Raw genomic sequence first — 230,686 nt, 5'->3', positions numbered from 1 at the left:
GGTTGAACCTGGTTTATGTATCATCGGTTGTCCTAGTATGAATTTAACCCAATTTTTTGATCCTTGGAAATTTCCTACTTTTAACCCCGAAGTCATGGTCAGCAAATGAAATATTGTAATTTCTTTCTTTTGCGGATCATTAAACTCTACTATTTCTGGAAAATAGTTTTGAATGGGTTCATGAATATTTTTTATTATTCCTTTATCTACCATAATCCCAATTAATATAGAAACAATGCTCTTTGTAATGGAATAAACCTTTGACGGCTTTTCTACGACCTTTTTATTTTTCAAGTATTCGTAAATCCGTGTATTCCCTTTATAGATGACAAAAGCTTCAATTCTAATACTTTTAAGTTTCTTTTCGAACTCAAAAAAAGATATTTTACTCATATCTCTAACCCTTTCCAAAAACAAAAATTGTTAAATTCGAGAGCTTTTATAATTAGCTCCAATTATAAAGAAAATTTCCCACCATGATAACAATAGTAAGTTTCAGCTTTAAGATTTTTTATCTTTCTTAAAGACTGCTGTCCATTATCGACATCTAGACAAAAGTTTGGATTCGCAATAATCAATTCCTGTTTTTCATTAACAGCGGCATCACCCGTAATTACGCTATTCAAACTGGGGAAATACAATGAAATATGCCCTGAAGTATGCCCCGGTGTTGCTATTACCCTACATTTGTCATCTAAAATCATATCACCATCATGAACCTTTTCATCAACTGAAATATGCTTCAAATTCTTTAATTGCTGTATAAACCAATTACCAAAATCGACTTCGCTATTCGACATAGTCTTTAGCATTTCTTCGGCTTGAATCAATCTCTCTGACTTCATTTCACCACTAATGTATTTTGATTCAATTTCAATAGCTATAATGTTAATCCAAGGATACTTTTCTTTGAAATCATATAAGGAACCTATATGATCATCATCATAGTGAGTAATGATAATATTCTTTAAATTCATCATTTTATATCCACTTTTTAAAATTTCATTTTCAATTAAAGTTATAAAATTTGCATACCCTGTATCGACCAAGGTTAAATCATTATTCAATATAATTAAGCTAGGGTAAATGTAATTTTTTTGTCCATTAAATTCAAATTCAATTGGTAGTTCTATTATCTTCATGTTTCTTCCTCCATCAATTATTTATTAAAACACTGAACAATCATTACTTGTTTTAAAGATTATATTATAATTATTAGTAAAGATAGATAAAGAATAGTAATGAAACATTTAATACCTAACAATACTTTTTACCCATACTGATTTGTAATTAGACATCATCTATTAGATTTTAAAAAAAACAAAAAGGCTAACTGGTGTATTATTTTAATAATTCCCCAGACTAGCCATATCATTTATTTTATTTCTCTTTTTGCATAAACAATTTTTTTGATTGTTTCAACTGATAAAAAATACTTTTCAGATAATTCTTGGATGTTCATTCCAATCTCAAAGTTTTCTCGAATGTTTTGATTTCGATGATTCAGTTGCTTTTGTATACCACTAACAGAACCCCATTTTTTTCGTGTGGTTTGTTGAATTGGAATATATAAAATTTCCCCTTGTATATATTTTTGAACTTCTATCAATAGCTCTTTTGGCAATACTTTTGTAGCATTTATATAATTCAAATTTGCTCGCTCCTTATTTCGATTTAACATAAATAAGGTGCAAAGCCAAAATATTAGAAATATTATCTAGCGATTAAATATTTTTCCCCATGCAAAGTATCGCTTTTCTAAATAAAGGCTTTGCATGAGTTTGGGTTTTATTTCTTAATGAAATAGATTTATTTTTCAATTAAAACACTCCTTTGGATAATCATATCCAAAGGGGTGAAACGATGCAACTTTATTAAAAACGGTACATCTTTTTTACAAACTGTATAACTCCGTATGTTAAACTCAATCATTTTTTTATATAAAAAATTGAAAGATGTAAAACATATAGACACTCACAATTGGCAATTATAGGAAAAAGGTATGATGGGCGGTTGGTAATCTTTCGTGTATTCTTGATGAAGTTGATGAACACATCAATATATGATTAAGAAAACAATACAGAATGAAGGAGAGTGCCTTATGAATGAAATCATAGAGCAGGAGAAAGACTTCGGATTTGCTAGAGTTTATGCTATTGAACTGCTGTTTAAAGAAAAGCCAGTAGTGAACCGCGAACTACTCTACAGCAAGATAGAACAATACATGGGGAAAACAGATCGACCACAAAATGAAAAGAGTGGGTCGCTGGCAGTATGGGAGCCCTATGAGCAACATGAGAAAGGCGAAATGCTTCACTTCTTTCATTTGAATTATATGGTGAAATATGCAGAAGGAGAATTTCCTGCACAAACAACGCTTACTGGCATGAATGTAGGTCCGATATCTGATTACGAAGCCGCTTTGCAGCAAAGTTGGCATTGGAATGAAGCAGGCCAAACGTTGCAAGAGTGTAGTCACGCGTTGTTACTTGTCGATATGATGGCATCTGGACTGGAGCCCAAAAAAAGATTGGAGTTACATACGAATGTTCTTCGTGCAATAGTGGAAACGGTCCCTTGCGCTGCGATTTATTTTAGAGAAAGCAATAAGTTGGTCGAGCCATCCGTGTTTTTGGCCGCTATTGATGAGGGCGAAATGTTGTATGGAGCATTGAACATTCGATTCTACAATGTTGAGGGTACTGGCAGTGAACGCCAGGAAGGTCTCATGGATTCCATTGGGCTTGCTGCACTAGGCATTCCTGATGTGCAATGCCACTTCTATGATATGGATACCAATGAGGTTGCAGACTGCTTGACTAACTTTGCTTATTATTTGTTTAATCAAGGTGATATTATTACAGATGGAGAAATGATGGGTTTTACAGAGGAGATGCGTTGGCGCTGCGAGCATCAATATGCATTGGCTGTTCCGCACCGCATAGTCATTGATCTTGATCCCGGTGAGGGCAACTATGCAGGTCACCAGGGTGGGTCTGGAGAATAGTTGCTCCTTTGGGTATATAGTGGTGTAGGTCCTTTCAATACAACCAATAGTGCGGGGCCTAATTTCAACGGTTTTAACCCTTGATTACTAGTTTTATCAAAATTTGTTTCTGATGCTTAGACTTTATTAATGGTGCCCCTTAGATAATCTTGGTTATAATACGTTATCAAGGTCCAAATCGAAAAAATCAGGGATGCTACATATTATACATGGCTAATATGTAGCATCCCTTTTATTTTATGTTTCACAATCGCGCCCGATTATGGATGAGCATTTTCTATTGCAGAGTATCGTTGTACTGTGCAGCAAAAGAATCATGTTATACTAAAATTTCTTCTACCGAAGCACAATATCCAATAATAATTAAATTGTCTGACTCTTCATCACTCACGGGGATTTCTACATTACATCCAATATAACTTGCTAAGCTCATTTTCACTCTCTCCTTTTAAATCCTGACTAACTTTTACACTCTTATTGAACTAACCTGCTGCGTTAGTTCAATAAGAAAGCCCCCGTTAGTTTTATATCATCACGGTTGGTTCCAAAATAAAGACATAACCACAAAGAATAATAAATAAATAACCAACAACACTGGAAAAATATACAACGAAATCCTTCCGAATTTATCTTTTTTACTATACAAGGATAGAACAAAAGAAAGTATCAGGAAAATTAAACCAAATATAAATGTTATGCCATCATTAACAAATGAATTTCCCGTAAATAAATATTCCATAGTTTACTCTTCAACCAAACTTCCCTGTTAGTTTAAGAAGCAAAAGCTTCCCTAAAAGGCAGCCTTGTTCTGCTAAAGCCCCGTTAGTTGAACAACGTAAATAGTTTTATAAAATTAACGGTTTAAAAGTGATGAGAAATTATAAAAAGTATTTAATACTTCATCACCTAATGGATGAGCAAATTCTTGAGTTTTTAAAGGTAATATTCCTTCCTTTTTAAGTTGTTGAAGATATTTTTGAAATCCTATAATAATAGCTTTGATATACTCTTTAAAATTAAATAATCGCGCTCGATTGTGAAACAAGTACCAAGATGGAAATATAGACGTATGCTATCTATATATTAGGGTGAAAACTTATCTGCTCTGGGTTCGCAATTAATTGTAATTAAACCAATTATAGAAAACATCTTTTCTTAGTGGTTTTTGAGAAGTTGTGCTATATTCAAAGTGTCAGGAGTGAGTTGATGAAAAAGTTTTTAACAATTACCGCAATAATTCTTGTTTTACTCGGAGCAGCTGGCTATGCTGTGTGGCATTTTGGGACAAATATTGCTTCCGAAAAAATAATCGAAAAAGTGGAATCTACTTTAGATGACGAAAATCTAGAAGAAGTAAAATCCTATATCAAGAACGATTCGAAGGTTCAAGAAATTGTAAGCGAGGCAGCAACTACAAATCCGGATACTCTTCCCTTCCAAACTAAGGAAGAAGCGACACGTGTGTTAATAAAAAAAGTGGGCGTTAATCGTTTACTTGATATTCAGGAACAAGCGCAAAACGGTTCAATTAGTAAGGATGAAGTATTATCCGAAATTGAAGGTAAACTGTCTGAAGATGAAATTTCTGCTTTAAAATATGTTTTATATAAGGAATTGAATAAATAAAACTAGCCATTTAAAAGGCTGAGAGGCTGAGATTCACATAAGGATTTTCAACACAGCTATTTTTTATTTACTTCCACTAACTCCAACCACTCGACAGCCTCACAATGTTTCGAGTGTATGTAGCAACACATTGGTGCTGGTGGGTTTTATTATATAGGCTCGATTCCTATTTAAAGGAATCGAGTCCTTTTTTCTTATCAATCTTCTACTATTACTTTATTAAACTAAAGCACCCTTTTGTTTAAGTATAATTCTTCACAAACTCAATTCAATTCAATTCAATTCAGGTTGATTATTATTTAATTCAAATTAATAAATTGGGTTTATCCACTACAAAATAGATACTATTGCAAATCGGATTAACGAATTAAGGCACAAAAAAAGCCTGCCTTGATGCATCAGGAAGGCTACTTGAGTTTTAGTTTTTTAGGATATCTTCAATATGATTCAATTCTTCTTCAGAGAAAGCTAGATTATTTAATGCTGCAACGTTTTCTTCAATTTGGCTTACACGACTTGCACCGATCAATGCGGATGTAACTTTACCACCTCTTAAAACCCATGCTAGGGCCATTTGTGCCAGGTTTTGACCACGTTCTACAGCGATTTCATTTAACTGCTGGACACGATTAATTACAACTTCCGTTACTTGATCATTACCCAATGCGCCTGTTGATTTTGCTGCTCTAGAATCAGTAGGAATTCCATGCAAGTATTTATTGGTTAACAATCCTTGTGCTAATGGACAAAAGGCGATCGAACCGACACCGTTTTCCTGCAAAACATCTTGCAAGCCATCTTCAATCCATCGATTCAGCATCGAATAGCTAGGTTGATGAATGACAAGAGGAGTACCTAATTGATTCAATATTTTGATTGCTTCATCTGTTTGTTCCTCACTGTAGTTTGAAATTCCAACATATAATGCTTTACCCTGGCGAACAATTGAGTCTAATGCACCCATCGTTTCTTCAAGTGGCGTGTTTGGATCAGGTCTATGTGAATAGAAAATATCAACATAATCCAACCCCATTCGCTGTAGGCTTTGGTCTAGACTTGAAATGAGATATTTCCTTGACCCCCATTCTCCATAAGGGCCAGGCCACATATAGTACCCTGCTTTTGATGAAATGATCATTTCATCCCGGTATGGAGCAAAATCTGTTTTTAGCATCCTGCCAAACATTTCTTCGGCTGATCCTGCCGGTGGGCCATAATTATTAGCTAAGTCAAAATGTGTAATACCTAAATCGAATGCTCTTCTAAGCATGGCACGGCCATTTTCAAATGTATCAACACCACCAAAATTATGCCATAAGCCCAGTGATATGGCTGGAAGCTGAAGACCGGAATGTCCGCTTCGATTGTATTTCATATTGTCATATCGAGTTTGATCTGCTTGGTAAACCATGATAGCCCGCCTCCTTTTTGTTTACATGTAATATTATATATGTTCGATTTTATATGTCTATTAAAAGAAAAACTCCCTGGAAAAAATGTATTCGTCTAATTTGATTGTCCATAAATTGAAAGTGCTATTCTCTCAGATTCCTGATTTATCCAAACGTCATGTTCAAATGAATTCCAAGAGAAACGATAGTCTGGGGGGCGTATATCCACTTTAAGATACTCTTGCTAATCTGCATTTTTCAAAGCATTTATAAGTTTTTCAGCTTTGTCGGTATCAGTTATCTCATTTACTGTTTCGTAATCTTCGTTATTGTTTCTTTGTTTAATAATTATGGGATTACCATCCCACGAACTGCTATAAACCCTCTGTTTCGTTGACTCGTTTATTTTATCTTGACTGCACCCGCCTAATACACGTCCAATTGCGATAAAAAACATAATAAATCTTGTCATAACATCACCACTTTCATTTAGAACTTATTAATTAACAATGGCTACATCCTTCCGCAATTATTCTGATAACGTTAATTCTATATGTCTTACTAAAAAAATGGCACGATAGTTGAACAAAAATTAAACAACAATCTTAAACAAACCTACTTCGTTAATTCAATAAAAAAAAGAGCTGCATATGCAACTCAATGATTCTCAAGTAAAACCCCAGTTAATTTAAGAACGAATTTTATTATTTAAACCACCCCTTACTCTTAAACCAAAGATACATCAATATTCCAATTGTCCCCATCAATCCAAGTGAAAGAAAATAACCGTATTTCCAAGTTAATTCTGGTATATTTTCAAAGTTCATTCCGTATATCCCTGCAATAAATGTTAAAGGGGCAAAAATCGAAGTTATTATTGTAAGAACTTTCATTACATTATTTGTTTGATGTGAATTTAACGAAAGATAACTGTCTCTTATGTCAGCAGTTACTTCTCTATTAGACATAACCATTTCCGATAGTTTTAAAAGATGATCATAAATGTCAGAAAAGTATTCTCTTCTGTCTCCTATGCCACTCAAATGATGAGAATTTAACATACGGTAAAGTAAATCACGCATTGGATTAACTGTATGCCTTAGATTTAATAGCATATGTCTTGTATCGAATAATTCGGTCATTAAATAGCCCATTGATTTATTCTGTGTGTTATCTTCTATTTTGTCTAATTCATCTTCAATTTTATAAATTAATGGAAAGTAGTTATCTACAATCTTGTCCAAAATTTGATAAAACACATAATAAGTATCCCATTTCTCAATATTTTTTTGAGACAATAATCTATCCCAAACTTGAGTAACTTCCTTCGCTGGACTGCTATGGAAAGTAACTACAAAATTTTCTCCCACAAAAAAATCTAATTCTTCTTTAATAATTTCTTTTTCTTCTTCTCGAACAATATGTGTAACATAAAAAGTATGGTCATCGTAATAATCCAATTTAGGACGCTGGAGTCTCAATACACAGTCTTCAATAGCAAGTGGATGAAAATAAAAAGTATCCGCTAAATGTTTTACTTCTTCATCAGTAGGTTCATTAAAGTCAACCCAAAACCATTTATATTTAGATAAGTCTGCATACTTTATTGAAATATCTCTTTCCAAATGATTTTCATTAGTAATTCCAATGAAATTTATCATAGTATTAACACCTTCTTAATAGTTTACTTAAATATACATTTTTTTTATAACTAAACCGCCCCATTAGTTCAATAAGAAAAAAGCTGCATATGCAACCCAATGATCTTTAAGTAATGCATCCGTTAGTAGAAAATTAGTCATTTTTCTTTAAATAAAAAGCTAATAATATGATTATTTCTAAAACAAAATGAACCATAAAGTCCCTGGATTTGTCCTAACGGTGTTCCGCCTACACCTCCCTCCCCCGTTAGTTCAATAAGAAAAGCGATTCTTATTAAAGAATCGCGCCAGATTGTTGATGTGAGTTTTGAAGTTTAATTTGAAATTAACTTTTGAATCTGATCATTAATATTTCCCTTACTTAATCCTCCGTGGTAACAAACCACAGATTCTAAGTCGAGGTCTAAGTATTTCTTCATAGAGAGTCGAGCCGCCTTTATATCCAGTGTGGTTGGGGCATGAATCCCCCCTATTATTCCGTTTACACTGTACATCGAATCCCCGGCAATGAGTGTTTTACTTTGTTTCAAAAAGATACCGATATGGCCAGGAGTATGCCCTGGGGTATGGATGACACGAATCCCGCCGAAATACGGCAATTCTTGACCGTCATTCAAGATTTCGTCCACTTTTCCTTTTGGAGGGTTATCTAGGTGCCCATCTTTCAAAAGCGGTAAATCCCCTTGAATATAAGGTTTATCCAGACAATGAGCATACACTTTAATATTATTTCCACACTCCTGTAATATCTCAGGAAGACTGCCTATATGATCTATATCCTGGTGCGTCAAAATCACAACTTTTAGTTTATCGAACGACACCCCTACTTTACTCATTGCCACACGTAAATCTTCAATTTGACCAGGGAATCCAGTGTCTATTAAAACAGCCATTTCTTTATCCCATAAAAGAATTGGATGAATAATAGTTTCATGATATTCAAGTTGAAGCATCTCTACTCCAATAACTTCGACTTAATTCACAAATATTCCTGCTGTTGTTCCACTATCCATCCAGTTTGTGATAAATATTAAACAGCACTCTTCTACTAACCTACTGAGTTAGTTTAATAAAGAATAAAAAGAGCTGCATATGAAACTCTTTGAGTTTCAATTAAAGTTCAGTTAGCCATACAAGAAGAAATTTAATTGCGATTTTATCTTCGATATTTTGCCAAATTTACAGTAAGTTAACACAAAGTTTATTTTTAACAAACATTCAGTCTATATAATTATAAATGTTTCAATATACCTAGCAAAAGGAGCTAAATTTTATGCCATCTTTTAAGAGAAAAAGTACAATTTTATTAGCAACATCTTTGGCAGCAACAATTGTTATATCTACAACAGGAATTACACCGACTTTTGCAGAAGAAAAAAAATCAGAAGAGCAAGATAACAGTACATGGCTTGCAGGAGATCATCATATTCATAGTGAATACAGTTATAAATATGATTATACTAAAAATCCTATCACCTTTGTAAAAGGTGGGGATGCAGCATATCCAATCGAAAAACAGGCGGAGATGGCTAAAAAATATGGTCTTGATTGGATTGTATCAACTGATCATGGTGGACCAAACCATTCAGAGGTTAACTTAAAAGAGGCTTATCCGGATCTTTTAGAATCACGTAAAAAGCACCCCGATTTATTACAATTTTATGGATTGGAATTTAATCCAGCTGGGGCTGACCATGTATCATTGATAATGCCTCAAAATAAAGACGAAGCAGATAACCTATACAAAATCGAAAAAATATATGGACGAGGTGAAGTTGCTGGGAATCCAGAAGATTCTGATGAAGCAAAGATGGATCGTGCTGTCAAATACTTGACATCTCTCCCTAAAAAGAACCAACCCTTAGCATTTGCCAACCATCCTGGACGCGATCATTCAGATATTGGTGTTTACGATGGAAAAACGTCTCCTGAAGAATTAAGAAGATGGAATAATTTAGCCCCATCAATTTTTACTGGAATGGAAGGAGCCCCAGGACATCAAGCTGATTACTATGGAGAACGACGAGGAAGAGGAATTTATGAAAAAGCTCCAACTCTTGGTGGTTATGATCAAATGACCGCTACTTTAGGTGGCTTCTGGGATTCTATGTTAGCTGAAGATAGAAAGTATTGGGTCACAGGCACATCGGATATGCATGAACATTTTTCTGATGGAGGACGAGAATTTTGGCCTGGGGAATATACAAAGACTTATGTAAAAGCAGAAAAAGATTATGATAATATTATGGAGTCTATGAGAAATGGACGTATGTTTACTACAACGGGTGATTTAATTAGTGAATTAGATGTTACAGTAAATTTAAAGAACAAAACTGCGGAAGCTGGCGAAGAAATCGTTATTTCTAAGCAAAAACAAAATGACTTAAATGTTGAGATTACATTCCGTGATCCAAACAGCAAAAATGCAAATAATGAAAATCCAAAAGTAAACCGTGTTGACTTAATTATGGGTGAGATTCCAGGAGAGAGTACAAATAATACAAACCCTACTACAAAAGTAATAAAACGATTTTACGAAAATGAATTCAAACGCAATGGTGATTTCGTTACAGTTTCTTATAAATTAGATAATGTCCCAAAAAATAGTTACATTCGCGTGCGCGGAACAAATACTAATGAATTAGAACCTAAAATTGATTCAAAAGATGAAAATCCATGGTCAGATCTTTGGTTTTACTCAAATCCAATTTTTATTAAAGTAAAATAATTAATAGTTAAGAGTAGTAAGAACCGTAAAACGAAAAAGATAGAAGGGCTCTCCATGTGCCCTTCCATCTTAAATTTACTCATCATCTTCCGTGTTAATGGAATAAATAGCTTCACCTCTATGTCTGATTCAGAATAATTTTTCTCCATTTATGGTTTTTTTCTTATATTCAATTTTTATTTTTTCATTGGGTGATACAACTGTTGGTTTATGCGTACTTGCCATATCAAACAGGCTTTTATAAGCCATATAAGTACATTTCTTCAAACTCTTTATAATTACATTAACATAAATACCCAATAAAAAAATCATCTAATCTCTAAGAAATCTACAGAGGTAAGATGATTTTAATCAAACTTTATTATAAATAATCAATTTTTATTACAAAGCTACAATTGCTGTTTTTTTATTCGTGTTCAAACACTGGCTGAACGAAGATAAACGACTAATTCCTGGCGATATTCACCATCAACTAAGTAGTGATCTAATGTATGGCAATCATATTGAAATGTCCCAAAAGGAAAAGATACACTATCCCCCTTCACGGCCTCTAATAATCCCGCTACATCATTTGAAACCATTTCTAATACTTCTTCAGCTGTTTCCGTAATGACAAAAACGACATTCATAATTTTTCTCTCCTATACCCCAATAAATAAAGTTGCTTGTGCAATAGCAATATAAAAAGCAACGTTTTGAATGGGCGCCTGTTCATACAGTTCCAAAGTAACTTGAAATTTATTGTGTTGCTCGTCATAAACTGCTATCCATCTTGCGACAACTTGTTCGTCTACTAGGAAGTTCGACCATGTTTCCATTTCTTTATCGATTTTCATTTTAATATTTTGATTGCTAATAAATAATTCAGGCACACCGATTCGCCAATTTTCATAATTAATGACAAAATGGTCTCCTGTTGCATGGTCTTTCCCTTCAAACCACACTTTCCCTCGGCGGAAAATTTTCTTCACTTCAAATAAACAACAATCGGATAAGTCTAAAACTTCATATTTCAAAAAATAACGATGATCAAAATAACCGTCTAAAATTCTTTTTAACCGATTAGTATAAACGCGACGTAGCGACAAAATAGCTTGTCCGTCTTCATTAAATATCGCTTGAGGTGCCGTAGATTTAATATTTGCTAATGCTTCATAAGTATATTTTTGCATGAATAACCCCTTCTAGTTAATTATGATAGAAGTTCCACTTTTTTAATCTGTCCTTAAACGAATAAAGTAAATATTATAACGTACGAACACATACACCACAACACATGAGGCGATGACAATTTCGATTCCCGCAAGCCAATTAAAAGAAGGAATGGCCATGGCACGTGCAGTTGTCACTAATGCCGTTGCACTAATAACGAGCGGAAACGTAAATGCCGCAAAACTTGGGTAAAAAGGCAGTTGTAATAGCTTAGGCAATTGAACTAGCACAACAATATACATTGCCTGGGAAATGATGAGTAATATAAATACAAGCCCATTCACATATGTATCAAATAAATTTAAATAACCTGCTAAACAAATAGATCCTGGTGCAGCTAAAAGAGTGAATAATGGTTTAGCTGGCTCTCCCAGTTCATGCTTAAACAAACGTACAATAATCATTGGTAACAATATCAAATAATTGATAAGTACTATCCAAAAAATCCACTGCGCAAACTGTGGTATTTGATCCCCTGTTGTATTCGGTATAATACCTAGTCCAACAAATATAATAAACCAGCTCGGATAAACGTCTTGCAATGCCAGCGTTTTCTTCCAAATAAAGCGATAGCTGAAATAGCCAACAATCATTAACTGCATTACGACCGCAACATACCATATGGTTGAGGCAATCGGTGCTAAAATCGAATAGTTTTCCATTATGCTTGCCAAAACCATTGTACCCATTGGAATCGTCGGTGAAATTGAAGCAATGATTGGATTTTGCATATCTTGTACAACCGATCGAAAAGCAAAAATAATTTTTGCAAATAGTAATATAAATAGCGGGAGTCCACATAAGAAAAATAGCACACTCATAACTGTCATTTCCATTACGCTATAAAGTTTGGATAATGATACTAGAGCAAGCATAAGTCCGCCTGTTGCTATAGGTAATTTAGATAAAAATTCCATCACTTAACAAACCTCCTGTTACGTTACCAAACAACTATATCATATAAGGAATCTATTTTTAATTTTATTTTAATGCATTATATACCCAATAAAGTAAATAGGATTCTCTTGTTCCATTAAATAGTAGATTCTAAAATGAAAGAAAAAATGCACCATTTCCCATTGCAGAGAAACAAGGCATTTTCCTAATGTCATTTCCATAGTTTAAGACGCAGTTTAAATTAGTTTTATAAAGTGCAACCGTCTGGACCACAAGAGAGATCATTACCGATAACTTTTAATCTTATATTAGCCACTTGCTGTGCTTGTAATAATGTTTTCGTAAAAATTTCGATTGGCTCTACTCCTTTTATTCCATATTGATTTTCAAAAACGAAAAAAGGTACACTCGTTATTTGGATTTGTTGCGTATCATAGCGGTCGTTTGCTAGTTCATCTGAAAATTGAGTAGAATTTAATACTTCGATTGCTAGATTTCTCGGTATATTTAATTGATCACAGATTGGTAATAATTGCTCCGTATCATTTAAATTGATCCCTTTAGTAAAATAAGTTTCCATCATTGTATCCATAAATTGAGATTCTTTGCCTAACACTTTAGCTAACTTACTTAAGCGATGTACATTTTCCGTATTTGCTAGTTGAATAGCGTTAAAATTAAACGTTAATCCGACCTCGTCTGCATGGGCTTGAATTGAATCTGTTAATTGGTTTACTTTTTCCTTCGATTGTCCTTTACTTTCATATAAATCATCATAAAAACGTCGTGCTTCTGATTTGGAAGCCCCCGGATCTAGTTGATACGCTTTATATTCAATTTCTACTTCATCTTCCAAATTTAATTGCTGGATGGCTTGCTGCAATCTTGTTTTCGCAATATAACAAAATGGACAAGCAAAATCTGAGAATAGTTCGATTTTCATCTTTTAACCTCCTTATATATACCCCTCTATGTATATTTTACATGTTTGCTATTTGAAAACAAATAAAAAGGTATTTTGACACTTAGCCAAAATACCTTTCACATAGATTAATCCAATTTAAGTTACTAGAAAATATGCGCCTTATATTGATGGAATGGCTGCAAAAAATTCTTGATAAAGTCCTTTTAAAATTTGATTTTCAAATTTAGATCGAACACCGAATACTAAGCTTACTTCTGACGAGCCTTGATTAATCATTTCGATATTGGCTCCTGTAGATGAAATTGCTGACGCTGCACGAGCTGCAAGCCCCGTATTATGACGCATTCCCTCGCCAACAATAACAATCATTGATAAATCATTTCTGAAATGCACATCATCTGCGCATAGTTCAACTTTAACACGCTTTACAATACGTGCTTCCTTTTCAGCACATAATTGATCAGAACGAATAATAACTGAAATATCATCTAGTCCAGATGGTGTATGTTCATACGAAATATTTTCTTCTTCGATAATTTGAAGAAGTTTGCGACCAAAGCCAACTTCACGGTTCATTAAATATTTGGAAACGTATAAAATTGAAAAACCACCATCTGCTGCAATACCAGTTACTGGACGATTTGATTGTGAACGAGTCGGTAAAATAAGTGTCCCTTGTGCACTAGGATTGTTTGTATTTTTAATTTTCACTGGAATCCCCTGTTTATATACTGGCATTAATGCTTCATCATGGAACACAGAAAAACCAGCATAGGAAAGTTCACGCATTTCACGATACGTAATTTCTTTTATATCAACCGGATCATTTACAACTTTAGGATTAGCAGCAAATACACAGTCCACATCTGTAAAGTTTTCATAAAGGTCCGCGCCTACAGCAGAAGCTAAAATTGAACCTGTAATATCAGAACCCCCGCGGTCAAATGTGCGTAAAACCCCTTCTTTTGTATAACCAAAGAAGCCTGGGAAAATAATAATTTCTTCTTCATTTTTTAGTTCACTTAAATTCACATAAGCTTCTTGTAATGCAAATGTTCGCTCAGGTGCGTCATTTAGAATCAGCTTTTCTTTAGGACTCACATATTTTGCAGGCATGCCAATAGAAGTAAAGTAGTTGGCGATAAGTTTTGCATTATTGTCCTCGCCACTCGCCTTAATGTTATCAATAAATAATGCAATGTTAGAACGATCCACTGCAATGCGGTCACGTAAATCTTGGGTAATGATTTCTGTCATTGTTAAATCGAGTCCAAGATCATCTGTAATCTCTCGATAACGTGCGACAACTATTTGAATTTTTTCTTCGACATTTCCACCAGCTAACGCCGTATTCGCAAGATCGATTAATAAATCGGTTACCTTAATATCATCATCCGAACGCTTTCCTGGAGCAGAAACAGCGACAATCCTTCTCTCAGGGTTCGATTTCACAATATTTGCCACTTTTTTAATTTGTTCTGCATTTGCGACAGATGTGCCGCCAAATTTACATACAATCATCTCATCATATCCTTACTTTCAAATTAATATTTGTACTTACCGAAAAAACATTTGGTTCCACCCAGTGTACAAACTCTCACTTTTTACGTCAAGACCATTCTGTGAATTCCAGATTCCTTTAAATTAAAATATGAACAGTTTTCGAATTTGTCAGTCTATTATATGTAATTACATAGAGAAAGTCTAAATTTTTATGAAAATTATCCGCTTTTTTGCGTAAAATTAGCAATAATCGACTTTAACGAGATAAAACGTGTCGATTTTCTTGCGATTCTGGTATTTTTTTGAGCATTAGCCCTTTTTAACTTAAAAAAAATGCCCTTATTTTGAGCATGTACAGCACGTTTAGGAGGTTGTAGATTTGGCATTGAAAAAATAAATTTAAACTAACTTCATTAAGCTTTAACTTTTCTTTTCTTTTTTCTACTTTTACACGTTAAGCAAATTTCCTTTATCTCATTTCCTAATTCTTTTTTGCATCAATAGCTTAAAAAAATTTTCACGGCTTATTCATACATTGATAGCCTTTGAATCCTTCTACTACTAAAACTATATAGAAGCATGAGTAATTATAGGGTGAAGATTCCCATCTATAGCAAAAGAAACTCTTCCTGTTTCTTCAGATACTACGAGTACAAGGGCATCACTTTTTTCTGATAAGCCTATAGCAGCGCGATGTCGTGTACCAAGTTTTTTCTCGCCTGTAAATCGGTCTGATAGCGGAAGAACATTAGCAGCGGAAACGATATGATTATGACTAACCAGTACAGCACCATCATGAAGTGGACTTCCAGGGTAAAAAATGGATTGTAATAAAGAATGAGTTAATTCTGCCCCTATTGGAATACCTGGTTTCAACAAGGATTGAAGAGAATCCTCCCGCTGAATCACAATTAACCCTCCATGTTTCAACTTAGACATATTTTGTACGCATATTGACAATTCCGGGTACTTGTCCGTAAATGGGGACAAATAACAGTTTAAATAAAAAGTAGCAGCTTTCATTTCAATAGACAAAAAATCTTCTTTAATTTTCTCGAACGCTCCAAGAAGACAATAGTTTTCATTATCCATCACTTCTACATTATTTTGTAATGCTTTTATGACTTGGTGAATATCCTCTTTTAATGTTTGCTTCATCGGTGAAAAATCACAACCCACATTATCCACAAAGACACATCTCCCCTGCTTATTAATTAACATAATTCGATGTGCCTAAAGTTTGTCCACATAAGAAATATTTATTCATTTCATGTCTTAAGTAGGCAAAATCAGAGAATACCTAGAACGGAAGAACATTTGGAATAATTTAGTTTTGTGAGGAGGGTCATATAAAATGCCTAACGTAAGTGTATTTGATGTTGGAACATTTGAAGTAGAGACAGGGAAAAAGTTAGTATTAGCACTGGAAGATAACGGTATTAATATTCTTCATCGCTGCGGAGGAAATGCTAAATGTACGACTTGTAGAGTTGAGATTTTGGCAGGTGATTACTTAGATGTAACCAACAAGGAAAAGAATGCCTTTGCGAATAATGGAATTGATGATCTATTATTTGATGATTGTTTACGTTTATCTTGTCAAATTTTAGTAACAAAAGACATTACTGTTCGCCCAATCATGACGGTAGAAAACACCGGTAAAGAAGTTGGTCCAAGGCCAGCTGACTAAATTCGCTTCCGGTTTTCATTTTTGAATGACAACATCTATTCACTACTCAGCCACACACTACTTTTAATGTAACCTCTAAGAGATTGTCACTTTTTTTACTGTGCAGTGGTTTAAGCTGCTGATTTTAATCGATAAAGTACATTATTAAATTCAAAAATAGCGTATGCTAAATTGTAACTAAAATAAGCTTCAGCCGCTACAATGACTTACTATAAAAGGTATTGCATAAATATTGATTTAATTAAATTGATAAATAAAAGCCAGCAAACACTAATAAATCAATGTTTGCTGGCTTTTATTTATAATCTAACTTTTGTTTGGACACGTTATTTGGTTTATTTGGTTTATTTTGTATACTAGATACTACTTAAGTATTTACTGCATCTGTTTTCCATTCTTCTTCTAAAATAGCGTAGTAATATTCATCCCACCACTCATTTCCGTTTGGAATACATTTTTTGAAATAACCTTCCTTTCTCATTCCAATCTTCTCCATAACTCGATACGATGGAGTATTCTGAGGCTGACAAGTTGCTATAATCCTATGTAACTTCATTTTTTCAAAACCAAATTGTAAAATCGCTTTTGCTGCTTCAGAAGCATATCCTTTATTGTAATATTTCGGATTAAAGACCCAACCGATCTCGTATGTATGTTCTCCAAAATACTTGTCAAAATAGATGTGCCCAATAAGTATATTCTCATCTATCAATACGACAGGGAATTTTTCAGCTTTATCACCCATATTTTTATTTATAAACTCTTTTGTAGCTTCTTCAGTAAGAACACCCTCGGGTATATATTTCATAACATTAATATCTGAAGTATATTCATGTACACTTTGCCAATCATCATAAGTAAATTTACGTATTATTAATCTATCCGTTGTTACGTTCATTTTATAGTCCTCCTGTAATATTCAAATTTACTTTTCTAATAAAGCCTTTACTAAGACGATCAAATGTGAAATAAGAAATTTTCTAGAAATTTGGAGCAATACGGTGCTTTGTTGCTTGTTCAAAAGCAAAAGCAAATTTTATTAAGTCGCCTTCGCTAAAAGCTGTGCCTGCAAAAGTTATTCCAAATGGTCTGCCATTGTCCATATAACCAGCTGGTACTACTATAGATGGATAGCCTGCTTTAGCACTAATTGTTGAACCAATATAAGAAGGAAAAACAATTGCATCTAGGTCATACTTCTTCAATACATAGTCAATTCCTTGTTCTTGAGAAAAATATAGGTCTTCTAATTTTGCGTTTAAATATTCGGAGTTTCTTAATGTATTAGAATAACTTTCTCTACGTTCTAATTTATCTTGCCCATATTTCAATGCTTTTTCGCCAATATTTTGATTGAATTGAATCAATTCAGATATTGAATGTACTGGCATATGAGAAGGTAATTTAGAAAGGTAATTATCTAAACTATGCTTCAACTCACATAAAGTAACGTCCCATTTCCATTCTCTATGAAATGAAGGTATTTTGATGTTTTCAATTATCATTGCGCCTTGTTCAATTAAAGCTTGAATAGCATTTCGAAATAATTGTGCATCATATTCTCCAGAGTCATGATAATCTTTGGATGCATCATTAAATATGCCAATTTTAGCGTTGTTTAATCCCTTCGTATCTAAATCGTTTGTGTAATTTTGTTGTAAGTTACCTTCACTTTTAGAAGTAGCAATGTCATTGTCATCTTTCCCCACCAATGCACCTAATAAAATAGCTGCATCTTTAACCGTTCTCGCAAATGGTCCGGCAGTATCTTGAGAGTATGTAAAAGGGATAATACCATTGCGGCTGATTAAACCAACAGTAGGCTTTATCCCCACTACCGAATTTTGTATAGCAGGACTAAGAATTGAGGCATCTGTTTCAGTACCTACAGATAGTACTGAAAAATTCGAGGCAACTGCCACTGCGGATCCAGAACTAGAACCACCAACAAAAAGTGTAGGATCGCCATATGGATTTAATGTTTGTCCTCCTCTAGCACTATAACCTGCCCACATATCACTCGACATACCATTTGCTAATTCTGTCATATTGGTCTTACCTAAAATAACAGCACCTGCTTCACGAAGTTTTTTTACAAGAAAAGCATCTTGACAAGCTAAGTGGTTTTCTAATGCGAGTGTTCCAGCACTTGTATGCATGGAATCATTTGTTTCAATATTGTCTTTTAATACAATCGGAATGCCGTGTAAAGGTCCTCTGGAACCTTTTAAGTTTCTTTCGTTATCTAGTGCTTCTGCTATAAATATCGCTTCAGAATTTATTTCAAGGATGGAATTAATTTTAGGTCCACTCTGATCAATATTTGCAATTCTATATAAATAATACATAACTAATTCTTTTGATGTTATTTCTCCACTATCCATGGCTTCTTGAATTTGATCGATTGATAGTTCTTCTCTAAAAAAGCTTTTGAAATTTATTTCCATTATAGATTAACCAATCTCCTTAGCACGTTATTTGATTACAACAATTATTTAAAATCTAACATAACGGCATCTCCAAAAGCCCTGACATCCTTCAAATAATCATAGCCCTCGGGATTTCCATAGCTATTAAATGCCCGTACAGCTACGATATTAATACTAGGAATAATCAATAGTGTAACCGTCGTATAGCCTAAAATTTGATAGGCACCATTCGGCACAAGCGCACCTATCTCAGATTGTTTCGCCTGTGTTCCTTTCACAAACCAAAAAATACCGTTTTCAGGTAAATCTACGTTTGAATAGAATGGGTTTTGTATAGTAGTAGCAAGTTTAAGAATGTTTGAATCAAGCACTTGTTTTCCATTTAACGAGCCATTATTTAGATGTAAAAGCCCCCATCTCGCTAGTTCACGTGCTGAAACATACATATTCATTTTACTGCCATCAAGATTTTGGGAAGCAGACCAATGCCTATTGTTCTCTTTTCCAATGACGTCAACAAAAGTATCATCAAATGTGTTATACCAATTTGTCTCAGTGAAATTTAAAGGTGTAAAGACTTTATCGTTTAATATATCAGCAATTGTTTTTTTAGTTGTAAATTGAATTATTTCAGAAATTAACTCAACATTTAAGCCACGATATGCCCAGCTCATGCCAGCAATAAATTCCCTTTCAACTTCTCCATTTCTTTCTGTAAGACCGTGTGAATGCGTAACAAGATGGCGAATTGTCGTTCCTTTATATAATTCCTTTTGTTTTGATAAAGGAAGGTAGTTTAAGATCTCATCATCTAAGGATTGAATGAATCCATGATGGAGCGCATACGCAACAGCAAATGCCACATAACTTTTTCGACAGGAAGCGATATGAAACTTTGTATCAGGTTGCACAAAACGAGCATCTTCTTTGGCAGAATGTTTCCCCCAATATTGTTCGAGTTGGAGTTCGTTGTTATGAAAAATCACAAGAGCTGCACCAGTGCAATCTAATGTTTGATATGTATTTTCTACGGAATGAATCACGCTTTGAAAAGTAGTTGATGGCATTAAATATACGAACATCCTTTCTATATTTTATAATATTCAGTATATACTATCGCTAAGGAAAAGAAAATTTTATTTGTAAGTAAAAATTTTCTCTAATCGAGGTTTAAGTACATTCAATAATTACCATAGGCCTCTTTTCATTGTGACTGAAATATGGTAATATTGAGAAAGTTTAAATGAATGGGGGTGAGAAGGATGATGAATTTAGCTATGACGACGGGTGTAAAGGTAGATACAGCGATGTATTTTGCACGTGTCATTACTTTTGATTTTGCGCCAAACGGGATAAGTGTGCCCTTTTTTAAGCAAATTCAATAATAAATCGTAGCTGATTAACGTCATTCTTTTCACAAAATGTGTAAGACTGCTCAGTTAATGAGTGGTCTTTTTTGTATGCAATTTCAGCTACGCAATGGAGGCGTAGATATATGCAATTAAAAGCAGAAAATATAACGATGATAATGGGTGGCAACACCATCTTGAAAGAACTTTCATTTGAAGTAAAGACTGGAGAACGTATTGCGATTGTTGGTCGCAATGGTAGTGGTAAAACAACATTATTTAAAGTCCTGGCAGGAGTTGAGCAGCCAGATCAAGGTCGTATCGTGAAAATAAAGGGTAAAACAATTGGATATTTACATCAAATTCCTGCCTACACGGATGTAAATGTCATTGATGTATTGTCTGAGGCATTTACAGAATTACATGACTTGAAAGCACGTTTAGTGGGTTTGGAGCAGCGTATGCTTACGGAAACGTCTGAAAAATTTCTTCTTCGGTACGGTGATTTACAGGAGCAATATATGGCTAGTGGTGGTTATGAAATCGAAGCGAAAATTTCCTCGATTGCGAATGGATTAAAAATCACGAGACTATTAGAGCAGCCATTTAAAGAGTTAAGTGGTGGCGAAAAAACGAAAGTGATGCTCGCGCAAATTTTATTAAAGCAACCAGATATTCTTTTGTTAGATGAACCGACAAACCATTTAGATTTAGCTGCCATTGAATGGTTAGAAGATTATTTGCGTTATTTCAAAGGTGCTGTCGTTGTCATCTCACACGACCGTATGTTTTTAAATAAAATCGTACAACAGGTGGCAGAAATTGAAGATGGCGAGATTTGGTTGTGTAAAGGCAACTATGATAACTATCTTCAGCAAAAAGAAGCAAAACTAGCTGAGCAATTCGCAGCTTATCAAGAACAGCAGAAAAAGATTCAAAAAATAAAGGAGGCAATTCGTCGCTTACGTCAATGGGCGAATGAAGCTTCCCCTCCGAATCCAGATTTATTCCGAAAAGCGAAGGCGATGGAAAAAATGCTGGAGCGAATTGAATTAGTGAAGAAGCCAAAAACAGAGCGAGCAATGAATTTACAATTAAAAGCGGATGATCGAACTGGGAAAGAAGTGTTTGCATTAAAAAATATTACGCACGGTTTTGACCATGATTTTTTATTCATGGATGTGCAACTGTCGGTGTATTATCAGGACCGATTAGCGATTGTAGGCAATAACGGGACAGGAAAATCCACATTATTAAAAATACTATTAAGCGAAATAGTGCCACTAAATGGAGAAGTAAAGCACGGTAGCAATTTAAAAATCGGCTATCTCGCCCAGAAGTTTGACCAGTTTGATGGTAAGCAGCGACTTATCGATGTCTTTCGAGAGCAAGTTTCACTGACAGAATATGATGCACGGCACATGCTGGCACGATTTTTATTTTACGGCCACGATGTGTTTAAAAAAGTAGAGCAACTAAGTGGTGGCGAAAAAATGCGACTGCGTTTAGCACAGCTAATGATACAAAAATGCAATGTACTCGTACTAGATGAACCCACGAATCATTTAGATATTGAATCGAGAGAAGCGTTAGAGGAAGCACTTGAACATTTCGAAGGAACAATTGTGACAATTAGTCATGATCGTTACTTCTTACAAAAATTGTTCACAAAAACAGCCTGGTTAGAAAACCAGCAATTAACCGTGCATAATGGTCCATTTGAGTGGGCGAAATTAAAACAAAGGGAGTTACAAAAATGAATAATATTGACGCTTATTGGCAGCATTTTTGCGAGAAAGAGGGCTTACAAAATACACGCTATTCAGAAGCATTCCAATTCGGGGAGAAAGCAGATTGGTTAGCAAGTTTAGTGCTAGACGGGACGAAACGTGCCACCTGTTCAAGCTATCCCTTATATGAAATAGAAGGCGATAAATTGCCGGCAGTCGGTGATTATCAAATCGTGTTGAATAGTCAGGATGAACCCGTTGCCATCATTAAGACTTATTCAAGTGAAATTTACCCTTTTAAAGATGTGCCGGTGGATTTTGCATTACAAGAAGGTGTGGGCACGTATGAAGAATGGAAACAAGCACATATGGCATTCTTTGGACGAATATTGCCTGAATATGAAATGGTATTTACCGAAGATATGCTCGTTGTGTGTGATCGGTTTGAAAGAGTTTATCCAAAATAAATGTAGTTAGTTGAAAGAGCAAGCGCTTCGGTTTTATATAACTGAGCGCTTGTTTTTTTGCTGAAGGACTTATCGATTCCTAGTGTTGAAAAACTGCCCTTCCGTATAAGGCTTTGGAGGTGTTGTGGTACCTTCAATGATATCAACCTTACTTTGGTACCGTTTCGCCCTGGAACTCTACAGGTAATGCATCCTCGTTATTTTCCGGCTCCTTATCACCTGTAAATAGCTCTTTCCAGCCTTTCACAAGCTCCGTTTTCCCAACCGATTTATTCTAAATTTTTTACGTTTGTCAAAATCGTTTTTTCAACATATTCATAATCTTTATGGAAAATTGCATAATAGATGGACTTAATTATTAATATAACCGTTATACTGAAAATTACTTTATAATTATTATACAAGAAGTTGTAATTATTATTAATAGGAGACGGTTATATGAAAATAGTAATTGCAGAAAAACCTGACCAAGCAGCTAAGTTAGCTGCCCCCTTTTCTTTTACTAAAAAAGCTGGTTATTTTGAAGTTAAGCCAAACACATACTTTCCAGATGGAGCACTTATCACATGGGCTATAGGACATCTATGTGAATTAAAAGCACCTGAAGAATATAATCCAGCATGGAAGAAATGGACATTAGAAACATTACCGATTATTCCAGATCGATTCGAATATAAAGTTACAAAATCAAAATATAAACAATTCAATATAATTAAAGGTTTAGTTAAAAGACCTGATATTCGAGAAATCATAATTGGTGGGGATGCAGGGCGTGAAGGTGAATTAATTATACGTACCATTTTAAAAGTATGCGCTATTAATAAACCAATGAAGCGTTTATGGATATCATCTTTAACTGAAAATGCTGTAAAAAATGGTTTTTCAAACTTACTACCTGAAGAGAAAACGAGAAATATTTATTTCGAAGCATTAAGTCGTTCATGTGCAGACTGGCTGATTGGCATTAACACATCAAGATTATATACAGTACTCCTCAAACGAAATGGTGTGAAAGATGTATTTTCAATTGGACGTGTACAAACACCTACACTTGCACTAATTGTTAAGAGAGAGCATGAAATTAAGAATTTTATATCAGAAACATTTTGGGAAGTGGAAGCTGAGTTTAATTTTGATGGAAAAATATTAAAAGCCAAATGGCATAAAAATAATATTTCAAGACTTCTAGAGGAACGACAAGCGATTGCTACAGCCAATTTTTGCATCAATAAAAACGTAGAAATTACAAGCATCAAAAAAGAAATAAAGGAATATTCACCACCTTTGTTATTCAATCTATCTACGTTACAGGCTACAGCAAACAAGGTCTATAAATTCTCACCGCAAATGACGCTAGATATTTTGCAAAAGCTTTATTTAAAAGGCTTAGTTTCATACCCAAGATCTGATTCACAATTTTTAACGAATGAAGAAGCAAAAAACTTACCAACGATACTAGAGCATTTAAGTAAAATCGATAAATATAAAGGATTACTTCCATCACCAACACGTTCAATTATGAATAATAAAAGGTATGTGAATGAAAAAAAAGTAACTGATCACCATGCCATTATCGTTACAGAGCAAGTACCAAACACAGCGAAGTTAAGTACAGAAGAAGAAAAGATTTATGATTTAGTCGCTAGACAAGTCATTGCTGCACATTACAACAATGCCATATTTTCTTATACGACAATTCATTCACTTGTCGATAAACGTGCAGAATTCGTCTCTAAAGGGAAGGTACTTATGGAGGAAGGATGGCGTATGGTTATTCATCATTCTAAAGATAGCGCACATACAGACAAAGACGAATTGCTCCCGCTATTACATGAAAATGAGCAAGGTATCGTTACGAAAGCGAACGTAAAAAAAGGTGAAACCCAGCCACCAAATCGCTATTCTGAAGGTAATTTGATTACGGTAATGAAAACAGCTGGTAAACATTTGGAGGATATGGAATTAGAAAAGGTATTATCAAAAACGGAAGGATTAGGTACTGAAGCTACACGCGCTGGGATTATTGGTACATTAAAAGATCGAAACTATATCGAAGTTAAGAAAAACCAAGTCTTTGCAACGACTAAGGGTATGTTATTAATTGAGGCACTTGGTGAAAGCATCTTAACGTCCCCTTCCATGACAGCCAAATGGGAGCAAAGACTATCTGAAATTGGTGAAGGTAACGCTTCTCCTCAGGCATTTATGGAACAAGTAAAAAAGCTTGCAGACAAATTGATTTTAGATGCAAATGAACTTGAAAAGGAATGGTCATTTAATCAAAATGAGGTCGAAAAAATTACTGCAAATAATCCGTATAGTAAAAAATATAAAAAAGAAAAGACGATTATCGGAAAATGTATCCTTTGCGCAGGATCAATAATAGATCACGGCACTTTTTACGGTTGCTCAAATTATAAAACTGCTAACTGTAAATTCTCAGTTTCAAAGAAAATTCTAAGGAATACTATTACACAAGCTAACGTAAAAAAGCTATTGACCAATGGTGAAACCTCATTGATTAAAGGATTTAAAAAAGGTGAAAAGACTTTTAATGCTCATCTTGTATGGGACAATATTGAACAGAAAGTTATTTTTAAATTTAACAAAGAATGAATTACTTCAAAAAACAAAAATCCAGAAAATAGACTAAATCTATTTAATATCGAAGCACCACAGTTTAAAGAATATGTCATTGAATATTTCGAGAAGACTTAATTTCTCGTTTTGTAGCTTAAAGCATTCAAACAAAATAAAAATATAACTTAAACCTATTCTTTCGATAGTACCAGAAAAAAATCTTCATGAATAAAACAACCAATTCAATTCTCGAGCATGATTATTGAAGAAAATTAATTTATTTAAATGACTGTATTGCCAAGGCATCCCTATTAAAATAAGCTGACATCCATTCCGGACGTCAGCTTCTCTATTTACGAAAGCGAACATTTATCTTTTACATAATCAATATATATTTTAAACAACCTTATATTATATTTGTACCAACTGCAACGCCTTCTTAACTTCCTGAACATCTTTCGCTAATACACTCTTCACATTCGATCCGAACCATTCCAATGACGCATCTACCTCCACGATTGAAAGTACTTCTGATAGGAATTCATAATAATCAATTGCACCTTCAAACAATGGAACCATCCCTTCTCTAGACCCTGATGCAGCATAAACATTGTTTGGAGAAAAAACATCAAGTTGTGCACGAGAGGCAATATTTTTAAAGTGAAAATGTGAGATATAAGGAAGAAGTTGGTTCATGGCGACAATAGGGTTTATACCTGATTCCCATATATGCAAAACGTCAAAGTTCACTCTCAGGTTTGAGTGATTCATTTCTTCGATTAACTGCATCGTTGAAGGTAGATTATCTGTCAATGTGTTTGGATGAGTTTCAACAAGCAAATATTGTCCTTTTGACTCAAGATAATCACAGAGCATTCTAAGCCTGAAAATAAGTTCTTCCCTTTCTTTCTTACTCGTGTCAGAACTGCCCTGTTTTCCTACAAATGTACGAATCTTGTTCGTTCCCCAGCGCTTTGCAAGTGAAGATAACCTCTCTGTTTCAGCCATCATCTCAGAAACTGATGCTTCTAATGGCAAATAATCACTAAGCATGCTCGTTTCCAAACCGTAGGAGCTTAGCCAATCTGCTCCATAATGAAGTTCATCTGCCAAGTTCTTTGCATGAACACCCCAGAGCTCGATTCCTTGAAAACCTTGAGTTTTTGCAAAGTCTGCTAATTGATCAATCGAGTGGAGATGGTGCCTAAACGAGATTGTACAGATAGATAATTTCATAACAATACCTCTTTCTTGTGCTGTAATGTTAACCATGCTTGAAAACATTCTTGTAATCCTTGCTTAATCTTGAACTCAAGGAGATTTTGTTCTTCTAACTTCACAAAAATTGCTTCAGCTAATAACAAATCTTGTGTCATCGCAAGTTTCATCGCTCGATACTGAATCGTTGTATAACCATTCACTAGACGCTCAATTTCATCACACCATGTTTCAAAGCCTTCCTCATCACGGCCAAGAGCTTCCCAAAAAAATGCAAACGCATGTTCATATGCATACTTTCTAATCGCTAAAACCGGCAATTGTTTTAATGCAGTCGGAAGTTTTGACATACTTTCTTTTTCTTTTCCTACGATATACTCTTTAATAATCTCGGTAATTGCTTCTGTCATCGGATTACTATGTAGCTTTATACATGTATTAAAATAGGCTTCAACCGTCTCTGTAGTTGGAGCAATAATCGTCTCAGAATCAAAGTAATAGCCACCTCCAACAGTTGGCTCTTGGATTGCATCTAAAATCCTCTCCTTCGGCAAAATCCCTTCCCATCGAAAATCAGGGTCATACATAAACCACTCTGCTTCATTTTCTGTCGATTCTAGCATCACATAATGTGGAAATGGACGTTGATGAAATTTATTCTCTCGCTCTGGAAGCATCGATAAATCGAGCATCACCATCACATGTTGATGTGGAGATTCATTTTCTAATAACCTTAGCAACTTGTTTATATTTTCTTGTTTTGATTGTTCTTCGTCATACCATTTGTAAAGCTTGATTCCATAGAGCATTTCATACCATGTTTGAAAGAAATGATGATCAATACGATCCGAATGGTATGAGAGCACTCCATTATCGAGTACATCAAAATCTGCGTCCCATACCCCAAAATAGTAGGGCCTATGATCAACGCCTTTCGTTTTCTTAATAACTTCACAAACACAGCTTACAAAACAATGAACTTTTATCATTTTTCGCCTCCGATTATTCTACTTTTTGCTGTTTTTCTAAAAAGCTTGCTAGTGTTCCTACTGTTTTGAAATCTTTTGGAACGAGAATGTCATCGGGAATGGAAATGCCAAGATCCAACTCTAAATGAAGAATCAGTTGAAGGATCATAATTGAATCCATATACAAATCCTCATTTAACCGGGCATCTTCATTAAAAGAAGACAGTGTCTGCAACTCTAATGAATTTTCCATAATATCATAGATGCTCTTCATCAATTGTTGTCTCGTCATACTGGTATGCCCCCAAGTTTTTTTCTACTTACTTTTCCATTTGGCAACTTTTCAATTTCATGAACAAACACAAACTCCATCGGAATTTGATGGGGAGCGAGAAATTTCCTGCACCATTCTCTAAGCTCCATATTTTCGATTGGTTCAGTAGACACGTATATTGCGCATACTCGCTCTCCTGATAGATTGTTTTGTTTCTTATATACGACTGCTTCGACTATTCTTGGGTCATCCATTAACACGGTTTCAACTTCTTGCGGATACACATTCAAGCCTGCTACATTAATCGTGTCATCCATTCTTGCAAGAAAAGAAAGAACATTATCTTCTATATAGCCAAGATCTTTTGTATAAATCGTTTGTGTAGACAATTCAATGATAATTTCGCTCGGTGTTTGTTTGTCACCAGCTGTCACCTTCACATGAGGAAGGAGGTAGCCCATTTCTTTCGGATCTTCCACATTAGGGTGAATCGCAACACACCCGGATTCAGAGCATCCATACTGCTGTAATACTTGGCGAGATTTCTCTCTTAATGATATCAACCAGCTATGCGGCATCACAGTTCCTGACGTCATCACACGATCAAATTGTTGATCAATTGGCAATAATCGACTTAATGTATAAAGTAAAGTTGGAGCCGCATAGAGTATGTGCTTTGGAAATTCTTTTAGCTTTTTCAAAATATATTTTGGATTACTATTCGTAATAATAACCGGCTTTGCTCCCCTTCTTATGCAAGCCAATACACCACAAATGAATCCATAAGAATGGGTAACCGGACAAGCGACAACTGAATTTGTCAAGGAATCGACAGGTAACGTCTTCACATAGCTTTCAATCTCTTCTTCCACTGAACTCCACGTTCGTTCAATACATTTCGGAGCTCCTGTTGTACCTGAGCTCATTTGAACTAATACTCCTTCTTGGTTATTGGAATGATTTGATAGTTCGATGAAAGAATCGATCGATTGGAATAACAAAAGATGACTACCTGCTGAAGAAGCAAGCCGTACAGATCCCTCTTTTGGCGTCGCTGGATGGATTGGGACGACTGATCCGCCTTTTTGGCGAATATATAAACAAAGAGCTATATATTGGAAAATATCATCCGTACAAATAGCTACTCTTCGATTGTGACACTCTCTTAGATGAGATAAGCTTTCGTATATTTCATATTGCTTCTCGATATCTTCTACTGTATAAAATTGATCATTGACATAAAACATCATCATTTCTCCTTTTTATCCGCTTGTGCCAACGTATTGCTGACGATATGTCGAAAATTACCTTCTTCTTGATTTTGAAGTTTTTTTGTTAGTAATGATTCAACATAAATATGTGTGCTAGTATGCTGAAGCTGTTCATTTCTTGAGCATAATGATGGAAAACGTTCAAAGTGCTTCTGTATTCCGTCCCTAACTTGACTCCAAAAACGTGTTTCTACAAATCCATACTGCTCTTCTAGCAAATAAGATAGTTCACTTAAGTGAAACACGAATAATGTATCCATAACTAACTCTCGTAAAGCCTCGACAGAAGACATCCAATAATATTGATCGACAGGTGCATCTTTAAAACGTTCGTGTATCGTTTCAAAGTCTGGAATGAGGCTTCTGTCTGAAATAAAATCTTCAATATATTCGATACTGTCATGGAAATCCCTCAGTACAACCCGAGTCGGCCAGCCATTTTGATGTAATAAAATCATATTTTGCGCATGTGCCTCAACAGCAATACCGTGAGCGACAAGCAAGTGCCACACAGGAATAACACTCACTTCGATCAAGCGTTTTACCCACTCCTCCGTTCCATATCGGAAGAGCCATTCATTTATAAACGGACGCCCATCTTTCTCCATCATCATTAACACCGTAAACGGTACCGCTTCCTCATCATCCTTCATATACGAGCGCACACTTTCTCGCCAAATTGAGCCAAGCTGACCTTCTAGTTTTCCGCTATGCTTTTTTGCATTCGGTTCAAAAATAATCCCTGCGTATTCTTCCAGTACAATAAGAGACGCTTCCTTTTGTAAATAGGAGTCTAATTGAATCACCTGCCTAAGCCATGCTGAAATGTGAGGAGCGGCACAAACAGCATGAGAATGTAACTTTCGTAGTGAAGAGGTATTCACCATATTCATCGAGCATTTTAATTGCGCCTTTTCAGGATTTGTAAAGTTCCATAATGTTCGTACCGATTGGGTAGCCCGATAGTAATCTCCTTTCACATCTAGAGGAATTAGATCTTTTTGCTCTATTAATCCAGCTAGTTCATGTTTCATGTTAGACCACTGCCAAGGATGAACCGGTAAAAATGTATATTCTTCATATGTTCCATCGAATGCCGCAAGTTTTGCAAGAAGGTCTCCCCACATTAAATGCCCTAACTCTCTTTTCCAAAAGCTCTCTTCCTCTTCAAGAACAGTGATTCGTGCGTAGCTTCTTCTCACTGCAACCCATTGAAGGGTAAATGATTGCTTTACTTCAGGGCCATAGTCTCTATGGTCGTCGATTGTAAAACCGGTTCTTGATTTAAAACAAGGATGATATGGATGTCCTTCAATGATTTCTGATTCTAATTCTTCATAGCTCGAATTTCTTCTCGACATTTGCATTTGAAGATGACGATCATTCCAGTCACAAAGCATACTCGTTAAATGAAGTTCTTTCAGTAATCGATCTTTGTCTTTATGAGTCGAAAGTAATTCATCTACTAGATCCTCAAGCGTTGCCTCTAGTAACGTTTCATCCTTTCCTACTTGAAAAATACTATCTTCCTTTATTCGGATGCGATCAAATGCCATTCTTCTCCCTTCACAACGATAGGTACACTTCTGTCCAACAAGAGTAAGGATTGAAGTCCATTTATCTAGACAAGTTTCTTCATATTTGATTAGTCCTTCAAAAATCATTGCTTCCACAAGCTGCCGCCTTACACGTAGCTCTCCTTGTTTAGAAGCTAAAGGCTGTAGCTGCTGCATATTCTACCTCCTCATACTGAAGAACAAATGGATTTGGAATTGTCGTGTATACTGCTTGTTCAAGTTCGGCTTCTAGTTCATCTACATCATGAAACCTTGTTAATAAATTTGCTTTGAACGCAAGCTTTTCTTGTTTTAGAATGTTATGAACAAATGCCTTCCCGTGGCCTGTAAATTCTTTTTCTAATAAGTGCAGTTGATCGATAGACCACTTCAGTAGAACTTTTTCATCGATTAGCTGATCTGCTCCAAATCGGGAAATAACGGGAAACAATTGATTCATAAACAAATAATTTATAAATCTATCATGAATAAGGGCATCTTCGTAAAATAGCTCTTCTGTTTCTTGCAAAGAAGGCTCTATTGATAGAAGTTCTTCTTTATATGTTTTTGATAAGTAATATCCTTGGTTATCACGATAATAATAAGTAGTTGGATAACCTGAAGAAATGTTTAACACACTATTTTGTTGATGTGCTTCGAGAGCTATCCCATACGCATCGTATAACCTTAATAATGATTCAATAGCACATTTCCAATAGACTTTAAACCAATCTAAACTTACGCTTTCTAATGAGCGGAATTCTGATTGAGAGATTTTCATGATGAGCTGACACAGTCTCGATTTTTCTTTTGGCAGAGGCTCTTGAACAAGAGCAGCAATCATGCAGATTCCTTCATCATGTCCTTCAGGAAATACGTTTGAGCGAAAAATAACCTCAAACCCTGATTCCGTTTGATTTGGAATCTCTACAGTCATATAGGCTGGGTCATCAATCATCCGAAAAGATGAATGGTTCTGTAAGAAATCAATCTTATTCATTAACCGAGCCATAACAATTCCGGCTTTTAGTTCATGAGTTCGATTTACCCTTAATGAATTCGTTATTTTAACAGGAATTGAAAACTTATACATCATTTCTTCATTTGAGCTATATACCGTTCTTATCGAAGAGGTTGCTGTATAAAATGCCCCAAGTGCACCTTCGTATTTTATCAATCCTTCAGCAAGCGCTTTTTTTACATACTGTTGCTGTAAAAGCCACTGTGCTTGAAGCGGGTGCATCGGAATGAGGCAATGCTTCTCTGACATAACAAAATCAGGTTGTGATTTTCTTAAAGACTGAGAAATGAGTTCACTCGCACTTTTTTCTAATACTGAGGACTCTTTCACAATTTTACGGTCGACACGAAAATAGTGAAGTTGGAAAGAACCTTGTAGCTCTGGAGCAAAACTAGTTTGTTGCCAATTTGCCATCCCTTGTCTGCTTTTAGGTGTCGGATGAAGCCAATGTCCAAATAAGAGAGACTGCTCAGCTTCAATAAACGAATCGTTAGCTCCATTTTGTTTCTTATTTTCCAAACTCTTTTCAATATAATTTGCCATCGTTTGATAGCTCTCAATTATGCGAAGAATGAGTTCATCAAAATGAGAAGAAAGTCCAGAACATCCATCCGCCTTAGCCATAAAATGTAGTTCTTGAATGAGCGTGATGAGTATCGTTAATTTATCTTCAAGAAGCCATTGTTTTTGTTTCGTACAATACTTCAACGAGACACCAAACATATGTCTTCCAACAAGAGATTTGTAATCCACACCAAATGCAAAACGGGTGTTTTGCATCGGCAATTCAAGCTCTAGCATATGTTCCTCTGTAATCAGGATAGATAGTCGCTGTTCTTTTATCCACTCCTCCTTTTTGACCCAATGTCCGCTACTCACTTCTCGTATGTAACAATTCATAAACGCCTGAAACGATGCATTTTCTGCAATCTGTTTGGCAATCTGTTGCATTTAATTAACCATCCTTTCACAGAGCCTTCCCTAACAAATGATTATGATTATCATTTGTTGTTAAAAAATAAGTCTTTCCAATTAGAAAGACTAATACTAAATGTGTTGCTGACAAATGATTCCCTTACTCGAAAATAAAAGAAAATTAAAAATTTTTAAGGTTAAAGTAGATTAACAGCTAAGCGTTATCAATGATAATGATTATCATTTTCATTGATAATCACATATTACAAGAAAGACGGAAATGGCTCAACTGTCTAAAGACCTATATAGCAGTACAAGCCATCGTTTCTTATATTGCTTGTACGATGTTATTGATGTAATGTTCATAGGTATTGGTGTGATACTTTATGACGTTACTTCGTTTTCATCTTTCTTTCGATAACAATTTAGATAAGTCCATAATCTTATTCCGTGCAATTGTGCGAATATAAAAAAACCCTTTCGTATCAACGAAAGGGTTAAAAAATATAATTATTTACATATATATTTATAGAAATAAGTCAATATCGCAACAATTATAGATTGTTGAAACATGCGGATCGTTAAAAATTTTTTTTATAGCATTGAACTGCTATTATACTTTAGTTACAACTTTATCTTCGTATTTATGAGGGATAATTGGTAGTGACCCTAGCGACCATTTTTCCCATTCCTTGTTATAATCTTTAGGTTCCTTTAATTCTACAAAATGGCCGATACCCCAAGTTATAACTGCACCATCAGGAAAGACGCTTTTGCATAAGCTCTCGCTTGTTAAGACTTTTCGGCTAATATTGCTATCCCCCCCATTATATTCATCATATCTTCAAAAATATTTTTAGTAACCTTATATACTAGTATGTAAAAACTGAACTAATCCAATTAGTTCAGTTTAATATAAAATAATTTACTACTATTTTCCTTTGAACTTTTTAAAATACCACTTGCTAAAATCTTCGTTCCAGGAGCACTTTTCAAACATTTTAAATTTCCTGTTGCGAGACGATCGATTTCATCTAGCCTCATTAAAATTTGTGCAATTTTGACGGAATCAGGTTGCTGAGATTTAGCCAAGTAATTCTCATTAATCACATTTCTTCCTACAACACAGCTTTTTTGCAAATGTTTGTACGACGTATCTGTATGCTTTATATAAGGGCAAGGCCAACACGATGTTGGTCACTCAGGCTAATGCCGCAGGACGTGGCGACATTAGCCTGTGTTCCAATTGCGGGAGTTTAGATTCTGAAGCGTTCCGGATATGGTACGTCGCTGCAGTGGAAGGCGACGTATTCTGGTGAGGTTTACATTTTAATATAAAGCGGGATTCTTATGTTCGATTTATATAAGTTCTAATTTTTAATCTGTCTATCCATTTGAAAGCATATCACTTCTAAGGTGTTAAAGCTAAACAACTCAAAAGGCTAATCAATATTCCACCCTTTCCACCCGAATTGTCATAACTGAAAAACTTTTACTTCACAGCTTCGTTACTTAAGGCGTATAATTTTGATTAGTATATTATTTTTTTGACATTAAAGGAGTTTGAACTATGGCCGCACTATATGCGACTGGTGCATTTGCTGAACAACTCGGCATTAGTAAAGCATCACTACAACATTACATAACAATTCTAGAGGAGCACGGATATGAAGTTCGACGCAATAACCGTATGCATCGTCAATTTTCTAACGAAGATTTAATGATATTGCGTGCTTTTTTAGCGTTAAATAAACACCGTGGCTTAAAATTAAAAGAAGCTGCACAAACAGTAACAGATCCAAAATTCGAGCCCGCGGAAATTTTACAGCACGATATTATTCCAACATCATATCAAGTGTCACAATTTGAAGATTTATCAAATTCAATGGAATTGTTAGCGACGCACATTTACGGCATCGAGCAAAAAAACATACAACTATTAACTTTAATCGAAGAGCAACGTACACAAAATGAGCTATTGATTGAGCAAAACCAAACGTTAAAGCAACAGTTTGGCGTCATGATGCAACACATTTTGGACCAAGCAAATGAGCCAAGCTACCCCGTACAGCAACGCCAGCTCGACCGAGTCGAACAGCAAAACAGTGCGATAATGAGTGCATTAAATAAACTTAACGTTGCGCAACAAGAGCTCCACGCTACACCCCTACCTGAATCTGAAAAACAAGTGAAAGGTTTGATTGGGAAGTTGTTTAAATAACGTAAAAGTTTCATCAAAAGTTGAGCAGACTCACAGGACAAGTTTGGAGTTTGGAGTGCCACTTTAAAGTTAGACACGGTTATTTCATTAAGCAATGCTTTTGGCATGAGTTCGATATTATATCGGGTTCATGCCTTTTCAATTTGCCTAATTCGGTTTTCTGTTGTAATAAGTAACTTTGTTATCTACTTATCCAATCTCGCTTATTAGTGGAGGCTTTTCAGCAATTAATTGTGCTCTTCTCATACACTTTCCCTATTTCATTCATATCATTTAGTGTAAACATTTTTCCAAACTTTCCAAATAAATACGAACATATGAATCTAAAATATACAAATCGTAGCGCTTTAAGAGAAAAAGATTTTTCGGTAATAATAGCTCCGAATCATACGAAACGGATGAAGGCAAAATTAAAAATGAGCCCAGTATAAATACCGAGCTCATTTTTAACATGTTGCTGCATGAAATAACTATTCGTCATTTCTTTAAAGGACAAACGAGGCAGTAATCCATTCCCTCTTCTTTTTTATCTAATTGATAATAACGACAGCAAGTTTTTCGTTCTGTAACTATAAGGTGACAATATTTTTGAATTGGGTTATCCATATTTTCAATCCATTGAGGGGAAAATTGTGTAATCCGACTATGAACAAATTCCAAATGATTTAATGGATACTTTGTCTGATTTCGCTTGAGTACAGCGTTTAATCTTACCGCTACATTTTCCCATAAAATATTTTTATTAATTTTACATTCCTTAGAAATAATTTCTACTAATCGAAACAAATGGCGTGATAGTATTTGTTCTTCCCAACAAACAGCAATTTCGGTTTTCACTTCATCTCGAACAAATAATAAAAATTGCGTTGAATCAAAGGTTGCATATCCTAACCAATCTACCTTTTTTTGTTGTAAACCAAAATAATCAAGTGCAGCAGCAGCTGTTAATACAGCATAGCGTTTAAAAAATAAGGATCCTGCAATTACTAATGAATCCGTTTCTAAATAATGTGCATATTGATTGATTATCGGTAAAAGGATTTTTTTATCTTCCAAATACGCCAGTGGTATTCCTATTACAGAATCAGAAGTCTTTACACCATAAGCCTCTAAATTCATTTGACACGGCGCCCTTTTCCTTTTGGAATACATAGGGGAGTTCCAAAATAGGGATCTGCATTAATAAGTGCATCCAAATTAAAAATATTTTTTACCATTTCAGATGTAACGATATCCTCTGGAGTACCTTGGACAGCAACTTTTTTATTATGAATAGCCACTAAATTATCTGCATAACGACACGCTAAGTTTAAATCATGTAATACCATAACAATCGTTCGCTTGTATTGACGATTTAAGTCGAATAAAAAATCTAATAATTCAATTTGATGTGTCATATCTAGATAAGTTGTTGGCTCATCTAGTAAAATAATCGGTGTTTCTTGTGCCAATGTCATTGCAATCCAAGCTCGCTGACGTTGCCCACCAGATAAAGCATCCACATGCCGATCTTTTAAAGGGAGTAATTGTGTAGCGATTAGTGCCTTTTCAACTAATTCCTCATCTTCTTCTGACCATTGCTGAAACCATTTTTGGTGTGGATAACGACCTTGCTTTACTAACTGATGTACAGTAATTCCTTCAGGTGCAACTGGTCCTTGAGGTAGAATGGCAAGCTTTTTCGCGATCTGCCTTGTCGATATTTCTTGTAATTTATGTGTATCTAAAATAATTTCACCAGATGTTGGATTAAGTAAGCGTGCTAACGAACGTAATAATGTTGATTTCCCACTACCGTTTGCACCTACAAGTACTGTAATTTTTTCGATTGGTATGTCAAAATCGAGATTCTCAATAATTGGCTGATTCCCGTATTGTAATGTTAAATTTTTTGTTTGAATCCCATTCATATGAGTATCCTCCTAACGATTTCGATTTCTATATAATAAATAAATAAAGAATGGTGCACCGATTGCAGCAGTAAATACGCCAGCAGGTATATCTAATGGAAGGAACATTGTTCGTGCAATTAAATCTGCGATTACGACCAATAGAGCCCCAATAATTCCTGTTATCGGGATTAAACCAAGAAATGACCTTCCAACTAAACGTCTCGCGAGATGTGGCGCCATCAATCCCACGAATTCAATTCCCCCAACGTATGCAGCTGAGCTTGCTGCTAAAATAACTGCGCACCCCAGGAAAACAAGTCGTTGCCATTGTAATTTTATTCCCATACTAATCGCAACATCATCACCGAGTTCTGTTACATTCATACTTCTCCCTAAAATTATTAAGATAGGTAATGGAATCATTATCCACCAGAAAAGTGAAGTAACCTCATCCCAAGTCGCCGCATATAAACTTCCTGTTAACCAAATATAGGCTTTAGAAGCAATGTATGTATCACTAAAAACTAATAAAAATGTGACACCTGCTTTTAATATGGCGGATATTCCTATACCAATTAAAACTAATCGGATAGGTGTAACACCTTTATTCCAAGAGAGTAAGTAAATGATAGTAGCTGTTATTAAACCACCACTTATTGCTGCAAAAGGTAATAAAGTCATACTTACGACTCCAGTGCCAAGACTTATAAAAAGAACAGCACCAAATGAAGCACCACTTGTAATGCCTATAATATCAGGTGACGCTAGTGGATTTCTCACAATGCTTTGTAATATCAGTCCTGATATACCTAATGCGCTACCTACTAGAACAGCGAGTAATGTTCGAGGTAATCGTAGGGTCTCGATAACAAATGCATGCTCATCTGTCATATTACTAAGCTGCATAAATACTTGTGAAGGGGAAATCCAATTGCTACCTGCTGATAAACTTAATACGAAAAATGCAATTAATAATAAAGTACCAATACTGAATACTTGCATCCATCCTTTTGAAATTTGAAATGAAACCTTTCCTTTTAACATACGAAATGTCCAATACTTCATTGTTTAGACACCCCTTTTTTTGCTAAGTAAATAAAGAATGGTCCGCCAATAAATGCGGTCATAACCCCAATTGGGACTTCCATTGGGCTAATTAAAAATCGAGCGAGTATATCAGCACCGATTAATAACGCCGCACCTAATAAAGCACTGAAAGGTAGTGTCCATCGATAATCAGTGCCAACTAATCCTTTAGCAATATGCGGAACAATTAAACCAATAAATCCAACAGAACCGACTACCGCAACAGAGCCTCCAGCTAAAACAATTATTAATACACCCATTAAGATTTTTAATAACCCCACATTTTGACCTAAACTTTTCGCAACATCATCCCCCGAACCAAAAATATTCATTGCTTTCCCAATAAATAGACTAATGACTATCGCAGGAACTAAAAAAGGAAGAACAGCAAACAGCATATTTAAATCTCTGCCAGCAATTGAACCTGAAATCCAAAATAATACCGTTTGAATTGATTGTTCATCAATGACTAACATCCCTTGTGTAAATGATATAAAAAGGGCAGATAGAGCTGTACCCGCTAAAATAACTTTAATCGGTGTTAAGCCGTCACGACCTAGGCTACTTAAAAAAAACACTCCCAAACCTGCAATAGCCGCTCCTAGAAAACCAAACCACATATACTGAGTCATTGATTGAAGATCTAACCAAGTTATAGCAAAAACAATAAAAAATATTGCCCCAGCATTAATTCCTAGTAAATCTGGGGAGGCAAGTGGATTTCTTGTTAAAGTTTGAATTAATGTTCCGGCAATCGCTAATGCAATTCCGACAGTAAGTGCAATCGTTGCACGTGCTAATCGACTAGTTGCGATAATAAGATGGTCCGGGTTTTCTGGATTGTATTGTGTCAAAACTTCCAAAGCTAACGAAAATGAAATGGACGTTTGCCCCATTGCTAAGCTACAAAAAAATAAAAGTGCAACGAGAAATAAAAGTGTGATGATTCCAAAGATTTTAGAACTAAAAGAATGTAACATACCATAACCTCTTATTTAACTGAAAAATGGGGACTCAAATCGATTCCCCCATTTTCATTAATGTTTATTTTTCAAGTTTGAAATGCGTATATAAATCATCCAGCATTAAGTTTGCCGCTTGTATACCACCTGCTAAGTTCCAAACAATTTCATTCACTGTAAATACTTGTTCATTTTTAACCGCATCCAAACTTAAATACAGTGGATGTTCAGACCATTCTTTATAAGTTTTTTTTACAGCTGCATCGTCCTCCATGAATTGGAAAATTATATCTGCATTCATTTGTGAAATTGTTTCTTTATCATTTAATTTCACAATCTCTAAATTTTGCCCTTGTAAATTTTTTGGCTCTTTAAAACCAAGCTCTTGTAGAATTGAACCAGCGAATCCTTGTACATAGATACGTGCATGATCTGCACGGTAATTTGTAACAGCTACGCTAAATGGATAATTTTCATTCGTTGCAATTTTTTCTTTGAAGTCAGCAACTCGGCTTTCCCAATCTGATAACAATTTTCCAGCTTGATCTTCTTGTCCAATTGCTTGCCCTATTAGACTTGTCGTTTCGTAAATGTCATCTACAGAAGCACTAACTACTGTTGGTGCAATTTGTGATAATTGTCCGTAAATTTCCTCATGTCTTACTTGCGATGCGATTATTAAATCCGGTTTTAAAGCTGCAATTTCCTCTAAGTTTGGTTGTGTTTCCAAACCTACAATAGTAACACCTTCTAAATCTGATCTTAAATATTCATAAATTGGTTGTTCAGCCCAAGATTCAACTACACCAATTGGCTTCACACCAAATTCTAAAAGTGTATCCGTAGCACCTTGATATAATGTTACAATTTTTTTAGGTGTGCCCTTGATTGTTGTTGTACCTAAAACATGCTCAATTACTCTTGTTTCAGAAGTAGCTGTTTCTTTTTCTGCACTTGCAGAATTCACTTTTTTTTCTTCTGTATTACCACAAGCAGCTAAAATTGCAATTGTTGCAATAATAGAAAATAGTAAAACACTAATTTTTTTATTCATTTTTCATCTCCTAGATTTTTATTAATAATGATTTTCATCGCATAAATTTTTATTAATAATGATTTTCATTGCCATTTGCAATTATATTTTAATTGATAATTATTTTCAATTACTTTTTTTTATAATTTAGCATAATTTTATAAAGAGTCTTGGCTAACATATGTGCTTGACTAAAAAAAAACAATTACGCCTCAGCGTAATTGTTTAGACACTTGCCCTCTGTTATTAGACAATCTGGTTGACCATAATCCGTTTTTCTTACTTATGATACGTGATCTAGGCTTATGCGCTGTTTTGCCGAAACAAGTGCAACGAACGACAGATTCCAATCATTCATACTTTATCTACCCTAATCTAGTAAATCGTAAACATACCATAACCTCTTATTTAATTGAAAAATGGAGAATCAGATCGATTCCCCATTTTTATTAATACTTATTTTTCAAGTTTGAAATGCGTATATAATTCATCCAACATTAAGTTTGCCGCTTGTAAACCACCTGCTAAGTTCCAAACAATTTCATTTACTGTAAATACTTGTTCATTTTTAACCGCATCCAAATTTAAATAAAGTGGATGTTCAGACCATTCTTTATAAGTATTTTTAACAGCTGCGTCGTCCTCCATGAACTGGAAAATTACATCTGCATTCATTTGTGAAATTGATTCTTTATCATTTAATTTCACAATCTCTAAATTTTGTCCTTGTAGATTATTTGGCTCTTTAAAACCAAGCTCTGTAAGAATTGAACCAGCGAATCCTTGTACATAAATACGTGCATGATCTGCACGGTAATTTGTAACAGCTACGCTTAATGGATAATTTTCATTCGTTGCAATTTTTTCTTTAAAGTCAGCAACTCGAGATTCCCAATCAGATATTAATTTTTCGGCTTGATCTTCTTGTCCAATTGCCTGCCCTATTAGATTTGTAGTTTCCTTAATGTCGTATAAAGTAGTATTTACTACTGTTGGTGCGATTTGTGATAATTGCTCGTAAATTTCCTCATGTCTTACTTGCGTTGCGATTATTAAATCAGGTTTTAAAGCTGCAATTTCCTCTAAGTTTGGTTGAGTTTCCAAACCTACAATAGTAACACCTTCTAAATCTGATTTTAAATATTCATAAATTGGTTGTTCAGCCCAAGATTCAACTACACCAATTGGCTTTACACCAAATTCTAAAAGAGTATCAGTAGCGCCTTGATATAATGTTACGATTTTTTTAGGTGTGCCTTTAATTTCGGTTTTACCTAAAACATGCTCAATTACTCTTGTTTCAGAAGTTGTTGTTTCTTTCTCTGCACTTGCAGAATCTACCTTTTTTTCTTCTTTATTACCACAAGCAGCTAATATTGCAATTGTCGCAATAATAGAAAATAATAAAAAACTTAATTTTTTATTCATTTTTTCATCTCCTAAAAATATTATCGATAATGATTTTCATTGTCGATTGTAAGTATAATTAAATTGATAATGATTTTCAATTACTTTTTTTATAATTTTTTAAATTTATTTTTAAATGGCTTTTTTCAGTCTACAGCTAATTTGCAATCCATATAAATAATCATTACAAGGACAATATGCAAATGACCTTCATCTGTTCAGGATTAATTTAATTAGAGTATTTTCAAATTTAATGATAAAATTTCTCCCTAACATATTGTGTTACTAGTATATAATTACCATTTTTAACACTTCTTTTAGATTCTGGCCTAACATCAAATTTACACAGGATATATCGCATTAATGAAGGCTTTCCTTCAACTAATTGTGCTTTTCACATACTTCCTCCATCATTCTCTTTTGTATAATCGTTTTTCCAAACCTTTCAAACAAATACAAGATTACAATCGTAAAATTTATAATTGTATAATGTAAGAAATAATCTGTTTGTTAGAGAAAATATTACCATCTTGTAGAAAATATAATATTCCGAATGTTATACTATCATTACAAATAAGGGGGATTTTTTATGGAGAGAAAAAAGCGAACTATTTTTTGGATTATCCCGATTGCGATTTTAGGGATCTTTTTTTACTTTTTTGGTCCAAAAGATACGATTACGGACAATGAATACATAGATTATATGAAAGCTTCAGCATTAACGAGTGATAGCCAATTAACAACGGAAGCGGCCTTTTCAAAAGTTTGCGAAAAAGGTGGATGGGAATATTTCGAAACGAAAATGTTTGAACGTGTTGTTGAATATAAGGGCAAATGTACAGTAGAAGGAAAGCTTGAACCTGTAAATGTACAATTCATTGTTGAAAAAGATAAGTCATCTCACCTCATTGGAGCCATGCTTGTTAATAGCGTTCAACAAACCGATGAACAACGTGATGCATTTATTCAAACGATGCATAAGTAATACAGTCACTACAAGTATGAAAATAGAAAGCGTATTCCATCGAACAAACGAATACGCTTTTCCTTATTTCAATCACCCCCGCTTCTCAAAGGTTAAATTTCTTTGCAATTTTTTTATTAAGCGCTGCCTCCGCTTTTTAATTGCTTCCTCAGTGCAACCAAAAAGTTTGGCAATGTCGCGATTTGTTTTGTCCTCAAAATAGACGAGCTTCAGTAAAATTTTTTCCTCTTTAGGTAAGGTCGATAGCCATTCTATTTCATTGAATTCATCTTTAGTTGCATGCTGTACATCCAATGTAAGTTGAAATTGAGTTTCGTCCAATACACTTTCATACTGAGAAATATGATTCAATTGAGACATTTCTTTCAGCATCTTAAATTTAATCATCATAAAAGCAAACGGTTCAAATGACGATTTAGCTGGATTAAATTTGACCATGGCCTCCCAAAGCGCGATTCGGCCCAACTGATAAAATTCATCGAAATTACGATAGATTTTCAAATGAAACATCACTTGATTAATCAGCTTTTCATGTTCTTCATATACCGTTTCAAAGCTCTGCATTGTCGTTGTCCTTTTAGCTGTGCACAACTGATTATTCCTAGGTACTCTAAAGGTAATGGAAGATCCCTATTTTTATCAAAATGCATTTCCACAATAAAAAAGCCCCATTCAGACAATTTGAGCATTAAAAACAAGCCAAATAGACAAATTGACCACTTTTTATAGTACCATTTGTATTTCTGTATTTATTAAATCGGTGGTACGCACATCTTAAAATGAAACGTACTATTATTTTTATTATTCGGATATTGACAAAAAGCTGGCTATCCTTCATGCTATTAGAAAATGTAAAGGCAAATTGAAGACTAGTAAATGGCACTTAGCTAGTAAGAGAGCAGATTCCATTGGCTGAAAGAATCGCATAGCAAAACCCATCGAACCTACTTGAACATGCTCCTATAAAACTAGGCGCCGACTCAGCGTTATGAGACAAAGTGGAATGCTTTTTTAATGCATTCAAATTAGGTGGTACCACGGAAAAAGCACTTTTCGTCCTATTTTTTAGGGGGAAAAGTGCTTTTTTATTTCGTTATGTAGTAATCTTCCACCTTTATATGCTGTGAAATAAGTTCTGGGGAAGTTAATTTGAGGAGGATAATTAAATTGGAAAAGAAACGAATTGTCGTAAAAATTGGGAGTAGCTCTTTAACTAATAATAAAGGTGAAATTGATCAACATAAAATCGCCGACCATATTGCGGCACTTGCAACGATTAAAGACGCAGGTCATGAAGTGATTTTAGTATCTTCTGGCGCTGTTGCCGCTGGATTTCGTAAATTAGGCTATTCGTCACGACCAGTCACAATCAAAGGAAAACAAGCCGCTGCTGCTGTTGGGCAAAGTGTATTAATTCAAGCATATAGCGATGGATTTGCACAGTTTCAAGTAACACCAGCGCAAATTTTATTAACACGTTCAGACTTTAGCGATAAAAAGCGTTATAAAAATGCTACTGCTACATTATCTGAACTGATGGAACGCTCCATTTTACCGATTATTAATGAAAATGATACGGTTTCTGTTGAAGAACTCACATTTGGCGATAATGATATGCTCTCTGCCCTTGTAAGTGGACTTGTTCATGCCGATCAGCTCATTATATTAACTGACGTAAATGGGCTGTACACGGCAAATCCATTAACAAATGCAGATGCCGTCCGAATAAATACAATTGAAGAAGTTACCGATGAAATGCTCGGCTTTGCGGATGGAACGGGCTCGAAAGTTGGCACGGGTGGGATGCAATCTAAATTATTCGCTGCCAAACATGCGATGAGTGCTGGTGTTGATGTATTTATTGGAACAGGTGAAGGTTCAAATAAATTACTTGAGATTTCTAATGACAATGGCGACGGGACGTATTTCACTCGAAATGAAAAATCTATTCCTCGTCATAAACAATGGGTTGCATTTACACAAGTAATGGGCAAATTATTTATTGATGAAGGTGCCGTACAGGCGCTTCAACATGGTGGTAAGAGCTTACTACCGGCTGGAATTTATGCATTTGAGGGACAGTTTGAAAAAGGAGATGTTGTCGAAGTATATGACCGCCACACTTGTATTGGTAGAGGCGAAATATTATATTCTTCAAATGAATTGGAGCAAGCGATGGGCAAACGAACGAGTGAGCTTGCTGACTTACCAATCGAAGTCATTCATCGAAATCAATGGGTGAAAATTTAAGGAGGCTTTTATAATGTCGATATTAATGAATGAAAACGAAGTAATCGCAAAAGGGAAACGCGCAAAATTTGCAAGTTTTGAAACGAATATGAAAACGACTGCTGAAAAGAATAAAGCATTACTGAGCATTGCTGACCAGTTACTTGAAGACATCGAAACTATTATGGTAGAAAATCAAAAAGATATTCAAAACGGTAAAGAAGCTGATTTAAGCGAATCGGTTTTAGACCGAATTTTACTCGATGAAAAACGCATCCGTGCGATGAGTGAAGCCATTCGTCAATTAGTAGCGCTCCAAGATCCTGTTGGTGAAGTATTAGAAAAAATCGAAAAGGAAAATGGCTTACAAATCGTCAAAAAGCGTGTGCCTCTCGGTGTGATTGGCATGATTTATGAGGCCCGTCCGAATGTAACAATCGATGCTGCTACCCTTTCATTAAAAACTGGTAATGCTGTATTATTACGCGGGAGCTCGTCTGCAAAGTACTCCAATATTGCGTTAGTTGCATCGATCCACCGAGCACTAAAAAAAGTAAATTACCCTGAAGATGCGGTGTTATTAATTGAGGATACGAGCCGTGAAACAGCCAAAACATTATTTACGTTAAATGAATACTTAGATGTATTAATCCCTCGTGGCGGAAAAAATTTAATTGACTTAGTCGTTCGAGAAGCGAGTGTTCCTGTTCTAGAAACCGGCGCTGGGAACTGTCACATTTTCTTAGACCATTCAGCCAACCCTGATATGGCCCGTGGCGTTATAAAAAATGCGAAAACACAGCGACCATCTGTTTGCAACACGACGGAAAGTATTTTGATCCACGAAGACTTTTTTGCACATCACGGAAAAGAGTTACTGCACTATTTATCGGGGCTTGGTATTCAAATTTATGGTGATGCGCATGTATGTAATGTATTAAACGAAGCGTTACAAGCAACAGATGAGCATTATGCGGAGGAGTTTTTAGCACTTACACTAAGTGTTAAAGTTGTTGAAAATGTTTTTGAGGCGGTTCATCATATTAATCGATTTGGTACAAAGCATTCAGAGGCCATCCTTACTGAGGACTTGCAAAATGCGAATCTATTTTTAAACTCTGTGGATGCGGCTGCCGTATATCATAATGCATCGACGCGCTTTACAGATGGCTTTGAGTTTGGCTACGGTGCTGAAATTGGCATTTCCACTCAAAAATTGCATGCTCGCGGTCCAATGGGATTACCTGCACTCACATCAACGAAATACTTTATTACGGGTAACGGGCAAATTAGAAAGTAAAGTTTATAGAAAATCTCTATGAAAGTGAGCGTTCGTCAATGAATGTAAGTGCAATAATTAAACTGAGTATTGCAATGGCGATATTTGGTTCGATTGGATTTTTTACAACTCAAACAGGATTACCTGCTGTTGAACTCGTATTTGTCCGCTGTATTTGTGCATCGCTCTTTCTAGGTACTCTTTGGTTTTTGACAGGTGGACATCGAATAGAAGTGTGGAAAAAATCGGAAGTATTAAAAACAATCCTTTGTGGTGTTTTTATCGTATTAAACTGGGTATTTTTATTTAAAGCCTTTGAAGTAATGTCGATTTCGGTGGCTATTTCCATTTATAATTTAGCCCCTATTTTTGTCTTGATGCTTGGATCAATGTTATTAGCAGAAAAAATGAGCATTCGTTCCATATTTGCAACGGTTATTTGTTTTTTTGGTAGTCTATTAATCATTGGTTTGGATAGTTTTACTTCCACATCGCAGTTTTTAAACTCAGGCTTTGTATGGGCGCTACTTTCCGCCATTTTTTACGCGTTGACGATGTTTACAAGTAAAACAATTAAAGGGCTATCTTCGTATGCATTGACATTTATTCAGACAACTGTTGGGATTTTGATGCTTTTCCCACTATGTGATTTTTCGGCGTTCGAAAGCTTAACTGAGCGCAACTGGCTCTATATTTTAGGCACAGGCTTTATTCATACCGGCTTTGTTTATTATTTATTTTTTGATAGCATTCGTAATTTATCTACCGTGCTTGTTTCGGTACTCGTCTTTGTTGACCCGGTCGTTGCCATTTTATTAGATGCCATTTTGCTATCATTCCGCCCTACTTTGTTACAAACAATCGGCATCATATTAATTTTCGGTAGCATCTTTTACACCGTGTACATCCCCGAACAAACAGTAAAGAAAGTCGAAACTTCAACGTAATACCAGTTAAAGACCCGGAGGATGTCATAGATTTTTAGAGGAGTTTATTGAACTAGTTCGAAAAAATTTGGACAAAAGTTAGCCGAGGCGTAATTGATTAGTATGCCCTAAATAGTATGCGCTTTTTTAGCGTCCACTATTTAGGGCTATTAAGCGATTCCTGGTTAGTGAAGTACAACACTTTCGTCTAGGGTAAACACATGATCAGCAAACCAAATAGGTGCTAAAAGTTCTTTTTTCCCTGTATATATGACCGTTATTTCAATATCTTTTTCACTTTTAAATTTCAATACGGCATCTTTCCAATAGTCTTCTGCTGGGCAATAATCAAATAGCCGTTCATTGCAGAGTAAATAGATTTTACCCGACGCACTAGATAATTCAAGTTTTAATAATGTAAAAGCAAAATTTATTGCTTTTTTATAATGTATCGCACCTTCTCCCCCAATAAACGCTTCATTCATCTCAAAATATTTCTGAATATCTAACTCACCCTTTAATATAACTGTTTCTTGATTAAGATTATGTGCAAAAGGTAAATAGATAAAATCGTGATTACATTGTTTTGATAGCTCTAATAAGGTTAATGCTATACTTATTTGTAAATTGCCAAGTGCTTGCATTGATTGATCTTGCTGAACACAAAAAAGGAATGTGGAATCGGAAATATTCGCCGTTTTTTTATGAAATGTTACGAATTCAGCTGTAGTCATTTTCTCCTTTAAGAAAAGGACTTCAGAAAAATGGTTGCTATCTAGACTTTGGAATAATTGATCGATTTCATGTAGGTTTAATTCCGACCAAAATGTATTTCCTAAAAGCTTTTCAGCAGCCGTTATTTGTTCAATTGTATGAATGATTGCTTTTTCAAGAAAATGATTAAATGGTTGTAAATAATGTTTTTCAATTTGACGAAATCCTTCAATTATTAGTTCGTGTTTATGAACAGTACCGTTATTTCCCGAAAATTCTGTCTGAATTAGACTAAAAAAATCAACCTCATTGTAAAACCATTTATCTATTTTTTTCACAATAACAGAGGCCACTATAAAATTTCTTATTGGCGAAACGCTGAAAAAAGGAATATTTTTCATTATTTGTTCGTGATATGCAATTGTTTCGATTAAAAATTGCCTTGTTTCCTTTAAGGTACCTCCCTCGTTCATAAACAAGAATTGATTATTTTTGATAAGCTCAAGCAATGACCAAATATCTTGAATAAAGTGGAGATAATAGTCTTTCTCAATTTCGCCCATCACTTCCGGGCAGTTTTTTTCAAAAAATAGTAAAAAGTTTTTTAACGATTTATTTTTTAAAGCGACCTCATAGTTTAGAATAATTTCCTCTTCTATCAAATCAATTAATTCCATTACTTCCCCTCCCTCCTATAATATAAATTAAATCCCTCTCTTTTTCCAATTTAGTGTATGCGAAATATCGACATAACATAGAAAAAAGGAAGCTTAACAAAGAAAAATGACATTTCGACGGATAATCAAAATGTCATTTTTCAACTATTTTATTGATTTCTTAGTTCGGTCATTTGCTTCCATACTGAACCTTGAGCTTCTTCACCTTGTTCAATTCTTGCTAATGCCATTTTCGCTTGTAATTTTACTTCAAATTCTTTATCTTCACTTGCGATTTTTAACGCTTCGATGGCTACTTCTGTTCCTGTTTCAAATAGATACATAGCTGCACGCCAACGAACTAATTTATTTTTATCTGATAAGGCTTCAATCATCGCTTGTTCAAATTCTGGTAAACCTAAATCACTCATGCAGTCTCCTGCGGTACGTCGAACTGCCGCGCTTTTATCTTTTATAGCTTTTGTTAAAGCCGGTACAACCGCCACATCTTCAATCATTCCTAAGTAAACAGTTGCGAGACGGCGAATGGCCATTTGTTCATCTTTTAACGCTTCTTCTAAAAGTGCAATGTCCTTTACCTCAGGATCTGGAATTTGATCTAATAATTGGAATCGTTGTTGCCAATCGTTAATTTCCATGAATTGTCCTAACGAAACTTCCTTGCGACTAACTGAAACTGTACGAACGATGTCGTTGGCTGTTTCGATAATTTCGTCTAAACGCCCTTGTGGATAAAGTGCTTCTACTTCTAGTAACACCTCTTCTACCACTTGTGCTTTATCGCCATAACGAACACCAAAGTCCATCCATTTACGTTCAAAAATATAGTTTTCGTCCGATCCACGCAATTGCAGTTGTTTAAATGCCTCTAAAAAGCGTTGCCCTACACTAATACGGACTTCACCCTCACTATCAAAAGCTTTTACTTGTAACGGAACCGTTTTATACATTTGTACATGCACATTGACTTCACCAAAATGATCCGTTGATTGCTGTTGTTGAATAATTTGCGTTTCTTCACCTAATGCCGAGCGAATGCCCGTTAAAATCGTTTCCCAAGCGAATTTCGCATTTCGTTCAACAGCCATGAAGTTTGCAACATGATAAATACCTTTTACGCCTTCCACTGCAAATATCGCTTGAATTTCCTTTGATGCTTGCCCAATATTTTCTTTCGAATAGTTAAAACTTTTACCAAAAGGTAACTCTTGATCAATAACAATTTTCATTGAATTTGGACTAGGTGTCGGCTCAATTAGTATAATTTTCATACGTATCTCCTTTATCCGTTTACAATCTCATCTAAATAACTCCAACGCTCAATTAATTGTTCATATTCACTATTGAACTGCTCTAATTGCTCGGTTAATTGCTGTAATTTAGTAAAATCTGAACCCGCTGTAGTTATTCCTTCTTCTGTTTGCATGATGTTTTCTTCCACTTTTGCAATCATATCAGAAATCGTTTCCCACTCTTTTTGCTCTTTAAATGATAATTTTTTCTTCTCTGATTTCGGCTTTTCTAGCTTAGACTTTTCTACTTTATTTTCTCTTGCTGCTTGCTGTTGTTGTTCCATAGCTTTTGCCAAATAATCTGTATATATATCGAGGCTTTCCTGCACCCCGCCGAGCCCATCCAATATCCAAAGCTTTTTCGCGATACGATCAAGGAAAAATCGGTCATGTGAAATTGTAATGACAACACCAGGGAAATTTTCAATAAAATCTTCTAGCACACCTAATGTTTCAATATCTAAATCATTTGTCGGCTCATCCAATAGTAAAACATTCGGCTGTTCCATTAATAAACGCAATAAATGCAATCTCTTTCTTTCCCCACCAGATAATTTACTAATTTGGGTACCATGTGCTTGAGAAGGGAATAAAAAGCGTTCCAACATTTGTGAAGCAGAGTATCGTACACCATCCGCATCGGTAATATCATTAGAGGCTTCGCGAATGTAATCAATGACACGTGTATTTTCATTCATCGCAGGTATAGCTTGCTTAAAATGCAGTCTTTTCACCGTGGAACCAACGATTACTTCTCCATGATCAGGTTCAATTTCTCCTGCTAGCATATTGAGTAATGTCGATTTTCCGTAGCCGTTTGCACCAATAATTCCGATCCGATCCCCTTGTTGTAACAGGAAACTAAAATCTTGTATAATTTTTCGGTCACCATACGCTTTAGAAATGCCTTCTGATTCAAGTACCTTTTTCCCTAGGCGCGTTGTTGCTAAAGCCATTTCTAAATCCGTTTGATCTACTGAACGATCCAACGATTCATCTAACGTTTCAAAGCGTTGAATTCTTGCTTTTTGTTTTGTTGTTCTTGCCTTTGCCCCACGACGAATCCACTTTAACTCAGAGCGGTATCGATTTTGTAGTTTTGCTTGCGACGCGGCATTCATCTCTTCACGAATCGCTCTTGCTTCTAAATAGTCCCCGTACGAACCGGTATGGCGATATAATGTTTTATCCGCAAGTTCATAAATATGTGTCGCTGTTTCATCTAAGAAATAACGATCATGCGTAATAAAAATAACAGCACCCTTTAAGCGCGATACCATTTCTTGTAGCCATTCCGTGGAAGTAACATCTAAATGGTTCGTCGGCTCATCAAATAAATAAAGGTCGGCTGGTTCAATTAGCACTTTTGCGAGAGCGACACGCTTCTGTTGACCACCTGATAACTCCGATACATCTTTATCGAACATGTCCATTCCCAATTTTGTTAATGATTGTTTTGCTAATGCATTTACATCCCAGGCATTTTCTGTATCCATTTGCTGCTGTATACGGAACAATTCATTTTGAAGCTTTTCTGATTGTGGATCATTTGCTAAAGCGGTTACAGCTTCTTCATACGCCCGGTTTAGCTGTAAAATAGGTGAATCCCCGCTGAAAACGGCTTGTAAAACCGTCGTATTGGTCGCAAACTGTGGATCTTGTTCTAAATAGGCGATGCGATATTTATTCGGGTGATCCATGTCAAGTGTATCAGCATCTTGAATCCCTGATAAAATGGATAATAACGTTGATTTCCCTGTTCCGTTTATCCCGATTAAACCTGCACGCTCTCCTTCATATATCGTAAATTCAATATTTTGAAATAGCGTTTTTTCACCTACTGTTTTTGTTAAATTGGATACGATTAAATGACTCATGAAATCCCGTCTCTTTCTTGTTTAAGCTGTTCTAAAAATTGTACCATAAATGCATGGCGACGCTCTGCCATTTCCTGACCCTTTTCAGTCACCATCAAGTCTTTCAATAATAAAAGTTTTTCATAAAAATGGGTCACGCTTGCTGTGGATTTCGTGCGATATTCTTCTAATGACATCGCCTCCCGTGCTTCCTCCGCGTCATCATATAGCAAACGCCCTTTTGCACCACCATATGCAAAAGTACGTGCAATGCCTACTGCTCCAATCGCATCCAAACGATCCGCATCACGCACAATTTTTGCCTCGATACTTGTTGCAGGTAACTCATTGCCCCCATTAAATGAAACCTCTGCGATTACCGCTTGAATATGCTTGTTTTCTTGCTCCGTTAAATTTAGTTGTTTTAAAATTCGCTCTTCCTCGGACTTATCAACTGCATATTTTGAATCGCTCACATCATGTAATAATACGGCTAGCAAAACGATGGTCTCATTTGCATCTGGCTCTGTTTTCAATATAGCTTGAGCATTTTGATAAACCCGTTCTATATGTTGGAAATCATGACTTGCATCCATTTTCCCGTAAATTTCTTTTACTAGTAATTCACATGTAAATAATATTTCCTTCACCAGCAATCACCTTTTTTCTTTCAATACTTATGCTACGTACTTTATTTTAACATGGAAATGAATATTAGCTCAAAAATTCCCTTTTAAACTTGGATTCAAGTGGGGGGTTGTTAAAGATAGTGGAAATTTTTTCTTTTTATTAGAAAATTCGATTTTTTGTCTATATTGTGAACTTTATTATTGTTTATTACAAGAATTCGTTATATAATAGTAAAAACGATACGAAACAAAGAATTTTAAGGGGTGTTCTTTATGGAGAAAGCAATTTATCCAAACGTTCAGTGTACTCAAGACCAAGAAATAAAAGTAATTTATCCAAACGTTCAAAGTGCAAAAGACAAAGAAAAAAAAGCACTTATTCTTTTATCACCTATTATTTTAGGTGCCGCAATTTATGCAGGCAGTGTGTCGATCATGATTGTTAGTAATTTAGTTGAAATTATTTTTTAATACTTCAAATTTATCCCCATACAAAAATGCCATTTGAAAATAATCAAATGGCATTTTTTGTATTATTATGTTTCGTTTATTTCAAGCAAACTTTTTCTTAAAATAAGCCTAGTGCGCTGCCATCTTCTGCTACGTCCATGCGTAGTGCTGCTGGTTGCTTTGGTAAGCCTGGCATCGTCATAATATCGCCTGTAAGGCAAACTAGGAAACCTGCTCCTAGTTTCGGAAGAATCTCACGGATTGTAACGGTAAAGTCAGTCGGTCTGCCAAGTAAGCTTGGTTGGTCTGATAATGAATATTGCGTTTTTGCCATACAAATCGGCAAGTTCGCCCATCCGTTATTTTCGATGCTCACTAATTGTTTTTTAGCTACGTCTGTAAATTGAACACCTTTTCCACCGTACACTTGTTGTACAATTTTCGTCAGTTTTTGTTCAACGGATTCATTGTTTTCGTACAAATAATGGAAGTTATTTGGATTTTCAATTACTTCTAGCACTTGCTTTGCCAGTTCCAATCCACCTTTTCCGCCTTCTTCCCAAACATTTGTAAGCGCGATACGAACGCCTTCTTGTTTTGCCCAATTTAAAACTGTATTTACTTCGGCTTCTGAATCTGAAATAAAACGATTTAGAGCGACAACTGGTTCAACACCAAAATTGCGAATATTTTTTACGTGCTGCGCAAGATTGTAAATACCTTGTTGAAGCGCATCTACGTTTTCATCAATTAACGCTGTTTTCGCAACACCACCATGCATTTTTAACGCACGAATTGTTGCAACTATTACTACCGCACTTGGTGCAAAACCTGCTTCACGCGCTTTAATATGCATAAATTTCTCTGCACCTAAATCCGATCCAAATCCAGCTTCAGTAATGACAATGTCTGCCAGTTTACGGGCTGTTTGTGTGGCAATAATAGAGTTACAACCGTGTGCAATATTTGCAAATGGACCACCATGGATTAATGCTGGTGTTCCTTCAATAGTTTGCACAAGATTTGGATTTATCGCTTCTTTTAAGATTAATGTAAGCGCACCTTCAACACCCAAATCACGTACAGTGACAGGCTGACGATCATATGTGTAGCCAATGACAATGTTTGCAAGACGTGCTTTTAGATCCGTTAAACTTGTTGCTAAACAGAAAATCGCCATAATTTCTGACGCTACCGTAATATCAAATCCATCTTCACGTGGTACACCCTGCATTGGACCACCTAAGCCCACTGTAACATGACGTAACGCACGGTCATTTAAATCAACGACACGCTTCCAAGTAATTCGGCGAGGGTCGATATTTAAAGCATTCCCTTGATGAAGGTGATTGTCGATAAATGCCGATAATGCATTATTTGCCGTCGTAATTGCGTGGAAATCTCCATTAAAATGTAAATTTATTTGCTCCATTGGGAGAACTTGTGCATAACCTCCACCTGTTGCCCCACCTTTTACACCCATGACAGGACCTAATGAAGGTTCACGTAGCGCAATCATGACACGTTGATCCAATTGCTTAAGTGCATCCGCTAATCCAACGGTAACAGTTGATTTACCTTCCCCAGCTGGTGTTGGACTAATCGCTGTCACTAAAACGACTTTGGCATTTGCTTGGCCAGAAATTTTATTCACATCAATTTTTGCTTTATAACGTCCGTATTGCTCGATAGATTCTACAGGTATTCCCGCATTTTCTGCAATTTCGGTAATCGGTTTCATTATTGCATTATTCGCAATATCCAAATCTGTAAGAGGTTTTGTTATCGTAGTTGTCATTGTAAACCCTACTTTCAATTATAGTCGTCTTTATTATAGTCTGTTTTAGTTGGAAACATATATAAAAAATTTGGACTTATTCGACAAATTGTTGACATACGTTCCTTAACTAGGATATATTTTATTCGTAATATTCTGTACTTTTCAAAAAAATTACCAACTAAATTTGACAGTATCGGAGGAGATCACTAATGCACCAAGGCACTGTAAAATGGTTTGATAATGAAAAAGGATATGGATTTATAGAATGTGAAAATGGTGATGATGTTTTTGTCCATTTCACTGGAATAAAAGAAGAAGGATTCCGTGTGCTCGCTGAGGGACAATCTGTGGAATTCGATGTGATTGATGGAAATAGAGGTCCACAAGCTGCGAATGTCATTAAAAAGTAAATTAAAGAAGCTGCAAACATCAAAATTGTTCGTCTGTTTGCAGCTTTATATTAATCCAGCTTATTTTTCGACGACTACGAAATCTTGTTTACTATTTTTATCACTTAATGTCGCCATTACATTCGTAATCGAACCGATGTAATGAGAAGGTTCTTCTGTTCCCTCCTCATAGATGTAAATATTATAATCAGTGCGATTTGCCTTTTTTATGAGGACGTTGCCACTCATTGTTGTAAATCCGATAAATTGATTATTCTTTAACGCTTGGATTGCTTGCTGTTTTGTTAATGTCATTGTAAACTCCTTCAAATTTCTTTGATGATTTTCTAATTATTTGTAAAATTCCACTTAACCTATTGCCAGTCCTTGCAAACATCGACCCAACCATTCGCATTGGAATATTGCTGTAATTCATCACAAGTAAGTTCAATGGCTGAATTGGCACTTCCACATGCCGGAAATACAGTTGCAAATCGTTTTAATGAATGATCTAAATAAATGGGCAGTTCATTCGCAAGCGCAAATGGGCAAACGCCGCCGATGCGATGACCAGTTTGATTGACAACTGATTCCGGATCCAGCATTTTGGCCTTCATTCCAAATTGTTGCTTAAATTTGGCGTTATCAATTTTAGTATCCCCCGCCGCGACAATTAAGATTGCCATGTTTTCTTGTCCATAGAACGATAATGTTTTGGCAATTCTTGCGGGAATAACGTTTAAAACTAGTGCCGCTTCTTGCACGGTTGCACTACTACTATTAAACTCTAACACCGACTGCTCTTTGCCATGTTGTTTAAAAAACGCTTTTACTTCCAGTAATGCCACTTGAAACACTCCTTCAATGCTACTTTTGTTAATTCACACCATACTAAAAGAATATTCGAATTATATCATTCGATTTCAATCCATAACAAGAGGCTATAGCGAGTCTTATCATTAGCGAGTGAGAATTCGCTCGATTAAAGCGAGAGCAGTTTGTTGTTTTCCATTTGTACGGATTATCTCACCTGATTTATGTACAATGATATGGGGTTCCATGCCACCATATAATGATTTTGAGCTATTTGCTACCATAAAATCAGCCTGTGCAGAATCCATTCGTAGTTTTGCGCGCTCGATTAAAAATGCTTCATCCTCTGTCGCTTCTAATTTGAAACCAATAAGTGTCGTTTTTGGCGACCAATTCTTAATTTCCGCTAAAATTTTTGGCGCCTTTTTAAAATGAATAATCGGTGGTTCATCTGACGGCATTTTCCCTTTTTCAGTTAATTCATTACCTGCTTGATCAAATACTTTATCAATAAGCCAATCCGACCCTGCCACCGCCATAATGACGTAATCCACGTGCTGCTGTTCCACGATAGTCTTTAACTGATCGCCTAAATCCTCAATCCCTTCAAAACGTACGAGATGCATCTCACGGTGATTTTCTGGTAGTTGTGCAAAATAACCATGCATATAGATGACTTGTGCACCTTTTTCGTAGGCAGCCTCCGCTAAATAACACCCCATTGTTCCTTTAGATAAGTTTGTATGTCCACGAACATTATCCCATTTTTCAAACGTTCCACCACTTGTAATTAAAACTGTTTTTCCCTTTAGCATAATACTCAACAACTCCTTTTTATTTATTCTTTCACACTAGCTAGCCATTGCTTCAATACTTCAACAAATTTTTTGGCCGCGGGTGATAATTTTTGCTTCGTTGAAAGTCCTATTGTTCGGAAACTTTCTTGCTTTAATGGTATTGTTCTCACATTGTTCATCAAGCCTGCCATAGCAAGTTGCGGTAAAATACTAATGCCTAAATGATGCTCTACCATTGATATAATTCCCTTTTCATCCGTTAAATGAAAACGAATATTTGGTCGCACATTATATTTTTCAAAATTCGCAATGACATCATTTGTTCCTTTATAAGAAGGCATGATGAATGGAATATCCTCGATTTCATTTAAATCGACTTCTTCTTTATCATATAGCGGGCTTTTTGAAGACACAATACAAAGTAATGGATCTCGCTTTAAAGGCATAAAGTCAAATTGTTTGGAGCTCGTCCGATTTAGAAATCCACAATCCACTTCTCCATTTAGTAACCACTGCTCGATTTCATAATAATCCCCTTCACGTAACTCGATATTAATACCAGGATATTGCTGATCCATTAGACGAATAATATTGGGCATCCAATGCGTTGAAATTGTGGAAATTAAACCAACTCGGACAGTCCCTTTCGCTACACCTAAAATATGGGCAGCCTCTTGTCTTAAAAGTTCCTCTGCGGATAAAACTTTTCTCATCTCAATTAACATTGTAATGCCATCTTCCGTTAATGTGACACCTGTTCGGTTTCGATGAATTAAATTAAAGCCAAAATCTTTTTCCATACTGGAAATGGCATGACTCACTGCCGACTGCGTTAACCCTAGTAGTTCAGCAGCCTTCGTAAAACTATGTACTTCGCCTACCTTATTTAAAATTTCGTATTTAACTAAGCTCAATCTCATTCACTCCAATAACGGTTATTTGATATGAATTTTTTTCATACTAATCATTATAAACATTCGTTTTACTAATCACAATGGTGACGATATACTGTATTATAACAGTAAGTAATATTGGAGAAATGTGGTGACATCTTTGAGTTTACAAGGAAAAGCAAATTTATTAATGATTATCGTAACAATGTTTTGGGGGCTTTCGTATACATTTATGGTCATGGGGTTAGACGTATTAGAAGCCTATAACGTTGTTGCTTTACGATGCATAATTGCATTTATAATTGCAGGGCTAATCTTTTTACCAAAGATGTTGCGCATTAATAAAAAAACAATCATTTACGCATCTATACAAGGGTTCCTACTATTTACGGTATTTGCACTATCATTATTTGGATTAAAAACAACATCCGCTGCGAATGCAGGATTTATTTTAAGCTTAACGGTAGTGCTTGTACCGATTTTTTCAAGCTTTATCGAAAAACGCTTACCTTCTCGTGCAGTCAGCTTTGCAATTGTATGTACGATGATTGGTATTACAACGTTAACAATGAAAGATTCATTAACATTCCAAACTGGAGACATTTTAGTTGCGGTTGCCGCAGTAGGTTATTCGATCTATTTAATCTTAAATAGTAAATTTACTAAAAGTGTTGAATCGATTTCATACGGGGTATATCAGCTAGGTGTCGCCGGTGTTTTTGGAGCGATTTTCACATTATTTTTTGAAACACCGCAATTGCCATCTACTACATTAGGCTGGGTTGCTATATTAGGGTTAGGTGTTATTTGTACCGCGTTTTGCTTTGTTGCACAGGCTGTTGTACAACAATATACATCCCCTACACATACGGGATTAATTTTCTCACTAGAACCTATTTTTGCCGCAATCTTTGCGCTGATATTTTTAGGGGAAACATTAACGACTCAATTACTTATCGGTGGTGCCTTTATATTAATCGGAAATTTTGTTGCACAGCTAGAACAATTCGTAGCAATGAAAAAGATTCCTGAAACAGTACCTTCAGAAAATACCATTTAATTCACTTCCTTCTATTAAACTGTTGCAAAAGTCATGATAAGTGATTTTTGCAACAGTTTTTTCTTTTACGGCCCTTTACTCTATCTTAAGAGAGAATCTATTAAAAAAATAATTTTTTATAGATTTCCGATTCTATTATTTGAATATTGTACATATACTATTATATATCACAAATCAGACTTTTCTAAATTGATAATTAGTTTTCATAATATCATTCTGACGTTATTATTAAGAGTATTGTTGCAAGTTTAACAAGGAATTAATATGAGTCAAAAAGGAAGTGTAACTATGGTTGGACGTAACGATCCATGCCCATGTGGCAGCGGTAAAAAATATAAAAAGTGTTGTGAAGGTAAACAACAAACGACAGCATTAACAGTTTTTAATGAGGAAATTGAAAATGTTTTACAAACCTTCTATACGAATTACCCTGAGCGAAAAGACATTCGAGAATTTATGGAACTAGTGAAAGTTTGGGCTCCAAAATTAGAGAAAAAATTACATCGAGAATTAGTTGAAGCAGTTGCGTTAGATGAATATTTCTTCCATAAGCGTCCAGACATTTGGACAGGCTTCTTAAAACGAATGGAAAAGAAATTAATTCGTCCGTCAACAATTGAATTGCTAAAATCTTGGACAACGCCTATCTTCTTTATCGGAACGGTTGAATCTGTTGAAGACAAATACTTTACAGCCATTTCAGCGTTAGATAATCAAGCCTACATGATTCAGCGCGAAAGTCCGAAACCAATTCCGATTGGGATGCGCGTATTCTCATTCCTATTACCAGATGGTTCAAAACAAGAAAATCATGTATTAGCCGTTTCTACATTAATTTTCTTCCATAAAGAACATGCAATTTCATTTGAGGACTTTACCGCTTCGTACAAAGCCAGCGGTCTAACAATTGAAGAATTCACTCAAAAAAACCACCTTTTATTATGGGAAGGTTTAGTTGAAAATGGCTATGAGGGTGAAGAATTTACTCCATTCGAGCAAGATGTATTAGAGCAAGTAAAAGCATTTTTAGTAGAACATTCTATTGAAAATGACAAGCTCTTAGTTACGGTTGAAGATTATTTAGTAGAGCAACAACCAACTGCCCGTAAAGCAGGTGCGATTGCTGCAGGTGCAATTCGTTTTGCACAAGAACAAAATTACATTGATAAGAAATTTACAGTGAAAGAAATTGCAGATAGCTTCGGCGTTGCAGCTTCGTCATTAAATAAATATTATCAAGACCTTCTTGCCTTCCAAGTGAAAGCATCTTAATTACAATGAAAAGGACTTACTTCGCGCATAATTGCGTGAGGTAAGTCCTTTTTTGCGCGAAAAATAGATAAAATTATAAGTAGTTCGCTGTTATTGATTCTTTACAATTTTTTAATTGCTCCGGTGTTCCTTCAAAGATGATTTGACCACCCGCACTACCGCCTTCTGGTCCAATATCAATGATCCAGTCCGCTTGACGCATGACATCGGTATGATGCTCAATAACAACAACCGTATTTCCTTGCTCAACTAATTGCTGAAGCATATGCACAATTTTTGATACATCCTTCAAATGTAATCCAGTCGTTGGCTCATCTAAAATGTACAGCTGTCCCCCTGCCTTCATTTCCTTCGCCAATTTCAGACGTTGACATTCTCCACCTGAAAAGGTTGATAAAGGCTGTCCTAATGACATATAGGATAATCCGACTAGCTGTAAAATTTGTAGTTTTTTCACTAAATCCTTCGCTTCAAAGAAAACTAAAGCCTGTTCTACATCCATTTCTAGCACTTCGACAATATTTTTGCCATTAAACGTATAGGCAAGTACTTCCTCTGCATAGCGTCGACCTTGACAAGTTGTACAAACTGTTTCAACTTCATCCATAAAGGATAAATTCAATGTCACAACGCCATTTCCTTTACACTCTTCACAAGCACCTTTTGAGTTATAACTGAATAAAGCGACATCTACACCATTTTCCTTTGCGAATAGTTTGCGGATTTTATCCATCATCCCTAAATAAGTGACTGCATTAGAACGTACATTTGTATGAATCGGTCTTTGGTCAATTACAATCGCCTCATCGTATTCCTTTGCGAATACTTCATTGACTAATGTACTTTTTCCAGAACCTGCAACCCCTGTCACAACCGTTAATACTTGCTCAGGTATTTTTAAAGTTACATTTTTTAGGTTGTATAAGCTACTTGGCTTACTTTCAATAAATGTCGACACAGGTCGCGGCTTTGTATTCATAGGAGCTTGTGTGTGTAATGCTTTCGCGGTAATAGAATCACTTTTTGCAAATTCTTCGTACGGACCACTAAATAAAATCGTTCCGCCATGAACCCCTGCTCCAGGTCCTACATCTACAATATAATCCGCAATCGCGATTACATCTGGATCATGCTCCACTACTAAAACCGTATTTCCTTTATCTCTAATTTGACGCAATAAATCATTTAATCGATACACATCTCTCGGATGTAAACCAGTACTCGGCTCATCAAAAATATATAGCATACCCGTTAGTGTACTCGATAAATATTTCACCATTTTGACGCGCTGCGATTCACCCCCCGATAATGTAGCGGTTTCACGATTCAACGTCATATAGCCAAGTCCGATGTCAATTAAACTTTGTACACGTTCAGAAATTCGAGAGACAATGGATTGCATTTCAGGTTGCTTAAATGTCTTTAGCGCTTCAATTAATTGCGACAACTGCATCGCGCTTAAATCATGAATCGAATACTGTTGAATCAATGAATGCAATACTTCCTCTCGATAACGGGTCCCAGAGCACACCTCACATGTTGCGGTCATTAAAAATTGTGCATTTTGTTTTTTCTCGCGTTCCGATGCTTCCTGCTGCTTTTGTAATTTTGAACGTCGAAAACGGACAACAATGCCTTCATAAGTCGCTTGAAAATTACTTGAACTGTGTGTAATTTGTACTTTTTGAGGCTCAGAATATAATAATTGATGCCATTCTTGCTCGTTATAATCCTTTAACGGCTTGTCTACATCAAAAAAGCCACTTTGTGCATATTGGTTCCAGTAATAAGTACCTACTCCATAACCCGGCAATAAAATAGCACCTTGTTGCAACGATTTTTCACGATCGATGGCAGCAGCAATATTTAATGTCATCATGCTTCCAATACCCTCACATTCAGGGCACATCCCTTGTGGATCATTAAAAGAATAGGCATTTCCATACCCTAAAGACGGCGTAGCAAAACGGGAATACAGCACTCTAAAAAGTGGCGAAATATCTGAAATGGTCCCTACCGTTGATCGAGCGTTGCCTCCTAAGCGTTCCTGTCCGACAACTACGGCAGGCGATAAATTATGAATACTATCGATTTGTGGTTGCTGGTAGCGCGGTAAGTATAAGCGTACAAAATTACTAAATGTTTCGTTTAGCTGTCGACCAGCTTCTTGTGCAATTGTATCAAAAACTATTGATGATTTCCCTGAACCCGATACACCCGTAAAAACGGTAATTTTTTGCTTTGGAATACGTAGTGAAATGTTTTTTAAATTATTTTGACGTGCTCCGATTAATTCAATCCATTGTTGGTCCAAATGATTCATCCTCTCTTCTTTGCAATGAATTACGCCTTGGCGTAATTGCGTCCAGATTTTGAATTGTGCTTGCACAATTCACTCCCTTCAAAATCTGTGACATCCACCGGAGGCTTCATCTTCAATCAATAGGCTTTTTCTATTGATTGAAGATGAAGTCATATCATAGCAATAATAAGTCCAGACATGCAATACTTTTGGAAATGTATGTTCGTTTGTTTCATCTAGCTAAATCGTGCCAATTTAAATCTGTACCATTTTCCGCTTCTCATATTGAACTAAATCGCCATTTTCATATGTATATACATGTTCGACCGGAGAAGCTTCGTTTAACACAGTCGGTAAAATTTGTTGCAACATCTCACTGACCCCCCTGTTACGTGAATCCATCAGCCACTCAACCTTTTTCCAATCTAAAATCCCTTCTGCGGTTTTTTTCGGTATGTTATAGGTAAAGTTTTTTTCAACTTCAATTAAAAACAAGTCCATTCCTGTCTTTTGATGCTCTTCTATCCATGAAACTGAGCCTTTATAGTGCGTGTTTGCCGCAAGTACATGTATGCCCGTTTCTTCAAGTATTTCCCGAATGGCGCATTGTATAGCCGACTCCCCTTGTTCGGCCTTCCCTCCAACACCATTCCACATCCCCATATTCGGCGATTTCTCACGATTTATCATAAGTAGCTCGTCTGTGCGTTTTATAAAACAGAGTGTTTGATTGTACATATTTTGATTCCTCCACCTTATATTTACTATATATTTCAAAACAATGTTGGTATAATTTCCTTAAAATTACACACTACCTATTGCCCTTATCACCTCCAAAAAATTGGTGGACGCATTGCATGAATTCCCCTAAATTCTTAAGATGATTCCTTAACCATTTGAATGGGAATTTTATCTGCATGATCATTTCTATCCCTCCATTATATACCTTTTCTCCAAATTAAAATTCCCAAAAAATCTGTTTACTTTTTTAAAGTTAATCATTATACATAGGAGGAGGGGTATGAACTGTCGGTGAAGTGAAATGTTTCAAAAAGCTAATTAACACTTAACCGCAAGACCATTACTTTACTAATGGGTAAATGCGTTATGAATAATCAACCAATTAAGGTGTAACTTAACGTTATATTGTAAAAAGGCATAAAAAAATGGACACATTTACTTGTTTGAATGTGTCTCATTTCATTAAGTTCAGCTTTTAATTTTTTTCATAAATTTTCATCATTTCATTCCCTAAAAATTGCAGTTGTTCTCCTACCGAACAGGATTCTATACAAAAACGGTGTGCGTCTTGCTTCCCTCTTGTTTTTCTTAGATCACGAATGACAAAGCATTCCATACAATACGTATCTGTTAATTCATCCATATCCTTCATTATATCGACTTTTTTAATCATTGGTGGCCTCCTTTTTCATACGTTTCCCCATTGTACAATGAAGTTTTTCTTTTCTTCAACTATTCTTCCTCTGCTATACTGAATATAATCCATGTTGTAACAGGAGTGATACGATGTTAGAAGTATATATTGATGGCGCAAGCGCAGGAAATCCGGGACCAAGTGGAATTGGGATTTTTTTAAAAGGCGAAGGGATACTTGAGAAAATTAGTGAACCAATCGGCATAACAAATAATCATCAAGCAGAGTTCATTGCACTTGTACGTGGTTTAGAAGAAGCAAAAAAAACGGGTACTACTTTTGTTTCTATGCGATCCGATTCCAAAATTGTCGTTAGTTCGGTTGATAAAGCTTATGTAAAAAATGAAGAATTTAAACCCTACTTAGAAAAAGCGCTTCAACTCATTAAGCAATTTGATTTATTTTTCATTAAATGGATTCCAGATAAAGAAAATAAAGCAGCCGATGCACTAGCACGAGAAGCAATTCAGAAGGCAAAAAATGATTGATTTTTTATGCATCATATTCGAAAACAACCTACTATCTGTTAGACTTCACTAACAGGTGGTGGGTTGTTTTTTCAAAATAATACATTTAGATGGTTTTTTTCAATCCCCATCACCAAACCATTAGACCGAAAGCATCATAAAAAGTTTTATTTCACACAATTATAATTTACCTAGTCCTTAAGTATAAAAATCACCATTAAATTAGTAGTGATTAACTACTCAATTCAAAAATAACGAAGATTTTAATTGTTTTATAATTATATTTTACTATAATAAGGGAGTAATAGCCTTTTCAATTGCGTAAAACAAAAACAATCACTTCTTTTTTCTGAATGTAATTTCAGGGTTGTTTTCTTTTATTTGTAGGTTTCAAGAGAATTTAGATTGCTGAAGCAGTCTGCCGAAAAATAGAACGAAGGGAATTGAGGAAGTATGAATTTGAAGTTAGAAGCAATAGAAAGACAATTTGGAGCTCGCGCATTATTAGCCGAGGTTCGAAATAATGGGAAGGTTCCTGCCGTGTTATACGGGTATCAAACCGTAACAACACCGATTGCCATCAATGCAAAAACGATTTTTAAGTTTATTGCAGCAAACGGCCTAAACAACGTATTTACTTTAGAAGTAAATAACCAATCTTACAATGCTGTTATTAGTGAAGTACAGCGCTCTGCAAGAAAAGGAACTATTACACATGTTGATTTCAAATCGATAAATATGGACACACCTTTGGAAGTTTACGTACCGGTTACATTAGTTGGTAATGCTGCGGGCGTTAAGGTAGGCGGTATTTTAATGCAGCCTACAACAACAGCTCAAATTAAAGTGAAACCAAATGAAATTCCAGATTCAATTGAAGTGGATATTACGACACTTGAAATTGAACAAACAATTACACTAGCAGATCTTGTTGCAAAGCTTCCATACGAAATCATTAGCGAACTCGATGGTGTCCTTGCTACAATTATGGCTCCTGTTGAGGCAGAAGCAGAATTAACTACGACCTAATCATAAAAAAAGCTGTCCCAAGCCCTTTAATCAGGTGCTTAGAGACAGCTTTTTCACATTCAAGACTACTTATCTTTTACTATATTCCATCACATTTAAGAGTGCACCGACCGCGCCACAATAGCCATAATCCTGTAAAAATACAGGCTTATGTTTTTTCAAAATCGTGTAATGCTCAATCACCTTTTTTAATTGCTCATTATCTGTCAAGGTAGATCCTATATAGACAATATGTTCTGCCTGGTGATGCTCAGCAAGTTGAATGCTTAACGTCGTAATAACTTCCCCGACAAGCCCTTGAACTGTGGCAAGAATATCACTTGTCTCATAGTTATGCTCATCCGTAATGCCTACTTTTCCAAAATTACTCGCTGTCAAATCACCAGATATAGGCATATCCATCCCTTGATAAATATCTTTTACAAGTAAATCAATACCTGCTCTGTTACCATCTGAGGCCCGATTTTTAATTTCACCAAAATCCGTAATACCAGTCATAATTGTTGATAGCCCTATTAATGTACCACCACCAATTCCTGTACCACCTACACGGACATGTGAATTTCCATCCATATAATGCACCGAAGTCCCTGTCCCGATATTTGTAATAATGCTTTGGTGAATCGATTGCCCCTCTTGTTCTAATAAATAACGTACACCTTTTAAAGTTGCTTCAAACTCTACAATATATTCAATTGACTTCATCGGATACAGGACATCGCGTAATTGCTCCGTACGCCCTCCCGTTAAGCCGATTTCGTCTACATGAGGATGTTGTTCTAACCATTCTTTCACTAAATGCATATCAGTTGATGGAAAGACAGTTAGTTTAAGCTCCTTGTTTTCATCTAAATAAGCAAGCTTTGTCAACGTACCCCCCGTATCGATCCCTATCCATGTTGACATAAAAGTTCTCCTTTATACTTTCAAGCTAGTATTACCCTTCCTCCATATAATAACTCAATCATTGAAAGCAATAAAGAGCAAGTTCTATCCATTGAATGAAATGGATATTTTGCATTCATTACCCACTTTATAAAAGTGAAGGATTTCTGCCGAAGAAAATTAAACTTCTACCATCACTTCTTCTAGCAAAGCCCGTTTATGAAATTCTTCGATAATTGGTTGTTCAAATTTATTTAATAGACGCACAATTTTCGACTCATAAGCATGTGTTGTTTCGTCTATTAAATTGAACTTCGCCACATAATTCTCGTTTTTCAATAAGTTTACTAGCGTCATCACCTCTGTTTTTGGCAATGTCACTTGATGAAGTTTTAATATTTTCGAAATGGAACGCAGTGGTGAGCGTGAAATTAAAATTCGACCATGAACAGACTCAGAAATGTCCTGCAAAAACGTTTTCGCATTGTTACTTGGTGAAATTTTGATAACCTCGACAGTTTCCTTTTCCCCATCTGCATTTGTCCTCACTTGATGGGAGACCGTAAACGGAAGCTCCTCTCGATATGTCTCCATACGATGTGTTTGAATATGACCGTGCTCAATCGAACAATCCGTTGTGGAAATGACGAGCTCATATGTCTCTTCTAACATACGGAAATTTGTTAATAATAATAGAAAGTTCTTTGTTTGTTGTTGCTGTATAAGCACTTCGCCATTCACTTGCTGGAAAATTCGCAGTAAACTCCAAGCATCTGCTAATGCTCGGTGCTGCGTTTCATTGGTTAAACCAAGCTGTGCCATTAAACCAGCTAAGCTTGGTTGTTCCTTAATCGCATTTGCAATCATGTATTTTTGTTGGAAATCGACCATTGGATAAAGACACTCTTTATTCATATAATTTCGAGTTAATTCTTCTTCTAGCACTTTGCGGTCAAATTCTCCAAAAGTTAAAATCAAATAGTCATTTTTACACCAACGCTTGAACCTATAAAAGGCTTCTTTAAAACTAGGTGCATCAACTAATTGCTCAGTCGTAATACCCGTCAATTGCTGAATATGTGCATTCAATTTTTTAAATTTATAAGGTTGAATTAGCTGTGTAAATGTTTCGGTTGAACCATCCGGCAACCATTTAACCGCGCCAATTTCAATTATGTATTGCTTCCCTCGAATAAGGGCTGCCTCAACATCCAATGTAATATACGTTTGTACTCGTCCCAAAATTTTCACCCACTACTTTTATTTCCTTATTTTCCAATACAATATTTCCCACAGTTTTAAACATACCCTTATTGTATCGTAAAAAAGAGCTTGTGACTCGGAAATGTTAGGAATAAAGCAGCTTTCTTTGAAAACCATAAAAATATTTCTTCGTTCAGTAGAAAACTCCCATCTTAATAGATAATGAGATGAATTTTTTTAATCTATTTGATCAAGGGGAGTCAAACACTCGCTGAACGAATGAGAGACTAAAAACAATGAAAACGATTGGAATTTTTGAAAACAAAGGACAATTGATTTTACTTTTTCTAATTTTGCGATACCATAAGATAGGAAGCAATTAAGAATGGAGGAATTTTTCCAATGTCCGACAAATTACTACAAAAAGAGGCTATGCGTGTCTTAAAGGATACGAGCCGAACTTTTTATATTCCAATAACATTTTTACAGAAAGAATTAAAATTAACAGTAGCTGCGGCATACTTATCTATGCGTGCGATTGATGAAATTGAAGATCACGAAGAAATTTCAAATGATACTAAGCATGACGTCCTCATGAAAGTGAGTGAATTATTAGCAGTTACTCCATTTGATGAAGTGGCCTATGCGCAAGCTTTAGCACTGAGCGAGCAGCCTATGCCAGAAGTAACATCACGTTTAGGTGATTGGTTGAGTATTTGTCCAGCAGACGCACGAAAAATTGTCATGGATGCGACAAGCGAAATGGCTATTGGTATGGCTAAATGGGCAAAAGCCAACTGGCAAATCCATACACGCGAAGATTTAGATGAGTATACATACTATGTGGCAGGCTTAGTTGGTGTCATGCTATCCGAGCTATGGGAATGGAATGCCGGCATTAAAACAGACCGCGAGCTCGCAATTGGCTACGGACGTGGACTTCAAGCGGTCAATATTTTACGAAATCAACAAGAAGATTTAGATGAGCGAGGCGTAAGCTTCTTACCCGACAACTGGACACGTGATGATTTATTCCACTATGCAGAGGAAAATTTAGCGAAAGCAGACGCTTATATGAAGGTGTTAAACAAGCGTTCTATCATATTATTCTGTCGTCTCCCTCTTGCATTAGCCCATAAATCACTTCAAGCAATGAAAGATGGACGTGAAAAAATGTCTCGGGCTGAAGTTGAAGCAACCGTAGAAGAAATTCAAGCAGACTAAAACGAAAGACACAACCCAATGGACCGGGTTGTGTCTTTTTAAGTAGAATTTCTAACTATGCCCCAATTGCTTCCTATTTTGTTATAAAAATAATGCAACTGCACCGCTAAAAACGCCACATAAAACTGCATATGTAAAGGATAAAATATGGCGTCGATTTTTCCTCTTAAATACATACTCTAGTAAACCACGTAATGTAAACAGGAACATAATAAATGCAAATAATAATACATATATCGCTTTTTGCTCAAATAAATTGACCGTCATAAACATCATAAAAAGCACACATAAAAATGCTTCTAAAGTAAAGTGCCAAATACCAACATATTGGTCTAAAAACTTTTCATTTTTGGGGATGTTAAACTTTTTGCGCAGCTTTAAATCAATTACGCCCACTGCGATAAATCCAATAACTAAAATAGCAATTAACAAAATAAAACTTCCTCTCTAAATATCCGTTTGCAAATATTGCTGACGTAGTTCCTCTGGTACAAGGTCTCCACCTGTTGACCAAATGAGGTGCGTTGCTTGATTCATCTTCAATTGTAATTGATTTTGTTGTAAATAATCGATTCCTTGCATCATTAATTCAATTGGACCATAAACACCTGTATGTGCAGAAGGCTCCATAAAAATGTTTTCCTGCTCATACATTCCCTTTAAGCTTCGATAAAGGAAACTATCATCCACGGTATAGCAGCCACTAATGATGGATTCCATTATTGTACCAGCAAATTTAGACGGTCTACCAACAGCCAATCCGTCTGCCTCTGTTTGATTGGTTAAGCCGATATCATGCACGCTAATTTCATCATGTAAACCGGTCATCATGCCTAGAAGCATACAAGGTGAAGCAAATGGTTCTCCGAAGAAAATATGCACATGCTCCCCGTAGATTTGTTTGATTCCATAAGCGACACCCCCGGGACCACCACCTACTCCACATGGTAAATAAACAAATAAAGGATGGTCCTCATCGACTTGTATTTTCAAACCTTGTAATTGTTGTTCTAGTCGTAACGCCGCAACCGCATAACCTAAAAATAAATCCAATGAATTTTCATCATCAATAAAATGACAGTTGGCATCTTGCTCAGCTAAAAGTCGTCCTTGTGCCACTGCTGCACTATAATCCGCAGCATATTCAATGACTACTACTCCTTTTTCACGTAATAGGTCTTTTTTCCATTGCTTTGCTTCCTCCGACATATGCACAGTTACTTGAAAGCCTAATTGTGCACTTATAATACCTATACTCAAGCCTAAATTCCCCGTAGAACCAACAGCAATTTTATAATTACTGAAGAAATCTTTAAATGCTTTACTATTAAATTTCACATAATCATCTTGCTCTGTAATCATCCCTGCATGGATTGCTAGTTTTTCTGCATGGCTTAATACTTCATAAATGCCACCTCTCGCTTTAATGGAGCCTGCAATTGGTAACGAATGATCGCATTTCAGCATTAATTTCCCTGGTATATCAAATCCACGACGACCTTCAATTAATTTTTTCATCGAAGGAATTTCTTTTACATCAGATTCAATGATGCCATTTGAAAATTTAGTCAATGGAAATGCTTCTTTTATATAAGAAGAAAAGCGTTGCAATCTTCGTTCGGCATCCCGAACCATTTCCATTGAAACTTGTTTGAATGTTTGCTTTTCCGCAGTTTTCTTCGGATTTACCCAAAACACGTATTGTTCATTTTGTAAGTTTTCTATTAGTGGATAGCGTTTCTTTAAATCGTTCACATCGATTGATTGTTGTTTCAATTTAACGTTCCTCCCTTTCAAAAATCGCACGTTCACAAATTTGTCGAAAATTCATTTCAAAAGCCAAATTATTTTCTTCAGTCCGTTTTTTTGGTCCTTTTGTGCGACCACCTGCACGTCTTATTTTCGCACTTTCATAACGAAATGCCAACAGTTGATCTATGTTGTCAGACGTCAGCTCTTTCCCGTTATGAGTGAGTACATTTCCACCTTTTGCCAAACACATAGCAGCTAAACCATAATCGCCCGTTATGACAATGTCACCCTTTTTTAACACGCTAAGTAGCTTAAAATCTACTGAATCAGGTCCTTTGTCTACAATAATTGTTATAACATTATCTCTTTCTATACGATGTGATGTATCGCAGAACAAGATGGGTTTTATCTCATAACGAGATGAAACAAATAGCGCTAAATCAACAACCGGACAGGCATCTGCATCAATTAATAACTGTATAATAACCATTCACCCTTTCAAAAAAATCGTCCATTTTACTATATTGATATATTAACTTGTAAACGTTTTCACAAACCTTTTCCACTTTTAATTAATAATAGCACAGAAAATAATATTGAATTGCAAGATAATTCATACTAATGTATTAATAACAACAAATTAGGGGGTTACAAAATGAACACAGTAGTTACAAATAAAGCACAGCACTATGTCGATGATGTATTTGCTAAATTAAAAAAGAAAAACGCACACCAACCTGAATTTTTACAAGCGGTGGAAGAAATCTTTTTATCATTAGTACCTGTATTCGAAAATAATCCTGCATATATGGAGCACAACATATTAGAGCGCATAGTTGAGCCCGATCGCATCGTTTCGTTCCGCGTTGCTTGGCAAGATGACCAAAATAAAGTTCAAGTAAACCGTGGTTACCGTGTCCAATACAACAATGTTAACGGACCATATAAAGGTGGTCTTCGCTTCCATCCAACTGTCGACGAATCGATTATGAAGTTTTTAGCTTTTGAACAAATTTTCAAAAATGCACTAACAGGCCAAGCAATCGGTGGTGGTAAAGGTGGTTCAGACTTTAATCCAAAAGGTAAATCTGATGCAGAAATTATGCGTTTTTGCCAAGCGTTTATGACTGAATTATACCGCTATCTCGGTCCAGATGTCGATGTTCCTGCAGGTGATATTGGCGTAGGAGCACGTGAAGTTGGCTATATGTGGGGACAATATAAACGTATTCGCGGTGCCTATGAAGCTGGTGTATTAACTGGTAAAAAACCAGGTTTCGGTGGTTCATTAGCCCGTACAGAGGCAACTGGCTATGGTTTAATTTACTTTGTAGAAGAAATGCTACGTGAAGAAAAAGATTCTTTCCTAAATAAAAAGGTCGTTGTATCAGGTTCTGGAAATGTAGCTATTTATGCAATTGAAAAAGCACAACATTTTGGCGCAAACGTTGTCGCATGTTCAGACTCAGCAGGCTATATTTATGATCCAGAAGGCATCGATCTAAAATTAGTAAAAGAAATTAAAGAAAATCGCGGTGAGCGTATTAAAGCATATGTAAATGAACGACCAAATGCAACATATACAGAAGGTTGCTCTAACATTTGGTCAATCCCTTGTGATATCGCCCTACCATGTGCGACACAAAACGAAATCGATGGGGACCAAGCGCGCACATTAATTGCAAATGGTGTACGTGTTGTTGCTGAGGGGGCTAACATGCCATCTAACTTAGAAGCAATTAATGAGTTTTTAAATGCTGGCGTATTCTTCGGTCCTGCAAAAGCTGCTAACGCGGGTGGTGTTGCTGTATCTGCATTAGAGATGGCTCAAAACTCTAGTCGTACGTATTGGTCATTCCAGGAAGTGGACGAAAAGCTACATTCGATTATGAAATCGATTTACAAAGAAAGCTCTGAAGCCGCTAAACAACATGGCTTTGAAGGAAATTTAGTAGCCGGTTCAAATATTGCTGGCTTCATTAAAGTTGCAAACGGTATGCTTGTAGAAGGCGTATATTAATTATTAATTAAACCTCGACTAACTCTTGTCCAGATTTTTTCGAGCTTGCTCGAAAAAATCCTCTAAAAATCTGTGTCATACGCCTGGGGCTTTGGGCCAACATGATGTTGGTCAATCAGGCGTTGCCGCACGACGCGGGTCAACACGACGTTGATCACAAAGGCGTTGTCACAGGACGTGACGGATTTAGCCTTTGTTCCCTTCCTTTTGCCTGAATTCCCCTATTCAGCTGGGGTTTGAACCCACACTAAATTAAGGGCAAATTTTGCATTCATTTGCTACTTATAGAAGTGGAGGACTTTTGCTGAAGCAAGTTAAAAAACCACAAAAATCAATTCCATGATTTTTGCGGTTTATTTTTTGATTATCTCACGACAAGAACGTCACATGTTGAGCTGCGAACTACATTTTCAGAAACGGATCCGAGTAAGAATCGTTCTGCACGGTTTAGTCCCGTTGCACCAACAATGATTAAATCGGCTTCAGTTAAACTAGTTAAGATCACTTTTGGCGAACCTTCTTCCACGACAAGCTGTACATTTTCAATGCCTGCTTGTGCGGCCTTATTTTTGTATTGCTCTAGTTGGACGATTGCTTTTTCTTTTAACTCTTTTGCGTACTTTAAATCATAAGCTTCCACCGAGCCAAATGAATGCGTATCAATGACACACACTAAATGAAGTTGCGCACCCGTTAATTTTGCGAGGTGAATACCGCGCTCAAATGCAATTTTCGCTTTTTCTGAAAAATCTACTGCAACCACAATATTTTTGTAAGTTTCAACCATTATAACCACTCCTTCTCTAATAATGATTATATCAAAGATTAAGAGAAGTGAGAAATTTCTTTCTTTTGTAGGTGTTAAGGTTAGACGTCTTTCTTTAAAATGCGAACATTTTTTTATTTATAACCATTAAACATTCGTGTTATAATACGTAATGTAATCGAAATGGAGGTTTTTCATGTGGAATTAGTGTATACTGGTAAAACGAAAAATGTATTCAAGTTAGAAGATGGAAATTTTTTATTGAAATTTAAAGATGATGTAACAGGTGAAAATGGGGTATTTGATCCAGGTGCCAATACAGTTGGATTAACAATTGATGGTGCTGGTCTTGCTGGTTTACGCTTAACATCATTCTTTTACTCTAAATTAAATGAACTTAATGTTCCTACTCATTATGTAGATACAAACTTTGACGATGCGACAATGACAGTAAAACCTGCGACTGTATTCGGAAAAGGTCTTGAAGTGATTTGCCGCTTCAAAGCAGTTGGTTCATTTTTACGTCGTTATGGTGCTTACGTAAGCGAAGGTCAAGATTTAGACGCATTCGTTGAAGTAACGATTAAAGATGATGAGCGACTAGATCCTCCAATTTCTGAAGATGCACTTGCAATGTTAAACTTACTAACACATGAAGAGTATGCCATTTTAAAAGAGCGTACAATTGAAATTTCTAAGTTCGTTGCAGCTGAGCTTGGGAAAAAAGGATTAACTTTATACGATATTAAACTTGAATTTGGCCGTGATGCGAAAACGAATGAAATTATTCTAATCGATGAAATTTCTGGTGGTAATATGCGCGCATTCAAAGGTGATACATATATCGAGCCTTTACAGTTAGAAAAAATTATGTTAGCTGACTAATAATAGTAGCCTTCTATGAGCATCATTCATAGAGGGCTTTTTTTGTGCAATAAACAACTTCGATTCCTGCAATTTTTGCACAAGTCATGTCTTTTTTCATATCCCCCCTTCCCTTTTTACAAAATTCATGTTAGGATTACTTTCGTACTTCAACGCATCGAAGCGTAAAAGCAAAAAGGAGTTTTTGAATATGATTGAACAACGACAGATAAAAATTAGTTTTCTCGAAGCCATTTTATTAACCATTTTCATTATAGGACTTATTTCATTTTCAATCATTAAGCTTGAAAGTGTTCCACATATCCCAATTATTCTTTCTATTATTGTTTTAATGACTTATGGACTGTTCAAAAAAGTCCCATTTAGTCAGTTAGAGGAAAGCATGGTGAATTCTGCGAAAACAGGAATCGGCGCAATTTATATTTTCCTTTTAATTGGGCTACTAATAAGCAGCTGGATTATAGGAGGTACAATCCCTACATTACTGTATATCGGTTTTTCCATTGTTGCAGCGAGCTTCTTTTATGCCAGTGTATTCATTATTACCAGCATAATTGGAACAGCTATTGGGAGCTCCCTAACAACGGTCGGGACGGTTGGTGTAGCCATGCTTGGTGTCGCTACTGCGATGGATGCTTCTTTAGTTATTACAGCTGGTGCCATCGTTTCTGGTGCATTTTTTGGCGATAAAATGTCCCCACTTTCGGATACGACGAATTTAGCGGCAACTGTTACAGGTATTGATTTGTTTACACATATTCGAAATATGATGTACACAACGATTCCTGCATTCATCCTATCCCTCATTGGCTATGCGATTTTATCTCCGAAAAGCACAAGCATTGATGAGCAATTAATCACACAATATAAAGCAGTATTACTAAATACAAATCTTGTTCATTGGTACGCCCTTATTCCACTCGTTATTTTAGTTATTTGTACAATGTTTAAAATTCCGAGTTTAATGACATTAACAATTAGTACAATAAGCGGAATAGCCCTTTCCTATGTGCACAATGCGATTCCATTAAAGGAACTTTTCGCAATCTTATATAGCGGCTATGTTGCAAATACTGGTTTAGAAGCGGTTGATTCATTATTAACGCGTGGCGGGATGAATAGTATGCTGTTTACGATCATTTTAATTGTACTTTCACTTTCGATGGGTGGTCTATTATTTTCATTAGGCATTATTCAAACGTTATTATCCTCGATTCAACAATTGCTCACAAGTATAGGTAAGGCGATTACAGGCGCTGCATTTACGGCCATTGCCATCAACTTTTTAATTGGTGAGCAATATTTATCGATTTTATTAACAGGTGAAACGTACAAAGAAAAATTTAAAAGTTTAAATATGCATCCGAAAAATTTAGCACGAGTTATTGAGGATGCAGGTACGGTAATTAATCCACTCGTCCCTTGGGGTGTTTGCGGTTTATTCATTTCTTCCGTATTACAAGTCGATGTTCTTAGTTATTTACCATTTGCATTTTTCTGCTTGCTTAGCCCGGTCATTACAATCTTATTTGGCTGGTTGAATATTACTATTACAAAGGAACATTAAATTAATATAATTAATTTGAACTAAAGAATTCCTTCTGCTTATATAAGCTTTCTGTTATGAATTCTATTAACGTTTACAATTGTTAGGCTGGCTAAGCACATGAGCCGCACAGTTTTGTTGCACAAATCGGTAAGACTCATCTGTGTGCTCTGTGCAAAACCAGCCTATATATATATATGTTCGGCCTACTGGAACTTTCTGGATTTATTGCGCCGCTACCGTGGGAAGCGGCGGGTTCCTAAATAATTTTCCGCTCTGCTCAACATGAATATTGTGGTACATAATTTTTTAGACAAATTGCATGATTTAATAGCCATTTCCACTTCGATTATAGACATTTTCATTCTAAATAAGTCGACATGTGTGATAAGCATGAGTATAGCGCAAGAACATATTTTATGTGTTGCGCCTTCTTACGTTAAGATTATTGAAAATAAATAAAAAAAGGTTCCGCTTTTTCATTTAAACAATGTAATAGCTCTTGTTTAAAATCTTCATTTTTGATTAATTGTAGAGCATCATCAATATCAAAAAAGCTTACCTCTAAGCTTTCCAAACCCGTTTGAAATTCACCACTAATAGGAGTCCCTATCCACCACATATTACAAATACCTTTTTCTACTTCTTGTGATACACCACAGAATTTCAATAACTCTATATTTATTCCAGTTTCTTCTTTAACCTCTCTAATTACGGTTTCTTTAATTGTTTCATTAGTTTCTACAAGTCCACCAGGCAATTCCCACCCTCTTTTCGGATCTTTTTTTAGTAGGATTTGATTTTGACTATTTACAACGACAGCACCTGACGTAATAGAAAACTGCCTTACCATTTCGAACTCCTCCCCCTTTTGTTAAAACACCCCATTTAACTGCACACGAATTTTTTATAAAATACAAAAATTTAAAAACCATTACAATCTATTCTATTTCAATCTCTATGTCTTTTACATAAACTGCTGTACCTGATATTGAAATATTCAATTGTGAGGATTCCTCCTGTAGATGTACATATACTTTGCCATCTTTATTTATTTCATGTCCTTGCTCAACTACGATAGTAGAGGGTAGAGATTGCATAGGATTTACATATTTTTTATAGTACGCTCCCATCACTCCTGAAGCCGTTCCTAACAAGTATTCAAAAACCATCAAATCAACCTATTACTATTTTTAAATAACAATTCTAAAGCGAATAATCCATCCACTTTAGTCATTTAAAGCTATCAATAGATAAATTATATTAGTAAAAATTACTTATTGAATAATAACATTCCACCGACTTTTCGTTGACATTCACAATCTAGCAACTTATGATAAAATTGAAGTAAAAAAATGGATAAAAGGGTGATTTTATGGAAAGTTTAGAAAAAGCGAGGTTGCTAGATAGTCAAGATGTATTAAAACAATACGCTACAGAATTTTATAAAAATGAAAATCATTATTACTTCGATGGGAACTCTTTAGGATTGTTATCAAAACGTGCGGAAAATAGTTTATTGACGCTATTAAATTCGTGGAAACAATTTGGGATTGATGGTTGGACGAATGGTGAACATCCTTGGTATTTTTTATCCGAAAACTTAGGGGCAAAATGTGCGCCATTAGTTGGGGCAAAAAAAGAGGAAGTTATTTTAACAGGCTCCACAACAACAAACTTACATCAGCTACTCGCAACATTTTTTCACCCAAACGCTGAGCGAAATAAAATATTAGCTGATGAATTAAATTTTCCTTCCGACCTTTATGCGATTTCTAGTCAAATTCATATACGTAACTTATCAGCTGACCATTTGAGATTTGTAAAAAGTGAAGACGGTCAGACGATTACGACAGAAGCAATCATAGAAGCTATGACAGACGATGTAGCCGTCGCCATTTTACCGGCTGTTTTATACCGTAGTGGTCAAGTATTAGATATAGCTACGATTACGAAAGCGGCTCATGAACGTGGGATTGTTGTGGGCTTCGATTTATGTCACTCGATTGGCTCTATTCCACATCAATTACATGACATGGGCGTAGATTTTGCGTTTTGGTGCAACTATAAACATTTAAACAGCGGGCCGGGTTCTGTTGCAGGTTTGTTCGTACATGAAAAACATTTCGGATCGATGCCAGGGCTGGCTGGCTGGTTTGGTTCTGATAAAACGAAACAATTTGACTTAGCCGTACAATTTTCTCCTGCAAATGCGGCAGGTGCATATCAAATTGGGACACCACATATTTTAAGTTTAGCGCCAATTGAAGGCTCCCTCTCCATTTTTGAAGAAGTTGGCATTGAAGCAATTCGGAAAAAATCATTGCAATTAACAGGCTTTATAATGGATTGCTTACAACAGGAGCTCCCGAATGTTTTTCAATTAGGGAACCCTACCGATGAAACACGAGGAGGTCATGTATTTTTAGTACATGAGGAAGCGGCACGTATTTGCAAAGCACTAAAAGAAGCAGGTGTAGTTCCTGATTTTAGAGCACCAAATGGGATTCGACTTGCACCAGTTGCATTGTACAACTCATTTGAAGAGGTATGGAAAGTCGTTCAAATTTTGAAGGATATTATGACAAATGAAACTTACAAAAAGTTTCAAAACGAACGTGAAATCATCGCTTAGGAGGAATGAATATGTCGAAACGCTCCATTTCAGAACTCGAGGAGAAAATGAAACAAGAAAAAGGAATTCATACGGATTTTAAAAATGACATGACGTATGGCGAGTATTTGAGTTTAGAACACATTTTATCCAACCAAAATCGTCTGTCAAATCATCACGATGAAATGTTATTCATTATTATTCACCAAGTAAGTGAATTATGGATGAAGTTAATTATTCACGAGATGCAAGGTGCAATTGAAGCAATTCAACGAAATGAATTACAGCCCTCCTTTAAAATGTTAGCACGCGTTTCAAAAATTCAAATTCAAATTATTCAAGCATGGGACGTACTAGCGACAATGACACCAGCCGAGTATTTACAATTCCGAGATTCACTTGGAAAAGCTTCCGGTTTCCAAAGTTATCAGTACCGACTAATTGAATTTGCTTTAGGATACAAAACACCTTATATTTTAAAAATCTACGAAAAAGATCAAGAGATTTTAGAAATGTTGCAGAAAGCTTCGAAAGCACCGAGTATTTATGATGTTTCGATTCAAGCATTGGCGCGCGCTGGTTTACCGATAAATGAAGCACTGTTAAACCGTGACTTTAGTGTGGTTTATGATGGAGATGAATCGGTTGCAGCCGCTTGGAATACCGTTTATAAAAATGTGGATAAATATTGGGATTTATATCAACTCGCTGAAAAATTAGTTGATATTGAAGATTCTTTACAAACATGGCGATTCAAACATATGAAAACAGTCGAACGAATTATTGGCTTTAAAATCGGTACGGGTGGTTCTTCCGGTGTAAATTACTTACGTCAAGTGTTAGATCATCGTTTCTTCCCAGAATTATGGGATCTACGAACAACTTTATAGAAAATCGGGGGAATTTGGGTGAAAGAAAACAAAGGTCAATGGTCAAGCAAGGCAGGCTTTATTTTAGCATCTGCTGGGGCTGCAATAGGATTAGGGGCAATTTGGAAAATGCCTTACGTAGCAGGTCAAAGCGGTGGTGGCGCATTCTTCTTAATTTTCGTTCTGTTAACCCTACTCATTGGACTTCCGATGCTATTATCTGAGTATATTATCGGTCGAAGCTCACAAAAAGAGGCAGTCTCAGCGTACAGATTTTTATCACCGAATACGCCTGCGTGGGCTTGGATTGGGAAATTAGGGATACTTGGGTGTTTCTTACTATTATCTTTTTACAGTGTTGTAGGTGGATGGATTTTTGTATATAGTGGCGTTTCAGTTGTAGGAAATGTCATTGAGCCATCATTAGACCCTGGTGCATTTTTTGGCCAAGTTACTGGAACACCTTGGATTGCTTTAGTTGGTTTAGCGTTATTTACTATTGCAAACGTTGTCGTAATTGCACTTGGTGTTCAAAATGGAATTGAAAAAGCGAATAAATTTATGATGCCATTATTGTTCATCATGTTCTTCATTTTAGTTATTCGAGCAGTAACGTTAGATGGAGCTATGGAAGGTATTAAATTTTTCTTATATCCTGATTTCACAAATATTACCGGAAAATCAATTTTATATGCATTAGGACAATCATTCTTTGCATTAGCAGTCGGATTTTCTTGTCTAGTTACGTATAGTTCTTATTTAAAGAAAGATGTGAGCTTACCCTACTCTGCTGGATCGGTTGTTGGCTTAAGTATTTTCGTTTCATTATTGGCTGGTTTAGCAATTTTCCCAGTAGTATTCGCATTTGACATGGAAGTAGCTGAAGGACCACCATTACTATTTATGGTATTACCAGCCGCATTTTCTCAAATGCCATTTGGCGAGCTGTTTTTAGCACTCTTTTTAATTTTATTCTTATTTGCAACGTTAACTTCATCGTTTAGTATGTATGAAATTATTGTTGCAGCGACTGTTGAAAAATTCAAAATTACTCGTGCGAAATTAACTATAATAATTGGGGTTATTGTATTTATTGCATCGATTCCCTCTACTCTAACATATAGTACATTGGGCGATGTTTCGATCTTTGGAAGAAACATTTTCGATGCGACAGATTTCGTTGTTTCCAATGTGATTTTACCAATAGGAAACTTGCTCATTGCATTCTTTATTATGCATGTAATGGATAAAAATTTAGTGAAAAACGAGCTTTTACAAGGCAGTAAAATGGGCGAAGGGTTTTATAAAACGTATCGTTTCTTAATGACATTCGTTGTGCCAACAGTCATTATTATTGTTCTTGGCTATTTAATAATCCAATATTAATAGAGGTGCGTTATGTGGATTGATATTACACAAACTTTAAAAGCTGGAATTCCAAACTGGCCAGGTGATACAAAGTTTCATTTCGAAGTTGGTTATACAAAAGAGCAAACAGGTTCTGTCAATATCGGAAAAATGACGACTTCGATGCATATAGGAACGCATGCCGATGCCCCTTTCCACTTTGATAATAACGGAGAAAAGGTGGATCAGCTCGATGTTAATGTGTTTATTGGGAAATGCCTCGTCATGGATTGTAGAGGAACTGCTGAAATTACACACGAGACGTTTCGTTCCATTGATTTTAAAGGGGTTCAACGAATTCTAATCAAAACTCTTGATTCCATATCTTCACAATTTCCAACGACAATTCCTGTTATTCATCCGAATGTCGCCCCTTTTTTACAGGATAAAGGGGTCGTGTTAGTAGGTGTTGACAATCCTTCCGTCGATCCATTAGACAGCAAGGAAGTTAGTGCACATCATGCATTATATCAAGCTGGCATTCATATCGTCGAAGGATTAGTGCTTGAAACGATTGAACAAGGTTTTTATGATTTGATCGCCTTGCCATTAAAAGTGGAAGGCGCAGACGGTGCACCCGTACGAGCCGTTATTCGTAAAGTACATTCACTTTAGCTCAAATATATATTGGAAATAATGGAGAAAAGCACAGTAATCCCAACTTTTAGGGATACTGCGCTTTTCTATTTTTCTTATGTTGTTAAGAGCAAAATGCTGCCTCTTGCTTTTCTGTTAACTCAATTTCAAAGCCGATATCTGTCAGCATACGGTAATCGCTATTAGCCTCTTGCCCTTCAGTTGTTAAATAATCCCCCACAAAAATACTGTTTGCTGCGTACATACCAAGTGGTTGTAGCGATCCAAGATTTATTTCACGACCACCTGAAATACGAATTTCCTTTGTCGGGTTAATATAACGGAATAGTGCTAAAACTTTTAAACAATAGCGTGGGTTTAGTTCTTTCGTACCTTCCAGCTTTGTCCCATCAATGGCATTTAGGAAATTGACAGGAATTGAATCTGCATCTAACTGATAAAGTGCACGTGCAATTTCTACTACGTCTTCCTTCGTTTCCTTCATCCCGATAATGGCACCTGAACAAGGTGAAATACCATGTTTTTTCACAGTTTCCACTGTATTGACACGATCCTCATATGTATGAGATGACGTAATATACGAATGATGGCGCTCAGATGTATTTAAATTATGATTGTAACGGTCTACCCCCGCTTCTTTTAATTGCTGTGCTTGCTCTTCCTTTAATAGCCCTAAGCATGCACAAACCTTTAGACCATATTTTTCTTTAATTTCCGTCACAGCTTCACTCACGACATTTACATCTTTACGCGTCGGGCCACGTCCACTCGCAACAATACAGTACGTTCCAATTTTATTTTCAAATGCACGTTTAGCCCCTTCTAAAATCTCATCCTTTGTAATAAATGGATACTTATCTATCGGCGCAGTAGATTTAGAAGATTGCGAACAATAGCCACAATCCTCTGGGCAATAACCACTTTTAGCATTCATAATCATATTAAGTTTTACTTTTTTACCGTAATAATGTTTACGAATAGTAAATGCACCATCCATTAATTTTAATAACTCATCATCATCGCTATTTAAAATCGATAGCGCCTCATCATTACTAATAACTTTCCCCTCAATAACTTCTTCTGCCAACTGTGACCAATTCATTATGCATGCTCCTTTTTCATCTGTACTATTTCAATTGCTCTAGCCGAACGAAATACGTTATAAAGTCGTTCAGCCAATAATGCCGATACAATCGCTAAGCAAAAATCGGCAAGAATACTATTTAAAAACCCTACTAGAAATACATGTGACCAACTCGTTTGCACGTCTAGCCAAAAGTTCAACGATACAAATAAATACGGTACAGCAATCGCATAAATAAGTAGGAGTCCAACTATATTCACAAAGATAAAATGCCATTTTGTTGGAACATCCACTTTTTCAAGCAGCCAACCGATGACAAATGCAGCAAGTGCAAAGCCAATTAAAAAACCAAATGTTGGCTGCATCACATATGTAATTCCTCCACCTTGTGTAAATACAGGTAACCCAACTAAGCCGATACCGATATACACAAGTTGGCTTAGCAAGCCATTACGACTACCAAGTAAACACCCGGCTAAAAAAACAAAAACAATTTGTAATGTAAATGGTACGACTGGTAATGGGACTTTAATAAATGCTCCAATTGCTGTTAAAGCAGCAAACATCGCAACCATTACGAGTGATAACGTTTTTTGTCGTTGCTGCATCCCTTATGCATCCCTCTCTGCAAAAAAATGCGCCACTGTTTCTTTTGTCGTCTGAATCATGAAACGCATTTCCTCATCTGTAATAATATACGGTGGCATAAAATATAAAATATTCCCTAGTGGTCGAATGAGTAACCCTTTCGTTAACGCCTTTTTATAAATTTGATAGCCAACACGATCCTCACTCGGCAAAGGTTCTTTTGAGTCCCGATTTGATACTAGCTCAATCGCACCGACTAGACCAATTTGACGATACTCCCCTACATATGGAAGATCACTAAATGCTTCAATCGCTAATTTTCTCATATACTCACCTTTACGTTGTACAATTTCGATATAATTTTCCTCTTCAAATATCGTCAATACTTCCAGTGCCACACGACAAGCAAGCGTGTTCCCTGTATAGCTATGAGAATGTAAAAAAGCCTTCATCTTGTTGTAGTCATCATAAAAGGCATCGTAAATAGCATCTGTTGTTAAAACGACAGATAACGGTAAATAACCACCTGTTAATCCTTTTGAGAGGCACATAAAATCTGGCGAAATGTTCGCTTGCTCACAAGCAAACATTGTACCCGTTCGACCAAATCCAACCGCAATTTCATCTGCGATTAAATGCACATCATATTTTGTACATAAAGCTCTTAGTCGCTCTAAATAAATCGGTGGATACATTTTCATCCCAGCTGCAGCCTGAATAAGTGGTTCAATAATAACAGCAGTAATTTCCTCATGATGTAAAAATAATTCCTCTTCCACAAAACGAATACATTGTGCCTGACAGCTTGCCGGCTGATCATTGAATGGACAGCGGAAACAATCCGGTCCTTGTGCACGTACCGTATCGAGTAAGAGCGGCTGATACACGTCATTATATAAGTCTACTCCTCCGACAGATAGTGCCCCAAGTGTCTCTCCATGATACGCATCCGTTAATGCAAGAAAGCGTTTTTTCGTTATCTTGCCACTTTGCATATGAAATTGAAAGCTCATTTTCAATGCAACTTCAATAGACGAGGAACCATTATCTGCAAAAAAGACTTTGTTTAAGCCCTCTGGTGTTAAAGCGACTAATTTTTCGGCAACTCGTATAGCTGGCTCATGTGTGAAATTCGCAAAAATCGTATGTTCCAGCTGAAATGCTTGCTCACTTATTGCTCGGCTTAAGCGTGAATTGGCATGACCAAACAAATTTACCCACCAAGAAGATACGGCATCTAAATATCGATTGCCATGCTCATCATAAAGCCACACACCTTCCCCCCGTTCAATGACGATTGGCGGGAACTGCTCATAATCCTTCATCTGTGAGCATGGATGCCATACATGCTTTAAATCTCTCTCTTGCCAGTCAGATAATTTTTGTGTCATGTTGATACAGCCTTCCAAATAATGATGTGTTTGTAATAGAATGATCCATTACTTTTGAAAATTCTTTATACTGTGGAATTATTGCATATGGTTTTGGATGATACTGTAAAATAGTTTCAATATTATTACGGTCCATCGCACTTCCTGTATCGCCATTAAAGACAATCCCTAGCACTTCAATTCCTCTTGACTGTAATACTTCTAACGTCAACATGGTGTGATTAATTGTCCCAAGCTTTGTCCGCGTTACGACCACAACAGGCAACTGACTTTCCATAATTACATCAAGCAACGTTATCTCTCCATTAGCATCAAGCGGAACAAAAATCCCACCGGCACCTTCACAAATTAAAACATCAACCACTTGTTGTAATCGGTTAATTTGCTGTAAAATGCGCTTCGTATCAATTTGCTGCCCTTCTAGTTGAGCTGCAAAATGTGGTGAAGCAGGCTCTTTAAATGAATAATCGTTCAAACTTGCTCGTTCTAATGGTTGTAAAGAATACGTTTCATACATTGTTGAATCGTAATAATAGGCTTGTCCATTTTCAAATACTTCCCCTGTTTGAACCGGTTTGTACGGTGTCACACGAATACCTTGTGATTGTAACTGACGCATTAATAATGTGGTCACACATGTTTTCCCGACATCTGTATCTGTGCCAACTACCCAAAAGTGCTGCATCATTGCCCCCCTCTCTTTTGTGTTAACTTAATTGTTTTTTATGTTAACACATTTATTTTTATGTTGTAAATGATATTTTGTATTCGAGAGTAATCCAACGATAAAAACCCATTTAGAGAAATGATCTAAAAAAAACAATTACGCCAAGCGTAATTGTTTAGACTTGCGCTATGAGGATTGATATTACACAAACGTCGTGTTATTCGGTGTTGACAATCCTTCTGTCAATCCATTAGTCAGTAAGGAAGTCATTGCTCATCAGGCATTCTATCAAGACGGAGCACCCGTACGAACAGTTAACCTTAAAATTCATGTACCTTAACTCAACTGTTTAACGGAAATAATGATGACAAAGCGCAGTAACCCCAAGTATTAGGGATTACTGCGCTTTTTTTATTTATTATGTTATTTTTATATCGAATTCTTACATCAAAAACTATTTTCATCTAGCATATCATCAAAATTATCATATAATTTTATCCAAATTTTATTATTCCAGTTTAACCCCTACTTTCTCAAGCTACTTTTCTTATCTTCCATAAAAAGTACAACGTGGGGATAATCAAAATTGCTGAAAAAGCAATACCTCCATTAATTGAGGTATAAAGCGCAATGATTCCTACAAGAGGACCTCCAGCTACCTGCCCTAGCGCGTCTATCTGACCGAACATCGAAAGTGCAGTAGCCCTGCCTTGTGACTGCAATCGCTCGTTTATCATCACACTCATTATTGGATAATTGATATTTCGTAGTGTAGCAATTACCCAATATAATAATACCGCAATCAAAAAATTTTCAGTAAATGCAAAAAACAGCATAGCTAAAGATAATAAACTATTAATCAGCAACAAAATCGTTGCATAGCGACCTTTCATATAAATCTCGACAACCTTCAGCACTGCGATATTTAGTAAAAATGCAATGGCATAAAAGGCTCCAAACCAGTATATGGAGTCTTCCTCTGCTAGACTGAAACTTTCAATGAAATGGGCGCCCCATAACCGGTCAAAACCTTCGCTAGCAAGCCCCCATAATAATGTGATAGCCGCAATTGCAAATAACACTGTATTTCCCTTTATTTGTGACACGCCACCCTTTACGGCTAATACTATCTGTCTAATACTAGAATTGCCCTCTCGGGAAATCGTCACAAATTTCGTTTCCGGCATAACCATTAGCGTGATGATCGCTAATAGTACTAATAAAGATCCAGCAAACAAAATGGTCATTTGTACAGAAAAAACAGTAGCAATGAGTACACTGACAATAATTCCGCAAAATGCACCAAGGGAACTGTATTGTGCCCCCTTTAGGAATACCTGATCCAATTTTTTGTTCTCCAGTTCGTCAGCGACCCACGCTTGCTCCGCACCACTAATAAACGTCCAACCAATCCCCCATAATGCCGAACCGACAGCAATTGACCAAAACTCTGGAACGCTCCCTTCAAGTAAATGAGCTGCCCCGATAATGAACGTTCCAATGACTAATGACTTCTTTCTTCCAAAAAAGTCGGCCACCAACCCCGTTGGCATTTCAAATAATAAAATGGATAGTTCTAAAATCGTCCCTATCAAGACGAGCTGTAATGGATTTAGCCCAGCTTGAGATACGTAATAAATCGCGTTCAGCGTAAACACCATCTGTATGATGAATGCTCGTGAACTAGTTATAAAGTAGTAAATATTTTTGATATTCAATGTTTTGTCCTCCGATTTTTAGCAGTTCCACTTGGAAAGCCCAAACCGGAAAATAGGTTTACAAAAATTAATTACGCCTCGGCGTAATTGCGTCCAGATTTTTTCAAGCATGCTCGAAAAGCTCCCCTTAAAAATCTGGACATCCGCCAGGGCATTAATTTGCTTCAGCCGGGGTTTGAGTCCTCACTGTTTTAAGTTGCATATTTTTCATTCATCATCACTTGTAGAAGTGGAAGACTTCTGCTGAAGCAAGTTTAATTAATCCAACATACCCTCCGATTTGATGTTTAAAGTAACTGTTTTGCTTTTCATATTCATCTCTCCTTATTCTTTATTGAATTAAGTATAATTGCATCCCCCTCAATTGTCATTATATACCAAAAAAATCTTCTGTTTTTAACAAGTTATGTATATCGCTTTCTTTAGCATCTACAATTGAATACGATAAAATTATCCCGCCACAGATGCATACAATTAACAGCCTTTGACCATAACTCAGCATTCATACAGTCGCATGTTTATTTTGTGTTTTTATTTCGAGAAATCAGATTTTTAAAACTTCTATTTCGATAAAGCTTCATTCATCTGATATATTTAAGGAAAGGAAGGATGAAAAATGATGAAGATATTTGATGCGCACTTTCATATTATTGATTTTGCTTTTCCAATAATCGAGAATCAAGGATATACACCACCAAGCTACATTGTCTCAAAATATCAACAGGAAACGGCTCACTTGAATATATTAGGTGGAGCGATTGTATCCGGGTCTTTTCAAGGATTTGACCAGGAATACTTATTGAAGGCACTTAAACAACTGGGTCCAACATTTTATGGAGTTACTCAATTACCCTTTACAGTGACGGATGATGCAATTTTAAACTTACATACACATGGGGTGAGAGCATTACGATTCAATATTAAACGTGGCGGCTCAGAAAATTTATCAAAGCTCGATTACTTTGCAAGAAGAGTTTATGATTTGGTTGGGTGGCATAGTGAACTTTATATTGATGCAAAAGAATTACCTGAAATTTCCTCAATCATTGAAAAATTACCTGCTATTTCAATTGACCATTTAGGTATGTCTGAAGAAGGATTACCACACTTGTTAAATTTAGTTGATAAAGGAGTACACATTAAAGCAACAGGTTTTGGGCGCGTGGAACTAAATGTGGAAAACGCACTAAAATCCATCTATAAAACAAATCCTAATGCACTAATGTTTGGCACAGATTTGCCATCAACAAGAGCGAAAAGACCTTTTGAAGATACGGATATTGAATTAATTCAGCATCTATTTGATGAAAAGGCTGTTGAAAATATAATGTATACAAATGCTTTAAAATTGTATTGCAAGTAACATAATTTTGTTACTTGTTGAAAAAATCAGACTGATACGGAGGGATTAACCTTGCAAAAAGAAAAAAGTGAATTAATGGAATGGTTAAAAGCTATTGTTATCGCGGTTGTTTTTGTCATAGCTATTCGGACATTCATTTTCACACCAACTCTTGTAAGTGGGGCTTCAATGATGCCTACATATGAAGATGGGGATAGAGTCGTGGTAAATATTATTGGCAAACAAATCTCTGGTTTAGAACGTTTTGATGTCATTGTTTTTAAAGCTACGGAAGAGAAAGATTATATTAAACGAATTATCGGCTTACCTGGTGACCATATCGCTTACAAAGATGATGTGCTGTACATAAATGGTAACCCTTATGACGAACCTTATTTAAACGCTTATAAAGAGCAATTAATTGATAACGGTACTTTGACACAGGATTTTACACTTGAGGAGTTAACGAATGTTTCAACAATTCCTGATGGCTATTTATTCGTGTTAGGTGATAATCGACGGTTTAGTAATGATAGCCGAAATCCAGCAGTTGGGTTAATTTCGATGGATACAGTAATTGGTAAAGCGAACATTCGATTTTATCCATTTGATCATTTTGGAATTGTAAAATAATTAGTTTAAGAAATATAAACAAAAGACTGTTCTAGAATTTTACTTCAAGAACAGTCTTTTACATTAGAATTCTATTTCCTTCGCTCATGTAAGATTGGTCCAGTTGGCGTTCTTACTATAAATGATTCATTATTTAAAATGTCTTCCAAAACTACGCCTCCTAAACCAAAAAGCCCTTCAATTCATGCATTCTTTTCGTCGCTTGTTCATAACCCATTTCATAATTCATTTTCATTTGGTCAATTTTACTTTCAAAGCTTCTCAATGCATTTTCCGGCTTGAAAATAAAGGCATTGCCCTGCTGTTCGATTTCGGAAATTTGATTTAATGTTTCATTATACCGATCTACACGGTTATTCAATGCCGCAGCCATTCTTGGGTAACGCTTTTTGAATAGTTGCATTGTAATTTGACTTGTTTTCGAAGCTTCCTTTATATAACCCGGCTCCCTTGTCAGTACAATTAAATGCTTGTGGAAGCCTTTTTCAATAGCGCGATTAATCGGAATCGGATCGGCCAATCCTCCATCATAATAAGGGGCATTGCCGATTTTTATTTCAGGAAATAGAACCGGAATCGCACAAGTTGCTTGTAAAATATCGCAGTTTTTTGTCATTTGGAAAGCATCTTTATACTCTACTTTTCCAGTGTACGCATTTGTTACTCCAAATTCCACCTCACCAGGATAGTGATAATAAGCATTCCAGTCGAAGATTTCCAGTTCATTTGGCACAACATTATAAGCGAAGTCTAAACCAAAAATACTTTTTTCCTTTATAATATTGCGAATACCCATATAGCGAGGGTCATTTCGATACGTCGTTAAAACACGTAATGTACGCTCCGGCTGTTTGGACATATAGGATACCGCATTAATCGCACCTGCTGAAATTGCCGCGATATAAGGCATATATATTTCTTCTTTCATCAAGGCATCTAAAACACCTGCAGTATACACCGTACGAAATGTCCCACCTTCTAATATAAGGCTACAATTCTCGATTTTCTCCACAACATCACCCTATTCATCCAGTTTTTTCTTATTATCTTACCAAATAATACCCAAGTTATGGACATTATTTTGCGAATACATACCTACTTCCCTATTTACCAATTTTCAGAAATGTTATCTTCCAAAATATTCAGAAATATGTTATTATTTACTTCGAACATCGGAATATTAGGAGGGAATGAAACATGTCAATGATTCAACGTAATGAAGTAGCTATTGATGAAACTTGGAATTTAGCGGATATTTTTAACAGTGAGCAAGCCTTTGAAGATGCAATTAATGAGGTAGAAACATTTGTGGATCAAGCCGTTACTGAATTAACAGGTAACATTACGGATGCCCACGGTGTCGTGAAGGCCATCGCAACAAATGAAATGATGAACAAAAAATTAGTGAAGATTGGGACATACGCAAACCTTTCACTAAGCGTAGAACAAACAAACTCCGACCATCAAATGCGCGCTGCAAAAGTTGGGCAACTTGCTGCTACTATTGCAACGAAGCTATCATTCGTAAAAAGTGATTTACTTGCATTAGATGAAGCTATTTTAAAAGAAGCACAGGAATTAGAGCCTGCTTTTGCAAATTATATTGAAAAGCTACTTATTCAAAAGCCGTATCAATTGCATCCAGAAGCTGAAAAAGCGTTGGCAGCATTCGGTGCATCGTTTAGCGCTCCGTATGAACTTTACAATACGACGAAGCTAGTTGATATGAATTTCCCTCATTTCGAAGTAAACGGTGATCAATTCCCACTGAGCTATAATTCATTCGAGGGCGACTGGGAGCTAGAAGCAGATACAGCAAAACGTCGCGCTGCATTCGATGCTTTCTACAAGAAATTAAGTGATTATCAACATACAACAGCCAAAACATATAATACCCATTTAAAAATGGAGAAAACGAAATCAGATTTACGCGGCTTTCCTACGATTTTTGATTCATTACTTCAGTCTCAAGAAGTCGATCGTACGCTATATGACCGTCAAATTGATTTAATTATGAATGAGCTTGCTCCACATATGCGCCGTTACGCAAAGCTTTTACAAAAAACACATCAACTTGACCAAATGACGTTTGCGGATTTAAAGATTTCCTTAGACCCGTCATTTGAGCCAAAAATTACAGTGGAACAATCCCGTCAATATATGAAGGAAGGCTTAGCTGTCATGGGCGAGGATTATAGCAATATGCTGGATCGTTCGTTTGATGAGCGTTGGATTGACTTTGCTCAAAATGCAGGGAAATCTACGGGTGCCTTTTGCTCAAGTCCTTATGGTGTGCATCCTTACATTTTAATTTCATGGACGAGTCGAATGAATGAAGTGTTTGTACTTGCTCATGAACTTGGCCATGCCGGTCACTTCTATTTATCAAATGAAGCACAAAATATTTTTAACGCACGCCCATCTTTATATTTCATCGAAGCACCTTCAACGATGAATGAAATGCTGATGGCGAACCATTTATTAAAAAATTCTACGGATCCTCGCTTTAAACGCTGGGTCATTTCAACAATTATTAGTCGTACTTATTATCATAATTTTGTTACGCATTTACTTGAGGCAGCATACCAACGCAAAGTGTATGAAGTGATTGATGCAGGCGGAAATGTGAATGCACCAAAGTTAAACGAATTAAAGCGTGAAGTATTAGAGCAATTCTGGGGGGATTCGGTTCAAGTGAATGAAGGTGCCGAGCTAACTTGGATGCGCCAACCGCACTACTATATGGGGCTCTATCCATATACGTACTCAGCTGGTTTAACGATTTCTACACAAGTGTCGCAACGTATTTTAAATGGCGATGAAAATGCAGTGGCTGATTGGATTGAAGTACTAAAATCAGGTGGAACAAAATCACCGATTGAGCTTGCAAAAATGGCTGGTGTGGATATTACAACGGAAAAGCCATTGCGTGACACGATTGCATTTATCGGTGACATGATCACACAATTAGAGCAGTTGACGGAAGAATTGGTTCTTTCATAAATTCAAAGAAGCATTACACTTCGTATTTTACGTTGTGTAATGCTATTTTATTTTTCTTAAATTACGAAAGTTTGTTTGACTACATCCGACTGTTGGAATAAAACAGATACACCCGATTCTATCGCAGCTGAACCAACTGCTTTTGCAACGACACCAGCCACTCTTTCATCCATTGAGCTTGGCACAATAAAGTCTTCGTGGAGTTCTTCTTCCGTTACTAATGATGCAATCGCTTCTACCGCGGCTAACTTCATCGTTTCATTTATATCTGTCGCACGAACGTCTAATGCACCACGGAAAATTCCTGGGAATGCTAACAAATTATTGATTTGATTCGCATGATCCGAGCGTCCTGTTCCAATAATTCGGGCCCCCCATTTTTTCGCATTTTCTGGTGTTACTTCTGGATTAGGGTTCGCTAGGGCAAAAATAATCGGATCAGCTGCCATCGATTGAATATTCGACTCTGTTAAAATATCAGCTACAGATACACCGATAAATACATCCGCTCCGACTAATGCATCACTTAAGCTACCACGTAATTGATACGGATTTGTTAAGTTTGCTACTTGGTCTTTTATCGGGTTCATTCCCTCTTTGCGCCCTTCATAGATGATGCCTTTTGTATCACACATGATGACATTTGTATAACCCATTTGGATTAATATACGTAAAATCGCAATGCCTGCCGCGCCCGCACCATTAATAACAACCTTCATATCCTTCACATTTTTCTTCACAAGTTTTACCGCATTAATCAACCCAGCCCCTACTACAATGGCAGTACCATGTTGATCATCATGAAACACGGGAATATTGCATTCTGCACGTAAGCGGTCCTCAATTTCAAAGCAACGTGGCGCAGAAATATCCTCTAAATTAATCCCACCATATGTAGGTGAAATCGCCTTGACTATTTGCACAATTTGATCTACATCTTTCGTTGCTAAGCACACTGGTACTGCATCAACATTGGCAAAACGTTTTAGTAATAACGCCTTCCCCTCCATTACCGGTAATGCTGCCTCAGGTCCAATATCCCCTAGCCCTAATACAGCTGTTCCATCCGTAACAACGGCTACTAAATTGCCTTTTATCGTATAGTCATACACAGCTGACGGATTTTTCTCAATTTCTAAGCAAGGTGCCGCAACTCCAGGTGAGTAAGCTAAGCTCAAGTCATATTTATCTTCAACGGGAACTTTCGAACGAATTTCCATCTTTCCTCCAAAATGTTCGTGCATTTCAAGTGATTTTTTCATTAAATCCATATGAATCATCCCTTTCAAGTTTTCGTATTTTCTTTATAATTATGTATGTTATTCGTTTACGCATTGTTTGTCAACGATAACATTCTTTTTTTAGTTTTTACCACTAAATATCCCTATAAACCCTACAACACCAACGATTCATACATTTTAAAATCAACGGGATGGTTTGTTAAAACATACACAATCTATTATTTTAGAATAATAAATGAAAGTGCTATCATTTTCAAAATCCTTGTTTCACACTGTCGAATTTGTGATTCATTGCACGAAGTATTTTTCAAATCGTAATAAGATTTTTTTCACATACTTTTTTTCACAAAAAAAGTTTCACAAATCTTTTGACACAATTTCATCACACATTTGCTAAACTAGTACTAACTGGAGGGAATTTGATGAATGAAAACCCAAAACAAGAAGAACTGACAGAAGAGGAATTTTTAGAACTCGTGTTAGAAGAACAAGAAAAAGCACTTGCACAGGCACGAGAACAACGATTAAACTCAACATACCAAAAACCAAAAAAGCAAAAACCGATTGTACGGATCATTGTTTGGCTCATTGCCCTTTCACTCGTTTTTAATACATTTGCGATTATCTTCAATATGTACTCCATTCCAGCGATTGATTTTTTACGAGTTTCCAGTCATTTGTCTGGACAAGAAACAATTCAAACATATAAAAAAGCCGTTGTAACGATTAATACACAAGATAGTAAAGGAACGGGCTTTGCCATTTCCTCAGATGGTTATATATTAACGAATGAACATGTAATTGATGAGGCTTTAACGATTAGTGTCACATTTCCTGATGGACAAATTTACGAGGCCAATGTTTTAGATGCCTACGAGCAATTTGATTTAGCACTATTAAAAATAGAGGGGGAAGAACTTCCACATTTGAAGCTTGCGAAATCGAGTCAATTTGAAGCAGAGGAGCATGTTTATTTCATCGGAAATCCACTGTATTTTAGCGGCATTGCCAATGAAGGCAAATTATTAGACTATACCGTCGCTTCCTCAATCGACACAGACGTGATTATGATGGACGCGCCTGTTTATAAAGGAAATAGCGGCAGCCCTGTCATTAATGAGGCAGGTGAAGTCATTGGTGTCGTATTTGCTACCGGTAAACGAGATCCTTACGGGAAGGTCGGTTTATTTATTCCGATTGAATCCGTACACGAAAATTTTTCGGCATTTCTACCATAGCTCATTTGAAATTGATCGATCCCCCCGCAAAAACGGCAAAAAAATGAGGTTGTCCTACACACGGACAACCTCATTTTATTAATTAAAAGATTAAATTTAATAAAAAGTAAAACAACCCTGCCATCAAAGCAGAAATCGGTAATGTAATGAACCACGTGATTACTATTTTACGTGCGACACCCCATTTTACACCTTTTACGCGTTGCGCTGCACCTACACCCATAATAGCTGAAGAAATAACATGTGTCGTGGATACCGGTAAAGCAATAACCGTTGCACCAAAAATAATAGAGGCTGAAGTTAAATCTGCTGCTACACCGTTCACAGGACGGATTTTCATAATTTTACCGCCAACTGTTTTGATGATTTTATAGCCACCTACCGAAGTACCAATCCCCATTGCTAGGGCACAGGCGAAACGAACCCAGCCTTGTACCTCATCTGTTGATTGCAAGTTCGCAGCAATCAATGCCATTGTAATAATCCCCATTGCTTTTTGCGCATCATTCGTACCATGTGTGAATGATTGTAACGCCGCTGTACCAATTTGAGTTAATCGGAACGCTTTCGTTGTTGTATAAAGCGGTGAACGGTGGAAAATAAATTTGAAAATTTTCATCACAATAAAACCAAGTGATAATGCCAAAATTGGCGAAATAATTAATGCTTGTAAGATTTTAAAGAAACCTGAGTAATTTAATATACCCAAACCGGCAGAAGCTACTGCTGCACCCGCAATCGAACCGATTAACGTATGAGAAGAACTTGACGGAATCCCAAAATACCAAGTTAATAAATTCCATGTAATGGCTGAACATAAAGCAGCTAAAATAACGACTGACCCTGTCACATCTCCCTCAAAGGCATTTAAAGAGAACGGGTCAACAATACCAGAAGCGACTGCTTTTGCTACGCCAACGAACGTAATTGCACCAACAAAGTTCATTATTGCGGCCATCAAAATCGCAGGACGCGGCTTTAACGCACGTGTCGATACCGATGTAGCAATCGCATTGGCAGTATCGTGGAAACCGTTAATAAAATCAAATGCTAACGCAAAGATGACAACTAATACGGTAATAATTAATAACGTATCCATAGTTTACTCCTTCATTCCTATGCATTACGCATAATAATTGATTCAATTGTATTCGCTACATTTTGACAGTGGTCAGCAATGTCCTCTAATTGCTCATACAAGTCTTTAAACATAATTAATCGAATTGGATCTTTTTCTACTTGGAATAACTCTGTTAATGATTTACGGAAAATTTCATCACATTCACGTTCATAATCTTTTATTAAAATCGCATGTTGGCGCATCCCAAGTAAATCTTTTTTATTTAATAATTCCATTGCTTTTACTGCTTCATCTGAACTTTTTGCAATATAATCAACAAATTGACGCATATAGTCATTTACTTCTGTGAATGAATACATTTCGAAATGCGCTATTGTATTTTCAATTCCATCTAAAATGTCATCTAGTTTAATTGCAAGTGCTAAAATATCTTCACGCTCAATTGGTGTCATGAACGATTCATTTAATTTTACAATTAGTTCATGAATTAATTTATCTCCAGCTGTTTCATAAGATTTCATCTTAATTTGAATTTGCTTTAGGTCTGCAACATTTGAAATAGTTGATTCCTTTGCATAGTTTGCACCTTGTTGAACATTTTTAGCTATAATTAATAATCCTTCGAAAAATGGATCTGGTTTTCTTGAGCTAAACATAGATGATTTCCTCCTAAAAAATTGTTTGATTAATAATACCGATTCTTTATTTTCACCGCAGCAAATGTTTTCTACAGATCGAAGATAAAACCTAAGTTATCATAACATCTACTTTTCATTTTCTTCAATATCTTTTCATGCGCTTAACAAAAAATTTACACTGCTGTAACCTAATGAATACCCTAACCGTTCAGTTTCTAATACTTATTAACGACTAAACATTTTTATTTATAATAAAAAACGCGTCAATTAATCGATTTTATGACGTTTTCGACAAATTACGACCATTACCGTATAGACTTTGAACTTTAACAAAATTTACATTCAATCGAATTGTTAAGGATTTGTAAATGCGAAAATCTCCTTTTTTTATAATTATTTATAGTGAATTTTGTTTCTCAAGTAGCAGAATTATATGAGAGTCCACACTTTTAAGTATCTCCTAAAAACAAAAATCCACCCTATCAACAATTTGAAAAAGTGGACTATTGATTTCTATTCAATTAATTTCCTTTTCCGATAACAGAAGTAACAATATGCGTTGAATCCCATTCCCCGGATGACACACGGGTAATCGGATATTTTTTCATAAATAGCTTCTCATTAATTTCCTTAACCGATCGCCCTTCTCTTCGCAATGATTCAATGCGCTCACTTAATTCACATAAGTAGTCTAGCTTTTTCGTTAATTCCTTTTTTGCATCTTTCATGTAACCAGCATGATTGCAAAAGCCCTCTTGAAAATCATATGTAAGAAGATTTTCAATCGAAGAAATAATCGTAGGGACACTTTCTTCTCGTAGGACAAGCTTTGTTTTCGGGGATACATATAAATCCCCGGTAAAAATTTGACCTGTTGAAGTATTTAAAAAGGCGAGATGATCTTGGGTATGTCCTGGCGTTTCAATCACTCTCCACGTCGCATTTCTTGATTCAAATGTCGTTCCAATCGCTTGTGCATGAAAGGCGGGTCTTCTTCCCCAAAACGCTCTTCGATAAAATGGATACGTTGCTTTCTCTTTGCATTCCTGAATTTTTAATTCATTCATATATACAGGTAGCTGATATTCATTTTGTAAATATTGCGCCCCGCCTGAATGATCCTCATGATAATGCGTTAGGACAATTTGATCCACATCCATCTCCTTGAAAAATGGTTTAAATTGATTGAGAAGTGACTTTGCACCAGTATCGATTAAAACTCCATCTACTTCAAAACAATGAACATTTAATTGAATGGCTTGAAACTTAATGATGCCATTCACCATTCGAACACCCGACATTTCGTTTCGTTCACTAATCTTCTTGAAAAACACAAATATCCACCCCTTTATGTCATTTTTCCCTATACGGTAACTTTAACATAAAGTGAATGGATATTCATAATAAATTATTTACGGTCTAATCAATTACGCCTTGGCGTAATTGCGTCCAGATTTTTTTGAGCTTGCTCGAAAAGCTCCCCTTAAAAATCTGTGACATCCGCCGGGGCATTAACTTGATTCAGCTGGGTTTGAACCCACCCTAAATTAAGGCCATTCTTGGCATTCATCTACCACTTATAGAAGTGGAGGACTTCTGCTGTAGCAAGTTAGTTATTTTCCCCGATTTCAACTGGGTAATGGTACACCCAATCACTATAACCGGCCATATATATTTTTATGTTTTGAAAACCTGCTTCTGCAAGTATACAATAAACCGGTGTTGCAGTTACACCTGAGCCACAGTATACAATAATTTCCTCTTCTTTTGCTACTGTATTTAGTAATGAAGAAGTAATGACGAGCTTATTGCCGTCCTTCAATTGTTCCCAATCGTAATTTTTTGCTGTTGGAATATGACCCGCTATTGGTTCGAACGGCTCGAATTCTCCACGGTAACGGCCAGCAGCACGGGCATCCAGAAGCGTTGCCTTATGCTTCCCTTCCGTTACCGCAAGTACATCTTCTCGATTCAGTAAAATGTTGTCATCCCACTGTAAATGAAGCGTCGTTGGTTCATATTCCATCACTTCTGTCGTTATTTCAAAACCAGCAGATACGAGACTTTCATAGCCACCATTTACAATGTAAACATGCTGAAAACCAGCATACTTTAACATCCACCACGCCCTTGTCGCATACGGTGCACCGCCTTGGTCATAAATATAAATGGCATCATTATACTGCAAACCATTTTTTTCAAATAACTTTTGCAGCTGAGCTTTGTCAGGTAACGGATGACGTCCATCTCGATTCGACATATCGGAAAGGTCATGCTCAAGGTCCCAGTAGATGGCCCCTTTCACATGTTCTTCTTCAAATAAACGCTTTCCTAAATCAACATTTTGCAAATCATAACGAGTATCAATAAAGCGACCATCACGTTCTAATTTAAATGCATCTACAAAAACATTCGTCATTGGAATTCCCCCTTATGCTTTAAGTTGTTCGTAAAGTTCCTTCCAAACAGCTAATCGGCTTTCTTCCTGAAGCAATAATCGTTCTGTGTTAATTTGTTCGATGGCCTGCTCTAACATATGTTGACGTAAACTTTCTGCTTCGATTGCAATGAAGTGAGATGCCCATTCTAGTAGTTTTGCTTTTTCACGATCTAAATACGTTTGAGCATCAGGCTTCGTTAACTGTTCTAACGCATCACGCAATAGCTCTTTTTCATTTTTTTCAAAGAACGCTTTTACATTTTTGAAATGTGACTTTACTTGGCTATACGGGGCACTATCAGTAAATGGACCGGTCACGTCAAGTAGTTGCGGTTCAGTTGCCTCATAAGCGATAAATGCAAAGCTTGGATTCAATTCTTTTAAATTTTGTACTTGTTCTTTAAATTGTCCTTTTAATTTGGCATCCACAAATTGAGCTAATCGGAAATTCGTCACGCGTAGCTCCTGTGCAAAATCAAAGCTCAACGCTTGTAGCACTTCTTTTAAAGCGGTTTCCAATGCTGACTGAGCGGACTTTTGTGCAAATGTTGAAGGATTATAGCTTTCACGGAAAAAGTCCGGATAACGGTAATAAACACGTTGTAATACATAGTATAGCAATTCATCTAATTCCTGTTTTACTTCACTTTCCAGCATAGCAGTTTGCGTCGTTTGATAACTCGCACGAACATGTTTTTCTAACTGAATTAACTCATCCAGTCGCTCATCCTTACGCTTTAAGTTGTCCTCTGTTTGGACAATTAAATCATGTAATCGCGCTTCTGTTTTATCGACTTCTTCTTGCAGTGCTTGGACAGCGATACCCATTAGCTCGTCGTTCAAGAAATGATGGAAGGCCCCCTCAAATGGCGCCAACCCTGACTGATGATCTTGCTGCTCCTGCTTTTCCTTTAATGCTAATAAACTTGAAACCCCATACAAGCGAGGGAAACGGATACCGAAGCGCTGTAATTCAGAACGGACATAACCCTTCACTTCTTCCTCTTCTTCCGCTGTCGAAGCTAAATCAATCGCATTAACGATAAAGAACATTTTATCTAATTCGAAGGCGTCTTTAACACGTCCTAATTGAATTAAAAACTCACGATCTGCTTTTGCAAACGCATGGTTATAATATGTGATGAATAAAATCGCATCGGCATTACGGATATAATCGAACGCGACACCTGTATGACGTGCATTGATTGAATCCGCTCCTGGTGTATCGACTAATGTAACACCCATGCGCGTAAGTGGTGAATCGAAATAAAAATCGATATTATCAACAAAGCATGAACGGTTTTCCTGCGCAACGAACTTTTCAAAATTAAGGCGATCTACACGTATTGTTGTCCCCAATTTTGGAATATAGTTTTCATATCCTTCAGAATACGCACGAATAAAGGATTTATGCACATTTAATCGTTCATCCAATAATTTAACTGCTAAGCCTTCTTCAGTCTTTTCAAACGCCTCTTTTAAAGACTGCACAGTTATTCCAATTGCCGCATATGAACTTTTTATATCTTCTAATAATTGCAACTCTGTTTTCAAATGCACATCTGCTGTTTCATGCGGATGCTGCGGTGTCACTGGTCGAATTTTATTAATGGCTGCTGTTGTCGGGTTTGGTGACACCGGTAATACGCGTTCCCCCATTAATGCGTTCGAGAAGCTTGATTTACCTGCACTAAAGGCTCCGAATAATGCGATTGTAAAGTCACGTTTTTGTAGGCGCTCTACTTTTTTCGTTAAGAAGTTGGCTACTTCTTTAAAGCCTTGGACATTGCCAACTGCCTGCGCTGTTTTTAATGCTTTGGCAACAACGTGATCTGTACTTAAGTGCGCACCAACATTTTCAGTAGCTTGCTGTTCTTCTACTACCACTTCTTCTTTTACAGCAAGCATAGATTCATCAAATGGACGAATATCCTTTAGCGCCTGCTCATGTGCACGTTTCCAATTTTCCAATTGAACTTTAGACTCCGCTCGTAATTCATTCGTCGTTTGAATCATCTGCTTTTCACTAAATTGTTCAAAGGCTTCTATTTCTAAAATATGCTGGATTGCTTGAACTCTTTGCGTCATCGCATTGATTTTTAATTTTACCGGTGCAGAAATTTCTATCGCTACTTGCTCTAATACAGCTTGTTGCTCATTTTTCCATGCGTCCGTTATTTGGATATAAAAGCGTTTTGTCGCTTCAGACACACGGTTTGCGAAATTTAATACAGCATCCCCTGTGACAATGGTATTTTTTTGAACTTGCTCTTCAATAACGCTAAATGGTAAATCAAAGGCTTTTGCATCAATTCCTGCCGCGCGCTCATCTGTTAATGCACCAACATCCTTTAATGCCGTTTTCATTAGCGCCTTTATATGCCCCGTAATTTGTGATTGCGTGACATGTTTAAATGCATCTAATGCCTCTACTGATCGGCGTTCACGCTCTTCAGCTGTTTTCTTTTTAGCTGTAAAGAAACCACCAACTTTAAAGTCCTCTTGCTTGGATTCTAAATAGCCGCGTAATTTTTCACGTACATCGGCTGGCATAATTGCTGCATTTGACAGTAACTCTTTGCGATTTTCATCAAACATTTTATCCCATTGCTCAAATGAAAACAGCTCAGTTTGAAGCGTTAATTTTTCATATTGATCTAAAATATCTTGACGAGATTCCCAGTCATCCGTTGTTAAAACTTCTTCATATGTTTCAAATCGGTTTTGTTTTTCTTCTGTTAAATAATTTTCATGCTCATGCTGTAATTTAGTTAACGTATTTTCAGCCGTTAATATTAATTGTTCTTGCCAGTCATTCATCGAATTCATGACGATTTTTTTCACTTTTTCAAAATCATTGTACGCTAAATCTTTGTCTCGTAAAGAAGTGAAGAAAATGTCTTTAGGATAAACGCCCCATGCAGCAAATGAATTGTGCACCGATTGTTTAAAATCCTCAAATGACAACTCTGACTCACGATGTTTGTCAATTTGATTGACAATTAAATACACATTCGGATTGTACTTCATTAATTGCTTTGTAAATTGGAAATTCAACTCCGATTGGACATGGTTATAATCCATTGTGTAAAATACCATATCCGCAATATGTAATGCAGATTCCGTACTCATTGCATGTGCGTCATCAGTTGAGTCAACACCTGGTGTATCCATAACGGTAACGCCTAAAGGTAAGCTAGATTTACTATGACCAATTTCAATTTGCGAAACCAATTCACCGTCTTTACTCAGCTCTTTCACTTGTTTAATATCAAAGCCTGCTGAAAATTTCACCGGCTTATCATGATGCATGTAAACGATTGCAAAATCTTCTTCAGACTTATGCACTTTTACGATATTTGCACTTGTTGGAATTGGACTCGCTGCTAAAATATTTTCACCAGATAACGCATTGATCATACTCGATTTACCTGCAGAGAAATGACCTGCAAATCCAATAACAAATTCCTTTTGTAATAATTTTCGTGCGAATAGATTTAATTTTTCAATTCGCTCCGTATCTTGATTCTCTTTATAAATTATGTATTGTACCGCCGATTGCTGTAAAACCTGTTGTACCTTTTCATCAAACAAACTCATTTTACTTTCCCCTTTTGTACTAAAATGTTCACAATCATATAGTACCATGATTACATTAGAAAATCGGCTAGTATTTTATTGAAATTATATTTTTTGACCCTTTTCATGTTCTGATTATTGTTTTTTCGAATATTTTTGTAGGGAAACGGCATTCCTAGTAAAAAATCACCATTTTGGATTTAGGCCAGAAATGGTGATTACATTATTTATTATATAAAAGAATGTCGCTTAGTTTTTAATTTACTGTATTTTTTAATACATAGTTTCCAATGACTACATATGCGATTACTGTGATTCCTACGAATGTAAAAAGCATGAAGCACACCACCTTTAAATAATTGATAATAATTATCACTCTCATTATAATCGGAAAACGTCTCGTTCGTCAATTCGAACTGGGCGTTTTTTACTTTCTCAATGTAAAATTATGTACCTTTCCCCTCTATACATCTACTAAAGTCGCATGATAAGATATAGAAAAAGTCGGAGAGAGGTGTGTTTATCTTGAGTACATCACAGCATATACAAACGATTTTGAATGGGACAATCCATTCATTAAAAACGATTATACCAATGAATATTGATGTAAAATCTCCTTCCATAATAACGGAACCTTACACTCAGCAAGAAATGGGTGTGTTAATTGGGCTTATTGGTGATTTAAAAGGTCGTATCATAATAGATAGTACTCCTGAAATTTTCGGCGCAGTTGGTTCCTCCATGTTCGGAATGCCTTTAGATGGTGCCATGCTTGAATCCTTCACTGGTGAACTTGGTAATATGATTGCAGGAAATTTATGCACTTATGCGGGTCAATATGAACTTGAACTCGATATTACCCCCCCTACAGTAATGGTAGGAAATACAAAATTATACGGTTTCCAACAAGCATTTAATCTACCTGCAACTATTGACGGTGCTGGGGATATTTCCATTTTGTATACAATTGATGAAAAATAATAATTTATAGAAAAGCATGTAATCAAATTGATTACATGCTTTTTTATATTTCTTCACACTTCTTTCACAAATTTAAACTTTTTAAGTGAGGAAAATCACATCGTCATAATTTTACTTTTAATACTATGAAAAGAGAAATACAACATATTTGCCAATAGGAGTGTGAGAAGATGAGTAAACAAAAAAAAGCAGACGACAATTTAAAAGGCACTCTTTATATGACTTTTTCTGTCGGGGCGGTCATTATCATTTTGTGGGTCTATTGCTTCGACCTATTTATGGGACGTATGTAAAAAAAGACAAATGAGAAAGGGGTAACTTCTATGCACTTACACAAGTATGAAAAGTGGTGGCTTGTTTTCGGATGCGCAACTTTAGTGGCATTTTTAATTATTTTAGGCGTCGGCGCATTCCATAACGGGACTCATCCAAACAACTCGAAAAAAGTTATCAACTACGAGAAAGTCGACGAAATTGCTCCATTTAATAATCCAGGCGTACATAAAGTAGAAGGGAAAGAGTGGGATTATGAAGTTGTTATTGTAGCTTCTGCTTTCTATTACGATCCACCTGAAATTATCGTTCCCTTAGGCTCAAAAGTAAAATTCATCGCAACAACAAAAGATGTTATTCACGGTTTCCAAGCAGCTAGCACCAACATTAATATGATGCTTGAGCCTGGTTATATTTCCGAATACATTGCAGAAATGAATCAAGCGGGTGAGTATTTAATCATATGTAATGAATATTGCGGTACAGGTCATACAGCTATGCACTCTATGTTAAAGGTGGTGGACGAAAATGCAACAGGCAGTCATTAAAAATGTAGCTCCAAAAGATGCGAAACTTGCAATGGCAAATATTTATGTCGCATTTATTGCATTACTCCTTGGTGGTCTTGCAGGTTTACTACAAGTATTAGTCCGCTCTGGTGAGTTTACAATTCCAGGTGGCATTAAAATTGGTTATTATCAAATTTTAACTGTTCATGGTATTTTACTAGGTTTAATTTTAACGACATTTTTCATTTTAGGTTTCCAAATTGCTGCGGTAAGTCGTACAGCAGGTCCTTTTACAGATAAACAACGTAATATTGGTTGGATTGGTTTTTGGTTGATGGTTATTGGTACCGCGATGGCTTCTACAATGGTTTTATTAAATAAAGCAACGGTACTTTACACATTTTACGCACCGATGAAAGCACATTGGATTTTCTATTTAGGGTTAACACTTGTTGTAGTCGGCTCTTGGTTATTATGTGTTCCACAATTCATGAAATATTTCCAATGGAAAAAAGAAAATAAAGGGCAAACTTCTCCCCTATTAACGTATATGGCCTTTATAAATTCACTCTTATGGGTAACTTGTTCACTTGGCGTTGCAGTTGAAGTTTTATTCCAATTATTACCTTGGTCACTTGGTTTAATTGCGCGCGTGGATGTTTTATTAACTCGTACATTATTCTGGTACTTCGGCCATGCACTTGTTTACTTCTGGTTATTACCAGCTTACATGGCATGGTATGCAATTGTTCCAAAAATTATTGGCGCGAAAATATTCTCAGATTCTTTAGCTCGGTTATCATTCATTTTATTCTTATTATTCTCATTCCCAGTAGGGATTCACCATCAGTTAACCGAACCAGGTATTGATGGTTTCTGGAAATTTATCCAAGTTACATTAACGTTCTTCGTTATCATTCCGTCATTAATGACCGCATTCTCCATGTTTGCGACGTTTGAATTACGTGGTCGTGAGCTAGGCTCTAAAGGTGTTCTTGGCTGGTTTAAAAAATTACCATGGGGAGATGCACGCTTCTTCCTTCCATTCCTAGGAATGTTAGCCTTTATTCCAGGTGGTGCAGGCGGTATCGTCAATGCATCTTATCAAATGAACCAGCTCGTTCATAATACAATCTGGATCACAGGGCATTTTCACTTAACAGTGGCAACCACTGTTGTATTAACATTCTTTGGTGTTGCATTTTTCTTAATCCCTCATTTAACAGGTCGTGTATTAACACCTGCATTAAATAAGCTAGGGATTTACGTTGGGGTATTATGGACAGTCGGAATGGGTATCATGTCAACTTCGATGCACATTGTCGGATTATTATTCGGAGCACCACGTCGTTCAGACTTTTCAACATATGGCGGTGCAGAACAAGCTGCTGCATGGATTCCATATTCGATCGCACAAGCAGTTGGCGGTACCATTTTATTCGTAGCGATTATCCTTGTTACGTATATTGTTATGCAATTAGTCTTCTTTGCTCCAAAAGGGCATGAGGAATTCCCAGTCGCTGAAGTAGCATCCGGTGCAGAAAAAACACCTGCTATTTTAGAAAACTTTAAGTTCTGGGGTGTCATTGTAGCAGCACTAATTATTTTTGCTTACACAATGCCAATTTTTGATATCATTCGTAACTCCCCACTCGGATCTACAGGATTTACACCTTGGTGATATGAAATGACCTCTCCGCTCTTACTAGGGTAGTCACACGAAAAAGCATCCGCCCTTCTCTGATTTGAGAAGGACGGATGCTTTGTTTTCGTTTGAATATTATTATTCGAACGGGCAAACGATTATTGTGGATCTACAGCTAAAATATCTAAAAAGTTCGATTTCACTTTCACTTCTTCTTCATTTAATAGAATATGAATATCTCCATGGTCATTCGATGTACGGATTAGACGTCCCATCCCTTGTTGTAAACGAAGTTGCATAAATGGTAGCTCCACTTCCTCAAATGGATTTTGGGCAAACGAGCGTTTTGCATCAAATAACGGATCATGAGGCGGGAATGGCAAATCGAAAATAATTACACGCGTTAACGCTTCTTCCGGTAAATCCAACCCTTCCCATAAATGATACGAGCATAAGGTTTGAATATCGCCATTTTGGAAATCGCGGACAATAGATGAAAGCTCACGATCACCTTCGAACGCTATTGTTAAACGCGCCATCATACTTAACTGTGATTTAAATTGATTCATTGCCTGTTTTGACTTAAATAAAATTAACGTCTTTTTCTTATCTAGCAATAACTGTTCGACTTTTGCTACCTTTTTAGATTGCTCCAGTTCGTGTAAATAAATTTTCATTACTTCATCATAATCAAATGGTGAAGGGACACTAAAGCTTTGAGATGTTGCAATACCTAGGCTTGATGCAATATAGCTGAAATCCTTTTTGACAGATAGCGTTGCGGAAGAAAATACAATTGGCATTTTTTTCGAGAACAATGTTTCCGCTAATACATCTGTAATTAATCGAGGCATAATGACTAATGTTTCTTCATCATCTGTGTCCTCTAACCAATCAACAGCATCTCCTTGTGCAACAAAGATACGAATAGCCGCTACATAATGCTCTAAAAATTCCTCTGCCATATTCAGTTCATATTCTGGAATCATATAAAGCTCTGATTCAAATACGAATTCCTCTAGCAACTGCTCTACATTCGCAATTATCTTTTTACCTAATGCAATGAGACGCTCCGATTTGTTAATACGCTTACGATCTTCCTCTGATGCCACAACATCTTCCCGTAATTGGTCAAAAAACAATTCGTGGTGATCTTGTAAATGTTCCATCGAATACAGCGTACGTTCACGAACTCCATCGACCATTAGTCGCTCTAAAATCTCAACGATTGTATACGCTTGTACTTTATAAGTTAACGCTCTCTGCGCTGCGTATTCTAGTAAATGTCCTTCATCGAGTACAATCATAGACACTTCTGGAAGTAATGGTAACTGCCCTTCACGTTCACGGGATTCTTTTGTTGCTAGATGCTCCATTAAGAAATCCTGAGAGCAGATAATTAAGTCTGTCGATTTACGATAATGCGCACGATGAAGTGTTTGTCCACAACGATTTCGCAAGTCACAAACTGCACATTGCATAATCGAATTGTAATTGACCTTCTCCCAATCTTCATCACTCACAGTCGAATAGTCAGAACGATCTCCGTATGGTTTCACTGAAATCATACTTCCTTGTGCATACACACCATCCGGAATAGAAAATGCTATATCATCAATCCATTCGTCTGTTTCATTCTTTTCTGCTTCTTCAAACCGTTTTAAACATAAATATTGGTCGCGTGATTTTGCTAATCGGACGTCGATTTCTAAGCCGAGTACATCACGTAGCTTATGAATATCACCACCATCTTTTACAAGTTGATCGATTAACGTTTCATCTGCACACGCAATTAAAGCGGGTTTTCCTGTATAACGGGCATAGGATACAGCTGGTAATAAATAGGCAATGGTTTTACCCGTCCCTACTCCCGCTTCAGCAAACAGGACATTTTTCTCTTTTAATGCTTGTTCAATTTGATATGCCATAAAAATTTGTTCATCACGGCATTCATAACCCTTTTCAGGTAATTCATCATAAAGTACATCGCCCATCCAATCGCCTAACGACTCGAAAAAGGACTTCTCCTTAGAAAGTTCAAATGGTAAAGATTTTCTCAAAATGACGTTGCCCCCTCAATATGAAGCGGAAGAAATCTCGTTATTCCTCCCGCGCAATGCCTAATCAAATTTTAATTTCATTCGTAATCCGAAAAAAATCCGTACTTTACATTATACTATAAAATGATATGAAATCATACATGGTGTATATGAAAAAACTAGAAAAAAACTACATTAGTTTATCGCTAATGTAGTCGCTTTTAAATAATTTTGATTTTTCACTGTAGCGAGTGGCATTTTAAAATTCTCGCTTTGACTTTTGACCCCAGTATTGGTATAAATCTGTGCGAATAAATCCGTTAAACAGCTTGCGTTTTTTCGTCGCTTTTTTCCCATAATGTACTTCTAAATCTTCCATCGAAGAAAGTAAATAAACAGACCATGTTGGATAGTTTTGCATGACTTGGCCAAATTTACGTAACATTTTTTCGATTTCTTCTAATTCACCAATACGCTCACCGTACGGAGGGTTTGTCACGATAACACCATCTGTATCCTTCGTTGTAAAATCCGTTGCTTGCATTTGTTTGAATGTAATAATATCGCCAAAGCCTGCCTCAAACGAATTTTCCTGTGCAATTGACACCATACGATGGTCAATATCTGTCCCAATAATCGTTAATTCTTGATCGTAATTCGCAAGTTCATCTGCCTCATCACGCGCTTTTTCCCAAATGGCTTGCTTCATCCATGGCCATGATTCCGAAATAAATTCTCGGTTATAGCCTGGGGCAATATTTTGGCCAATCATCGCGGCTTCTAGAGCAATTGTGCCCGAACCACAAAACGGATCGATAAATGGACGACTCGGCGACCATTTTGAAATTTTGACTAGCGCAGCAGCTAATGTTTCTTTTAACGGCGCTTCCCCTTGGTGTGTACGATATCCACGTTTATGAAGCCCAGCACCTGATGTATCAATCGTAAGTGTTGCGACATCTTTTAAAATAGAAATTTCAATTTTAAACGTTGCCCCTGACTCATCTAAAAACCCAAGTCGTTTATACGCAAGTTTCATGCGTTCAACAATAGCTTTTTTAGTAATTGCCTGACAATCCGGCACACTAAATAGCTTTGATTTTACTGATTTCCCTGAAACAGGAAACGCTGCATCGACAGGTAAAAATTGCTCCCATTGAATGGCTTTTACACCTTCAAATAATTGGTCGAAAGTATGTGCTGGAAATTGAGCAACTACTATTTTAACGCGGTCTGCAACACGCAGCCATAAATTTGTACGTGCAATTGCTAGTTCGTCGCCTTCAAAATAAACTTTCCCATTGTCTACACGTGTTTCATATCCTAATTCGCGCACTTCATCTGCAACGATGGCTTCTAAACCCATTGCAGCAGTTGCGACTAATTGAAATTTTGTCATAAGTTGTTATACCCTTTCTTGATGGTCGATTTCCCAAAATTGTATAAATTCAATTAATTCATCCATCGGTAATGGTTTACTATAATAATAACCTTGAATAAAATCACAACCCAGTTCTTTTAACAGAGCTGCTTGCTGCTTATTTTCAACGCCTTCTGCAACAACTTGCATATTTAATCGGTGTGCCATTTGTATAATAGCATCCACAATGGCTTGCTTATCTGCTAGTATACAAATTTGTTGTATAAAACTACGATCAATTTTTAATACATCTAATGGGAACTTCACTAAATAACTCAATGAGGAGTAGCCTGTACCGAAGTCATCCATTGATAACTTAAATCCAAGTAGCTTTAGTTTGACCAATTTGTTCACCGTTTCAGAAGCACTGTTCATTACGGTACGCTCCGTTACTTCTATTTCAAAATTGAGTGCAGAAGTATTATTTTTTTCTAAAATAGTTTGAATAGATTCTACAAAGTTTTGTTGGTGGAAATGAATACTTGATACATTAATGGCAATTGGAATTTTTGAATAACCTGCATTTAACAGCTTCATATTTCCTTGACACGCTAAGTCAAAAATAATTTCACTCAGAGGAATAATTAACCCTGTTTCTTCTGCATATTCAATAAATTCTACGGGTGATACAAAGCCTAGTTTGTCATTTGTCCATCGAACTAATGCCTCAACCCCAACAATTTTTTTTGTTTTCACACAAATTTTTGGCTGATAAGCTAACGTAAATTCACGATTTTCTATCGCCTTGCGCAATTCACTATCCAGCAATAAAACACGTTTTGAATCTGTATTTAATTCATCAAAATAAAACGAAAAACAGTTGCGACCATTATCTTTTGAATATGTCAGCGCTTTATCCGCACGATTTAATAATTCTTCTGTTTTCATACTATCTTCAGGATAAATGCTAATGCCCATACTCGTTGAAATGAAAATTTCTTGGTTGGCTGCTTTAAATGGCTGTTCAATCACACGTATGACTTGCTCTGCAAATTTTGCAGCCTCTCGTGGATGAACAATATTCGTTAACGTAACAACGAATTCATCACCACTATAGCGTGCTAAAATATCTTTATTTTTGATTAATCCTTTAATCCGTTGCGATACTTCTACGAGTAATTGATCACCTATCGTATGCCCAAGCGTATCATTTATTTGCTTAAAACGATCTAAATTCAATAAAAAAACCGCATGTTGTACCGGTTGTGTCATTTCTGCTGACGATTCAAGTAACGCATTCATACGCTCCAAATAGGAAAACCGATTACATACGTCTGTCAAAGTATCAAGTAATGTTCTCTTTTCTAATTCATCTTCAACAATTTTTCGTTCCGATAAATCCGTAAAAATCCCACAATAATTGGTAATTTCACCAAAGTCATTTTTTATAGCTGTAATCGTCAACCATTCAGGATAAACATCCCCTGTTTTTCGACGATTCCAAATTTCCCCTTGCCACATGCCGATTTTATCTATTTCTTCCCACATCTTCAAATAAAACGGTAATTGATGAATACCGGAATGTAAAATACCCGGGCTCTTGCCGGTTACTTCTTCTTTTTTATAACCTGTCACGAATTCAAATGCTGCATTCACTTTAACTATGCGTTTATTTTTGTCCGTTATCATAACGCCTTCTGCAATGTTTTCGAATATTTTAACAACCAAGTTATCAGGATATTGGGTTAATAATTGCTCTTGGACGGTTGCTAAGTTTGTAAATGTTTCGCTCAAGTTTTTCACCTTAATTCCCTATAAGAAAGGCTCTCCACAATGTAATGGAGAGCCTTTTTATGTGTTCAAAAAAGCATCAATAATCAGTAAGCCATGTTTTGTTCCTGAGTACTCAAACAGCTATCGCCTCGTACGACCAGGTAGTAATCATCTATCTACGGTATTATTACCGTCCCTCCATCCGTTCGTTTCCTTCAGGAGAGTGCCCCTACCATAATTTGGGTTTCTCACTCATGGGGTTTACCTCGTTCCACCTTATAACTTTCATTATAAGCTCCGTCACTGTGGCACTTTCAGGAAGTTTCGTCCATATCAAAATGACTTAGGAGTTCCTTCCGCCGTCAAGCTTTACACTTGCCTACCCTTATTTTTTCAGGTAGCACGAACACTACGGTCATCACAGAGCCGTGTGAGCATGGACTTTCCTCTACGACCTCGATGGGCCGCAGCGATTACTCGAGTATTGATGTATCATTAGTATACGTGAATCAATTTGAAAACACAATCGTTCCTTTAAAAGTCGAACTATTCGTATAGTTTGCTCCCAAAAACATGTTTTTCTAAATTTGAAAGTCGTTTTAATATATCGAAATTTGTACTATTTGTACTTGGTGTTGGAGCGGGTCTTTTGCTCGTGCTATTAAGTTCTTGTTGAAGGCGCGCATTTTCCTCTTCTAATGCCGCCACTTTCTTTGAAAAAGTATCGTAATCTTCACGAATTAAATCTAAAAATTGATCAACCTCTTCAACATTATAGCCCTTCATGCTTTTTTTAAATTCTTTTTCTAGAATATAGTCAGATGTAAATTTAATATCCATAATAATCGTCCTTCCGTCACACAACTTCTTTGACACTATTATAGCATAGGAAAGACTGTTCGTACCTATTATGTCACCTATCTTGCAAAAAAAATGTCAAATTGTGCGGTTGCCTGGGAAATACATCTTTATTTCTAAACGACTTAATCGTTTATCCCAATTTTGAAGTTGGCGTTGCTGTTGGCTTTGCTTTGCGTAGATAATCTTTTTTACTACTGCCATTCCAGCTTCCGTATATGCATGCGCTCGCTTGTAATCCTTTAGTTGATGCTCGTGAAGCATGGCTAACTGTTCGTACGCTTGCACCTGTTTTTTCAATGGCAATGCTGGTAAGGATGTTTGAAATGCGTTCACCGCTAGCGCATAATCTCCATTCCGTTTTAATTCAAATGCTAAATAATAATGGGCTAATCCAGCGTCTTCTTTTGAAAATTGCTCTGTCACTGCTGTTAAAATTTCTGCACCGGTTTTCTTTTGCTTTAAATCCCCAAACCATTTCCCAATGTTCGTATACGTTGTCGCAGATTCTTGCCCAACTTCATCTAAGAGTAATTTGGTCGAATGAATATATAACGTAATGAGCGATAATAAATCCCATTCATTATGCTTTAAAACTTTCATTAATGTCGTTGCATTGCCACTTTTAACGGCATCAAAATAAATGATTGGCGCTAAATGACCGGGTATATCGCCCTGACGATGAAATCCAAGCTTGTCTTGCTCCACTTGTGTAAGTTTCATCTGCTGCAATTCATCTTTCCATAAACGCTTCGTACTATGGAGTAAATCTACTTGGCGCTGCGTCTTTAATTTCGGGATATGGTGCTTATTTAATGTCCACCGCACTTCTAATTGCGGCCAATCAAAGCTTTTTCCATTGTACGTAATCATCGTACCATTTTTTTGCCAAAGCTTTGATTCAAATAGAAATGCCGCTTCATTAGACGGATCGGCTAGCACATATTGCGTCAGCACAAATTCATCTTCTTGTACCTCTAAAAAACCAAGCAAAAAAATATGGGTACCTGCCCCTTTTAAGCCAGTCGTTTCCGTATCAAAAAAGACAAGTGTTTCATCAAAGCTAAGTGCATATGGATGATCCTCTTGCTGCATCGCCCACCGTTCCATAACAGCAAACAATTCACCTAGTTCATAATTCCCGTGCATATAATTGAAGGCAAAACGCACTTCCTTTTTTAACAGGACACCAAAATCATTCTCCACAACTTCTAGACCTGCTTGCTGCCACTGTTCTAAGTAACTTGGTTGTGCAGGTTTCACAAATGCGGGATTTTCCACAGCTTGGTTGGATTTTTTACCGAGCAATTTTTTCATTTGTAAAATTTTATTTTCATAAGACATGTCATCACATCATTTCGTTTAGTAAAAGCCTTAAAACTATAAGCACCTGCTCTTTACTATATAAATAAGCTGCCCTGTGCGCTAATACATGAAGGGAAGCCCGCTTGAAGTGGGCAGGCTTCGACGTGTTGGATCTTTCATTCTAGTAATTATATTAATATATCATAGACCCGTTCACTTAATCCGATTCCACCTGGATAGCTATCATAAATATTAGGCTTTTCATTATGAATAGCTTTTACTTGTGGGTACAACCGAGACGTCTGAGCGGTCGCAATAAATATATAATGGAATAAAGCTCTCCAGTGCAAAACTCATCCACGTTGCATTTGTGTACATTGGTTTTATTGCACTTCATGTTTCCATACACAAAATAAAGGTACATCTCTATTCATCTTAATTCTAGATATTCTCCCCTTTATAATAACAATAATTTGAACAGTAAACAAAGTAAACACAAGGAGCACGGATTCCATACTTTATACGTGTATAGGCGTATTTGGGTTACATATTTAATATACGCCTATCTAATTTACAATTTTTTACTTTATACTTTATTATCGTTTAACATGTTTACAGTTTATTTTAAATACCATGTCTAATATGGTTTTTAGGAGTAAACACAACATTTCAATCTATTTACCTAAAAGGAAAAAAGCACTGCTCTAATTGAACAGTACTCTCCCTATACTACCCAAGAATGTATCTATGGGTAAAATATTAATTTACTCGCATGCCCACTTATCATTCCCAAATCAAAACTTTTCATTTCTCACTAAAGTCAGAAACCTACTACCACGACGATAAGTTTGATCTATTTGATTATTTCTCACTTACATTTCCCAAACATTCGAATCATAGCCAAGGCCAAAGTGTATGTCCGTTATAATTTAAACTTATCTACTTTATTTTTAAGAACTTTAGATATCCCTTCAACTTTATGCACATTTTCGACAATGCGGCTAATTACGGTTGATTGATTTCTTGAAGCTGTAGCCACTTCCTCCGTAACCGCTGTATTTTCTTCAATGACAGCTGAGATTGTTTCTAAAGCTTCCAAAACTTTTTGAGAATCTTTTTGAAGATCATTAAAGACATCTTCAATCTGATTCGTATCCTTTTCCGTTTGCCCTACCATGTTAACAATCACATTTAAGGCTTCGTCTCCTTGGTCAATCAATTGCTCTTGCTTTTGAACAGCCTTCAAGTTTTGTTCCATCTTAACCACTGTTTCATTCGTCTCTTTTTGGATAGATTCAATTAAATCAATTATTTTATTGGCAGCTGATTGAGATTGCTCAGCCAGTTTTCGAACTTCATCTGCCACAACGGCAAATCCTTTTCCATTTTCCCCTGCTCTTGCCGCTTCAATTGCTGCATTTAAAGCAAGTAAATTTGTTTGATTTGCTATGTCAGAAATTACATTAATAATTTCTCCTACCTCATCGGAACGCTTGGCTAAACTTTGAACCGTTTCAGTTGCAGATTCTACAGTTTTAATTAACTCATGAAGTTGAACTGTGGCTTCACGCATTGATGCCTTGCCCTTTTCTGCTGTATCTGTTGAAATTTTGGCATTTTCAACAGTTCTCTTTACTTGGGCAACTCCTTCATGTAGAAAAGTCATCATATTTGACATCATTTCTAAAATATTATTCACTTCTCCGGATTGCTTTTCTATTCCTATAGCTGTTTCTTCCATTGATTGTGTAATATTACCCGATGCTTCTTCAGTTGTTTTTACAAATTCGCTGAGCTCTTGTGTCGTATCATTCATTGTAACTGTTGTTGAATTAATATCTGCAATAATTTCTCTTAGGTCGACAACCATTTTTTCAAATGAACGTGACAATTCACTTATTTCATCCTTGCCTTCCGTTTTTACATGGAAATTTAAGTCTCCTTCAGAAATTTTCTTTGCTTGCTTCGTTAAGCTTTCTAAAGGTTTAGTGACTATTTTAGAAAAAATAAAAATAATAATTATACTAATAATCAGAAAAATACCTGTAAGTAGAACCATTTTCAACCCATTCTTTTTCTCTAAATTGAAAATATCTGTTGCATTGTAATCCACGCCTAATACACTAATAACTTCCCCGGATTTATCCTTAATTGGTATGTATATTGAAAGTAAATTCCCGAAATCGTCAGAGGATATTTCAGGTTCACTTGTTTGTCCTGTCTCAAAAGTTTGCACCATCTTGTCATACTCTGCACCGTTTACTTCAATATCACCTAAAGCAACCGCATCCCCTGTAATAACATAAAAATATTCATAACCACTGTCTGTTTTCTCTCTGCTCATTGTATAAAGATAATTCAAACCATTTGCTACGCTTATTTCCTCAAAATTGTCTTGTAATTGTTTAAAATAATCGTTTTCTTTTTTGTCTTGTAAAATAACACTATATTTTTCTACATCCACTTGACTAAGTGTATATTCTCCTATTTTAGTCGCTTGCTTACTTATGGATTGAATGACTAATTTAGAAGAGGACTGAATAACAAGAAAACCAATAGCCCCCCCCATTAGTAAAATTAACACAGAAAACACCGCTACCATTTTTGTTTTTAAGCTATTCATATCCTTACCACTTTCCTTATTATTTCATTTTATTTGGTTCATCACCAAAAGTAGCGGTTGCATATTGGTAATCATGTTAGCCGCATTAGAAGCACCATTACCAAGTGAAAATATAAGTAAAACAACTGTCTCTTAGAGTCTTGAGTGCTTCCTTCCCCATTCGTCAACCCCTTGTTACGATGATTGGCTATTTATTTAATTAAATAGCTTTTCAACAATAAACACTAAAGAATCAAAAAATAAAATACTCAATATCTTATGATAAACAGGTTCTAGCTTTCTAAAAACTCATGCAAACTCGCTTTTTTCTTTCTTAACTTACAGTGGGGCTATTATATCGTAACTGCTATTCTCTCGCTCCTTATCTAGATACGCTTGTCTAATGATACTAATTTATACCCGCGGTTGATTATAAGCGAATTGAGGAAAATACTCCATATTTATACAAATTTTTTTTAAATAATTTCACATTTTTTACGATTACTGTTCGTTCCAAATAAATTTTCTATTCACGACTGGGATGATGACCATACATTAACCCTTACAACAGAGGAAGAATCATTCGAAGTTCAAAAAACTAGGCATGATGCAGCATTTAAAGTAAACCTATCTAACCGCACGTTTACCCTTCTTCTTGAACCCGATGAAGACTAAGAATTCTAATATTAGAGCATCTAATTCGATGCTCTTTTTGAAGCCTGTTACTCAAAAAGTTTCGAAAGTATAGCATCATGTTTATTAGCAAATAGTATTAATGGTGTGATAACACCAAATAACTACGACGGAGGGATTTTTTATGAACAACATTCGTGAAGGTTTAATCCCAACTATTCTAGGTTCTGCTGTTACTGTGGCTGGAATTGCACTAAAGCAAAAAAGCAATTCTAATAACATGATTGCACACACTGTATTCGGATTCGGTTTAGCGCACATCGTGTTGGGTGCAATTGACCTTGTAGAACATCGTCGTTAGTAATTGGAGAGCACAAATTGTGCTCTCCAATTTTTTCTGATTACTGAACATTTTTGACAAAGTATTTAGCAATCAATTAGCCTTAATAGTACCTCAATACGAAAATCTCTATAGACAAAATCATTTTTCTTAACCATTCTTACTTGGAGGTCAGATTATAGAAGATATAGTTTTTATTTCCTTTAACCGAAACAATTGTTGCGCATTCTTTAATGATCCAACAACAGAACCTGGTTCAACAATTATCGTTGACTGTCAATTTATTCAAGCTATCCGAATAGAAGAAGATTAATATATATGGCTCTTCTTTTAAGTGACTATCACACCAAATTAAATAATAGGATAATGCTATTTTAGCCTTACAAAATTCTTCTTTCCTCAAAACAGGCTTCTGTTTTAATCCCAGTGCATACAACGGTAAACAAAAATTTCCGAAGCCTTAACACAAAATCAGTAGAATCAATTTCAAAATCTCCATCTCTTTACTACGCATTTTCTTTCAATTGCTTAGCACTTCAATCTTCACTTCTGATCAGTGTTAGATCATAGAATTTCCTTGCAACTAGTTCTACAAGTTTTGAAAAGTTATTCTTCGACATTAATTAGATGCCAGGAATGGTTTGGACCATTTAAGCATCTACTTCCAAATAAATTAAGACCAGAAATCAAAACTGAATATATAAACTCTATTTTAATGCTCTGAAGGATTCTCCTGACGCTTCGGGAAGAAAACTTGAGGAAAAAGACCGGGGTAAACCGAAAAATGATTTACAAGCTAATAAAAGAAGAAAAATTAAGAGGTTGAATGCATCAATAGCGTCCAACCTCTTTTACATTTAATTATTTAATTCACTCGCTAAGTTATGCAATAGTTTAACCGCATCCTTTTTTGGACTGTCTGTTAAACTGTTTTGTGGACCAACACATGCAGGACAACCACTTGAACAAGGACATAATTGAACATGTTTTAGCGTCCTTTCCACAAGGCTTAAAATAATATCATAAACCTTTTCACTTAACCCGATACCACCCGGATAGCTGTCATAAATAAATAGCGTTGGCTTCTCATTGTGCGTAGCTTTAACCTGTGGAACTACTGTAACATCCGAACGATCACAATGAATGAATAATGGGATAAAGCTTCCAAGTGCTTGTGCAACACCTTCTAGCGCTTCAGCCAACCTTTCATCATTCCAACCTTCGATTACTTCAAAGCTTAACCATGTAGCATTTGTGTGCATTTCCATCGGTGGTAAGTTAATTGGGCCCGATCCAATATTCTCGTTTTTTTCATGTAGCTTTATTTTCTTAAAAATCGTAGGGATAGCTAAAATGCTTACGTCCCCATAGCTCACGGAAGCACTTTCATAATGCGCGATTTTGTCCTCGCTCAACACCTTTAGTTCCACTGCTAAGTTGGCGTCGGTAAAATAATCCACATCCACCTCACGGACAAAAGCTTTTTTCTCTTCCCAATCTAATTTTTCCACTTGGAATTGAATTCCTTGATGTAAATAAATCGCTTCTTCATGGAGCAGCGTCATCGCACTATATGTGTCCATTTCACCAATTACTTTCGTGTTTGCGGGAGTTGAAATATCAATAATGACAACATTTTCCTGAGCTGCTGAACGCAACGAAATGTCATGGGCAGGAAAACGGTCACTCATCCAATGCCACTGGGTGCTCGTTTTGACAAGCACACCTTCCGACTCTAAAAATTGTAATAACTCTTGGATTTCAAATTCCCCATAGCTATCTGTCTTCGAAAACGGGAGTTCGAATGCGGCACACTTTAAATGGTCCATTAAAATAAGCATGTTCTCTGGGTTAATGCGCACTTCTTCAGGGGAGCTTCCTAATAAATAGCTCGGGTGCTGAATAATATATTGATCCAGCGCGGTCGATTGGGCAACATAAATAATTAACGCCTCATCTTGACGTCTCCCTGCTCGACCTGCTTGCTGCCAGGCGCTTGCAATATTTCCCGGGTAACCTGTCATTATACAAGCTTGTAATTGACCAATATCAACACCTAATTCTAAGGCGTTTGTACTGATTACCATTTGGATAGCGCCTTCACGCAAGCCTTTCTCAATCAGCCTTCGCTCACTTGGTAAATAACCACCACGATACCCTTGAATCGACTCATCTGCTATTTTTTTAGCGGTCAACGATTTTAAATACGAAACGAGCATTTCTACTCGTACACGTGATTTGGCAAAAATAATCGTCTGTATGCCTGCTTCAAATAAGCGTTTTGATATATCCCGCACTTCTAACACAGCGCTCCGCCTTACACCAAATGTAGGGTGGATTATAGGTGGATTATAAAAAACAAACGTTTTCTTGCCGACTGGTGCACCCGACTTTGAAATAAGCTCGTGTTTCGTATTCGTTAAAGATTGTGCCAATTCTTTCGGATTGCTGATGGTCGCACTTGTACAAATAATCGTCGGATTGCTTCCATAAAATGCGCAAATTCTTTGTAATCTTCTTAAGACATGTGCAACATGCGAACCAAAAACACCTTTATATGTATGCAGTTCATCAATGACGATGTATTTTAAATTCTCAAAAAGCGAGACCCATTTTGTATGGTGGGGTAAAATTCCTGAATGCAACATATCGGGATTCGTCATGACTATGTGACCAGCCTTACGAATCTTTTGACGAATGCCTGGCGAGGTATCCCCATCATACGTATAACTTAAAATTTCCTCATCCATTTGTTCGATTAATTCATGTAAATCGGACTTCTGATCCTGCGCTAATGCCTTTGTCGGAAATAAATAAATGGCCCGACTTGATTTATCTTCTAAAATTTTCTGCAAAACCGGCAAATGATAGCAATATGATTTGCCGGAGGCGGTCGGTGTTATCGCTGTAAAGCTCTTTCCTTGCTGCGCCAAATCAAACGCTTCTCGCTGATGCGTATACAGTTGCGCAATCCCTCTTGCATTTAATGCTTTTTTGATTGACGCATGCATTTGTTGTGGGAATGGAGCGTAGTCAGCCTTTTTTTCATCGAGCGTATGCCAGCCTACGATGTTTTGCTTTAGTTCTTCATCGTATTGCCACTCTTGCAAAAGCTCGGTAATGGAACGTTTTTTACTCAACATCCGCATCACCCTCTTCTAATTTTTTGACCAAAATCGACAACGTATATTGCACAGACTGAATCGATTGAATAAAACGCTTTTTACTCGTTCCTTTATAAAAAGACTGCACAACAAATTGCTCCATTGCATCTGCTGCATGGTCAATTTGTTGTGTATATAAATTTTTTGGTTGTTGTTGCTTAATCCACGAATGCGAAAGTTGCTGCCAATTTTTAATTGCTGCATGTATCGCATCCGCGTGTGGCTTTACTTCGTTATAAAAATCAGGTTCCTTATTTAAGCGACGCATCTCATAGAATCGGTCGAGCGCGTCCTGACATTCTTTTTGTAATTGTTGTGTAATTGTTCGTAATTGCATTCGTAGCACCTCGAGTAGTTTGCTTAGTTACATTATAGTTTATCAAATTCTACTCCATTGTACTACTCATATGCGAACAAGTATTCTTTACTTGCATTTGCTTTTCTGCTAAGCTTACTTTTTGGTAACCTGCGATCAATTGGGAATAGAATTCGTTCGTAACGCGCGCCTCTTCTAATTGTACTTGGATTGTTAACAGTTGCTTTGCGAAATCAATACTTTGAATAATGGATGCAATTCTTGACATGGGCAAACGCCTCCTTTGTTTGTAAATTTCGTGATAAATTCGGCAAGTCCTTGTCACTCGCAAAACTAGTCAAAGGTCGCTAAAAGTTCTTAAAATATGTCGATTTTCTGAACCCAATAAACATTCAGAATTTATATTCATTCCACAGCTTTATGATAAACTAATAACGTGTGGAAATGATTAGAAAGAAGGTGATTTCATGGTCATACGTTATCCTAATGGAAAACTATATAGTGCCTCACCTGAAAAAGCTTCGGAATCAAGCCCAATTGTTCTGAAGAAAAAACGCGAAATTTCGTATAGTAACCGCGGGAAAAGTCTTGAAGATGATTTAAATGAAACGAATTTGTTTTATTTACAGCAAAAATTGGCAAATATTCATAAGAAACCTGTTCCCATACAAATCGTCAAAGTAGATTATCCGGCAAGAAGTGCAGCGGTTATTCGTGAAGCGTATTTCCGTACCCCTTCGACAACGGATTATAATGGCGTATGGAATGGTTATTATATCGACTTTGAAGCGAAGGAAACTGAAAATAAAACTTCCTTTCCTCTTCAAAATATTCATGCACATCAAATCGAGCATATGAAATCCGTGGAATGCCAAAATGGAATTGCATTTTTCATCATTCGTTTTTCAAAACTTGGGCGCAATTTTGTGCTGCCCTTTCAAGTGATCGAGCAGTTTTGGACAATGATGCAAAATGGGAGTAGAAAGTCGATTCCTTTAGCCATTTTTGAGCAGCAAGCAATCGAAATTAAGGAAGGTTACATGCCGCGCATTGATTATTTACAAGCTGTAAAAAAGTTCATCGCAGACAAAAATGTTTGTGAAAGTGAGGAGAAATAACGTGTCAGAAAAAAAGCGAACTCGCGAAGATATTAAACGCGAGCGTCAATCACAAAAGAAAAAAACACAACCGAAATCATCCCTCGGTACATGGGTAAAACGAATCTTCTTAAGCGTCGTTTTACTAGGAGTCATCGGATTATTAGGTGGAGCTGGGCTGTTCGCCTATTATGTAAGTAGCGCGCCAGAATTAGATGAAGAATTATTAAAAGACCCAATTTCATCTGAATTTTATGATGTTAATGGAGAGCTTTTTGCCACAATTGGTGCTGAAAAACGTAACTATGTAAAATATGAAGATATTCCAGTTCAAATGCGAGATGCCATTATCGCGACAGAAGATTCACGATTTTTTGAACATCCCGGAATCGATATTTGGCGACTTGGTAGTGCAGTCATTGCCAATGTCCGAGATGGCTTCGGGGCACAAGGCGCAAGTACGATTACACAACAAGTTGTAAAAAATTCATTTTTTGAGAACGAGAAAAAATTAAAGCGTAAAGCACAAGAAGCTTGGCTTGCGATTCAATTAGAGCGCAAATATTCAAAAGAAGAAATTTTTGAAATGTACTTCAATAAAATACTCATGTCTGGTCGTATTTACGGTTTCGGTACAGCCGCTAAAGAATTTTACGGCAAAGAATTAGATGAATTAACATTGGATGAAGCTGCTTTACTTGCAGGTATGCCGCAAAGTCCAAATAATTATAACCCGTATAAAAATCCAGAACGTGCAGAAAAACGACGTAATATCGTCCTTTCATTAATGGTTCAGCATGATAAAATTTCGCAAGCTGATGCTGATTTAGCGAAAACTGCCAACGTAACAGCTGGCTTATTACCTGAAGAAAAACGTATTGCGAACACAACAACGAAATATCCTGCATTTTTAGACGTCGTTTTATCAGAGTTAGAGAAAAATGGGGATACGGATTTACTTTCAGAAGGTATTAAAGTGTATACAACATTAGATCCAGAGGCACAAAAAATTGTTGAAAATACGATGAACGATGACAGTAACTTCCCAAATGAAAATATTCAAGCGGGTGTCGCAGTCGTTGATACGAAAACAGGGGCATTACGCGCGGTTGGTGGTGGCCGTAATTATACTGGACTAAACTATAACCACGCTTACGACCTAACAACGCGTTCACCTGGTTCGACAATAAAACCATTAGCTGATTATGGTCCTGCTTTTGAATATTTAAAATGGTCTACAGGGACAACAACGGTTGATGAAAAAATTACGTATACAGGATCGAAACAAGTTATTACAAACTGGGATAGTAAATATGGTGGTCCAATGACGATACGTGAAGCACTTTATACTTCTCGTAACATTCCCGCTGTAAAGACATTCCGTGAAGTCGGCGCCGATCGTTCAAAACAGTTTTTAGCGAATGTAGGTATTCAAACGGACAAACAACTTGTGGAATCTGATGCCATTGGTGGTGGTCACGTTTCGATTTCACCAATTCAAATGGCTGCTTCTTATGCGGCTTTCGGAAATAACGGAACATATAATGATGCCCATGCAGTATCAAAAATTGTTTTCCGTGATGGCAAATCATCGAAATCCTATGAACCGAAACCAACGATTGCGATGAGCGACTATACAGCGTATATGGTGACGGACGTTTTACGTGACGTTGTCAGTACTAAACGAAACGCCTCAGCAAGAAGAGCAATGGTTTCAGGAGTAGACATTGCGGGTAAAACAGGGACAACAAACTATTCGTCTGATGAATTTAGTAAATACAATTTAAAGAAAGATTCAGTACCAGACACTTGGTTTGCAGGCTATACAACGAATTATTCGATTGCCATTTGGGGTGGCCATACACTGCGTAAAGATGCCATTACGACATGGGATGAACGCTGGATGCCACAAACTTTATTCAAAACGATTATGACAGATTTAGATAGCTACAACCCATCATCTTCGTTTAAGCAGCCAAGCTCAGTTGTTTCTGCAACGATTGAAGTTGGATCAAATCCGCTAAAACTGGCGAGTGAATATACACCAGAATCTCACCGCAGAACTGAGTTATTTGTAAAAGGAACGGAACCAAAAGAAGTATCTGAAAAGTTCGTACAAGAGAAAGTGGATGCTCCGACAAAACTGAAAGCACTATACAATGAAACTGCACAGTTAGTCGATTTAACGTGGGCACACCCTTCGCTTACACAAGAGGATGGTTCACCTGTAACGTTTGAAGTGACGATGCAAGCAGATGGAGAGGCGCCAACAGTCGTTTCCGTCTCGAATTCACTAGCTATTCAAATACCAAATATTCAACCAGGGAAAACGTATAAATTCTCAGTCGTTGCAATATCCGGTGACACTCGCAGTGATCCTGCATCGGTTTCGATTGACATCAAGCAAGATACATCACTTGAGGAGCCAGATGTACCTGAAATCCCAGGTATTGATGACGAAGATTCAAACCTTCCGACAAACCCAGAGGAGCCAAATCCAGATGAAGGCAATGGTAATAATGGGAACGGGAATGGGAATGGAAACGGAAATGGAAATGGAAATGGGAACGGGAACGGGAACGGGAATAATAACAACACCGAGGAGCCAGGTACTGGGACCAATCCAATACCGCCAACCCCTCCTACTTCGCTAGAGCCAGGAGCAGAAGAAGAACCGGTTGTAGACGGCGATTAAGTTCATCTCTACTGCTTATTAAGACATTGCGCACGCTAATATTCTATGTGTGCGCAATGTCTTTTCTTATAAAATTCATAAAAAAAGACCATCCGCACATACAATTTCGTATGAGTAGAGGGTCTTTTTCGTTATAATCGTAGTCTAGCACATCGTTTTTTCGTTTCTTTATACAGTTCATCTAATTGGCGGTATGCTGCATATTGGCCAGGGCGCATTTTCACAAAGCTAAGGCGCTCCATGCCATTAATCGGCATCATTTCATATGGTGCTGTTTCAGAAAACGCTGTACTCGATTCGGAACTCGTTACGATAAAATGCTCGAATTGTTCGATAGCGCGCTGCATTAATTGTTGAACAGAAGAATCGCGCGCATCATGAGCGATATGAATCTTTTGTTGCAATTGCTCCCAGCTTTCATACCACTCATTCACTGCCTCTTTGGAAATCTTTGCTTTATTTACGGCAATCATACTTTCACCAAACCTTTTTTCAAACGCTTTTGTCCTTCTCGACAATCCGTTAGTAATGGACATGTACCACAGCCAGGATTTTGTGCCTTGCAATGATAGCGCCCAAAGAAGATGATTTGATGATGTGCACGACTCCAACGATCTATCGGCGTTTTCTTCATAATCGTTTCTTCTACTTCGAGTACATTGTCTTTCCAACGGCATAGCCCTAAACGCTTTGTTACTCGTTCTACATGCGTATCAACAGCCATCGCAGGTACATTAAACGCCACAGATAGTACTACGTTCGCTGTTTTTCGACCTACTCCGGGTAATGTCACAAGCTCTTCCCTCGTTGCAGGAACTTCCCAATTATATTCATTGATAAGCATCGCACTTAATAATTGAATGTTTTTTGCCTTATTTCGGTACAAACCTATTGAGCGAATATCATTTTGCAATTCTTCTAAAGAAACATTTAAATAATCCTGGGGTGTTTTATATTTTTTAAACAGATTTTTCGTTACTTTATTAACGAGCACATCCGTACATTGAGCAGATAAAAGAGTAGCAATTGTCAGCTCGAATGGATTGTCATGCACAAGCTCACAATGTGCATCTGGATACATTTTGTCCATCTCATCTAGAAAATGGAGCCATTGAGTTTTTGTTAACATTCGAGTTACCTCCTATTCCCTTTCCTCTAACCAATTGTAAAACGACACTTTTTTCGAAGGTTGTTGTTGTTCAGTTTGGTATGTGTTCGAAGTTGTCGTATGTTTTCGGTATTGCTCACTATGCTTTTCAACTTGCTGAAGTGTCGTAATATTTTTCTTTTTCCACTCCATTAAAATGCGATCAATATAGCGCAAATTAACTTTACTCGCTAAAACTGCTTCCTTTAACGCCGCTTTAATGATGTCTGGTGAATGCTTGTCAATATCAATCCACATACTAATCGTTTCGAGTTCAATCGGTGATAATAATCGACCAAACTCTTGTTCAAATAGTGTAAAAATCGTAGCTTCATCCACTTTGTTTGCAGTTTCAACTACTTTTTGTTGTTGCGCCTCTAAATTTTCTAATAGCCTTTCCCATAAAGGAAATAATGAATATTTTTCTGCTATTTTTCCTGTATCATCGGTGGATTGAGAAATTTCTAACATACCTTTTTGCATTAAACGTTGCAATATTTGAGAGATTTTTGAAACTTGAAAATGAGTGCGCATCATTAAATCATTAGGCGTAGGAAAATCAATTCCCTCCTGCTCAAAGCTCACTAAATGCATGACAATCAGTGCTTCGTCATCTTGAATATTCAACTCTTTATAATGTTGGAAGAAAAGATTGGGCACCGTAATGTTTCGTTGCTGTGTCCAAATGCGGATTCGATTAAAATCATTCTTCATACGGAATCCTCCTTCCTTTATCGTAATAGAAAGCGCCCGGTTTTACCCGGACGCTTTGCGGAATCTTATTTATCATTATCAGGACGCCATGACGCCATGATAAAATTATTTATGGGTATAAACGGTTTAATAAACGTGGGAATGGAATCGATTCGCGAATATGCTCCGCGCCTGAAATCCATGCAACTGTACGCTCTAAGCCTAGACCAAAGCCAGAATGAGGTACAGAACCTTGCTTACGTAGCTCTAAATACCAAGCATAGGCATCCAGTGATAAGCCGTGTTCATCAATTCGTGCTTTTAATAAATCATAATCGTGAATACGTTCAGAACCACCGATAATTTCTCCGTATCCTTCTGGTGCAATTAAGTCTGCACATAATACTACATCATCGCGCTCTGGATGCGGTTGCATGTAGAATGGCTTAATACCAGTTGGATAGCACGTAATGAATACAGGTTTATCGTATGCATTGGCAATAGCTGTTTCATGTGGTGCGCCGAAATCATCACCCCACTGAATATCGTCAAAACCTTGCTCATGTAAGAATTTAATCGCATCATCATAAGAAATACGTGGGAATGGTGCTTGAATGTTTTCTAATTTTGATGTGTCACGACCAAGACGTTCTAATTCTAGCTTACAGTTTTTTAATACCGATTGAACGATATGTGCAACGTATTGCTCTTGAACTTCTAAATTCTCTTCAAATTCTACAAATGCCATCTCCGGCTCAATCATCCAGAACTCGATTAAGTGACGACGTGTTTTTGATTTTTCAGCGCGGAATGTCGGACCGAATGAAAATACTTTTCCTAAAGCCATTGCAGCTGCTTCCATATAAAGCTGACCTGATTGAGAAAGGTACGCATCTTCATCGAAATATTTCGTATGGAATAATTCAGATGTTCCTTCAGGTGACGAACCTGTTAAAATCGGTGGATCCATTTTTGTGAATCCATTGTCATTAAAGAATTCATAAGTTGCACGAATAATTTCATTACGCACTTTCATTACCGCATGTTGCTTACGAGAACGTAACCATAAGTGACGATTGTCCATTAAGAACTCTGTACCGTGCTCTTTTGGTGTGATTGGGAAGTCTGTTGCAGCATGAATCACTTCGATGCCCGTTACATTTAATTCTGCACCGAAAGAAGAACGCTCATCCGCTTTAACCTCACCAATGATATACATCGAAGTTTCTTGCGTCATTCCTTTTGCTACTGCAAAAAGTTCTTCGCCAACTTCTTCTTTCACTACAACACCTTGTGCAAAGCCTGAGCCATCACGTAATTGTAAGAACGCTAATTTACCGCTTGAACGCTTATTTGCTAACCAAGCACCTAGTTTAATTGTTTCACCGATATGATTTGGCATATCTTTAATCATAATTTTTTTCATACAGTCCTCCAAAACTTACAGTATCATTCTAATCAATTAAGCCTCGGCTAACTCTTGTCCAGATTTTTTCGAGCAAGCTCGAAAAACTACCCTAAAAAATCTGTGCTATCCGCCGGGGCATTGGGCCAATACGATGTTGGTCACAAAGGCATGTCACAGGATGTGACGGTGTTAGCCTTTGTTCCCTTATTCAGCAAGGGGGTTAGTACCCCCTCTGTATTAAACACATATCATTCATCCTTCACTTATTTAAGTGGAGAACTTCTGATGAATCAAGTTAATCTTGCCATTTTGCTTTTACAAATGTATCAATACGACGAACTGCCTCTTCTATTAATTCTAAAGATGTTGCATACGATATGCGAATTGTTGCTGGTGCGCCAAAACCTGAGCCTGGAATCACTGCAACATTAGCTTCTGTTAATAATGCGCTCGCAAAATCATCGACTGACGCATAGCCTGTTTTTGTAGCCGCTTCCGATACATCTGGTAATAAATAAAATGCGCCTTGTGGTAATAATACTTTTACACCAGGAATCGCAGCTACTTTAGGGAAAATCGCTTCTAAACGTGATTCAAACGCCTGACGCATTTCTTCAACAGCTATCTGTGGACCATTATAGGCTTCAATCGCCGCATATTGTGCCGTCGTTGTTGCATTCGAAGTTGAATGAGATGCTAAATCTGTCATCGCATTAATTATCACTGAATCACCGGCCGCGTAACCAATACGCCACCCTGTCATCGAATGTGATTTAGCTACACCATTGATTACAATAGTGCGTGCTTTAATTTGCTCTGAAAGTTGTGCAATCGAAAAATGCTCTACTCCATTGTAAACAAGCTTTTCATAAATTTCATCTGAAACGATTAAAATATCTTTTTGCTCTGCAACTTTTGCCAGCTCAGCTAACTCTTCTTTTGAATAAATCATCCCTGATGGATTAGAAGGAGAGTTAATAATAACGGCTTTTGTTTTAGGTGTAATCGCATCACTTAATTGTTGAGCTGTAATTTTATAGTCTTGCTCAGCAGTACCTTCAACATAAACAGGTACGCCGCCAGCTAGCTTCACTTGTTCTGGATAAGAAACCCAGTACGGTATTGGAATGATGACTTCATCGCCCTCATTTAAAATTACTTGGAACAATGTGTACAGTACGTGTTTCGCTCCAACACCAACTAATATTTCATTTGCTTTGTATGTAAGTCCATTATCGCGAGATAGTTTATCGATAATCGCTTGCTTTAACGCAGGTAAGCCCCCAGCTGGCGTATACTTTGTTAAACCCTCGTCCATTGACTTTTTTGCCGCATTTAAAATGTTTTCCGGCGTATTGAAATCAGGTTCACCTGCTCCTAAGCCAATAACGTCAATACCTTGTGCTTTTAGCTCTTTTGCTTTAGCTGTAATAGCCAAAGTTGTAGATGGTGTTAAAGTTTTTACACGGTTTGCTAACAATTGTTTCATGTCCATTTCTCCTCTACAAATTCAATATGCGTTTCCACCATTGCCCGTCTTCAAACAAGAGATACACATAGTTTAAACTGCCAGATTCACTCATATAGGTTATTTCCCATACGGCACCTGGCTCCTCAAAACCTAACTTTGTATGAAGCACCTTTTGTACAGATGTTTCCTTAGTAAAGACGGTTAATGCCTCTTGTTCTGTAATGCCGTCCTGCAAAAAAACTTCCTGCATTGAATTTTCTTCTAAACTCATCGGGACGAAAATTGCTTTCTCTTTACCATATTCATCTACCCCGAATACAGTAATGTACGGCTTATTTCCGTTATAAACATAGGACTCCGAAATGACTGCCAGCGCCTTCGTATCAAGCGCCAGCTCCTCAGCTTTTTGTTCTATATCATTAAACGGTGCATTCGCTTTCCAGAGTACTAATACTGAAATGACAAGTGACAAAGATAAAATAAAGACTACACCAAATATTAACCAGTTTTTCATGCCGTCACCTGTTTACATATAGTATATACATGACATGCATCAAATGCTGAGCTACTTTTTAAATTTTGTTTCATATTTGTCGACCTGCTTTCCTTCCTCATCGTTATTTATTATACCAACTTCCAAGCTGTTGTACCATAGTATCAAGTGGCAGTTTTTGTACGGAAATGGGCGGTAATGCCTCGATAAACTCCGAACCATATGATTTCGCATCAATTCGGCGATCCAAAATAATAAATACGCCTCGATCTTGGCTAGAACGAATTAATCTACCGAATCCTTGCTTAAAACGCAAAATCGCTTCAGGTAAGGATAATTCCGTAAACGAATTTCGTCCTTGCTGTTGTATAAATTGTGCACGCGCCTTAAACGTTGGCTCATCCGGTGAAGAAAATGGCAGCCGAACGACAATGACCGATGATAATCCATCACCAGGTACGTCGACACCTTCCCAAAAGCTATTTGTACCAAAGAGTACAGAATGATTAAATTTTTGGAAAGATTTTAGTAACCGCATACGACTGCCCGCAGTAACCCCTTGCGCAAACAGCATATAGTCATTTAACAGCTCACTTTCTTGAATCAGCTCAACTGTTTTACGAAGCATGTCTTGTGAAGTGAATAACACAAAACATCTTCCTTGTGTCATACGTACCACATTCGTTACAGCATTGGCCACTTCTTCGATATAATCATTTTGCGAAACCGTTTGAATATCTGGCATATCCGTGACAATATATGCTTTTGCCCCTGCATAATAGCTCGCTGGCGCCTGAAGCTTTTCAATCGTTACTTGCGAATCGATTCCCAACTGGTTCGTAATAAATCGCTCGTTATTTGGCACTGCTAGCGTTCCAGAAGTCCAAATAACCGCACACTTTTCACGGATAGGGGTAAATAATTTCGTAATTGTTTGGGTAACATCTATCGGTTTTTTAAATATTTGAATACTTCCTGGGACACTTCTACGATCTATTTCTAACCAGCAAGAGTAGCTATTTTCTTCCTTAAGGAAAACTTCATCCCATTCAGATATTTTTAATTTAAATTCACGAATCCAATAATTCCATTGGTCAATTAAATAGTGGTGCTCTGGCGCTAGTTCTTCCACTCCTGAACGGAACAGTATTTCTACTTGCTGCGCTTCATCTATCCATCGCTGCACCGCCATCGTTACATTTGAAAATACGTCCACTGGTAGGTGTAATTCAGCTAAAAACACCGTAAGCTTGAGCTCTTTTTTATTTGTAATTTTTGAATGTTGGACATGTCGGATGAATACTTGGATTGCCTCATCAAATGCAGCGACCATTTGGTTAAAACGTTTTTCAACTTGCTGTAAAGTCGATTGATGAATCAACTGTTTTTTTATAGAGGCCCGCTTAATCCGATAGAAAAGCTGCTCATCTTCAACATTACCAATTTGGCCAAATAAGTATTTCCAATTCATATACGTAAAAATCTTTTCATCTTGACTAATGGCTGCTTGAACAAATTGATGTGCTTCATCAATAACCCAGCCACCAATTTCATTGAAAATTTGCTCATGTCTCACTAAATCCGCTAACAGCATCGCATGATTCGTCACGATAATTTGTGCATGTCGACTATTTTGAATGGCGCGCGCGTAAAAATCATACAGCGGCATCGTTGTTTTCGGCAATTCGGTTTTTCGAATTTTATCGATTAATAGTTGACCACCACCCGAAACATTCAGTTCACTGAAATCACCCGTTTCTGTCTTCGTTAGCCATATTAACGTTTGGAGCAGTGTAAATGTTTCATCATACGATTCATCGGATGCTTTTAACATTTGTTCAAACTTTTCTACATCAATATAATGATTCATACCTTTTAATAAAGAGATTTTAACGGGCTGACCTAAAATTTGTTCTAAAATCGGAATTTCATTTTGCAGGAGCTGGTCTAGTAAATGCGATGTATAGGTACTAATACCAACCTTTTTTCCTGTTTGCAACGCATAAAATATCGACGGTAATAAATAGCCCATCGTTTTCCCAATTCCTGTCGAAGCTTCAATGACATGCTCTGATTTGGCATTTAAATGATGCCAAATACTGTCCATCATTTGAAATTGCTGTGGACGTTCTTCTGATTGCGGCATACCTTTACGTAAGTATGCCATCTTTTCTGCAACCGTAAACGGATATGGAATATTACCTTCTTGAACTTTGGGTGTCGGTGCCATTTTACGAATCGCAAGCTTTTTGTAATAAACATGGTCATTGCTATCCGTAGCTTTCATTCGCTTGACATAAAGTGCGTCAAAAAACAATTGGGATAAATTCGTCTTCAAACGAAACGAACGCTTATGCAACTGTTCAAGCGTATTTTGCGGTAAAGTTAATAACTCTTCCCAGCAGCGCTTCAATAAATAGGCAGTTGCGAGTGCATCATCATCCGCTCGATGCGCGCTTTCAAGTGGAATATTTAAATCACCGGCTAAATCCCCTAACTTATAGCTAAATGACATTGGAAATAAAATTTTCGCTAATTCGACTGTGTCTATTTTTTTGCCATACCATTTAGGTAGTCCTGCGCGTTTAAATTCTGCTTGTAAAAAGGACAAGTCAAAATCGGTATTATGCGCAACAAATATCGTGTCTTGTAATAATTCATAAATTTTATGTGCATGCATTTCGAAAGGTTGAGCATTTGCTACATCTTTATCCGTAATATTCGTTAAATCTTGAATAAAGAGCGGAATAGACTTTCCTGGATGAATAAAAGTGGAAAACTTTTTTGTCACCTGCCAATCTTCCATGATGACAAGCGCAAATTGAATCATTCGATCGCCATTCATAGGAGAATGCCCTGTCGTTTCGATATCAACAATCGCATATTTTTGACTTTCTTTCATAAGGGTTCAACTCACAGTTCAAATAATAATAACAAAATTTTATCACAGTTCCGTATAAGTAGTCATGCAAATACGAATAAAGGAAAAGGTTATTTTTTATTACTCTTTTTTAATGTAGTTACATGACAATATTCAATGAAGTTTGGCATTCCTTCTATATGATATAAGCATTCTATTATGGATTCTAAAAAGTGTGCGCTTTTTGGGCTGGCTAAGCACATAAGTCACACAGCTTTGTACTTTGTGCAAGGCCAACCTTTAAACACGTTTGTAACTCTGAAACTTACTGGATTTATGGCGCCGCTTGCCGTGGGAGGCAGCGGTTTCTTAAATAGATTCTTCCCTTACAACGACTTACTCGGTGATAAAAGACAAAGGATGCAGTTAATAGACATTCCCACTCCATTAATTGACAACTTCGTCACCTCACTGAAACGTGTAAACAGAGGTCATGTACTGTATGAACAGATTTTTACGTTGAGATTTTTTTACAAAAAAATCCTAGCGACGCAAATAATATGCGACGCTAGGATTACTAGTTATGTAGGGTGTGCAGGGGCTCATCTCCCTGCACAATGCAAAAGCTTCCCAGCAAATCCGTGCTGTTGGATGGACGCTTTTGTTGTGAAGTCAAATACTTCACTGAGGTTTTGGCACCTAATTAATAGAATACAATAATTCAATCCTTTTTACAATGATTAATTGTGGAAACGTAGAAATCATCCAACTGATTCAATTTTTATTTTTGGTGACGACGATCACCGAAGACACCTTTTAACATTGGTGGTGTAACAATTGTTGTTAGAATAATAACAATAACCATTGGCGTATAATCTTCCGCTGGTAATAAACCGCTCGATAATCCCATCGCAGCAAGAATTAATGCTACTTCACCACGTGAAACCATTCCCGATCCAATTCCTGCAGATGATTTCCAATTGAATCCAGCCATTTTTGCACCAAGACCAGAACCAATTAATTTAGATAAGATCGCAACAATTGAGAAAACTACTAAAAACCAAATATTTTCTGTAATTCCATCAAAAGTAACAGACAATCCAATACTTACGAAGAAGAATGGAACGAATAATCCACCTGCAAGTGGCTCCACTTTATGTTCAATTGCTTCTTTAAACTCTGTACGTCCAATCGCAATTCCCACGAAGAAAGCACCAATAATCGCAGCAATACCAAAGTAGTGCTCACCAATATAGGCCATAGCAAAACAAGCGATTAATCCAGCGCTCAGCACAGCTTCTGTTATTTTTAATCGTGAGAATGCCTTTAAGTATGGCGGAATAACCCATCTTGCAACAACAAATAATAGAATAAAGAAGAATACTTTCCCTCCAATTAATACTGGAATGGATACATCATCTCCAAGCAAGAAGCTCATGGCAACGGCTAGTAAAACGACAACAATAATGTCATCTAGAACGGCCGCACCTAATAATACAGAACCTTCTTTACTTTTTAGCCAACCAATTTCGTTCAATGTTTGAACCGAAATACTAACGGAAGTAGCAGCTAGCGTTAAACCTATGAAAATAGCTTGTCCTTGTGAAAGACCAAATGATAAAGCGAGCGGATAACTCATTAAGATCGGTAAAAGAATACCGCCTAATGCAACATATACCGCACCTTTCATATTGGCATTTAATTCTTCTAAATCTGTTTCTAAACCTGCTAAAAACATTAACAAAATAACACCAATTTCACTAAATGTTTTCATAATTTCATTGTCAGTAACCCAACCTAACATTGCAGGACCGATTAAAATACCAATTAATATTTTCCCTAGAACAGATGGTTGTCCTAATCGAACACTAAAGTGCCCGGCAATTTTCGTTGCTAAAAGTACGATAACAATTTGAAAAATAAACATATATATCCCCTCTCTTTAATACAAAAAGGCATGGAGGTGCCAGTGTTGACTGACTCCTCCATGCCTTACCTATGTATTAGAATATTTTAATAGTAACAAAAATCTATTATAACATGCAACTATTAAACTCGTTTTTAGAATATTATTTATTTTCTTTCCATTCCGATTCAAATATGAACCGCAAGAAAATAAAGCGTCCAGTGGTTGTAACAGATCTTGATGGGAGTTAATTATGTATAGGCCTGCAAGCTGCAGACTTATACACAATTCAAATTAGGACGCAATTACGCATCATTTAAATAGAGCAATTCTTTACCGTACTTATACTAAAATCAGCATGGATGCAAATAAAATAACCGACGTCAATGTAAGTAATAACAATGGACGGATTGCTTTTGCTTGAAGTTGTTTTAAATTAATTGATAAACCTAAACCCGCCATTGACATTGCCAATAAAAATGACGCAAATGTGGCGATGGATTGTTGCGTCTCGCTAGTCATCCAGCCGTTTTCAAGTGTAATTGTACTAATGATGGAAATCGCTAAAAATCCGAGTACAAAATACGGGAACGGTGGCTTTTGCGTATTTTCAGTTTGTTGCTTACGCGATACAACCCATACAATAATCATCGTGACTGGTACGAGTAATAATACGCGACTCAATTTCGCTAAAAATGCTGGTGCTAAAGACGCATCACCAAACGCCGCGCCAGCTAAAGCCGCATGTGCTACTTCATGAACGCTAAGTCCAACCCATTGTCCATAAACTTCTGGTGACATTTGCATAACATTACCCAAAAATGGCATGGCTAGCGCAAACAGCGTTCCAACAAGTGAAATCATCCCAACCGCAAGCGCCGTGTCATCATCATTCGCCCGCACAATAGGTGAGATTGCTCCAATGGCAGCTGCACCGCAAATTCCAGTACCCCCTCCAAGTAAGAGCGCAAATGTCGAATCCACCTTTAGCCATTTTGCTAAGAGCAGCGTGACACCTATTCCAATTATTACAGCAAAAATAGCGCGAATTAAATAAGGTAGCCCCTCATCAAAAATGACCATCATATTTAAACGAACTCCGTATAAAACGATTGCAAAACGAAGAATTTTTTTTGATGAAAAAGTAATCCCTTTTTGCCAATTTAACGGGTTAAAAAAGAAATTCCGAATGATGATTGCCATAAAAATTGCCAAGGCAAGTGGTCCAATGATTGATAAAACGGGCAATTTAGCCAAAACATAAGAACTACTCGCAATTAAAAAAGTAAGCAGAACACCGTAAATAAAATTTTTCTTATCCATAGTTATTCCTTTCAACCAATCTTCTACATAAACAATTGAAATCATTTTGAAGATTTAGGTTACCTTATTTCGAACCTTTGAAAAGCTCATAAACTCAACATTAAAAAAGCTTTGGTAAAAATTCTCGTTGGTAATTTATATTTTTTCGAAGCCAGAGTTGTAATATTTGACGATGCGTTAATAACCGCTTTTTTCGGTACTGTCGTTGCTGCGCTTCTTGTAAACTTTCGAGTAAAATTTTCGTTTCATGCAAACATTGCGCTGGTTCTACTAAAAGTTTTAAAGATGCAGTTATTAGTTGATGCTGCTGCAAGGACGCTAATAATTTGGCAAATTGCTTGCTCATCTCTGCGTAATGATCTTCTTGCTGTAAAACACTAATACAAATAATTGCGTCTTCAATTTCTTTTTCTAGTAATTTTAACGATGACTTTGACATTTCACACCTCAGCCGTCCATTTTTTCTTGTATAGCACTATTATAAATGACGTTCGGCTTTTACTAAAGTATAATTATTTTAATAGCTTTATTGCTTCGTTTTCTGACCAATTCAAATAGACATTTTGACTTAAACATCAAAATGCCTTTTCGAGTTCAACAGATTTATTCACGCATGGATTGCTTTGCCAAATACAGACCGCGCAGCATCCCCAACATGCTCACTTACTGTTGGATGCGGGAAGATCATGCGCGCTAAATCTTTCACAGAGCCGCCAAGTACTTTTGCAGCAAGCATGGAGTTAATCATCTCAGTTGCCCCATCACCAACAACACATGCCCCGTAAATGTCCCCTTCAGGACTCGCAACAAACTTCATAAAGCCTTGTGTATTCCCTTCAAGTAATGCTTTCGGGTTCGTTGGTAAATACATTTTCGTTACAATCGAATCTGCTGGTGCCTCATGCTCTAACATACCAAATGTCGCAATTTCAGGATGGGTATACACGCAGCGCGGCACTTCCTGTTGGTTAATCACTTTTGGATGTTTCCCTAAAATATAATCAACGGTATGAACACCTTCCGCACTCGCTGAATGAGCTAATTGGAAGCCTCCAACTAAATCGCCTATCGCAAAAATTCCTGGAATACTCGTTTCATAATGATTATTTACTTTAATTAAACGACCGTCCATTTGCATTTCAAGCGCTTCTGCAATTTGCGTATTTGCACGACGGCCCGTTGCAAACAATAGATTTTCATAAGGGAGCACACCAATAGATGTTTGAATTTCATTCGCTCGAATTTCTTCAAATGTAAATTCGGTAATTAATTCAACTCCTAGCTGCTTCATTTTTTCTTTAATAATTGGACGCGCATCTGGTTCCTCTGTTTGTAAAATATCTTTACTATGGTTTAACACCGTTACTTTTGTTCCCATAGGCGCTAATGCAAAGGCCATTTCAATCGCAATAACCCCACCCCCAACAATTGTTAGTTGTTTTGGTAACTCTTGAATTGAAAAGAATGTATCCGTTGTATAGTAGTTTGACGTTTCTAAGCCTTTAAATGGCGGAACAAACGGACGGCTTCCTGTAGCCAAAATTACGTTATTAGCTGTAAAGGATTCATCCCCAACAATAACTTTGCGCTCTGCTGTAACAGTAGCTTCCCCACGGAACATCGTAATTTGTGCGTTTTCGATAAATTCTTCAATATTCGTTAACAGTTGTTCGACCACTTTATCTTTTCGTTGCATCAACTTTGGGAAGTCAATGTTAATAGTAGGGACCGTAATGCCCCAATCTGTCCCTCGTCGAATTTCTTGAACAAGCTTACTATGTTCTAACATAATTTTAGAAGGGATACAGCCGACATTATAGCAAGCACCCCCTACTTTATCTTTCTCTACAAGTGCCACTCTTAAGCCACTTTTTGCTGCATGGATTGCCGCAACGTATCCACCAGGACCTGCACCAATTACAGCTAAATCAAAATTCATCATATTTTCCACCTCATTTTTCACATTAGCATGACAAAATTTGGAATGCAACTTAAGTATGTGCATTTTTTTCATTTAGTTGGATATGCTATTTATATCAAAATAACATACCAGGAAAAGTAAAGTTATTTCAACACAAAGAAGTATTTAATATACATCTTTGTGTCCATTTCGTTAAAGATGTATTTTGTATATTGCTTTAAATGATTAATAGGCATATATTTATCACGAAAGGACGTGTTCAGCATGTTAGATCAACACACAATCAACGTTATTAAATCAACAGTACCAGTATTAGAAGTACACGGCGTAGCCATTACAAAAACTTTTTATAGTAATTTATTTAGGGACAATCCAACATTATTAAATATTTTTAACCATACAAACCAATCACAAGGTCGTCAACAAACCGCATTAGCTAATACGGTGTATGCCGCTGCTCAACATATCGAAAACTTAGAACCAATCGTTCCTGTAGTCGTTCAAATTGCGCATAAACACGTAAGTCTTGGCGTTTTACCAGAGCATTACCCAATTGTAGGACAATACTTGCTTGGAGCCATTAAAGAAGTATTAGGTGATGCCGCAACGGACGAAATCATCGAAGCATGGGGCAAGGCATATGGCGTTATTGCTGACATCTTCATTTCAGTTGAAGAAGATTTATATAAAGCAGCCGAGCATAATGGTGGCTGGCGTGCATTTAAACAGTTTAAAATTGTTCGCACTGAAAAAGAAAGTGACGATGTGACATCTTTCTACTTTATACCAGTAGACGGCTCAAAAGTACCAACTTATAAACCAGGACAATATGTATCAATTCGAGTAACAGCACCTGGTGAAGAATACATGCTAAATCGCCAATATACGTTATCACAACCAAGTAATGCTCAGGAATTCCGCATTTCTGTGAAACGTGAAAACGAGAATAATGTAAAAGGAAAAGTATCAAACTTCCTACATGAAGCGGCAGTTGGCACTATAATTGATGTGAGTACTCCAGCAGGTGTATTTACATACGAACCGACAAAAGCACCTGTATTATTCATTAGTGGTGGGGTTGGTGTAACGCCTTTAAACGCGATGTTCCAATCAATCGATCATAAAGAAAATGTAACATTCATCCAATGTGCACGTAACGAAAATGTACTTGCTTTCCACGAAGATATCCAAAATAAAATGAATTCATTAAACGGTCCTACTGGTTTAAAGAAGCTGTTTAGTGCGTTCAAAAAAGACAGTAATTCACATCATAAAGTGTTATACTCTGACAATAATGAGTTCATTAATGCGAATGTGCTACGTCCGATTTTAGCAAAAGATACACAAGTATATCTTTGCGGACCAGTACCATTTTTAGAAGCAGTGATTAACGCGTTACATGAGTGCAACATCCCTGACAGCCAAATTCACTTTGAATTTTTCGGCCCAGCGCTTCAACTAAATACGAAATAAATGATTGACTAGCCTATGAATGCTTATGGGCTAGTTTTTTTGTGGGGGTATTTTCACATCTTCACTAAAGCATACGTTCATCTTGTAAAAAAGAGTTCTAAAAAGTATTATGAGCGGAAGAAATGAATAAATTAAAAAAGACTACATGATGGTGGTACATCATGTAGTCTCGTAATAGCAGGTTCCCACAAAGGGACTTGCTGTTTTTCTGGTATAATAATCCATCTGAGTCTTTAACTCAATTATGGGCTATTTTTATGGTTAAATGAAAGAATTGACACAATCAATACTGCGAATGTAACTGCAAACATTCTTACTCTTGTTGTTGTGCATGCTGGGCATAGCGGATTAATTTTTCAAATCTACATTTATGAAATTCTCCCAATCTCATCATCCATTCAATATCGCGAGAAATTTCCTTTGTGTTTCCTCTAAATTAGTCGAACCTATAATCGCACCTTCTTCATCTTCTGAATAAAATGCTGCAAAATTTTGGCCTTTATATCTTGGTACAACATGCATATGGAAATGCTTTAACTCATCAAAAATACCGCCATTTTGACAGATTGTAATCCCATCCGGCTTAAACAATTGATTAATTGCCTTTGAAACGATTTTTGCTGATTCCATTAGTGCATGAGCTGTTTTCTCATCCAGTTCATCCATAAATCGAGCATGTTGTTTAGGCAACATCAACACATGCCCTTCATTAAATGGATCATGATCTAAAAAACAACACACAAATTCATCTTCATATATGACGTATACATGTTCTACTTTATTAGCTAAACGACAGCCTATACAGTTCATTTACATGCCCCTTTCTAAAAGCTTGTTTTATCCACTTATTTTATTTTTTTAGGTCAACCCCAAGTTATGGTGATGAACCCTTATCTACTTTAACACTGAAGCTAATAAATTTGATGTAATAAGTTGAAGCTTACTCATCATCCACCTCGATCAAATAAATGCCCTTCGAAAATCCACCGCGTTTCTCTTTCTTTTGAACGCGAACCTTTTCCAATTGTTCATACGACACATCGTAAACATGTAAGGCCGCATGCACGAGTTCCAAAATATCCGCAAGTTCCTCTATTGCATCGGATGGAGAAGTTGCTTCTTGGAATTCTAGTGCTTCCTCTTGCATTTTCCTTTTGATTTCTCCTAAATGATGACTCTGCCCTAGCACCTTTGTGACACATGATTTTCCACCTGCTTCAATTACTTGTGGAATCAAATCTCGCACTAATTTATGATATATTGGCATATATCCCGCACCCTTTTCTATATTTCTTCTATTATATCCCAGTTCAATCATTTCTTCATACAAAAACCCACAATAAAGTGGGCTTGTACTTCGCTTTGATTTAAAAATGAAACAAGTAAAAACACCTTTTAATGAATCGGAGCTACGGGTGATTGATCTCCTATTTAAGCTTTCAATTCCCTTAATCCTTGGATTGAGCGTTCAACTTTATTATTCAGACTTCCCTTTTTTCAAATGTGTTTTTCGTAAGGCATTTACAACTATTAATAATAGAGGTAATACGATTCCAATCGCAAAGGAATAAAATATACCGATTGTTGCATTCCATTTTTCTTGGTATATAACATTGGGGTAAATTACTAAAGAAAGGACTACGACAATCGTTCCTAATGGTATCGTTAAAGGTTTGTAGTCTTTTAAATTAAAAATTTGTGCCATCCCGAAAACCGCAGCATAAAAATAGAGGATTGTCTTAAAAAAGAGGGCGAGAATCCAAATTCCAGCCATCAACGCCTCAATGCGTTGTATAAAATTACCAATGTTTATTCTTTTAGCTAATTCATAGCTTGGATGATATTCAGCTGCCGTACTATAAGCACCTAATACTGCAATACTTAAAAATGTAAGGATGATGATGACGAATCCACCTACTAAATATCCGATATAAAAGGATTTTTTAGCTTGTTTTATATTGTTAATACATGCAGGGAAAATCATTAATAAAACAACCGTAGTGACAGAAGTAACTTCAATTAAAGATAAAGATGATTGAAGGATTGGTCTTGGTCCCACTTCAAAGATTGGCTGTATGTTTTCCAACTTAATTTCAGGTAAAATAAATAAGAATAAAAGGATAAAAAGAGCAAAGAAAAAAAAGATAAAAATTTCAGCAGAACGAGCAATTGTCTCTAAACCTAGACGGACTCCTATTACGATAACAAGTGCTAAAAGGATATTAAGGGCAGTCATCGGAGTATTTGGCATCAAATGTATATTAAGGAATGTCCCAGAATAGAACAAAAGACTTGCAGCATAAATAAAGGACATAAACACAAATAAAAGTGAGACAGCCTTCCCTATCCATTTCCCTAAAATTTTTTCGTTAATTTGGATAAAGGTAAGATTAGGGAACCATTGTGCGATGAAGCAAAATAGCCAAATAACGATTAAACCGATTATCGTCCCGACGATTGCGGCAATCCAAGCATCTTGTTTCGCTCCTTCAGCTAAAACGGATGGGATAATTAGGATGCTCGTCCCCATCGAAAAAAACGTTACTAAAACTAGAAATTGATACGAACTTATTTTTATATTTTGCATCATTTCATATCATGGCATCCCTTCCTTAAAGTTCTTTTATTTTTTAAAAGTAGTTTCTTCCCAGCTAATTTTAAGTTTGCTTTATTGTGAAAACAAATAATTTCCGTACCATAGTTGGAGTGACAGGTTAATGGAAATATTATTCTTTTATCTCCTTTAAGAAAGTTTTATTGATCGTTCCTGTCCGGAGAATTTCCAAGTCTACGTTATAATTCATCGTTAAGTTAGAAAATTCTTCATCCCAGTTATTTTTCATTTTATTCCACTCTTTCGGATTCGATCGATGGATAGCTTCACCAAAACCAAAGATGTCGGCATTAAATTGTTTTTGTATCGATTCAAAAGCGTCATTTGCTATCTCTTCCGCTCGTTTTTCGTATATTTTCTCAAGTTCAGCAATCGTTTCTAAATCATTAATATTAATTTTACATTCTACCGACCCTATATTCCCTTCTACTTTAACATTGACATCAACTTCAGGCTTTCCGTTGTTTATATTGCCTTTAACCTCTGCTTTTGACCGAATGATTTCGATCGTTGCTTTCCCTTCCTTAGGACAAGATATTGGTCTTACCGTTGATTTTACGGTATTTGAAATGAAACTAAATGCTACGGTTTCATCTTCAGTTAACCAGCCTACTAATTTATCCCCTTTAAACACGGCTAAATGATCATATCGTAAATTAGCAGCTGGCGTAATCGATTCCACATTTTGTTTGCTTGATCCTACTTTAGGGTCTCCTATCAATCGAATCCCTGTAATTGCAGCTTCCTTTCCATCACTTATAAGATCTGATATTAGCTCATCTAGATTAATACTTTTCGTACCTGCCCAAGCTTTTTCTGACACATTAAGACTTTTAAACATTTTATTGGCTGGAACGCTTTCGATAGTTGTTGTGACATTTAGTATTTCAGTAGCGGAAATTTCTTTAGCAACTACTACATAGAAATCAGGTCGAACTTCATAATCCCTAGATAATACGTCTAAAGATTCACTTATCCCTTCTTGAGCTAATCCCTCACCAATTACAAGTATTTGTAAATGACCAGGATAAATTTTCCGTGGCGATTCCTTTGTCATTTTTCGAAATGCTTCATAAACGGTTTCACCACTCGCGGTAAAGAGGGTAACTTGTGAACTTCCTGTACCTCCTTTTGCGGATATTTCTGAAGGTACAACTACTTGAGCAGATACAAGGTATTCATCATCAACTTTATCAAATCCTATTGCCACTGCTATCGCGAGTTGATTTAATTCTCGCCGATCCCAACACCCCGAAAGAAATAAGCTGAAAAATAGGATACCAAAAATGCACTTTTTCATCACTAACTCCCTTCATCTGTCTTATTTTTGGGGTGGTGCTGGTTTTGCAGACGCTTCATCTTGTTGCCTAACCATATTTTTTTTGTTAATTAGGCGCGGTCGAGTAATCATTTTCCAAATAGGTAAAACAATAAACGTATCCTTTTGATCGGAAACATTAAATGGCGCGATTGGTGACATATAAGGTATTCCAAAAGAACGTAAACTACATAAATGCAATACAAGGGCAATTAAGCCAATCGTAATACCAAATATACCAAATGTCGCGGCTAACGCCATGAATATAAAGCGTATTATCCTTACTGAAATCGCCATTTCGTAAGAGGGAGGAACAAAACTAGTTATGGCAGTTATTGAAACGATAATTACCATCATAGCTGAAATTAATCCTGCTTCGACCGCTGCTGTACCAATAACAAATGCCCCTACAATCGACATAGCTGAACCAATCGGGCGCGGCATTCGTATACCCGCTTCCCGTAAAATTTCAAAGGTGATTTCCATGATAAGTGCTTCAACAAATGCTGGAAATGGGACACCTTCTCGTTGGGCTGCCAAACTAATGAGAAGTGAAGGCGGCAGCATAGGTTGGTGAAAAGTTGTAATTGCAATAAATACTGCTGGTGCAAGCAAAGAGATTCCAAACGCTACAAATCGAAGAAGACGAATAAGACTTCCGATAACGGTACGCTGATTGTAATCTTCAGGAGATTGGAAAAATTGAACGAATAAGGCTGGAACGAGTAACACAAAGGGTGTCCCGTCTACTACAATCGCTATACGCCCCTCTAATAGTGCAGAAGCTACTACATCCGGACGTTCTGAATTAAAAACGGTCGGAAAAGGAGAGTATGTTGAATCTTGAATAAATTCCTCAATATTCCCACTATCAAAAATTCCATCAATGTCGATGCGATCCAAACGGAAACGAACTTCTTCCACTATTTTTTCATTTACAATGTCATTAATATAAACGATGGCTGTGTTCGTTTTCGTCCGTCTTCCAACGGTCATCGACTCGATTCTAAGGTTCGGATCCTTAATTCTCCGACGAATAAGGGACGTATTGATACGAAAATTTTCAGTAAATCCTTCGCGTGGTCCCCTTACTACCGTTTGGGCTGCTGGTTCTGTCACCCCACGCTCAGCCCATTGTCTATTGGAAATGATTAAAACTTGGGCATATCCATCGATTAAAAGTAACGTATCTCCCGATAATAGACTTGTAATAATCACTTCAAGACTCGTTACTTCTTTAATTTCTCCTACTGTCATGGCAAAATCTTTTAATTCGCTAATAAAATTTTGCTCGGGAGCCGCTTTTTCCTGTAAATCAACATCTTTAAGGTCTAACATAAGCGTTTCCAAAATAAAGTTTTGCAACGAGGCTGTATCAGTTAATCCATCTGTATATAAAATACCCGCTTTAATATTTCCTTCTTTTCCAATGCGTATTTCACGAGTAATAATATCCGAACTTTTCCCAAGGGCATCTACTATAATTTGTATATTTTGTTGTAGAGAAGTTTTTAATTTTAAGACCGCTTTTTGATTTGGCTCCGCAGCTTGATTCGTTTCCGTGCTTTGAGGAATTGACGCTTTTTTATTGTTGTTTTTATTTTTTGAAAACCACATAATTCCTCGCTTTCTTCATACTTGAAAAGTCCTTTTTTATTTTCACGATTTGACTGTACCCCTCATGGAAGGTGGTATGTATTTCTATTTTTAGTATTACTTACTTTTGTTTGTTTAATACTTCGAGTTATATAAAGAAATCTTCTGCAGGTGTAAGTTTTCTAATATGGATTCTAATAAAGTATTTACCTGTTTGGCTGGCTAAGCACATGAGTCACATAGCTTTGTTGCACAAATCTGTACGACTCATCTGTGTGCTTTGTGAAAGGCTAGCCTTTTTGTAAGTTTTCCCTACTGTAACTGTCTGCATCTAGGGCGCCGCTACCGTGGGAGGCGGGAACTTATTTAGGTTTCCGTTTAATATTGAGTGTGGTTCTTATGTTCAAGCTAAATAGTAAGTCCAGTTCATATAGGTATACCCTGGAAATACGAAACATGAAAAGCCATCGATCCATTTTTTCAGGATTGATGGCTATATTAGAGAGTAGTCATTAGGAATTTTTGTATAATGGCGCAATTTGCATACCAGACAAAGATCATTTCAAGTGCAGCTGCGTAGTCAGACTAATTTTCAAACTTACCCATGACGAACGTACAGGTAGGGTTCTCCATTGTGAATAATGTATAGGGAGTTATATAGGTTGAACTTATAAAATATTGTATTTTGCAGCCTATCCATTCGCCACTAGTACGCCGTATGAACATGAAGGATGAAACGCGCGCATTTTGCAGGTTCATGTGGAATGTATAGCTAACGCGAATGGCTATAGTGTTATTTACTCGCTAAAATCTTACATTCAACATATATAAAATCAAACATTAATTTTGGAGGTGCATTATTTTTGAAATACAAAGCACATGAAACTTCTTACATGCATGAACTAGGATCTTGCGGTTGTTCTAACGAAAAATCTCATTGCTATAGTAAACCGTATTATGTGAACGAAGATTATCATTATGAAAAGCCTAAATGTAAAGGGGATAAAGAAATGGGAAGTTATGGAGATTACTATAGAGAAGATTACTATAAAGAAGATTGCCGTAAAAGAGATCATAAAGATGATTGCTGTAAAAGAGATCATAAAGATGATTGCTGTAAAAGGGATCATAAAGATGATTGCTGTAAAAAAGATTGTCATGAAAAATGTGACTGCTGTTGTACAACAGGGATAGTTAAAGAACTAAAAAAATTAGAAGGTGAAACTGTAGTTTTATTAATTGGTCCAAATCCTGTTTTTGCCACGCTAATATCTGTAAACTGTGATATTGCTAAGATAATTTTACTTGCTACTGATATACCAACTGCTCCAGTTACTGAACCTCTTAATATTTTATCATCTATCTCAGTTTGTGAAATAAATGGTGTAGCTAAATTTACTCCACCTGCTGCTTAGTAAAATGCTAAACTTGAAACTGATATTAAGTAAGAATTAATTCGATTTAAGTAAGTCCTAATAATAAAAAAACATACTTTACGCACGATGAAGGCCATCTATCAGATTTCTGATAGATGGCTATTTTGTGCGGGTTGCCTGGACTTTTTTCGCTATTTGGAACTAAATTAAAATGCATTACTACCACCTTCACACCGAGCTTATTTGATTTTGTACCCGGTACAGGTCATTCGAACACTTCCTTGCAAGCCATCATATAAATTACATCCCCCTATTACATCCCACCAGCAACTTTAATATGCTCCATCGTAATCGCTTTTGCTTGTTCTGATGCTAAAAATAGGACCGTATCCGCGATTTCTTCGGCCTCAATAAATCGGTTCATCGCTTGAAACAATTTTGCTTAAAGCTTCTTGTTCGGACAGGCCCTCTTGTTTATTTAAATCATCTAATTGTTTTACAAGAAGGTCGGTTTTTACTGCTCCTGGACAAACGGCATTGACGGTTATTCCAAAAGGTGCACCTTCAATTCCGGTAACATCCGTTAAGCCGATTACCCCATGCTTCGCCGCAACATACGCTGCCTTTTCAGGGGAAGCCATTAAGCCGTGGATGGAGGAAATATTAATAATACGACCAAAATTTGCTTTTTTCATATACGGAAAAGCATGTTTTGTCATTAAAAATGACCCGGTTAGCATAACGTCTAGTAAGAGGTTCCATTTTTCAAGTGGAAAATCCTCTACTTTGTCCCTGTGCTGCAAGCCTGCGTTATTGACAACGACGTCCACTCTATTTTTTTCTTCGATTATTCGTTTAAATGCACTTTCAACCGCTAATTCATTGCGAACATCCATTACAAAACCACTTACGCTTCCGGCAAATCGGTGCATTGCTTCGTCAATTTTTGTTTAATCTAAATCGAGCATGTACACAAAATCCCCTTTATTCACAAACTTCTCTGTCATCGCCATCCCTAATCCACCCGTTGCCCCTGTAATAATAACTACACGCTGCATTTCACATGCCTTCCTTATAATATGTATCAGATTGGAAAATATAGTATATCTTTAAGTTTAATTATGACCTTAAAATAAGTAAAGCGTTTTTCGAGTAAAATCAATACATAGCATAGAAAAACAATCACATTATCTATAATGTATTAATTACAAAAAGCAACGAAAGAAATCACGCGTATTTTTTCCAAAGAAAACGAATTTTTAGGAGGAAATCATTTTGAGAATAATTTTTGGCTCGGTGTCATTGTGTCAGGTGCTATTACAATTGCCGCGTTTGCAATGACAAATTTCTTCACGGCTCCTTTCGATCCGCCCATTGCGTTGTTATTCATTGCATTTCCATTTTTAATCATTATGTATTTCTTTTTTACAATGATGTTTGTATTCGAAAAAATACATGAAAGCCTCCGAATAAATTTTGATAAATTAAAAACAATCTACTTTACATCATTTGTCTTATTAATCAGCTCTACCATTTACCGGATTATCCAATTCAAACAAAAAATACAACCGCATTTTGAATATAAAATCGGCTATTTAAATCCATTTTCAAATAATTTGTTTTTTAACTTTTGGACATTCTTAGTATGTTTATGCCTTTCTGCACTCGGCTCATTTTACTTAAAAATTCGATTGAAGCCCGTTGAAATTTACAAGAACGAAGCGGAAAATTAGGCCGATTTCATGCCGTTTCTTCTATTTAAAAAGCAAGCGAGAATTTTCATTTTATGGTATAATAAAGGGACTAAAATGAAGGGGTGTTAATTACGAAATCCATGAATTCGAGCCCACGAGTAGACCGTCAAAAACGCATTCAATTTGCAGTTGGTATGGCAGCCATTGATGGTGGAAAGCCTACAACCTTCACTCAAAATTTACTGAATCAATATGAAGATGGTGAAATCTCCGCCATCCATTTTAAGCAAGCGATTATTGAAAAATACGCCAAAGGTTCACGCAAATAACGATGGATCCCTACGTTTATAAAAACTCTAATGTGTTACAAAACAAATTAAATATTCAAGATGAACAACAGTTAATTACGGTGGAAGCTCAGCTTTTAATTGCAGGAATTTTAGATATTGACTCCATTTTACCGGAAATTAATTTTAATCATTTCTCTAGCCTACAAAAAATCCATCATCATTTATTTCAGTTAATTTATGAATGGGCTGGCGAGTTTCGTACAATTAACATTTATAAGAACGAAAAAGTTTTAGGTGGCGTTTCTGTTACCTACAGCCATTTCAAACAGATCCAAACAGACTTACAAGCCATTTTTACTTGGGCATCTACAATCAATTGGAGCGTTTCGAATCCGCTGCTTGCGAAAGATTTTTCGACATTGATGACGGATATTTGGCGTGTGCATTCTTACCGAGAAGGAAACACACGGACTGTTTCAATATTTATGAAGCTATTCGCTGATTCGAAAGGGTTATCATTCAACGAACAATTACTTTCTGATAACGCAGGCTATTTACGAAATGCATTAGTGCTTGCCTCCGTTGAAGAATCCCCTGAGCCTGAACATTTACTCAAAATTATCACGGACGCACTCGGTTTAACGGAAATAAAATCCGTAGCGCACGACCAATTGAATGTTGAAAAATATCAAACAATCCGACAATATAATGTTTCAACCTATGAAGAACAGCCTTTTACAATCCATCCAAAATCAAATATAGACGACTAAGTAAAAGAGCCAATCTATTTTCTGGTTCTTTTTTACTGTAATTATTCTTAAAACCTTGATATATAGAATGAAGCATTTTGTTCATGTAGATTGTTATTGTGCATGCATGAAATATGCATAAAAATACCTGTCATCCATGAACAGTGACATTTCATGGCTGGCAGGTATTCATTTTTCCCACTCGCACAACGATATTCAAACGGTCAAATCCCCCACTAAAATACCGGCATGAATGGACTTAATGACCTTCAATCTCTTCCGTAAGCTGATTTAATTTTAGTTCCAACTCATTGAGAATACGTAATTTCACATCCAATTGCTCCTCGAAATCAATGGACTGCTCCAACATTTTTTTCATTTGCGTATCTAAATATCCGAGCAAATGCGTGTTTTTTGCATATTTTCCACTTTGAAGAGATGATTCATTTCGCAGCGGATTTTCATTTTGTTGTTTTAAACTGTTTATTTCGTTTTGAAGCTTTTCAATTTCTTCCGTTTTTTCTTCGTTTTCTTTCATTAAATACTTTTTCATATGATTCGACTCGTTACTTTCTTTATAAGCCTTTTCGAAGTTTTTAACAACAACATCCATCTGTTTACCTGTCTCTTCGGTGAAATGAAACAACTTCTGTTCGAGCTTTTCAATCGCCGTTTTCAAATCGCTTTCTCGAATGACGTTTGTACTTTCTATCTTCGTTTCGAGTTCATTTTGTGCGGTTTTCAACTCATCCGATAATTGCTTATTTAATGTCCTTAACTCTTCCTTATCTTTCAATAAAGATTCAATGGACGCAATTTGTTTTAATCGTTGTATTTCCTGAGCATACATGATTTCATTATGATTTTTCGTTTTATTCTCAATTTCTTTATTTAGCTTCAAAATTTCTATAGAGAATTCTTTATTTTGATTTTGTAATTGACTATTTTCTTCATCGAGTCGTACTACAAGTGAATAATAATCGCTTTCTTGATGTTTTGTTACTTCATTTTTATATTTGGCTAACTCCGCTTTCAAAAAAATGATCAATTGTTGCATTTGGAAAGAATCATTCATATTGACGCTTTCATTATCCACCGTAGTGCCTCCTACTTATGAAAGTTTTTTAAGCTTATTAATAATGTCTTCAAATTCCTTTTGGTTATTTTCGATTACTTCATCCAATTTTGCCAAAACTGTTTCTTCAAATTCGTCACTGACAATATTATTCGAACTCCGCTTTTCGCCTGTTAACAGATGCTCTAAAAGTACATTGAGCGTACTTTTTTCAAAAAACACAAAACTATTATTTTCTTCATCGTTGGACTTTTTTACATGTTTAATCTGCTCTTTCATAAAGTCGCCAATCATCCCCCTCATGAGCCCGTCAATTTGTTGATTATTTATTTCACTCATGTTCATCCTCCTGTATAAAACCGCTACCACTTAGATTGATCGGATTAATCGCAGCAATCCCCTCTTTCAATTGATCACAATACGTAACACCCATAATTGTGCCCGCATACGATCCACTAGGCTCCCATTTTAGCTGGAAGTTTGGAAAGGTAATAGTTTCATTCGGTTCAATGGACGCAATATTTAATGGTCTTAACCAAAACTCTTCTTTATTCGCTCTATCATTTATTCGCTCCCAGCTCGCAGAAAGTTTTAAATTTTGACTAAAATGTTCATAAACATATTGCCCAGAGAAGGTAAATGGCGAATTCTCAGGTAATTTAATGCAAAAGTAAACATTTGTTAACGGTTCATTGCCAATATTACGAATATGATAATTCCCCAAACATAAGCTTTCTTGTTCTGTGTCATGGGAAATATTTAATGATGCCGTAAAGTAGCTAATGACATCGGCATTCGGAGCAATCGAAAGTCCCGCTATCAATTGCCGAATTTCAGATACATAGGCTGTCGTTTGGTTTTGAAGCTCTTCTATTTTTACTTCCACTTGATCCTGGTTGGTAATCACAGTTAACGCCCCCCTTTTTTAATTCACAGTTACAGAGTCCAAATTTTATGTAACGGATACCCATTGTCGCATTGAACGAAAAAAATAAAGAGAGGTTGAACCCTCTCTTTATCGTATGTTTTTTTGTGCTGAGTTAGCACAATTAACAAGGGGGACTTGGGAAAAGTCCGTGACATTGCTTTGGTCGACCCGCTGGTGAGCATGACGTCGGTAAATCTGCTCGTGGTTCACAGTAATTTGCTAAGAATTCGACAGTTACTGGGAATGTAGATTGGATACTTTGGCAAACTGCTACTGTAATGGATAAAGCAGAAAACGTAATCTGATCAACACCTGGTGTAAGCGTACCCGTAGTACATACGAAACAATCCAAATCTGTATACGTAATTTCTACATCTGTTCCATTAGGCGCACACAATGTAACTTGTTCACAGCGCGTAACAGGGATTTTTTCACTCGTAAACACTGCTCCATTAGGTAAGGTAACGATGATTGTCACATTAAAGTTCTTTTGAACATTAAGATGTTGTAAACATACTCGTGAACCTCCGATTGTAAATGTACGATCCTCACGACTCATAATAACAATCGGTTTATGTGCTGCTGGTGTCACCTTACATGTTACAACTGCTCCAGTAAAGTTTACCGATGGCGTGATACCTGGGAAACGAATTGGGCCCGTTGGAGAAATATCAAACGTCAATTCCTTAACAATCCAGTCATATACCTTATCAACGTTGATACAAATGTATTCGCGTCGATCATGTGATGGCTTAAGCTCTTGCATCTTTTTTGGCACCTCCATATATTTTTTTGTCTTTCGTTTGTAGCATATGCTGTTGAAGTTATTGGTGCATGGGCTATTAAATAACTTTGCATTGTATTTAGCCAATTACTTAATGAAGCATTTCCTAATAATCGTGGAAAGAAAATTGGGCGATACATCGGGACATTTGTAACATAAAGAACACATTTCCAATAAAATATTAATGGACTGGAAGGAGTGGAATGCAATGGATGATACGAAGTTGTACGCCATACAAGACATTGAAAGACTGAAACAAAAAATTGCCGTATACAAGGAAACGTTAACCACATTAAAAAAGGGAACTTCAATTGAAGACTTTCTTAATAAGAAGGAGGAATTTGATGGTTTCAAAATACAAATCGCCCATCTTGAAGGACTTACAAAAACAATAGATGAAAAGCAAAACATGCAGATTGAAGGGTATGAGGATAAAGTAAAACAAATTGCGAATCAAATTGACTTACTTAATCAAACCGTAGAAGAGATGAATCAGGAGTTTTCATTGTTATTAATAAAGGAAATGAAGGTTGAGACCAATGATCCTACTGACATAAAAACATCCCCTGGCAAAGAGGAGCCTGCTTTACAAGCTGCCGAGCAATCTTTGAAAATACCCGATGAAGTACCGCAAGTGAAAGAACCATTTTTACTTACAAATCGGCCACCATCTTATATGCAACTGCAAAAATTAGCAGGGCTCGCTCTAAACAAAAAAGAAGATGACACCCCCGAAAATCCTGTTGCAAGTAATACCAATACTACAGATGAACCAGTAGCACGACATTTTAATCATCAATATTTTCAATCCATTAATACGCACCCTAGCCACATGTACAATGGTTTATATAAAAACATTACAAATACTTCCTCGTTTCATTTTAAAAATGAGTCCGCTGTACAGAAAATACCATTCTATACAACTGAGTCTGTTGAAAATCAACCTAATAACTTCGCAGATGCAATCGAAAATGCTACTGTTCCAATAACTGATAAAGTTGAAAATTTTGATACGAAAGCTGATGAGATTGTTGAATCTGCTGTTCAAATAATTGATGAAGTGGAAAGTAAAGAATCGCCAGCAGTTCCAATTGTAGATGAAATCGAAAATATTGATACTACTGTAGATAAAATTAATCAACCCTCTGTTCCAATTGTTGATGACATCGAAAATTTTGATACGACCGCAGATGAAATTGATCAATCAACTGTTCCAATTGTCGATGACATTGAAAATTTTGATACGACTGCAGATGAAATTAATCAATCCACTGTTCCAATTGTTGATGACATTGAAAGTATTGATACGATTGCAGATGAAATTAATCAATCCGCTGTTCCAATTGTTAATGACAATGAAAGTATTGATACGATTGCAGAGGAAATTGATGAAGTTTCGTTGGAGTCTCCAATTGAAGAGATGAGCGCTCAAAAGGAGCCTTTAAATGAAGCGGTGCCTGAGGAGCCTAAAAAAGAGGGATTCAGTTCATTTTTCAATTTATTTAGAAGAAGAAATTAGGTAGGGTATTGTAAGTTGTAAACGAAATAGTCAAAATTCTATCTATTCTTTCTCAACCACCTTGATTATCAATCTTGGTGGCTATTTTTTTGCCCGATACGCCATTAAGCTATTGCTCCCCATATTGTCCGAAAAGGTATACTTTCGAAATGAAAAATGGACTCCTCAATTAGAGATTTAAAAACTATTACATTCGAATAGTTAATAGCCCCTTTCTCTTTCATTTTTGAAAATATGATAATGAAGAAAGGAGGTGTTAAAATGAATTCAAATAATCATATGAAACATGGAGGATGTGCTTGTGGTTGTGGAGGGCACGGAGCATGTAGTCAACTTGGGCCATTTTTGGCTCTTGATCATAATTGTATCGGTCCACCAAAAGAAAACCCTACAAGTACAGGTTCCATCATTCCGTTCTCCTCTGGTATAACTTCTGTTGCATTGGCAACGGTTTTAAATGGTCTAGTTGGGATACCTAGTTTTATTGGATTTGGCACCGCGGTTCCTGGTCTAGTTGTTTTAGGAAATACGATAGACTTATCTGCAATTTTAACCGAGGCTTTCACGGTTCCACGTGCGGGTAATATTACAGCAATATCCGCTTCCTTTACTGCGTTAACAGCCGTTACAATTACTGGTGCAGCTACAGTCCGTGCTCAAATTTATAAAGCACCTGCAGGAAGCACGCTCTTCACTGCTACAAATGCAGCTGTTGATTTAGTGCCAGCCTTCACTGGCCTTCTCGTAGTAGGTCAAACTTCTTTCGCATCAGCGAATGTCGCACCTATCCCAGTTGCACAGGGTGAGCGTTTACTAATGGTATATTCAGTTTCTGGAACAGGAATTTCATTAGCTCAAACAGTTACTGGTACTGCAAGTGCAGGCATCAACATCGAATAAATCGGCAGCACATGTATCATCGTTCTCGAAAAGTACAATATCAAAAAGCAACTAAAACACCATTACTGATAAATTATTGAAGTTGACATCCCATTGTCATGACCATCTTTACCATCGATTTCAAATAATCACCATCCAAAATTATGTAATATTTAATAGCATGAATATCGTACTAAGTTGAGGTTTCCATTTCAACAAGCATTATTCCCTCTATTCTTCATATGTCCGAATTATTAAGTTCGGATACACTTCTTAAGAGCAAAACCCTATGAGATTACTCTATTTGAGTAGTTACATGGGGTTTTGTATTTACTTGAAGAGTTCCCAACCAAAAATGCTGCTATCTATAAGTGAGATCTCTATCACTAAATCAACTTTATTTTTCTCCTCATTACAATTTCATCATAGGTTGGTATTGCCGCAATCGCACCTACTTTTTCACAAACAATCGCCCCTACACAATTAGCAAAGTGCACCATCTCGCATAATGTTTCTAATTCAACTTGCTTCGGGTTTAGACGCGAACTTAATTGAAAGAGAATGGCCCCAACAAATGCATCACCCGCTCCAGTAGAATCAACTGAATTCACAGGAACTGATGGAATCTGCTTCAATTGCTTGCCATTAAACAATATGCTGCCTTTATTCCCTAACGTCACTGCAATTAATTTTGCCCCCATTTCATGCAATTTTTCAATCGCTATTTTCGAATTTTTTTCATTCGTTAAAATAACCAATTCTTCCTCACTCACCTTGATGAAATCCGCCTTTTCAATATAAGGCTTGCATTTCTCAACAAATTCATCTTGTCTATTAATCCATAAATCTGCTCGGTAATTCGGATCAAATGAGACGAAGCGTTGCTGTTGAACGGCCTCTTCAAAAATTTCTCGATAAACATTACAAAATGGTGGCGATAGCAAGGCGGTGGCTGAACCAAAATGGCAAATGGAGTAATCGTTCCAGTTTTCTAATGTGACCTCGTGTCGCTGCAATTGTTCATCGGCACCGCGAAAAAATTGAAAATCTCGTTCTCCATCTTTTTTTCGCGAAACAAAAGCTAACGTTGTCGGGGTTTGAGTGTCTTTTACTAAATGCGACACACCGACACCTGCTTCCGTTAACACTGTTTCTAAAAAATGACCGAACTGATCTGCTCCCACCTTGCCACAAAATTCTGCTTGCCCACCTAACTTAACAATGGTTGCACAAACATTTGCAGGGGCACCTCCTGCATGCTTTTCAAACGTTTTCCCCTGCTTCAAATCCGTCTCGACTTGCTGGCAAAAAAAATCGACTAATAATTCCCCGATACATAATATAGTTTGCTTCATTTTACTTACCTCGATTTTCTTATATTTTAATTACTATGGATTTTACCAAAATAGACGTTCTTTTTACTGGGTTTCTACACTAATTTTATCGGAAAGTTTGGCTGAATGCTCGTTCTATCCAACAGTTTTCAGTTTCTATCCGTCACTTTCGACTTTATGTCCACCGTAAACAAAAACACAACAGAAGAGTTCATCTTCCATTGTGTTTTATCGATTTATTTTAAAATTTTAATTTCTACAGTTTTCCTACCCCAATTGTAGGCGGCAGTTTTCGTTTTCACATAAATATCAATTTTTTTGCCTTTAATTGAACCGCCTGTATCGCCTGCTATAGCAATGCCATAGCCTTCCACCCATACTTTCGTGCCAAGTGGAATGACTTTTGGATCGACTGCGATTAATTTAATGTCTGGGTTTTCCTTTAAATCAATGCCATATGCCGTTTTTCCTGCACAACCTTTACAGTTTGCCGTAAACGCGCTTGCTTCTACATTCAATGTTTTGACTACTTCATAATCTTCAAGTTTTTCTTCGGTTGTCTCAGTAGCTGCACTTGTTGTTTGACCTATTAAAATCGTACTAACTAAAATTAAGGCTAGGCTTAAAATAATTTTCTTTAGAAACATTTAAGTCATTTCCCCCATCTCATTTGTACTTTTTACATTTACTAACTCTTCATATTTTACTCATCTAATATTTCAGAAACATTACAGGAATATTTTTTGCAAATTACAAAATTTTGCCGTTTATTTCTAAATGTAATATTTGTAATTTAAAAGACACAACTCCAATTGAAAAAGCGCTACCTTGATTTTCATCAAAATAGCGCCTTATATAGGTAAAATTTATTTCAACCAATCTTTTTCTAAATCGGCTGGGCTAGGATATTTGTAGAAGCCTTCTCCCGTTGCTGCTCCCATTTTTCCTTGGTCAATGTATTGAGATTTTATTTTCTCGGCAACTTCTTTAGCACCTGGTACACCCTTTTGCGCTTTTGCTAATTGAAGATGGTATGGTGTTTTCATACCTACAATGTCTAAAATACCGAATGGTCCTGTTGGCGCACCTGTCGAAGTCATCCAGTTTTTATCAATTGTATGAGGATCCGCCACATCATTTGCCCATAAGCCCATGGCAGCATCTAAAAATGGTACTAATAATGAATTTAGAATATAGCCTGGTTGTTCTTTATGAAGGCGGAATGGAATCATCCCAATTTCACGTGCAAAGTTTTCAACAATGTCCGTATATTTTGCATCAGTACCTGGATGTCCCATCACTTCAGCCGTATTTTTGCTCCAAATTTCATTGGCAAAATGGAGTGCTAAAAATTTCTCTTCGCGGCCCGTAAACTCAGCAAATTGACTTGGTAACATTGTTGATGAGTTTGAAGCAAAAATTGTTTTTTCTGGTGCTACATTAGCTAGTGTTGTGTAGAAATTTTTCTTAATTTCTACAACTTCTGGAATTGCTTCAATAACTAAATCCGAATCCTTCACTGCTTCTGCTAAATCTGAACTATATGAAAGTGAATTAAACGCCTTTTGTGCACGATCTGCATCATTAAAATACGTACCATATACTGTTACTAATTTTTCAAGGCGTTCTTTTGCACCTGTTAAAGCGCTTTCATTAATATCATAAACCGTTACATTAAACCCGTGGAATGCTGTTTGGAATGCGATTTGACTTCCTAATACACCACTACCTGCAATTGTTACATTTTTTATAGTCATAAAATACCTCTTCCTTTCCCTTATGTCCTCCATAGTTTATAATAATTTTCACATACACATAACCTATATAGACAGGTATATTTCTATTTATTCAACATACAATCGTAGGTGATTTCATGATTTCTATCATACAATTTATTCTTTTTTGTCGTATTAATTATGCACCCTTAGTACAAAATGCAAATTCTTATATTCAACTCAACAACGATTTTTCAACTGAACAAAAATTGACGTTGACACAATTTGTCGACGAGTTTTTACTTTTCATTATTAAGCAGCATGATGTTCAATCCGATGAAGCACTTCAGGTTCAAATGGACTTATTTTTACAAATGCAATTCCATGATCTGTCCGATGAATTGATGAATGATTTTCGAATGATTTTTGAACAAGCAACCATTCGTTTGCTATTTCATCAAAAACATCCAAAAACAGAGCAAATTTTTTTATTTGTATCCAATAGGATGCATTTATTTTTATCGCAATACTATTGCAATCGAAAGAAGCCATCTGAAGAGCCTCCTCAAGATGTTCAGGCACTTCAATCATTTAGTGAATTATTAATTCATAGTTCAGGACCGGATGAATTGCCCTGGCTTATTGAACAAATCAAAAATCTATTTCATTTTAAGCGCTGTGTTTTTTATGAATATATTCCGTGGTCAAATGAATTCCGAGGATTATTTGGTGAAAATTTAAAAACTGTTCAAAGTATTAAGGGAAGACGGTCTTCTACTTTACCTTTTTTTAATAGTTCCAATCCGATTTATTTAAAACATCCTCAAAAATATATCGATGAATGGATGATACAAGATTTTAAGCTTTCATCAATGATTTTTATCCCAGTTCGACATTCCGACCAATTATTTGGATGGCTTGAGCTCGATCAAATAGGCATTGAATTTCCCTATAATAAACAACAGCTTGATACGCTGAGAGTTGTCGGAGAACGATTAGCTTTAATGTTAAATCGGAAACCTGCAAGCCAGCAATCCAATCAGGATAAAGGATTAAATGATAAAGAACAGACAATTTTATATATAATTTCAGATGGCAAAAGCAATAAAGAAATTGCTGAAATTTTATTCTTAAGTGAGTTTACGGTCCGCGATTATGTTCAAAAGCTTTTAGCAAAACTAGATGCGACTAATCGAACACATCTTGTGAAAATGGCCTATCAAAAGGGGTATCTTTCATAAATAGGTTTGCTCTAAACATCAAAAATCCACCATTTAATTGTCTAAATGGTGGATTTGATCTATTTATTATAATTACATCACTGTTGCTTCCGGCTCGTAATCAATCATTTGCTCAATCACATTATTGTCACCCATAATCGCCACAGTTGGATGGTGTTCAGCTACTTCTTTATTATCCACATACACATACGAAATAATAATGACAATATCACCTTTTTGAACAAGTCGTGCTGCGGCTCCATTCACGCAAATTACACCTGAACCGCGCGCACCTGCAATAATATACGTTTCAAATCGTGCGCCATTATTATTGTTTACAATATGCACTTTCTCGTTTGGAAGCATCCCAACCGCATCCAAGATGTCTTGATCAATTGTAATAGAGCCTACATAATTTAAATCTGCCTGTGTAACTTGAGCACGGTGAATTTTACTATTCATCATCATTCTAAACATGAGCTGGTTCCCCTTTTAATGAAAAGATTAAATTATCAATTAAACGTGTTTTGCCAATATATACAGCCACTGCAAGTAGTACCTGCTCGGTTTCAGATGTCACTTCCGTTAAATCTGGATATGACAAGATCGTTAAATAATCGATGCTCCCATCCATATTCGCTTCAATGATTTTTACTGCTAGTTGGATGCTCTTATCAACATTTCCCGACTCAATAAATTCGCGTTTCGCTAATTGCAAAGCTTGCTGAATGGCTGGTGCCTGAGATCGCTCAGTTGCGGTTAAATACACATTGCGGCTCGATTTTGCAAGTCCGTCATTTTCACGTACAACCGGTACAATTCGAAGTTCTACTGGAATATTGTAATCGCGTACCATCGTTTGAATAATCGCCACTTGTTGTGCATCCTTTTGACCAAAATACGCATAGTTTGGCTGAATGAGATTAAATAATTTTGCAACGACTTGTAGCACACCATCAAAATGACCCGGACGGCTTGCACCACAAAGTAATGTCGCTTGATGACCTGCGCGAATGAAGATACCGCCATCATGTGGATACATTTCCTCAACAGTAGGAGCAAAAATAAAATCTACCCCTACGGATGCTGCCAACATTGTATCTCGCTCTAAATTGCGCGGGTATGATTCAAAGTCTTCATTCGGACCAAACTGTGTTGGATTGACAAAAATACTCATAATAACGACATCATTTTCTGCACGTGCCTGTGTGGCAAGTGTTAAATGCCCTTCGTGTAAAAAACCCATTGTAGGCACAAGTCCAATACGCTTACCTTTTTGCTTGTTTTCAAAAATAATTCTTCTTAATGCATCAATTGTATGGATCACATTCATTTAATTACGCCTCCATACAACTGTGTTAATTCTTCTTCATTCATCGTGAAGCTATGTGCTAAAGTAGGGAAAATCGCTTCCCTTACCGCATTTGTATAATCCATTATACCGCGCTCAATCTCGTCCCCAACTTGGGCAAATGCTCCAACAAATTTTGGAATATGGTGCTTTCCATATTGCAATAAATCATGGTATACAAGCACCTGTCCGTCTGCTTCTTTTCCTGCACCAATCCCAATTGTAGGAATCGTTAAAATGTTTGATACAGCTTCTGTTAGTTGGTGAGGAATGCATTCTAATACAACCGCACAAGCACCTGCCTGCTCAACTGCACGAGCATCTTGCAGTAACTTTTCTGCTTGCTCCGCAGTTTTCCCTTGCACTTTATAGCCACCTAGTACGCCTGCTGATTGTGGAAGTAAACCTAAATGTGCCACGACAGGAATTCCTGCTTGCGTCAGCCTTTCGATCACTTTTAGGACTTCCCCAGCACCCTCAACTTTTACGGCATTCGCATTCGTCTCCTGCATGATGCGAACAGCCGTTTTTAACGCATCATTGGGATCGCCATGATACGTACCAAACGGCATATCAACGACAATAAATGTATTTTGCGCGCCACGACGAACGGCTTTACTATGGTGAATCATATCGTCCACTGTGACAGGCATTGTGGAATCATAGCCTAGTACGACCATCCCTAAAGAATCTCCTACTAAAATCATATCGACATCCGCTGCTTCTGCAAATTTCGCCGCAGGAAAGTCATATGCTGTAATCATGACAATTTTTTTGCCCTGTTCTTTCATTTTGATAAATTGTGTTGTTGACTTCATGTTACTCCTCCTTTTTATAAGGAAGAAAACAAAAATACCCTTCTATCTAAAATTAGACAGAAGGGTAGCGTCTTACGTGAAAAAATATTTTAAACGCGTGTTTTCTTCCGTCCCTGTCCATACAGATCAAGGCAGATATTTTATTAACTATTACTTGTCTTGCTAAATAGGTACAATTCTAGTGAATTTTATCAATTACGCCTCCACAAATTAGATATTGTCCTAAATTCACTATAACAAGTTTGGAAGAAAACGTACAGCACTAAAATTCTTTCAAAATTTGTCACACAATTATGCCGAGGGATAATGGATTATTCACCTAAAATTTCAATGTCAGCTGAATAAACGCCTTTTATTTCACCGTTTGCTTGACGAATTTCAAGGACGCCATTTTCCGTTATTCGGATTGCCTCACCTTCAACTACTTCGCGTAAACTGGTTGCCTTTACTTGTTTACCGAGTGTTCCAGATGACTGTTCCCACAACTCTTTAATGAATTGAAAACCATGTTTCATATAATGGTCGCTATAATTCTCCAAAAACCCTAACACATTCGCTACGAGTTGAACACGGTCAATTTGTTCGCCTTCACCGATTGAAACAGACGTCGCAATAGACTGAAGCTCCTCAGGAAAATCCGACATTTGCTGATTGACATTAATGCCAATGCCAATTAATAATGCTTGCACACGATCTGCTTCTGCAATCATTTCCGTTAAAATTCCTGTCGATTTTTTCCCATTAATCAAAATATCATTTGGCCATTTAATTTCAGGCGTAAAATTTTTGAACATCGCTTTCATCGCATTCACAATAGCAACAGCTGCTACGAGTGTAAATTGCGGTGCTTGATGTGGTGGAATCGTTGGACGAATAATAATCGTCATCCAAATTCCTTTCCCTTTCGTCGTCTCCCACTCACGCAACATACGACCACGACCTGCCGTTTGATGTTCTGCAATAACGATAGTGCCGTCTTTTGCCCCTGCACGCACTAGCTCATGGGCAACGAGCTGAGTCGAATCCACCGTGTCGAAGTAATGAATCGTTTGACCGTAACGCTCTGTTTGTAATAATTGCTTTAATTGACCTACATCAACCTTATCGGGAATATTCAATAATTGATATCCCCGTTTTTTAATCGTTTCAAATTCGTAACCTTCCTGTTGGAGCGTTTGCATATGTTTCCAAATTGCAGTACGCGAAACTTGAAAATCATCCGCGAGCTGCTGCCCTGATATTGGCTCACCATTTGCCTTTAAAAAACGTTGTAATATTTCATCCTTCATTGTTAAATGCATGAAACCATTCCTTTAACTGTTCTTTATCATTTGATATTTGCCCATTGACAACCGCTAGCAAAGCAGCTTGTAGTGCGACTTGCAACCATGGTCCCGCTTTTTTGGGCGTCCATTGCAACAGGTCATTTCCACTTATTTCTAGTTCATTTTTATGTTGGATTGGCAATGCGTGCTTCATTTTTTCAATTTGTTCAAAGGGAATCGTCGGCGTGATATATTGCCACGTCGCAAACAGATGTGCCGTTTGCAAAATATCCAATTCAAATTGTAAGTAATCTATACGTTGCCAGCCCTCATTTTGTAGCTTTTCATACGCATGAAGCACCTGTTTAACAAATTGTTTATCTTTATTCGAGCAACGATATACAGATAATAAAGACACATCATGCGCGTTTACTAAACAAAAATAAGCCCAGCCTACTTGTCGGTTTGCAGTTTGAACCTGTTCCCATTCGATTGCGTCAAATTCACCTGGTAAATAGTCATCTAACTTTGCCCATTGGATGTAATGAATGGCTCGCACTGGATTTGGTGATGTCCAAATTTTTGAAATTTCTACCTGAATCCGTTCCATCGCAATGAATTTGATCGACTTCACATGTTCTTGTATCGCTTTTAATGTGTTTTCTTCAATGGAAAAATCCATTTGTGCACTAAACCGAATGGCCCTTAGCATACGCAATGCATCTTCCTGAAAACGCTCCGCAGCATCCCCTACTGCTCGGATGACCTTGGCATCAATATCTTGGCGACCATTAAATAAATCGACGAATTGTCCTGAATTGTGAAGCGCCATCGCATTCATTGTAAAGTCCCTACGCTTTAAATCTTCTGGCAAATCCCTTACGAAATTCACTTCATCCGGTCTACGATGATCACTATATGTAGATTCTGTGCGGTACGTTGTAACTTCAATCGGTTCTCCACAATCCAGCACTAAAACCGTTCCATGATCAATTCCGACATCTACCGTTTGTGAAAAAATGGCTTGCACCTCATGTGGTAAAGCGCTAGTAGCTACATCTACATCCGCGCTGTCCTTTTGTAAATAATAATCTCGAACTGCGCCACCAACGATAAATGCTTCATAACCCGCATTTTCTATTTTCGCAATGACGTCAACTGCGGATTGCCATTGTTTTGGAAACTTCATTTTACTGCCGCCAATCGTTCATAAATTTGTTCATACTGTTCAATAATTGAATCTTGATTAAATTTATTTTGGACTGCATCGAGTGCAGATTGACGGAATGAGGCTAATTTTTGTTCGTCCTTTAATAATTCAATGGCATAGCTTGCTACGGCGTCTGTGTCACCAAGCTCCACTAAATAGCCATTCACCCCATGTTCAATCACTTCTGGAATTCCTCCTATTGCCGTTCCAATGCCCGGAACACCACAAGCCATTGCCTCCAGTAAAACTAATCCAAATGATTCCTTTTCTGACAGTAGTAATTTCAAATCACTAATAGCAAATAATTCTGTAATATTTTCTTGCTTTCCTAAAAATAAAATATCACACTCATATGGGGATTCCTTAACAATTTCCAATACGCGTTGTTTTTCAGGTCCATCTCCAACTAATAATAATTTAGCAGGCATTGCCTCACGAATTTTTAAAAATGATTCCACAACATCGGGTAAATTTTTTAATTTCCTAAAGTTCGATATATGAATAAGGACACGTTCCTCTTTGCGGATGCCAAATTGTTCTTTTAAATTGCCTGCATCCACTGGACGAAACACATTGCCATCCACAAAATTATAAATTGCTTCAATCGGCACATTTGTATCAATTAATTCATATGTTTGTTGTTTTAATGAATTCGAAACTGCTGTTACCGCATCTGATTTATCAATTCCGTATTTTATCGCTGGGGCAAGTGTTGAATCCTCACCTAAAACAGAAATATCCGTTCCGTGAAGTGTTGTCACAATGCCAATATTTTCGCCGCTCATATCTCGTGCCAAAACCGCGCAAACTGCATGCGGAATGGCGTAATGTACATGTAAAATATCAAGTTGCTCATCCTTAATGACATTAGCCATTTTACTAGCTAGGGCGATATCATATGGAGGATATTGAAAAACCGAGTAATTATTTACTTCCACTTCATGAAAAAAGACGTTTGGATAAATTTTATTCAATCGAAATGGTACGCTCGATGTAATGAAATGAATTTCATGACCTCGTTCAGCTAACATTTTGCCCAGTTCGGTAGCAATGACTCCTGAACCACCAACCGTGGGATAGCATGTAATACCAATTTTTAATTTTTTCATTCGCCTCTTCTTCCTTTCTAAAGACCAATCAATTACGCCTCGGCGTAATTGCGTCCAGATTTTTTTCGAGCATGCTCGAAAAATTCCACTGAAAATCTGTGACATCCGCCGGGGGCATGACTTGATTCAGCTGGGGTTTGAACCCACACTGAATTAAGGTCATACTTGGCATTCATCCCCCACTTATAGAAGGGGGGGAATTCTGCTGAAGCAAGTTGAATTGTTGTGCTTATTGTCTGCGCTCTTGCAGTTTTCTCCAATCAACAAATCCTTCTTGTAAACCTTTCAGTATAATTTCTGCTGTTCCCATATTGGTTGCTAATGGAATGTGGTAAAGGTCACATAATCGAACAAGCGCCATCACATCTGGTTCGTGTGGCTGTGCAGTTAAAGGGTCACGGAAGAAAAAAACCATGTCCATATCATTATTTGCAATCATTGCCCCTATTTGTTGATCCCCACCTAGAGGCCCCGAGCGAAATAGCGTGATTGGCAATTCAGTTTCCGTATTAATCATTGTACCTGTCGTACCCGTTGCATATAACTCATGTTGTGCTAAAATGTCACGATAAGCGATCGCAAATTGAATTAAATTATCTTTTTTTCGGTCATGTGCAATTAATGCTATTTTCATAGGATTCATTCCATTCCTTAAATAATATTTTCTAAACCGTAAATTAATGTATCTCTTTGCATAACTTCTTCTACACAAAGTGCAATTCCACCCATGAAACTTTCACGATTTAATGAATCATGTCGAATTGTTAGTAATTCACCATTTCCACCAAACAATACTTGCTGATGGGCAACTAAACCTGGTAAACGTACAGAATGGATATGCATTCCATCATAATTGGCTCCTCTTGCACCTGTATGTGTTTCTTTTTCATTCGGGTGGCCTTGCTGTTTTTCTACACGAACTTCACTGATCATTTGTGCCGTTTTAATGCCTGTCCCGGATGGCGCATCGAGCTTTTTGTCATGATGCATTTCAATAATCTCAACATCTGGGAAATATTTCGCAGCCTCTTTTGCAAATTTCATCATTAAAATGGCTCCAATTGCGAAATTTGGTGCAATAATACAGCCCAATTTCTTTTCATTTGCTAATGCCGTTAATTCCGCAAGTTGTTCCTCTGTAAAACCTGTCGTACCAACAACGGGACGAACATTAAATTTTAACGCTTGTTTCGTATGCTCATATACGGATTCGGGACTCGTTAAATCCAAAAATACATCCGGATTTGTTTCTGCAACTAACTGCTCAAAATTAGTATAAATGGGAACCGTATAATGATTCGGGAATAAGTCTAATCCCGCTAGTGTTGCCGCGCCATTTTTATAATCTAATACAGCAACTAACTCCATGCCGTCTCGCTTCATTATTGTATGAACGGCTTCTATTCCCATTTTTCCTCTTGCACCAGCAATTGCTACTTTGATTTTCATGAAAAAAACTCCTTTTCAGCTATGTATAAAATTTTTCACTATTAATTTTAATTAAGCCTTGGAGTGATTGCGTCCAGAGGCTTTCGGCCAACACGAATGAGGATAATAATACTAATTTTCATCGTATCGATTTCATTACTTGTTGTCAAAACACGAAAAATGAAACATAATAAGGCGTGAAGCATTTTTCGTAATAAAACGCAGGTTTTCTTACATTTCGCCTGCTTTTAGGGAGGTATTCAATGCAAGGGATAAAAATTAAAAATATAATCGGTATTCTATTTGGTGCAGCTCTTTTCAGTTTTGGCTTTGTTCATTTTAATATGCAAAATCAACTCGGTGAAGGTGGATTTAGCGGGATCACACTTATTTTATATTTTACACTAAATTGGGACCCAGCATTAATGAATTTACTTTTAAATATACCGATGTTTATTTTAGGCTGGCGTCTACTTGGGCGGAAATCATTTATTTATACACTAATTGGTACACTTGCCGTATCGGTTTTCCTTAAAATTTTCCAGATATATGAGTTTGACATGAATTTACAGGATGACTTACTGCTCGTATCCTTATTTGCTGGTGTATTTATCGGGATTGGATTAGGTATCGTCTTTCGTTACGGAGGTACTACAGGCGGCGTTGATATTCTCGCTCGCCTTGCGAATAAATATTTTGGGTGGAGTATGGGGAAAACAATGTTTGGCTTTGACTTCATTGTCATTTTATTATCATGGATGACTTTTTTAGATGCACGTTCCATGATGTACACATTAGTGGCGGTCTATATTGGTGGTAGAGTAATAGATTTCGTACAGGACGGGGCATATTCAGCCAAGGGCGCCTTTATTATTTCCACGAAATCAAATGACATCGCAAACTCAATTTCTGATAAAATGGAGCGTGGTGTCACGATTTTTGATGGGCACGGTCATTTTACAAAAGAACATCGTGAAGTCATTTATTGTGTCGTTTCCCGAAATGAGCTAGTCCGATTAAAAACCATTATTCACACCATTGATCCACATGCCTTTGTTTCCATCATAGAAGTACGAGATGTTGCAGGTGAAGGCTTTACGCTAGATGGTAATAAACAACCGATTCAATAGAAAAAAGGTGTTAGGCTTTTATTAATTGCCTAACACCCTTTTTAATCAAATACGTCTCTGCGTATTTGATTCCAGAATTTTTCGGGCTTGCTCGAAAAATTCCACTGAAAATCTGTGACATCCCCCGGGGGCTTTGGGCCAACAAGATGTTGGTCACTCAGGCGTTGCCACACGATGCGGCTTTTTTAGCCTAAGTTCCCCTATTTCAGCTAGGTTTCGACCCCATGCTGAAGCAAGTTAATCATCCGAGTTATTCATGCCTGTGTAGATTAAAATTAAACGCACTAACTCAAGAACAGCTACTGCAGCCGCAGCTACATACGTCATTGCTGCCGCATTTAATACTTTACGTGCTGCACGTTCTTCGTTATTTCCGATAATCCCTAAAGAAACAACTTCATTCATTGCACGCTTTGACGCATCAAATTCGACAGGCAATGTAACGATTTGGAATACTACGCCAGCTGCTAATAAAGCAATACCTAATAAAAGCATTCCTGACATAGAAGAAAAAATACCAATCATAACAAAAACCCAAGACAGGTTAGAAGAAATATTTGCTACAGGTACTAATTTTGCACGCAATGTTAAAAACGAGTAAGCTTCCGCATGTTGAAGCGCGTGACCGACTTCGTGTGCAGCAACAGCTATACCTGCGATAGAAGAGTTATAGTAATTATCTTCAGATAGTGCGACCGTCTTCGTAGCCGGATTGTAATGATCCGCTAAAATCCCTTGTGTAGGTACGACACGAACATCTGATAAACCGTGTTGATCTAAAATATGACGTGCTACCTGTGCTCCAGTCATTCCTTTTTCTGCTGGTACTTTAGCGAACTTTTTATACGTACTCTTAACTTTCATTTGAGCGTATAAAGGTAGCAACATAATAATCGCAAAGTAAACAATATACATTCCCATTTTTTGAACTTCCCTTCTATTTCTTACATTTCACTATCAATTTTAAATAGTTTTTATAGTCGTTGCAAATATTCACGCTTGCGACTTTCGAAAAAAGCGAGCATTATACATGCAATAGATAGCCAAAATGTAAAATAACCAATTTCACTCGGATATTGATGGATGACGCGATAAATGGGCATCTGACCAAATAAGTAGTCAATGATATCATTGTGAAGCGTCCAAACAGCGGCCACCATCACATGCCACAATTCAAATCGGTATTTCGGTAAATAAAGAACTGCTTGCACTGCCATCATAAAATGTGATGCAACGAGCATCCATCCCATCCTATCTAATTCGCCTGTTTCAGCTAGTGTAAGTAAATTCATCACGACTGCCCAAAGCCCATACTTAATTAATGTGATTAAAGCTAAAACTTCCATTAATTTAAAGTGCTTGCCAAGTAACCAACCAACAATTACTAGACAAAAAAAGAGGCTGGCGGTTGGAGAATCGGGTACAAAAATATAAAAAATAGGTTCGGTATTAGCAAGTTGACTACCATACCAATAATATCCATAAACTGTCCCGAAAATATTAATGACTAAAAGTAATAGTAAAAAAGCTCGGTGATTGATTAAGTACCACCATTGCGTCATATAAGCTCTCATTTATTGTCTCCCTTACTTTATACGAAAAAGATTTCAAAAGGTTTCATTTTAATGTGCATTAGTGGAAAATGCCATCATCGATTCATGTATGAATTTATTATGTACATTGCGCAACTTTTTATCATGCACTTCGTCATTAATTATATACTGAGCAATCAAAAAAAGAGAGCCAAAACTCTGGCCCTCGCGTAATGCTTATTTTTCTTTTAAACCTGCAATGAATTCAGCTAATACTTGAAGTTCTTCTTCAGTACCTGTAAATGTTCCTGCTGGCATACCACCACGACCATTTGTGATGACTTCAGATACTTCTTCAGCTGTTAATTCATTACCTAATAACATTGGACCAGACACACCAGCTAAATCGCCCCCGTGACATCCGATACAAGAAGCTTGTGCTTGGAATATTTCATAACCTTCAGAAGTTTCATCAACTTCAACATCCGGTAATAAACCTAAATGTTTGTCTGTAATAACACCTTGCGCTTCAACAGCTTCCCAGTTCGTTGCTGCAACAGATTCCCAAGTTGTATATATAATTGCAGCGATTGCTAATAACATGAATGCTGTTGGTAATGGACGTTTAGATGGACGACGCTCTGGCGTTGTATCTAAAAATGGTACTAATGCTAAAGCTCCAAATGCAATACCTGGAATAATTGCTGCCCCGATAAGGTTATATGGACCTGATGCAAAAGAGTATTTTAATAATTGGTACATTGATAAGAAGTACCAGTCCGGTAACGGAATATATGATGCATTTGTTGGGTCTGCCGGGCCTTCAAGTGGTGAAGGGTGAGCGACAGTTAATAGTAAATATCCAATTAAGAAAACCGCACCAACCATCCATTCTTTTAATAAAAAGTCTGGCCAGAAAGCTTCTGTTTTACCTGGATACTCGGAATAATCTTTTGGTTTGTTCGGCATACGATTATTCGCTTTTACACGTGAATCGCCTACGAACTTCATACCTTTTCCGCGTTGCATAGTGTCCCCTCCTTTAGTAAATCATACTGTTGGACTCAGATCAAAGTGGACCTGAAATACCTTGACGGCGGATCATAATAAAGTGAACTGCCAATAATGCAAATAATGCTGCTGGTAAGAAGAATACGTGAATTGCAAAGAAACGAGTTAAAGTTTGTGCACCAAGGATTGTTGCATCCCCTGCAAGTAATGTTTTAATCATTCCACCAATAAATGGCATCGAAGCGGCAATTTCAATACCTACTTTCGTTGCAAATAACGCTTTCATATCCCAAGGTAATAAATACCCTGTGAAACCTAGTCCTAACATTACTGCAAAGATACCTACACCTACTAACCAGTTTAACTCACGAGGTTTTTTATATGAACCAGTGAAGAATACACGAAGCGTATGTAAGAACATCATTACGATTACTAATGAAGCCCCCCAGTGGTGCATACCACGAACGATTTCACCAAATGCTACTTCGTTTTGTAAATAGTAAACTGATTTCCAAGCATTTTCTACGTCTGGTACATAATACATTGTTAAGAACATACCTGATAGAATTTGTATTACTGTAATGAAGAATGTTAATCCTCCGAAACAGTAAACGAATGCTGAAAAGTGATGTGCAGGGTTAACGTGCTCTGGCACTTCGTGGTCGGCAATATCACGCCAAATAGGAGTAATATCTAAACGTTCATCGACCCAATCATAAATTTTATTTAGCACTGTGTCGTACCCCCTAACTTATTAACTGAAAGTGTTTGCGATTTTTTTCCCAAGCATTAAGTAACCATCTTTTTCTGCCACTTCATATTGATCAAGCGGCCCAAGTGGAGGTGTACCTTTTACGTTTACACCATTTTTCTCGTAACGTCCTGCATGACATGCGCAGAAGAATTGATTTGCATGTGCTGGGTCACCTTCCCAGTTTACAGTACAGCCTAAATGTTTACATACAGGTGATAATGCTACGATTTCATTTCCGTCATGATATACCCATGCTGCTTCTGTTACATCTGATTTATACCATCCGTCCGTTTGTTCGAACGTAAAGTCAACCCTTACAGGTACATCTGTAATTTCAGCAATTTTTTGGCTTGTTAATACAAGATTTCCTTCCTCCTTCGTCTGAAGAACTGGGTCAATTGCAAAACGAACCATCGGCATTAGCATACCAGCCGCCATAAATCCACCTACACCAGTAATTGTGTAAGTTAAAAATTGACGTCGCGTAACTCGATTATTACTCATTCTTTTCCCCCCTCTTACTAAAAGGTCAGTCCAACGGACATACTTTCATAAATAGTAAATAACTAGGACATATCTATGATATATCAAGAAAATAGGTTGGTCAATAACGCTTTCATTTCATTTGGCGACTTTGTGAACATTTAATGAAACTATGGACTCATATTAAGCCCAGGCTTCTGTTAAAACAGGAATAATCTGATTTAATTGATCCTCTAAAATGCGCTGTTTTACTGTTTTATCCATGGATTCCAATGGAATTGCTGGTAGCCATAATATGTCCAAATCTTCATTTCTCTTGGTCCAAGAATGGTCACATGTAATAAAAATGACAGATTTAAAACCTGTATTATGTAGTTCCTCTTGCAACTGCATTGGTAATAATTCATTTTTTGTTCGGTCTGTATATGAAAATGGTGGCATTAACATTACTCTACCTCTAAATTGCTGTTCGATAAACATTGTCAATGTCATCAAATAGTCTACGGCAGAACTGCTCTGTTTCATACCCTCCTCTAATAAATTTAATCGTACTAATGGCACAATCGCTGTATCAATAAATGGTTTTTGTGTTTGAAATTGTTCGATATCTTTTACATTGAAAATCATTTTTTTCCTCCTATTTAAGTTGATCTAAGAATCCTTCTTTTAAAAACTCACCAAAAAAGGGTAAGTTGATTTCCATTCCGGTCCGGACGCTTTACGCGGGCACGGCTCCAACTAACTTGTTTCGAGATGCATCTCGAAACAAGTGGATTTTCTGGTCAACACGATGTTGGTCACGAATGCGTTTTCGACGGTTTTAGCCTTCGTTCCTAAGCTGCTGTTCCCGCAGGGGTCGCCTTCCCTTCATTCCAATCAACATCCCCTGTTAAAATTTCTACCAACCTGACTTCTAATCATTTTCTTCCTAGATATAAGGTAAGTATAATATATTGAAATACTAGTGCCACACTAAAATTTGTTTTTGGAATACAGTCTAGCTTGCAACATTTGCTGTCTGACCCTATTTTTGCAGCATGTTTTTTCACTAAAAGGTTCACTCACATATGTTGTATTATTTCTTCTCCTCAATAATCCCTAAATATAGGATAGTTTTTCCTACTGGAATAAAAATCTTATTAGGATGACGTCGCTTCCCACGGTAGCGGCGCAATAAGTGCAGAAAGACCAAGAGGAAAAAATTTACATAGGCTAACCTTGCATAAAGCACAAAGATGAGTCGTACAAATTTGTGACAACAATGCTGGGTGGCTCATGTGCTTAGCCAGCCAAATAAGCACGCAAATTATCAGAATATATAACATAAAATTTACATCAAAAGGATATAAAATCCATTTAATTTACATAGATAAAAAGGACATCCCTCACTTGAAATCTGTAAGGTAATGTCCTTTAATTTTGGATTCCCTTAAATTTTATATTTCTCTCACGCTAGAAAAAAACTATTTATTAAGAATCTTTAATGCTTGCAATAAATTTGATAGCTCAAAAAACCGCTCTTTATCCCCTGCATCCAATGCTTCATCAATCTCCCGTAAAAGTTGTTGTTCCTGGAACGCCATGACACTATTCTCAAGTAATCGTTGGGCAGCTAAGCGATCCTTTTCATGGATGACTAAATCTTTAGGCATGTATGGATTTTCTTCCAACACAGCTAAATAAACTGGGTTCGGTGGAACATTTGGGAAATTTAATTGAACATACATTAATTCTTGAGGATTTAACCGCAAATCATGAAACGATTTTTCCGCATCTGACGTCATAATATTTTTTTTATAAAATCGAAATGGAATAGCGGTCGTATCCACAGTCGACATGACAATGGCCCTTGGACAATAATGTGCATCTTCAACAAAATGAATATTTGTTAGCAATTCATCGTTGCTAAGCAAATAATTCAAAATCCATACCCCTTCCCTACGCTTTAATTGAAAATTTTTCAAAAACCATTTAATGAATACTTTCTTATCATTTAGTGGTACGGAGTAAGTCACCATTATATCCTCCTTCTACTCAAAGCGATCTAATAAATCAATCCATTGCTGTTCAGTTGGCTGTAATTCAACGAGCTGTTGCGCAACGAGCCTTGCTTCCTCTTGCTTTCCATCTTCCAATAAGAATAAGCAATATTTCTCTAAAAATTCCACGTCGTCTTTGAATTCAATATATGCAAGTTTGTAAATTTCATATGCTTTTTCGAACTGTTCATTTATATTATACGCATGCGCAACAAATGGATATAGTGAAACCCACTCAAATTCATTTTGTTGTAGCTGTTCAAATAAATCGAGCACATCTTCAAATCTTTCCTGCGAGCTATAGGCAGACATCAGCACTAAAATCGCTTCCATGTACTCAGGGTCAAGTGCAATCGCTTCCGTTAAATAACCGATAGCCTCATCTGGTTGACTATTTTTCAACGCCATTTTGCCGGCAAATAAAAAGAAGGACTTTTCATATTCATCACGTTTTATTCCTTCTTTTATTACCTCAAGTGCTCGTACATTGTCCTCTTGCATGGCATAACTATCCGCTAACAATAAATATGCTGAAAAATAATCAGGATCTAGTTCTTTTAAATCTTCGAGCTGTTTGATCGCTAATTCATATTTTTGAGTTTGGAATGCGGCATAACCCGAACCAAATAGTAAATCAGGTGTTACGTCTTCTTCAAGTGCTTCCATATAATATTCAAGCGCCGTTTCGTAGCCTGCACCTGCTCGATACACTTCCGCCAATCTTTGCGCCAACACTACTCCAGCAAATTTTTTGTCAATCGTATAAAGCTCTTCATAAATTCGAGCCGCTTCAGAAAAACGTCCTGTTTCAAAAAGGAGTTCTGCTTTCGCAAATTGTAACAGCGGTTCTGTCGGTATTAATTGCAGCGCTTCATTAATACGCTGTTCCGCCACTTCAAATAACCCTTGCATTTGATAATAATCCGCAAGAACTAATAATGCTTGTGGATATTCGGGTGTTTCATCGCTTATCCCCATTAATAAATTAAGTGCCTCGTCTTCTTCGCCCATTTCAATCAGGACTGAGGCTTTATCTATCGCAATTTGAGCTTCTTCAGGGAATAAAAATTGTAAATGTTCAAAAACACGATTTGCTTCATTTAAAAAACCAAAATGCATCAATGCTTCCGCAATCTCATATTGCTCGGAAGGTTCACTATTTATTAAAAATGATTCTAGGAGAAGGTCTATTTGTTGTACGTTTCCTTCTTGTATTGCTTGTAATAATTCATTCATCTTGTCATTCACCTTTTCCTACTTTTTCATTATAATGCTACATGACCTTCTCTTGCTTCACAAGAAAAAGAACTGATTTTATCGCAAATATATAAATTTGAACGACTTATGACTCAAGGCACGGTGATTCTTGGCATAATTCCCTATTGGTAGGCCCAAATTTATGTAGCGCAAAAAGCCATCCTGATCTTCATCAAAATGACTTTTTATTTTCATTCAGTAGAAAACTCCCTCTTCTATAAGCAGTGTCAAAAATGCAAGTTTAGGATTTATCAGTGGGTGTTTAAACTCTTACTGAATAAAATTAAGCCCCGGCTGGTGTCACAGATTTTTATGGGAATAAATATTAGGATGTTAGCGGTTGTCGCATCCAAGCAACAATGGCTAACTGATCTGCAACATGCAGGCCTAAGCACAATTCAAAATCTGGATGCAATTACGCCGAGGTATAAATGATCTAGCTTACTCGTTAATCAATTCGTTTACATGTTCAAAAAACGTTGGGTATGATACGGCGATGCATTGTGCGTCATCTAGCTCGATAGCTCCGTCTGTTACTAATGCTGCAACTGCCGCCATCATGCCGATTCGATGATCACCATATGATTTCAAACTTGCACCATGTAATTTTGTAGGTCCTTCAATAATCATGCCATCACTCGTCGCTTCAATTTGTGCGCCTAGTTTTTTTAATTCCGCTACGACTGCATCAATACGATTCGTTTCTTTTACCTTTAATTCTTCTGCATCTTTTATAATCGTTTTTCCAGTTGCCTGTGTTGCTAATAGTGCTAAAATCGGTATTTCATCAATTAATCGAGGAATAATTGCCCCTTCAATGGTCGTTCCTTTTAAAGTAGATGTTGTCATTGTTATCGTCGCTGTTGGTTCAGCTGCATGTTCATCATCTACTTCGATTTCCATTTTCGCACCCATATTTTGGAGTATCTCTAGGATGCCATTTCGTGTTTCATTCACCCCGACGTTTTTCAAGATGACACGACTATTTTTAGCAATTGCCCCTGCAACTAAAAAGAAGGCGGCAGAAGAGATATCCCCTGGAACGTTAACATGCGTGCCTGTGAGCTGCTGTCCGCCTTCAAATGATACGACACCTTGCTCAACTGTAATCGCCGCGCCAAATTGACGTAGCATGCGTTCCGTGTGATCACGTGACACTTCACTTTCTCGCACAATCGTTGTTCCTTGTGCGCGTAAGCCAGCTAATAAAACAGCCGATTTCACTTGTGCACTTGCTACAGGCATCGTGTAATCAATCGCTTGCAAAGCGGTTCCCTGTATTGCTAGCGGTGTAAATTGGCCATTTTCCCGGCCAGAAATTTGTGCACCCATTTGACGTAATGGATCCGTTACACGACGCATTGGACGCTTACCAATTGATGCATCACCTGTCATCACAGTATGCACGTTTGTACCCGCTAAAATTCCTACCATGAGGCGAGTAGTTGTACCTGAATTACCTGTATATAACACTTCACTCGGCTCTTTCCAATCATCCATTCCCGGACTTTCAATCTTAACATTCGTTCCATCTACTTGTATGTCGACACCGAGTTTTTGGAAACAGTCAATTGTACTTAAACAATCTTCCCCAAGTAAAAAGCCAGAAACGGTTGTCTTACCTTGCGCGATTGAACCAAACATGACGGATCTGTGGGAAATCGATTTGTCTCCTGGTACCGTTATTTCCCCTTGAAGTGCCGGCTTGTTGTATCTCATTACTTTTGAACTCATGACAATCCCTCCCTAGAAAAAATACATCTCGCAAGTTAATTTAGCGAGATGTGATGTTCATTAAGATATATGTGTATCATAATTTGCTTTTTGTATGATGCACTTTGCAGCTCGCTCACGGTCTTCATTTGTTTGGAAACTGATCACTAAAATACCAAATACATCGACACGCGTTTCAACAATTCGAATATTAATGATGCTAATATTTTCATTTGCCAAGTAGCCGGTCACTTCAGAAATAACCCCTGGATAGTCTGGAATATCAACATACAAGTCATATGGCATGTACAATGCCCCATTTGCAACTGGCAACTTGTCGCGAACATCCCTCGCATCGGCAAAATAACGCTCAATTTCCTCCGCATCACCTTGCTCTAGCAACTGCCTTATCCGTCCCATTTCATCTAACCATATATCCAATTGACCAACTAACTCTTTTTGATTTTGCAGCGTAATATCTCGCCACAATGTCGGATTGGAGGAAGCAATACGTGTTATATCACGGAACCCCCCAGCCGCTAAAGAGGAAGTCATCGGGAATGCTTTTTTCTCAAAGTTCAATTGATGGACTAATGAGGCCGCAACAATATGGGGGAAATGGCTGACAACAGCTGTCATATGATCATGTGCCTTGGCGTCTACTACGACCATTTTCCCGAGCGTAAATTTTAATAAATCGTCGAGTGCAGCGATTTTTTCAATTTCTTCGCCTTCAGTTGGTGTCAGCATATAATAGGCATTTTCCAATAAATACGGTTTAGCAGCCGTAATACCACTTTTATGTGAACCTGCCATTGGGTGGCCACCAATAAAGGTAATGCCTAATTCTCTTAATTCAAGTGCTTTTTCCATAATACGGGCTTTCGTACTACCGGTATCAGTAATAATAACATTGCGCTTTAAATTCCAATTTTTTAGCTGTTCCATCAAGTCGAGTGTTATATTGACAGGTGTTCCAAATATAATAACATCTGCTTGCTCAGCAAATTGTGCAGGATCTTCAACCACTTCATTTACAACATTTAATGTGCACGCTAATTCTCTTGTTTGCTCATGTGCGTCGTAACCAAACACTTTCGTATGCGGAGCCTTTTGTAAAGCTAATGCAACAGAACCACCAATTAACCCCAGTCCTATTACGAGAACATTCCTTGTCATGCAAAAACCCCTTGCTCTTTCAAAACTTCTGCCAGCAATTGTAGGAATTTTTCATTTTGCTGCTCGGTCCCAATTGTTACACGAATAAATCCTTCTAGACCAAGTGCCGCGCCACTACGAATAATAAATCCACGCTTCATCATCTCTTCAAATACAATTTGACTGCTCATCTTCACTTCAAACATGATGAAGTTTGTTTGAGAAGGGAAATAGTTTAGCCCTTGTGCTTCACAAAACGCAACAAATTGCTTCTTGCCCTTTTCATTCGCTTCACTGCAACTTGCGATATATTCTTGGTCGCCAAGTGCTACTTGGGCTACTTTTTGACTTAAAATTGTATTGTTAAATGGTGCACGAACAGGGTCAAGCTTCGCAATTACTTCCCCTTGAGCAATGCCATATCCTACGCGGAATGATGCTAAGCCATACGCTTTTGAAAATGTGCGTAATAAAATTAAATTAGAATACTCTCTGAAAAAATGCAATGTGTCTTGGTATTTTGGGTCATTGACATACTCTATGTACGCCTCATCTAATACGACGAAAACATCATTTGGTACTGCCGCTAAAAATGCACGCAATGCTTCATCCGAAACAATTGTTCCAGTTGGATTATTTGGATTACAAACCCACACAACGGATGTATTTTCATCAATTGCTTCAAGCATTGCATCCAAATTATGCACGCCATCTTTGAGAGGGATTTTACGTACTTCTGCACCTTCAATTTCCGCATTATGCCAGTATTGTGAAAACGATGGATCGGCCATGACCGTATTCACTCCTGGATATAATAACGCACGAGTAATAATGGCGATTAAATCATCGGAGCCATTTCCGATAATTAACTCTCCTTCTTCTACCCCATAAAAATTTGCGAGGCTTGTGCGTAAGTTTTGTGCATATCCATCCGGATAAACCGCGTGATTGGACGCATCTGATTGTAAAAATGCTTTTACTTGTGGTGAGCTACCGAATGGATTTTCATTTGATGCTAATTTCACGACTTCATCTAATCCATACTGTTTCTTTACTTCTTCCATTGGTTTACCTGGTTGGTAAGCTTTCATCCCATGTAATTGTTGTTTCCATTTCATCGTTGACCGTCTCCTCTTAATTTGCTGTTATTTCACTAAATCTGGTCGTAATTTAACGGCATCTTTTAAGTAAATATGATGAATTTCATGCTGTGGTGTATGTGTGTTGACATGTAATAACACACGGATACAAAGCGGAAGTGCACCTGGTACATCCATTTCATGCATACACATAATCGGAACATATTGCCAATCTTCCATTGAACGAACAGACTTCGCAGGAAATGCTGAGCGAATATCTGGTGTAGTCGAAATTGTAACAGAAGCTATATCTGATGGATCCACTTTATTTTGTTTCACTACTTCTTGCACAAGCTTAGCTGTCTCTTCCCACACTAACTCCGCTCTATCTTCATCAATCGTAATTGCTCCACGTATTCCTCGAATCACGCTTCCACCTCCAACAGTAATTGTCTTAGCTGATTATCAATTTCTCTACATTCATCTAATTCAATTTTTTGTACAAATGGCTTTCCGACCGTTTCCAATAAAACAAATTGCAATATGCCATAGTCCGCCTTTTTATCTTTTAATAAATATTCCGTGAGCTGTTCGAATGTAAATTGATAAACCGCTTCAAACGGATAGCCACTGTCGATTGCAAATTGTAAAAATCGCTCCGTAAATGCATGATCGATTTTTCCGTAACGTTCACTTAATAATAAACAATAAATGAGACCAATCATGACTGCTTCACCATGTGCGACTTTTCCATAGCCTGCAGCTGCTTCGATGGCGTGGCCGTACGTGTGACCTAAATTTAAATACTTACGCACAGATTGCTCTGTCTCATCTTGTTCCACGATGTCAGCCTTCACTTGAATACCTTGTGCTAAATAATCCCCTAGCAGTTGTTCTGGTAAATTCGTTATTGAATTGGCTTCTACTAATTCTTCCACCCATTCAGCGTCGGAAATGAGGGCATGCTTTACGACTTCAGCCATTCCTGATCGAACTTCTTTTTCACTTAAACTTCTTAAAAATTTCGTATCATAAATAACCGCTTGTGGCTGATAAAAGGCACCAATCATATTTTTACCTTGCGGATGATTAATCGCTGTCTTTCCACCAACTGCTGAGTCATGTGCTAAAATCGTCGTTGGCACTTGAATAAACGGGATTCCACGCATATAGGTCGCGGCAACAAATCCCGCTAAATCTCCTACAGCACCCCCACCAAATGCGATAACTAATGATTTACGCGTACATTTCTTTTCTAGTAAAAATGTTTGTGTCACCTGATAATTTTCAAAGCTTTTACATTGCTCTCCTGCTGGCATCACGAGCACGTCAAAGGTATAGGAGAAGTTCGCTTCAAAATATTCCCTTTGTGCCGCCCAAACTAATTCATCCGTTAATACAATTATTTTATCTGCCTTTTCAAACAGTGCTTTATGTGATTGAACTACATCATGTAAAATGCCATTCCCAATCGTCACAACATACGAATGAGATGCAGCACGAACTGGAATTTTCATATTAGTACTCCTTTGTGTACTGACGCATCGCATCAATTTGTGCTTTCAATTGAGGGAATTGATCGCTGTGGAATTGATCCACAATGACACTCGCTATTTCCCAAGCAATAACATGTTCTGCCACGATCGATGCTGCCGGTACTGCACAGCTATCTGAACGCTCGACACTCGCTTTAAACGGTTCCTTCGTTTCAATATCCACGCTTTGTAATGGTTTATATAACGTTGGAATTGGCTTCATGACACCACGTACAATGATAGGCATACCTGTAGACATACCACCTTCTAAACCACCTAGACGGTTTGTCGTACGTGTATAACCATTTTCCTCATCCCAAGTAATTTCGTCATGTACTTCTGAACCTTTTTTACGGGCCATTTCAAAACCGATGCCGAATTCAACACCTTTGAATGCATTGATGCTTAACATTGCTGCAGCCAATTTCGCGTCTAATTTACGATCATAATGAACATATGAACCAATGCCAGCTGGTAATCCTTCAATAATCACTTCGACAATCCCACCAATTGAATCGCCTGCTTTTTTAGCATCATCAATCGCTTCGACCATTTTTGCCGATGCTTCTGAATCAACACAATAGCAAGGGTCTTCTTCTACAATCGCGCGTATCTCATCTGCTGATTTCCCCTCAACTAGCGCTGTATCGGCTTTAATTCCAATGATTTCCGTCACATGTGCAACAATTGAAATTCCGAGCTCATTTAATAACGCCTTTGCAACAGAGCCAACTGCCACACGCACCGTTGTTTCACGGGCACTTGAACGCTCTAAAACATTGCGTAAATCGCGGTGACCATATTTCATCCCACCAACTAAATCTGCATGTCCTGGGCGTGGACGGGAAATTTGACGCTTCATTTCAGTTGGGTCAATATCTTCTGGTAATTCTGCCGCTCCCATAATTTTAGTCCAATGCTTCCAGTCATCATTTGTTACGACAAGTGCTACTGGAGAGCCTAATGTTTTCCCGTGTCGGACGCCCGAAACGATTTCGACTGTATCTGTTTCGATTTGCATACGACGTCCTCGGCCATGTCCACCTTGTCGTCGTTTTAAGTCATAATTTATTTTTTCTGCTGTCACCGGCAATTGTGACGGTAACCCCTCAATAATTGTAGTTAATTGTGGTCCGTGTGACTCACCTGCTGTTAAATAACGCATTAAACACTTTCTCCCTTCAACTCGCTAAAGTATGTATTTTTCACTATAACATATTTCAAGATAAATATCAGTACCATTTTCATTCGGATAATTCGCTATTTTAGAACATTCTGAACATTCAAGGTAAAATACCGTGCATGTATGAGCAAAATTGAACAAAAAAACGCCTATTCGCAAATTGTACGAAAAGCGTTTTTTATTCGTTAGAAAAGTGGATCCTTCTCCAAACTTTCGCAACACACATACTGCGCATTTTTTTTGCCATTATTTTTTTCGATAAAAGAATGTATCCTCAACTTCGAAACCATAGCGTGCTGGATTAAAAATTTGTTCCGTCGAACCAACAAATAAAATACCACCTGGGCGCAGTGCTTTACTGAAGTTTTCATAAATTTGGTCTTTTGCTTCTTCCGTAAAGTAAATCATCACATTTCGGCAAACGATTAAATCAAAATTGGATTCATAGTTATCCTTTAATAAATTATGTTTTTTGAATGTAACTGTTCGTTTAATCTCGTCTTTAACTTTATAAAATAGTCCCTCTTTTTCAAAGTACTTTGCTTGTACATCTTTTGGCACTTCTGCTAAAGAGCGTTCTGGATATAATGCGAGTTTTGCTTTCTGAATAACATTCTCGTCTAAATCCGTCGCTAATATACCAATTTGAGATATAGGTACATGATTCGACAAAACCATTGCTAAGCTATACGGCTCTTCACCAGTAGAACAAGCTGCACTCCAAATTTTTGGTCGTTTATTTGTTTGAAGCAGCTTCGGGAAAATTTTGTTTTGCAGTACTTCCCAACGTTTTCCATTACGATAAAACTCCGAAACGTTAATCGTCATTCGATCTAAAAATTCATTCATTAAATCGCGATCTTTTTCTAACGCTTTTAAAAAGTCTACAAAATCTTTATAGCCTTTTTTCTCATATAGTGAAGTGAGTCGACGCTTCATTTGTGCCTCTTTATAGAGCGCTAAATCGATTCCTGTTTTGCGTTTAATGCCATCTATGAATTGTTCGTAATCTGACATCCTCATCTGTCCCCTCATATATCGTAAGCCTATTATAGCTGATAATCGCAGTAACTGAAATACAAATTCACTTTAATTATGAAGGATTCCTAGTTTCTAACAGCTGTTGCTTCGAACGTTCTAATTCTAAGCGCATTTTTTCTGTCTCTTTATCATAGTTTTCTAATTTTAGACGTTCTAATTCAATCTCCTTGTCTAATCTCTTCAACTCTATTTTTTTATTTTTCGTATATGTGTCTGTCAATATTCCCATTACAACAATAATAACAATCGCAGTCCAAAAAACCATCCTAACCTCTCCTTTTAGTTATATAAGTTGAATTAAAAAATACCTTCTTTTAAATTGCCAAAACAGGACGGATTGATTTCCATTCTGGTCCGAACGCTTTCCGCGGGCACGGCTCCAACTAACTTTTTTCGAGATATATCTCGAAAAAAGTAGATTTTCAGGCCAACACGATGTTGGTCATGAAGGCATTGTCACAGGACGTGACGGTTTTAACCTTCGTTCCTAAGGTGCTGTTCCCGCTAGAGTCGCCTCCCCTTCATTCCAATCAACTTGCATCTTTATAAAGTGTTGCCAGCTAAACTTGTCGGTGTTCCCATTCATAATGAAGGGTCAATATATTCAAGTTATATACTATACGTTTACCCCACCATTATAGTTTCATTATTCAGATATATATTTATGTAAAAAAATAGTGTCCACTTTGAAAGTGAACACTATTTATTCATGTTAAACCAAGATTAATTACTCAGCTAAACCTTCGCCGAACCATAAGTTTATTTCGCGCTCAGCAGAAGCTAAAGAATCAGAACCGTGGATTACGTTGTGAGATAAAGTTACAGCGTAGTCTCCGCGGATTGTACCAGGAGCTGAATCTTCTGGTTTAGTAGCACCCATCATGATACGAGCTAATTGGATAACGTTTTCGCCTTCCCAAACCATACCAAATACTGGGCCAGAAGTGATGAAGTCTACTAATTCACCGAAGAATGGACGCTCAGCGTGTTCTGCATAGTGATTTTCAGCTAATTCACGAGAAGCAGTCATTAATTTTGCTCCACGTAATACGAAACCGCGACGTTCAAAGCGGTCAACGATATCACCGATTACTTGACGTTCTACGCCATCAGGTTTAACCATTAAAAATGTTTTTTCGATTGCCATGTTATTATACACTCCTTAAATTTGGGTAAAAGGTTTTACACCTACCGATAAATATTACCAAAGACACGCATAAACTGCAACAAATATTAGCATAAACCTTTATAATGCTAGCATTTTTAGAATTTTCTCTTACCCATGACCAAGGCAATATCGCGCAGTTTTTTCTTCGTAGGATGATTTGGTAATTTTTCTACTTCGGCTAAAGCTTTTTTTAAATACAAATTACTTATTTTAGTCGCTTCTTTTATCGCATTTGATTTACGTACAAGTTGCAGCATTGCTTGACGTTCTTCCTCTAATAGCTCACCGGTGGAAACTTTCTCTAAATACGGTATTAATTGAGGATCTTCTTTCATCAATAAAATCGGTAATGTGATATTCCCTTGAATGAAATCGCTTCCTGCCGGTTTCCCTAGTTGCTTGTCCGTAGCCGTGAAATCTAATATATCATCAATAATTTGGAAGCTCATCCCAACAAAATAACCATAGCGTTTTAAATGACGAACGGTTTTTTTATCTGCCCCACTAACGACAGCTCCTAGTTCACAGCTCGATTCAATTAAGAGTGCTGTTTTACGCTTAATACGACGGAAATAATCTTTAATATTTTGATTTAAACGAAACTTATCTTCAATTTGAATGACTTCACCATTACAAAGTTCAACCATTGTTCTCGCTAAAATTTGATGGGCTTGAGGATTTTCAATAATTGTGACATATTCTAATGCTCTTGCAAAAATAAAATCCCCTGTATACATCGCAACACGATTATTCCACTGTGCTTTCACCGTGAGTCTGCCTCTACGCATATCCGAATCATCAATCACATCATCATGAACTAACGATGCCATGTGGATTAATTCTAATGGAACAGCGATATTTTTCATTCGCTCGATATTATAGTCACCAAATTTAGCACTTAGTAACGCAAATACCGGTCGAATCCGTTTTCCACCTGCTTGCAATAAATGAAGTGAGGCATCATTCAATAAGTGAGAAGATGAACTTAGCGCTTTTTCTAATTCTTTTTCGATGATTTCTATATCTGATTTAATATCAGTATATAGTATTTTTAGCTTCATCTTTTCCACGCGTCAAAACCCACTCTCACCATTATTCTTTTTTAAAGCCCATATGCACAGCGGCTGCCCCACCACTGTATGCTTTATATGTTACATTTTTTAATCCCGCATCCGTAAACATTTGCGCTAATTTTTTCATACCTGGAAAATCATTTGCAGATTCCTGTAACCAAGAATATTCTTTATAACTTTTCGCAAAAAGCTTTCCGAATATCGGCATAATATATTTGAAATAGAAGCGGAATAGTTGGCGGTAACCAGGGATTTCAGATTGTGATGTTTCTAAACATACGACCATTCCACCAGGCTTTACGACGCGGTGCATTTCACGTAACACTTGCAAATAATCAGGGACGTTACGCAAACCAAATCCAATTGTTACAAAGTCAAACGTGTTATCTTCAAATGGCAATTCCATCGCATTCCCATGAATCAACTCAACTTGTGGTATAGCCGCCGTTTTTTGTTGCCCAACTTTCAACATGTTTTGACTAAAGTCTAATCCTTTAACAACGCCCTCTTCACCCGCAGCTTGTGCTAATGCGATTGTCCAATCTGCTGTACCACAACAAACATCTAAGCATTTCGAACCTTTTTTAACTGCCATTCGCTTCATCGTATCATTTCGCCATTTGATATGTTGTTGGAAACTAATGACAGAGTTCATTTTATCGTAGCTTTCTGAAATGTTCTCAAATACTTCATGAACATGTTGTTCTTTCGATTTTGTCATGTTTTCAAAACCTTTCTTATTCACTTATGAAGTGATCAATTGCTCAATGTATTGTTTTAATTCGGGTTGTATTGGTATGTGCTTCACAATCCCATGCAATTCATCCTGTCTCTTCATAAGCTCTTCTTGCAATGCATTTTGAATGGTTGGTGAGCTTAACGTGTCAATATGTAATTGCTTATTAAAAAAGCTTTTCTCACCATTTTCAACGAATGAAAGCTCCTCTTTCAATCGTAAAAAAGTTAACGTTTTTTTCATTAAATCTTTATATTGTGTAAATTGATATACTTCATAATATTGTTCAATTAATTCACATTCAATAATACTCATACTCTCAATCCACTCCGAAAGTGGTCTCGTCACAGGTTCGTATATTTTAATCTGTTGTTCACAGCGATTGACAATTCCTTTAGACAATTTTTGAATGAGATGAATATTTCTTGACTGTGCTAATAATTGATAATAACGACCACTATAGTAATCACCCGCAAGCACTGTTAATTGTTGCTGTTTGCTTGTCGCGTTTTGCTCTTTAATTTTTTCATGTTCTAGAAGGGATGCATGAACAATCCCAACCGTTATTGCGCTCATTTTACGCTCATCATCAATCGAGTTTCCATCTAAAAACGGCAATTGAATAAAAAACAACTGTTCCTTATCCAAAATTGGTTCTCCGACATTTTGTAGTAACGCTCTATGACGAACATGCATGAAAATATTTGATTTTAATTGCTGAATAGATTGTGTAATGTATGTTGCACTCATAGAAATTACTCCATTTCAGTGTTGATTCAATCAATTACGACTCGGCGTAATTGCGTCGGGATTTTGAATTGTGCTCAGGCCTGCACGTAACAGGTCAGTTAGAAGTTGTCGCAGGACGTGATATTCTCAGCCAGATATCCATTGTTCAGTTGGCGTTTGGAGCCAACTGAATGAAAATAAATATTATTTCTTCCCGTTACTTTGAACAATGCCGTGTTGCGAATGAATTTTTGCTTTTCCACGAATTTTCATAGCAGATGTATGATCTGTAAATTGTGCAATCATTACTTCCCCAGCATCTAATTTTTCAGAATGGTGAAATTTCGTATCCGTTCCACGTGTCAATCCAATAACGTGAACGCCATCTTCTTCTGCTTCAATGATAATATAATCTTGTGCCATTGTTTGTTTCTCCTCACCATCATAATTCCTTTGTATATCATAACATAAATTACGTTAAATCAATTACGCCTCGGCGTAATTGCGTCCAGATTTTTTTGAACTCGCTCGAAAAGCTCACCTTAAAAATCGATGCCATCCGCCGGACATTAACTTTATTCAGCTAGGGTTTAAAATCTCACTCAATAAAGTTGCATATTTAGCATTCATTCCCAATCTATAGAAGTAGGGGACTTCTGCTGAATCAAGTTAAGACATTTGCACAAATGTAATAACTTCATTTCGTTTGACATCATCTTGCTCATAAATGCCACGCGCAACCGATGTAATTGTTTTTGCACCAGGTTTTTTTAATCCGCGCATTGTCATACACATATGTTCTGCTTCGATAATGACATAAACACCTTTTGGATCCAGCATTTCCATAATTGTATCAGCTACTGTGGATGTAATACGCTCTTGTAATTGAGGTCGACGTGCAACCGATTCTAAGCAGCGCCCTAATTTGCTAAGCCCCGCCACTTTCCCGTCTTTTGGAATATATGCAATATGCGCTTTCCCATAAAAAGGTACTAAGTGATGCTCACACATCGAAAAGAACGGGATATCTTTAACTAAAACTAATTCTTCATGGTCCTCATGGAAAACGGTATTAAAGTATTCACGTGGATCTTCTTTTAAGCCGCTAAACATTTCTGCATACATTTTCGAAACGCGCTTTGGTGTATCGAGCAAACCTTCTCGTTCAACGTCTTCACCAACCGCTTCTAATATCATTTTTACTGCTTCTTCAATTTTCTTTAAATCGACATTCGTCATGAAACTATTTCCTCCTAAATTACCCAAAACGGAATCATTAAGTTTTTCTATTATTTTTCGTTTAATAAATGTTCTGTTCTATCTATGTAAATCGTTTTTCGTTTACATTTCACCAAGTGAATCGTAGCATATCTCGTCGATAAGTTCAAAAACTGTCTACTTAATTCGACAAATGCATTTCAACTAGGTGAAAACTCATATGTATTCAAATGTCGTTCCTTATTTCTATAATAGTAATACAAAATAATGTCGTTCTTATTGCTAAAAAGAGCAGCCTTCAGAAATTCTGAAGGCTGCTCTATGTAACGCTAGACGGTGAAAATTATTTTACAGCGTCTTTAAGCGCTTTACCTGGTTTGAAAGCAGGCACTTTGCTCGCAGCAATTTCGATTTCCATACCAGTTTGTGGGTTACGACCTTTACGAGCCGCACGTTCACGAACTTCAAAGTTACCAAAACCGATTAATTGTACTTTATCACCCTTTGCAAGAGCATCTTGAATTGTATCAAATACAGCTTCAACCGCTTTGGAAGCATCTTTTTTAGAAAGACCTGCCGCTTCAGCAACAGCGTTTACTAATTCTGTTTTATTCACACCATTCACCTCCTCTCAAAGGGTCATGAATCTAAATCCTGTAAAAAGAGTAACACACAGAAAACCGCGGCGCAACTGTATTCATGTATGTTTTGCCTAAAACTTAGTATTTTTTGTGCAAAAACACAAATTACAGGACATTTCACCCATAAAGTGAACTGTCCTGTACATTTTTTGTCGATTACTATTAATTACAACTTGGCGTAATTGAGTCCAGATTTTATCGAGCATGCTCGATAAAATCCCTAAAAAAATCCTGTGACTTCCTTTAAATAATGAACGTAATTAGACCTTTTTCCCCTTCATTCACCATTCGTTCCATCATTAAGCGCATACGATTTTTTGCACTAGTTGGTACAACTTGCATTTTATAGCGAATGCTTTCTGTTAACACTTCATGTAATGGCGTACCGAATAATTGTGTTTCCCACAAAGCCTGACGGTCATGATCATACGCATGTTGTAAATCCTTCAGTAAATGTTGGCTATGGAATTCAGAGCCAATTAGCGGTGAAAATTCCGCTTCCATATCGATACGAATAATATGATACGATGGCGCGGTTGCCTTCATACGTACGCCGAAAAAGTTATTTTGTTTAATTAATTCCGGTTCACTAGGGATAAATTCATCCATAGCTGGCAGTGTCACACCGTAACCGTCCTCTCGCGCATCTTGAATCGCTTCACGGAATCTTTTCTGAGCTTGTTTTGCCTCGGCAGCTTCTTTTATAAATAATAACCAATCTTTTTTCGTGTCTACCGGCTTTTCTAACCATTGCTGGCAAACCCTTTTATACGTTTCCCCATCAACCGCCACTCTTAACGTAGCGATACCTGTTCCTGGGTCCATTCTTTCGACATTGCATTTTTCTACAAAATCAATTTGCTGTAAAATGGCACTAGCTGAATCAACATCTCTAATTTTCATTAATCCATCTTGCAATTGCTCCACTGCAAATGATAAAGTTTCATTTAATTCATGATGATCATCTAATATTTCTAGCCAATCCGGCTTCTCAACCTCGATTTGACTTACTGGGAACTCAAATAACGCTTCTTGTAAAATATACGCCACATCTGATGGTTGTAACTTATCGACTGAAATCGCAATTACAGGCACATCATAGCGTTCAATTAGGGCATTGCGCAGATTGATCGTTTCATTCGAGGTTGGCATTGAGCTATTTAAAACTAAAACAAAAGGCTTGCCAATGTCTGTCAATTGCTCAATAATTTTCTCTTCGGCTACTTGTGCAGCTGCTCGACTCATGCCATTTACTGAACCATCCGTTGTCACGACAATCCCAAGATTCGCATGATCTCGAATGACTTTATCGGTACCCATTTTCGCTGCTTCTTGGAATGCAATCGGTTCATTATGCCATGGCGTATGAACGTATTTCGGTCCAGATTCATCCTGGTAACCCTTTGCACCATCAATGACATATCCAACACAATCGACGAGTCGAATGCGGAATGGCATTTCACTTTCTCCTATTGTAACCGTTGTCCCCTGAGCCGGAACAAATTTTGGTTCAGAGGTCATAATAACGGGTCCAGGAGAGCTTTGTGGTAACTCGTCCATCGCACGCATACGATCTTCCGCATTTGTAATATTCGGTAAAATAACGCCTTCCATGACCTTTTTAACAAATGTTGACTTCCCTACTCGAACCGGACCCACTACCCCAATATAAATATCGCCATTTGTTCGTTCCGCGAGTTGCTGAAAAATTTGATCGCTAATTGCAGTTCCTCCCTTTTACAAAACTTCACAATCTACATGAACATCGAGATGCATTAACTTAACCTGTTTGATGTCCAAATTTGAAGCACTCTCAACAATACTATATGTTTTCTTTTTTCTAAATATGAAAAAGTCCCGCACATCAGATGTACGAGACTTTTAAGCATTATTTTTCTTTTTTCAATGGATCATACATAATGACCGGTTCATTATTTTCATCGACTGTGTAAGGTAAAGAATACGCTGGGACGACCGAATAGGCATCCACTAACAGCTCTCGAATGTCCTCGCCTGGTGTCGCCGTAATGTTATTGTCCTGCATGTATTGGTATAAGTCGATTGAATAATCCACATACAAATTACCTTCTGAAGTGACTAAAATCGGCAATTCATTATTTGAATACGGACTTGGAACCGTAACATCTTCTTTGTAACCAATATTTTCAAAATTAATTGTATACACATGTTCAACTATTTTTTCTTTGAACTGTGGATATTTCGATGCAGAGAAACGAATATTTACTTCGCGCATACGTTCAGGGGCACGTAAATCGACCAGTTTTACAGTCGGATTTTCTTCTGGATCCCAAATCATATATTGGAAAATGCCACCCTTTTCATACGCATTAGCTGGCGATGAACCTATGTATTTTGGAACAAGCTTGTCGAAATCAATTAAATACTTAATAAAAATATCCGTATCTTGATCTCGTGTTTTGATTGGTAAAACACCCGTATCTTTTTGGTATTCATCCACTGCTCTTTGGACGCTTGCTAACATATCAACATCCGGACGCAAGCTCGACTGATCAAAATTAGTAGGCGAACCACAGCCAGCTAAGACAATTGTCGCGAGTGAAAAAATTAGCAATAGTTTAGACCATTTCATATTTTCTTCCCCCATCATTAATTTGGCCACGTAAAGATTACGAGCACCATCAGTATTGACCCTACTAAAAACATCCCGAACGCAATCAACCGAAAAATAAATGATAAGAAAGTATTATGTACCCATTTACGTACAGCAGAAATCACAATTACGGAAAATAATAGTAAGCCAATTGAATAAAACGAAACCCACATGACATCAAGTGCACTCATAGTATCTAAAGGTCCACGAGCTGATGCGAGCAATAAATATGTAGGATCCATACTTTGCAAGATGTGTTGCAACGATAAAACCGCCCTTCATAACTAGTTACTTCCATTCCGCTAATAATTATAACGTTTTCACTACCAAAAGAATAGGAGGTATGCGCGCATACCTCCTTAAATGTGACAATTTATCATCTTTCAGTGCTTGTTCAAACACACACGGAAAGAGGGGCTAATCTTTTCGTTTTATGCTACTACATTTCATCGATTTCTCGTTTTTTCATCCGAATCATTAATTGATCAACTGCTTCTTTTGGCTCCATATTATTAAAGAGCACTTCATATAAAGCGGATGTGATTGGCATCGTAACATTATATTTTTGGGCTAATTGGTGGGCGGCTTTCGTTGTTCGAACACCTTCTACAACCATGCCCATTTCTTCTAGCACTTGCGGCAATTTCATCCCTTTACCAAGCATATTTCCTGCGCGCCAGTTCCTAGAGTGAACACTTGTACAAGTAACAATTAAGTCACCCATACCCGTCAAACCAGCAAACGTAAATGGATTACCGCCCATTTTTACACCTAATCTTGTAATTTCAGCTAAACCACGTGTTATGAGCGCGGCTTTTGCATTATCACCATATTGCAGGCCATCCGTAATTCCCGCAGCTAACGCAATAACATTTTTTAATGCGCCACCAATTTCAACACCGATGACATCATCATTTGTATACACGCGGAGATAGTGATTCATAAATAAATCCTGCACTTTCTCTGCTGCTTCCAAGTTTGCACACGTTGCTGCAATTGTCGTAGGATGCTGCAATACAACTTCTTCCGCATGGGATGGCCCTGATAGCACAACAATGTCTTCAAGAATTTCAGGATTTAAGCTTTCCTTCATTATTTCAGAAATACACATTAATGAATCAGGTTCAATCCCTTTAGATACATGAGTAAATAATGTTTTTTCATTTAAAAATTGTGATATATTTGCGCAAACTTCACGAATTCCTTTTGTAGGAACCGCCATGACAATTGTTGAAGCATGTTTTGCCGCTTTTTCCAAATCATGTGTCGCGACCAAATTTACAGGTAAACTTGTATTTGGCAAATATTTTTTATTTGTATGTTGTTCATTTATTTCGTTTGCTTGATCCTCGCGGTGAGACCAAATTAATGTATTATGGCCGTTTTCAGCCAATACAATTGCTAACGCAGTCCCCCATGAGCCAGCACCTAAAACTACTACATTTTCCATCATAATTATCCTCCGTCATCCTCCAAAGTTTAGAGAGGTAATAGACAATTTTCGTGTACGTTCCTTTGTTGTACAAAAACGCTAGTTCATCGAAATAAACTAGCGCCTCTGCTGTGAAAAGGAAAGTATTTTTTTAAAAGAATCTAATCAAGTGCGCGTTCCGCCTAATAAATCCGATTAATTAGTCACGAGCACGCGTAATTAAACGTAAAGGTGTACCTTCGAAATCAAACGTATCACGTATACGGTTTTCTAAGAAACGCACATAAGAGAAGTGCATTAACTCTGGTTCATTTACAAAGACAACAAATGTCGGCGGCTTAATTGCCACTTGTGTTGCATAGTAAATACGTAAACGGCGTCCTTTATCTGTTGGAGCCGGATTACGTGCAACTGCATCTTCAATCACTTCATTCAAGATAGAAGATTGAATACGCATCGCATGATTTTCACTAACGCGTTGAATAATTGGTAAAATCGTTAATACACGTTGTTTTGTTTTAGCTGATACAAAGACAATCGGTGCATAATCTAAAAATAAGAAATGCTCACGAATTTGCTCCGTATAAAAATTCATTGTTTTTTCATCTTTTTCAATGGCATCCCATTTATTAACAACGATAATAACCGCTTTTCCAGCCTCATGGGCATAACCAGCAATTTTTTTATCCTGTTCTTGAATACCTTCGTCTGCGTTTAAAATAACTAAGACAACATCCGAACGTTCAATCGCTCGTAATGCACGTAAAACAGAATATTTCTCTGTTGATTCATACACTTTCCCTTTTTTACGCATACCTGCTGTATCAATGATGACATAATCTTGATCATCATGCGTATATGGTGAGTCAATTGCATCACGTGTCGTCCCTTGAATATCACTTACAATAACACGATCTTGTCCTAAAAATGCGTTCACTAATGAAGATTTACCTACATTTGGACGTCCAATTAATGAGAATTTAATTGTTTCCTCACCATATTGTTCTTCATCTTGTTGCGGGAAATGTTTCGCACATTCATCAAGTAGGTCCCCTAACCCTAAGCCGTGTGAACCAGAAATTGGCCAAGGCTCTCCGAAACCTAAAGAATAGAAATCATAAATCATATGACGCATATCCGGGTTATCAATTTTATTGACCCCTAAAATAACTGGTTTCTTCGTTTTATATAAAATTTTTGCAACTTGTTCATCCGCTGCTGTCACACCTTCACGACCATTAGCCAGGAAAATAATAACATCTGCTTCTTCAATTGCGATTTCTGCTTGCTGACGAATTTGCTCTAAAAATGGTTCGTCACCTATTTCAATACCACCTGTATCAATGATATTAAATTCATGTGCTAGCCAATCAGCCGAACTATAAATACGGTCACGTGTAACTCCAGGGATATCTTCCACGATCGATACACGCTCTCCAACAATACGATTAAAAATTGTTGATTTACCTACGTTCGGACGTCCTACGATGGCGATTACTGGTTTTGTCATCTGTACTTCATCCTTCCAAACACTTATCTTTTATGTATTATACACGAATTTGCCTGTTATATCATTTTTTCACAACATTCTAATAAAAAAACGAATTTAGGACAGGTTACTCTCCCTAAATTCGTTTTGGATTATTGTTTATTTAAATCCCTTTAATTTATCTCCAATGAAATCACCAAATGAGAAGCCTGTTGTTTCTACCGGTAATTCATATTCGAATTCTTCTTCTTTTTCCGGACTATCTTGTAACGCCTTAATGCTTAATGCTAAACGTTTTTCTTGTTCGTTCACTTCAAGCACTTTGACTTCTACTTCTTGTCCCTCTTTTAGCACTTCATGTGGTGTATTAATGTGTTTATGAGCGATTTGCGAAATATGCACAAGCCCTTCAACCCCTGGGAACACTTCAACAAAGGCACCAAACGTTACTAAACGCTTTACAACACCATTCAATACGTAGCCCTTTGCAGCATTAGCTTCGATATTAACCCAAGGCCCAGCTAACGTATCTTTAATCGATAATGAAACGCGCTCATTTAGCGGATCAACAGAAAGCACCTTTACTTTCACTTCTTGCCCTTCATGTAAGATGGCTGATACATCATCCACATGCTCATGTGCTACTTGAGATATATGCACTAAGCCATCGATACCACCAAGGTCGATAAATGCGCCAAAGCTCGCTAAACGCTGAACTTTCCCCGTTAAAATATCGCCATCTTGAATCGAATTAATTATTTGTTTTTTCTTAGAAGATTTTTGCTCTTCTAAAACAGCTCGGTGCGATAAAATTAATCGCCCTTTTTCTTTATCTAATTCAGTAATTTTAAAGCTCATTGTTCGACCTTTGTAATCATCAAAATTTTCAACAAAATGATCTTCCACTAATGAAGCTGGTACGAAGCCGCGCACACCTAAATCTACGACAAGTCCGCCTTTCACCACATCTTTTACTTCTGCTTCGAAAACTTCACCAGAAGCAAGTTTTGCTTCTAATTGATCCCACGCTTGTAGTGCATCTACTTTGCGTTTCGATAAAACAAAATTGCTTTCTTCAACCTTCGTAATTATAAGCTCGAGAGTATCTCCTACAGATACCACATCGGAAGCTTTTTCAATGTGTAAGCTTGAAAGTTCGCTAATCGGTATAATTCCATTAAAAGGTGCACCCTTTATTGAAACTGTTACTGACTTATCCTCAACTTGTTCAGCAACCCCTTTCACAATATCTCCTTCATGAAATTCTTGGTCTAACCCTAAATTCATTTCTTCAGACATATGTAACCCTCCTTCGCATATTCCACTTATTAGTTTATTAGAAATGTTCAACAAAAACAAAAAATATCCCTTTATTTTTAGAAATTTTTTACATGTAGGGAAAAGTAAAGGTTCATCACCGTGACTTGGGATTTATTTCTAAAGCGTTTTTTCATGTGCCAACTTTAAGATTTCTTGTGCTGCTTCATCAATAGTTAAATTCGTTGTATCTAAAAATAAGGCATCTTTAGCTTGAATTAACGGCGATGCTTCACGTTCACTATCTAATTTGTCTCGTAGTGCAATTTCTTCTTGTAAAGATTCAATTGTTGATGAAATACCACGGCGTTCATTGTCCAAATAACGGCGACGTGCACGTTCTTCAACGGTTGCAGACATAAATATTTTTAACTCCGCCTCCTTCAAAACATGTGTTGCAATATCGCGACCATCCATTACAACACCACCACTTGCAGCGAGTTGCTGTTGCATGTCTACTAAAATTTCACGAATATTAGCATGAGCTGCAACTTGTGAAACATTGGATGTGACTTCATTTGAACGAATTGCTTCAGAAACATTTTCGCCATCAACAAATACGAGTTGTCCTAGTTCTGAAGGCTTTAATGTAATCGTTGTCGTACGCAGCATTTTTTCAAGAGCTACTGCGTCATGTAATTGTATGTTTTCATTTATCCCTTTATACGTAACTGCGCGGTACATTGCCCCTGTGTCGATATAAGTAAAGTTTAATGCTTCAGCGACGATTTTGGCGATTGTGCTCTTACCCGCACCAGCTGGGCCATCGATTGCAATTTGAATTTTTTTCATCATAAATAATCCCTACTTTCCGTCTTTATTGTATCATAATCACTTTTTTTCTTCATTCAATGGATGTTCAAACACCCATTAATTGAAGATAAATCCTCCGGAGGATTACATAGATTTTGAAAGTAGTCAATATTAGAATGTTAGCCTAAGTTCGTCGTATTCATGCGACAACCGCTAACTGACTTACATCGTGCCGGACTAAGCCAATTCAAAATCTGGACGCCATCAGACCAAGGCGTAATTGAATTTTCATGTTTAACGTAAGATTTATTCCAACGTACAACATTAAAAAACCCGCCATTTTATATTAACGACGGGTACACTTTATATTTCATTCATTTCTTTTTTTCGGAATAGTAACTGGCGTTCAAAACAAAAACGTACAATATGTTGCTTGTCCAGATCATCTGTATCCGTAAACTGAACAGAAGCGATTTGAATATCGTCTCTTTCAAATATACGAACAATGACGGCATCTGTTTCTACATAACTCACATCACCATTTGAAAATGGCAGGACGACGACTATCTTTACTCTATCACCGTCTTTAAATTCAACGGGTGATTTAATATGGATTGCAGTACCACCTGCACTAATATCTTCTGCTACGAATTGATAAAATTGATTATTAAATTCAATAGCTACATCTACCGGTGTTTCTATGCGGACATATTCTCTTCGTTGAATTTTAAGAAATTCCTCTTTGGGTGGGCACAATAACATAATCATTTGGACATTGCCACCTCTACGACCAAGGACTTCCGTGTTAAATGCATAATTTTCTTTCGAGTTTGTACTAAAGGTTACTCGAAATTGCGCACCATCTACTAAAAAAGCAACTTTTTTCGTTAGTACATTAACAGGATAATCAATAAAAATAATATTATTTTGTTGCTCAACAATCCGACAACGAAATTTCTCTACACGCTCTGTATAGATTGGTTCTAATGTCAATTGAGTCCCCATTTTTAGTTCCATCTGTTTCTCCTCGTACAATAAAGATTAATAGCCTTATTATCGCATGGTACGGAAAAATTAGCTACCAAATCCTTATATTGTTTCCAGAGAAATTACTTTAATTTTTCATTTTTTACAACTTTATGTGTTTCAGCATCAATTACAATTCGGAATGTATCTTGATATTCATTATTGATACGTGCAATGACCTCGTAGCATTTACGTAATGTAAACGTATTGTCCGCTGTGTAAATATTTTTTACTTCCTCCACTTGAACATTGTCAGCAAAGAAAGTTTCCCAATTAATTGGTAGGGTTGCTTGCTGTGGAATCTTTTCTTCTTGAACGTATTCCATCGCATTAATACCTAATATTTCTGCATTATCTTTTGCGATTTTTAGTTGAATACTGTCTGGATAGACGAGCGCGTTATCTGCACCATATACGCGTGTAAATACTATATGCCATGCCTCATGATTTTCTCGTGTTTCAGATATTACAACATCTTCATAGCCCACTTTTTTCATAAAGTCTTTTGCAGTACCGAGTATTTCCTCATGTGACAATGCACTTTTTGCAACGGGTCTTTCCATTAGGAATGATAATAAATGTCCCCCTTTTTCCGTAATATCCGCATAGCCAATTCTCGTTCCTCGAATGAATTGGATATGATAAAAGGGATACGGGGCATCATCCTTACTCTTTGTTACAGTAATTGCTGCATCTGAAATTTCCGGGAAATATTTTTTAAAATGTTCAATCGCTTGTTTTTTTGTAATCGGTTGATCGGATAAATGCTCTAAATCACGTTTCTTTTCGAAATCGGACTCACTTGCCGTTAAAGGGAAATCAGTTTCGTTATACGATTTGAGTTGCTTTGACGCCCCTAAAAATGGTGAATCTTTAATTGCCATCGCTTTATTGGCTGACCATTTTCTAAAATCACCGTCATTTTCATAAAATGATACGGTTGCAACATTCCACTCTTCGGCAAATGCGTTTAAATTGGATGAAACGGTACCCATTTTAGATTGCCACTCTGTAAAATCACCAGAATCTGCTGCCATTTTCGCAGAGTTTCCAATCCTCCCTAAATAACGCATCCATTCTGTTTGGACCTCATCTTGTAACGGTAAATTGGCGACTGATTTTCTTAATTCACTACTAATTCGCCATATATTGTCAAGCTCTGTTGTTAATGCCTGCTCATCTTGGTACAGTAAAGACTGAGAAACAGAGCGGTGAAGTAAAGACAATTTTTCCGTTGCAGTGGATAAATCATTCGTATAAGCTGCGTGCACGCTCCGTTCAAGCTGCTTATTTTTGTCGTAAAGATCATATGCAACAAATGCGAGTATGACAACGAACAAACCTAATAAATACGAAAAGTTTCTCATGTTCTCACCCTTTTATAAGCAAAAAATATGCTCTCCTATTTGTTTAATTTGTGGTCTCGTCCAAATCCATTCACTTGTCGCTGTCACTGGATTGAAATAATAAAGTGCATTTTCAGATGGATCCCAGCCATTGATGGCATCCAATACCGCTTGTTTCGCTCGTTCATTTGGTGTAAGCCAAATTTGACCGTCAGCAACCGCTGTAAATGCCCTTGGTTGGAAGATAATTTCTGAGATTGTATCCGGGAATTCATCTGATTCCAAACGGTTTAAAATAACTGCCGCAACTGCGACTTGTCCTTCATAAACCTCCCCGCGCGCCTCTCCATAAACGGCATTTGCCATCAGTTGTACATCTTGCTCACTATATTTCGCTGGTAGTTGCATTGAGGAAGTCGAATTTGAGCCCCCTCCTTTTTTCACTTGCTGATCTAATGGCTTCCCCCCATAATAAGTAAAGCGATTCCCTAATTTAATTTGCTTGTCTACATACGCTTTGTCGAAATCTGAGTTATTCGCTAATTTATCCTTCGTTGCTTTTCCTGCAATACCATCTACCGGTAAGCCGTATTTTTCTTGGAATTCTCTTAACGCCCAATACGTTCCGTAGCCAAATTTACCGTCAATTTTACCGTGATAAAAACTTATATACTGCAAACGAGCCTGTAATTCTACAACATCGTCTCCAAATGCACCTCGCTGAATATCCTGATTTGAAAAAGCGGATGCATTAATTGAAAGACTTAACGAAAGAATAGCCAATAAATATACAATTTTTTTCAAAGCTCTTTCACTCCCTTTTCTAATAGGATGTAAAATTATGCGATTATTATACGTAAAAAGATATATTTCCCTAAAAAATTGATATAAAAAAACGCATGCGACTGAAAGTTTCAATCGTACGCGTAATTGATTTAGTTAAGTATTAACTCATGGGCCCGTTAATACGTGATAAATGCTCGACTAAATGTTCGTGTGCCTGCTTCACTTTCCTTAATGCAAACCACCATAAAAAGAACATGAAAGGCAGCATAACATACATAAAGTATTCCTCCATCATTAAAATAGAGTTATATGTAATATGCAAGACTACTGGTGCTATCAATGCCAAAAAGATAATTTTCTTCTGGTGATCCGCTGAAAACTTCCCTTTTCCATAATAATAGCCCATCACAACACCAAATAATGCATGGCTGGATACAGGTAAAATTGCACGCATAAAGGCTTGATCAATCCCAAAGGATATTAAATAAATTACGTTTTCAACCGTAGCAAACCCTAATGAAACGGCTACCCCATATAAAACCCCATCATATGGATCATCAAACTCAACATTTCTTAAAATAGCAGCAAAGATGACGAGCCATTTAAAAAATTCTTCAATGATACTCGTAAAAATAACATTTGAAAAAAAGACACTCGAAAAAGTTTGCTCTTCCTTTAATATGAATTGGATGAAAAGAATTGGAAACGTAATAATCGCACCAAATATAAATGAATTGAGAAGCGTTCTTCGTGGCTCAGTATCCATTTGATTTCTTAAGTAAAAATAACTTAAAAGGGCTAACCCCGGCGCAATTGCTGCGGATAATAATAAGATGAACATTTTGCCGGCTCCTCTCTACAAATCAATTACACCTTGGCGTAACTGTGTCAGGGTTTTGAATTGTGCATAGGCCAGCATGATGCAGGTCAGTTAGCCGTTGTTGCAAGGATTCGACGACCCTAGGTTAACATCCTTACATTCACCTTTCAAAATCCTTGACGTCCGCCTGGGGCATTGGGCCAACATGACGTAGGCCACTCTTGCGTTACCACAGGACGCGGTGTTCTTAGCCAGAGTTCTCATTGAGTCGGGGTTTTGCCGCCGACTCAATGAGAATAAATGAATTACTCATAGTATACCATGTTTGTTTTGGTTATAAGTAAGCGGTTACCAAAAACATAAAAACTCGGCATAATTCCAGCCGAGTTGAAGAAATATTTATCTAATGCATAAAAGAATCAAAATTTGTTGCGCCATTTGCAAGCATAAGCATTAATTTAAGACGTGCCTTTTTTGGATCAAAATCGCCACCCATTACAACACCAATGTCCTTTAAATTATTTGCACTACTAGGATAATCATACGTTGGGAATACGCGCCCTTCTTCCGTTGACGTCGTTAAAACAACTTTCGTCCCAATACTGCATAATCGTTCAATCGGATCGGTCATTGCTGGGACTACTTGACCACGCCCCGCACCGATTAACACAACACCGTCCACCTTTGCTTCGCATAAAGCATTCAATAAAATCGAGCTCGCCCCTAAGTAAGCATAGATGATTTCTACATTCGGGTAGCTTGGCTGAATCGAATAAAATTCTCTTTGCGTAGGCTTTTGATAAATAACGACTTCATCATTATCAATATAGCCAAGCATGCCATAACCAATCGCACCAAATCCATTAATACTTGAAGAATGGATTTTCTTCACATATTTCGAGTGGAGTATTTGCTCGTTAAACACAACACATGTGCCAATGTTTTTCCCTTGTTCACTTGTAGCAACTAAAAGAGAGTTACGTAAATTCGAATACACATCCGTGCCAATATCTTCAGGCGATTTTTGAGAGCCTGTTACGATAATCGGACGTTCATCATTCACTGTAAGCTCTAGAAAATAGGCTGTTTCCTCTAAGCTATCGGTTCCATGGGTAATAACGATTCCGCTAACCGATGCATCTTCAAACACTTGATGAACTGTCGTATTTAATAAATTCAAATGTTCGAACGACATGTGCATCGATGGAATTTGGTAAAGGTCGATTAACTCAATGTCCATTTCATTTTCCAACTGACACATAGATAAGATCGCATTGCCATTTAACTTACCCGATTCCAGTTTATTTTTATCATTTCTTGTACTCGCAATTGTACCACCCGTAGTAATTAAAACGACTTTCTTCTTCACGCAGTTCACCTCTTATTTTCGCTTGTTTGCAATTTTTTGTGCGATTTGACCGCCATGGAAGCGACCATTTTCAATAAAAATTTCGTTTGCATTATTTCCAGCAGCAATGACTCCCGCGATAAATAAATTTTCTATATTCGTTTCCATTGTCACATCATCATAATAGGGTCTACCCGTTTCTGCATCGATTTTGACATGCATTGCACGAAGAAAATTATGATCTGGATGGTAACCAGTCATAGCAAAAATAAAATCATTTGATATAGATTGCACATCACTATCAACTGTAATTACGACCTTTTTGTCATAGATTTCATTTACAGTCGCATTAAAATGTATCGTCAATTCACCATCACGCACAAGCCCTACAAATTCCGGGAGCACCCACGGCTTAATGCTTGGTGAATAGTCACTCCCCCGATAGACAACCGTCACGCGCGCTCCAGCTTTATTTAATTCCAGTGCGGCATCAATCGCAGAGTTTTTCCCGCCAATGATGAGCACATCAGTATCAAAATAAGGATGTGCCTCTTTAAAATAATGATGTACTTTCGGTAACTTCTCACCTGGGATATTCAAATAATTAGGATGGTCATAATAGCCCGTCGCAATGATTACATATGGTGTTTCATAAACCGCTTTATCTGTTTCAACGACAAATTGAGCTTCTATTTTTTCTACTTTTTGCACTTTCTCAAAACGATTCACTTGAATTTTTTTCGCTTTGACTACTTCCCGATAATATACTAACGCTTGATTTCGCTTCGGTTTTCGTTCTTCTATAATAAACGGTACATCACCAATCGCTAATTTTTCACTTGTGCTAAAAAAGGTTTGGTGTGTAGGATAATTGTAAATAGCGTTCACAACATTTCCTTTTTCAATAACAATCGGGGATAAACCGATATTTTGTAGTTCAATCGCTGCTGATAAGCCACAAGGGCCACCACCAACAATGATTGCATCTACCTTTTGCATAAAAACATCTCCTTCAATCTATTTGGGAGACTTCTACTTATAGAAGTTAGACCTAATATTCCCATTATACTGCGAATTGTCATTATTTGTTTACATTCTAGCTAAATCTAATTTCGATTAGGTGACATTCCGGTTTTGCACCGAGCCTAAGTGGCACTAATGTCGTCCCATACCCGTTGCTCACGAGCTCATAATAACCGTCTTTTTTCGCAAAATAGCCGTGTGGTTGTATACCGAATTTTCCTAAGCGAATTTGACCACCATGTAAATGTGCCCCAATGCTTAGCAAAGGTTTAAATTTCGAATGAATTTTCGGGAACACTTGGGGATTATGGGCAATGAAAATGGTCGATTGCTGTTCACAATTTTTAAACACCTTCTCAACACTACTTGAAGCAAATTGAAAATCGACTGCGCTTATCTTTACATTATTTTTACTTTTGATTGCAATGGATTGGTTTTCAATAATCGTTACTCCGTGCTCTTCAAACAATTGGCGGAGTGCATTTTCCCCTTGTTCTCGGTCATTATTTCCCCATACGAAATAAACTGGTCCCAATGTTTTCAAAAGTTGAATATTTTCATGTATTATGTGTTTTGATGTTCTTTTATCGACAAAATCTCCACCAATGATGACAAGATCTATTGGCTCGATAATCGACGAAATCATTTGTTCATTAATTTTCCGCTCATGTGTATCTGAAATAAAAAACAGACGAAGAGTTTCGTCCTTTCCAGCAACACTGATTGTGTGCTTACGTACGTTATTTTCATGTGCTAGTTTGAACATATACACAAAGACACACAAGCACAGAGCTATCATTATCGCAATAATGGTCATATACGTTCCCCCAATTCAAAAGAAAAAGACGATGCCTTGTTCGGATTCGTCTTTTCTATAGTTATTATACAAAACATTCGACCTTATGGTGCAATAACCAATACTTGTCCCGCAGAAATACTATCTGAGGATAAATTATTTGCTTGTTTAATTTTTTCGATATTGGCTGGACTTCCACTACCATAATATTTAATTGCGATTTGATATAAATTATCCGTGGAACTTACTGTATGTGTTTTTCGTTGCGCATTTGCTTGCTCTTCCGCTTTTTTCTTTTCTTCTTGTGCTTTCTCTTTTTGAGCTGCGGCCTTATCATCAGCTGATTTTTTTTGTTCAGCTTTTTTTGCTTCTTCCGCTTCTAATCGTTGCTTTTCTTGCTCTACTTTCGTTAAATCTGCTTCTTCTTGCTTTTTAGCCTCATCATTTTCATTCGTTTCATCTAAATCAACATTTGGCGTTTTTTCAGGATCATTTTTTAGAATCACGACTTGATTCGTATCGTCTTTCACAACATCTTTATCTGGAGCCTTTGCTTCCGGCTCATAAAATAACCAAACGTATCCTAAAATACTTAATGGAAACAAAATAAAGATGACAACCAATGCTGTCATGATCGGATTTTTTTGTTTTTTTGTACCTGGTTTTCGATGTCGTTTTACACGAGATACTTTGGCTGTTTCCCCATTTTGTAAATCGATTTCTTGACGATGCTCTTCTACCTTTTCACGGTAATCTTCATTTGACACGGTTGCAATCCTCCAAATCATATCAATTACGCCTCGGCTAACTCTTGTCCAGATTTTTTTTCGAGCTAGCTCGAAAAACTCCCCTTAAAAATCTGTGACATCCGCCGGGGCATTAACTTAATTCAGTCGGGGTTTGAACCCCAACTGAATCAAGTTAAAGCTAATAATCATATTATGACGAAATTTTACTATAAAGTAAACGGTTCATCAACAGTTTACAAGTTTCGCAGCAAAATCTGTTGAAGTCGCCCTTTCCAATCAGTCATTTGATTTTGACTTTTCGGCTCCACACGTTCTTGTAATAACACTGAAAGCTCAACACCACAATTACTACAACAGTTTTCATGCTTTTCTTCTACTTGTTGACCGAAATAGTTTATTAAAAGTTCCCGCATACATGCATTAGTTTCGACAATTTTCATCATTGCCATCACTTCTTCAAACTTTGCCATTTGCATGTTAACCAGTCTCTTTTTCACTTGTTCAACATCTTCCCGTTCCATCCAATAATTTAAAACTCGAAACGATACTTCTGAAATTTCGCCATTTGAAAACATGACACTAGGCTGTTCACCGTTTGCTACATAACGCGTATAACGGTCTACATGGAATTCCTTTGGCAAGTCTTCAGATACGATAAACTTTGCATATTGCTCGTCGCCTTCGCAATACAATAAAAAAGCAACGGCATCTTTACCATCACGACCAGCACGTCCGATTTCTTGCATGTAATTCGCGACCGTTGACGGCATAGATTCATGGATAATTTGCCTCACATTATTTTTATGTATCCCCATACCAAATGCATTCGTTGCCACAATCCAATCCAGTTGCCCAGATAAAAACTGATGCTGGATAAACTGGCGATCCTGCATTTCTTTCCCTGCATGATAAGCTGCCGCTGAAATGCCACGCTGCAATAACAATAAACTAATTCTTTCTGTTTTTTCCCTTGACTGCGTATAAATAATGCCTGGTCCTGTTGTCTTTTCAACATGCTCTAAAATCCAGGTCAATTTATCTTCCTTAATGGCAAATGGCTTTTTTACAAGGTGAATGTTTGGCCGATCAACAGAATGGACATAAATAAAAGGACTTTCCATTTCTAAATAATGGTCAATATCGTGTAATACTTTCGTTGTCGCTGTAGCAGATAACGCTAGTACAGGTGGGCGATTCGTTACCTGAATGACTTCACCAATTCGTAAATAGTCTGGACGAAAATCATAGCCCCATTGTGAAATACAATGCGCTTCATCCGCGACGATTAATGACAGTTCCAAGCTTGCTAACCTTGCTTTTACTTGCGGCTGCAACAGCATTTCTGGTGAAATAAAAATAAAGCGATACTCATGCAAAAAATGTAAGGCATAGTTTTTTTGCGCAGGCGTTAAAAAAGAATTAAGTGCAATGACACGTTTTTCACCCATTTGCTTTAACTGGTCGACTTGATCTTGCATTAAAGATAACAACGGTGAAATAATTAATACAGACTTATCAAATACATAGCCAGGTAGCTGATAACAAAGGGATTTCCCCATTCCCGTTGGCAATAAGGCAATCACATCTTTGCCTGCAATCAATTGTTCGAGTACCTCTTTTTGTCCTGGACGGAAATTTTCATAGCCAAAATATTGTTGTAAATACTGTTCCAATTGCATCAATGATTCGCCTCCTTTGCCAATGCTAAACGTAGCTGAAAATAACTAACATGTGGAATAATTTCTCGTAAAACTTTTAATTTTTTTGTTTGATAATCTTCTGACGCATTGACAATTTTTTGTTGATCCGCATTGTTGATAAACGGTTCAATGTCAAAATTCACATCATTCATCGCGAGCTCAACGATATGGTCTTCAATTGTATTCAGTTTCAACCTGCGCATCAAACTTATTTGCTCAAGTGAATGCCCTTTTTTATACAGATTCGCCGTTACATTTGCTGAGCTGGTGAGCATGAGATCGACGCGAATCCCTTGTGCAAGATCAAATAAATAGGGATAGTTCTGCGCATGTTCCAAGATTTCATTTAACCATTGATGCAGTCCACTACAATACATAAGCCGAATATCCATCTCTGACAAATGAAAACCAAACGCCATTTGCTGCCATGTTAATCCCGGTTCTTGAAAACCAGATAAACGGTAAACAATCATAGTTTTCACTTGTTCATCTATTTGAATCTTGTCCAAACTTTGTTCGATTTCAAAATAAACTTTCGATTGCAATGGACGCTGTTGAAATTGGTTTTTCACTAAAAATTCGCGTACCTTACTTTGAACATCTTCATCTTTTTCAATCGCAATAAATGATTTTACCCCCACCGCTTGATGCGATAAACTTTGGATTACTAAAGATAGCCGCGCAAAAAAGATATGCTCATTCCCTCGATAATGCCAACCATCGAAACGAAATGCCAATGCTTCACTTGCCTGTTTCACACCGATTTCAGTCATCTGATAATAACCGTTTTCTTCAATAATAATATAATTTTTTGCAAATAATAAATCGACTTGCTCATCAAATTGTCCCCTCGAAAGTTTTGGTAACAGTCCAAAAAATGCATGTAATTGAAACAAACCAACATCGTGTATCGTCTGCCCTGAACGTTTTCCCTTTAGTAAATGAAATGCTGCTGACAATGTGCGTTCATTTTGAAATGTAGTAAGTATTTTTAAAAGAATTTGTTGAATTAGCAAATCAAATCCCTCATTTTCGTAGTATTAGGTTGAAAAGTATTTGAAACACAATTAGAATAAATAAGAGCTTTATGGAAGCGAACGGAAAAAGGAGAGATAACAATGCCAAAATATACAATCGTGGATAAAGATACGTGTATCGCTTGTGGCGCTTGTGGCGCTGCAGCACCAGATATTTATGATTATGATGATGAAGGAATTGCTTTCGTTATTTTAGATGATAACATGGGGACTACTGAAGTTCCAGAAGATCTATTAGAAGATATGCAAGATGCATTCGAAGGCTGCCCAACTGATTCTATCAAAGTAGCAGACGAAACATTCGACGGCGATTCTTTAAAATTCGAATAATATTTTATTTCAAAAGCACATCCCACCCGCCAAAACGTGCGAGGGGATGTTTTTTTGACTTGATTTTCATTCAAGTAACAAACATTATTTTCTCACTCCCTATTGCGATACAAATTTCATGATGTTATAGTTATTATTAGTAGTAGGTACTAATAATAACTAATTATTCATAGGGGTGTTAAAATGGATTTATTACAATTACAAGGGAAAAACATCGTCGTAATGGGTGTTGCCAATGAGCGTAGTATTGCATGGGGAATTGCTAAGCAGTTATTCGAAGTCGGAGCAAATGTCATTTTCACATATAGAAAAGAGCGTTCAAAAGGAAAGATTGAAAAAATGCTCGAAAAATTTGATCAACAAAATTCTGCCATTATTGAATGTGATGTAAACAGTGATGAAAGTATCGCACAGGCATTTCAATCTATCGGGGAAAAGTTCCAGGTAATTCATGGCATCGTACACTCTGTCGCTTTCGCACATGCAGAAGATTTAAAAAACCGTTTTGTTGAAACGACACGTGACGGCTATGCTTTTGCGCAAGATACGAGCGCATACTCCTTAATCGCTGTAAGTAAAGCTGCCAAGCCATTTATGACTGAAGGTGGTTCCATCGTAACGATGTCTTATTTAGGCGCAGAACGCGTTCTTGATGGTTATAATGTGATGGGTGTGGCAAAAGCCGCACTAGAAGCATCTATGCGTTACTTAGCAGCTGATTTAGGAGCAGAAAATATTCGTGTCAACGCAATTTCAGCTGGGGCTATTCGTACATTAGCCGCAAAAGGTGTGCCAAGTTTCAATGAAATTTTGCATAAGATTGAAGAAACTGCTCCTTTAAAACGTAATACGAATCAAGCTGAAGTTGCTGATATGACGATTGTTATGCTAAGTCACCTTTCTCGAGGCGTGACGGGCGAAACAATTTATATCGATTGCGGCTACAATATTATGGGGTAATTTCCAAACAAATATTTAACGTAATTTCCGAGAAATAAAATAAGCAGAAATGTTTGAAATACATTTCTGCTTATTCCTGTTTGCAAGCATAACACCTTTAAACTAAATGACAATGTTCCCAATTTATTGGACTTATAATGAAGTTGCAATTAATCGTACTTCCGTCCAACAATTGAAACAGGTTATTTGTTTAACACTAGGTAAATACTGCTATCTAGGTGTATTTTCAAGATTTTGTTTGTTATGTTCATCTTTACTTTTCACCGCAAGTAATTCACTAATCGTAACAAATTGATAACCTTGTGTTTCTAGATTTGCTAATATTTGTTCCAATGCTTGCACCGTTTGAGTTCGATTTGCACCGCCATCATGAAATAGCACAACATTTCCATTTCCAACGCCATCTATTACCTTTTGAGCAATTTTATTTACTCCTGGATCTCTCCAATCTTCTGTATCTAGATGCCAAGACCACATCACTATTTTATAGCCTTTTTCTGTCACGGCATTAATCATTTCATCTGTGTACTGCCCTTCCACAGGTCGAAATAATTTCGGTATTTCCCCAGTAATACTAAACAATATATCACTCGTCACTTGTATTTCATCCATCAAATCTTCCGTCTTAATTTTTTTCGGATGAGAGTACGTATGATTGGCAATTTCATGACCCTCTTCGTGCATACTAGAAATGATTTCTGGATGTTTTTCTGCATTTTTACCAACAATAAAGAAAGTTGCCTTTGCTTGATGCTTATTTAATAAACTTAATATTTCAGGTGTATACTTTTTATGAGGTCCATCATCAAAGGTTAACGCTACGATTTTTTGATCTGTATCTACTTCCCATACCATTTGTCCAGATTCTTCATAATACTTTCTGCCTTTATCAGAAGAATAACTATAGCTCGCAAATAGTAAAAATGTTGCACCAATACAGACAAATATCGTAATTAACAATTTAAAATTCAAGCCTTTGCACCTCCAAATTCTTGATTCATTTCTGTAGTATTTGCGAGATGCCAGGATCTATTCGTGTTAGAAGGCAAATGCAATTTGGAAGGTTTTTTATTCTGAGCATTCAACAATAATTAAAATTAAATTTTATGCAAAAAAGAGCATTTTGATTATTAATCAAAATGCTCTTTCATTATTACGATACAGTCTTTTCCATTTCTTTCGGTACCGGCTCACCCGCTTGTATTAAAGAATTACTCGTATTAATTAGTAATGTTACAATTAACATGAAAATCCCTGTCCCAATTAATAACTTTTCCACCGAAATAACGTCTGCTAATGGGCCGAAAATTAACATTCCTAGTGGCATCATGGAAGTAGAAATCATTCCAAATACCCCGAAAACTCGCCCTAAATAATCTGTATCTACCTTTTCTTGAATAATCGTCATCGTCGGCGTGTTAAAAATCGGCATAGCTAGCCCAAATAGTGCCATCACTATTAAATAAAGTGAAAAGATTGGAAGAATGCCTAACAAAATCGTACAGACGGCCATGATAACCCCTGCAAACATCATCGTATAAACTCGATTTCGGAAACCACCCCACGAAGCAATTATAATACCACCTATCATCATCCCAACAGAAAAGGTAATTTCAGTCGCAGTGAGTCGCCAAATATCCTCTCCAAAGCTTCTTGCTACTTGTAATGGAGTTAAAAATGCAACGGGAGCCATTAATACAAACAGCGCCGCAAAAAATACAAAAAAACTTTTCAAAAAATCATGTTGTTTAATATACTGGATTCCTAATTTGAAATCACCTAAATAACTTACTTCTTGTTGCTGTGCTGCTTTTGCATGTAACGGTATTTTTAGTAATGTTACGAGCACCATAATCGCGATTACAGCGGTAATAACATCGATAAAGAAAATCACCTTCATCGTAGTTAACGATAATAACGCAGCACTTACCATTGGTGATACGAACATAATGACTGCTTGAATCGTACCATTAATACCATTCACACGCATTAAATGCTGTTCTGGTACAATTTGAGGCAATATCGCACCGACAGCAGGCGTTTGAATACCCGCCCCTACCGCACGAATAGCCGCCATAACGAATAATAACCAAATCGAATCATAACCAAGCATAAAAACAATTGCTAAAATAAGCGTAGCAAATGCAATCATACCATCTGCAATAATAATTAACTTTTTCCGATTAAAGCGATCTGCCCAGACCCCAGCAACTGGCGACAATAAAAATGTCGGAATAAATCCACAAATAATATAAATCGTCATCATCATTCCAGATTGCGTAGACAACGTAATATACCACATCATCGCATACTGAACGAGCGACGAACCAAATAAAGAAATCGTTTGGCTACTTAAAAAAAGTGTAATATCCCGCTTCCATTTTTCATTTTGTATCGTATTTCGACCTTCCATATTTACCCACCTTCAAATTTCTTAAGTATATACAACAATTTTAACCGAAAAAAAATCACTTAACCAGTATGTTACAGAACATATTGGTTAAGTGATTTTTTTTAGTGGATGTCGCGCTTTTTAAAGTTGCCACCACGTACTTCTGCAACATCTGTTATAACAACAAACGCAGTTGGATCTATTTCTTTAATAACCGTAATAATTTTATTTTCTTCCATTCTTGTAATGACACATGTTACAATATCCATTTTTTCATTCGAAAATCCACCGCGTCCCTCAGAATACGTAACGCCGCGTCCTAAACGGTCTTGTATCGTCGAACCAATTTCTTCTGAATGTTTACTAACAATTTTAACGGATTTCGATTTTTCTAAACCGACTTGCACCACATCGATCACTACTTTTGCAATGTAGTACGTCGTCGCTGAGTATAAGGCACCTTCCAGACCGTAAATAAAGCCCGCTCCCGTGAAAATGAAGGCATTAATAAATAATATGATGTCTCCTACAGAAAATGGAACTTTACGTGATATAAGTACGGCTAGCACTTCCGAACCATCAAGTGCTCCACCATTACGCAGGACGATACCAATACCGACACCTAGCATGACGCCACCAGATAACACGATTAACAATGGGTCATTTGAACTTAAAATCGGATCAATTTGATGAAGTAAAGTTGTCGAGAGCGAAAGTAATGCAATACCTGTCATGCTCAATATCGCAAATGTTTTCCCGACTTGTTTGTAACCTAAATAAACGAATGGAATGTTTAATACGAATAGTAAAACACCTAGCGGAACATCAAATAAATAATTCCCCATAATACTTACACCCGTTACTCCACCATCAATTACTGCATTCGGAATTAATACTGCCTCTAATGCGTAGGCCGTCATGACTGCACCAATGGCGATCATGACAATACGACGAGTAAGATCGAGCGCCCTACTCTTTTTACTAATTTGTTGTTGTGGCATTCAAACACCTCTTGTTAAATTGTAAAATAAATTTATCAATCTGTAATGATTTATTTCCAATTACTATTATTCCTTATTTACTACCCATTTGAAAACTAAAAGCGTCAATTAAGCATATTTAAAAGCCATATTTTTTTAAACTTCCGTAAAAAATAGCAAAAAGACACCTCGAACGAGTCGAAATGTCATTTTTTATTTATCTTATATTCGCAAACAGATTGAAGCTTTACTTTAAACAACGGCACTCTTTTTAGGAATAATCAAACCAATAAGCACACCTATTATCGCTGGTACAACCCAACCTAATCCAATCGAATAGAGTGGCAATATATCCGCATAAAATGCTGAAATCGCTGTTAAAAAATTCACTTCAAATGATGGCACGTTCGCTATTAGCGCGTTATAGCCATCAATCGTACTAATAAAGAACGTCAAAATAATAGCGCCTGCGTATACCGACTGCTTATTTTTAAAGTACGATGAAGCGAGCCCAAGTATAATTAGAACAATTGCTAGAGGGTATAAGAACATTAAAACTGGTACCGCAAACGTAATAATATTCGTCAAACCAAAATTTGCAATTGTAAACGAAACTAAACATAATGCAACTACAAATAATTTATAGCTAATTTTTGGGAACACTTCATGAAAAAACTCACTACATGCTGTGATTAGCCCGATACTCGTTTTTAAACACGCTAATACGATAATGATTGCTAATAATATCGCGCCATAAGCACCAAAATAATGTTCTGCTACGGCCGCGAAAATTTGGCCTCCATTATCAAATGTCCCTACCATTCCGACACTCGATGCGCCCATATACGTAATTAAACCGTAAATAAGCATCATTAACGCCATCGCAAAAATACCTGATTTCCATGTCGCTTTAGCAATTTCTTTTTTATCGGTAATTCCAGCGCGCTTAATGGCATTAATGACGATGATCCCAAATGCTAATGAAGCAAGAGCATCCATCGTATTATAGCCTTCTTTGAAACCTGTCATAAAAGCTTCATTAACATAGCTACTTGTTGGACCGTAGAAATTGCCCATCGGTGAGAAAATACTAATTGCAATGAGTATAAATAAAAACACTAAAAATGCTGGTGTTAAATATTTTCCGATATAATCCATTACTTTTGCCGGATTCAACGAAAAGTAAAATACAATCGCGAAAAAGACAAAACTAAAAATTGCTAACCAGAACTTAGCTTGCTCAGGTGCTATGAACGGCTCAAATCCAACAACAAACGGAACCGTAGCCGTACGTGGAATCGCAAAGAAAGGACCAATTGTTAAATACAATGCAAGTGCGAATAATACGCCAAAAACAGGATGTACGCGACTTGCTAAATCCTTCAGACCATTACTTCCCGAAAGTCCTATTGCTAATATCCCTAAAAACGGCAAACCAATCGCCGTTATTAAAAATCCGATAAGTGCCGGCCAATAATTTGTACCTGCTAGCTGTCCCATTTGAATCGGGAAAATTAAGTTACCTGCGCCAAAAAACATGCCAAATAACATAGTCCCGATGACAGCATATGTAGAAAAGGGTATTTTTTTATCCAATGATGTCACTCCTATGATGTTAGTTCAATGTTTGCTATTCTCAAAATAGATTGATTTTTCGCAACAATGAACAATATGATACCAGTCTCAGCATCTGATTACAATAGTAAACGCATATTTATTATTAGAAAACGAAAGCCAGCACCCAATGATTGGCATGCTGGCTTTCCTCGTATTATGCTAAAAACTGCGAACGTTGATTTTCAATCCATACCCGCATGATGCGATAAATCATTGTGGCAATGACTAATAAGATAATTCCTTTTATTATATTAAACGGTAAAATACCTAAAACAATCGTTTCGTACATATTAAATTCAGGCATCCCTAATAGATACGTATACATTGGTAAAAACGCGAAGTAATTTAATACAGCCATGCCAATTGACATGATGAAAGTACTAATCACTAATCCACCAACAAGTCCTTTTACTGATGGGAACCTTTTATAAATATAATAAGCTGGGATCACAAACGAAATGCCTGTTACAAAGTTGGCAATATGCCCTACTGGAATACCTTCTGGTGCGCCTGTAAAAATCCAATCTAACACGTTTTTAATCAGCTCAACTAAAATTCCTGCAACAGGTCCCATTGTGATGGCTGCAATTAATGCAGGGATATCACTAAAATCAATTTGTAAAAACACTGGGAACCATGGTAATGGGAAGTTAAGTAACATCAAAATAAATGAAATACTACTTAACATACCGATTGTTACGAATGAACGTAACTTTAAACTTTTCTTGCGCATAAAAAATCTCTCCTCATTGCTGATTCACTCTTGCAAGAAGAAAGGACGAATCAAAATCATCCCATGAAAAAACCCTTATGCTAATAAAGAAGCATAAGGGAGAATAGGCACACTTAAATAAAGGTCTATTCCATGTTTTTAAAAACATAACTCAATCCTTTTTCTTTGTATAAGAAAGTTAGCCTTTCTAAATACTAGAAAAACAAAAATTGTGTTTACCAAAAAACACGGCAGTTTCATGAAATGACGACCGTACCTCCATCTTCTCCCATCCAGACTATACTGTCGGCTTTGGAATCACACCAAATCCTGCACACAAAAAAGTGGCTCGCGGGCTCGAAAAGTTGACTGTAGCGTCCTCCAAGTAAATGGTCAGAGGCTACAACTTTATATTACCGCCGGTCGGGAATTACACCCTGCCCCGAAGATGAATCAATATTAAATTTTGTTACATGTTCATTATAAGGTAAATAAAAGAATTGTAAAGTCTTTCGCTTACAATTCTTTTATTCGATTATTTAATATTGTTAAAGTCGTAGTTAATTAAATTCGCGGCAACTGGTTTTGGTAACGGCTTTGAAAAATCAAAACCACCCCATTCTTGCTGTTTTATTTGTTCAAATTTCACTTGTTTATTAAAGCTGGCCGCTGTTAGAAGAATCCCTTCAATCATGCGCATCGCCTGAGCTGAATCATATCTATCTAAATCGAGCAGTTCATCAAAAATAACAGTTACGGTATTTCCCTTTTCTATCACTCGGAAGGATACATCGGGCAAAATAGCTGTTTGAAAAATATCATTTGCTTCCATCGTCATATTTAGTAACGCATCTTCAACATTGCTAAAGCTCATTCGAAAATTGGGACTTAAATAAGTTGAACCGTCACGCATTTGATAACTAAAATAATTATAATTCGTCGTTTTCCCTGTTAACATAATCGGTTTATATACTTCCCCGATATGATCAAGCATCATTTGTGTGCCTTCTTCATTTTTCAATTGCACTTGGTCATAACTTGCACCAAATGTATCAATTAAAGCTCCCCTATAATTCGAGAGAGCAGCTGAACCTGCATCATAGTTATGGTCATTTGGAAGCTGGTGAACTAAATTCTTTTCATTTTCCGTAAAGCTTCCTTTGAAAGGATGATACTCTTTAAAGCCTAGTGCTTGCTCCTCAATAAACGGTGCAAATTCATTATAAAGCTGCAATTTCGTTGGGGATTGCGTACCTAATTGACGTTCCACGATTTCAATTGGAATCAAGAAACTAGCAGGCACACTTTCCGCATCATCCCCTGCCAATCCTAGCGTGAACAATGTATACCCTTGTAATTGTTGCTCATAAACCGCCGTTTGCATTGGCATGGCGGCCATTTTTTGTGATATCGGATTCTCTTCCTGGTCCATTGAATAACCTTCCATCATTCTCGTTGTGGATGGCTCATGGAGTGAACTATCTTCAGAATTTGCCTTATCTTCACTTGAGGACAGTTGTAAAACAGGTGCGTTTCCTAGGAATGTGGAAGCAATAAAAACAAGAACAAAAAGCGAGGCAATCGATGCAATTAAAGGCCTCCAATGCATCTTTTTCTTCACGATGACAGGCTGTTGTTCAGTATGAGAATCAAAAGCATCACTTTCTTTTAATCGTTGGAAAATTTCATCCTTTGATCGATCATCTGTTATTTTCGGTGTTTGCTTTAATAGCTGTTCGATTTGATCTTCATCCCAAAAATCCTTTTTCATCATGCATTCGCCTCCTCTCCGTCATTTTTCTGTAAAATTTCCCGTAACTTTTTTAATGCTCTGTGCTGTGTTGTTTTTACTTTCCCCTCTGTCCAACCTAAGACATCTGCTGTTTCTTGAATCGTTAACTCTTGCATATAACGCATGATGATCACCATTTTTTGATCCCCTGTACACACCTCTAATGCAGCTAGTAATTGGCGCATCTGGTCACTTAATTCCATAAATTGCTCAGGCGTTGGCACGGGAGAAACAAGTTGTTCGGTTTCCCAATCAAAGGTTGTAAAAGAGTGACGATCTCGAATTTGCTTTTTACGAAAATAATCAATAGCAACATTTTTTGCGATTGAAAATAACCATGTCTTTTCACTACTTTTCCCTTCAAAACGTTCGTAGGATTTTAGGACGCGCACATATACTTCATGCGAAAGATCCTCCGCAATTGTACGGTTTTTTACTAAGTATATTAAAAAATTGAAAACATCTTGATGATAAGTATCATATAATCGATGGAAAATGGACTCTTGCACCCATCCCACCTCCGTTCTACTAATTTGTCGTTTTTAAACGTAAAAAGTTGCATGGTAAGTTTATCCATAATCAAAAAGGTGTGCTATAAAATAATAGTCACACCTTTCTAGTTAAACTTGCTTCAGCAGAAGTTCCCTACTTCTATAAGTGGGATTGAATGACAAGTATGCACTTATTTCAATTGTAGTTCAGACCCCAGCGGCTGTCACAGATTTTGAAAAGGATTTTTTCGGGCGCGCTAAAAAAATCTGGACAAGAATTAGCCGAGGCGTAATTAATTTGATTCCTGTCATCGCATTATTCAGACATCGGTAAATAAAATGTAAATTTCGTGCCTTGGTGTTCGCCACTTTCTACTGTAATCGTGCCTTTATGTGCCTCGATAATGTTGCGTGTGATGGCTAGCCCAAGTCCTGTACCACCTTTAGAACGTGTTCTCGCTTTATCCGCTTTGTAAAAACGTTCAAATACATAAGGTAAATCTTCTTGAGGAATGCCTTGACCTGTATCACTCACTTGAATTTTCGCGAATGTTTGCTCCTTTAAAATTGAAACGGTAACGGAACCATCTGCAGAAGTATGTCGAATCGCATTATCTATTAGATTCGTTAATACTTGTTCAATACGATCTTCATCAATGTGAATCATCGAATCTGGTGTAAATTCAGATTCAAAACGTAAATGTACTTCATGTTCTTTCGCTGCTTGACCAAATTTTTGTGTCATCCGTTCGATTACAGACACTAATGGGACCGTTTCCTTATACAAAGTCATATGTCCTGCTTCCATGCGCGCTAAATCGAGTAAATCCGTTACGAGACGCCCCATTCGTTGTGATTCGTCATAAATGACACGAATCATATCCTGTTGTTCTTCCTCTGAAGTCACAACGCCATCGATAATCGCTTCTGAATAGCCTTGCAGCATCGCAATCGGCGTACGTAATTCATGCGAAACATTGGCAATGAAATCCGATTTTAACTTTTCTAATTTTGTTTCCTCCGTTTTATCACGAATAACCGCTACTGCTCCACGAATTGCATTGCCACTATATAACGGGCTAAATGTAATGCTATAATACGATTTTCCAAGCTCTAATTCTTCATCCAATTTATCCTCGAAGTTTAAAACATGATCTAACATATGATAAAGTTCTTCAGGAATAGGACGTGTACTGTCTAACCCTTTTGTAACAAACCATTTTTGTAATAAACGTTCGGCTGGTGGATTGCTTACTAAAATCGTTTTATCCCGATTAAACGTAATTACCGCATCCGTCATAGAAGTTAAAATACTTGATAATTGTTCTTTTTCTTGGTTGATTACTTCTAAATGATGCTTTAATTGGCGACCCATTTGATTAAAAGCAACAGCAAGCTGCCCAATTTCATCATTTTGTTTCGTTTCCAGTTTTGAGTCGAAGCGTCCTTTTGAAAGTTCAAATGCATGTTCACGCATTTTTCTTAATGGGTACGTAATTCGAGAAGATAGGAAAAAAGCAAAAACGGTCGTTAATATAAAGGCCACGGCTGCTGCAAAAAAAACGATTTTTGTCGTATTTTTGCTCGTTTGATAAACAGCATCTGGATTTTTGTAAATAAAAATGGCCCCATGTAACTCCCCGTCCCCTTTTAGTGGGAATCCAAGGACCATATAGGAACTTTTTTTATCTTTTTCGGTATTTGAAGGAAGGATTAATTCTTTTACAATTGGCTCTGTAATTTCAAAAACTTCTTGAAATGCTCTATTGGAAATAATTTCTTGCTGGATTTGCTGTTGATTCACGCCTTCTTGTTTTGCATACAAAATTTCATTTGAACTTTTGGCAACAAGCACGCTCATCGTATTCGTCATAAGCTCTGAAATAATAGCTAATTTATTTTCATTCAAAGCTTCATCATCGACGATACTCGCAATCGCAGCAGCTGTTTGACGTAAAGACTGTTCGGATTGCTCTTTATGATAACTGCCAAGAAACTCTAGCATAAAGACCGTGAAAATAAAAAGGACAAATGAAACGAGAAGCAAAATGGTTACCCATAGCTTCCCGACAATACTATTCCATATTCTATTCATTAACTACCTCAAATTTATAACCAACGCCCCAAACGGTTACGATCATTTTTGCCGCATTTTCGGAAACACGGTTTAACTTTTCACGTAATCGTTTCACATGCGTATCAACCGTACGTAGGTCACCAAAGAAATCGTAATGCCATACTTCTTTTAATAATTGCTCACGGTCAAACACTTTATCTGGAGATTTTGCTAAGAAATATAATAATTCATACTCTTTCGGCGTTAAATTTACTTCTGTTCCGTCCGCTGTCACGCGGTGTGCATCATGATCAATTGTTAAATGCGGGAACACGACTAAATCCTTTGACGAAGAAGTGTTCGTGACTGGTGAAAAGACTGCTGATCGGCGTAAAATCGCCTTCACACGTAATACGACCTCACGCGGGCTAAATGGCTTTACGATATAATCATCCGCGCCTAATTCAAAACCTTGCACACGGTTCGCTTCTTCTCCTTTTGCAGTTAATAAAATGATTGGTGTTGTTTTCTTTTCACGTATTTCTGCACATACTTCTAAACCATCTTTTTCAGGCATCATAATATCTAATAAAATACAGTGATAGTCCTTTTCGAAGGCCATAGCAATGGCTTGCTCACCATTTTCAGCCTCATCTACTAAATAACCTTCACGCTCTAAATACATTTTTAATAAACGACGGATACGGTCCTCGTCATCTACGATTAATACAGAAATATTTTCAGACACTGGTGTTGCCCCTTTCAAATCTCTATTTCTCTTCTCTATTGTACCTTTTAGAACCACAATTGAAAAGAGAAGTTCTACCAAGTATGGAGGAACTTCTCTTCTATTATGCAATTTCTCTACGATTATGCATAAGAGTGTAAACCTGCGATTACTAGATTTACGACGACTAAGTTAAAGATAATAATTAAAAAACCGATTACTGTTAACCATGCAGTTTTTTTACCTTCCCACCCTTTTGATAAGCGTAAATGTAAAAATGCAGCATAGTATAAAAATGTAATTAATGCCCATACTTCTTTTGGATCCCAGCCCCAGAAGCGACTCCATGCGACTTGTGCCCAAATCATGGCGAAGATTAATGCGCCTAACGTGAAGACAGGGAAACCGATTAATACTGATCGATAAGCGATTTCATCCATTAATTGCGAGTTTACGCGCTTTACTAATGGCTGTAGCATCGATGAAACTGAACGTCGGAAAACAAGACGAATTAATAAATAAAGTGCAGAACCAAATATGATTGACCAAAATACAGTCGTTAATTTACGTGCATCTATTAATGCAGGCATTGCTTTAATTGGTGTCATTTTGTCCTCTGACAGTTCTTTATATTCATTCATTCCAAAAATGGCAGGCATCGTATACGTAACTTCACTTACTTTATCTAATGTATCGACGTATTCAAATTTTGCTTCATAATTCATTGCGCTAAATGTTGACGTTGCGACAACGAAACCAATGACAAGAACACCAAAGAACATAACCATCTCAAACGCAATGCTTTCAAATGATCTTACTTTTGTATTCACATTTTTTAATAAGTACACTAAACCAGCGACAGAACTAATCGCTAAAATTGATTGACCAAGTGCCGCAGTAATAACGTGAATTGTTAACCAATGACTTTGTAAAGATGGTACAAGAGGGCTAACTTCCGTTGGGAACATCGCAGCATAGGCAATAATTAGTAATGCAATTGGTAATGCCACCACACCTAATGCAGCCACTTTGTACATGTAATAAAGAACGATAAATGATAACACAATAAACATACCAAACGCTGTTGTAAACTCAAACATATTACTTACAGGTGCATGTCCTGTGTAAATCCAGCGCGTAATAAAGTAAGCTACATGTGAAATAAAGCCGATAATCGTAACGATAATGGCAACTTTACCGAACTTCTCAGCACGACTTGCAGCAGTATCATTTTTTTCTTTAATGGCACCACTAAAAAGAAATGTACCAATTAAATAACAGAAGAATGCAATGTATAGTAAGTTACCACTAATATCGATTAAACTCATAAAGTTTTACCTTCCTTCTCCGTTTCTTACTTATCTTCAAGTTCTTGTTGCTCATCTATTTTTGACTCTTGTTGATCCACGTATTGTGGTAAATGGGCGGCATCCGTTAGTTTGTCTAAATCTTTCTTCATGCTGAACCAGTTTTTATTCGTATGTGCCGCTAAATGCACTGTTCCATCCGCTAATTGTTCAACCCATATACGGCGGTGGTTCCAATAAGACCCCATGGCAACACCAATCATAAAGATAATGCCCCCAACGAATAAAATTGGTAGCGTGCGGTCATAACGAATTGTTAAACCAGACATATTTCGCGTTTCTACATTTACAAATTTCATTTTATAATTGTTTTCTCCGTCCGGTTCTAGAGTTTGTTGAATGGCAACAAAACTCGTTTCCCCTTCTGGCTTTTCAGATGTAAACATTTTGAAGATGAAGGCAGGATTGTTAGGTGATGCGGTCGCCGTTTGCGGTACACCATCTTTAAATCCCGAAAAATCAGGATAATAAGCAAGTAATTTTACTTTTGCCCCGTTATTTAACTCATATTCATCTTCCGGATTTGTTAAATCAATCGTCAATTGTCCGAGTGATTCTTCGGTTTCTTTATGCGTTAAATCAAACTTCATACTTTTAAGTTCATTTAATCGATAGTCCATTTGATAAAGTGCATAACCTTCATGCTTTAAAGGGTGATTCACTCGAATTTCGTATTGTTTAATTACTTCCAAATCATCCGCTTGCCCAGCAACAGCGCCTTCCTTTTGCTGATAAAGCGTTACATCTGTTTGGAAATTTTTAGCGACAACATTGACACCTTGTTTTAATTGTTCGCCTTGCGGATCATTGTCATATGTTTCTAATATAAATTTATCACTCTTTAAGAAATAACCTTCCATCCCTGGAATCGCGCGTGTTTCACCTTCACGTAGCCACATCGATTCATCTACATAAAAACCAGGCACGAGGTGTAACATTACGCCCAAAAGAAACACAATTAAGCCGACATGATTCACATAAGGACCATAACGAGAAAAACGCCCTCGTTCAGCTAAAATTGATTGATCTTCACGGCGAACATTATAGTTGAGTTCTTTTAATTTTTGCTCTACTAATGCGAGTGTTTCATCGGCATTTTTAGCAGGTTGCCCCTCCGCTATGACACGTTGACGTTTCATAAAGCTTGCATGGCGTTTTACACGTTGATTTTTTAACGACTTATGTAATGGAAAACCACGGTCAATACTTGCAATAATAATTGATACACCTAACATTAAGACCAGAACTTGGAACCAAATAGACGAATAAACATCTGATAATCCAAGTGCATAATAAATTTCACCAAACCATCCATACACATCTGAATAATGCGCTTCTTTTTCTGCATCCGTTGCAACGCTTATGTAAAATTCCTGCGGCAAAATAGTACCAATAGACGCTACCACTAAATTAATAATAATAAGGGCAATTCCAACTTTTACACTCGAGAAAAAGTTCCAAACTTTATCAATAATCGACTTATTGTACGTTTTTGAACGAATGGCTGTTCCCTCGTAACGCATGTCTGCTATTTTTTTGTCTTTTTCCTCTTCTGATAACGGACGACCACATTTTTGGCAGAGCTTTGTGCCTTCTGGATTTTCATGGCCGCATTCACATAGTAATTTATTCATCGCGTAAAAACTCCTATTCCGGCTTTATCGATTCTAAATATGCTGCGATTTGAGCTTCACTCATTTCGCCCGTGATAATGCGATCCACTGTTCCGTCTGGCTTAATAAAAATAGATGTTGGAAGTGGATCAATATTATAGGCTGTAAAAACACTTTTCGTTTTATCAATGGCAACAGGGAAATTCATACCCATATTATCGACATATTTTTGTACTTCAAAGTCTGATTGTGCAAAGTTCACAGCAATAATTTGTACCCCTAAATCTTTGTACGTTTCATATTGCCTTGTCATTGCAGGGAATTCACGCTCACATGGTGCACACCAAGTACCCCAGAAATTTAATAGGACGCCTTCACCATAATAGTCTGCTAATCGATGCTTTTCACCGTTTAAATCGACCACTTCAAAATCAGGTGCTTTTGAGCCCTCTTTTACAATTTCAACTTTGTCTTTTGCCCATGCTGCATATACGGTATAACCAATTGCTAATGCAAGCACAGCTAAAATAATTCCACGGGTGATTGAACGTCTTTTTTTCTTATCCATCAAAAAAACCTCCTTCTAGAAGCACTTCTACTTATTGCCTATTATAGCAAACAAATGGGCGCTTCTAGTTTGTTTAATTTGAATGATTTATGAACGTTTCCACTATTTTCTTGTTGTTAATCAAGTTTGCCTGTCTCAGCAAGAACACGTAATTGTTTTACTTCATGCTTTGATAATTCTCGGTATTCCCCAGCTATTAAGTTTGATAAATCTAAAAAGGCAAAGCGTTCACGTTTTAGCTTCACAACAGGTGTACCAATTGCTTCAAACATACGGCGCACTTGACGATTACGACCTTCATGAATCGTAATTTCACAAATTGCTTTTCCAGCTGACTCATCAAAGCTTGTCATACTTACTCTTGCTGGTGCTGTTTTTCCGTCTTCTAATTTAATTCCACCTTGTAGCTTCATTAAGCCTTGCTTCGTTGGAACACCCTTTACACGTGCAATATACGTTTTATCAATTTTGAATTTCGGGTGTGTCATTAAGTTCGAAAATTCACCATCATTTGTCATTAAAAGTAAACCTGTTGTGTCATAATCTAATCGTCCGACAGGGAAAATTCGTTGATGAACATGCTTTTTGAAAATATCTGTTACCGTTTTTCGACCTTTATCGTCTGTTACGGCAGAAATATAGCCACGTGGTTTATAAAGTAAGAAATACACTTTATCTTCTTTTTCAAGCTTTACGCCTTCCACTTCAATTGTGTCTGAATTTGCAACCTTTGTTCCTAATTCACGTATTACTTTTCCGTTTACTTTTACTTTTCCTTCGACAATTAATTGCTCTGCCTTACGTCTTGATGCGACACCTGCATAGGCAATCACCTTTTGTAATCTTTCCATAAGTTCACCTCATTGATTGATCAGTTGCTTTGACCGTATACACTCTCTGCATTCGATAAAGCATAACTGCGTTAACTATATTAACTGTTGAAAATTATGTCACATCTTTCGACATTATAAAAGAGAAATTACTTTTCTTTTCGTTTTTGGTCTAAACAAATGGAAATGCGCTACAAATTTAGATTCAAATTGAGCGTGTACTTGTTAGGCTGGCTAAGCACATGTATCACACAGCTTTGTTGTCACAAATCTGTACGACTCATCTGTGTGCTATGTGCAAGGCCAGCCTTTTTAATGTTAGCCATTCTGAAAATTTCTGGATTTGGGGCGTAGCTAACGTGGGAGGCGGCGGATTGATATTTAGATTTTCATCCCAATAGGAAAAACTCATCCTATTTATGTAATTATTGAAGAGCAGGAATCAGTCGGCATGTGTTGCAAGTATGACTGTATGACAAGGCAGATTTTAGTTGTGAACTAGTATTTCAATATTTGATTCGAACATATGAAACGAACTTAATATCAAGAAGAAAATGATAAGAAGTTAGTTTGGTAGAATTTTATAGCATAGAGTTGATTGGAATGAAGGGGAGGCGACTCCTGCGGATAACGTCCGGACCGGAATGGAAATCAACTCGCCCCCCATTATTGGAGGCCTTTAAAAGAGGAATTCTTTAGTTCAATCTATATAGCCATAAATTTAGCGGTGAAAAACCACGAAAAAAAGACGGTCTTTTGGAAAAGACCGTCTCATTTTTTTTCGGCTAGCTTTGCAATTACCATTTCATCGTTTAAGAAAACATGCCACACTGCCCGCTTTGATTGGCTGTGCCGCGAAAGATAGACAACATGCTGGATTTGCTTCAATTCACCTTTTTTTAGCAGCATCTTAATTGGTTTATCCAAAAAAATGGTCACGCCATTTTTCTTATACTTACCATCATCTGCGACTGTTTCTAATTCATATGTTCGGTCGATTTCATCCGCTAAACCTTGGTGGACATTCCAGTCATTCGCACCGTTCAATGTAACGACAACGAACTTTTTGTCGTCTCGCTCATAATAGGTTGCAAGCGTCCGACCCGCGACCTTTGTATAACCCGTCTTTCCTGCAACCGCGCCATCTTTCAAATGTAAAAGTCGGTGTTTATTTTTCCAATGAGTGCCTTCATTGTATTGTGTAGTGGAAGCTATTTTTTGAAAGGTTTCGTTTTTCATCGCAATTTGCAACATTTTTGCGGTATCCATTGCAGAAGATAAATGATCCGGATGATGTAAGCCCGTTGGATTCGTAAAATAGGTTTGTGCGAGGCCATAATAGTTTGCTTTTTCGTTCATTAATCGGGCAAATCCTTCTACCGAACCACCTACATGTTCCGCTAGTGCCGTCGCAGCGTCATTCCCAGATTGCATCATTAAACCGTACAATAAATATTCCACCGAGTAGCTATTCCCTTCCTCCAAATAAATAGAGGAACCTTCTACTGATGCCGCTTCTTTTGAGACGAGAACTTGTTCACTCAGGGCACTATTTTCAATTACGACAATTGCGGTCCACATTTTTGTTAAACTCGCTATCGGCAGTCTTGCATCTACATTTGAACCAAGCAATAAACGCCCATTTTGTGCATCAATGACTGCATAGCTACTTCCTTGCGCTTGTACGGTCACGTGATTAAACAACAAAAAATTCGCCAATATTACGACTACAATCCATTTTTTCAACGAGCCACTCCTTTATTTTTGGGTAAACGTTTCTTGGAATTTCGTTAAAAATAAATCTGTTGGCTGCTCTTCATCTTGCTCAATTTGCTCCGGTAAAGGTGGCAGCTCATTAATATTTTTCAAGCCAAAGTAATTTAAAAATTCCTTCGTTGTACCATATAAAATGGCACGACCTGTCCCTTCCGCTCGACCTACTTCTTGAACGAGTGCACGTGCTGCTAACGTAGCGATTGGACGCTCACTCTTCACACCACGTAAATCTTCCACTTCCGCGCGCGTCATTGGCTGTTTGTATGCAATAATCGCTAATACTTCTAAAGAAGCGCTTGTTAATACTTGATTAGTCGGATTTTCAATCAATTTTTTCAAAGTATCCGCAACTTCTGGTTTCGTTGTAATTTGATACGTACCTGCAAGTTGTTTCAATGTAATACCGCGTTCTTCTCCTTCATTATATTGTGAAAGAAGCTCACTAAGACCCGCTTCTATATCCATTTGTTCTACTTCTATATATTGGGCAAGCTGTTTAACAGTCATTCCTTCATCACCAGCTACGAATAATAATGCCTCAATTCGGCTCAGTAATTTGTTCGAGTTCATCGCCAATATCCTCCTTTTGTAACAAAACCGATAAATCATCGAAGTTTTTTTGTTGTTCAACAAAAATGACTTGGCGTTTCATTAATTCAAGTAACGTTAAAAATGTTAACACAAGCATTGATTTGTCTTCATAGGTGAAAAGTTCCGAAAACATCACTTTTCCCCCATTATTTTTTAGCACAGTAATTACCGCGCGCATTTGTTCTTTAACAGAAATTTCTTGTCTCGCTACACGGGTTGCTAACGGTTTTTTTAATTGTTTCCGACGCATTAATTTTTGAAAAGCACTCAACATATCGTAGACGTTGACATTTTTATCAAATAATGCAAGTTGCTCATCTGGCATGTATTCAGAAAGGTCGGCTGGCGCTTTTGTAAATACTTGGCCTCTCTCACTTTCTAATTCTTGCAATTGAATCGCGGCTTCTTTATATTTTTTATATTCAATTAAGCGCATTACTAACTCATCACGAGGGTCTGGATCATCTAAATCAATTTCAGTATCATCAATTTCTCCCTCATGTATCGGAATTAACATTCTGCTTTTAATCGCAAGAAGTGTTGCTGCCATTACTAAATATTCACTTGCTTCATTAAGTTCTAATGTTTGCATCGCATGGATATGATCAATGTATTGTTCCGTCAGCTCGGCCATCGGAATATCATAAATATCAATTTCCAAACGATGAATTAAATGCAATAATAAATCTAGTGGCCCTGAAAAGGCATCTAGCTTTACTTCGTAGGACATATTACGAAACCACCTGTCATTTCTAGTCGAAATTTATCATAACACAAATTAATATTTTATTTTAATAGTATAGAGGAAAGGTGAGAACAATGCATCCTTTGTTTCATCCATTGTTTGTCGATTATTGTAGCTATTTTAATGGCAATGAGGACTATTTTGAATGCCATGAGGTGTTAGAAGAATATTGGAAAGAAATTGCCCCTGGCGAAAAACACCACCCACTCGTTGGCTATGTACAACTAGCAACAGGCTTGTATCATTGGCGACGAGGAAATTTATTAGGCGCTAACCGAATTTTGCAAAAAGCCCTAACCATTTTTGAAAAAAACGATTCCCATCTTTTTTATGAATATATTAACAGGGAAGATTTACTAGAGCAAATGCATATTAGTTTACAGCGTATCCATGAAGCACAGCATTTTGTAGCGTTTAAACTTCCTATTGTAAAAGATACACTACAGCTTCTCGTGTCACAGAAAATAACTTCGCTTCCTCCGCTTTCAGCACATTTTATTATGAATAAGCATATGCTACGTGACCGTTCAGATATTCTTGCTGCACGTGAATCAAAAAAAAGAAGCCAACATTAGTCGGCTTCTTTTAATATAGGTATGCATTTCTGTATAAATGGCTCTGTCTCTTCATTTGCTCGAATGGTTTCATATCCAAGTTCTCGCAGTTCCTGTAACATTTCCATCGCTACACCTTCTCCGCGATAAGAAGGAATTACGGTAATATGTTGGATCGTGGCAATGGCATCTTGTTCAACAAGGCCCACTGTACCCACATATTCGTCATCCTTTTTCCATAAATACAAAACCCAATTTTCATCCTGTTCGTAATGTTGAATGGTTTCCATTAAGCGCTTAATTTCTTTTTCTTGTGGCATTAATGAAATTAAGCCCATTGCAATTTTTTCAAGTGCTTTTTTATATCGTACTAACATTTCACATTCCCTCAATTCTACCATTGCAAATCCTATCAAAAGATAATCGGAAATGCAATAACACAATTTTCCAATGCTATAATAGACGGCACTTTACTTAGTAGTATACATGTAAAATAACGGACTTATGACGTAAATGAACAGCAATGACCATGTAATAATTCCTATTAATAAACCAATGCCCCATTTTGCCTGTCTTGAAAGTTTCAAAGATTACTCACCCTTTTTCAATGTTAGCGGAAGATCGTTTAGGACAATATCTTCATAGCTCTCTCGTTTGATCGCTAATTGATGTTCGCCGTTTTCCACGAAGACAACTGCTGGTCTCGGAACACGATTGTAGTTGGATGCCATTGAATACCCATATGCGCCTGTACAGAACATCGCTAAAATATCGCCAGCTTGTGCCTGTTGTAAGATTGCATCAATGATTAATTTATCACCAGATTCACATAGTTTCCCTGCTACCGTGTATGTACAAGTTTTCGCTTCTTGCGCTTTATTCGCAATGATCGCTTCATATTTTGCATCATATAAAGCGGGACGGATATTGTCGCTCATCCCTCCATCAACAGCAATATAATCACGTACACCAGGAACTGTTTTTTGTGAGCCAATCGTATAAAGTGATGTTCCTGCATCTCCTACTAAAGAGCGACCAGGCTCGATCCAAATCTCCGGCATTGCTAATTTTAGCTTACTGCTTTCGGCTTGTACAGTTTTTATCATTTCTTCCACATATTCGTGTGGTTCAAGTGGTGTATCCTCTTCTGTATAGCGAATTCCAAATCCACCACCCAAATTTAAAACGGTTGCATCAAAGTTATGAGAAGCTTTCCACGCACCCATTTTTTGCATCACTTTTCCTGCAGCAAGGCTAAAGCCATCCGTTTCGAAAATTTGCGAGCCAATATGACAATGTAAGCCTAGTAATTGGATGTATTCATCTTGTACTACTTGTTCAAACGCTTCATCCGCTTGACCGTTATTTAAATCAAAACCAAATTTTGAATCTGCTTGACCCGTTGTAATAAAATCATGTGTATGTGCCTCTACACCTGGGGTTACACGTAGTAAAACATTCATCTTTTGTTGACGTGCATGTGCAATTTCTTTTACTAAAGTGATTTCATAAAAATTATCAATCACGATACAGCCGACACCTGTTTCAAATGCAAGCTCTAATTCCGCAAGCGATTTATTATTCCCATGAAAATGAATACGTTCCGCTGGGAAATCTGCTTGAATTGCAGTATAAAGCTCTCCACCTGAGACAACATCAAGTGATAAATTCTCCTGAGCAGCTAATTGGTATGCTGCTATACAAGCAAAAGCTTTTGATGCATACGCTACTTGAGCTGTCACACCTAATTTTTCAAATGTTTGTATAAAACCACGTGCTCGTTTACGAATTAATGCGATGTCATATACAAATAATGGCGTTCCATATTGTTTTGCCAACTCGATCGTATCGATACCACCAATTGTTAAATGTCCGTGTTCATTGATTTTCTGTGTTCCATATAAATGCATTCCTATCTCCCCTAACTTTAGCTAAAGTGTACTAATTTTCTTAAAAGTCACAAAATATTATATGAGAACTTTAACATAGGAGAGAAAGTCATGCAATGTAGATTCATGAACGTTTTCGCTGTTTAGCACCGATTACATACGGACGAAGTGCATCTTGAGAAATTGGGAATCGAATGATTACACGCATAAAGGCTTTTGGGAAAAATGGAACGAGCGGCCATAAATACGGCACATTCATCGGTTTTAATGCACATAAATAACTGAAGATAATGAAACCACCGATAAAGAAACCATTCAAACCAAACAAAGCCGTACTTGTTAATAATAATAATCGGAAAACCTTCACCGAAATGCTGAGCTCGTAATTGGGAAGTGCAAATGTGAAAATGGCGCTAATCGCTATATATAACACAACTTCACTTGAAAATAAGCCAACATCAATTGCAATTTGCCCAATAGTAATACCCGCTAGTAAACCCATCGCCGTCGATAACGGGCTTGGTGTATGAATAGCTGCTAATCGCAAATATTCAATCCCGACATCCGCAATGATTATTTGTAAAAACAAAGGAATTTCACTCGGTTCCTTTGTCCCTAAAAAAGCTAATTTTTCTGGCAGTAAATTATCGTTAGTCACCAATAAATACCACATAGGAAGTAATATTAGACTAAAAATTACCGCTATATACCTTAAAATCCGCATCATCGTTCCTATTATTGGAGCTTGACGATACTCTTCTGCATGCTGCAATAAGTGAAACATTGTCACAGGCATAAGCATGACTGAAGGTGATGTATCTACAATAATCGCAATATGACCTTCTAATAAATGTGCTGCGACAATATCCGGTCTTTCTGAATACCGAACGAAAGGTAATGGATGGAATTTTTGTTTAAACAACCATTCCTCAAGTGACTTGTCGCCCATTGTTAAGCCGTCATGTTTAATTTGATGTAAGCGTTCAATAAGCCAATGTAAATGTTTTTCATTGACCAAGTTTTCCATATAGGAAACCGCTACATCCGTTTGCCCAAGGGTTGTGAGTTGGTGCATTTGAAACCTTAATTTTTCACTTCGGATCCGTCTACGAATAAGCCCTGTATTTTGAATAATGTTTTCAGCAAAACCATCACGTGCTCCTCGAATTACCTTCTCATTATCCGGCTCTTCAGGAGTTCGGCCAGGATATTCTCGGAATTCTGCTAAGAAACTATAGCCACTGCGTGTAATAAATCCAACACGCCCACTAAGGACTCCTAGCAGAAAATTCTCGATAGACGTTGCATCTTCCTTGCCGTGGTAGTTGAAGTGCCCATTAAAATACTCAACTTCATCCTCAATTTCTTCCTCTTCTTGCCACTGTAAATTAGCCAAAAGCTCCGTCAAAGTATCGCTATTGATTAATCCACTGACATAAACCGTAAGCGTCGGTAAATTTCTTACCGTAATTACTTTTATACAAACATCAAACGTATTTTCTGAATCAAAAGTTTTTTCAAAGTATGCTTTTGCAATTTCTAAAGTTGCAAACAATTGATTGGTCATTTATTTATTCACCGTCTTTGAAGTCGTTGTTAAATCCATCCAGGTCTTTAGCTGTGCGAGTATTTTCTTTTCAAGACGTGACACTTGTACTTGGGAAATTCCTAGTCGTTCAGCAATTTCCGTTTGGGTTAAATCCAAATAATAGCGGAAGTAAATAATCGCTTGTTCTCGTTTCCCAAGTTTCTTTAGTAGTTCTTTTAGTGGGATATAGTCAAACGGTAATTCCGACTTATCGTCTCTCATCTGATCCATTAATGTAATGGAATCCCCATCATTTTCAAATAATTGTTCATGAAGGCTTGCTGGATCACGCATTGCATCCGCTGCCATTAAAATTTCATCATGTGTAACATTCAAAATTTGCGCAAGCTCTCCAATAGAAGGTGGTTTTTCATTCGTTTTTAAATATTCGTCCGTAGCATGGCGAATTTTAAAGTTGAGCTCTCGAATCGAGCGACTTACTTTCACCATCCCATCGTCCCTTAAAAACCGTTGAATTTCACCTATAATCATCGGAACGGCATACGTTGAAAATTTCACCTCATAGGATAAATCAAATTTATCAACCGATTTCATTAAGCCAATGCAACCGATTTGAAACAAGTCATCTAATTCAACACCCCTTGATGAAAATCGTTGGACAATGGACCAAACGAGTCGTGTATTACCTTCAATCATAGTTTTACGTGCTTCTTTATCACCGGCTTGTGAACTTGCAATGAGTTTTCTCATTTGTTCTTGCGTTAATAACGTTTCAGATGACTGTTCGATCGTACTCATCCCCCTATTTCGTTACGTAACAAGTGTGCGTGCTGAAGATATTTGTTTCGTAAACGTAATGACGGTTCCCACACCGACACTCGATTCAACTTGCAAAAAATCAGAGAAGCTTTCCATAATCGTAAAGCCCATTCCTGAGCGTTCAATTTCTGGTTTTGTTGTGTAAAGTGGTTCCCTCGCTTGTTCAATGTCCTCAATACCACATCCTTCATCTTTAATTGCAACACTAATTGCTGCTCCATCGCGAATAGCATGGATCGTTATGATGCCATTGGGATTATTCGCGTAGCCATGAATAATTGCATTTGAAACAGCCTCCGAGACAATTGTTTTGCATTCGGATAATTCTTCAATCGTTGGGTCTAATTGCGCAATAAAACTTGTCACGGCAACACGTGCAAGTCCTTCATTTTCGCTGCGTGCTATAAACGTTAGTGTCATTTTGTTATCCATTGACAATCCCCCTTGCCTGTAAAATCACATTTTGCTCCGAGCCTTCCATAATCAAGCCACCTAACCCTGAAAATTGAAATATTTTTTGCATAGTTTCAGATGGATTTAAAATTACCGTTTGCCCATCTACCGCTCGCAACTCACGTATTCTTCCCAACACGAGTCCAATACCTGAACTATCCATAAAGTGCAGTTGCTCTAAATTCCAAATAAGCAACTTCACATTCCCTTGTAAAATTGCTTTGGAAATTTGTGCGCGAACCTTTTCTGTTTGATGATGATCAAGCTCTCCAAATAGTTTAATGACGAGAACTTGATTTGGATGAAGTGTCATATTAAATTTCACAGTATCGCCCTCCTTCTTGTTCGCAAATTCTCTATTTCTTTCTAATTTCCTTTATGACTGACAAAACTAGAATAAATTCGCTAAAAGTAGTGCCTGTGCGACAACTGCTAGTAGTATAGGGATATTCAAGCCATTTTAAACATCATTGCGCATACAAAAAGCCCCGAAACATTGTTCGAGGCTTCAGTGAGGTTATCCAATTACTTCAGCAACTTCTTTGATTTTTGATGTAGTTTCATTTGATATACTAATTTGTGGACAATCATGCGTGTTCGAAACAATACTTGCTTGTAGCTTGCCTTTATTCGAATTTATATCGGATAAAACTTTTGCAACAACGAGCATTTCACTCATGCGCTTGGCAAAAAGAACGACCGCAAGCAATAAACCAATCTGTACAGCAACTGTTAAACTCGTAAATACCGTTAACAAAAAAAGCACCTGCCCAATTAACTCCCGATTACTATGATGCTTGCCTCCTCCATGCCATCCGCAACAACTGCAAACAATAACGATTCAATCCCTCCTAGCAACGCAATGACAAATGCAGGACCGAGAAGTATATAAATTCGTTCCAACGTAATTTCTGGAATTTGAAAGTGAGGTAACGTATTTGGAATCACGCCATATGTCGAACCAATCGGTACGACCTGAACTTGTAAAAATAGCATCGTAATTACAGATGATAGGACAATTTCTACTAATGCTCCTGGAACTTTTGGTAAAAGATGTGGAGTCAATAAAATGAGTACGATCCCTACTTATAAAAGTGAGGGACCTCCCTGAAGCAAATAAAAAAAGCTATTAGCATCCCTATACTTGGAGTGACTAATAGCTTGATTTTTATTTAAGTTAAGTGAATTGACAAACTTCTACTCTGTAATAACCGCTTCAATTAAGTTCGGTGCACTCACTTTGTTGCTTGAAATATGAACATGTTGATAGATTTTCGCCAACACATCATCCACATTTTGTTGATTTGCGTAAATTGTCATGAGGGACTCACCTTGTGTTACGGGATCTCCAATTTTTTTGCGTAAAACAAGTCCCACAGCTAAATCGATTTCAGATTCTTTCGTAGCACGCCCTGCACCTAATAACATTGCTGCTGTCCCGATATCATCCGCTTCAATTTTTGAAATATAGCCCGATTCCTTTGCTGGTACTTCGATTTCAAATTGCGCTTGTGGAAGGCGTGTTGTATCCTCTACGACCGATGCATCGCCATCTTGAGCAGTAATAAATTTCTTTAATACTTCTAACGCCGCTCCGTTTGCAACAACTTCTTCTAGCATTTTTCGCGCTTCATCGATTGTTTTTGCTTTCCCACCTAACACAACCATTTGAGAGCCGAGTGTATAGCATAATTCATTTAAATCTTCGGGACCATTCCCTTTTAACGTATCAATCGCTTCTTTCACTTCTAACGCATTCCCAATCGCGAACCCTAAAGGCTGACTCATATCCGAAATAATCGCCATCGTTTTACGACCGACATTATTACCGATTTTAACCATCGCTTGTGCTAACAGTTTTGAGTCTTCAACTGTTTTCATGAAAGCTCCATCGCCCGTTTTCACATCGAGTACAATCGCATCTGCACCCGCAGCAATTTTTTTCGACATAATTGAACTTGCGATTAATGGGATGCTCGATACTGTACCTGTTACATCACGTAATGCGTAGAGCATTTTATCCGCAGGCGTTAAATTTCCAGATTGACCAATGACCGCCATGCCAATTTCGTTTACTTGTTTCGCAAAGTTGTCATTGGAAAGCTCAACATGGAACCCTTCAATTGCTTCTAGTTTATCAATCGTTCCCCCTGTATGCCCTAGTCCGCGCCCACTCATTTTTGCAACGGGTACGCCAACTGCTGCAACCATAGCGGCTAACGGCAATGTAGTTGTATCGCCCACTCCACCAGTAGAGTGCTTATCCACCTTGATGCCTGCTATTGCAGAAAGGTCAATTTGATCACCTGATTCAACCATCGCCATCGTTAAATCCGCGCGCTCTTGGTCTGTCATATCTTGAAAATAAATTGCCATACATAAAGCACTTGCTTGATAATCCGGAATTAAGCCATCAGTATATCCTTTTACAAAAAAATGGATTTCTTCTTTTGACAGCTCTCCTCCATCACGTTTTTTCTCAATAATATCAACCATTCTCACTTTAATTATCCCCCTTATTTCAGCTCATTTAAAAAGCTTTTCCCAAATTCAGGTGCTGCTATGTTAAAGTTTTCCGCAATTGTCGCTGCAATATCCGCAAATGTTTCGCGCAACGGTAATTGTGAACCCTTTTCAAAACGTGGTGAATAAACAAGTAACGGAACAAATTCTCTCGTATGATCTGTCCCTGTAAATGTTGGGTCATTTCCATGATCTGCTGTAATCATTAATAAATCTTCATCTGACAGTTCTGCCAAAACTTCCGGTAAGCGACGGTCAAATTCTTCAAGTGCCTCACCGTAGCCTAGTGGATCACGACGATGTCCAAAATTGGCGTCGAAATCTACTAAATTTAAGAAGCTTAAGCCATGGAAATCA

Annotated in this window: 218 protein-coding genes, 1 other RNA gene, 2 pseudogenes and 1 riboswitch (2 of these 222 cut by a window edge); of the genes and pseudogenes, 49 read left to right on the top strand and 172 right to left on the bottom strand. The window is 36.9% G+C overall.

The features are described 5' to 3' along the window. The 3 genes from CSE16_RS06780 to CSE16_RS06770 form a co-directional block, all read right to left on the bottom strand. Nucleotides 1–393 carry the 5' portion of a serine hydrolase domain-containing protein gene (locus CSE16_RS06780; RefSeq protein WP_099423204.1) on the bottom strand. Its footprint begins 534 nt before the window's first position, so 393 of the gene's 927 nt are visible here — the first part of the coding sequence; its start codon is at nucleotides 391–393; its stop codon lies beyond the left edge, outside the window. Nucleotides 394–455: 62 nt separating this feature from the next. Continuing rightward, nucleotides 456–1,142 (bottom strand): MBL fold metallo-hydrolase, encoded by a 687-nt coding sequence (locus tag CSE16_RS06775; RefSeq protein ID WP_099423203.1) that lies wholly within the window; start codon nucleotides 1,140–1,142, stop codon nucleotides 456–458. Between the two features lie 233 nt (nucleotides 1,143–1,375). After that, entirely contained in the window at nucleotides 1,376–1,651 is a 276-nt protein-coding gene (locus CSE16_RS06770; RefSeq protein WP_099423202.1) for a CD3324 family protein, read from the bottom strand. Between the two features lie 450 nt (nucleotides 1,652–2,101). Here CSE16_RS06770 and CSE16_RS06765 point away from each other — a divergent pair, with 450 nt between their 5' ends. Both CSE16_RS06765 and CSE16_RS06760 read left to right on the top strand, forming a co-directional pair. Further along, a complete protein-coding gene (locus tag CSE16_RS06765) occupies nucleotides 2,102–3,007 on the top strand; it encodes a DUF4261 domain-containing protein (RefSeq protein WP_099423201.1) in 906 nt (301 codons plus the stop codon). 1,206 nt (nucleotides 3,008–4,213) lie between these two features. Beyond that, entirely contained in the window at nucleotides 4,214–4,633 is a 420-nt protein-coding gene (locus CSE16_RS06760; protein ID WP_099423200.1) for a hypothetical protein, read from the top strand. A 418-nt stretch (nucleotides 4,634–5,051) separates the two neighbouring features. On the opposite strand, the gene mgrA is transcribed toward CSE16_RS06760, so the two are convergent. The 4 genes from mgrA to CSE16_RS06740 all read right to left on the bottom strand — a co-directional run bounded on the left by mgrA (nucleotide 5,052) and on the right by CSE16_RS06740 (nucleotide 8,638). Next, nucleotides 5,052–6,044 (bottom strand): L-glyceraldehyde 3-phosphate reductase, encoded by a 993-nt coding sequence (gene mgrA / locus CSE16_RS06755; protein ID WP_099423199.1) that lies wholly within the window; start codon nucleotides 6,042–6,044, stop codon nucleotides 5,052–5,054. 224 nt (nucleotides 6,045–6,268) lie between these two features. Beyond that, a complete protein-coding gene (locus tag CSE16_RS06750; RefSeq protein ID WP_099423198.1) occupies nucleotides 6,269–6,496 on the bottom strand; it encodes a hypothetical protein in 228 nt (75 codons plus the stop codon). A gap of 232 nt (nucleotides 6,497–6,728) precedes the next feature. Beyond that, nucleotides 6,729–7,685 carry a magnesium/cobalt transporter CorA gene (gene corA / locus CSE16_RS06745; RefSeq protein WP_099423197.1) on the bottom strand — a complete coding sequence of 319 codons (957 nt, stop codon included), beginning with the start codon at nucleotides 7,683–7,685 and terminating at the stop codon, nucleotides 6,729–6,731. Nucleotides 7,686–7,999: 314 nt separating this feature from the next. Beyond that, entirely contained in the window at nucleotides 8,000–8,638 is a 639-nt protein-coding gene (locus CSE16_RS06740; RefSeq protein WP_099423196.1) for an MBL fold metallo-hydrolase, read from the bottom strand. A gap of 320 nt (nucleotides 8,639–8,958) precedes the next feature. On the opposite strand from CSE16_RS06740, the gene CSE16_RS06735 reads away from it, so the two are divergent. Continuing rightward, nucleotides 8,959–10,413, top strand: coding sequence for a CehA/McbA family metallohydrolase domain-containing protein (locus tag CSE16_RS06735; protein ID WP_099423195.1), 1,455 nt, complete (start codon nucleotides 8,959–8,961; stop codon nucleotides 10,411–10,413). 416 nt (nucleotides 10,414–10,829) lie between these two features. On the opposite strand, the gene CSE16_RS06725 is transcribed toward CSE16_RS06735, so the two are convergent. From CSE16_RS06725 to cdaS, 6 genes are all read right to left on the bottom strand, one after another. Beyond that, on the bottom strand, nucleotides 10,830–11,042 hold the full coding sequence (locus tag CSE16_RS06725) for a thymidylate synthase (protein ID WP_099423193.1): 213 nt from the start codon (nucleotides 11,040–11,042) through the stop codon (nucleotides 10,830–10,832). 12 nt (nucleotides 11,043–11,054) lie between these two features. Then, nucleotides 11,055–11,585 carry a tubby C-terminal domain-like protein gene (locus tag CSE16_RS06720; protein WP_099423192.1) on the bottom strand — a complete coding sequence of 177 codons (531 nt, stop codon included), beginning with the start codon at nucleotides 11,583–11,585 and terminating at the stop codon, nucleotides 11,055–11,057. 42 nt (nucleotides 11,586–11,627) lie between these two features. Next, a complete protein-coding gene (locus tag CSE16_RS06715) occupies nucleotides 11,628–12,542 on the bottom strand; it encodes a TDT family transporter (RefSeq protein ID WP_253896245.1) in 915 nt (304 codons plus the stop codon). A gap of 227 nt (nucleotides 12,543–12,769) precedes the next feature. After that, complete coding sequence (locus tag CSE16_RS06710; protein ID WP_099423190.1) at nucleotides 12,770–13,465, bottom strand: DsbA family oxidoreductase; 696 nt, start codon at nucleotides 13,463–13,465, stop codon at nucleotides 12,770–12,772. A 141-nt stretch (nucleotides 13,466–13,606) separates the two neighbouring features. Then, a complete protein-coding gene (locus CSE16_RS06705) occupies nucleotides 13,607–14,968 on the bottom strand; it encodes an aspartate kinase (RefSeq protein ID WP_099423189.1) in 1,362 nt (453 codons plus the stop codon). Between the two features lie 549 nt (nucleotides 14,969–15,517). Continuing rightward, entirely contained in the window at nucleotides 15,518–16,138 is a 621-nt protein-coding gene (gene cdaS / locus CSE16_RS06700; protein WP_172954359.1) for a sporulation-specific diadenylate cyclase CdaS, read from the bottom strand. 166 nt (nucleotides 16,139–16,304) lie between these two features. Between cdaS and CSE16_RS06695 the strand changes: the two genes are divergently transcribed. Beyond that, the gene (locus CSE16_RS06695) at nucleotides 16,305–16,640 is read left to right on the top strand and encodes a 2Fe-2S iron-sulfur cluster-binding protein (RefSeq protein WP_099423187.1); all 336 of its coding nucleotides are present in this window, start codon (nucleotides 16,305–16,307) and stop codon (nucleotides 16,638–16,640) included. Between the two features lie 367 nt (nucleotides 16,641–17,007). Here CSE16_RS06695 and CSE16_RS06690 read toward each other — a convergent pair whose 3' ends face one another. The 3 genes from CSE16_RS06690 to CSE16_RS06680 all read right to left on the bottom strand — a co-directional run bounded on the left by CSE16_RS06690 (nucleotide 17,008) and on the right by CSE16_RS06680 (nucleotide 20,136). After that, entirely contained in the window at nucleotides 17,008–17,538 is a 531-nt protein-coding gene (locus tag CSE16_RS06690; protein WP_099423186.1) for a GNAT family N-acetyltransferase, read from the bottom strand. A gap of 82 nt (nucleotides 17,539–17,620) precedes the next feature. Then, nucleotides 17,621–19,087, bottom strand: coding sequence for an amidase family protein (locus tag CSE16_RS06685; protein ID WP_099423185.1), 1,467 nt, complete (start codon nucleotides 19,085–19,087; stop codon nucleotides 17,621–17,623). 44 nt (nucleotides 19,088–19,131) lie between these two features. Continuing rightward, the gene (locus CSE16_RS06680) at nucleotides 19,132–20,136 is read right to left on the bottom strand and encodes a serine hydrolase domain-containing protein (protein ID WP_253896187.1); all 1,005 of its coding nucleotides are present in this window, start codon (nucleotides 20,134–20,136) and stop codon (nucleotides 19,132–19,134) included. A 195-nt stretch (nucleotides 20,137–20,331) separates the two neighbouring features. On the opposite strand from CSE16_RS06680, the gene CSE16_RS22025 reads away from it, so the two are divergent. The 4 genes from CSE16_RS22025 to CSE16_RS06660 all read left to right on the top strand — a co-directional run bounded on the left by CSE16_RS22025 (nucleotide 20,332) and on the right by CSE16_RS06660 (nucleotide 25,231). After that, nucleotides 20,332–20,454: an RAxF-45 family protein gene (locus tag CSE16_RS22025; RefSeq protein WP_256376311.1), complete on the top strand. Its 123-nt coding sequence runs from the start codon at nucleotides 20,332–20,334 to the stop codon at nucleotides 20,452–20,454. 110 nt (nucleotides 20,455–20,564) lie between these two features. Next, nucleotides 20,565–22,178 carry a ribosomal protection-like ABC-F family protein gene (abc-f, locus tag CSE16_RS06675; protein ID WP_099423183.1) on the top strand — a complete coding sequence of 538 codons (1,614 nt, stop codon included), beginning with the start codon at nucleotides 20,565–20,567 and terminating at the stop codon, nucleotides 22,176–22,178. After that, the gene (locus tag CSE16_RS06670) at nucleotides 22,175–22,615 is read left to right on the top strand and encodes an ASCH domain-containing protein (RefSeq protein WP_099423182.1); all 441 of its coding nucleotides are present in this window, start codon (nucleotides 22,175–22,177) and stop codon (nucleotides 22,613–22,615) included. Before abc-f ends, CSE16_RS06670 begins: the two co-directional genes overlap by 4 nt. A 438-nt stretch (nucleotides 22,616–23,053) precedes the next feature. Then, nucleotides 23,054–25,231, top strand: a complete 2,178-nt coding sequence (locus CSE16_RS06660) for a DNA topoisomerase III (protein ID WP_099423181.1) — start codon at nucleotides 23,054–23,056, stop codon at nucleotides 25,229–25,231. Between the two features lie 375 nt (nucleotides 25,232–25,606). Here CSE16_RS06660 and CSE16_RS06655 read toward each other — a convergent pair whose 3' ends face one another. The 7 genes from CSE16_RS06655 to CSE16_RS06620 all read right to left on the bottom strand — a co-directional run bounded on the left by CSE16_RS06655 (nucleotide 25,607) and on the right by CSE16_RS06620 (nucleotide 33,528). Then, entirely contained in the window at nucleotides 25,607–26,431 is an 825-nt protein-coding gene (locus CSE16_RS06655) for a sugar phosphate isomerase/epimerase family protein (RefSeq protein ID WP_099423180.1), read from the bottom strand. After that, nucleotides 26,428–27,402: a DUF6005 family protein gene (locus CSE16_RS06650; RefSeq protein WP_099423179.1), complete on the bottom strand. Its 975-nt coding sequence runs from the start codon at nucleotides 27,400–27,402 to the stop codon at nucleotides 26,428–26,430. The genes CSE16_RS06655 and CSE16_RS06650 overlap by 4 nt, the downstream gene beginning before the upstream one ends. A 13-nt stretch (nucleotides 27,403–27,415) precedes the next feature. Beyond that, nucleotides 27,416–27,673, bottom strand: coding sequence for a petrobactin biosynthesis protein AsbD (gene asbD, locus CSE16_RS06645; RefSeq protein ID WP_099423178.1), 258 nt, complete (start codon nucleotides 27,671–27,673; stop codon nucleotides 27,416–27,418). Then, entirely contained in the window at nucleotides 27,670–28,902 is a 1,233-nt protein-coding gene (locus tag CSE16_RS06640; protein ID WP_099423177.1) for an AMP-binding protein, read from the bottom strand. The genes asbD and CSE16_RS06640 overlap by 4 nt, the downstream gene beginning before the upstream one ends. A gap of 2 nt (nucleotides 28,903–28,904) precedes the next feature. Further along, nucleotides 28,905–30,659, bottom strand: coding sequence for an IucA/IucC family protein (locus CSE16_RS06635; protein ID WP_099423176.1), 1,755 nt, complete (start codon nucleotides 30,657–30,659; stop codon nucleotides 28,905–28,907). Further along, on the bottom strand, nucleotides 30,631–32,454 hold the full coding sequence (locus CSE16_RS06630) for an IucA/IucC family protein (RefSeq protein WP_099423175.1): 1,824 nt from the start codon (nucleotides 32,452–32,454) through the stop codon (nucleotides 30,631–30,633). The genes CSE16_RS06635 and CSE16_RS06630 overlap by 29 nt, the downstream gene beginning before the upstream one ends. Nucleotides 32,455–33,318: 864 nt before the next feature. After that, the gene (locus CSE16_RS06620) at nucleotides 33,319–33,528 is read right to left on the bottom strand and encodes a hypothetical protein (RefSeq protein ID WP_099423174.1); all 210 of its coding nucleotides are present in this window, start codon (nucleotides 33,526–33,528) and stop codon (nucleotides 33,319–33,321) included. A gap of 460 nt (nucleotides 33,529–33,988) precedes the next feature. Between CSE16_RS06620 and CSE16_RS06615 the strand changes: the two genes are divergently transcribed. Next, nucleotides 33,989–34,639, top strand: coding sequence for a MerR family transcriptional regulator (locus CSE16_RS06615; RefSeq protein ID WP_099423173.1), 651 nt, complete (start codon nucleotides 33,989–33,991; stop codon nucleotides 34,637–34,639). 477 nt (nucleotides 34,640–35,116) lie between these two features. Here the strand turns inward: CSE16_RS06615 and CSE16_RS06610 are convergent, their stop codons facing one another. The 6 genes from CSE16_RS06610 to CSE16_RS06585 all read right to left on the bottom strand — a co-directional run bounded on the left by CSE16_RS06610 (nucleotide 35,117) and on the right by CSE16_RS06585 (nucleotide 41,040). Next, nucleotides 35,117–35,758 carry a (2Fe-2S)-binding protein gene (locus tag CSE16_RS06610; RefSeq protein ID WP_157764758.1) on the bottom strand — a complete coding sequence of 214 codons (642 nt, stop codon included), beginning with the start codon at nucleotides 35,756–35,758 and terminating at the stop codon, nucleotides 35,117–35,119. Then, a complete protein-coding gene (locus CSE16_RS06605; RefSeq protein WP_099423171.1) occupies nucleotides 35,755–36,549 on the bottom strand; it encodes an ABC transporter ATP-binding protein in 795 nt (264 codons plus the stop codon). Before CSE16_RS06605 ends, CSE16_RS06610 begins: the two co-directional genes overlap by 4 nt. A gap of 12 nt (nucleotides 36,550–36,561) precedes the next feature. Beyond that, nucleotides 36,562–37,596 (bottom strand): FecCD family ABC transporter permease, encoded by a 1,035-nt coding sequence (locus CSE16_RS06600; protein ID WP_099423170.1) that lies wholly within the window; start codon nucleotides 37,594–37,596, stop codon nucleotides 36,562–36,564. Then, nucleotides 37,593–38,597, bottom strand: a complete 1,005-nt coding sequence (locus tag CSE16_RS06595; protein ID WP_099423169.1) for a FecCD family ABC transporter permease — start codon at nucleotides 38,595–38,597, stop codon at nucleotides 37,593–37,595. Before CSE16_RS06595 ends, CSE16_RS06600 begins: the two co-directional genes overlap by 4 nt. 64 nt (nucleotides 38,598–38,661) lie before the next feature. Further along, complete coding sequence (locus tag CSE16_RS06590; RefSeq protein ID WP_099423168.1) at nucleotides 38,662–39,633, bottom strand: ABC transporter substrate-binding protein; 972 nt, start codon at nucleotides 39,631–39,633, stop codon at nucleotides 38,662–38,664. 435 nt (nucleotides 39,634–40,068) lie between these two features. Beyond that, complete coding sequence (locus tag CSE16_RS06585) at nucleotides 40,069–41,040, bottom strand: ABC transporter substrate-binding protein (RefSeq protein WP_099423167.1); 972 nt, start codon at nucleotides 41,038–41,040, stop codon at nucleotides 40,069–40,071. Nucleotides 41,041–41,608: 568 nt separating this feature from the next. Between CSE16_RS06585 and CSE16_RS06580 the strand changes: the two genes are divergently transcribed. Next, entirely contained in the window at nucleotides 41,609–42,004 is a 396-nt protein-coding gene (locus CSE16_RS06580; RefSeq protein ID WP_099423166.1) for a glucosamine 6-phosphate synthetase, read from the top strand. A 72-nt stretch (nucleotides 42,005–42,076) separates the two neighbouring features. Here the strand turns inward: CSE16_RS06580 and CSE16_RS06575 are convergent, their stop codons facing one another. Next, entirely contained in the window at nucleotides 42,077–42,568 is a 492-nt protein-coding gene (locus CSE16_RS06575; RefSeq protein ID WP_099423165.1) for a sigma-70 family RNA polymerase sigma factor, read from the bottom strand. Between the two features lie 603 nt (nucleotides 42,569–43,171). On the opposite strand from CSE16_RS06575, the gene proB reads away from it, so the two are divergent. From proB to CSE16_RS06560, 3 genes are read left to right on the top strand one after another with little or no spacing between them, the layout of a single operon-like run. Further along, nucleotides 43,172–44,254: a glutamate 5-kinase gene (proB, locus tag CSE16_RS06570; protein ID WP_099423164.1), complete on the top strand. Its 1,083-nt coding sequence runs from the start codon at nucleotides 43,172–43,174 to the stop codon at nucleotides 44,252–44,254. Between the two features lie 13 nt (nucleotides 44,255–44,267). Continuing rightward, on the top strand, nucleotides 44,268–45,533 hold the full coding sequence (locus CSE16_RS06565; RefSeq protein WP_099423163.1) for a glutamate-5-semialdehyde dehydrogenase: 1,266 nt from the start codon (nucleotides 44,268–44,270) through the stop codon (nucleotides 45,531–45,533). A 38-nt stretch (nucleotides 45,534–45,571) separates the two neighbouring features. Continuing rightward, on the top strand, nucleotides 45,572–46,459 hold the full coding sequence (locus CSE16_RS06560; protein ID WP_099423162.1) for a DMT family transporter: 888 nt from the start codon (nucleotides 45,572–45,574) through the stop codon (nucleotides 46,457–46,459). A 164-nt stretch (nucleotides 46,460–46,623) separates the two neighbouring features. Here CSE16_RS06560 and CSE16_RS06555 read toward each other — a convergent pair whose 3' ends face one another. The 4 genes from CSE16_RS06555 to CSE16_RS06540 all read right to left on the bottom strand — a co-directional run bounded on the left by CSE16_RS06555 (nucleotide 46,624) and on the right by CSE16_RS06540 (nucleotide 51,573). Further along, entirely contained in the window at nucleotides 46,624–47,829 is a 1,206-nt protein-coding gene (locus tag CSE16_RS06555) for a hypothetical protein (protein ID WP_099423161.1), read from the bottom strand. A 149-nt stretch (nucleotides 47,830–47,978) separates the two neighbouring features. Next, nucleotides 47,979–49,100, bottom strand: a complete 1,122-nt coding sequence (locus CSE16_RS06550) for a conserved virulence factor C family protein (RefSeq protein WP_099423160.1) — start codon at nucleotides 49,098–49,100, stop codon at nucleotides 47,979–47,981. Nucleotides 49,101–49,111: 11 nt separating this feature from the next. Then, nucleotides 49,112–50,998: an ABC-F family ATP-binding cassette domain-containing protein gene (locus tag CSE16_RS06545; RefSeq protein ID WP_099423159.1), complete on the bottom strand. Its 1,887-nt coding sequence runs from the start codon at nucleotides 50,996–50,998 to the stop codon at nucleotides 49,112–49,114. Beyond that, nucleotides 50,995–51,573, bottom strand: a complete 579-nt coding sequence (locus CSE16_RS06540; protein WP_172954425.1) for an HD domain-containing protein — start codon at nucleotides 51,571–51,573, stop codon at nucleotides 50,995–50,997. Before CSE16_RS06540 ends, CSE16_RS06545 begins: the two co-directional genes overlap by 4 nt. Nucleotides 51,574–51,879: 306 nt before the next feature. Between CSE16_RS06540 and CSE16_RS06535 the strand changes: the two genes are divergently transcribed. Further along, nucleotides 51,880–52,077 carry a hypothetical protein gene (locus CSE16_RS06535; RefSeq protein ID WP_099423157.1) on the top strand — a complete coding sequence of 66 codons (198 nt, stop codon included), beginning with the start codon at nucleotides 51,880–51,882 and terminating at the stop codon, nucleotides 52,075–52,077. Between the two features lie 97 nt (nucleotides 52,078–52,174). Here CSE16_RS06535 and CSE16_RS06530 read toward each other — a convergent pair whose 3' ends face one another. After that, nucleotides 52,175–53,854 carry a formate--tetrahydrofolate ligase gene (locus CSE16_RS06530; protein WP_099423156.1) on the bottom strand — a complete coding sequence of 560 codons (1,680 nt, stop codon included), beginning with the start codon at nucleotides 53,852–53,854 and terminating at the stop codon, nucleotides 52,175–52,177. Between the two features lie 191 nt (nucleotides 53,855–54,045). Between CSE16_RS06530 and CSE16_RS06525 the strand changes: the two genes are divergently transcribed. Next, nucleotides 54,046–54,246: a cold-shock protein gene (locus CSE16_RS06525; protein WP_099423155.1), complete on the top strand. Its 201-nt coding sequence runs from the start codon at nucleotides 54,046–54,048 to the stop codon at nucleotides 54,244–54,246. Between the two features lie 60 nt (nucleotides 54,247–54,306). Here CSE16_RS06525 and CSE16_RS06520 read toward each other — a convergent pair whose 3' ends face one another. The 4 genes from CSE16_RS06520 to CSE16_RS06505 all read right to left on the bottom strand — a co-directional run bounded on the left by CSE16_RS06520 (nucleotide 54,307) and on the right by CSE16_RS06505 (nucleotide 56,749). Next, on the bottom strand, nucleotides 54,307–54,540 hold the full coding sequence (locus CSE16_RS06520; protein ID WP_099423154.1) for a hypothetical protein: 234 nt from the start codon (nucleotides 54,538–54,540) through the stop codon (nucleotides 54,307–54,309). Between the two features lie 59 nt (nucleotides 54,541–54,599). Further along, nucleotides 54,600–55,073 carry a YbaK/EbsC family protein gene (locus tag CSE16_RS06515; protein WP_099423153.1) on the bottom strand — a complete coding sequence of 158 codons (474 nt, stop codon included), beginning with the start codon at nucleotides 55,071–55,073 and terminating at the stop codon, nucleotides 54,600–54,602. A gap of 111 nt (nucleotides 55,074–55,184) precedes the next feature. Continuing rightward, nucleotides 55,185–55,853, bottom strand: a complete 669-nt coding sequence (locus CSE16_RS06510) for a phosphopantothenoylcysteine decarboxylase domain-containing protein (RefSeq protein ID WP_099423152.1) — start codon at nucleotides 55,851–55,853, stop codon at nucleotides 55,185–55,187. 23 nt (nucleotides 55,854–55,876) lie between these two features. Further along, nucleotides 55,877–56,749 (bottom strand): LysR family transcriptional regulator, encoded by an 873-nt coding sequence (locus CSE16_RS06505; RefSeq protein WP_099423151.1) that lies wholly within the window; start codon nucleotides 56,747–56,749, stop codon nucleotides 55,877–55,879. Nucleotides 56,750–56,888: 139 nt separating this feature from the next. Here CSE16_RS06505 and CSE16_RS06500 point away from each other — a divergent pair, with 139 nt between their 5' ends. Together CSE16_RS06500 and CSE16_RS06495 are read left to right on the top strand one after the other, a co-directional pair. Further along, nucleotides 56,889–57,788 carry a DMT family transporter gene (locus tag CSE16_RS06500; protein ID WP_099425774.1) on the top strand — a complete coding sequence of 300 codons (900 nt, stop codon included), beginning with the start codon at nucleotides 56,889–56,891 and terminating at the stop codon, nucleotides 57,786–57,788. A 288-nt stretch (nucleotides 57,789–58,076) separates the two neighbouring features. After that, a complete protein-coding gene (locus CSE16_RS06495) occupies nucleotides 58,077–59,060 on the top strand; it encodes a YecA family protein (protein WP_099423150.1) in 984 nt (327 codons plus the stop codon). 73 nt (nucleotides 59,061–59,133) lie between these two features. On the opposite strand, the gene CSE16_RS06490 is transcribed toward CSE16_RS06495, so the two are convergent. The 3 genes from CSE16_RS06490 to CSE16_RS06480 all read right to left on the bottom strand — a co-directional run bounded on the left by CSE16_RS06490 (nucleotide 59,134) and on the right by CSE16_RS06480 (nucleotide 62,773). Further along, nucleotides 59,134–61,374, bottom strand: a complete 2,241-nt coding sequence (locus tag CSE16_RS06490) for an ATP-binding cassette domain-containing protein (protein ID WP_099425773.1) — start codon at nucleotides 61,372–61,374, stop codon at nucleotides 59,134–59,136. Nucleotides 61,375–61,617: 243 nt separating this feature from the next. Beyond that, nucleotides 61,618–62,100: an NUDIX hydrolase gene (locus tag CSE16_RS06485; RefSeq protein WP_099423149.1), complete on the bottom strand. Its 483-nt coding sequence runs from the start codon at nucleotides 62,098–62,100 to the stop codon at nucleotides 61,618–61,620. A 478-nt stretch (nucleotides 62,101–62,578) separates the two neighbouring features. Then, the gene (locus tag CSE16_RS06480) at nucleotides 62,579–62,773 is read right to left on the bottom strand and encodes a zinc-finger domain-containing protein (protein WP_099425772.1); all 195 of its coding nucleotides are present in this window, start codon (nucleotides 62,771–62,773) and stop codon (nucleotides 62,579–62,581) included. Between the two features lie 116 nt (nucleotides 62,774–62,889). Here CSE16_RS06480 and CSE16_RS06475 point away from each other — a divergent pair, with 116 nt between their 5' ends. Together CSE16_RS06475 and CSE16_RS06470 are read left to right on the top strand one after the other, a co-directional pair. Next, nucleotides 62,890–63,285: a ribonuclease HI family protein gene (locus tag CSE16_RS06475; RefSeq protein ID WP_099423148.1), complete on the top strand. Its 396-nt coding sequence runs from the start codon at nucleotides 62,890–62,892 to the stop codon at nucleotides 63,283–63,285. A 438-nt stretch (nucleotides 63,286–63,723) separates the two neighbouring features. Beyond that, nucleotides 63,724–64,293 (top strand): 50S ribosomal protein L25, encoded by a 570-nt coding sequence (locus CSE16_RS06470; RefSeq protein WP_157764757.1) that lies wholly within the window; start codon nucleotides 63,724–63,726, stop codon nucleotides 64,291–64,293. Nucleotides 64,294–64,362: 69 nt separating this feature from the next. On the opposite strand, the gene coaW is transcribed toward CSE16_RS06470, so the two are convergent. Both coaW and CSE16_RS06460 read right to left on the bottom strand, forming a co-directional pair. Further along, nucleotides 64,363–65,199: a type II pantothenate kinase gene (coaW, locus tag CSE16_RS06465; protein ID WP_099423146.1), complete on the bottom strand. Its 837-nt coding sequence runs from the start codon at nucleotides 65,197–65,199 to the stop codon at nucleotides 64,363–64,365. A 159-nt stretch (nucleotides 65,200–65,358) separates the two neighbouring features. After that, the gene (locus CSE16_RS06460; protein WP_253896186.1) at nucleotides 65,359–66,429 is read right to left on the bottom strand and encodes a 3'-5' exonuclease; all 1,071 of its coding nucleotides are present in this window, start codon (nucleotides 66,427–66,429) and stop codon (nucleotides 65,359–65,361) included. Between the two features lie 354 nt (nucleotides 66,430–66,783). On the opposite strand from CSE16_RS06460, the gene CSE16_RS06455 reads away from it, so the two are divergent. Then, complete coding sequence (locus CSE16_RS06455; RefSeq protein WP_099423144.1) at nucleotides 66,784–67,605, top strand: squalene/phytoene synthase family protein; 822 nt, start codon at nucleotides 66,784–66,786, stop codon at nucleotides 67,603–67,605. Nucleotides 67,606–67,686: 81 nt separating this feature from the next. On the opposite strand, the gene CSE16_RS06450 is transcribed toward CSE16_RS06455, so the two are convergent. The 3 genes from CSE16_RS06450 to CSE16_RS06440 are packed head-to-tail and all read right to left on the bottom strand — an operon-like array spanning nucleotide 67,687 to nucleotide 69,838. Next, the gene (locus tag CSE16_RS06450) at nucleotides 67,687–68,037 is read right to left on the bottom strand and encodes a DUF4181 domain-containing protein (RefSeq protein ID WP_099423143.1); all 351 of its coding nucleotides are present in this window, start codon (nucleotides 68,035–68,037) and stop codon (nucleotides 67,687–67,689) included. Between the two features lie 15 nt (nucleotides 68,038–68,052). Then, on the bottom strand, nucleotides 68,053–69,381 hold the full coding sequence (locus CSE16_RS06445) for a D-serine ammonia-lyase (protein WP_099423142.1): 1,329 nt from the start codon (nucleotides 69,379–69,381) through the stop codon (nucleotides 68,053–68,055). A 1-nt stretch (nucleotide 69,382) separates the two neighbouring features. Next, the gene (locus tag CSE16_RS06440) at nucleotides 69,383–69,838 is read right to left on the bottom strand and encodes a YaiI/YqxD family protein (protein ID WP_099425771.1); all 456 of its coding nucleotides are present in this window, start codon (nucleotides 69,836–69,838) and stop codon (nucleotides 69,383–69,385) included. 174 nt (nucleotides 69,839–70,012) lie between these two features. On the opposite strand from CSE16_RS06440, the gene gdhA reads away from it, so the two are divergent. After that, complete coding sequence (gdhA, locus tag CSE16_RS06435) at nucleotides 70,013–71,377, top strand: NADP-specific glutamate dehydrogenase (RefSeq protein ID WP_099423141.1); 1,365 nt, start codon at nucleotides 70,013–70,015, stop codon at nucleotides 71,375–71,377. Between the two features lie 364 nt (nucleotides 71,378–71,741). Here the strand turns inward: gdhA and CSE16_RS06430 are convergent, their stop codons facing one another. After that, nucleotides 71,742–72,164 (bottom strand): universal stress protein, encoded by a 423-nt coding sequence (locus CSE16_RS06430; RefSeq protein WP_099423140.1) that lies wholly within the window; start codon nucleotides 72,162–72,164, stop codon nucleotides 71,742–71,744. Nucleotides 72,165–72,341: 177 nt separating this feature from the next. On the opposite strand from CSE16_RS06430, the gene CSE16_RS06425 reads away from it, so the two are divergent. Further along, entirely contained in the window at nucleotides 72,342–73,028 is a 687-nt protein-coding gene (locus CSE16_RS06425) for a phosphoribosylaminoimidazolesuccinocarboxamide synthase (RefSeq protein ID WP_099423139.1), read from the top strand. 190 nt (nucleotides 73,029–73,218) lie between these two features. Further along, on the top strand, nucleotides 73,219–74,595 hold the full coding sequence (gene nhaC, locus CSE16_RS06420) for a Na+/H+ antiporter NhaC (RefSeq protein WP_099423138.1): 1,377 nt from the start codon (nucleotides 73,219–73,221) through the stop codon (nucleotides 74,593–74,595). Nucleotides 74,596–75,019: 424 nt separating this feature from the next. Here the strand turns inward: nhaC and CSE16_RS06415 are convergent, their stop codons facing one another. Both CSE16_RS06415 and CSE16_RS06410 read right to left on the bottom strand, forming a co-directional pair. Continuing rightward, complete coding sequence (locus CSE16_RS06415) at nucleotides 75,020–75,427, bottom strand: NUDIX hydrolase (RefSeq protein ID WP_099423137.1); 408 nt, start codon at nucleotides 75,425–75,427, stop codon at nucleotides 75,020–75,022. Between the two features lie 88 nt (nucleotides 75,428–75,515). Then, complete coding sequence (locus tag CSE16_RS06410) at nucleotides 75,516–75,746, bottom strand: PhzF family phenazine biosynthesis protein (protein ID WP_099423136.1); 231 nt, start codon at nucleotides 75,744–75,746, stop codon at nucleotides 75,516–75,518. A gap of 203 nt (nucleotides 75,747–75,949) precedes the next feature. On the opposite strand from CSE16_RS06410, the gene kynU reads away from it, so the two are divergent. Genes kynU through kynB form a run of 4 tightly spaced genes read left to right on the top strand, consistent with a single transcriptional unit; the run spans nucleotide 75,950 to nucleotide 80,079 of the window. Continuing rightward, nucleotides 75,950–77,209 carry a kynureninase gene (gene kynU, locus CSE16_RS06405; RefSeq protein ID WP_099423135.1) on the top strand — a complete coding sequence of 420 codons (1,260 nt, stop codon included), beginning with the start codon at nucleotides 75,950–75,952 and terminating at the stop codon, nucleotides 77,207–77,209. An 11-nt stretch (nucleotides 77,210–77,220) separates the two neighbouring features. Then, nucleotides 77,221–78,078 carry a tryptophan 2,3-dioxygenase gene (kynA, locus tag CSE16_RS06400; RefSeq protein ID WP_099423134.1) on the top strand — a complete coding sequence of 286 codons (858 nt, stop codon included), beginning with the start codon at nucleotides 77,221–77,223 and terminating at the stop codon, nucleotides 78,076–78,078. 18 nt (nucleotides 78,079–78,096) lie between these two features. Beyond that, nucleotides 78,097–79,443, top strand: coding sequence for a sodium-dependent transporter (locus tag CSE16_RS06395; protein WP_099423133.1), 1,347 nt, complete (start codon nucleotides 78,097–78,099; stop codon nucleotides 79,441–79,443). A gap of 12 nt (nucleotides 79,444–79,455) precedes the next feature. Next, nucleotides 79,456–80,079: an arylformamidase gene (gene kynB, locus CSE16_RS06390; protein ID WP_099423132.1), complete on the top strand. Its 624-nt coding sequence runs from the start codon at nucleotides 79,456–79,458 to the stop codon at nucleotides 80,077–80,079. 85 nt (nucleotides 80,080–80,164) lie between these two features. Here kynB and bioB read toward each other — a convergent pair whose 3' ends face one another. The 5 genes from bioB to CSE16_RS06365 form a co-directional block, all read right to left on the bottom strand. After that, on the bottom strand, nucleotides 80,165–81,163 hold the full coding sequence (bioB, locus tag CSE16_RS06385) for a biotin synthase BioB (RefSeq protein ID WP_099423131.1): 999 nt from the start codon (nucleotides 81,161–81,163) through the stop codon (nucleotides 80,165–80,167). Then, nucleotides 81,163–81,753, bottom strand: a complete 591-nt coding sequence (locus CSE16_RS06380) for a biotin transporter BioY (protein ID WP_099423130.1) — start codon at nucleotides 81,751–81,753, stop codon at nucleotides 81,163–81,165. The genes bioB and CSE16_RS06380 overlap by 1 nt, the downstream gene beginning before the upstream one ends. 3 nt (nucleotides 81,754–81,756) lie before the next feature. After that, nucleotides 81,757–83,124, bottom strand: a complete 1,368-nt coding sequence (bioA, locus tag CSE16_RS06375; protein ID WP_099423129.1) for an adenosylmethionine--8-amino-7-oxononanoate transaminase — start codon at nucleotides 83,122–83,124, stop codon at nucleotides 81,757–81,759. Continuing rightward, a complete protein-coding gene (bioD, locus tag CSE16_RS06370) occupies nucleotides 83,105–83,809 on the bottom strand; it encodes a dethiobiotin synthase (RefSeq protein ID WP_099423128.1) in 705 nt (234 codons plus the stop codon). Before bioD ends, bioA begins: the two co-directional genes overlap by 20 nt. Nucleotides 83,810–84,324: 515 nt before the next feature. Continuing rightward, nucleotides 84,325–85,509 carry an MFS transporter gene (locus CSE16_RS06365; protein WP_099423127.1) on the bottom strand — a complete coding sequence of 395 codons (1,185 nt, stop codon included), beginning with the start codon at nucleotides 85,507–85,509 and terminating at the stop codon, nucleotides 84,325–84,327. A 619-nt stretch (nucleotides 85,510–86,128) separates the two neighbouring features. Here CSE16_RS06365 and CSE16_RS06360 point away from each other — a divergent pair. Both CSE16_RS06360 and lepB read left to right on the top strand, forming a co-directional pair. After that, nucleotides 86,129–86,872, top strand: coding sequence for an amidohydrolase family protein (locus CSE16_RS06360; RefSeq protein WP_099425770.1), 744 nt, complete (start codon nucleotides 86,129–86,131; stop codon nucleotides 86,870–86,872). A gap of 51 nt (nucleotides 86,873–86,923) precedes the next feature. Further along, nucleotides 86,924–87,484, top strand: coding sequence for a signal peptidase I (gene lepB, locus CSE16_RS06355; protein WP_099423126.1), 561 nt, complete (start codon nucleotides 86,924–86,926; stop codon nucleotides 87,482–87,484). Between the two features lie 160 nt (nucleotides 87,485–87,644). Here lepB and CSE16_RS06350 read toward each other — a convergent pair whose 3' ends face one another. Further along, nucleotides 87,645–88,496, bottom strand: coding sequence for a patatin-like phospholipase family protein (locus CSE16_RS06350; protein WP_253896185.1), 852 nt, complete (start codon nucleotides 88,494–88,496; stop codon nucleotides 87,645–87,647). A gap of 185 nt (nucleotides 88,497–88,681) precedes the next feature. On the opposite strand from CSE16_RS06350, the gene pepF reads away from it, so the two are divergent. Then, nucleotides 88,682–90,487, top strand: a complete 1,806-nt coding sequence (gene pepF, locus CSE16_RS06345; protein WP_099423125.1) for an oligoendopeptidase F — start codon at nucleotides 88,682–88,684, stop codon at nucleotides 90,485–90,487. Between the two features lie 56 nt (nucleotides 90,488–90,543). On the opposite strand, the gene CSE16_RS06340 is transcribed toward pepF, so the two are convergent. Further along, nucleotides 90,544–91,758 (bottom strand): NAD(P)-dependent malic enzyme, encoded by a 1,215-nt coding sequence (locus CSE16_RS06340; protein ID WP_099423124.1) that lies wholly within the window; start codon nucleotides 91,756–91,758, stop codon nucleotides 90,544–90,546. Nucleotides 91,759–92,150: 392 nt separating this feature from the next. On the opposite strand from CSE16_RS06340, the gene CSE16_RS06335 reads away from it, so the two are divergent. Continuing rightward, nucleotides 92,151–92,966, top strand: a complete 816-nt coding sequence (locus tag CSE16_RS06335; RefSeq protein WP_099423123.1) for a S1C family serine protease — start codon at nucleotides 92,151–92,153, stop codon at nucleotides 92,964–92,966. A gap of 82 nt (nucleotides 92,967–93,048) precedes the next feature. Here the strand turns inward: CSE16_RS06335 and CSE16_RS06330 are convergent, their stop codons facing one another. From CSE16_RS06330 to CSE16_RS06310, 5 genes are all read right to left on the bottom strand, one after another. Continuing rightward, entirely contained in the window at nucleotides 93,049–94,065 is a 1,017-nt protein-coding gene (locus tag CSE16_RS06330; protein ID WP_099423122.1) for an inorganic phosphate transporter, read from the bottom strand. 17 nt (nucleotides 94,066–94,082) lie between these two features. Next, complete coding sequence (locus CSE16_RS06325) at nucleotides 94,083–94,703, bottom strand: DUF47 domain-containing protein (protein ID WP_099423121.1); 621 nt, start codon at nucleotides 94,701–94,703, stop codon at nucleotides 94,083–94,085. A 503-nt stretch (nucleotides 94,704–95,206) separates the two neighbouring features. After that, nucleotides 95,207–96,019 carry an MBL fold metallo-hydrolase gene (locus tag CSE16_RS06320; protein ID WP_099423120.1) on the bottom strand — a complete coding sequence of 271 codons (813 nt, stop codon included), beginning with the start codon at nucleotides 96,017–96,019 and terminating at the stop codon, nucleotides 95,207–95,209. Nucleotides 96,020–96,294: 275 nt separating this feature from the next. Beyond that, the gene (locus CSE16_RS06315; RefSeq protein WP_099423119.1) at nucleotides 96,295–97,104 is read right to left on the bottom strand and encodes a sulfurtransferase; all 810 of its coding nucleotides are present in this window, start codon (nucleotides 97,102–97,104) and stop codon (nucleotides 96,295–96,297) included. A 12-nt stretch (nucleotides 97,105–97,116) separates the two neighbouring features. Continuing rightward, nucleotides 97,117–100,725 carry a dynamin family protein gene (locus CSE16_RS06310; RefSeq protein WP_099423118.1) on the bottom strand — a complete coding sequence of 1,203 codons (3,609 nt, stop codon included), beginning with the start codon at nucleotides 100,723–100,725 and terminating at the stop codon, nucleotides 97,117–97,119. Between the two features lie 504 nt (nucleotides 100,726–101,229). Here CSE16_RS06310 and CSE16_RS06305 point away from each other — a divergent pair. The 4 genes from CSE16_RS06305 (at nucleotide 101,230) to CSE16_RS06295 (ending at nucleotide 104,148) form a co-directional block, all read left to right on the top strand. After that, on the top strand, nucleotides 101,230–101,685 hold the full coding sequence (locus tag CSE16_RS06305; RefSeq protein ID WP_099423117.1) for a chemotaxis protein CheX: 456 nt from the start codon (nucleotides 101,230–101,232) through the stop codon (nucleotides 101,683–101,685). Between the two features lie 170 nt (nucleotides 101,686–101,855). Then, the gene (locus tag CSE16_RS22020; protein ID WP_256376310.1) at nucleotides 101,856–101,978 is read left to right on the top strand and encodes a hypothetical protein; all 123 of its coding nucleotides are present in this window, start codon (nucleotides 101,856–101,858) and stop codon (nucleotides 101,976–101,978) included. Nucleotides 101,979–102,008: 30 nt separating this feature from the next. Next, nucleotides 102,009–102,506, top strand: coding sequence for a cupredoxin domain-containing protein (locus CSE16_RS06300; RefSeq protein WP_099423116.1), 498 nt, complete (start codon nucleotides 102,009–102,011; stop codon nucleotides 102,504–102,506). Next, the gene (locus CSE16_RS06295) at nucleotides 102,487–104,148 is read left to right on the top strand and encodes a b(o/a)3-type cytochrome-c oxidase subunit 1 (protein WP_099423115.1); all 1,662 of its coding nucleotides are present in this window, start codon (nucleotides 102,487–102,489) and stop codon (nucleotides 104,146–104,148) included. The genes CSE16_RS06300 and CSE16_RS06295 overlap by 20 nt, the downstream gene beginning before the upstream one ends. A 122-nt stretch (nucleotides 104,149–104,270) precedes the next feature. Here the strand turns inward: CSE16_RS06295 and CSE16_RS06290 are convergent, their stop codons facing one another. The 8 genes and pseudogenes from CSE16_RS06290 to CSE16_RS06255 form a co-directional block, all read right to left on the bottom strand. Then, nucleotides 104,271–106,172, bottom strand: coding sequence for an ATP-dependent DNA helicase (locus CSE16_RS06290; protein ID WP_099423114.1), 1,902 nt, complete (start codon nucleotides 106,170–106,172; stop codon nucleotides 104,271–104,273). 238 nt (nucleotides 106,173–106,410) lie between these two features. Beyond that, complete coding sequence (locus tag CSE16_RS06285; protein WP_099423113.1) at nucleotides 106,411–107,550, bottom strand: THUMP domain-containing class I SAM-dependent RNA methyltransferase; 1,140 nt, start codon at nucleotides 107,548–107,550, stop codon at nucleotides 106,411–106,413. A gap of 6 nt (nucleotides 107,551–107,556) precedes the next feature. Continuing rightward, the gene (locus tag CSE16_RS06280; protein WP_253896184.1) at nucleotides 107,557–109,314 is read right to left on the bottom strand and encodes a sensor domain-containing protein; all 1,758 of its coding nucleotides are present in this window, start codon (nucleotides 109,312–109,314) and stop codon (nucleotides 107,557–107,559) included. Nucleotides 109,315–109,387: 73 nt separating this feature from the next. Then, nucleotides 109,388–109,769, bottom strand: an RNA gene (gene rnpB / locus CSE16_RS06275) — RNase P RNA component class B. Nucleotides 109,770–109,830: 61 nt separating this feature from the next. After that, entirely contained in the window at nucleotides 109,831–110,124 is a 294-nt protein-coding gene (gene gpsB, locus CSE16_RS06270) for a cell division regulator GpsB (protein WP_099423111.1), read from the bottom strand. A gap of 96 nt (nucleotides 110,125–110,220) precedes the next feature. Then, nucleotides 110,221–111,486, bottom strand: a complete 1,266-nt coding sequence (locus tag CSE16_RS06265) for a ribonuclease H-like domain-containing protein (RefSeq protein ID WP_099423110.1) — start codon at nucleotides 111,484–111,486, stop codon at nucleotides 110,221–110,223. Nucleotides 111,487–111,490: 4 nt separating this feature from the next. Continuing rightward, nucleotides 111,491–111,825, bottom strand: a pseudogene (locus CSE16_RS21750) (Zn-binding domain-containing protein); the annotation flags it as partial. Between the two features lie 544 nt (nucleotides 111,826–112,369). Next, the gene (locus CSE16_RS06255) at nucleotides 112,370–114,031 is read right to left on the bottom strand and encodes a methyl-accepting chemotaxis protein (protein ID WP_172954358.1); all 1,662 of its coding nucleotides are present in this window, start codon (nucleotides 114,029–114,031) and stop codon (nucleotides 112,370–112,372) included. A gap of 835 nt (nucleotides 114,032–114,866) precedes the next feature. Here CSE16_RS06255 and CSE16_RS06250 point away from each other — a divergent pair. Continuing rightward, nucleotides 114,867–115,043 (top strand): asparagine synthase, encoded by a 177-nt coding sequence (locus CSE16_RS06250; protein ID WP_099423108.1) that lies wholly within the window; start codon nucleotides 114,867–114,869, stop codon nucleotides 115,041–115,043. Nucleotides 115,044–115,879: 836 nt separating this feature from the next. Here CSE16_RS06250 and CSE16_RS06240 read toward each other — a convergent pair. From CSE16_RS06240 to CSE16_RS06230, 3 genes are read right to left on the bottom strand one after another with little or no spacing between them, the layout of a single operon-like run. Then, nucleotides 115,880–118,165, bottom strand: a complete 2,286-nt coding sequence (locus CSE16_RS06240) for a DEAD/DEAH box helicase (RefSeq protein ID WP_099423107.1) — start codon at nucleotides 118,163–118,165, stop codon at nucleotides 115,880–115,882. Further along, the gene (locus CSE16_RS06235) at nucleotides 118,155–118,523 is read right to left on the bottom strand and encodes a YppE family protein (RefSeq protein ID WP_099423106.1); all 369 of its coding nucleotides are present in this window, start codon (nucleotides 118,521–118,523) and stop codon (nucleotides 118,155–118,157) included. Before CSE16_RS06235 ends, CSE16_RS06240 begins: the two co-directional genes overlap by 11 nt. 49 nt (nucleotides 118,524–118,572) lie before the next feature. Next, complete coding sequence (locus tag CSE16_RS06230) at nucleotides 118,573–118,770, bottom strand: molecular chaperone (RefSeq protein WP_099423105.1); 198 nt, start codon at nucleotides 118,768–118,770, stop codon at nucleotides 118,573–118,575. Between the two features lie 199 nt (nucleotides 118,771–118,969). Here CSE16_RS06230 and recU point away from each other — a divergent pair, with 199 nt between their 5' ends. Beyond that, nucleotides 118,970–119,620 (top strand): Holliday junction resolvase RecU, encoded by a 651-nt coding sequence (gene recU, locus CSE16_RS06225; RefSeq protein WP_099423104.1) that lies wholly within the window; start codon nucleotides 118,970–118,972, stop codon nucleotides 119,618–119,620. Nucleotide 119,621: 1 nt separating this feature from the next. Next, nucleotides 119,622–122,294 (top strand): penicillin-binding protein 1A, encoded by a 2,673-nt coding sequence (locus tag CSE16_RS06220; RefSeq protein ID WP_099423103.1) that lies wholly within the window; start codon nucleotides 119,622–119,624, stop codon nucleotides 122,292–122,294. A 131-nt stretch (nucleotides 122,295–122,425) separates the two neighbouring features. Here the strand turns inward: CSE16_RS06220 and CSE16_RS06215 are convergent, their stop codons facing one another. The 11 genes from CSE16_RS06215 to lpdA all read right to left on the bottom strand — a co-directional run bounded on the left by CSE16_RS06215 (nucleotide 122,426) and on the right by lpdA (nucleotide 135,537). Beyond that, nucleotides 122,426–122,767, bottom strand: coding sequence for a YpoC family protein (locus tag CSE16_RS06215; protein ID WP_099423102.1), 342 nt, complete (start codon nucleotides 122,765–122,767; stop codon nucleotides 122,426–122,428). Beyond that, on the bottom strand, nucleotides 122,764–123,423 hold the full coding sequence (gene nth, locus CSE16_RS06210) for an endonuclease III (protein ID WP_099423101.1): 660 nt from the start codon (nucleotides 123,421–123,423) through the stop codon (nucleotides 122,764–122,766). Before nth ends, CSE16_RS06215 begins: the two co-directional genes overlap by 4 nt. Nucleotides 123,424–123,435: 12 nt before the next feature. Beyond that, nucleotides 123,436–124,155 carry a DnaD domain-containing protein gene (locus CSE16_RS06205; RefSeq protein WP_099423100.1) on the bottom strand — a complete coding sequence of 240 codons (720 nt, stop codon included), beginning with the start codon at nucleotides 124,153–124,155 and terminating at the stop codon, nucleotides 123,436–123,438. Nucleotides 124,156–124,264: 109 nt separating this feature from the next. Then, complete coding sequence (asnS, locus tag CSE16_RS06200; protein ID WP_099423099.1) at nucleotides 124,265–125,560, bottom strand: asparagine--tRNA ligase; 1,296 nt, start codon at nucleotides 125,558–125,560, stop codon at nucleotides 124,265–124,267. A 277-nt stretch (nucleotides 125,561–125,837) separates the two neighbouring features. Further along, nucleotides 125,838–127,031: a pyridoxal phosphate-dependent aminotransferase gene (locus tag CSE16_RS06195; RefSeq protein WP_099423098.1), complete on the bottom strand. Its 1,194-nt coding sequence runs from the start codon at nucleotides 127,029–127,031 to the stop codon at nucleotides 125,838–125,840. A 13-nt stretch (nucleotides 127,032–127,044) separates the two neighbouring features. Then, entirely contained in the window at nucleotides 127,045–127,527 is a 483-nt protein-coding gene (locus CSE16_RS06190; protein WP_099423097.1) for a cell wall elongation regulator TseB-like domain-containing protein, read from the bottom strand. A gap of 103 nt (nucleotides 127,528–127,630) precedes the next feature. Then, nucleotides 127,631–130,408 carry an ATP-dependent DNA helicase DinG gene (gene dinG, locus CSE16_RS06185; protein ID WP_099423096.1) on the bottom strand — a complete coding sequence of 926 codons (2,778 nt, stop codon included), beginning with the start codon at nucleotides 130,406–130,408 and terminating at the stop codon, nucleotides 127,631–127,633. A gap of 739 nt (nucleotides 130,409–131,147) precedes the next feature. Further along, nucleotides 131,148–132,293: a cation:proton antiporter gene (locus tag CSE16_RS06175; RefSeq protein ID WP_099423094.1), complete on the bottom strand. Its 1,146-nt coding sequence runs from the start codon at nucleotides 132,291–132,293 to the stop codon at nucleotides 131,148–131,150. 321 nt (nucleotides 132,294–132,614) lie between these two features. After that, entirely contained in the window at nucleotides 132,615–133,595 is a 981-nt protein-coding gene (locus tag CSE16_RS06170) for a YeiH family protein (RefSeq protein ID WP_157764756.1), read from the bottom strand. A gap of 100 nt (nucleotides 133,596–133,695) precedes the next feature. After that, complete coding sequence (locus tag CSE16_RS06165; RefSeq protein WP_099423092.1) at nucleotides 133,696–134,034, bottom strand: transketolase; 339 nt, start codon at nucleotides 134,032–134,034, stop codon at nucleotides 133,696–133,698. Between the two features lie 168 nt (nucleotides 134,035–134,202). Further along, nucleotides 134,203–135,537, bottom strand: a complete 1,335-nt coding sequence (gene lpdA / locus CSE16_RS06160) for a dihydrolipoyl dehydrogenase (protein ID WP_099423091.1) — start codon at nucleotides 135,535–135,537, stop codon at nucleotides 134,203–134,205. Nucleotides 135,538–135,780: 243 nt separating this feature from the next. Between lpdA and hmpA the strand changes: the two genes are divergently transcribed. Then, entirely contained in the window at nucleotides 135,781–136,989 is a 1,209-nt protein-coding gene (gene hmpA / locus CSE16_RS06155; protein ID WP_099423090.1) for an NO-inducible flavohemoprotein, read from the top strand. Nucleotides 136,990–137,379: 390 nt separating this feature from the next. Here the strand turns inward: hmpA and CSE16_RS06150 are convergent, their stop codons facing one another. From CSE16_RS06150 to CSE16_RS06130, 5 genes are all read right to left on the bottom strand, one after another. Further along, on the bottom strand, nucleotides 137,380–137,799 hold the full coding sequence (locus tag CSE16_RS06150) for an HIT family protein (RefSeq protein WP_099423089.1): 420 nt from the start codon (nucleotides 137,797–137,799) through the stop codon (nucleotides 137,380–137,382). A 130-nt stretch (nucleotides 137,800–137,929) separates the two neighbouring features. Next, nucleotides 137,930–138,256 carry a nucleoside triphosphate pyrophosphohydrolase gene (locus CSE16_RS06145; RefSeq protein WP_099423088.1) on the bottom strand — a complete coding sequence of 109 codons (327 nt, stop codon included), beginning with the start codon at nucleotides 138,254–138,256 and terminating at the stop codon, nucleotides 137,930–137,932. 210 nt (nucleotides 138,257–138,466) lie between these two features. Further along, a complete protein-coding gene (locus CSE16_RS06140) occupies nucleotides 138,467–139,579 on the bottom strand; it encodes a GerAB/ArcD/ProY family transporter (RefSeq protein WP_099423087.1) in 1,113 nt (370 codons plus the stop codon). A gap of 136 nt (nucleotides 139,580–139,715) precedes the next feature. Beyond that, nucleotides 139,716–140,903, bottom strand: a complete 1,188-nt coding sequence (locus CSE16_RS06135; protein WP_099423086.1) for a Ger(x)C family spore germination protein — start codon at nucleotides 140,901–140,903, stop codon at nucleotides 139,716–139,718. Nucleotides 140,904–140,924: 21 nt separating this feature from the next. Next, nucleotides 140,925–142,538 carry a spore germination protein gene (locus CSE16_RS06130; protein WP_099423085.1) on the bottom strand — a complete coding sequence of 538 codons (1,614 nt, stop codon included), beginning with the start codon at nucleotides 142,536–142,538 and terminating at the stop codon, nucleotides 140,925–140,927. 842 nt (nucleotides 142,539–143,380) lie between these two features. Here CSE16_RS06130 and CSE16_RS06125 point away from each other — a divergent pair. Beyond that, the gene (locus CSE16_RS06125) at nucleotides 143,381–143,932 is read left to right on the top strand and encodes a hypothetical protein (protein ID WP_099423084.1); all 552 of its coding nucleotides are present in this window, start codon (nucleotides 143,381–143,383) and stop codon (nucleotides 143,930–143,932) included. A 274-nt stretch (nucleotides 143,933–144,206) separates the two neighbouring features. Here the strand turns inward: CSE16_RS06125 and CSE16_RS21745 are convergent, their stop codons facing one another. The 3 genes from CSE16_RS21745 to CSE16_RS21245 all read right to left on the bottom strand — a co-directional run bounded on the left by CSE16_RS21745 (nucleotide 144,207) and on the right by CSE16_RS21245 (nucleotide 145,304). Beyond that, entirely contained in the window at nucleotides 144,207–144,317 is a 111-nt protein-coding gene (locus tag CSE16_RS21745) for an SDR family oxidoreductase (RefSeq protein WP_253896183.1), read from the bottom strand. Further along, a complete protein-coding gene (locus tag CSE16_RS06120; protein ID WP_253896182.1) occupies nucleotides 144,301–144,789 on the bottom strand; it encodes an SDR family NAD(P)-dependent oxidoreductase in 489 nt (162 codons plus the stop codon). The genes CSE16_RS21745 and CSE16_RS06120 overlap by 17 nt, the downstream gene beginning before the upstream one ends. 374 nt (nucleotides 144,790–145,163) lie before the next feature. Beyond that, a complete protein-coding gene (locus tag CSE16_RS21245; RefSeq protein ID WP_157764755.1) occupies nucleotides 145,164–145,304 on the bottom strand; it encodes a hypothetical protein in 141 nt (46 codons plus the stop codon). A gap of 405 nt (nucleotides 145,305–145,709) precedes the next feature. Here CSE16_RS21245 and CSE16_RS06110 point away from each other — a divergent pair, with 405 nt between their 5' ends. After that, a complete protein-coding gene (locus CSE16_RS06110) occupies nucleotides 145,710–145,916 on the top strand; it encodes an antitoxin VbhA family protein (RefSeq protein WP_253896181.1) in 207 nt (68 codons plus the stop codon). Nucleotides 145,917–145,918: 2 nt separating this feature from the next. After that, nucleotides 145,919–146,647, top strand: coding sequence for a Fic/DOC family protein (locus CSE16_RS06105; protein WP_099423081.1), 729 nt, complete (start codon nucleotides 145,919–145,921; stop codon nucleotides 146,645–146,647). 238 nt (nucleotides 146,648–146,885) lie between these two features. Here CSE16_RS06105 and CSE16_RS06100 read toward each other — a convergent pair whose 3' ends face one another. From CSE16_RS06100 to CSE16_RS06085, 4 genes are all read right to left on the bottom strand, one after another. Next, the gene (locus CSE16_RS06100) at nucleotides 146,886–147,722 is read right to left on the bottom strand and encodes a coiled-coil domain-containing protein (protein WP_099423080.1); all 837 of its coding nucleotides are present in this window, start codon (nucleotides 147,720–147,722) and stop codon (nucleotides 146,886–146,888) included. Between the two features lie 15 nt (nucleotides 147,723–147,737). Continuing rightward, the gene (locus tag CSE16_RS06095; RefSeq protein WP_099423079.1) at nucleotides 147,738–148,040 is read right to left on the bottom strand and encodes a hypothetical protein; all 303 of its coding nucleotides are present in this window, start codon (nucleotides 148,038–148,040) and stop codon (nucleotides 147,738–147,740) included. After that, the gene (locus CSE16_RS06090) at nucleotides 148,033–148,608 is read right to left on the bottom strand and encodes a hypothetical protein (RefSeq protein WP_099423078.1); all 576 of its coding nucleotides are present in this window, start codon (nucleotides 148,606–148,608) and stop codon (nucleotides 148,033–148,035) included. The genes CSE16_RS06095 and CSE16_RS06090 overlap by 8 nt, the downstream gene beginning before the upstream one ends. A gap of 142 nt (nucleotides 148,609–148,750) precedes the next feature. Then, a complete protein-coding gene (locus tag CSE16_RS06085) occupies nucleotides 148,751–149,395 on the bottom strand; it encodes a BMQ_0737 family morphogenetic spore coat protein (RefSeq protein ID WP_099423077.1) in 645 nt (214 codons plus the stop codon). Nucleotides 149,396–149,621: 226 nt separating this feature from the next. Here CSE16_RS06085 and CSE16_RS06080 point away from each other — a divergent pair, with 226 nt between their 5' ends. Together CSE16_RS06080 and CSE16_RS06075 are read left to right on the top strand one after the other, a co-directional pair. Beyond that, nucleotides 149,622–150,932 (top strand): hypothetical protein, encoded by a 1,311-nt coding sequence (locus CSE16_RS06080; RefSeq protein WP_099423076.1) that lies wholly within the window; start codon nucleotides 149,622–149,624, stop codon nucleotides 150,930–150,932. Nucleotides 150,933–151,193: 261 nt separating this feature from the next. Then, nucleotides 151,194–151,832, top strand: coding sequence for an exosporium glycoprotein BclB-related protein (locus tag CSE16_RS06075; protein WP_253896180.1), 639 nt, complete (start codon nucleotides 151,194–151,196; stop codon nucleotides 151,830–151,832). Between the two features lie 365 nt (nucleotides 151,833–152,197). On the opposite strand, the gene CSE16_RS06070 is transcribed toward CSE16_RS06075, so the two are convergent. The 3 genes from CSE16_RS06070 to CSE16_RS06060 all read right to left on the bottom strand — a co-directional run bounded on the left by CSE16_RS06070 (nucleotide 152,198) and on the right by CSE16_RS06060 (nucleotide 154,902). Beyond that, a complete protein-coding gene (locus CSE16_RS06070; protein ID WP_099423074.1) occupies nucleotides 152,198–153,166 on the bottom strand; it encodes a carbohydrate kinase family protein in 969 nt (322 codons plus the stop codon). A 215-nt stretch (nucleotides 153,167–153,381) separates the two neighbouring features. After that, nucleotides 153,382–153,792, bottom strand: coding sequence for a 3D domain-containing protein (locus CSE16_RS22115; RefSeq protein ID WP_172954357.1), 411 nt, complete (start codon nucleotides 153,790–153,792; stop codon nucleotides 153,382–153,384). A 219-nt stretch (nucleotides 153,793–154,011) separates the two neighbouring features. Beyond that, nucleotides 154,012–154,902 carry a 3-hydroxyacyl-CoA dehydrogenase gene (locus CSE16_RS06060; protein WP_099423073.1) on the bottom strand — a complete coding sequence of 297 codons (891 nt, stop codon included), beginning with the start codon at nucleotides 154,900–154,902 and terminating at the stop codon, nucleotides 154,012–154,014. 116 nt (nucleotides 154,903–155,018) lie between these two features. Here CSE16_RS06060 and CSE16_RS06055 point away from each other — a divergent pair, with 116 nt between their 5' ends. Next, nucleotides 155,019–156,101 (top strand): response regulator transcription factor, encoded by a 1,083-nt coding sequence (locus tag CSE16_RS06055; protein ID WP_099423072.1) that lies wholly within the window; start codon nucleotides 155,019–155,021, stop codon nucleotides 156,099–156,101. Between the two features lie 72 nt (nucleotides 156,102–156,173). Here the strand turns inward: CSE16_RS06055 and panD are convergent, their stop codons facing one another. From panD to dapB, 8 genes are all read right to left on the bottom strand, one after another. Further along, nucleotides 156,174–156,557 (bottom strand): aspartate 1-decarboxylase, encoded by a 384-nt coding sequence (panD, locus tag CSE16_RS06050; protein ID WP_099423071.1) that lies wholly within the window; start codon nucleotides 156,555–156,557, stop codon nucleotides 156,174–156,176. Then, nucleotides 156,550–157,413 (bottom strand): pantoate--beta-alanine ligase, encoded by an 864-nt coding sequence (gene panC, locus CSE16_RS06045; RefSeq protein WP_099423070.1) that lies wholly within the window; start codon nucleotides 157,411–157,413, stop codon nucleotides 156,550–156,552. Before panC ends, panD begins: the two co-directional genes overlap by 8 nt. Further along, nucleotides 157,410–158,249, bottom strand: coding sequence for a 3-methyl-2-oxobutanoate hydroxymethyltransferase (gene panB, locus CSE16_RS06040; protein WP_099423069.1), 840 nt, complete (start codon nucleotides 158,247–158,249; stop codon nucleotides 157,410–157,412). The genes panC and panB overlap by 4 nt, the downstream gene beginning before the upstream one ends. A 311-nt stretch (nucleotides 158,250–158,560) precedes the next feature. Then, nucleotides 158,561–159,550 carry a biotin--[acetyl-CoA-carboxylase] ligase gene (locus CSE16_RS06035; protein WP_099423068.1) on the bottom strand — a complete coding sequence of 330 codons (990 nt, stop codon included), beginning with the start codon at nucleotides 159,548–159,550 and terminating at the stop codon, nucleotides 158,561–158,563. Further along, complete coding sequence (locus CSE16_RS06030) at nucleotides 159,528–160,703, bottom strand: CCA tRNA nucleotidyltransferase (protein ID WP_099423067.1); 1,176 nt, start codon at nucleotides 160,701–160,703, stop codon at nucleotides 159,528–159,530. The genes CSE16_RS06035 and CSE16_RS06030 overlap by 23 nt, the downstream gene beginning before the upstream one ends. Continuing rightward, on the bottom strand, nucleotides 160,700–161,833 hold the full coding sequence (bshA, locus tag CSE16_RS06025) for an N-acetyl-alpha-D-glucosaminyl L-malate synthase BshA (RefSeq protein WP_099423066.1): 1,134 nt from the start codon (nucleotides 161,831–161,833) through the stop codon (nucleotides 160,700–160,702). The genes CSE16_RS06030 and bshA overlap by 4 nt, the downstream gene beginning before the upstream one ends. Nucleotides 161,834–162,062: 229 nt before the next feature. After that, entirely contained in the window at nucleotides 162,063–162,467 is a 405-nt protein-coding gene (mgsA, locus tag CSE16_RS06020) for a methylglyoxal synthase (RefSeq protein ID WP_099423065.1), read from the bottom strand. A gap of 17 nt (nucleotides 162,468–162,484) precedes the next feature. After that, nucleotides 162,485–163,282 carry a 4-hydroxy-tetrahydrodipicolinate reductase gene (dapB, locus tag CSE16_RS06015; RefSeq protein WP_099423064.1) on the bottom strand — a complete coding sequence of 266 codons (798 nt, stop codon included), beginning with the start codon at nucleotides 163,280–163,282 and terminating at the stop codon, nucleotides 162,485–162,487. Between the two features lie 242 nt (nucleotides 163,283–163,524). Here dapB and CSE16_RS06010 point away from each other — a divergent pair, with 242 nt between their 5' ends. Further along, nucleotides 163,525–164,391, top strand: coding sequence for a YitT family protein (locus CSE16_RS06010; RefSeq protein WP_099423063.1), 867 nt, complete (start codon nucleotides 163,525–163,527; stop codon nucleotides 164,389–164,391). Between the two features lie 237 nt (nucleotides 164,392–164,628). Here CSE16_RS06010 and CSE16_RS06005 read toward each other — a convergent pair whose 3' ends face one another. From CSE16_RS06005 to CSE16_RS05810, 40 genes are all read right to left on the bottom strand, one after another. Beyond that, the gene (locus CSE16_RS06005; protein ID WP_099423062.1) at nucleotides 164,629–165,312 is read right to left on the bottom strand and encodes a zinc metallopeptidase; all 684 of its coding nucleotides are present in this window, start codon (nucleotides 165,310–165,312) and stop codon (nucleotides 164,629–164,631) included. Between the two features lie 53 nt (nucleotides 165,313–165,365). Then, nucleotides 165,366–165,965: a lipoprotein heptaprenylglyceryl N-acetyltransferase LhaT gene (locus tag CSE16_RS06000; RefSeq protein ID WP_099423061.1), complete on the bottom strand. Its 600-nt coding sequence runs from the start codon at nucleotides 165,963–165,965 to the stop codon at nucleotides 165,366–165,368. A gap of 195 nt (nucleotides 165,966–166,160) precedes the next feature. Further along, nucleotides 166,161–166,952: a menaquinol-cytochrome c reductase cytochrome b/c subunit gene (locus tag CSE16_RS05995; RefSeq protein ID WP_099423060.1), complete on the bottom strand. Its 792-nt coding sequence runs from the start codon at nucleotides 166,950–166,952 to the stop codon at nucleotides 166,161–166,163. 40 nt (nucleotides 166,953–166,992) lie between these two features. Further along, the gene (gene qcrB / locus CSE16_RS05990) at nucleotides 166,993–167,667 is read right to left on the bottom strand and encodes a menaquinol-cytochrome c reductase cytochrome b subunit (protein WP_099423059.1); all 675 of its coding nucleotides are present in this window, start codon (nucleotides 167,665–167,667) and stop codon (nucleotides 166,993–166,995) included. 21 nt (nucleotides 167,668–167,688) lie between these two features. Further along, a complete protein-coding gene (locus CSE16_RS05985; protein WP_099423058.1) occupies nucleotides 167,689–168,192 on the bottom strand; it encodes a Rieske (2Fe-2S) protein in 504 nt (167 codons plus the stop codon). Nucleotides 168,193–168,354: 162 nt separating this feature from the next. Beyond that, nucleotides 168,355–168,798 carry a DUF2487 family protein gene (locus tag CSE16_RS05980; protein ID WP_099423057.1) on the bottom strand — a complete coding sequence of 148 codons (444 nt, stop codon included), beginning with the start codon at nucleotides 168,796–168,798 and terminating at the stop codon, nucleotides 168,355–168,357. A gap of 836 nt (nucleotides 168,799–169,634) precedes the next feature. Continuing rightward, entirely contained in the window at nucleotides 169,635–170,189 is a 555-nt protein-coding gene (locus CSE16_RS05975) for a ReoY family proteolytic degradation factor (RefSeq protein WP_371514540.1), read from the bottom strand. A gap of 12 nt (nucleotides 170,190–170,201) precedes the next feature. Beyond that, nucleotides 170,202–171,446: a tetratricopeptide repeat protein gene (locus CSE16_RS05970; protein WP_099423056.1), complete on the bottom strand. Its 1,245-nt coding sequence runs from the start codon at nucleotides 171,444–171,446 to the stop codon at nucleotides 170,202–170,204. Between the two features lie 462 nt (nucleotides 171,447–171,908). Next, complete coding sequence (gene aroA / locus CSE16_RS05965; RefSeq protein WP_099423055.1) at nucleotides 171,909–173,201, bottom strand: 3-phosphoshikimate 1-carboxyvinyltransferase; 1,293 nt, start codon at nucleotides 173,199–173,201, stop codon at nucleotides 171,909–171,911. A 60-nt stretch (nucleotides 173,202–173,261) separates the two neighbouring features. Further along, entirely contained in the window at nucleotides 173,262–174,359 is a 1,098-nt protein-coding gene (locus CSE16_RS05960) for a prephenate dehydrogenase (protein ID WP_099423054.1), read from the bottom strand. Next, the gene (hisC, locus tag CSE16_RS05955; protein WP_099423053.1) at nucleotides 174,356–175,456 is read right to left on the bottom strand and encodes a histidinol-phosphate transaminase; all 1,101 of its coding nucleotides are present in this window, start codon (nucleotides 175,454–175,456) and stop codon (nucleotides 174,356–174,358) included. The genes CSE16_RS05960 and hisC overlap by 4 nt, the downstream gene beginning before the upstream one ends. Before the next feature lie 27 nt (nucleotides 175,457–175,483). Further along, nucleotides 175,484–175,846 (bottom strand): chorismate mutase, encoded by a 363-nt coding sequence (gene aroH, locus CSE16_RS05950; protein ID WP_099423052.1) that lies wholly within the window; start codon nucleotides 175,844–175,846, stop codon nucleotides 175,484–175,486. Then, on the bottom strand, nucleotides 175,843–176,934 hold the full coding sequence (gene aroB, locus CSE16_RS05945) for a 3-dehydroquinate synthase (RefSeq protein ID WP_099423051.1): 1,092 nt from the start codon (nucleotides 176,932–176,934) through the stop codon (nucleotides 175,843–175,845). The genes aroH and aroB overlap by 4 nt, the downstream gene beginning before the upstream one ends. Before the next feature lies 1 nt (nucleotide 176,935). Further along, a complete protein-coding gene (aroC, locus tag CSE16_RS05940; protein WP_099423050.1) occupies nucleotides 176,936–178,117 on the bottom strand; it encodes a chorismate synthase in 1,182 nt (393 codons plus the stop codon). A gap of 264 nt (nucleotides 178,118–178,381) precedes the next feature. Next, nucleotides 178,382–179,152 (bottom strand): CheR family methyltransferase, encoded by a 771-nt coding sequence (locus CSE16_RS05935; RefSeq protein WP_099423049.1) that lies wholly within the window; start codon nucleotides 179,150–179,152, stop codon nucleotides 178,382–178,384. A 76-nt stretch (nucleotides 179,153–179,228) separates the two neighbouring features. Next, nucleotides 179,229–179,441 (bottom strand): hypothetical protein, encoded by a 213-nt coding sequence (locus CSE16_RS05930; RefSeq protein WP_099423048.1) that lies wholly within the window; start codon nucleotides 179,439–179,441, stop codon nucleotides 179,229–179,231. A gap of 462 nt (nucleotides 179,442–179,903) precedes the next feature. Next, on the bottom strand, nucleotides 179,904–180,323 hold the full coding sequence (gene ndk / locus CSE16_RS05925) for a nucleoside-diphosphate kinase (RefSeq protein ID WP_057982223.1): 420 nt from the start codon (nucleotides 180,321–180,323) through the stop codon (nucleotides 179,904–179,906). Nucleotides 180,324–180,439: 116 nt separating this feature from the next. Next, a complete protein-coding gene (gene hepT, locus CSE16_RS05920) occupies nucleotides 180,440–181,414 on the bottom strand; it encodes a heptaprenyl diphosphate synthase component II (RefSeq protein ID WP_099423047.1) in 975 nt (324 codons plus the stop codon). A 22-nt stretch (nucleotides 181,415–181,436) separates the two neighbouring features. After that, nucleotides 181,437–182,138, bottom strand: coding sequence for a demethylmenaquinone methyltransferase (locus CSE16_RS05915; protein WP_099423046.1), 702 nt, complete (start codon nucleotides 182,136–182,138; stop codon nucleotides 181,437–181,439). A gap of 24 nt (nucleotides 182,139–182,162) precedes the next feature. Next, nucleotides 182,163–182,903, bottom strand: coding sequence for a heptaprenyl diphosphate synthase component 1 (locus tag CSE16_RS05910; protein WP_099423045.1), 741 nt, complete (start codon nucleotides 182,901–182,903; stop codon nucleotides 182,163–182,165). A 183-nt stretch (nucleotides 182,904–183,086) separates the two neighbouring features. Continuing rightward, nucleotides 183,087–183,305, bottom strand: coding sequence for a trp RNA-binding attenuation protein MtrB (gene mtrB, locus CSE16_RS05905; protein ID WP_099423044.1), 219 nt, complete (start codon nucleotides 183,303–183,305; stop codon nucleotides 183,087–183,089). 246 nt (nucleotides 183,306–183,551) lie between these two features. Beyond that, nucleotides 183,552–184,121, bottom strand: coding sequence for a GTP cyclohydrolase I FolE (folE, locus tag CSE16_RS05900; protein WP_099423043.1), 570 nt, complete (start codon nucleotides 184,119–184,121; stop codon nucleotides 183,552–183,554). Nucleotides 184,122–184,443: 322 nt separating this feature from the next. Next, nucleotides 184,444–184,716, bottom strand: coding sequence for an HU family DNA-binding protein (locus CSE16_RS05895; RefSeq protein WP_057982214.1), 273 nt, complete (start codon nucleotides 184,714–184,716; stop codon nucleotides 184,444–184,446). Nucleotides 184,717–184,984: 268 nt separating this feature from the next. After that, complete coding sequence (gene spoIVA, locus CSE16_RS05890) at nucleotides 184,985–186,451, bottom strand: stage IV sporulation protein A (RefSeq protein ID WP_371514637.1); 1,467 nt, start codon at nucleotides 186,449–186,451, stop codon at nucleotides 184,985–184,987. A gap of 178 nt (nucleotides 186,452–186,629) precedes the next feature. Next, nucleotides 186,630–187,352 (bottom strand): hypothetical protein, encoded by a 723-nt coding sequence (locus CSE16_RS05885; RefSeq protein ID WP_099425767.1) that lies wholly within the window; start codon nucleotides 187,350–187,352, stop codon nucleotides 186,630–186,632. Between the two features lie 17 nt (nucleotides 187,353–187,369). Beyond that, the gene (locus CSE16_RS05880; RefSeq protein ID WP_253896179.1) at nucleotides 187,370–187,636 is read right to left on the bottom strand and encodes a DUF2768 domain-containing protein; all 267 of its coding nucleotides are present in this window, start codon (nucleotides 187,634–187,636) and stop codon (nucleotides 187,370–187,372) included. Between the two features lie 176 nt (nucleotides 187,637–187,812). Further along, on the bottom strand, nucleotides 187,813–188,823 hold the full coding sequence (locus CSE16_RS05875) for an NAD(P)H-dependent glycerol-3-phosphate dehydrogenase (RefSeq protein ID WP_099425765.1): 1,011 nt from the start codon (nucleotides 188,821–188,823) through the stop codon (nucleotides 187,813–187,815). A 181-nt stretch (nucleotides 188,824–189,004) separates the two neighbouring features. After that, the gene (gene der / locus CSE16_RS05870) at nucleotides 189,005–190,315 is read right to left on the bottom strand and encodes a ribosome biogenesis GTPase Der (protein ID WP_099423041.1); all 1,311 of its coding nucleotides are present in this window, start codon (nucleotides 190,313–190,315) and stop codon (nucleotides 189,005–189,007) included. Nucleotides 190,316–190,453: 138 nt separating this feature from the next. After that, the gene (gene rpsA, locus CSE16_RS05865) at nucleotides 190,454–191,593 is read right to left on the bottom strand and encodes a 30S ribosomal protein S1 (RefSeq protein ID WP_099423040.1); all 1,140 of its coding nucleotides are present in this window, start codon (nucleotides 191,591–191,593) and stop codon (nucleotides 190,454–190,456) included. 138 nt (nucleotides 191,594–191,731) lie between these two features. Next, nucleotides 191,732–192,406: a (d)CMP kinase gene (cmk, locus tag CSE16_RS05860; RefSeq protein ID WP_099423039.1), complete on the bottom strand. Its 675-nt coding sequence runs from the start codon at nucleotides 192,404–192,406 to the stop codon at nucleotides 191,732–191,734. Between the two features lie 321 nt (nucleotides 192,407–192,727). Beyond that, on the bottom strand, nucleotides 192,728–193,381 hold the full coding sequence (locus CSE16_RS05855; RefSeq protein WP_099423038.1) for a flagellar brake protein: 654 nt from the start codon (nucleotides 193,379–193,381) through the stop codon (nucleotides 192,728–192,730). A gap of 92 nt (nucleotides 193,382–193,473) precedes the next feature. Next, entirely contained in the window at nucleotides 193,474–194,757 is a 1,284-nt protein-coding gene (locus tag CSE16_RS05850) for a PepSY1/2 domain-containing protein (RefSeq protein WP_099423037.1), read from the bottom strand. 12 nt (nucleotides 194,758–194,769) lie between these two features. After that, nucleotides 194,770–195,540 carry a spore cortex-lytic enzyme gene (gene sleB, locus CSE16_RS05845; protein WP_099423036.1) on the bottom strand — a complete coding sequence of 257 codons (771 nt, stop codon included), beginning with the start codon at nucleotides 195,538–195,540 and terminating at the stop codon, nucleotides 194,770–194,772. Nucleotides 195,541–195,682: 142 nt separating this feature from the next. Continuing rightward, nucleotides 195,683–196,363 (bottom strand): glutamic-type intramembrane protease PrsW, encoded by a 681-nt coding sequence (gene prsW, locus CSE16_RS05840; RefSeq protein ID WP_099423035.1) that lies wholly within the window; start codon nucleotides 196,361–196,363, stop codon nucleotides 195,683–195,685. 382 nt (nucleotides 196,364–196,745) lie between these two features. Then, nucleotides 196,746–197,711 carry an asparaginase gene (locus tag CSE16_RS05835; protein WP_099423034.1) on the bottom strand — a complete coding sequence of 322 codons (966 nt, stop codon included), beginning with the start codon at nucleotides 197,709–197,711 and terminating at the stop codon, nucleotides 196,746–196,748. 12 nt (nucleotides 197,712–197,723) lie between these two features. Further along, nucleotides 197,724–198,689, bottom strand: a complete 966-nt coding sequence (locus CSE16_RS05830) for a YpdA family putative bacillithiol disulfide reductase (RefSeq protein WP_099423033.1) — start codon at nucleotides 198,687–198,689, stop codon at nucleotides 197,724–197,726. A gap of 97 nt (nucleotides 198,690–198,786) precedes the next feature. Next, nucleotides 198,787–199,530 (bottom strand): metallophosphoesterase, encoded by a 744-nt coding sequence (locus tag CSE16_RS05825; protein WP_099423032.1) that lies wholly within the window; start codon nucleotides 199,528–199,530, stop codon nucleotides 198,787–198,789. 83 nt (nucleotides 199,531–199,613) lie between these two features. Further along, entirely contained in the window at nucleotides 199,614–200,276 is a 663-nt protein-coding gene (locus tag CSE16_RS05820; protein ID WP_099423031.1) for a LysM peptidoglycan-binding domain-containing protein, read from the bottom strand. Between the two features lie 215 nt (nucleotides 200,277–200,491). Then, nucleotides 200,492–201,937, bottom strand: coding sequence for a RecQ family ATP-dependent DNA helicase (locus CSE16_RS05815; protein WP_099423030.1), 1,446 nt, complete (start codon nucleotides 201,935–201,937; stop codon nucleotides 200,492–200,494). Continuing rightward, entirely contained in the window at nucleotides 201,937–202,974 is a 1,038-nt protein-coding gene (locus CSE16_RS05810) for a YpbB family protein (protein WP_099423029.1), read from the bottom strand. The genes CSE16_RS05815 and CSE16_RS05810 overlap by 1 nt, the downstream gene beginning before the upstream one ends. A gap of 102 nt (nucleotides 202,975–203,076) precedes the next feature. Between CSE16_RS05810 and CSE16_RS05805 the strand changes: the two genes are divergently transcribed. Both CSE16_RS05805 and fabI read left to right on the top strand, forming a co-directional pair. Beyond that, nucleotides 203,077–203,325, top strand: coding sequence for a ferredoxin (locus CSE16_RS05805; RefSeq protein ID WP_099423028.1), 249 nt, complete (start codon nucleotides 203,077–203,079; stop codon nucleotides 203,323–203,325). Between the two features lie 183 nt (nucleotides 203,326–203,508). Continuing rightward, nucleotides 203,509–204,285, top strand: a complete 777-nt coding sequence (gene fabI / locus CSE16_RS05800; RefSeq protein WP_099423027.1) for an enoyl-ACP reductase FabI — start codon at nucleotides 203,509–203,511, stop codon at nucleotides 204,283–204,285. A 210-nt stretch (nucleotides 204,286–204,495) separates the two neighbouring features. On the opposite strand, the gene CSE16_RS05795 is transcribed toward fabI, so the two are convergent. From CSE16_RS05795 to CSE16_RS05720, 16 genes are all read right to left on the bottom strand, one after another. Continuing rightward, nucleotides 204,496–205,257 carry a polysaccharide deacetylase family protein gene (locus CSE16_RS05795; RefSeq protein WP_371514538.1) on the bottom strand — a complete coding sequence of 254 codons (762 nt, stop codon included), beginning with the start codon at nucleotides 205,255–205,257 and terminating at the stop codon, nucleotides 204,496–204,498. Nucleotides 205,258–205,438: 181 nt separating this feature from the next. Then, nucleotides 205,439–206,698 carry an MFS transporter gene (locus tag CSE16_RS05790; RefSeq protein WP_099423026.1) on the bottom strand — a complete coding sequence of 420 codons (1,260 nt, stop codon included), beginning with the start codon at nucleotides 206,696–206,698 and terminating at the stop codon, nucleotides 205,439–205,441. Nucleotides 206,699–206,799: 101 nt separating this feature from the next. Next, entirely contained in the window at nucleotides 206,800–207,678 is an 879-nt protein-coding gene (locus tag CSE16_RS05785; protein WP_253896178.1) for a YitT family protein, read from the bottom strand. A 231-nt stretch (nucleotides 207,679–207,909) separates the two neighbouring features. Continuing rightward, the gene (brnQ, locus tag CSE16_RS05780) at nucleotides 207,910–209,253 is read right to left on the bottom strand and encodes a branched-chain amino acid transport system II carrier protein (protein ID WP_099423025.1); all 1,344 of its coding nucleotides are present in this window, start codon (nucleotides 209,251–209,253) and stop codon (nucleotides 207,910–207,912) included. A gap of 175 nt (nucleotides 209,254–209,428) precedes the next feature. Continuing rightward, on the bottom strand, nucleotides 209,429–210,007 hold the full coding sequence (locus CSE16_RS05775; RefSeq protein WP_099423024.1) for an ECF transporter S component: 579 nt from the start codon (nucleotides 210,005–210,007) through the stop codon (nucleotides 209,429–209,431). 256 nt (nucleotides 210,008–210,263) lie between these two features. Then, nucleotides 210,264–210,440: riboswitch (FMN riboswitch) on the bottom strand. A gap of 81 nt (nucleotides 210,441–210,521) precedes the next feature. Continuing rightward, entirely contained in the window at nucleotides 210,522–211,760 is a 1,239-nt protein-coding gene (locus tag CSE16_RS05770) for a hypothetical protein (protein WP_253896177.1), read from the bottom strand. Further along, entirely contained in the window at nucleotides 211,757–212,287 is a 531-nt protein-coding gene (locus CSE16_RS05765) for an RNA polymerase sigma factor SigX (RefSeq protein ID WP_099423023.1), read from the bottom strand. Before CSE16_RS05765 ends, CSE16_RS05770 begins: the two co-directional genes overlap by 4 nt. A 298-nt stretch (nucleotides 212,288–212,585) precedes the next feature. Then, nucleotides 212,586–214,364: an ATP-binding protein gene (locus tag CSE16_RS05760; protein ID WP_099423022.1), complete on the bottom strand. Its 1,779-nt coding sequence runs from the start codon at nucleotides 214,362–214,364 to the stop codon at nucleotides 212,586–212,588. Beyond that, entirely contained in the window at nucleotides 214,357–215,073 is a 717-nt protein-coding gene (locus CSE16_RS05755; RefSeq protein ID WP_099425761.1) for a response regulator transcription factor, read from the bottom strand. The genes CSE16_RS05760 and CSE16_RS05755 overlap by 8 nt, the downstream gene beginning before the upstream one ends. Nucleotides 215,074–215,195: 122 nt before the next feature. After that, nucleotides 215,196–216,380, bottom strand: coding sequence for a c-type cytochrome biogenesis protein CcsB (gene ccsB, locus CSE16_RS05750; protein ID WP_099423021.1), 1,185 nt, complete (start codon nucleotides 216,378–216,380; stop codon nucleotides 215,196–215,198). A gap of 26 nt (nucleotides 216,381–216,406) precedes the next feature. Then, on the bottom strand, nucleotides 216,407–218,053 hold the full coding sequence (locus tag CSE16_RS05745; protein ID WP_099423020.1) for a cytochrome c biogenesis ResB family protein: 1,647 nt from the start codon (nucleotides 218,051–218,053) through the stop codon (nucleotides 216,407–216,409). 13 nt (nucleotides 218,054–218,066) lie between these two features. Further along, nucleotides 218,067–218,600, bottom strand: coding sequence for a thiol-disulfide oxidoreductase ResA (resA, locus tag CSE16_RS05740; protein WP_099423019.1), 534 nt, complete (start codon nucleotides 218,598–218,600; stop codon nucleotides 218,067–218,069). Nucleotides 218,601–218,716: 116 nt separating this feature from the next. Then, nucleotides 218,717–219,451, bottom strand: a complete 735-nt coding sequence (locus CSE16_RS05735) for a pseudouridine synthase (protein ID WP_099423018.1) — start codon at nucleotides 219,449–219,451, stop codon at nucleotides 218,717–218,719. 750 nt (nucleotides 219,452–220,201) lie between these two features. Next, nucleotides 220,202–221,176, bottom strand: coding sequence for a D-alanyl-D-alanine carboxypeptidase family protein (locus CSE16_RS05730; protein ID WP_099423017.1), 975 nt, complete (start codon nucleotides 221,174–221,176; stop codon nucleotides 220,202–220,204). A 12-nt stretch (nucleotides 221,177–221,188) separates the two neighbouring features. After that, nucleotides 221,189–221,776: an SMC-Scp complex subunit ScpB gene (gene scpB / locus CSE16_RS05725; protein WP_099423016.1), complete on the bottom strand. Its 588-nt coding sequence runs from the start codon at nucleotides 221,774–221,776 to the stop codon at nucleotides 221,189–221,191. Beyond that, nucleotides 221,745–222,527 carry a segregation/condensation protein A gene (locus CSE16_RS05720; RefSeq protein WP_099423015.1) on the bottom strand — a complete coding sequence of 261 codons (783 nt, stop codon included), beginning with the start codon at nucleotides 222,525–222,527 and terminating at the stop codon, nucleotides 221,745–221,747. The genes scpB and CSE16_RS05720 overlap by 32 nt, the downstream gene beginning before the upstream one ends. Nucleotides 222,528–222,616: 89 nt before the next feature. On the opposite strand from CSE16_RS05720, the gene CSE16_RS05715 reads away from it, so the two are divergent. Further along, entirely contained in the window at nucleotides 222,617–223,117 is a 501-nt protein-coding gene (locus tag CSE16_RS05715; RefSeq protein ID WP_099423014.1) for a DUF309 domain-containing protein, read from the top strand. On the opposite strand, the gene CSE16_RS05710 is transcribed toward CSE16_RS05715, so the two are convergent. The 9 genes and pseudogenes from CSE16_RS05710 to deoB form a co-directional block, all read right to left on the bottom strand. Continuing rightward, nucleotides 223,114–223,473 carry a GNAT family N-acetyltransferase gene (locus CSE16_RS05710; protein WP_099423013.1) on the bottom strand — a complete coding sequence of 120 codons (360 nt, stop codon included), beginning with the start codon at nucleotides 223,471–223,473 and terminating at the stop codon, nucleotides 223,114–223,116. The two genes, CSE16_RS05715 and CSE16_RS05710, sit on opposite strands and share 4 nt — an antisense overlap. 213 nt (nucleotides 223,474–223,686) lie before the next feature. After that, the gene (gene lysA, locus CSE16_RS05705) at nucleotides 223,687–225,006 is read right to left on the bottom strand and encodes a diaminopimelate decarboxylase (RefSeq protein WP_099423012.1); all 1,320 of its coding nucleotides are present in this window, start codon (nucleotides 225,004–225,006) and stop codon (nucleotides 223,687–223,689) included. A 103-nt stretch (nucleotides 225,007–225,109) separates the two neighbouring features. Continuing rightward, a complete protein-coding gene (locus tag CSE16_RS05700; protein WP_099423011.1) occupies nucleotides 225,110–226,552 on the bottom strand; it encodes a spore germination protein in 1,443 nt (480 codons plus the stop codon). Further along, nucleotides 226,553–227,332, bottom strand: coding sequence for a SigF/SigG family RNA polymerase sporulation sigma factor (locus tag CSE16_RS05695; protein ID WP_099423010.1), 780 nt, complete (start codon nucleotides 227,330–227,332; stop codon nucleotides 226,553–226,555). 12 nt (nucleotides 227,333–227,344) lie between these two features. Next, nucleotides 227,345–227,785, bottom strand: coding sequence for an anti-sigma F factor (spoIIAB, locus tag CSE16_RS05690; protein ID WP_099423009.1), 441 nt, complete (start codon nucleotides 227,783–227,785; stop codon nucleotides 227,345–227,347). Then, the gene (locus CSE16_RS05685) at nucleotides 227,778–228,131 is read right to left on the bottom strand and encodes an anti-sigma factor antagonist (protein ID WP_253896176.1); all 354 of its coding nucleotides are present in this window, start codon (nucleotides 228,129–228,131) and stop codon (nucleotides 227,778–227,780) included. The genes spoIIAB and CSE16_RS05685 overlap by 8 nt, the downstream gene beginning before the upstream one ends. Before the next feature lie 243 nt (nucleotides 228,132–228,374). Continuing rightward, a pseudogene (locus CSE16_RS21240) lies at nucleotides 228,375–228,880 on the bottom strand (SulP family inorganic anion transporter); the annotation flags it as partial. A gap of 123 nt (nucleotides 228,881–229,003) precedes the next feature. Continuing rightward, a complete protein-coding gene (locus CSE16_RS05670) occupies nucleotides 229,004–230,308 on the bottom strand; it encodes a pyrimidine-nucleoside phosphorylase (RefSeq protein ID WP_099423006.1) in 1,305 nt (434 codons plus the stop codon). Nucleotides 230,309–230,322: 14 nt separating this feature from the next. After that, nucleotides 230,323–230,686, bottom strand: the final stretch of a protein-coding gene (deoB, locus tag CSE16_RS05665) for a phosphopentomutase (RefSeq protein ID WP_099423005.1). Its footprint extends 815 nt past the window's final position; only the last 364 of its 1,179 coding nucleotides appear in the window; its start codon lies off the right edge, out of view — the gene reads right to left on this strand; it ends in the stop codon at nucleotides 230,323–230,325.

It is taken from the genome of Solibacillus sp. R5-41, assembly GCF_002736105.1.
Classification (GTDB): Bacteria; Bacillota; Bacilli; order Bacillales_A; family Planococcaceae; genus Solibacillus.
The sequence above is the reverse complement of the archived record's forward strand: the minus strand, read 5'-3'. Positions and strand labels throughout refer to the sequence as shown.

Bases quoted from the DNA above. Each gene is read 5' to 3' on its own strand.
- CSE16_RS05980 (WP_099423057.1), bottom strand. From the start codon at position 168,798: ATGATTTTCAATGTAAAAGATATCGAACAATTTCAAACACAAAAACCA.
- CSE16_RS06555 (WP_099423161.1), bottom strand. From the start codon at position 47,829: ATGGAATTAATTGATTTGATAGAAGAGGAAATTATTCTAAACTATGAG.
- CSE16_RS21245 (WP_157764755.1), bottom strand. From the start codon at position 145,304: ATGATTAAAAATGGAAATGCAATGAATAACAACGCAATGGGCGGATCG.
- CSE16_RS05935 (WP_099423049.1), bottom strand. From the start codon at position 179,152: ATGTCAGATTACGAACAATTCATAGATGGCATTAAACGCAAAACAGGA.
- cmk (WP_099423039.1), bottom strand. From the start codon at position 192,406: ATGATGAAAAAAATTCAAATTGCAATCGATGGCCCAGCTGGTGCGGGT.
- nhaC (WP_099423138.1), top strand. From the start codon at position 73,219: ATGATTGAACAACGACAGATAAAAATTAGTTTTCTCGAAGCCATTTTA.
- CSE16_RS05735 (WP_099423018.1), bottom strand. From the start codon at position 219,451: ATGGAAAGATTACAAAAGGTGATTGCCTATGCAGGTGTCGCATCAAGA.
- CSE16_RS05960 (WP_099423054.1), bottom strand. From the start codon at position 174,359: ATGACAAGGAATGTTCTCGTAATAGGACTGGGGTTAATTGGTGGTTCT.
- CSE16_RS06165 (WP_099423092.1), bottom strand. From the start codon at position 134,034: ATGTCAAAGTCATCGTTAAAATTACTAGAAAAAGAAATTGAAGACGCA.
- CSE16_RS05850 (WP_099423037.1), bottom strand. From the start codon at position 194,757: ATGAGAAACTTTTCGTATTTATTAGGTTTGTTCGTTGTCATACTCGCA.
- CSE16_RS05710 (WP_099423013.1), bottom strand. From the start codon at position 223,473: ATGTTAGTACGATATAAAAAAGCACTTGAAAAAATTGCAATGGGCTTA.
- CSE16_RS06660 (WP_099423181.1), top strand. From the start codon at position 23,054: ATGAAAATAGTAATTGCAGAAAAACCTGACCAAGCAGCTAAGTTAGCT.
- fabI (WP_099423027.1), top strand. From the start codon at position 203,509: ATGGATTTATTACAATTACAAGGGAAAAACATCGTCGTAATGGGTGTT.
- CSE16_RS06720 (WP_099423192.1), bottom strand. From the start codon at position 11,585: ATGCAAAAATATACTTATGAAGCATTAGCAAATATTAAATCTACGGCA.
- CSE16_RS06070 (WP_099423074.1), bottom strand. From the start codon at position 153,166: ATGAAGCAAACTATATTATGTATCGGGGAATTATTAGTCGATTTTTTT.
- CSE16_RS06585 (WP_099423167.1), bottom strand. From the start codon at position 41,040: ATGAATAAAAAATTAAGTTTTTTATTATTTTCTATTATTGCGACAATT.
- mgsA (WP_099423065.1), bottom strand. From the start codon at position 162,467: ATGAAAATAGCATTAATTGCACATGACCGAAAAAAAGATAATTTAATT.
- CSE16_RS06175 (WP_099423094.1), bottom strand. From the start codon at position 132,293: ATGTTTATTTTTCAAATTGTTATCGTACTTTTAGCAACGAAAATTGCC.
- CSE16_RS06580 (WP_099423166.1), top strand. From the start codon at position 41,609: ATGGAGAGAAAAAAGCGAACTATTTTTTGGATTATCCCGATTGCGATT.
- CSE16_RS06240 (WP_099423107.1), bottom strand. From the start codon at position 118,165: ATGTTGAGTAAAAAACGTTCCATTACCGAGCTTTTGCAAGAGTGGCAA.
- bshA (WP_099423066.1), bottom strand. From the start codon at position 161,833: ATGAAAAAATTAAAAATTGGTATTACATGCTATCCCACGGTTGGTGGT.
- CSE16_RS06030 (WP_099423067.1), bottom strand. From the start codon at position 160,703: ATGAAGTTTCCAAAACAATGGCAATCCGCAGTTGACGTCATTGCGAAA.
- gpsB (WP_099423111.1), bottom strand. From the start codon at position 110,124: ATGGATATTAAATTTACATCTGACTATATTCTAGAAAAAGAATTTAAA.
- corA (WP_099423197.1), bottom strand. From the start codon at position 7,685: ATGATAAATTTCATTGGAATTACTAATGAAAATCATTTGGAAAGAGAT.
- CSE16_RS06475 (WP_099423148.1), top strand. From the start codon at position 62,890: ATGTTAGAAGTATATATTGATGGCGCAAGCGCAGGAAATCCGGGACCA.
- hisC (WP_099423053.1), bottom strand. From the start codon at position 175,456: ATGAAATGGAAACAACAATTACATGGGATGAAAGCTTACCAACCAGGT.
- CSE16_RS06235 (WP_099423106.1), bottom strand. From the start codon at position 118,523: ATGCAATTACGAACAATTACACAACAATTACAAAAAGAATGTCAGGAC.
- CSE16_RS06560 (WP_099423162.1), top strand. From the start codon at position 45,572: ATGAATGTAAGTGCAATAATTAAACTGAGTATTGCAATGGCGATATTT.
- CSE16_RS06135 (WP_099423086.1), bottom strand. From the start codon at position 140,903: ATGAAAAAGTGCATTTTTGGTATCCTATTTTTCAGCTTATTTCTTTCG.
- hmpA (WP_099423090.1), top strand. From the start codon at position 135,781: ATGTTAGATCAACACACAATCAACGTTATTAAATCAACAGTACCAGTA.
- CSE16_RS05855 (WP_099423038.1), bottom strand. From the start codon at position 193,381: ATGGAACTAAAAATGGGGACTCAATTGACATTAGAACCAATCTATACA.
- CSE16_RS06295 (WP_099423115.1), top strand. From the start codon at position 102,487: ATGCAACAGGCAGTCATTAAAAATGTAGCTCCAAAAGATGCGAAACTT.
- bioB (WP_099423131.1), bottom strand. From the start codon at position 81,163: ATGAATTGGTCACAGTTGGCAGAAGAAGTTATTGAGGGGAAAGTTATT.
- CSE16_RS05695 (WP_099423010.1), bottom strand. From the start codon at position 227,332: ATGAGTACGATCGAACAGTCATCTGAAACGTTATTAACGCAAGAACAA.
- bioD (WP_099423128.1), bottom strand. From the start codon at position 83,809: ATGCAGCACTTTTGGGTAGTTGGCACAGATACAGATGTCGGGAAAACA.
- CSE16_RS06485 (WP_099423149.1), bottom strand. From the start codon at position 62,100: ATGTACAATCAAACACTCTGTTTTATAAAACGCACAGACGAGCTACTT.
- bioA (WP_099423129.1), bottom strand. From the start codon at position 83,124: ATGACACAAAAATTATCTGACTGGCAAGAGAGAGATTTAAAGCATGTA.
- CSE16_RS05910 (WP_099423045.1), bottom strand. From the start codon at position 182,903: ATGAGTGCAACATACATTACACAATCTATTCAGCAATTAAAATCAAAT.
- CSE16_RS06520 (WP_099423154.1), bottom strand. From the start codon at position 54,540: ATGACATTAACAAAACAGCAAGCAATCCAAGCGTTAAAGAATAATCAA.
- CSE16_RS06545 (WP_099423159.1), bottom strand. From the start codon at position 50,998: ATGAGTCATTTAATCGTATCCAATTTAACAAAAACAGTAGGTGAAAAA.
- CSE16_RS06360 (WP_099425770.1), top strand. From the start codon at position 86,129: ATGAAGATATTTGATGCGCACTTTCATATTATTGATTTTGCTTTTCCA.
- CSE16_RS06005 (WP_099423062.1), bottom strand. From the start codon at position 165,312: ATGGGAATGTATATTGTTTACTTTGCGATTATTATGTTGCTACCTTTA.
- CSE16_RS06710 (WP_099423190.1), bottom strand. From the start codon at position 13,465: ATGAAAATCGAACTATTCTCAGATTTTGCTTGTCCATTTTGTTATATT.
- CSE16_RS06635 (WP_099423176.1), bottom strand. From the start codon at position 30,659: ATGCAGCAGCTACAGCCTTTAGCTTCTAAACAAGGAGAGCTACGTGTA.
- CSE16_RS06565 (WP_099423163.1), top strand. From the start codon at position 44,268: ATGTCGATATTAATGAATGAAAACGAAGTAATCGCAAAAGGGAAACGC.
- CSE16_RS06610 (WP_157764758.1), bottom strand. From the start codon at position 35,758: ATGAATTTAGAGGCTTATGGTGTAAAGACTTCTGATTCTGTAATAGGA.
- CSE16_RS22115 (WP_172954357.1), bottom strand. From the start codon at position 153,792: ATGTTTCTAAAGAAAATTATTTTAAGCCTAGCCTTAATTTTAGTTAGT.
- CSE16_RS06735 (WP_099423195.1), top strand. From the start codon at position 8,959: ATGCCATCTTTTAAGAGAAAAAGTACAATTTTATTAGCAACATCTTTG.
- CSE16_RS05975 (WP_371514540.1), bottom strand. From the start codon at position 170,189: ATGGTGACTTACTCCGTACCACTAAATGATAAGAAAGTATTCATTAAA.
- CSE16_RS06410 (WP_099423136.1), bottom strand. From the start codon at position 75,746: ATGGTTTTTGAATACTTGTTAGGAACGGCTTCAGGAGTGATGGGAGCG.
- CSE16_RS05790 (WP_099423026.1), bottom strand. From the start codon at position 206,698: ATGGAAGGTCGAAATACGATACAAAATGAAAAATGGAAGCGGGATATT.
- asnS (WP_099423099.1), bottom strand. From the start codon at position 125,560: ATGAAAAAAATTATGATTAAAGATATGCCAAATCATATCGGTGAAACA.
- CSE16_RS06230 (WP_099423105.1), bottom strand. From the start codon at position 118,770: ATGTCAAGAATTGCATCCATTATTCAAAGTATTGATTTCGCAAAGCAA.
- CSE16_RS05805 (WP_099423028.1), top strand. From the start codon at position 203,077: ATGCCAAAATATACAATCGTGGATAAAGATACGTGTATCGCTTGTGGC.
- aroC (WP_099423050.1), bottom strand. From the start codon at position 178,117: ATGCGTTATTTAACAGCAGGTGAGTCACACGGACCACAATTAACTACA.
- CSE16_RS06595 (WP_099423169.1), bottom strand. From the start codon at position 38,597: ATGTTACATTCTTTTAGTTCTAAAATCTTTGGAATCATCACACTTTTA.
- panB (WP_099423069.1), bottom strand. From the start codon at position 158,249: ATGAAGTCAACAACACAATTTATCAAAATGAAAGAACAGGGCAAAAAA.
- CSE16_RS06195 (WP_099423098.1), bottom strand. From the start codon at position 127,031: ATGAAACAATTGTTAGCAAACCGTGTAAAAACTTTAACACCATCTACA.
- CSE16_RS22020 (WP_256376310.1), top strand. From the start codon at position 101,856: ATGAGTAAACAAAAAAAAGCAGACGACAATTTAAAAGGCACTCTTTAT.
- CSE16_RS06695 (WP_099423187.1), top strand. From the start codon at position 16,305: ATGCCTAACGTAAGTGTATTTGATGTTGGAACATTTGAAGTAGAGACA.
- CSE16_RS06590 (WP_099423168.1), bottom strand. From the start codon at position 39,633: ATGAATAAAAAAATTAGTGTTTTACTATTTTCTATTATTGCAACAATT.
- CSE16_RS06535 (WP_099423157.1), top strand. From the start codon at position 51,880: ATGGAGAAAGCAATTTATCCAAACGTTCAGTGTACTCAAGACCAAGAA.
- CSE16_RS06680 (WP_253896187.1), bottom strand. From the start codon at position 20,136: ATGCCATCAACTACTTTTCAAAGCGTGATTCATTCCGTAGAAAATACA.
- kynA (WP_099423134.1), top strand. From the start codon at position 77,221: ATGTCGAAACGCTCCATTTCAGAACTCGAGGAGAAAATGAAACAAGAA.
- CSE16_RS06430 (WP_099423140.1), bottom strand. From the start codon at position 72,164: ATGGTTGAAACTTACAAAAATATTGTGGTTGCAGTAGATTTTTCAGAA.
- CSE16_RS06750 (WP_099423198.1), bottom strand. From the start codon at position 6,496: ATGACAAGATTTATTATGTTTTTTATCGCAATTGGACGTGTATTAGGC.
- CSE16_RS05985 (WP_099423058.1), bottom strand. From the start codon at position 168,192: ATGAGTAATAATCGAGTTACGCGACGTCAATTTTTAACTTACACAATT.
- CSE16_RS06010 (WP_099423063.1), top strand. From the start codon at position 163,525: ATGCAAGGGATAAAAATTAAAAATATAATCGGTATTCTATTTGGTGCA.
- aroA (WP_099423055.1), bottom strand. From the start codon at position 173,201: ATGAGTTCAAAAGTAATGAGATACAACAAGCCGGCACTTCAAGGGGAA.
- scpB (WP_099423016.1), bottom strand. From the start codon at position 221,776: ATGAACTCGAACAAATTACTGAGCCGAATTGAGGCATTATTATTCGTA.
- resA (WP_099423019.1), bottom strand. From the start codon at position 218,600: ATGGATAAGAAAAAAAGACGTTCAATCACCCGTGGAATTATTTTAGCT.
- CSE16_RS06630 (WP_099423175.1), bottom strand. From the start codon at position 32,454: ATGCAACAGATTGCCAAACAGATTGCAGAAAATGCATCGTTTCAGGCG.
- CSE16_RS05995 (WP_099423060.1), bottom strand. From the start codon at position 166,952: ATGCAACGCGGAAAAGGTATGAAGTTCGTAGGCGATTCACGTGTAAAA.
- CSE16_RS05825 (WP_099423032.1), bottom strand. From the start codon at position 199,530: ATGACCATTATTGCGATAATGATAGCTCTGTGCTTGTGTGTCTTTGTG.
- CSE16_RS05970 (WP_099423056.1), bottom strand. From the start codon at position 171,446: ATGAATGAATTATTACAAGCAATACAAGAAGGAAACGTACAACAAATA.
- folE (WP_099423043.1), bottom strand. From the start codon at position 184,121: ATGACGAATGTCGATTTAAAGAAAATTGAAGAAGCAGTAAAAATGATA.
- CSE16_RS06575 (WP_099423165.1), bottom strand. From the start codon at position 42,568: ATGCAGAGCTTTGAAACGGTATATGAAGAACATGAAAAGCTGATTAAT.
- CSE16_RS06300 (WP_099423116.1), top strand. From the start codon at position 102,009: ATGCACTTACACAAGTATGAAAAGTGGTGGCTTGTTTTCGGATGCGCA.
- CSE16_RS06725 (WP_099423193.1), bottom strand. From the start codon at position 11,042: ATGAATGTCGTTTTTGTCATTACGGAAACAGCTGAAGAAGTATTAGAA.
- CSE16_RS06250 (WP_099423108.1), top strand. From the start codon at position 114,867: ATGAACAACATTCGTGAAGGTTTAATCCCAACTATTCTAGGTTCTGCT.
- asbD (WP_099423178.1), bottom strand. From the start codon at position 27,673: ATGACGAGACAACAATTGATGAAGAGCATCTATGATATTATGGAAAAT.
- CSE16_RS06775 (WP_099423203.1), bottom strand. From the start codon at position 1,142: ATGAAGATAATAGAACTACCAATTGAATTTGAATTTAATGGACAAAAA.
- abc-f (WP_099423183.1), top strand. From the start codon at position 20,565: ATGCAATTAAAAGCAGAAAATATAACGATGATAATGGGTGGCAACACC.
- CSE16_RS05700 (WP_099423011.1), bottom strand. From the start codon at position 226,552: ATGACCAATCAATTGTTTGCAACTTTAGAAATTGCAAAAGCATACTTT.
- CSE16_RS06510 (WP_099423152.1), bottom strand. From the start codon at position 55,853: ATGCTAAAGGGAAAAACAGTTTTAATTACAAGTGGTGGAACGTTTGAA.
- CSE16_RS06715 (WP_253896245.1), bottom strand. From the start codon at position 12,542: ATGGAATTTTTATCTAAATTACCTATAGCAACAGGCGGACTTATGCTT.
- CSE16_RS06455 (WP_099423144.1), top strand. From the start codon at position 66,784: ATGTCCGACAAATTACTACAAAAAGAGGCTATGCGTGTCTTAAAGGAT.
- CSE16_RS06655 (WP_099423180.1), bottom strand. From the start codon at position 26,431: ATGAAATTATCTATCTGTACAATCTCGTTTAGGCACCATCTCCACTCG.
- CSE16_RS06640 (WP_099423177.1), bottom strand. From the start codon at position 28,902: ATGTTTTATGTCAATGATCAATTTTATACAGTAGAAGATATCGAGAAG.
- CSE16_RS05775 (WP_099423024.1), bottom strand. From the start codon at position 210,007: ATGCGCAAGAAAAGTTTAAAGTTACGTTCATTCGTAACAATCGGTATG.
- pepF (WP_099423125.1), top strand. From the start codon at position 88,682: ATGTCAATGATTCAACGTAATGAAGTAGCTATTGATGAAACTTGGAAT.
- CSE16_RS06670 (WP_099423182.1), top strand. From the start codon at position 22,175: ATGAATAATATTGACGCTTATTGGCAGCATTTTTGCGAGAAAGAGGGC.
- dapB (WP_099423064.1), bottom strand. From the start codon at position 163,282: ATGAAAATCAAAGTAGCAATTGCTGGTGCAAGAGGAAAAATGGGAATA.
- CSE16_RS05815 (WP_099423030.1), bottom strand. From the start codon at position 201,937: ATGCAATTGGAACAGTATTTACAACAATATTTTGGCTATGAAAATTTC.
- CSE16_RS05715 (WP_099423014.1), top strand. From the start codon at position 222,617: ATGCATCCTTTGTTTCATCCATTGTTTGTCGATTATTGTAGCTATTTT.
- CSE16_RS06685 (WP_099423185.1), bottom strand. From the start codon at position 19,087: ATGGAAATAAATTTCAAAAGCTTTTTTAGAGAAGAACTATCAATCGAT.
- kynU (WP_099423135.1), top strand. From the start codon at position 75,950: ATGGAAAGTTTAGAAAAAGCGAGGTTGCTAGATAGTCAAGATGTATTA.
- CSE16_RS06085 (WP_099423077.1), bottom strand. From the start codon at position 149,395: ATGCAAGAGCTTAAGCCATCACATGATCGACGCGAATACATTTGTATC.
- CSE16_RS06150 (WP_099423089.1), bottom strand. From the start codon at position 137,799: ATGAACTGTATAGGCTGTCGTTTAGCTAATAAAGTAGAACATGTATAC.
- CSE16_RS05760 (WP_099423022.1), bottom strand. From the start codon at position 214,364: ATGAATAGAATATGGAATAGTATTGTCGGGAAGCTATGGGTAACCATT.
- CSE16_RS06095 (WP_099423079.1), bottom strand. From the start codon at position 148,040: ATGAGTGAAATAAATAATCAACAAATTGACGGGCTCATGAGGGGGATG.
- CSE16_RS06190 (WP_099423097.1), bottom strand. From the start codon at position 127,527: ATGAAAAACTGGTTAATATTTGGTGTAGTCTTTATTTTATCTTTGTCA.
- CSE16_RS06550 (WP_099423160.1), bottom strand. From the start codon at position 49,100: ATGAAAATTATACTAATTGAGCCGACACCTAGTCCAAATTCAATGAAA.
- CSE16_RS22025 (WP_256376311.1), top strand. From the start codon at position 20,332: ATGATGAATTTAGCTATGACGACGGGTGTAAAGGTAGATACAGCGATG.
- prsW (WP_099423035.1), bottom strand. From the start codon at position 196,363: ATGTTCATCTTATTATTATCCGCAGCAATTGCGCCGGGGTTAGCCCTT.
- CSE16_RS06120 (WP_253896182.1), bottom strand. From the start codon at position 144,789: ATGGATGTTCGCAATGAATTAGCGGTTGAAAGTGCATTTAAACGAATA.
- CSE16_RS06315 (WP_099423119.1), bottom strand. From the start codon at position 97,104: ATGACGAATGTTTTTGTAGATGCATTTAAATTAGAACGTGATGGTCGC.
- CSE16_RS06035 (WP_099423068.1), bottom strand. From the start codon at position 159,550: ATGCATTTAACAATGAAGGATGAAATATTACAACGTTTTTTAAAGGCA.
- recU (WP_099423104.1), top strand. From the start codon at position 118,970: ATGGTCATACGTTATCCTAATGGAAAACTATATAGTGCCTCACCTGAA.
- CSE16_RS06525 (WP_099423155.1), top strand. From the start codon at position 54,046: ATGCACCAAGGCACTGTAAAATGGTTTGATAATGAAAAAGGATATGGA.
- panC (WP_099423070.1), bottom strand. From the start codon at position 157,413: ATGAATGTGATCCATACAATTGATGCATTAAGAAGAATTATTTTTGAA.
- mtrB (WP_099423044.1), bottom strand. From the start codon at position 183,305: ATGGCACAAGATTATATTATCATTGAAGCAGAAGAAGATGGCGTTCAC.
- CSE16_RS06310 (WP_099423118.1), bottom strand. From the start codon at position 100,725: ATGAGTTTGTTTGATGAAAAGGTACAACAGGTTTTACAGCAATCGGCG.
- CSE16_RS06335 (WP_099423123.1), top strand. From the start codon at position 92,151: ATGAATGAAAACCCAAAACAAGAAGAACTGACAGAAGAGGAATTTTTA.
- CSE16_RS06060 (WP_099423073.1), bottom strand. From the start codon at position 154,902: ATGACTATAAAAAATGTAACAATTGCAGGTAGTGGTGTATTAGGAAGT.
- mgrA (WP_099423199.1), bottom strand. From the start codon at position 6,044: ATGGTTTACCAAGCAGATCAAACTCGATATGACAATATGAAATACAAT.
- CSE16_RS06325 (WP_099423121.1), bottom strand. From the start codon at position 94,703: ATGTTTAGCTCAAGAAAACCAGATCCATTTTTCGAAGGATTATTAATT.
- CSE16_RS06540 (WP_172954425.1), bottom strand. From the start codon at position 51,573: ATGGATGCAAGTCATGATTTCCAACATATAGAACGGGTTTATCAAAAT.
- CSE16_RS05915 (WP_099423046.1), bottom strand. From the start codon at position 182,138: ATGACAAAATCGAAAGAACAACATGTTCATGAAGTATTTGAGAACATT.
- CSE16_RS06530 (WP_099423156.1), bottom strand. From the start codon at position 53,854: ATGACAACTACGATAACAAAACCTCTTACAGATTTGGATATTGCGAAT.
- CSE16_RS05770 (WP_253896177.1), bottom strand. From the start codon at position 211,760: ATGATGAAAAAGGATTTTTGGGATGAAGATCAAATCGAACAGCTATTA.
- CSE16_RS06330 (WP_099423122.1), bottom strand. From the start codon at position 94,065: ATGGATACGTTATTAATTATTACCGTATTAGTTGTCATCTTTGCGTTA.
- CSE16_RS06605 (WP_099423171.1), bottom strand. From the start codon at position 36,549: ATGAATGGGATTCAAACAAAAAATTTAACATTACAATACGGGAATCAG.
- CSE16_RS06145 (WP_099423088.1), bottom strand. From the start codon at position 138,256: ATGCCAATATATCATAAATTAGTGCGAGATTTGATTCCACAAGTAATT.
- CSE16_RS06075 (WP_253896180.1), top strand. From the start codon at position 151,194: ATGAATTCAAATAATCATATGAAACATGGAGGATGTGCTTGTGGTTGT.
- CSE16_RS06615 (WP_099423173.1), top strand. From the start codon at position 33,989: ATGGCCGCACTATATGCGACTGGTGCATTTGCTGAACAACTCGGCATT.
- CSE16_RS06495 (WP_099423150.1), top strand. From the start codon at position 58,077: ATGGTTGGACGTAACGATCCATGCCCATGTGGCAGCGGTAAAAAATAT.
- CSE16_RS06765 (WP_099423201.1), top strand. From the start codon at position 2,102: ATGAATGAAATCATAGAGCAGGAGAAAGACTTCGGATTTGCTAGAGTT.
- CSE16_RS06215 (WP_099423102.1), bottom strand. From the start codon at position 122,767: ATGATTGCCGTAAATAAAGCAAAGATTTCCAAAGAGGCAGTGAATGAG.
- CSE16_RS06600 (WP_099423170.1), bottom strand. From the start codon at position 37,596: ATGAAGTATTGGACATTTCGTATGTTAAAAGGAAAGGTTTCATTTCAA.
- CSE16_RS06170 (WP_157764756.1), bottom strand. From the start codon at position 133,595: ATGGATAAGAAAAATTTTATTTACGGTGTTCTGCTTACTTTTTTAATT.
- CSE16_RS05785 (WP_253896178.1), bottom strand. From the start codon at position 207,678: ATGCCACAACAACAAATTAGTAAAAAGAGTAGGGCGCTCGATCTTACT.
- CSE16_RS06650 (WP_099423179.1), bottom strand. From the start codon at position 27,402: ATGATAAAAGTTCATTGTTTTGTAAGCTGTGTTTGTGAAGTTATTAAG.
- CSE16_RS06690 (WP_099423186.1), bottom strand. From the start codon at position 17,538: ATGAACGTAACAACGGATAGATTAATAATACGTAAATTTACTTATGAT.
- CSE16_RS06080 (WP_099423076.1), top strand. From the start codon at position 149,622: ATGGATGATACGAAGTTGTACGCCATACAAGACATTGAAAGACTGAAA.
- CSE16_RS06000 (WP_099423061.1), bottom strand. From the start codon at position 165,965: ATGAGAGCTTATATGACGCAATGGTGGTACTTAATCAATCACCGAGCT.
- lysA (WP_099423012.1), bottom strand. From the start codon at position 225,006: ATGCATTTATATGGAACACAGAAAATCAATGAACACGGACATTTAACA.
- lpdA (WP_099423091.1), bottom strand. From the start codon at position 135,537: ATGATGAATTTTGATTTAGCTGTAATTGGTGCAGGTCCTGGTGGATAC.
- CSE16_RS06265 (WP_099423110.1), bottom strand. From the start codon at position 111,486: ATGTCTTATGAAAATAAAATTTTACAAATGAAAAAATTGCTCGGTAAA.
- CSE16_RS06380 (WP_099423130.1), bottom strand. From the start codon at position 81,753: ATGCAGCAACGACAAAAAACGTTATCACTCGTAATGGTTGCGATGTTT.
- CSE16_RS05875 (WP_099425765.1), bottom strand. From the start codon at position 188,823: ATGGAAAATGTAGTAGTTTTAGGTGCTGGCTCATGGGGGACTGCGTTA.
- gdhA (WP_099423141.1), top strand. From the start codon at position 70,013: ATGAACACAGTAGTTACAAATAAAGCACAGCACTATGTCGATGATGTA.
- CSE16_RS05830 (WP_099423033.1), bottom strand. From the start codon at position 198,689: ATGCAAAAGGTAGATGCAATCATTGTTGGTGGTGGCCCTTGTGGCTTA.
- coaW (WP_099423146.1), bottom strand. From the start codon at position 65,199: ATGTCAACATGGATAGGGATCGATACGGGGGGTACGTTGACAAAGCTT.
- CSE16_RS06760 (WP_099423200.1), top strand. From the start codon at position 4,214: ATGAAAAAGTTTTTAACAATTACCGCAATAATTCTTGTTTTACTCGGA.
- nth (WP_099423101.1), bottom strand. From the start codon at position 123,423: ATGTTAACAAAAACTCAATGGCTCCATTTTCTAGATGAGATGGACAAA.
- spoIIAB (WP_099423009.1), bottom strand. From the start codon at position 227,785: ATGGATAACAAAATGACACTAACGTTTATAGCACGCAGCGAAAATGAA.
- CSE16_RS05930 (WP_099423048.1), bottom strand. From the start codon at position 179,441: ATGGTTTTTTGGACTGCGATTGTTATTATTGTTGTAATGGGAATATTG.
- CSE16_RS06105 (WP_099423081.1), top strand. From the start codon at position 145,919: ATGGATCCCTACGTTTATAAAAACTCTAATGTGTTACAAAACAAATTA.
- der (WP_099423041.1), bottom strand. From the start codon at position 190,315: ATGACAAAACCAGTAATCGCCATCGTAGGACGTCCGAACGTAGGTAAA.
- CSE16_RS06285 (WP_099423113.1), bottom strand. From the start codon at position 107,550: ATGACAAAATTTCAATTAGTCGCAACTGCTGCAATGGGTTTAGAAGCC.
- CSE16_RS06740 (WP_099423196.1), bottom strand. From the start codon at position 8,638: ATGCTTCAACTTGAATATCATGAAACTATTATTCATCCAATTCTTTTA.
- CSE16_RS06415 (WP_099423137.1), bottom strand. From the start codon at position 75,427: ATGGTAAGGCAGTTTTCTATTACGTCAGGTGCTGTCGTTGTAAATAGT.
- CSE16_RS06130 (WP_099423085.1), bottom strand. From the start codon at position 142,538: ATGTGGTTTTCAAAAAATAAAAACAACAATAAAAAAGCGTCAATTCCT.
- CSE16_RS06705 (WP_099423189.1), bottom strand. From the start codon at position 14,968: ATGATTGTATGTAAATTTGGCGGCACATCTGTCGCAAATGCAGAACAA.
- CSE16_RS06340 (WP_099423124.1), bottom strand. From the start codon at position 91,758: ATGGATTTAATGAAAAAATCACTTGAAATGCACGAACATTTTGGAGGA.
- CSE16_RS05745 (WP_099423020.1), bottom strand. From the start codon at position 218,053: ATGAATAAATTACTATGTGAATGCGGCCATGAAAATCCAGAAGGCACA.
- CSE16_RS05885 (WP_099425767.1), bottom strand. From the start codon at position 187,352: ATGAAATGGTCTAAACTATTGCTAATTTTTTCACTCGCGACAATTGTC.
- rpsA (WP_099423040.1), bottom strand. From the start codon at position 191,593: ATGTCTGAAGAAATGAATTTAGGGTTAGACCAAGAATTTCATGAAGGA.
- ndk (WP_057982223.1), bottom strand. From the start codon at position 180,323: ATGGCAATCGAAAAAACATTTTTAATGGTTAAACCTGATGGCGTAGAA.
- ccsB (WP_099423021.1), bottom strand. From the start codon at position 216,380: ATGAGTTTAATCGATATTAGTGGTAACTTACTATACATTGCATTCTTC.
- CSE16_RS21745 (WP_253896183.1), bottom strand. From the start codon at position 144,317: ATGAACCGATTTATTGAGGCCGAAGAAATCGCGGATACGGTCCTATTT.
- aroB (WP_099423051.1), bottom strand. From the start codon at position 176,934: ATGAAAATTCCAGTTCGTGCTGCATCTCATTCGTATGTTGTGACGATT.
- CSE16_RS06140 (WP_099423087.1), bottom strand. From the start codon at position 139,579: ATGATGCAAAATATAAAAATAAGTTCGTATCAATTTCTAGTTTTAGTA.
- dinG (WP_099423096.1), bottom strand. From the start codon at position 130,408: ATGAAAGAAAGTCAAAAATATGCGATTGTTGATATCGAAACGACAGGG.
- kynB (WP_099423132.1), top strand. From the start codon at position 79,456: ATGTGGATTGATATTACACAAACTTTAAAAGCTGGAATTCCAAACTGG.
- CSE16_RS05720 (WP_099423015.1), bottom strand. From the start codon at position 222,527: ATGTCCTACGAAGTAAAGCTAGATGCCTTTTCAGGGCCACTAGATTTA.
- panD (WP_099423071.1), bottom strand. From the start codon at position 156,557: ATGTTTAGAATGATGATGAATAGTAAAATTCACCGTGCTCAAGTTACA.
- CSE16_RS06055 (WP_099423072.1), top strand. From the start codon at position 155,019: ATGATTTCTATCATACAATTTATTCTTTTTTGTCGTATTAATTATGCA.
- CSE16_RS06205 (WP_099423100.1), bottom strand. From the start codon at position 124,155: ATGAAGAATGATTTTAATCGAATCCGCATTTGGACACAGCAACGAAAC.